General features: G+C 63.4%; 233 protein-coding genes, 4 tRNA genes and 2 pseudogenes (1 of these 239 running past the window's edge). 118 read left to right on the top strand and 121 right to left on the bottom strand.

Going from position 1 to position 219,506, the window contains the following annotated elements; translation table 11 throughout:
* The first annotated feature begins 389 nt into the window (after window positions 1-389).
* The 4 genes from ACR65N_RS17675 (at window position 390) to ACR65N_RS17660 (ending at window position 3,419) form a co-directional block, all read left to right on the top strand.
* Window positions 390-794, top strand: coding sequence for a hypothetical protein (locus ACR65N_RS17675; RefSeq protein WP_440458064.1), 405 nt, complete (start codon window positions 390-392; stop codon window positions 792-794).
* 3 nt (window positions 795-797) lie between these two features.
* On the top strand, window positions 798-1,067 hold the full coding sequence (locus ACR65N_RS17670) for a hypothetical protein (RefSeq protein ID WP_440458063.1): 270 nt from the start codon (window positions 798-800) through the stop codon (window positions 1,065-1,067).
* Entirely contained in the window at window positions 1,042-2,916 is a 1,875-nt protein-coding gene (locus tag ACR65N_RS17665; RefSeq protein WP_440458062.1) for an AAA family ATPase, read from the top strand. The genes ACR65N_RS17670 and ACR65N_RS17665 overlap by 26 nt, the downstream gene beginning before the upstream one ends.
* Before the next feature lie 131 nt (window positions 2,917-3,047).
* Entirely contained in the window at window positions 3,048-3,419 is a 372-nt protein-coding gene (locus ACR65N_RS17660) for a hypothetical protein (protein ID WP_440458061.1), read from the top strand.
* Here ACR65N_RS17660 and ACR65N_RS17655 read toward each other — a convergent pair.
* Window positions 3,400-3,597 carry a hypothetical protein gene (locus ACR65N_RS17655; protein ID WP_440458060.1) on the bottom strand — a complete coding sequence of 66 codons (198 nt, stop codon included), beginning with the start codon at window positions 3,595-3,597 and terminating at the stop codon, window positions 3,400-3,402. The two genes, ACR65N_RS17660 and ACR65N_RS17655, sit on opposite strands and share 20 nt — an antisense overlap.
* Window positions 3,598-3,827: 230 nt before the next feature.
* On the opposite strand from ACR65N_RS17655, the gene ACR65N_RS17650 reads away from it, so the two are divergent.
* From ACR65N_RS17650 to ACR65N_RS17600, 11 genes are all read left to right on the top strand, one after another.
* A complete protein-coding gene (locus ACR65N_RS17650; protein ID WP_440458059.1) occupies window positions 3,828-5,192 on the top strand; it encodes a hypothetical protein in 1,365 nt (454 codons plus the stop codon).
* A gap of 291 nt (window positions 5,193-5,483) precedes the next feature.
* The gene (locus ACR65N_RS17645) at window positions 5,484-5,888 is read left to right on the top strand and encodes a hypothetical protein (RefSeq protein ID WP_440458058.1); all 405 of its coding nucleotides are present in this window, start codon (window positions 5,484-5,486) and stop codon (window positions 5,886-5,888) included.
* A complete protein-coding gene (locus ACR65N_RS17640) occupies window positions 5,885-7,261 on the top strand; it encodes a phage portal protein (RefSeq protein ID WP_440458057.1) in 1,377 nt (458 codons plus the stop codon). The genes ACR65N_RS17645 and ACR65N_RS17640 overlap by 4 nt, the downstream gene beginning before the upstream one ends.
* A gap of 16 nt (window positions 7,262-7,277) precedes the next feature.
* A complete protein-coding gene (locus ACR65N_RS17635; RefSeq protein WP_440458056.1) occupies window positions 7,278-9,113 on the top strand; it encodes a prohead protease/major capsid protein fusion protein in 1,836 nt (611 codons plus the stop codon).
* On the top strand, window positions 9,113-9,334 hold the full coding sequence (locus tag ACR65N_RS17630; RefSeq protein WP_440458055.1) for a phage head-tail joining protein: 222 nt from the start codon (window positions 9,113-9,115) through the stop codon (window positions 9,332-9,334). The genes ACR65N_RS17635 and ACR65N_RS17630 overlap by 1 nt, the downstream gene beginning before the upstream one ends.
* A 3-nt stretch (window positions 9,335-9,337) precedes the next feature.
* Window positions 9,338-9,664, top strand: coding sequence for a DUF2190 family protein (locus ACR65N_RS17625; RefSeq protein ID WP_440458054.1), 327 nt, complete (start codon window positions 9,338-9,340; stop codon window positions 9,662-9,664).
* Complete coding sequence (locus ACR65N_RS17620; RefSeq protein ID WP_440458053.1) at window positions 9,657-10,025, top strand: hypothetical protein; 369 nt, start codon at window positions 9,657-9,659, stop codon at window positions 10,023-10,025. The genes ACR65N_RS17625 and ACR65N_RS17620 overlap by 8 nt, the downstream gene beginning before the upstream one ends.
* A gap of 159 nt (window positions 10,026-10,184) precedes the next feature.
* Window positions 10,185-10,676, top strand: a complete 492-nt coding sequence (locus tag ACR65N_RS17615) for a hypothetical protein (protein WP_440458052.1) — start codon at window positions 10,185-10,187, stop codon at window positions 10,674-10,676.
* The gene (locus tag ACR65N_RS17610) at window positions 10,618-12,405 is read left to right on the top strand and encodes a phage terminase large subunit family protein (RefSeq protein ID WP_440458051.1); all 1,788 of its coding nucleotides are present in this window, start codon (window positions 10,618-10,620) and stop codon (window positions 12,403-12,405) included. Before ACR65N_RS17615 ends, ACR65N_RS17610 begins: the two co-directional genes overlap by 59 nt.
* Window positions 12,402-12,695 carry a hypothetical protein gene (locus ACR65N_RS17605; RefSeq protein WP_440458050.1) on the top strand — a complete coding sequence of 98 codons (294 nt, stop codon included), beginning with the start codon at window positions 12,402-12,404 and terminating at the stop codon, window positions 12,693-12,695. The genes ACR65N_RS17610 and ACR65N_RS17605 overlap by 4 nt, the downstream gene beginning before the upstream one ends.
* A 2-nt stretch (window positions 12,696-12,697) precedes the next feature.
* Complete coding sequence (locus tag ACR65N_RS17600; RefSeq protein WP_440458049.1) at window positions 12,698-13,027, top strand: hypothetical protein; 330 nt, start codon at window positions 12,698-12,700, stop codon at window positions 13,025-13,027.
* A 28-nt stretch (window positions 13,028-13,055) separates the two neighbouring features.
* On the opposite strand, the gene ACR65N_RS17595 is transcribed toward ACR65N_RS17600, so the two are convergent.
* On the bottom strand, window positions 13,056-13,292 hold the full coding sequence (locus tag ACR65N_RS17595; RefSeq protein ID WP_440458048.1) for a helix-turn-helix domain-containing protein: 237 nt from the start codon (window positions 13,290-13,292) through the stop codon (window positions 13,056-13,058).
* Between the two features lie 123 nt (window positions 13,293-13,415).
* Between ACR65N_RS17595 and ACR65N_RS17590 the strand changes: the two genes are divergently transcribed.
* The 7 genes from ACR65N_RS17590 (at window position 13,416) to ACR65N_RS17560 (ending at window position 17,317) form a co-directional block, all read left to right on the top strand.
* A complete protein-coding gene (locus ACR65N_RS17590; protein ID WP_440458047.1) occupies window positions 13,416-13,817 on the top strand; it encodes a hypothetical protein in 402 nt (133 codons plus the stop codon).
* Window positions 13,814-14,062, top strand: coding sequence for a hypothetical protein (locus ACR65N_RS17585; RefSeq protein WP_440458046.1), 249 nt, complete (start codon window positions 13,814-13,816; stop codon window positions 14,060-14,062). Before ACR65N_RS17590 ends, ACR65N_RS17585 begins: the two co-directional genes overlap by 4 nt.
* On the top strand, window positions 14,059-14,292 hold the full coding sequence (locus ACR65N_RS17580) for a hypothetical protein (RefSeq protein WP_440458045.1): 234 nt from the start codon (window positions 14,059-14,061) through the stop codon (window positions 14,290-14,292). Before ACR65N_RS17585 ends, ACR65N_RS17580 begins: the two co-directional genes overlap by 4 nt.
* Before the next feature lie 8 nt (window positions 14,293-14,300).
* A tRNA-OTHER gene (locus ACR65N_RS17575) sits at window positions 14,301-14,378 on the top strand.
* Between the two features lie 114 nt (window positions 14,379-14,492).
* Window positions 14,493-15,713 (top strand): hypothetical protein, encoded by a 1,221-nt coding sequence (locus ACR65N_RS17570; protein ID WP_440458044.1) that lies wholly within the window; start codon window positions 14,493-14,495, stop codon window positions 15,711-15,713.
* 11 nt (window positions 15,714-15,724) lie between these two features.
* Window positions 15,725-16,009 carry a hypothetical protein gene (locus ACR65N_RS17565; RefSeq protein WP_440458043.1) on the top strand — a complete coding sequence of 95 codons (285 nt, stop codon included), beginning with the start codon at window positions 15,725-15,727 and terminating at the stop codon, window positions 16,007-16,009.
* Between the two features lie 237 nt (window positions 16,010-16,246).
* Window positions 16,247-17,317 (top strand): tyrosine-type recombinase/integrase, encoded by a 1,071-nt coding sequence (locus ACR65N_RS17560; protein WP_440458042.1) that lies wholly within the window; start codon window positions 16,247-16,249, stop codon window positions 17,315-17,317.
* On the opposite strand, the gene ACR65N_RS17555 is transcribed toward ACR65N_RS17560, so the two are convergent.
* A tRNA-Arg gene (locus ACR65N_RS17555) sits at window positions 17,318-17,394 on the bottom strand.
* Window positions 17,395-17,526: 132 nt separating this feature from the next.
* A complete protein-coding gene (locus tag ACR65N_RS17550; protein WP_430306554.1) occupies window positions 17,527-18,954 on the bottom strand; it encodes an ATP-binding protein in 1,428 nt (475 codons plus the stop codon).
* A gap of 494 nt (window positions 18,955-19,448) precedes the next feature.
* Here ACR65N_RS17550 and rpmH point away from each other — a divergent pair, with 494 nt between their 5' ends.
* The 4 genes from rpmH to yihA all read left to right on the top strand — a co-directional run bounded on the left by rpmH (window position 19,449) and on the right by yihA (window position 22,615).
* A complete protein-coding gene (gene rpmH / locus ACR65N_RS17545; RefSeq protein ID WP_109458303.1) occupies window positions 19,449-19,583 on the top strand; it encodes a 50S ribosomal protein L34 in 135 nt (44 codons plus the stop codon).
* Window positions 19,584-19,613: 30 nt separating this feature from the next.
* The gene (rnpA, locus tag ACR65N_RS17540; protein WP_430306078.1) at window positions 19,614-20,006 is read left to right on the top strand and encodes a ribonuclease P protein component; all 393 of its coding nucleotides are present in this window, start codon (window positions 19,614-19,616) and stop codon (window positions 20,004-20,006) included.
* Window positions 20,006-21,802, top strand: a complete 1,797-nt coding sequence (gene yidC, locus ACR65N_RS17535) for a membrane protein insertase YidC (RefSeq protein WP_430306079.1) — start codon at window positions 20,006-20,008, stop codon at window positions 21,800-21,802. The genes rnpA and yidC overlap by 1 nt, the downstream gene beginning before the upstream one ends.
* A 153-nt stretch (window positions 21,803-21,955) precedes the next feature.
* Window positions 21,956-22,615: a ribosome biogenesis GTP-binding protein YihA/YsxC gene (yihA, locus tag ACR65N_RS17530; protein WP_440458041.1), complete on the top strand. Its 660-nt coding sequence runs from the start codon at window positions 21,956-21,958 to the stop codon at window positions 22,613-22,615.
* 106 nt (window positions 22,616-22,721) lie between these two features.
* Here yihA and ACR65N_RS17525 read toward each other — a convergent pair whose 3' ends face one another.
* From ACR65N_RS17525 to ACR65N_RS17515, 3 genes are all read right to left on the bottom strand, one after another.
* On the bottom strand, window positions 22,722-23,279 hold the full coding sequence (locus ACR65N_RS17525; RefSeq protein WP_440458040.1) for a fasciclin domain-containing protein: 558 nt from the start codon (window positions 23,277-23,279) through the stop codon (window positions 22,722-22,724).
* Between the two features lie 148 nt (window positions 23,280-23,427).
* Window positions 23,428-24,168: an anti-sigma factor gene (locus ACR65N_RS17520; RefSeq protein ID WP_440458039.1), complete on the bottom strand. Its 741-nt coding sequence runs from the start codon at window positions 24,166-24,168 to the stop codon at window positions 23,428-23,430.
* On the bottom strand, window positions 24,165-24,713 hold the full coding sequence (locus ACR65N_RS17515; protein ID WP_430306083.1) for a sigma-70 family RNA polymerase sigma factor: 549 nt from the start codon (window positions 24,711-24,713) through the stop codon (window positions 24,165-24,167). Before ACR65N_RS17515 ends, ACR65N_RS17520 begins: the two co-directional genes overlap by 4 nt.
* Before the next feature lie 128 nt (window positions 24,714-24,841).
* Between ACR65N_RS17515 and argB the strand changes: the two genes are divergently transcribed.
* Window positions 24,842-25,729, top strand: coding sequence for an acetylglutamate kinase (gene argB, locus ACR65N_RS17510; protein ID WP_430306084.1), 888 nt, complete (start codon window positions 24,842-24,844; stop codon window positions 25,727-25,729).
* Here the strand turns inward: argB and ACR65N_RS17505 are convergent, their stop codons facing one another.
* Window positions 25,730-26,635, bottom strand: coding sequence for an EamA family transporter (locus tag ACR65N_RS17505; RefSeq protein WP_440458038.1), 906 nt, complete (start codon window positions 26,633-26,635; stop codon window positions 25,730-25,732).
* Window positions 26,636-26,750: 115 nt separating this feature from the next.
* On the opposite strand from ACR65N_RS17505, the gene ACR65N_RS17500 reads away from it, so the two are divergent.
* Together ACR65N_RS17500 and ACR65N_RS17495 are read left to right on the top strand one after the other, a co-directional pair.
* Window positions 26,751-27,461, top strand: coding sequence for a pyrimidine 5'-nucleotidase (locus ACR65N_RS17500; RefSeq protein ID WP_440458037.1), 711 nt, complete (start codon window positions 26,751-26,753; stop codon window positions 27,459-27,461).
* Between the two features lie 103 nt (window positions 27,462-27,564).
* Window positions 27,565-28,245: a hypothetical protein gene (locus ACR65N_RS17495; protein ID WP_440458036.1), complete on the top strand. Its 681-nt coding sequence runs from the start codon at window positions 27,565-27,567 to the stop codon at window positions 28,243-28,245.
* Window positions 28,246-28,284: 39 nt separating this feature from the next.
* Here the strand turns inward: ACR65N_RS17495 and ACR65N_RS17490 are convergent, their stop codons facing one another.
* Window positions 28,285-29,160: an LOG family protein gene (locus tag ACR65N_RS17490; protein ID WP_430306088.1), complete on the bottom strand. Its 876-nt coding sequence runs from the start codon at window positions 29,158-29,160 to the stop codon at window positions 28,285-28,287.
* Between the two features lie 144 nt (window positions 29,161-29,304).
* Here ACR65N_RS17490 and dapD point away from each other — a divergent pair, with 144 nt between their 5' ends.
* The 4 genes from dapD to ACR65N_RS17470 are packed head-to-tail and all read left to right on the top strand — an operon-like array spanning window position 29,305 to window position 32,624.
* On the top strand, window positions 29,305-30,174 hold the full coding sequence (gene dapD, locus ACR65N_RS17485) for a 2,3,4,5-tetrahydropyridine-2,6-dicarboxylate N-succinyltransferase (RefSeq protein ID WP_440458035.1): 870 nt from the start codon (window positions 29,305-29,307) through the stop codon (window positions 30,172-30,174).
* Window positions 30,175-30,200: 26 nt separating this feature from the next.
* On the top strand, window positions 30,201-31,394 hold the full coding sequence (dapE, locus tag ACR65N_RS17480; protein WP_440458034.1) for a succinyl-diaminopimelate desuccinylase: 1,194 nt from the start codon (window positions 30,201-30,203) through the stop codon (window positions 31,392-31,394).
* Window positions 31,381-31,998: a hypothetical protein gene (locus ACR65N_RS17475; RefSeq protein WP_440458033.1), complete on the top strand. Its 618-nt coding sequence runs from the start codon at window positions 31,381-31,383 to the stop codon at window positions 31,996-31,998. The genes dapE and ACR65N_RS17475 overlap by 14 nt, the downstream gene beginning before the upstream one ends.
* A 29-nt stretch (window positions 31,999-32,027) precedes the next feature.
* On the top strand, window positions 32,028-32,624 hold the full coding sequence (locus ACR65N_RS17470) for a hypothetical protein (protein ID WP_440458032.1): 597 nt from the start codon (window positions 32,028-32,030) through the stop codon (window positions 32,622-32,624).
* On the opposite strand, the gene truA is transcribed toward ACR65N_RS17470, so the two are convergent.
* The 5 genes from truA to def form a co-directional block, all read right to left on the bottom strand.
* The gene (truA, locus tag ACR65N_RS17465; RefSeq protein ID WP_440458031.1) at window positions 32,571-33,380 is read right to left on the bottom strand and encodes a tRNA pseudouridine(38-40) synthase TruA; all 810 of its coding nucleotides are present in this window, start codon (window positions 33,378-33,380) and stop codon (window positions 32,571-32,573) included. The two genes, ACR65N_RS17470 and truA, sit on opposite strands and share 54 nt — an antisense overlap.
* Window positions 33,380-34,315: a methionyl-tRNA formyltransferase gene (fmt, locus tag ACR65N_RS17460; RefSeq protein ID WP_440458030.1), complete on the bottom strand. Its 936-nt coding sequence runs from the start codon at window positions 34,313-34,315 to the stop codon at window positions 33,380-33,382. The genes truA and fmt overlap by 1 nt, the downstream gene beginning before the upstream one ends.
* A gap of 19 nt (window positions 34,316-34,334) precedes the next feature.
* The gene (locus tag ACR65N_RS17455) at window positions 34,335-34,754 is read right to left on the bottom strand and encodes a type II toxin-antitoxin system VapC family toxin (RefSeq protein WP_440458029.1); all 420 of its coding nucleotides are present in this window, start codon (window positions 34,752-34,754) and stop codon (window positions 34,335-34,337) included.
* Window positions 34,751-35,020: a FitA-like ribbon-helix-helix domain-containing protein gene (locus tag ACR65N_RS17450; protein ID WP_440458028.1), complete on the bottom strand. Its 270-nt coding sequence runs from the start codon at window positions 35,018-35,020 to the stop codon at window positions 34,751-34,753. The genes ACR65N_RS17455 and ACR65N_RS17450 overlap by 4 nt, the downstream gene beginning before the upstream one ends.
* A gap of 66 nt (window positions 35,021-35,086) precedes the next feature.
* Window positions 35,087-35,602: a peptide deformylase gene (def, locus tag ACR65N_RS17445; RefSeq protein WP_430306098.1), complete on the bottom strand. Its 516-nt coding sequence runs from the start codon at window positions 35,600-35,602 to the stop codon at window positions 35,087-35,089.
* Between the two features lie 124 nt (window positions 35,603-35,726).
* Here def and ACR65N_RS17440 point away from each other — a divergent pair, with 124 nt between their 5' ends.
* The 4 genes from ACR65N_RS17440 (at window position 35,727) to ACR65N_RS17425 (ending at window position 38,711) form a co-directional block, all read left to right on the top strand.
* Window positions 35,727-36,917, top strand: coding sequence for a DNA recombination protein RmuC (locus ACR65N_RS17440; protein WP_440458027.1), 1,191 nt, complete (start codon window positions 35,727-35,729; stop codon window positions 36,915-36,917).
* 47 nt (window positions 36,918-36,964) lie between these two features.
* Window positions 36,965-37,864, top strand: a complete 900-nt coding sequence (locus ACR65N_RS17435; protein WP_440458026.1) for a ribokinase — start codon at window positions 36,965-36,967, stop codon at window positions 37,862-37,864.
* Window positions 37,865-37,981: 117 nt separating this feature from the next.
* Complete coding sequence (locus tag ACR65N_RS17430) at window positions 37,982-38,410, top strand: Hsp20 family protein (RefSeq protein WP_430306101.1); 429 nt, start codon at window positions 37,982-37,984, stop codon at window positions 38,408-38,410.
* Window positions 38,411-38,453: 43 nt separating this feature from the next.
* Window positions 38,454-38,711, top strand: coding sequence for a BQ00720 family protein (locus ACR65N_RS17425; protein WP_430306102.1), 258 nt, complete (start codon window positions 38,454-38,456; stop codon window positions 38,709-38,711).
* A 27-nt stretch (window positions 38,712-38,738) separates the two neighbouring features.
* Here ACR65N_RS17425 and trmB read toward each other — a convergent pair whose 3' ends face one another.
* The 20 genes from trmB to ACR65N_RS17325 all read right to left on the bottom strand — a co-directional run bounded on the left by trmB (window position 38,739) and on the right by ACR65N_RS17325 (window position 58,142).
* Window positions 38,739-39,443, bottom strand: a complete 705-nt coding sequence (gene trmB, locus ACR65N_RS17420; protein WP_440458025.1) for a tRNA (guanosine(46)-N7)-methyltransferase TrmB — start codon at window positions 39,441-39,443, stop codon at window positions 38,739-38,741.
* A gap of 2 nt (window positions 39,444-39,445) precedes the next feature.
* Window positions 39,446-40,687, bottom strand: coding sequence for a methionine adenosyltransferase (gene metK / locus ACR65N_RS17415; protein WP_440458024.1), 1,242 nt, complete (start codon window positions 40,685-40,687; stop codon window positions 39,446-39,448).
* Window positions 40,688-40,885: 198 nt separating this feature from the next.
* The gene (locus tag ACR65N_RS17410) at window positions 40,886-41,305 is read right to left on the bottom strand and encodes a helix-turn-helix domain-containing protein (RefSeq protein ID WP_430306105.1); all 420 of its coding nucleotides are present in this window, start codon (window positions 41,303-41,305) and stop codon (window positions 40,886-40,888) included.
* A gap of 145 nt (window positions 41,306-41,450) precedes the next feature.
* A complete protein-coding gene (lnt, locus tag ACR65N_RS17405) occupies window positions 41,451-43,055 on the bottom strand; it encodes an apolipoprotein N-acyltransferase (protein WP_440458023.1) in 1,605 nt (534 codons plus the stop codon).
* An 85-nt stretch (window positions 43,056-43,140) separates the two neighbouring features.
* Window positions 43,141-44,316, bottom strand: a complete 1,176-nt coding sequence (locus ACR65N_RS17400; protein WP_440458022.1) for a hemolysin family protein — start codon at window positions 44,314-44,316, stop codon at window positions 43,141-43,143.
* 9 nt (window positions 44,317-44,325) lie between these two features.
* Window positions 44,326-44,835: an rRNA maturation RNase YbeY gene (gene ybeY, locus ACR65N_RS17395; RefSeq protein ID WP_440458021.1), complete on the bottom strand. Its 510-nt coding sequence runs from the start codon at window positions 44,833-44,835 to the stop codon at window positions 44,326-44,328.
* A 15-nt stretch (window positions 44,836-44,850) separates the two neighbouring features.
* Complete coding sequence (locus ACR65N_RS17390) at window positions 44,851-45,906, bottom strand: PhoH family protein (RefSeq protein ID WP_430306109.1); 1,056 nt, start codon at window positions 45,904-45,906, stop codon at window positions 44,851-44,853.
* A gap of 37 nt (window positions 45,907-45,943) precedes the next feature.
* Window positions 45,944-47,347 (bottom strand): tRNA (N6-isopentenyl adenosine(37)-C2)-methylthiotransferase MiaB, encoded by a 1,404-nt coding sequence (gene miaB / locus ACR65N_RS17385; RefSeq protein WP_440458020.1) that lies wholly within the window; start codon window positions 47,345-47,347, stop codon window positions 45,944-45,946.
* A gap of 43 nt (window positions 47,348-47,390) precedes the next feature.
* Entirely contained in the window at window positions 47,391-48,185 is a 795-nt protein-coding gene (gene olsA / locus ACR65N_RS17380; protein WP_440458019.1) for a lyso-ornithine lipid O-acyltransferase, read from the bottom strand.
* The gene (locus ACR65N_RS17375) at window positions 48,182-48,610 is read right to left on the bottom strand and encodes a Fur family transcriptional regulator (protein ID WP_430306112.1); all 429 of its coding nucleotides are present in this window, start codon (window positions 48,608-48,610) and stop codon (window positions 48,182-48,184) included. The genes olsA and ACR65N_RS17375 overlap by 4 nt, the downstream gene beginning before the upstream one ends.
* Before the next feature lie 41 nt (window positions 48,611-48,651).
* On the bottom strand, window positions 48,652-49,146 hold the full coding sequence (locus ACR65N_RS17370) for a GNAT family N-acetyltransferase (protein ID WP_440458018.1): 495 nt from the start codon (window positions 49,144-49,146) through the stop codon (window positions 48,652-48,654).
* Between the two features lie 9 nt (window positions 49,147-49,155).
* Window positions 49,156-49,821 (bottom strand): tRNA (adenosine(37)-N6)-threonylcarbamoyltransferase complex dimerization subunit type 1 TsaB, encoded by a 666-nt coding sequence (gene tsaB / locus ACR65N_RS17365; protein ID WP_440458017.1) that lies wholly within the window; start codon window positions 49,819-49,821, stop codon window positions 49,156-49,158.
* A gap of 6 nt (window positions 49,822-49,827) precedes the next feature.
* The gene (locus tag ACR65N_RS17360) at window positions 49,828-50,394 is read right to left on the bottom strand and encodes a NifU family protein (protein WP_430306115.1); all 567 of its coding nucleotides are present in this window, start codon (window positions 50,392-50,394) and stop codon (window positions 49,828-49,830) included.
* Window positions 50,395-50,507: 113 nt separating this feature from the next.
* A complete protein-coding gene (locus tag ACR65N_RS17355) occupies window positions 50,508-51,002 on the bottom strand; it encodes a universal stress protein (protein ID WP_430306116.1) in 495 nt (164 codons plus the stop codon).
* Between the two features lie 155 nt (window positions 51,003-51,157).
* Window positions 51,158-52,222 carry a tryptophan--tRNA ligase gene (trpS, locus tag ACR65N_RS17350; RefSeq protein WP_440458016.1) on the bottom strand — a complete coding sequence of 355 codons (1,065 nt, stop codon included), beginning with the start codon at window positions 52,220-52,222 and terminating at the stop codon, window positions 51,158-51,160.
* Between the two features lie 136 nt (window positions 52,223-52,358).
* The gene (locus ACR65N_RS17345) at window positions 52,359-52,763 is read right to left on the bottom strand and encodes a VOC family protein (protein ID WP_440458015.1); all 405 of its coding nucleotides are present in this window, start codon (window positions 52,761-52,763) and stop codon (window positions 52,359-52,361) included.
* A gap of 57 nt (window positions 52,764-52,820) precedes the next feature.
* The gene (locus ACR65N_RS17340) at window positions 52,821-54,428 is read right to left on the bottom strand and encodes an ABC transporter ATP-binding protein (protein WP_440458014.1); all 1,608 of its coding nucleotides are present in this window, start codon (window positions 54,426-54,428) and stop codon (window positions 52,821-52,823) included.
* 2 nt (window positions 54,429-54,430) lie between these two features.
* Entirely contained in the window at window positions 54,431-55,564 is a 1,134-nt protein-coding gene (locus tag ACR65N_RS17335) for an ABC transporter permease (protein ID WP_440458013.1), read from the bottom strand.
* Complete coding sequence (locus ACR65N_RS17330; RefSeq protein WP_440458012.1) at window positions 55,557-56,480, bottom strand: ABC transporter permease subunit; 924 nt, start codon at window positions 56,478-56,480, stop codon at window positions 55,557-55,559. Before ACR65N_RS17330 ends, ACR65N_RS17335 begins: the two co-directional genes overlap by 8 nt.
* Window positions 56,481-56,543: 63 nt before the next feature.
* Window positions 56,544-58,142 (bottom strand): peptide ABC transporter substrate-binding protein, encoded by a 1,599-nt coding sequence (locus ACR65N_RS17325; protein ID WP_430306122.1) that lies wholly within the window; start codon window positions 58,140-58,142, stop codon window positions 56,544-56,546.
* A 357-nt stretch (window positions 58,143-58,499) separates the two neighbouring features.
* Between ACR65N_RS17325 and ACR65N_RS17320 the strand changes: the two genes are divergently transcribed.
* On the top strand, window positions 58,500-58,922 hold the full coding sequence (locus ACR65N_RS17320) for a YcbK family protein (protein WP_430306123.1): 423 nt from the start codon (window positions 58,500-58,502) through the stop codon (window positions 58,920-58,922).
* Between the two features lie 22 nt (window positions 58,923-58,944).
* Here the strand turns inward: ACR65N_RS17320 and murJ are convergent, their stop codons facing one another.
* The 3 genes from murJ to ACR65N_RS17305 all read right to left on the bottom strand — a co-directional run bounded on the left by murJ (window position 58,945) and on the right by ACR65N_RS17305 (window position 64,540).
* Window positions 58,945-60,519 (bottom strand): murein biosynthesis integral membrane protein MurJ, encoded by a 1,575-nt coding sequence (gene murJ / locus ACR65N_RS17315; protein WP_440458011.1) that lies wholly within the window; start codon window positions 60,517-60,519, stop codon window positions 58,945-58,947.
* Window positions 60,516-63,356 carry a [protein-PII] uridylyltransferase gene (locus ACR65N_RS17310; RefSeq protein WP_440458010.1) on the bottom strand — a complete coding sequence of 947 codons (2,841 nt, stop codon included), beginning with the start codon at window positions 63,354-63,356 and terminating at the stop codon, window positions 60,516-60,518. Before ACR65N_RS17310 ends, murJ begins: the two co-directional genes overlap by 4 nt.
* A gap of 182 nt (window positions 63,357-63,538) precedes the next feature.
* Entirely contained in the window at window positions 63,539-64,540 is a 1,002-nt protein-coding gene (locus ACR65N_RS17305; RefSeq protein ID WP_440458009.1) for a helix-turn-helix domain-containing protein, read from the bottom strand.
* Window positions 64,541-64,804: 264 nt separating this feature from the next.
* Between ACR65N_RS17305 and ACR65N_RS17300 the strand changes: the two genes are divergently transcribed.
* Window positions 64,805-65,713, top strand: coding sequence for an alpha/beta hydrolase family protein (locus tag ACR65N_RS17300; protein ID WP_440458008.1), 909 nt, complete (start codon window positions 64,805-64,807; stop codon window positions 65,711-65,713).
* Window positions 65,714-65,755: 42 nt separating this feature from the next.
* Here ACR65N_RS17300 and mutS read toward each other — a convergent pair whose 3' ends face one another.
* The 6 genes from mutS to ACR65N_RS17270 form a co-directional block, all read right to left on the bottom strand.
* Window positions 65,756-68,398: a DNA mismatch repair protein MutS gene (gene mutS, locus ACR65N_RS17295; protein WP_440458131.1), complete on the bottom strand. Its 2,643-nt coding sequence runs from the start codon at window positions 68,396-68,398 to the stop codon at window positions 65,756-65,758.
* A 343-nt stretch (window positions 68,399-68,741) separates the two neighbouring features.
* On the bottom strand, window positions 68,742-69,614 hold the full coding sequence (gene olsB / locus ACR65N_RS17290) for a l-ornithine N(alpha)-acyltransferase (RefSeq protein WP_440458007.1): 873 nt from the start codon (window positions 69,612-69,614) through the stop codon (window positions 68,742-68,744).
* 107 nt (window positions 69,615-69,721) lie between these two features.
* Complete coding sequence (locus tag ACR65N_RS17285; RefSeq protein ID WP_440458006.1) at window positions 69,722-71,728, bottom strand: ATP-binding response regulator; 2,007 nt, start codon at window positions 71,726-71,728, stop codon at window positions 69,722-69,724.
* A gap of 56 nt (window positions 71,729-71,784) precedes the next feature.
* Window positions 71,785-72,303, bottom strand: a complete 519-nt coding sequence (lspA, locus tag ACR65N_RS17280; RefSeq protein WP_440458005.1) for a signal peptidase II — start codon at window positions 72,301-72,303, stop codon at window positions 71,785-71,787.
* Window positions 72,300-73,157, bottom strand: a complete 858-nt coding sequence (locus ACR65N_RS17275) for a TrmH family RNA methyltransferase (protein WP_440458004.1) — start codon at window positions 73,155-73,157, stop codon at window positions 72,300-72,302. The genes lspA and ACR65N_RS17275 overlap by 4 nt, the downstream gene beginning before the upstream one ends.
* A complete protein-coding gene (locus tag ACR65N_RS17270; RefSeq protein WP_440458003.1) occupies window positions 73,154-74,254 on the bottom strand; it encodes a class I SAM-dependent methyltransferase in 1,101 nt (366 codons plus the stop codon). The genes ACR65N_RS17275 and ACR65N_RS17270 overlap by 4 nt, the downstream gene beginning before the upstream one ends.
* A gap of 129 nt (window positions 74,255-74,383) precedes the next feature.
* Here ACR65N_RS17270 and ACR65N_RS17265 point away from each other — a divergent pair, with 129 nt between their 5' ends.
* Complete coding sequence (locus ACR65N_RS17265) at window positions 74,384-74,845, top strand: SRPBCC family protein (protein ID WP_440458002.1); 462 nt, start codon at window positions 74,384-74,386, stop codon at window positions 74,843-74,845.
* A gap of 13 nt (window positions 74,846-74,858) precedes the next feature.
* Here the strand turns inward: ACR65N_RS17265 and ACR65N_RS17260 are convergent, their stop codons facing one another.
* From ACR65N_RS17260 to sppA, 3 genes are all read right to left on the bottom strand, one after another.
* Window positions 74,859-75,206, bottom strand: coding sequence for a LapA family protein (locus tag ACR65N_RS17260; protein ID WP_430306134.1), 348 nt, complete (start codon window positions 75,204-75,206; stop codon window positions 74,859-74,861).
* A 134-nt stretch (window positions 75,207-75,340) separates the two neighbouring features.
* Window positions 75,341-75,646 (bottom strand): integration host factor subunit beta, encoded by a 306-nt coding sequence (locus tag ACR65N_RS17255; protein WP_430306135.1) that lies wholly within the window; start codon window positions 75,644-75,646, stop codon window positions 75,341-75,343.
* Window positions 75,647-75,673: 27 nt separating this feature from the next.
* Entirely contained in the window at window positions 75,674-76,627 is a 954-nt protein-coding gene (gene sppA / locus ACR65N_RS17250) for a signal peptide peptidase SppA (protein ID WP_430306136.1), read from the bottom strand.
* A gap of 177 nt (window positions 76,628-76,804) precedes the next feature.
* Between sppA and lptC the strand changes: the two genes are divergently transcribed.
* The 6 genes from lptC to ptsN all read left to right on the top strand — a co-directional run bounded on the left by lptC (window position 76,805) and on the right by ptsN (window position 81,978).
* On the top strand, window positions 76,805-77,488 hold the full coding sequence (lptC, locus tag ACR65N_RS17245; RefSeq protein WP_430306556.1) for an LPS export ABC transporter periplasmic protein LptC: 684 nt from the start codon (window positions 76,805-76,807) through the stop codon (window positions 77,486-77,488).
* On the top strand, window positions 77,485-78,042 hold the full coding sequence (locus ACR65N_RS17240) for an LptA/OstA family protein (protein ID WP_430306137.1): 558 nt from the start codon (window positions 77,485-77,487) through the stop codon (window positions 78,040-78,042). The genes lptC and ACR65N_RS17240 overlap by 4 nt, the downstream gene beginning before the upstream one ends.
* Before the next feature lie 30 nt (window positions 78,043-78,072).
* A complete protein-coding gene (gene lptB / locus ACR65N_RS17235) occupies window positions 78,073-78,867 on the top strand; it encodes an LPS export ABC transporter ATP-binding protein (RefSeq protein ID WP_430306138.1) in 795 nt (264 codons plus the stop codon).
* Window positions 78,868-79,017: 150 nt separating this feature from the next.
* On the top strand, window positions 79,018-80,574 hold the full coding sequence (gene rpoN, locus ACR65N_RS17230; RefSeq protein ID WP_440458001.1) for an RNA polymerase factor sigma-54: 1,557 nt from the start codon (window positions 79,018-79,020) through the stop codon (window positions 80,572-80,574).
* 299 nt (window positions 80,575-80,873) lie between these two features.
* A complete protein-coding gene (hpf, locus tag ACR65N_RS17225) occupies window positions 80,874-81,446 on the top strand; it encodes a ribosome hibernation-promoting factor, HPF/YfiA family (protein WP_430306557.1) in 573 nt (190 codons plus the stop codon).
* Window positions 81,447-81,513: 67 nt separating this feature from the next.
* The gene (gene ptsN / locus ACR65N_RS17220; protein WP_430306140.1) at window positions 81,514-81,978 is read left to right on the top strand and encodes a PTS IIA-like nitrogen regulatory protein PtsN; all 465 of its coding nucleotides are present in this window, start codon (window positions 81,514-81,516) and stop codon (window positions 81,976-81,978) included.
* Window positions 81,979-82,063: 85 nt separating this feature from the next.
* Here the strand turns inward: ptsN and grpE are convergent, their stop codons facing one another.
* Window positions 82,064-82,702, bottom strand: coding sequence for a nucleotide exchange factor GrpE (gene grpE / locus ACR65N_RS17215; RefSeq protein ID WP_430306141.1), 639 nt, complete (start codon window positions 82,700-82,702; stop codon window positions 82,064-82,066).
* A 92-nt stretch (window positions 82,703-82,794) separates the two neighbouring features.
* On the bottom strand, window positions 82,795-83,880 hold the full coding sequence (gene hrcA, locus ACR65N_RS17210; protein WP_430306558.1) for a heat-inducible transcriptional repressor HrcA: 1,086 nt from the start codon (window positions 83,878-83,880) through the stop codon (window positions 82,795-82,797).
* Between the two features lie 172 nt (window positions 83,881-84,052).
* Here hrcA and rph point away from each other — a divergent pair, with 172 nt between their 5' ends.
* From rph to ACR65N_RS17185, 5 genes are all read left to right on the top strand, one after another.
* Complete coding sequence (rph, locus tag ACR65N_RS17205) at window positions 84,053-84,772, top strand: ribonuclease PH (RefSeq protein WP_440457999.1); 720 nt, start codon at window positions 84,053-84,055, stop codon at window positions 84,770-84,772.
* Between the two features lie 78 nt (window positions 84,773-84,850).
* Window positions 84,851-85,258 (top strand): VOC family protein, encoded by a 408-nt coding sequence (locus tag ACR65N_RS17200; RefSeq protein WP_430306143.1) that lies wholly within the window; start codon window positions 84,851-84,853, stop codon window positions 85,256-85,258.
* Window positions 85,259-85,265: 7 nt separating this feature from the next.
* A complete protein-coding gene (rdgB, locus tag ACR65N_RS17195; RefSeq protein ID WP_440457998.1) occupies window positions 85,266-85,910 on the top strand; it encodes an RdgB/HAM1 family non-canonical purine NTP pyrophosphatase in 645 nt (214 codons plus the stop codon).
* Window positions 85,911-85,916: 6 nt separating this feature from the next.
* Window positions 85,917-87,092 (top strand): radical SAM family heme chaperone HemW, encoded by a 1,176-nt coding sequence (hemW, locus tag ACR65N_RS17190; protein WP_440458130.1) that lies wholly within the window; start codon window positions 85,917-85,919, stop codon window positions 87,090-87,092.
* A gap of 15 nt (window positions 87,093-87,107) precedes the next feature.
* The gene (locus ACR65N_RS17185; RefSeq protein WP_440457997.1) at window positions 87,108-87,845 is read left to right on the top strand and encodes a class I SAM-dependent methyltransferase; all 738 of its coding nucleotides are present in this window, start codon (window positions 87,108-87,110) and stop codon (window positions 87,843-87,845) included.
* 8 nt (window positions 87,846-87,853) lie between these two features.
* On the opposite strand, the pseudogene ACR65N_RS17180 reads toward ACR65N_RS17185, so the two are convergent.
* From ACR65N_RS17180 to mutM, 6 genes and pseudogenes are all read right to left on the bottom strand, one after another.
* A pseudogene (locus ACR65N_RS17180) lies at window positions 87,854-88,756 on the bottom strand (DMT family transporter).
* A gap of 107 nt (window positions 88,757-88,863) precedes the next feature.
* A complete protein-coding gene (locus tag ACR65N_RS17175) occupies window positions 88,864-89,460 on the bottom strand; it encodes a class I SAM-dependent methyltransferase (RefSeq protein ID WP_440457996.1) in 597 nt (198 codons plus the stop codon).
* 17 nt (window positions 89,461-89,477) lie between these two features.
* Window positions 89,478-90,176 carry a LysE family translocator gene (locus ACR65N_RS17170; protein ID WP_440457995.1) on the bottom strand — a complete coding sequence of 233 codons (699 nt, stop codon included), beginning with the start codon at window positions 90,174-90,176 and terminating at the stop codon, window positions 89,478-89,480.
* 46 nt (window positions 90,177-90,222) lie between these two features.
* On the bottom strand, window positions 90,223-91,788 hold the full coding sequence (dnaA, locus tag ACR65N_RS17165; RefSeq protein ID WP_440457994.1) for a chromosomal replication initiator protein DnaA: 1,566 nt from the start codon (window positions 91,786-91,788) through the stop codon (window positions 90,223-90,225).
* 857 nt (window positions 91,789-92,645) lie between these two features.
* The gene (rpsT, locus tag ACR65N_RS17160; protein ID WP_430306150.1) at window positions 92,646-92,912 is read right to left on the bottom strand and encodes a 30S ribosomal protein S20; all 267 of its coding nucleotides are present in this window, start codon (window positions 92,910-92,912) and stop codon (window positions 92,646-92,648) included.
* Window positions 92,913-93,121: 209 nt separating this feature from the next.
* Window positions 93,122-94,012: a bifunctional DNA-formamidopyrimidine glycosylase/DNA-(apurinic or apyrimidinic site) lyase gene (gene mutM / locus ACR65N_RS17155; protein WP_440457993.1), complete on the bottom strand. Its 891-nt coding sequence runs from the start codon at window positions 94,010-94,012 to the stop codon at window positions 93,122-93,124.
* A 142-nt stretch (window positions 94,013-94,154) separates the two neighbouring features.
* Here mutM and ubiE point away from each other — a divergent pair, with 142 nt between their 5' ends.
* The 5 genes from ubiE (at window position 94,155) to coaBC (ending at window position 100,148) form a co-directional block, all read left to right on the top strand.
* Window positions 94,155-94,931: a bifunctional demethylmenaquinone methyltransferase/2-methoxy-6-polyprenyl-1,4-benzoquinol methylase UbiE gene (gene ubiE / locus ACR65N_RS17150; protein ID WP_440457992.1), complete on the top strand. Its 777-nt coding sequence runs from the start codon at window positions 94,155-94,157 to the stop codon at window positions 94,929-94,931.
* Window positions 94,932-94,968: 37 nt separating this feature from the next.
* Window positions 94,969-96,543, top strand: a complete 1,575-nt coding sequence (ubiB, locus tag ACR65N_RS17145) for a 2-polyprenylphenol 6-hydroxylase (RefSeq protein ID WP_440457991.1) — start codon at window positions 94,969-94,971, stop codon at window positions 96,541-96,543.
* A gap of 116 nt (window positions 96,544-96,659) precedes the next feature.
* Window positions 96,660-98,048, top strand: a complete 1,389-nt coding sequence (locus ACR65N_RS17140; protein ID WP_440457990.1) for a hypothetical protein — start codon at window positions 96,660-96,662, stop codon at window positions 98,046-98,048.
* Window positions 98,049-98,058: 10 nt separating this feature from the next.
* Window positions 98,059-98,859, top strand: coding sequence for a COG3904 family protein (locus ACR65N_RS17135; RefSeq protein ID WP_440457989.1), 801 nt, complete (start codon window positions 98,059-98,061; stop codon window positions 98,857-98,859).
* A 77-nt stretch (window positions 98,860-98,936) separates the two neighbouring features.
* Entirely contained in the window at window positions 98,937-100,148 is a 1,212-nt protein-coding gene (gene coaBC, locus ACR65N_RS17130; protein WP_440457988.1) for a bifunctional phosphopantothenoylcysteine decarboxylase/phosphopantothenate--cysteine ligase CoaBC, read from the top strand.
* Between the two features lie 6 nt (window positions 100,149-100,154).
* Here coaBC and ACR65N_RS17125 read toward each other — a convergent pair whose 3' ends face one another.
* The gene (locus tag ACR65N_RS17125) at window positions 100,155-100,682 is read right to left on the bottom strand and encodes a chromate transporter (protein WP_430306156.1); all 528 of its coding nucleotides are present in this window, start codon (window positions 100,680-100,682) and stop codon (window positions 100,155-100,157) included.
* Window positions 100,679-101,302 (bottom strand): chromate transporter, encoded by a 624-nt coding sequence (locus ACR65N_RS17120; protein WP_440457987.1) that lies wholly within the window; start codon window positions 101,300-101,302, stop codon window positions 100,679-100,681. Before ACR65N_RS17120 ends, ACR65N_RS17125 begins: the two co-directional genes overlap by 4 nt.
* A gap of 99 nt (window positions 101,303-101,401) precedes the next feature.
* On the opposite strand from ACR65N_RS17120, the gene ACR65N_RS17115 reads away from it, so the two are divergent.
* Complete coding sequence (locus tag ACR65N_RS17115; RefSeq protein WP_440458129.1) at window positions 101,402-102,361, top strand: LysR family transcriptional regulator; 960 nt, start codon at window positions 101,402-101,404, stop codon at window positions 102,359-102,361.
* On the opposite strand, the gene ACR65N_RS17110 is transcribed toward ACR65N_RS17115, so the two are convergent.
* Entirely contained in the window at window positions 102,337-103,131 is a 795-nt protein-coding gene (locus ACR65N_RS17110; protein ID WP_440457986.1) for a class II glutamine amidotransferase, read from the bottom strand. The genes ACR65N_RS17115 and ACR65N_RS17110 overlap by 25 nt on opposite strands.
* Window positions 103,132-103,402: 271 nt before the next feature.
* Here ACR65N_RS17110 and otsB point away from each other — a divergent pair, with 271 nt between their 5' ends.
* Complete coding sequence (gene otsB / locus ACR65N_RS17105) at window positions 103,403-104,176, top strand: trehalose-phosphatase (protein WP_440457985.1); 774 nt, start codon at window positions 103,403-103,405, stop codon at window positions 104,174-104,176.
* Window positions 104,173-105,597 carry an alpha,alpha-trehalose-phosphate synthase (UDP-forming) gene (gene otsA / locus ACR65N_RS17100; protein ID WP_430306161.1) on the top strand — a complete coding sequence of 475 codons (1,425 nt, stop codon included), beginning with the start codon at window positions 104,173-104,175 and terminating at the stop codon, window positions 105,595-105,597. Before otsB ends, otsA begins: the two co-directional genes overlap by 4 nt.
* Here the strand turns inward: otsA and ACR65N_RS17095 are convergent.
* Window positions 105,546-106,457: a choline sulfate utilization transcriptional regulator gene (locus ACR65N_RS17095; protein WP_440457984.1), complete on the bottom strand. Its 912-nt coding sequence runs from the start codon at window positions 106,455-106,457 to the stop codon at window positions 105,546-105,548. The genes otsA and ACR65N_RS17095 overlap by 52 nt on opposite strands.
* A 95-nt stretch (window positions 106,458-106,552) precedes the next feature.
* On the opposite strand from ACR65N_RS17095, the gene ACR65N_RS17090 reads away from it, so the two are divergent.
* Window positions 106,553-107,503, top strand: coding sequence for a choline ABC transporter substrate-binding protein (locus ACR65N_RS17090; protein ID WP_440457983.1), 951 nt, complete (start codon window positions 106,553-106,555; stop codon window positions 107,501-107,503).
* Between the two features lie 29 nt (window positions 107,504-107,532).
* Window positions 107,533-109,047 carry a choline-sulfatase gene (gene betC, locus ACR65N_RS17085; RefSeq protein ID WP_440457982.1) on the top strand — a complete coding sequence of 505 codons (1,515 nt, stop codon included), beginning with the start codon at window positions 107,533-107,535 and terminating at the stop codon, window positions 109,045-109,047.
* A 246-nt stretch (window positions 109,048-109,293) separates the two neighbouring features.
* Here the strand turns inward: betC and ACR65N_RS17080 are convergent, their stop codons facing one another.
* Window positions 109,294-110,877, bottom strand: coding sequence for a peptide chain release factor 3 (locus ACR65N_RS17080; protein ID WP_430306166.1), 1,584 nt, complete (start codon window positions 110,875-110,877; stop codon window positions 109,294-109,296).
* A 99-nt stretch (window positions 110,878-110,976) separates the two neighbouring features.
* Here ACR65N_RS17080 and dut point away from each other — a divergent pair, with 99 nt between their 5' ends.
* From dut to ACR65N_RS17065, 3 genes are all read left to right on the top strand, one after another.
* Window positions 110,977-111,447: a dUTP diphosphatase gene (dut, locus tag ACR65N_RS17075; RefSeq protein WP_440457981.1), complete on the top strand. Its 471-nt coding sequence runs from the start codon at window positions 110,977-110,979 to the stop codon at window positions 111,445-111,447.
* Between the two features lies 1 nt (window position 111,448).
* Window positions 111,449-112,366 carry a GNAT family N-acetyltransferase gene (locus ACR65N_RS17070; RefSeq protein WP_440457980.1) on the top strand — a complete coding sequence of 306 codons (918 nt, stop codon included), beginning with the start codon at window positions 111,449-111,451 and terminating at the stop codon, window positions 112,364-112,366.
* Between the two features lie 264 nt (window positions 112,367-112,630).
* Entirely contained in the window at window positions 112,631-113,242 is a 612-nt protein-coding gene (locus ACR65N_RS17065) for a LysE family translocator (RefSeq protein WP_440457979.1), read from the top strand.
* A 25-nt stretch (window positions 113,243-113,267) separates the two neighbouring features.
* Here the strand turns inward: ACR65N_RS17065 and ACR65N_RS17060 are convergent, their stop codons facing one another.
* The 9 genes from ACR65N_RS17060 to rsmI form a co-directional block, all read right to left on the bottom strand.
* Window positions 113,268-114,800 carry a YifB family Mg chelatase-like AAA ATPase gene (locus tag ACR65N_RS17060; protein WP_440457978.1) on the bottom strand — a complete coding sequence of 511 codons (1,533 nt, stop codon included), beginning with the start codon at window positions 114,798-114,800 and terminating at the stop codon, window positions 113,268-113,270.
* A 158-nt stretch (window positions 114,801-114,958) separates the two neighbouring features.
* Complete coding sequence (gene gshB / locus ACR65N_RS17055; RefSeq protein WP_440457977.1) at window positions 114,959-115,909, bottom strand: glutathione synthase; 951 nt, start codon at window positions 115,907-115,909, stop codon at window positions 114,959-114,961.
* 76 nt (window positions 115,910-115,985) lie between these two features.
* Window positions 115,986-116,495 (bottom strand): cupin domain-containing protein, encoded by a 510-nt coding sequence (locus ACR65N_RS17050; protein ID WP_440457976.1) that lies wholly within the window; start codon window positions 116,493-116,495, stop codon window positions 115,986-115,988.
* 115 nt (window positions 116,496-116,610) lie between these two features.
* On the bottom strand, window positions 116,611-117,738 hold the full coding sequence (ugpC, locus tag ACR65N_RS17045; RefSeq protein ID WP_440457975.1) for a sn-glycerol-3-phosphate ABC transporter ATP-binding protein UgpC: 1,128 nt from the start codon (window positions 117,736-117,738) through the stop codon (window positions 116,611-116,613).
* Window position 117,739: 1 nt separating this feature from the next.
* Window positions 117,740-118,588, bottom strand: a complete 849-nt coding sequence (gene ugpE, locus ACR65N_RS17040) for a sn-glycerol-3-phosphate ABC transporter permease UgpE (RefSeq protein ID WP_430306174.1) — start codon at window positions 118,586-118,588, stop codon at window positions 117,740-117,742.
* A gap of 9 nt (window positions 118,589-118,597) precedes the next feature.
* Window positions 118,598-119,482, bottom strand: coding sequence for a sn-glycerol-3-phosphate ABC transporter permease UgpA (ugpA, locus tag ACR65N_RS17035; RefSeq protein WP_430306175.1), 885 nt, complete (start codon window positions 119,480-119,482; stop codon window positions 118,598-118,600).
* Between the two features lie 75 nt (window positions 119,483-119,557).
* Window positions 119,558-120,874, bottom strand: a complete 1,317-nt coding sequence (gene ugpB / locus ACR65N_RS17030) for a sn-glycerol-3-phosphate ABC transporter substrate-binding protein UgpB (RefSeq protein ID WP_440457974.1) — start codon at window positions 120,872-120,874, stop codon at window positions 119,558-119,560.
* A gap of 150 nt (window positions 120,875-121,024) precedes the next feature.
* A complete protein-coding gene (locus ACR65N_RS17025) occupies window positions 121,025-121,393 on the bottom strand; it encodes a YraN family protein (RefSeq protein WP_440457973.1) in 369 nt (122 codons plus the stop codon).
* A complete protein-coding gene (rsmI, locus tag ACR65N_RS17020; RefSeq protein ID WP_440457972.1) occupies window positions 121,383-122,294 on the bottom strand; it encodes a 16S rRNA (cytidine(1402)-2'-O)-methyltransferase in 912 nt (303 codons plus the stop codon). The genes ACR65N_RS17025 and rsmI overlap by 11 nt, the downstream gene beginning before the upstream one ends.
* 264 nt (window positions 122,295-122,558) lie before the next feature.
* Here rsmI and dnaN point away from each other — a divergent pair, with 264 nt between their 5' ends.
* The 6 genes from dnaN (at window position 122,559) to ACR65N_RS16990 (ending at window position 127,093) form a co-directional block, all read left to right on the top strand.
* On the top strand, window positions 122,559-123,677 hold the full coding sequence (dnaN, locus tag ACR65N_RS17015) for a DNA polymerase III subunit beta (RefSeq protein WP_440457971.1): 1,119 nt from the start codon (window positions 122,559-122,561) through the stop codon (window positions 123,675-123,677).
* Window positions 123,678-123,805: 128 nt separating this feature from the next.
* A complete protein-coding gene (gene pmtA, locus ACR65N_RS17010) occupies window positions 123,806-124,399 on the top strand; it encodes a phospholipid N-methyltransferase PmtA (protein ID WP_440458128.1) in 594 nt (197 codons plus the stop codon).
* Window positions 124,400-124,571: 172 nt separating this feature from the next.
* A complete protein-coding gene (pyrF, locus tag ACR65N_RS17005; RefSeq protein ID WP_440457970.1) occupies window positions 124,572-125,282 on the top strand; it encodes an orotidine-5'-phosphate decarboxylase in 711 nt (236 codons plus the stop codon).
* 20 nt (window positions 125,283-125,302) lie between these two features.
* Window positions 125,303-125,590 carry a DUF1330 domain-containing protein gene (locus ACR65N_RS17000; RefSeq protein ID WP_440457969.1) on the top strand — a complete coding sequence of 96 codons (288 nt, stop codon included), beginning with the start codon at window positions 125,303-125,305 and terminating at the stop codon, window positions 125,588-125,590.
* A 139-nt stretch (window positions 125,591-125,729) separates the two neighbouring features.
* Window positions 125,730-126,710: a complex I NDUFA9 subunit family protein gene (locus ACR65N_RS16995; protein ID WP_440457968.1), complete on the top strand. Its 981-nt coding sequence runs from the start codon at window positions 125,730-125,732 to the stop codon at window positions 126,708-126,710.
* 227 nt (window positions 126,711-126,937) lie between these two features.
* Entirely contained in the window at window positions 126,938-127,093 is a 156-nt protein-coding gene (locus tag ACR65N_RS16990) for a hypothetical protein (protein WP_430306185.1), read from the top strand.
* An 84-nt stretch (window positions 127,094-127,177) separates the two neighbouring features.
* Here the strand turns inward: ACR65N_RS16990 and ACR65N_RS16985 are convergent, their stop codons facing one another.
* Window positions 127,178-127,984, bottom strand: coding sequence for an undecaprenyl-diphosphate phosphatase (locus tag ACR65N_RS16985; RefSeq protein ID WP_440457967.1), 807 nt, complete (start codon window positions 127,982-127,984; stop codon window positions 127,178-127,180).
* A 155-nt stretch (window positions 127,985-128,139) separates the two neighbouring features.
* Here ACR65N_RS16985 and ACR65N_RS16980 point away from each other — a divergent pair, with 155 nt between their 5' ends.
* From ACR65N_RS16980 to guaA, 13 genes are all read left to right on the top strand, one after another.
* Window positions 128,140-128,832 carry a glutathione S-transferase family protein gene (locus ACR65N_RS16980; protein WP_430306187.1) on the top strand — a complete coding sequence of 231 codons (693 nt, stop codon included), beginning with the start codon at window positions 128,140-128,142 and terminating at the stop codon, window positions 128,830-128,832.
* A gap of 13 nt (window positions 128,833-128,845) precedes the next feature.
* The gene (queG, locus tag ACR65N_RS16975; RefSeq protein WP_440457966.1) at window positions 128,846-129,997 is read left to right on the top strand and encodes a tRNA epoxyqueuosine(34) reductase QueG; all 1,152 of its coding nucleotides are present in this window, start codon (window positions 128,846-128,848) and stop codon (window positions 129,995-129,997) included.
* Window positions 129,994-130,863 carry a Rossmann-fold NAD(P)-binding domain-containing protein gene (locus tag ACR65N_RS16970; RefSeq protein WP_440458127.1) on the top strand — a complete coding sequence of 290 codons (870 nt, stop codon included), beginning with the start codon at window positions 129,994-129,996 and terminating at the stop codon, window positions 130,861-130,863. Before queG ends, ACR65N_RS16970 begins: the two co-directional genes overlap by 4 nt.
* Before the next feature lie 394 nt (window positions 130,864-131,257).
* The gene (locus tag ACR65N_RS16965; RefSeq protein WP_430306560.1) at window positions 131,258-131,620 is read left to right on the top strand and encodes a septal ring lytic transglycosylase RlpA family protein; all 363 of its coding nucleotides are present in this window, start codon (window positions 131,258-131,260) and stop codon (window positions 131,618-131,620) included.
* Window positions 131,621-131,689: 69 nt separating this feature from the next.
* Window positions 131,690-132,970 (top strand): RsmB/NOP family class I SAM-dependent RNA methyltransferase, encoded by a 1,281-nt coding sequence (locus tag ACR65N_RS16960; RefSeq protein WP_440457965.1) that lies wholly within the window; start codon window positions 131,690-131,692, stop codon window positions 132,968-132,970.
* Between the two features lie 146 nt (window positions 132,971-133,116).
* Window positions 133,117-134,391: an imelysin family protein gene (locus ACR65N_RS16955; protein ID WP_440457964.1), complete on the top strand. Its 1,275-nt coding sequence runs from the start codon at window positions 133,117-133,119 to the stop codon at window positions 134,389-134,391.
* Between the two features lie 102 nt (window positions 134,392-134,493).
* On the top strand, window positions 134,494-136,026 hold the full coding sequence (locus ACR65N_RS16950) for a di-heme oxidoreductase family protein (protein ID WP_440458126.1): 1,533 nt from the start codon (window positions 134,494-134,496) through the stop codon (window positions 136,024-136,026).
* A complete protein-coding gene (locus ACR65N_RS16945) occupies window positions 136,026-137,135 on the top strand; it encodes an imelysin family protein (protein ID WP_440457963.1) in 1,110 nt (369 codons plus the stop codon). Before ACR65N_RS16950 ends, ACR65N_RS16945 begins: the two co-directional genes overlap by 1 nt.
* A 1-nt stretch (window position 137,136) precedes the next feature.
* Window positions 137,137-138,219: a DUF1513 domain-containing protein gene (locus ACR65N_RS16940; RefSeq protein WP_440457962.1), complete on the top strand. Its 1,083-nt coding sequence runs from the start codon at window positions 137,137-137,139 to the stop codon at window positions 138,217-138,219.
* A 37-nt stretch (window positions 138,220-138,256) separates the two neighbouring features.
* Window positions 138,257-138,709 carry a TspO/MBR family protein gene (locus tag ACR65N_RS16935; RefSeq protein WP_440457961.1) on the top strand — a complete coding sequence of 151 codons (453 nt, stop codon included), beginning with the start codon at window positions 138,257-138,259 and terminating at the stop codon, window positions 138,707-138,709.
* Window positions 138,710-138,773: 64 nt separating this feature from the next.
* The gene (locus ACR65N_RS16930) at window positions 138,774-139,223 is read left to right on the top strand and encodes a PaaI family thioesterase (RefSeq protein WP_430306196.1); all 450 of its coding nucleotides are present in this window, start codon (window positions 138,774-138,776) and stop codon (window positions 139,221-139,223) included.
* The gene (locus ACR65N_RS16925) at window positions 139,220-139,858 is read left to right on the top strand and encodes a 5'-methylthioadenosine/S-adenosylhomocysteine nucleosidase (protein ID WP_440457960.1); all 639 of its coding nucleotides are present in this window, start codon (window positions 139,220-139,222) and stop codon (window positions 139,856-139,858) included. Before ACR65N_RS16930 ends, ACR65N_RS16925 begins: the two co-directional genes overlap by 4 nt.
* 40 nt (window positions 139,859-139,898) lie before the next feature.
* Window positions 139,899-141,476, top strand: a complete 1,578-nt coding sequence (gene guaA / locus ACR65N_RS16920) for a glutamine-hydrolyzing GMP synthase (RefSeq protein WP_440457959.1) — start codon at window positions 139,899-139,901, stop codon at window positions 141,474-141,476.
* A gap of 164 nt (window positions 141,477-141,640) precedes the next feature.
* Here the strand turns inward: guaA and ACR65N_RS16915 are convergent, their stop codons facing one another.
* Complete coding sequence (locus ACR65N_RS16915) at window positions 141,641-142,213, bottom strand: TetR/AcrR family transcriptional regulator (protein ID WP_440457958.1); 573 nt, start codon at window positions 142,211-142,213, stop codon at window positions 141,641-141,643.
* An 82-nt stretch (window positions 142,214-142,295) separates the two neighbouring features.
* On the opposite strand from ACR65N_RS16915, the gene ACR65N_RS16910 reads away from it, so the two are divergent.
* Window positions 142,296-143,039 (top strand): SDR family NAD(P)-dependent oxidoreductase, encoded by a 744-nt coding sequence (locus ACR65N_RS16910; protein WP_440457957.1) that lies wholly within the window; start codon window positions 142,296-142,298, stop codon window positions 143,037-143,039.
* 48 nt (window positions 143,040-143,087) lie between these two features.
* On the opposite strand, the gene ACR65N_RS16905 is transcribed toward ACR65N_RS16910, so the two are convergent.
* The 8 genes from ACR65N_RS16905 to ACR65N_RS16870 form a co-directional block, all read right to left on the bottom strand.
* On the bottom strand, window positions 143,088-144,698 hold the full coding sequence (locus ACR65N_RS16905; protein ID WP_440457956.1) for a glycoside hydrolase family 43 protein: 1,611 nt from the start codon (window positions 144,696-144,698) through the stop codon (window positions 143,088-143,090).
* 69 nt (window positions 144,699-144,767) lie between these two features.
* Window positions 144,768-145,901, bottom strand: a complete 1,134-nt coding sequence (locus tag ACR65N_RS16900) for a Gfo/Idh/MocA family protein (RefSeq protein ID WP_440457955.1) — start codon at window positions 145,899-145,901, stop codon at window positions 144,768-144,770.
* Between the two features lie 23 nt (window positions 145,902-145,924).
* The gene (locus ACR65N_RS16895; protein WP_440457954.1) at window positions 145,925-146,686 is read right to left on the bottom strand and encodes a sugar phosphate isomerase/epimerase family protein; all 762 of its coding nucleotides are present in this window, start codon (window positions 146,684-146,686) and stop codon (window positions 145,925-145,927) included.
* A 43-nt stretch (window positions 146,687-146,729) separates the two neighbouring features.
* Window positions 146,730-149,162, bottom strand: a complete 2,433-nt coding sequence (locus tag ACR65N_RS16890) for a beta-mannosidase (protein ID WP_440457953.1) — start codon at window positions 149,160-149,162, stop codon at window positions 146,730-146,732.
* Window positions 149,162-150,250, bottom strand: coding sequence for an ABC transporter ATP-binding protein (locus tag ACR65N_RS16885; RefSeq protein WP_430306207.1), 1,089 nt, complete (start codon window positions 150,248-150,250; stop codon window positions 149,162-149,164). The genes ACR65N_RS16890 and ACR65N_RS16885 overlap by 1 nt, the downstream gene beginning before the upstream one ends.
* Before the next feature lie 4 nt (window positions 150,251-150,254).
* Window positions 150,255-151,208 carry a carbohydrate ABC transporter permease gene (locus ACR65N_RS16880; protein ID WP_440457952.1) on the bottom strand — a complete coding sequence of 318 codons (954 nt, stop codon included), beginning with the start codon at window positions 151,206-151,208 and terminating at the stop codon, window positions 150,255-150,257.
* Window positions 151,201-152,103, bottom strand: a complete 903-nt coding sequence (locus tag ACR65N_RS16875) for a carbohydrate ABC transporter permease (protein ID WP_430306209.1) — start codon at window positions 152,101-152,103, stop codon at window positions 151,201-151,203. Before ACR65N_RS16875 ends, ACR65N_RS16880 begins: the two co-directional genes overlap by 8 nt.
* Before the next feature lie 158 nt (window positions 152,104-152,261).
* A complete protein-coding gene (locus ACR65N_RS16870) occupies window positions 152,262-153,497 on the bottom strand; it encodes an ABC transporter substrate-binding protein (protein ID WP_440457951.1) in 1,236 nt (411 codons plus the stop codon).
* Between the two features lie 414 nt (window positions 153,498-153,911).
* On the opposite strand from ACR65N_RS16870, the gene ACR65N_RS16865 reads away from it, so the two are divergent.
* Window positions 153,912-154,964, top strand: a complete 1,053-nt coding sequence (locus tag ACR65N_RS16865; protein WP_430306211.1) for a LacI family transcriptional regulator — start codon at window positions 153,912-153,914, stop codon at window positions 154,962-154,964.
* 7 nt (window positions 154,965-154,971) lie between these two features.
* Here ACR65N_RS16865 and ACR65N_RS16860 read toward each other — a convergent pair whose 3' ends face one another.
* Both ACR65N_RS16860 and ACR65N_RS16855 read right to left on the bottom strand, forming a co-directional pair.
* Complete coding sequence (locus ACR65N_RS16860; protein WP_440457950.1) at window positions 154,972-156,402, bottom strand: methyl-accepting chemotaxis protein; 1,431 nt, start codon at window positions 156,400-156,402, stop codon at window positions 154,972-154,974.
* A 156-nt stretch (window positions 156,403-156,558) separates the two neighbouring features.
* On the bottom strand, window positions 156,559-156,723 hold the full coding sequence (locus tag ACR65N_RS16855) for a hypothetical protein (protein ID WP_430306213.1): 165 nt from the start codon (window positions 156,721-156,723) through the stop codon (window positions 156,559-156,561).
* A 168-nt stretch (window positions 156,724-156,891) separates the two neighbouring features.
* Between ACR65N_RS16855 and ACR65N_RS16850 the strand changes: the two genes are divergently transcribed.
* From ACR65N_RS16850 to ACR65N_RS16840, 3 genes are read left to right on the top strand one after another with little or no spacing between them, the layout of a single operon-like run.
* Complete coding sequence (locus ACR65N_RS16850) at window positions 156,892-157,245, top strand: ArsC family reductase (protein WP_440457949.1); 354 nt, start codon at window positions 156,892-156,894, stop codon at window positions 157,243-157,245.
* A gap of 51 nt (window positions 157,246-157,296) precedes the next feature.
* Window positions 157,297-157,776: a Cys-tRNA(Pro) deacylase gene (gene ybaK / locus ACR65N_RS16845; RefSeq protein WP_440457948.1), complete on the top strand. Its 480-nt coding sequence runs from the start codon at window positions 157,297-157,299 to the stop codon at window positions 157,774-157,776.
* 47 nt (window positions 157,777-157,823) lie between these two features.
* Entirely contained in the window at window positions 157,824-159,077 is a 1,254-nt protein-coding gene (locus ACR65N_RS16840) for an aminopeptidase (protein WP_440457947.1), read from the top strand.
* Window positions 159,078-159,397: 320 nt separating this feature from the next.
* Here ACR65N_RS16840 and ACR65N_RS16835 read toward each other — a convergent pair whose 3' ends face one another.
* From ACR65N_RS16835 to ACR65N_RS16825, 3 genes are read right to left on the bottom strand one after another with little or no spacing between them, the layout of a single operon-like run.
* On the bottom strand, window positions 159,398-159,622 hold the full coding sequence (locus tag ACR65N_RS16835; RefSeq protein ID WP_430306218.1) for a DUF3072 domain-containing protein: 225 nt from the start codon (window positions 159,620-159,622) through the stop codon (window positions 159,398-159,400).
* A 56-nt stretch (window positions 159,623-159,678) separates the two neighbouring features.
* Window positions 159,679-160,128 (bottom strand): GNAT family N-acetyltransferase, encoded by a 450-nt coding sequence (locus tag ACR65N_RS16830; protein WP_440457946.1) that lies wholly within the window; start codon window positions 160,126-160,128, stop codon window positions 159,679-159,681.
* Complete coding sequence (locus ACR65N_RS16825) at window positions 160,128-161,078, bottom strand: aldo/keto reductase (protein WP_440457945.1); 951 nt, start codon at window positions 161,076-161,078, stop codon at window positions 160,128-160,130. Before ACR65N_RS16825 ends, ACR65N_RS16830 begins: the two co-directional genes overlap by 1 nt.
* A 236-nt stretch (window positions 161,079-161,314) precedes the next feature.
* Between ACR65N_RS16825 and ACR65N_RS16820 the strand changes: the two genes are divergently transcribed.
* Entirely contained in the window at window positions 161,315-162,301 is a 987-nt protein-coding gene (locus ACR65N_RS16820; RefSeq protein ID WP_440457944.1) for a Gfo/Idh/MocA family protein, read from the top strand.
* Window positions 162,302-162,319: 18 nt separating this feature from the next.
* Here ACR65N_RS16820 and ACR65N_RS16815 read toward each other — a convergent pair whose 3' ends face one another.
* A complete protein-coding gene (locus ACR65N_RS16815; protein ID WP_440457943.1) occupies window positions 162,320-162,724 on the bottom strand; it encodes a GtrA family protein in 405 nt (134 codons plus the stop codon).
* The gene (locus ACR65N_RS16810; protein WP_440457942.1) at window positions 162,721-163,737 is read right to left on the bottom strand and encodes a glycosyltransferase; all 1,017 of its coding nucleotides are present in this window, start codon (window positions 163,735-163,737) and stop codon (window positions 162,721-162,723) included. Before ACR65N_RS16810 ends, ACR65N_RS16815 begins: the two co-directional genes overlap by 4 nt.
* 130 nt (window positions 163,738-163,867) lie before the next feature.
* On the opposite strand from ACR65N_RS16810, the pseudogene ACR65N_RS16805 reads away from it, so the two are divergent.
* Window positions 163,868-165,729: pseudogene (locus tag ACR65N_RS16805) on the top strand (hypothetical protein).
* 9 nt (window positions 165,730-165,738) lie between these two features.
* On the opposite strand, the gene ACR65N_RS16800 reads toward ACR65N_RS16805, so the two are convergent.
* On the bottom strand, window positions 165,739-165,984 hold the full coding sequence (locus ACR65N_RS16800; RefSeq protein ID WP_440457941.1) for a hypothetical protein: 246 nt from the start codon (window positions 165,982-165,984) through the stop codon (window positions 165,739-165,741).
* A 199-nt stretch (window positions 165,985-166,183) separates the two neighbouring features.
* Here ACR65N_RS16800 and xseA point away from each other — a divergent pair, with 199 nt between their 5' ends.
* The 4 genes from xseA to ACR65N_RS16780 all read left to right on the top strand — a co-directional run bounded on the left by xseA (window position 166,184) and on the right by ACR65N_RS16780 (window position 169,069).
* A complete protein-coding gene (xseA, locus tag ACR65N_RS16795; protein ID WP_440457940.1) occupies window positions 166,184-167,803 on the top strand; it encodes an exodeoxyribonuclease VII large subunit in 1,620 nt (539 codons plus the stop codon).
* A gap of 278 nt (window positions 167,804-168,081) precedes the next feature.
* Complete coding sequence (locus ACR65N_RS16790) at window positions 168,082-168,291, top strand: cold-shock protein (protein WP_430306229.1); 210 nt, start codon at window positions 168,082-168,084, stop codon at window positions 168,289-168,291.
* A 136-nt stretch (window positions 168,292-168,427) separates the two neighbouring features.
* On the top strand, window positions 168,428-168,652 hold the full coding sequence (locus ACR65N_RS16785; protein ID WP_440457939.1) for a hypothetical protein: 225 nt from the start codon (window positions 168,428-168,430) through the stop codon (window positions 168,650-168,652).
* Window positions 168,653-168,688: 36 nt separating this feature from the next.
* Entirely contained in the window at window positions 168,689-169,069 is a 381-nt protein-coding gene (locus tag ACR65N_RS16780) for a DUF6481 family protein (RefSeq protein WP_430306231.1), read from the top strand.
* A gap of 93 nt (window positions 169,070-169,162) precedes the next feature.
* Here the strand turns inward: ACR65N_RS16780 and ACR65N_RS16775 are convergent, their stop codons facing one another.
* Window positions 169,163-170,053: a LysR family transcriptional regulator gene (locus ACR65N_RS16775; RefSeq protein ID WP_440457938.1), complete on the bottom strand. Its 891-nt coding sequence runs from the start codon at window positions 170,051-170,053 to the stop codon at window positions 169,163-169,165.
* 118 nt (window positions 170,054-170,171) lie between these two features.
* Here ACR65N_RS16775 and ACR65N_RS16770 point away from each other — a divergent pair, with 118 nt between their 5' ends.
* The 3 genes from ACR65N_RS16770 to ACR65N_RS16760 all read left to right on the top strand — a co-directional run bounded on the left by ACR65N_RS16770 (window position 170,172) and on the right by ACR65N_RS16760 (window position 172,252).
* Window positions 170,172-171,167 carry an aldo/keto reductase gene (locus tag ACR65N_RS16770; RefSeq protein WP_440457937.1) on the top strand — a complete coding sequence of 332 codons (996 nt, stop codon included), beginning with the start codon at window positions 170,172-170,174 and terminating at the stop codon, window positions 171,165-171,167.
* A 230-nt stretch (window positions 171,168-171,397) separates the two neighbouring features.
* Window positions 171,398-171,814, top strand: coding sequence for a MarR family winged helix-turn-helix transcriptional regulator (locus ACR65N_RS16765; RefSeq protein ID WP_440457936.1), 417 nt, complete (start codon window positions 171,398-171,400; stop codon window positions 171,812-171,814).
* Between the two features lie 42 nt (window positions 171,815-171,856).
* Window positions 171,857-172,252 (top strand): tautomerase family protein, encoded by a 396-nt coding sequence (locus ACR65N_RS16760; protein ID WP_440457935.1) that lies wholly within the window; start codon window positions 171,857-171,859, stop codon window positions 172,250-172,252.
* Here the strand turns inward: ACR65N_RS16760 and pheT are convergent.
* The 5 genes from pheT to infC form a co-directional block, all read right to left on the bottom strand.
* Entirely contained in the window at window positions 172,249-174,678 is a 2,430-nt protein-coding gene (gene pheT, locus ACR65N_RS16755) for a phenylalanine--tRNA ligase subunit beta (RefSeq protein ID WP_440457934.1), read from the bottom strand. The genes ACR65N_RS16760 and pheT overlap by 4 nt on opposite strands.
* Before the next feature lie 16 nt (window positions 174,679-174,694).
* Window positions 174,695-175,780 (bottom strand): phenylalanine--tRNA ligase subunit alpha, encoded by a 1,086-nt coding sequence (gene pheS, locus ACR65N_RS16750; RefSeq protein WP_440457933.1) that lies wholly within the window; start codon window positions 175,778-175,780, stop codon window positions 174,695-174,697.
* A 135-nt stretch (window positions 175,781-175,915) separates the two neighbouring features.
* A complete protein-coding gene (rplT, locus tag ACR65N_RS16745; protein ID WP_430306239.1) occupies window positions 175,916-176,320 on the bottom strand; it encodes a 50S ribosomal protein L20 in 405 nt (134 codons plus the stop codon).
* A 39-nt stretch (window positions 176,321-176,359) separates the two neighbouring features.
* Window positions 176,360-176,563, bottom strand: a complete 204-nt coding sequence (gene rpmI, locus ACR65N_RS16740) for a 50S ribosomal protein L35 (protein ID WP_430306240.1) — start codon at window positions 176,561-176,563, stop codon at window positions 176,360-176,362.
* A gap of 201 nt (window positions 176,564-176,764) precedes the next feature.
* Entirely contained in the window at window positions 176,765-177,301 is a 537-nt protein-coding gene (infC, locus tag ACR65N_RS16735) for a translation initiation factor IF-3 (RefSeq protein WP_430306561.1), read from the bottom strand.
* A gap of 180 nt (window positions 177,302-177,481) precedes the next feature.
* Between infC and ACR65N_RS16730 the strand changes: the two genes are divergently transcribed.
* Both ACR65N_RS16730 and ACR65N_RS16725 read left to right on the top strand, forming a co-directional pair.
* Window positions 177,482-178,294, top strand: a complete 813-nt coding sequence (locus ACR65N_RS16730) for an alpha/beta hydrolase (RefSeq protein WP_440458125.1) — start codon at window positions 177,482-177,484, stop codon at window positions 178,292-178,294.
* A gap of 127 nt (window positions 178,295-178,421) precedes the next feature.
* The gene (locus ACR65N_RS16725) at window positions 178,422-179,036 is read left to right on the top strand and encodes a transglutaminase-like cysteine peptidase (protein WP_440457932.1); all 615 of its coding nucleotides are present in this window, start codon (window positions 178,422-178,424) and stop codon (window positions 179,034-179,036) included.
* 79 nt (window positions 179,037-179,115) lie between these two features.
* Here the strand turns inward: ACR65N_RS16725 and mbfA are convergent, their stop codons facing one another.
* Window positions 179,116-180,099, bottom strand: a complete 984-nt coding sequence (gene mbfA / locus ACR65N_RS16720) for an iron exporter MbfA (protein WP_440457931.1) — start codon at window positions 180,097-180,099, stop codon at window positions 179,116-179,118.
* Window positions 180,100-180,334: 235 nt separating this feature from the next.
* On the opposite strand from mbfA, the gene ACR65N_RS16715 reads away from it, so the two are divergent.
* The 3 genes from ACR65N_RS16715 to ACR65N_RS16705 all read left to right on the top strand — a co-directional run bounded on the left by ACR65N_RS16715 (window position 180,335) and on the right by ACR65N_RS16705 (window position 182,289).
* Entirely contained in the window at window positions 180,335-181,441 is a 1,107-nt protein-coding gene (locus tag ACR65N_RS16715; RefSeq protein WP_430306243.1) for a TRAP transporter substrate-binding protein, read from the top strand.
* Window positions 181,442-181,623: 182 nt separating this feature from the next.
* Window positions 181,624-181,992 carry a hypothetical protein gene (locus ACR65N_RS16710; protein ID WP_440457930.1) on the top strand — a complete coding sequence of 123 codons (369 nt, stop codon included), beginning with the start codon at window positions 181,624-181,626 and terminating at the stop codon, window positions 181,990-181,992.
* Window positions 181,993-182,049: 57 nt separating this feature from the next.
* Window positions 182,050-182,289, top strand: a complete 240-nt coding sequence (locus tag ACR65N_RS16705) for a hypothetical protein (RefSeq protein WP_440457929.1) — start codon at window positions 182,050-182,052, stop codon at window positions 182,287-182,289.
* A gap of 88 nt (window positions 182,290-182,377) precedes the next feature.
* Here ACR65N_RS16705 and ACR65N_RS16700 read toward each other — a convergent pair whose 3' ends face one another.
* The 3 genes from ACR65N_RS16700 to ACR65N_RS16690 all read right to left on the bottom strand — a co-directional run bounded on the left by ACR65N_RS16700 (window position 182,378) and on the right by ACR65N_RS16690 (window position 183,763).
* Window positions 182,378-182,551: a hypothetical protein gene (locus ACR65N_RS16700; protein WP_440457928.1), complete on the bottom strand. Its 174-nt coding sequence runs from the start codon at window positions 182,549-182,551 to the stop codon at window positions 182,378-182,380.
* 82 nt (window positions 182,552-182,633) lie between these two features.
* Window positions 182,634-183,167: a GNAT family N-acetyltransferase gene (locus ACR65N_RS16695; protein ID WP_440457927.1), complete on the bottom strand. Its 534-nt coding sequence runs from the start codon at window positions 183,165-183,167 to the stop codon at window positions 182,634-182,636.
* Window positions 183,168-183,187: 20 nt separating this feature from the next.
* On the bottom strand, window positions 183,188-183,763 hold the full coding sequence (locus ACR65N_RS16690) for a helix-turn-helix domain-containing protein (protein ID WP_440457926.1): 576 nt from the start codon (window positions 183,761-183,763) through the stop codon (window positions 183,188-183,190).
* A 204-nt stretch (window positions 183,764-183,967) separates the two neighbouring features.
* On the opposite strand from ACR65N_RS16690, the gene lepA reads away from it, so the two are divergent.
* From lepA to ACR65N_RS16675, 3 genes are all read left to right on the top strand, one after another.
* Window positions 183,968-185,788, top strand: a complete 1,821-nt coding sequence (gene lepA / locus ACR65N_RS16685; RefSeq protein WP_430306251.1) for a translation elongation factor 4 — start codon at window positions 183,968-183,970, stop codon at window positions 185,786-185,788.
* 199 nt (window positions 185,789-185,987) lie between these two features.
* Window positions 185,988-186,218, top strand: a complete 231-nt coding sequence (locus ACR65N_RS16680; protein WP_440457925.1) for a type II toxin-antitoxin system CcdA family antitoxin — start codon at window positions 185,988-185,990, stop codon at window positions 186,216-186,218.
* Complete coding sequence (locus ACR65N_RS16675; RefSeq protein WP_440457924.1) at window positions 186,218-186,517, top strand: CcdB family protein; 300 nt, start codon at window positions 186,218-186,220, stop codon at window positions 186,515-186,517. The genes ACR65N_RS16680 and ACR65N_RS16675 overlap by 1 nt, the downstream gene beginning before the upstream one ends.
* A 60-nt stretch (window positions 186,518-186,577) precedes the next feature.
* On the opposite strand, the gene ACR65N_RS16670 is transcribed toward ACR65N_RS16675, so the two are convergent.
* Window positions 186,578-187,297 (bottom strand): PRC-barrel domain-containing protein, encoded by a 720-nt coding sequence (locus tag ACR65N_RS16670; protein ID WP_440457923.1) that lies wholly within the window; start codon window positions 187,295-187,297, stop codon window positions 186,578-186,580.
* Window positions 187,298-187,599: 302 nt separating this feature from the next.
* Between ACR65N_RS16670 and ACR65N_RS16665 the strand changes: the two genes are divergently transcribed.
* The 3 genes from ACR65N_RS16665 (at window position 187,600) to ACR65N_RS16655 (ending at window position 188,996) form a co-directional block, all read left to right on the top strand.
* Complete coding sequence (locus tag ACR65N_RS16665; RefSeq protein ID WP_440457922.1) at window positions 187,600-188,475, top strand: NAD(P)-dependent oxidoreductase; 876 nt, start codon at window positions 187,600-187,602, stop codon at window positions 188,473-188,475.
* The gene (locus tag ACR65N_RS16660) at window positions 188,472-188,792 is read left to right on the top strand and encodes an Rdx family protein (protein ID WP_440457921.1); all 321 of its coding nucleotides are present in this window, start codon (window positions 188,472-188,474) and stop codon (window positions 188,790-188,792) included. The genes ACR65N_RS16665 and ACR65N_RS16660 overlap by 4 nt, the downstream gene beginning before the upstream one ends.
* A gap of 117 nt (window positions 188,793-188,909) precedes the next feature.
* A tRNA-Leu gene (locus tag ACR65N_RS16655) sits at window positions 188,910-188,996 on the top strand.
* A gap of 86 nt (window positions 188,997-189,082) precedes the next feature.
* Here ACR65N_RS16655 and ACR65N_RS16650 read toward each other — a convergent pair.
* The 4 genes from ACR65N_RS16650 to ACR65N_RS16635 form a co-directional block, all read right to left on the bottom strand.
* A complete protein-coding gene (locus tag ACR65N_RS16650) occupies window positions 189,083-189,433 on the bottom strand; it encodes a hypothetical protein (RefSeq protein ID WP_440457920.1) in 351 nt (116 codons plus the stop codon).
* Between the two features lie 147 nt (window positions 189,434-189,580).
* Entirely contained in the window at window positions 189,581-190,432 is an 852-nt protein-coding gene (locus tag ACR65N_RS16645) for a C40 family peptidase (RefSeq protein ID WP_440457919.1), read from the bottom strand.
* Window positions 190,429-190,794 carry a MarR family winged helix-turn-helix transcriptional regulator gene (locus ACR65N_RS16640; protein WP_440457918.1) on the bottom strand — a complete coding sequence of 122 codons (366 nt, stop codon included), beginning with the start codon at window positions 190,792-190,794 and terminating at the stop codon, window positions 190,429-190,431. The genes ACR65N_RS16645 and ACR65N_RS16640 overlap by 4 nt, the downstream gene beginning before the upstream one ends.
* Window positions 190,795-190,856: 62 nt before the next feature.
* Window positions 190,857-192,245 (bottom strand): leucyl aminopeptidase family protein, encoded by a 1,389-nt coding sequence (locus ACR65N_RS16635; protein ID WP_440457917.1) that lies wholly within the window; start codon window positions 192,243-192,245, stop codon window positions 190,857-190,859.
* 124 nt (window positions 192,246-192,369) lie between these two features.
* Here ACR65N_RS16635 and ACR65N_RS16630 point away from each other — a divergent pair, with 124 nt between their 5' ends.
* On the top strand, window positions 192,370-193,206 hold the full coding sequence (locus tag ACR65N_RS16630) for a tetratricopeptide repeat protein (RefSeq protein WP_440457916.1): 837 nt from the start codon (window positions 192,370-192,372) through the stop codon (window positions 193,204-193,206).
* Between the two features lie 37 nt (window positions 193,207-193,243).
* Here ACR65N_RS16630 and ACR65N_RS16625 read toward each other — a convergent pair whose 3' ends face one another.
* From ACR65N_RS16625 to ACR65N_RS16585, 9 genes are all read right to left on the bottom strand, one after another.
* Window positions 193,244-194,224, bottom strand: a complete 981-nt coding sequence (locus ACR65N_RS16625) for a type II secretion system F family protein (protein WP_440457915.1) — start codon at window positions 194,222-194,224, stop codon at window positions 193,244-193,246.
* A gap of 10 nt (window positions 194,225-194,234) precedes the next feature.
* Window positions 194,235-195,239 carry a type II secretion system F family protein gene (locus ACR65N_RS16620; protein WP_440457914.1) on the bottom strand — a complete coding sequence of 335 codons (1,005 nt, stop codon included), beginning with the start codon at window positions 195,237-195,239 and terminating at the stop codon, window positions 194,235-194,237.
* An 18-nt stretch (window positions 195,240-195,257) separates the two neighbouring features.
* Complete coding sequence (locus tag ACR65N_RS16615) at window positions 195,258-196,742, bottom strand: TadA family conjugal transfer-associated ATPase (RefSeq protein WP_430306267.1); 1,485 nt, start codon at window positions 196,740-196,742, stop codon at window positions 195,258-195,260.
* Between the two features lie 30 nt (window positions 196,743-196,772).
* On the bottom strand, window positions 196,773-198,056 hold the full coding sequence (locus ACR65N_RS16610) for a CpaE/TadZ family protein (protein ID WP_430306268.1): 1,284 nt from the start codon (window positions 198,054-198,056) through the stop codon (window positions 196,773-196,775).
* A gap of 16 nt (window positions 198,057-198,072) precedes the next feature.
* Window positions 198,073-198,723 carry a CpaD family pilus assembly protein gene (locus ACR65N_RS16605; protein WP_430306269.1) on the bottom strand — a complete coding sequence of 217 codons (651 nt, stop codon included), beginning with the start codon at window positions 198,721-198,723 and terminating at the stop codon, window positions 198,073-198,075.
* Between the two features lie 14 nt (window positions 198,724-198,737).
* Window positions 198,738-200,303: a type II and III secretion system protein family protein gene (locus ACR65N_RS16600; RefSeq protein ID WP_440457913.1), complete on the bottom strand. Its 1,566-nt coding sequence runs from the start codon at window positions 200,301-200,303 to the stop codon at window positions 198,738-198,740.
* Window positions 200,304-200,318: 15 nt separating this feature from the next.
* Window positions 200,319-201,131: a Flp pilus assembly protein CpaB gene (gene cpaB / locus ACR65N_RS16595; protein ID WP_440457912.1), complete on the bottom strand. Its 813-nt coding sequence runs from the start codon at window positions 201,129-201,131 to the stop codon at window positions 200,319-200,321.
* Between the two features lie 129 nt (window positions 201,132-201,260).
* The gene (locus ACR65N_RS16590) at window positions 201,261-201,746 is read right to left on the bottom strand and encodes an A24 family peptidase (RefSeq protein ID WP_440458124.1); all 486 of its coding nucleotides are present in this window, start codon (window positions 201,744-201,746) and stop codon (window positions 201,261-201,263) included.
* 81 nt (window positions 201,747-201,827) lie between these two features.
* A complete protein-coding gene (locus ACR65N_RS16585) occupies window positions 201,828-202,010 on the bottom strand; it encodes a Flp family type IVb pilin (protein ID WP_430306274.1) in 183 nt (60 codons plus the stop codon).
* Between the two features lie 424 nt (window positions 202,011-202,434).
* Between ACR65N_RS16585 and ACR65N_RS16580 the strand changes: the two genes are divergently transcribed.
* From ACR65N_RS16580 to ACR65N_RS16550, 7 genes are all read left to right on the top strand, one after another.
* A complete protein-coding gene (locus ACR65N_RS16580) occupies window positions 202,435-202,815 on the top strand; it encodes a pilus assembly protein N-terminal domain-containing protein (protein ID WP_430306563.1) in 381 nt (126 codons plus the stop codon).
* 116 nt (window positions 202,816-202,931) lie between these two features.
* Window positions 202,932-203,564 carry a TadE/TadG family type IV pilus assembly protein gene (locus ACR65N_RS16575; protein WP_440457911.1) on the top strand — a complete coding sequence of 211 codons (633 nt, stop codon included), beginning with the start codon at window positions 202,932-202,934 and terminating at the stop codon, window positions 203,562-203,564.
* Window positions 203,564-204,172, top strand: a complete 609-nt coding sequence (locus ACR65N_RS16570) for a TadE/TadG family type IV pilus assembly protein (RefSeq protein ID WP_440457910.1) — start codon at window positions 203,564-203,566, stop codon at window positions 204,170-204,172. Before ACR65N_RS16575 ends, ACR65N_RS16570 begins: the two co-directional genes overlap by 1 nt.
* Before the next feature lie 100 nt (window positions 204,173-204,272).
* Entirely contained in the window at window positions 204,273-205,493 is a 1,221-nt protein-coding gene (locus ACR65N_RS16565; protein WP_440457909.1) for a phosphopentomutase, read from the top strand.
* Complete coding sequence (locus ACR65N_RS16560) at window positions 205,490-206,488, top strand: adenosine deaminase (RefSeq protein ID WP_440457908.1); 999 nt, start codon at window positions 205,490-205,492, stop codon at window positions 206,486-206,488. Before ACR65N_RS16565 ends, ACR65N_RS16560 begins: the two co-directional genes overlap by 4 nt.
* Window positions 206,489-206,565: 77 nt before the next feature.
* On the top strand, window positions 206,566-207,195 hold the full coding sequence (gene upp, locus ACR65N_RS16555; protein ID WP_430306280.1) for a uracil phosphoribosyltransferase: 630 nt from the start codon (window positions 206,566-206,568) through the stop codon (window positions 207,193-207,195).
* 126 nt (window positions 207,196-207,321) lie between these two features.
* On the top strand, window positions 207,322-207,861 hold the full coding sequence (locus ACR65N_RS16550; RefSeq protein WP_440457907.1) for a TIGR02281 family clan AA aspartic protease: 540 nt from the start codon (window positions 207,322-207,324) through the stop codon (window positions 207,859-207,861).
* A gap of 3 nt (window positions 207,862-207,864) precedes the next feature.
* On the opposite strand, the gene deoA is transcribed toward ACR65N_RS16550, so the two are convergent.
* The 10 genes from deoA to ACR65N_RS16500 form a co-directional block, all read right to left on the bottom strand.
* The gene (gene deoA, locus ACR65N_RS16545; RefSeq protein ID WP_440457906.1) at window positions 207,865-209,175 is read right to left on the bottom strand and encodes a thymidine phosphorylase; all 1,311 of its coding nucleotides are present in this window, start codon (window positions 209,173-209,175) and stop codon (window positions 207,865-207,867) included.
* Between the two features lie 4 nt (window positions 209,176-209,179).
* Window positions 209,180-209,950, bottom strand: coding sequence for a deoxyribose-phosphate aldolase (deoC, locus tag ACR65N_RS16540; protein ID WP_440458123.1), 771 nt, complete (start codon window positions 209,948-209,950; stop codon window positions 209,180-209,182).
* Between the two features lie 116 nt (window positions 209,951-210,066).
* The gene (locus ACR65N_RS16535) at window positions 210,067-210,870 is read right to left on the bottom strand and encodes a purine-nucleoside phosphorylase (RefSeq protein WP_440457905.1); all 804 of its coding nucleotides are present in this window, start codon (window positions 210,868-210,870) and stop codon (window positions 210,067-210,069) included.
* Window positions 210,867-211,259: a cytidine deaminase gene (locus tag ACR65N_RS16530; RefSeq protein WP_440457904.1), complete on the bottom strand. Its 393-nt coding sequence runs from the start codon at window positions 211,257-211,259 to the stop codon at window positions 210,867-210,869. Before ACR65N_RS16530 ends, ACR65N_RS16535 begins: the two co-directional genes overlap by 4 nt.
* A gap of 4 nt (window positions 211,260-211,263) precedes the next feature.
* Window positions 211,264-212,235: an ABC transporter permease gene (locus tag ACR65N_RS16525; RefSeq protein WP_440457903.1), complete on the bottom strand. Its 972-nt coding sequence runs from the start codon at window positions 212,233-212,235 to the stop codon at window positions 211,264-211,266.
* An 11-nt stretch (window positions 212,236-212,246) separates the two neighbouring features.
* Window positions 212,247-213,350, bottom strand: coding sequence for an ABC transporter permease (locus ACR65N_RS16520; protein WP_440457902.1), 1,104 nt, complete (start codon window positions 213,348-213,350; stop codon window positions 212,247-212,249).
* Between the two features lie 13 nt (window positions 213,351-213,363).
* Window positions 213,364-214,872 carry an ABC transporter ATP-binding protein gene (locus ACR65N_RS16515; RefSeq protein ID WP_440457901.1) on the bottom strand — a complete coding sequence of 503 codons (1,509 nt, stop codon included), beginning with the start codon at window positions 214,870-214,872 and terminating at the stop codon, window positions 213,364-213,366.
* 75 nt (window positions 214,873-214,947) lie between these two features.
* Entirely contained in the window at window positions 214,948-215,940 is a 993-nt protein-coding gene (locus tag ACR65N_RS16510; RefSeq protein ID WP_430306289.1) for a BMP family lipoprotein, read from the bottom strand.
* A gap of 234 nt (window positions 215,941-216,174) precedes the next feature.
* Entirely contained in the window at window positions 216,175-216,828 is a 654-nt protein-coding gene (gene msrA, locus ACR65N_RS16505) for a peptide-methionine (S)-S-oxide reductase MsrA (protein ID WP_440457900.1), read from the bottom strand.
* Window positions 216,829-216,870: 42 nt separating this feature from the next.
* Complete coding sequence (locus ACR65N_RS16500; RefSeq protein WP_430306291.1) at window positions 216,871-217,185, bottom strand: hypothetical protein; 315 nt, start codon at window positions 217,183-217,185, stop codon at window positions 216,871-216,873.
* A gap of 205 nt (window positions 217,186-217,390) precedes the next feature.
* Here ACR65N_RS16500 and ACR65N_RS16495 point away from each other — a divergent pair.
* A tRNA-Ser gene (locus ACR65N_RS16495) sits at window positions 217,391-217,480 on the top strand.
* A 102-nt stretch (window positions 217,481-217,582) separates the two neighbouring features.
* Here ACR65N_RS16495 and ACR65N_RS16490 read toward each other — a convergent pair.
* Window positions 217,583-218,485, bottom strand: coding sequence for a LysR substrate-binding domain-containing protein (locus tag ACR65N_RS16490; RefSeq protein WP_440457899.1), 903 nt, complete (start codon window positions 218,483-218,485; stop codon window positions 217,583-217,585).
* A gap of 280 nt (window positions 218,486-218,765) precedes the next feature.
* Here ACR65N_RS16490 and ACR65N_RS16485 point away from each other — a divergent pair, with 280 nt between their 5' ends.
* A protein-coding gene (locus ACR65N_RS16485; protein WP_430306354.1) for an ABC transporter substrate-binding protein crosses the window boundary here: on the top strand, window positions 218,766-219,506 show its 5' portion. 867 nt of this gene lie beyond the right edge of the window; only the first 741 of its 1,608 coding nucleotides appear in the window; it begins with the start codon at window positions 218,766-218,768; its stop codon lies beyond the right edge, outside the window.

Below are 219,506 nucleotides of genomic sequence, written 5' to 3'. Positions count from 1 at the left end.
GGGAAAAGCTTCCCGTCGGATCAGACGCATCGTCGCGGCCGCGCTCCGGCGCAGGCCTGCCATCCGCCGTGACAACGGCATCAGATCGTCTGAGATGAAGAAGAAGAAGAAGAGAGTGGCGCACCCGAAGAGATTCGAACTCCTGACCCCCAGATTCGTAGTCTGTACGGTTTCGGCACTCTAAAACAGCTTTTCTGCAAAACAGTCTATTCTGTCGATACCAGAAAACAAGAGGTTAGCACCCCATCCGCAAAACGGTTTTTGGGGACTGGTCCACCCCCTGCATATCGAACCTTCGACCCCGTTGCAGGTCGGAAATGTAACCAGCTGCATCAAAATCTTAGTACGCCTGCCGGCATCGTCGGCGGGCTTTTAGCTATGGAGGATTCATGTCGCAGTGGATCGTGGACGAAACCGGGCTGACCGGAAACGACTATTACTGGATCGAGAAAAGCCGGCTGCTTGATCAGCGGGGCGACCTATACGAGTGGCCGATGCAGGTCTGCACTAAGACTTGGGTCGACTTCCGTGCCTTTTGTGTCGCGTTCGAAGACGCGCTCAAAGCCCACGGGAAGCGCTACAGCAAGAAGCGCCTTGCCGCCACACTGGAAGCTGCCCAGAGCCGGATCGACGAATGTGCCGAGTATGATGCCGTCGCAGTTGAGATGTTTCCCGAGAAAGCGGCTGCCGCACTACCGTGGTGGACAGCCACGGAGATGTTGCAGGTCGGAGACGAATGCAATCGTCGCAGAGCATTGCGCCATGCCGACTTTCCCATCTCGAAAGCAGCCTAAGTCATGAACGTCAAGAATATCAAAAGGACGAGACACGAGGTCTCGCCGAGCGGTTTCCGCACGCTTCTCCGGTTCGCATTCGAGCCCGTGGCCGGCGTGCTGATCTACGATTGCTCGCTCGTGCGTGCGCCGGATGGACGGCTTCTGGTCTACGGGCCGAAATCGCAGGCTGGTGCGCAGATGATTAGCCTGGCGCCTGACGTGCGCCGTGAACTTCTCGATATGATGGCCCATGAGGTAGGATTTGATGACGACGCATACCGCGCAGCTTAACCCGCAATCGATCGCCGCTGCCCTGGGCGGCAAAGCCACAGGGAACAGGATTTCAGCGCCGGCCCCGGGCCACAGCAAACGAGATAGGTCTCTTAGCGTCCTGATCGATCCGTCTGCGCCGGAGGGCTTTGTGGTCTACCCATGGGCCGGTGAGGAAGTGAACGTCGCACGAGACTATGTGCGCCGAACCGCGGGACTTCCTGAATGGACCCCAGATCGAAAAGAGCAAGCTGCCCCCACTGCGCATCTGAAGCTCGTCAAGACGGACGATGCGCCTAAGAAGTTCCATGACCGCCACATGATCCGCGATGGCTTCAAGCTGGTCGCGACCTATGACTACGCCTCTGCCGATGGCGAGTTGCTGTTTCAGGTCTTGCGGTACGAGCACGCGACAGAGCCGAAACAGTTCCTTCAGCGCCGACCAGATGGGAATTCCGGTTGGTTCTTCGGAAGGCTGGACCCGATTATTTACCGCTGGCCAGATATCGCTGCGCGCTCGTCGGACCCGATCTATATCGTCGAGGGCGAGAAGGATTGCGACCGCCTGGCCGATCTCGGCTTGCTCGCCACCACCGCCCCGAATGGCAGTTGGCCTGAAGACCTGTCGCCGCTCAAAGGACGAACCCTCTACGTCATTCCCGACAATGACGCGGCCGGCAACAGCAAGGCCGAGAAGATCATCGGATTGATGCAGGGCTTCGCAACGGTGCGCCGCGTTGAACTGCCGGACTTGCCCGACAAGGGCGATGTGAGCGACTGGCTGGACGCCGGCAACACCGTGGAGCAGTTGCAAGCCGTAGCGCGTGCGGCAAAACCGATTGCTGCGAACCAGAACCAGCGATTCACCATCGACTGGTTTGGCGACATCGAGGACTCACTTCCGAAGGAAACCTTCATCAAAGGCGTTCTCGGCGTCAACGAGTTCACGATGCTTTCGGGCAAGCCGGGGACAGGCAAGAGCGTTATCGTAACGGACATGGCCTGCCATGTTGCGGCCGGCATGGAATGGCACGGTCGGCGAGTTAAACAGGGCCTTGTCGTCTATATCGCTGCCGAGCGCAAAGACCTGACGAAACGTCGAATGCTTGCTTTCAGAAAGCGACACGGTGTCGGGCGCATTCCGCTTGTTGTTCTCGGCGGGCGGATCGATCTGACCAGCAGCGTGAAGGACGCCGAGGAACTTGCGGCGATCATAAAGCAGGCTGAGCTCGATTGCGGCCAGCCGTGCGTGTGGATCATCATCGATACGCTCACACGCGCTTTCGGTCCTGGAGACCAGAATGCCAGCAAGGATATGACCAAATTCATTCAGGCGTGCGACACACTGCGTGAGGCTGTCACCGGCTCCCATCTCAAGGTGATCCATCACACTGGATGGGCAGGCGACCGAGGCAAGGGTGCTATCGATCTGGACGGCGCTGTTGATGCCTCTTTCATGGTCAAGAAAGAAGCCGGCGCTTACGTGCTCGAATGCGATGGCACCAATGACGGCGACGAGGGCGTGATCACGCATTTCCGTATGGAGGGCGTGCAAGTCGGTGTTGACGAAGACGGCGAGCCAACAATGGCACCTGTCGTTATACCAGCCGATGGAAAGACCGCAGGCGAGCATCTCGTTGCGAGTATGTCGAAGCACAACACAAAGGCCTTTGACGTGCTCGCGGACCTATGTGGCGACACTGGCGAGCACGTTGCTGAAGATAGCTGGCGAGCCAGCTTCTATGCAGCCTATCCCGGCGATAAGACAAGCGCGTTGAAGGTCCGCTTCCAGCGTGTTCGCAAGCATCTTATCGAAGCCGGAACCGTGTTTCACAATGACGGGATGTACTGGGTTTCAAGCGGAACATAGGGGAACATGTTCCGCCTTGTTCCGCTGTTCCGTTTTAGCATGAGCACCAACATTTGGCGGAACAGACGGAACACACCCTTTAGGGTGTTCCGCTTGTTCCGTCTGATGTGCTTGAAAAAGAGAATTGAGACGTGAAAAAGAAAACCCCTGAGAAGCGCGGCCGCAATGAGCTGGTCTGCATCGCAATCGGCAAATACTATGACGCCCTCGACCATTACAAATACGCCGGGACAGATGCTGATCCGCCTAGCGTCTGGCATCGAGAGCGGGCAGTGAAATATGAGGCAACCATGCGCGCGGCGGTGCAAGAGTTTGAGCGCACATATGGCAAGCCAAAGCGGAGCGACGAACTCCCGATCTATATATGGGAGTGCTGCCGCCAGCAGAAGAACGTCAGAGAATTCGATGGAGCCTGGACCGCTGCCCAACTTGCCGGCAGTCAGCTAAAGCCGCATGAAGCGCAACCATTACAGGTCCAGAACTTCACTCCTTCAGTTCGTTGATCTTTTTGCTTAAGGCGCGCTCGATGCCTTTCCGCACTCCCATCAAGAAAGGCGTGCTATTTCCGAGAGTGCCAGGTTGGCCGGGGATGCCAGGCAGTCCGACAGATGTGCCTTTTATTGATCGATAGCCCACCTCAAAGCCCTCAGCGAACGAAGCTTCACGAATGATATCTGACATTGAGTTCCTCCGATTCAAAATTCTTGCACGTCAGCATGTCGAGCGCAACGCGACCGCATATCAATCGCACATGCACACTTTCATCTTCGTGTCAACAGATTTTTCTTGACATTCGATGTAAAATCATATACAGGTGCGCGTTCGCATTCGTGCGCCTTAAGCCTGCCGATTCGGCACCAGCGGGAAGACCGGGAAACGGCACCGCATCATCTGACTGGGGATATCTTTATATGACCTTTGACCGGAAAGCGGCGCTGCCGCTTGGCCATCGTTTCTACACGTCTGCCGCAACCCTCGCTGCCTGGGGCTCAGGTGGTGAACGTGGACCTTCCTTCGAAGCCTATTCATCTCGTGGACGCAAAGTCACCTGGCCAGACGTGCCGGGCGACTGGTCGACATGCCGCCTTATCAATCCGTCGGTCGCATCCCATTGGGAAAAACCCGAACTTCCCGAATTCTGGATTGATGGTCGGGAATGCCTGTTTCCAGAATCCATCGTGACATCGCGCCGGTGGAGTTGGCTTTCGGCATTGGGCGCGGACGTATCGGAGAACGCCCGCAGGCGCGCGCCGCTATATGTTAAACCGACGCGGACAATCTTCGCGGCCAATGACGGACCGTCGCCAGAATGGCTTGCGGAGCGCGATGCGGCCGGAGATGAAATCGACTACGGCACGGAAGGCAACCGCATCGAGCGCGCGCTCGTGAAAGACAAGTCGCCACTGGTCGTCACCCTGCGGCAGGTGGCTGAACTGATGCGCACGCCGGTCATCGCGGCGAATGATAATACCCCCTCGCCGGAAGATGATGAAGGAAATCCCGGCACAGGACTCGAGCGGGTTCACAATCAAAGCAGCATCCTTCCTTCTGTGCCCATGCTGCTGCGGGCTTATCAGGCAGGGGTTGATACCGGGGACCGCAATGTAAAGGAAAGCTGGCATCGCATCGGGAAGGCCGTCGGGAAGCGGAAGCTCACGGGCCTGACCTTCATGAAGGGCGAGTTGATTGAATACGGCGACGACAAGGGCCGGAAGCGCCGGCCCTCATACAACCCGAAGGTCGCGGACGCCGAGGTCGATGAAAAATCCGAGACTGCTAAGCACGTCGCAGCGCAGCCGGCACAGAACGCCGCCTATACGAAGCTGAATGCCGCCGGTGTCTATCTATCGTCCCAGTCGTCGGACGCGCCACGCTCGCTTGCTCCACCGCCACGGACGGCCCGTGCTGTGGCCAATGATAACATTCTTGCAGAGGCCAGGGCCAATACCAAGACGATGCCCGCCGTGACGGTGCTGCCCGATGGCGTTGCTCACGAATACGGACGACTGGCTGGCATCGCTGACCTGACAGGCGTTGGCGACGGAAAGACCAGTGCGCCTATGCCGGATGAGCTGGCGGAAATGGACAGAGCCGCGAAACTCGAAGCGGCTGGCCTGTTCCGCGAAGACCTGGACGTAATCGAAGACATCCTGTCCGACGCATCATTTCGGACGATTGGAGTGCGACGGGGATATGCGGAATCGGCGGCGCACCGGATGGGGCGCAAGGTCGTGGAAGGCGCGCTCAAAAGAATTTCGGAAAAAATCGCTGCATGAGTACCACTTCGATGCGTTTTCGAACCCCTTATATATAGAGCTTCCCCAGCTCCACCTTCGGCCCGCTTCGGTGGGCCTTTTCCTTTTTCTTTTATGCATCGGCGGGCCCTCCTTCCCGCTGGTCTCCCGGCTGGCGCGCTTCGGCTGCGACGCCGGGCCAGATTGCTTGTCGCCGACATTGATCTGCGCAAGCCCATATCGGGAACGATCCCGATCCACCGACCGCTCATCCGAGCGGTTTTTTTGTGCCCTTCCTCAATTCCGAATTCGGCAAGAAGAAAGGAAAGAGACATGTCGCGAGACCGGCCGCTGCTTGCGGCATTTCCACCTTGGTACGACGATCCGACATTCACCATCATAGAGCTAGCAGCGTTCGCGGCGGCTCCGGAAGACACGATTTATGCTTGGCATCGCCTCGCGAAAGCGATGGATATCCCATGCGGCCAGAAGCGAGCCAGGTGGCTGTTCTCTCCCCGCGAGATGTTCGGCTTTGCCATCCTCGCCGCGATGTACCGGCTCGGCATGCCGATCAGCGCGCCGCAGATCAGGGCAGCATTCGATTTCGCTCGCCGTGGCACGGCCGGCAATTTCTACCAGCTATCGGGAGATCGCATCGCGCATGTCTGTGTCCAAGCGCCCGAGCTCTATCAGCAAGTCTTGGAGCGGTGCGCCGCTGATCATCTGGAGGCGGCATGAACATTCTGAAAAGGGCTAAAGCCTGGCTGTCCGGATCGTCTCGTTCATTTGACGGTGCATCGGCTGGTCGGCGCGGACGGTCTTTCGGCCGGATGCCTTCCCAGCCAAAGGCGCAGCTTGCCAGCCGCTTCGAACTTGCGGCGCGTGCCCGATACATCGCCAGCAATAATGCTGTTGCGGCCGCTGCTGTTGACGCATGGGTGAGCGCGCTCGTGGGGACCGGCATCAAGCCGCAGTCGTCTCATCGCTCCATCCGTATTCGCGGCAGGCTTAACCTGGCCTGGGAAGCATGGACGGACCGGGCAGATGCCGACGGCCTGGGCGACCTGTATGCCCTGACCGCGCTCATGGCAAAGCGTACCGTCATCGACGGCGAATGCTTCGCCATGCTGATCAACGAAGGGAAGGAGCTGAAGGTCCGCCTTCTGGATCCGGAACAGGTTGACAGCGCATTGACGCGCGAGCTTTCCGATGGCGGCCGCATCGTGTCGGGCATCGAATTCAATAGGAGCGGCGTTCGCGTTGCCTATCACGTTCGGAAGGAGATTGCCGGCACTGCCCTGCAATACACGACCGATCGCGTCATCGCTGCCGACATGCTCCACATGTTCCGGGTCGACACCCCCGGCCAGGTGCGCGGTATTACGTGGTTCGCGCCAATCCTCTCCCGCATCGCTCATCTGGATGCTTGGATCGATGCGCAGCTGACGAAGCAGGCGGCTGCCGCGATGCTCGTGGGCATCGTGACACCCGGCGACAACGCCGACGGATGGGAAGGCGAGGCGCTTGGCGATGCGCTCGAACCCGGCACGATCAAGGTCGCGCCTCTCGGTTCGGACGGCATAACCTTCTCCGATCCGCCGACTGTCGGCATGGATGCAATCGAGTTCGCGAAGATCATTGAGCGCGAGATCGCCGCGGGCATCGGACTGCCCGCATGGCAAGTCAGCCAGGACTTGAGCCAGGCGAACTATGGATCGCAGCGAGGCGGCCTCATCGAATTCCGCCGGCGTGTCGAGCAGCTGCAGTACGGCATGATCGTGTTTCAGTTCCTTCGCCCGCTATGGGTCAGATGGTCCGCAACAGAAGTCCTTTCAGGCCGGCTCACTGCCAATGAGCAGGAAGCCGCAGCCGCGAAATGGATCGCACCGAAAACTGCCTGGATTGATCCTCTCAAGGACAGCCAAGCCGAGCTTGCCGCGATCAGCGGCGGCATCATGAGCCGTCGAGAGGCTGTAACTTCTCGCGGTATCGACATCGAGGCGCTGGACGCCGAGATCGCGGCCGACAACGAACGGGCCTCCCGACTGGGGCTCAAGTTCAATGTTCCCGCGAACAGCAACACCCCTCCCGAGGTCGTGGAAGCGGCCTAAATTTCAGGAGACATACATGCCGAAATTGAACGCCGAGCCCTTGGCCGGTGAACAATCCCGTGCGCGCGACGACACCCGTAATCGCGCTGCGGGAAGCCTGACCAGCTTCAATGCGGAAGCAAGAACGGTCGACGTGGTGCTCGCCACCGATACGCCTGTTCGGGTCCGCACCTGGGAAGGCACCTACGACGAGATTCTGACAATCTCGCCGGCCGCCATCGACACTGCCCGACTGGACAGCCTCGCCCTCTTGGACAGCCACGACCGATATAGCGGTCTTGCATCCCGACTTGGCGGCATCGTTCCCGGCTCTCTCCGCTTCGAAGGCGGCAAGGCTATCGTGACGGCCAAGATCAGCCGAAACGAAGGCGGTCAGGCGCTCTTCGATGACCTGGAGGACGGTCACGTTCTCCCGGCGTCCGTGAGCTTCCGGCCAATCGAGCAAACCCGCACCGAACCGTCACCTGGCGGCGTTGCGACAGTCAACGTCATCCGATGGATGCCCCTCGAACTCTCAATTGTCAGTGTCCCGGCCGATCCTGCCGCCACTACCCGCTCTGAACAAGAGCACAATCCTACCGAAGGAAATCCCATGCCCGTTGCAGAACGTAATACCCAGATCCGCGCCATCGCCGACACCGCTGGCCTTGACCGTGCTTGGGCTGACGAGCAGATCGATGCCGAAGTGACTGTCGATCAGGCCCGCGCTGCCGCTTTCGAAGCGATGCGTGCTCGCGGTGCTGCTGCCGCCACCATCCGCGCCCCGCACAACGACACGACCATGGACAACCCGGAAGCCCGTGTCCGCGCCATGGGCGAGGCTCTTTATGCTCGCGCTACCCCCGGCCATCAGGTGAGCGATCCCGCCCGCCAGTTCGTCGGCCTTGGCACGGTAGATCACGCACGCGCTGCGCTGACCCGTGCAGGCGTTTCGCTTGCTGGTCTTTCCCCGGCGCAGATCGTAGACCGTGCGCTGCATACCACTTCCGACTTCCCCCTGCTACTCGGCGATAGTGTCGGCCGTTCTCTCCGACAGGCATACACGGCCGCCCCTTCCGGCCTGAAGCGCGTCGGCCGCCAGACGACCGCCACCGACTTCAAGGAAAAGCACAAGCTCCAGCTTTCGGAAGCGCCTCGCCTGGAGAAGGTGAACGAATCCGGCGAGTTCAAGAGCGGCACGTTCAAGGAAGAGAAGCAGTCTTATCGCCTCGCAACCTACGGCAAGATTTTCAACATCTCCCGTCAGGCGCTGGTGAATGACGATCTCAATGCCTTCATGGACCTGTCTCGCCGCATGGGCCAGGCGGCAGCCGCGACGGAAGCGCAGCTTCTCGTTGACCTGTTCCTGTCGAACGCCGGCGGCGGTCCGAAGATGGGCGACGGCAAGAACATGTTCCACGCCGATCACAACAACCTGCTCACGGCCGCAGCTTTTGCAGTGAGCGCGCTTGGTGTTGCTCGCGCGAAGATGCGTCAGCAGGTGGGCATCTCCGGTGAACTGATCGCGGTTGAGCCGAAGTTCCTCATCGTTCCGGCCACGCTGGAAACGACCGCCGAGCAGGAGCTGCGCACTACCTTCTACCCGGACAGCTCCAACAAGGCCGCGACAGACTCGATGCGCCAGCTGGATATCGTTGTGGAACCGCGCTTCACCGATGCGACCGCCTGGTATCTGGCTGCCGATCCGGCATCGTGCGATGGCCTGGAATATGCGTATCTTCAGGGCGAGGAAGGTGTGCAGGTCGAGACGAAATCCGGATGGGAAGTTGACGGCGTTTCCGTCAAGGCCCGCCTGGACTTCGGCGCCAGCTTCGTGGACTTCCGGTCCTTCATGAAGAACCCCGGCGCATAATGACGGTCGCGGAACTTCAGGAACAGAGGGCAGCGCTGGTCGCTGCCCGTAACACCGGCGCGCTACGGACGACGTTCCGCAGCGGCGGCACGGAAAGAACAACCGAATACAAATCCGACGCGGAAATGGCATCGGCCCTTGCGGCGATCGATGCGGAGATCGCGCGCCTCTCCGGGACGCGCACTTCCTCCATCCGCCTCACCCTATCGAAAGGCTACTGACCTATGGCTAAGAACTTCATCCAGACTGGCGAAACCCTCACCGTCATCGCCCCTTACGACGTGCTTTCCGGAGCCGGCGTCTTGGTCGGCAAGCTCTTCGGCATTGCGCAGATTGATGCGAAGTCCGGCGAGGAAGTCGAGATCACGCGCCGAGGCGTCTTCGAACACGCCAAGACATCCGGGCAGGCGTGGACGCAGGGTGCGGACATCTATTGGGACGACGCCGGCAAGGTCTTCACGACCGCATCGTCCAGCAACACGCTCGTGGCCAAGGCTGCCCTTGCTGCCGCCAACCCTTCGGCGATTGGTCGCGTCGTGCTGAATGGCTAACAACTGGAAAGCTCTTGAAGCGATCAACGACCGGATGGTCTTGGGCGCTTACGACGAGCTGGTCAGGCACAGTCCGATGAAGAGCGGGGTTGCTGACCCCGCTCGTCCGGCTGCCGAGATCAGAGGCGTACTGCACACGCCCGCTGCTGCCGGCACCATCAGTCTCGGCAACGGCATGATGACGACGCTGTCCGCTTCGGAAGGCGCCCTTGTCATCGAGCGTGCGGCGTACCCGGATCGAGTCTTTCGCGGCGGCGACCGGATCCGCGGTCTCGACCTTCCCGGCCAGCCCTGGTGGGAGGTGAAAACCGTAAACGACCGCTTCAGCGGCATCCTCGTGCTCGTCCTCAACCAGGCGTGACCATCGGTAAGGGTCGGTCGAGGGGCCGGCCCTGACCCTGCCAAGGTACTCCGCCACTCCGGCCGCCTGCGGGGACGCGGCATCCCGGAATACCAGCCCCTGCAATTTTGCATAAGGGGGTTCTACCCTATTCGGAGAGCGCATAGCATGGAAAATATCGTGACCGCCAAGGTGGTCGGCGACTGGCTCGGCGTGTCTGATCGGACGATTTCCGATCTCGCCATCAGAGGCCAGGCCAAGAAAATCGGGCGCGGCCAATACGCCCTGCGCGAGACCGTCCAGCTGTACACGGCTCATCTGCGCGAAGTTGCTGCCGGTCGTGGCGGCGAGAAGCAGATCCTAGACCTCAATCAGGAACGCGCCCGACTTGCGCGGGAGCAGGCTGACGGCCAGGAACTGAAGAACGCGCAAACCCGTGGCGACCTTGTTGCACGCGAGGATGTCCTGCGCGGCTGGCAAGACATTCTGCGCAAGGTCCGTTCCGGCATGCTCGCAGTGACGAGCCGGGTTCGCCAGCGCATCGGCACGATCGATGCCGCACAAGCAGCAATCATAGACCGCGAAATTCGCGATGCCCTGGAGGCACTGGCCGATGGTTCAGACCATGATGGCGAAGGCGCTGTCGAGTCTAAGACCGCCGCCAAGACTTAAACTTTCCGACTTTATCGAGCAGGAGATGGAGTTGCCCGACGACGTGGCGGCTCTCCCCGGCAAGATACGACTTTATCCATTCCAGCGCGGTATTGCCGACGCGATCAGCGATCCGCTTCTGACCCGTGTCACGGTCCTGAAATCTGCGCGTATTGGCTACACGACCCTGCTCACGGCAGCCGTTGCGAACCACGTCGTCAACGACCCGGCTCCTATTCTCGCGGTCCTGCCGACCGAAGATGATGCCAAGCGTTTTGTCGTGTCGGACCTTGAGCCGATCTTCGCTGCATCCCCCGCCCTGGCCGGTTCGATCTCTGCTGATCAGAAAGAGGGCAAGCGGAGCACGATGCTTTCACGCCGGTTCGCCGGCGGCAGCCTGAAGGTCGTCGCTTCGAAGGCACCTCGCAATCTTCGCGCCCATAACACCCGCATCCTGATTCTCGATGAAGTCGACGAGATGACGAACGGTGCGCAGGGCAGCCCTATCGTCCTCGCCGAGAAGCGCACGACATCGTTCCCGGACCGCAAAATCATCATGGGTTCGACGCCGGTTTATGAAGAGACCAGCAACGTCATCAAGTCCTATGCGAAGTCCGACAAGCGCATTTTTGAAGTGTGTTGCCCCGAGTGTGAAGAGTTCCGCGAGATCGTCTGGAAGGATATCCAGTGGCCGCCTGGCGAACCCTTGAAGGCATATTGGTGCGCGCCCTGCTGCGGATCGGTCGTCGAAGAATCCAAGAAAACGGCGATGGTCGAGAACGGCCGCTGGCGCGCGACGGCACCTGAAGTCGAAGGACATGCCGGCTTCAAGGTGAATGCGCTCGTGTCGCCGCTTACGAATGCGTCATGGGGCCAACTGGCGACCGAGTTCGTCGCGGCCAAAGACATCGCCGAGGATCTTCAGGTTTTCGTCAATACCGTGCTCGGCGAAGGCTGGCGCGGAACCGGCGAAGAGATCGACGACGAGGAACTGGCGAAGCGCTCCGAGCGGTTCGGCATGGACCTGCTTCCGGCCGATGTCCTGGCAATCACAGCCGGCGTCGACGTACAGCGGAAGGACCGACTCGAGGTGACATTCATCGGATGGGACCGAGCGGGCAATGCTTATGTGCTTGGCCATCGCGTGATCTGGGGCCAGCCGTCCGACGAACAGACCTGGCGGGAGCTCGACGAGATGCTGAAGCTTCGGTTCCCGCATCCGTTCGGCGGCTCACTCGGAATTGACGGCACGGCCATCGATTCCGGCGACGGCGAGACCATGGAGTTCGTCTACAAGTTCGCCTTTCCTCGCTTCAATCGGAAGGTTGTGGCGATCAAGGGCGTCGGCGGGAAGCGTCCACCGATCGAGCGGAGCAGTCAGAAGATCAAGGGCGGCACGCTCTGGATTGTTGGTATCGACGGCATCAAGAGCCATCTCGCCGGCAGGCTGACGCGCGGCAATTCGATCCGCTTTTCCGATGAACTGCCTGCCGTCTGGTATGAGCAGCTGACAGCAGAACGCGCCATCGTCCGCTATTCTCGTGGCCAGCCGCAAAGGCGCTTCGAGCGCATCCCCGGCCGCGATGCGGAAGGTCTCGACTGTACGGTTTACGCTTTCGCAGTTCGGAATATCATCAACATCAATTGGGACTCGCGCGAGGAACAGCTTCGCAACCCCGAACTGGCAAACCCCGCTCCCGCGAAGAAACAGCGAAGCGGACCTTCATTCATGGAAAGGATTGCAGGATGAACAAGCAACAGGAATTTCTCTACATCGTCCAGACGGTCATTCTGGCGAACGGCATCAACCTGGCGACCGATCCGGAGACGAACGTGAAATACCGGCACGTCTTCTCCGCCACCGGCGTCTCTGGGCTGATGCTCGATGCCATGTGGGCGAAGGATCGCATCCCGAAGGATATGACCGCCCATGATGCCGCAATGGACTTCACCGGCTTCATGCTATCGAACCTGCGGGACATGGAGGAGGAAGCTTCCGGCGAAAAGATGGTCGTGCCTTATTGGTTCGCGAGGCACTGAGCATGGACATCGAAATCAAGAGCATGGCTCTGACAGGCAGACCTGATGACGAAGAGCGGACCGTGACGAAGGCGATTTTCACTGCCCGCGTCGGACCGGTCCAGCTTTCCAGCTGCGCAATCGTCCGCCAGGGCGATGGTCACGTTATGGCCATGCCACCGCTCGGCAAGTTCGATAAAGCCGCTGTGCGCATTCGTGATGACGAGATGTATATGGAGTTCCGGCGACTCGCCTTTGAAGCGTATGACGCCCTGGTAGACGAAGAACCAGATGCCGGCTTGCTCCGCGTGCTCGGCGCGGAAAATGAATCGCTTCGGATGGCGGGGATCTAGGGCGGCGCGTTGCTACAACAACACAGGCTCACTCCTGCCGATCCCGGAACCGCACGCCATGCCCGTTGCCGTTCTGATCGATGAAGATGATACCAGCGGACTCAAAGCATCTTCGCAGAACATCTAGCGTAGCGTGCTGCGGCGCTGATTTCCCACTTTCGAAGTTCCGAATTGTTGCGTTGCCGATTTTTGAATGATCGGCAAGCTGCTGTTGTGACCAGTCTAATAGCGCTCTGGCCGCGCGGCACTGTGAGGGTGTCAACATATCAATGAAATACCACGTTGCACAAAAATAGATAGGGCTAGCGATTTTCGCTTGCTTTGGCGAAAAACATCGTTTATCGCTAAGTATATCGAAAATCGCTAGCCTGCAACGAGGTGACCGGAAATGATGCAGCACAAGGTTAATGAGTTACGAATGAAGGCGGCAGCAAGCCTGGACCTTTATCCGCTCTTCAAGGTGAATGCAGCGGGCGCCCGTGAGACTGACCGCCAGTTTCGCGAAGTGGAACGGGATATCCACTACGCCACACTCGACGCGATCGGCGAGGCCGCTAGCAGAGTTGAGCCTCGCGACATTGAGAATGTGCTCATGCGGATGGGATATGCCACATACCTGTTGGACCGGGTATACGATTATGCTCACCGCGGAATCGAGATCGACGGAGTAATCGGCGAAATCGACAAGTTGATTTCCGGTTCGGCTCGCGCCCTCGTTCACATTCATGGCGTCGACGTGGGAGAGACCGTGCTTGACTTCCATCTCCCTAAGTTGAGGGCGAGGTCATGAAGCCGGTGTTTCATGATGGGTTCTTAGGTCTCGAGTGTGTCGGCATGGAAGTGCGCGAAGTAATGAAGGTCGCGAACCTCATGGCCATCGCAGCACAATCTGTTGATCAGATGGATAACAGGGCACTGCCGGGGATTCAGTCTGCCGCAGAAATGATTGCCGAACGGCTAGACGGACTTCATGAGCGAATCGACGTCCTCGTTAATGAATGGCAACTCGAGCGCCGGCCGGGAGGAAAGCAATGATCACCGAAGAACTTCTCGGCCAGATCGTCCATGACCTCAAGATGCGCAGCGAAGTCTGCTGCACGCTTTCCAGCATGGTCGGTCGCAACCTCGATGCCATGAAGAAGCGGGAAGCGCTCTCGCATCCGACTGTCGTGGAAGAACTCAATTTCGATCAGCTTCATCATCAGGTCTATCAAATCATGGTGACGATCCGCGAGCTTGAAGGCGAAATCGAAGACGCCTCCTAAACTCTTTCGCCCATGTACCGGCGCGGGTCTTCTACCCCGTGAGCCGTAACTGGATCATGCACGTTCGAATCGTGTCATGGGCGCCACCTACACCGGAGGGCGGCCACCACCACCTGCGCTAACACAAGCAGGGCCGCCCTCGCACGGTATTCCGGCGAGAGCGCATCCGTAAAACACTATTCTGAAAGCAAATCGCCGACATGTCCGATTGTGACTTGGCTGAACTTCGATACGAACTGCAGATCGGCGAACGTACGTTTGCTTTTGGATCGGTAGTCGACCCTACCCTGGCTGTTCGGAAGCTGCCACTCGATCCTGGCGGCCGGGTTCGGTCCGAAAATCGAAACCTCAATCGTTCCACCTTCGGAACCGGCGAACAGGTCTCGTTCTTTCGGAGCCGCTTCCATGAGGGCGGCAAGGGCATCGCCGAAGGTATGGCCTCGCTTTACGTCGCCGAAGTCGAGCGCGTGGGAGGAACCCAGCTCTCGATACTCGCGAACGGTCTTTGCGCTGTCCTTGACGTTCCGGCTACCGGCGACGGCAATCAGAAGGTTGGCGGCGTCATCGAACGTGACCTTGGCAACGGCCAGCCCTCGCCCGCCTGTCGTGCGCAGTTCGGCAACAGACAGGTTGCGGTCATGCTGGATAACGGTCCCTTCCGGAACTCCGGTGATTTCCGCGACTTTCGCGACAAGCTGTTTCGGCGTGGCCATGTGGTCCTCGATGCTGATGCTGATGCTGATGCTGATCAGCCACTACCACAAATCTCAAATGCGCAAAATGTAAAAGAGATTGACAGACGATCTCTTTTGTCTATTGTGCAAAACGCAAATGATTCTGAAGAAGGAGAAAACATGACTGAATTATCGAAGACTGAAATCGCTACCGCTCTCGTCCTGGGCCTCACAGCCATGGACAATCCTCCGAACCGGAAATGGGATGAACAGCGATCGGAAGAGGATCGCGATGCTGCTCGCCGGCTGTCAGCCCATATCCTGACGATGGTCCCGGACATGGCCGAACTGGCTACGATCTGCGTCGGCATCTGGATCCAGCAGACGCCGCAGGTGATGAAGGAAAACCGCGACTTCTACCATGGGCCGGACATCTTCCGCGAGAACGAGCATTACCAGTATCCAGACGACAGCGGCTGGACCGAAGAGAACGACGTGGACACACCGACATGGGCGGAACGGGCCGGCCAGAAAGAGCTTCAGGACGTCTTCAACGATAAGGCCGTGCTCGAACTGCACCGACTCCACGAGCGCTACAAGCGCCAGAAGGCTGAAGCTGCGCAAGAAAAGCGGCGGGCCAAGGCAGCGGAGAAGCGTGCGGCCGAGCAGCGAGATATCCGCCAGCGGCAGGTTGTTGCACAGATGATGCGTTCGGCCACCGCGCCGTCGTCTGGCTTGATGCATTGAGAGGAGAAGGCATGACCGAGATCAAAACGCCGCTCTTGCCGCCAGAAGCGGCCAAGCCCAACGGCGACGAGGCATCTGTCGCGGCGATCCTCCGCGAGCAGTACAACACGTTGCTGCCCCTGGTTACGGACATTTGCAATCAGAAGCGCAACCTCTGGAACTGGGACGATGAGGAGTATTCCTTCAAGTTCAATCGAGCCGATGCGCATGCGTTCGTTCATGGACTTGCTCGTGCTCTCGATGCTCTCGACACCATGAGCATGCGAGAGGGCAGCCGAGCCGCCGTTCCAGCCTGATGCCGGATCAAGACCTTGCAGGCCTGCTTGCGCTCACGCGCAGGCAGGCCGCCGCCTTGTGCGGAATAAGCGTCACCGGCTTCGATTCATGGGTGCGGAAGGGGATTGTCCCATCCGCCATTCCCGGAACGCGCCGGTGGAGCCGTGTAAGCCTGGAGCGGCGACTTGCTGACGGTCCTGCCGGGCCGGTCGCGGTCAACGATAACCTCTCGCCCTTCGAGATATGGAAACGCCAGAATGCGAACACGGCTTAAAGGGATCAACACGGTCAAGCGGACACTCGCCGACGGGACCGTGGCGACCTACTACTATCACCGCGCAACCGGGTCTCGCCTAACTGGCGAACCCGGTTCGAGCGCGTTCATAGCCTCTATCGCAGCGGCGGAATCAAAATCAAAGAACCGACTCGCCGGAACCCTTGCTGGACTGATCAAGGAATTCGATGGGACCAAGCAGTGGCGACGGCTGGCAGAAAGCACAAAGAAGGAATACCGGCGCGTCCTGACCTTCTGGGATGGGAAATACGGGAGCGTTCCCTATGTCGCTCTCGAAGACAAGGAATTCCGTCGCGACGTTCTGAAATGGCATGACGAGTTTTCGGAAGAAAAGCCGCGCGAAGCCGACAACCGCGTGACGATCCTCGCCCGCATCCTCTCATGGGCGGAGAAGGACGGGCCTCTGAAGAAGAATGTTCTGGACGGATTCGAGCGCGCCTATGCCGGCGACCGTTCCGACCTGATCTGGCTGCCCGAACACGTCGACGCATTCATGGAGAAGGCGAACGAGGAAATGAAGTTGGCCATCGTGCTAGCCCTTCACACTGGGCAGCGGCAAGCCGATCTCCTGAAGCTGGCATGGTCCAACTATGATGGCACTCATATCAAGCTCCGCCAGGGCAAGACGAAGCGATACGTTGCAGTCAAATGCACGAAGGCCCTCAAAGAGACCCTGGACAGCCTTCCCCGCACGTCGGCGCTGATCATGACCACGAAGACCGGGAAGGCGTTCCAGAAGCGGTATTTCTATGAGCAGTGGGACAAGACGGCCGGTGAGGCAGGAATCGCCGATCTGCACTTCCACGACATTCGCGGCACGACCGTGACCATGCTGTTTCAGGCGGGCTGCAATCTCGGCGAGATCGTATCCGTCACCGGACATTCCCTGCGCCGCGCGCAAGAGATTCTCGACAAGTATCTCGCCCGCACAAGCACGATGGCGGACAATGCAATTGCCAAGTTGGAGAACGTGTTGGAAACGGATTTTGCAAAACGCCCTGCAAAACGCGAGGGCTCAAATGCAGGTAAGTGATGGCGCACCCGAAGAGATTCGAACTCCTGACCCCCAGATTCGTAGTCTGGTGCTCTATCCAGCTGAGCTACGGGTGCTTGCCTCACCGACTGTCCGTCGGCGTGTGGCGATCCTCTAAAGCCTTGTGCCGATGATTGCAAGCGGTTTTGGCCAAGGCATTGTCATTTTGCTGAAAAATGCGCCCAACGCTTTGACGTGAAACGATATTTTCAGGCGCGGGCGCGATAGTCCTCCAACGATACCGGCCGATCGGGGATCTCAACCCGGAACTGCGTGCCCGGCCCGGGCTTCTCCACGAGGGCGATGGTACCGCCGTGGGCAAGCACCAATTCACGGGCAATCGCCAGGCCAAGGCCGGTGCCGCCGGAACGCGCCGCACCACGAAACGCGGTGAACAGGTTCTCACGCGCCTTGCGCGGCATGCCGGGACCGTTGTCGTCTATGGTGATCGCAACGACGCTGCCGACGCGCTGCGCGGCGATCGTCAGCCGCCGCGGCAGGTCGTCCTGCGGATCGGCATTGACGAGCGCCTGCACCGCATTGCGGCAGAGATTGTGGATGACCCGGAACAGCTGCTCGGGATCGGCATCGACCTCGAGCTCCACCGCGATCTGGTCGACGAACTCGATGCCCGTATCCGGATCGAGCGCCAGGATCTCGCGCACGTCCTGGCAGAGCTCGGCAAGCGGCAGCCGGCGCCGGCGTGGCGCAGCCTCCGAGGCCTGGCCGTAGGCGAGGACCTCGTTGGTATAGCCAACCGCCCGGTCTATCGTCCGCAGAAGCTTTGGTGCGAAACTGCGCACCATCGGATCCTCGACATCGACAAGCCGGTCCGACATCAGCTGCGCCGACGCCAGGATGTTGCGCATGTCGTGGTTGATCTTGGAAACCGCCAGGCCGAGATCGGCAAGGTTCTTCTGCTGCTTCAGCGTCCGCTGCAGTTCAGTCTGCATGGCTGCCAGGTGGCGGCCGGCAACTTCCAGCTCGCCCTTCGCCCGCCCCGGCGTGAACACCCGCTCCGGATCCTCGGGCCGCTCGGAAAACGCCTGCATGCCGTGCGCCAACCGGCGGATCGGGCCGATCATCATGCGGTTGATTGAAAAGTAGATGAGCACGGCGGTGACAAGCGAGATCAGCAACGAGATGCCGAACATCAGCTTGGAAAAGCCGATCATCGCCTTGCGCAGCGCGTCGTCGGTCATCACCAGCTCGATGATCATGTCCGTCTCGCCGATCGGGCCAAAAACGCGCATCATCCGCCCGCCGCCGAACACCAGCGTGTCCAGCGCGTGGCCCATCGAACCGATGAAGGTCTCGTTGGCGAGATCGTACTGCTCGTCCACCTGTGGCGGAACGTCGATCGCCGCCAGCAGGCGCGAGGTTCCCTCCTTGCGCAGGGCCAGCACCTTGGTGCCGGTCGCCAGCAGCGTATCGTCCTGCACCGCCCGCGGCAGTTCGGCCGGCTGCAACCCGTCGATCACGACGCCGGCCGCGGCCGCGGTATCCAGCCTGTCGCGCAGCCATGTCATCCGCATCACCGAGATCGACGGCACGAAGATCAAAACTTCGGCAAACATGACGAAGATCACCGTCAGCCACAGGAGACGGCCCGACAGCCCGTGAAAGCGCCGCGGCATCCGGTGGCCGGTCCGCTCGGCGCCCGCCGTTGCTGCGGCCCCTCCTCCGTTTGCCAGAGGGGCGGATGTCGCCGCCTCGTTGCTCATGCGGGTCTCCGTTCGCGTTCGGTGCAAATGTCGGCTATGCAGACGGGCCGACGTGATCGTGCGTTACATGATAACGACCCGGCCCGGCATTTTCCAGTCCCTCGCCGGACGGCCATGCCGCCTCGATACCGGATCGGCCGGCTCTGCTCATGCCCTCTCCTACGCAGCGGTGCTCGCCGCGGATCTGTGCAGCGGCGGAAGCGGCACGAAACCGGCCGCTTGACGGGGCAAACGGGCGTTGACGAATTGACTTTTACGGCGGGTTGCTCTTATAAGCCGCCCACGTCCGGCTTTCCGAAGGCGCGCGAGCGCGTTCCCACGCCGTCACGTTTCCAGCAACGCTCTTGCCATGATCGGTCTATCGATCGGGCAAATCCAAGAAGGGCCGCACACCGCGGTATTAAAAAATGAAGCGTACCTATCAACCGTCCAAGCTTGTCCGCAAGCGTCGTCACGGTTTCCGCGCCCGCATGGCAACCAATGGCGGCCAGAAGGTTCTGGCTGCTCGCCGCGCACGCGGCCGCAAGCGTCTGTCGGCGTAAGGCCGGCGTGCCCCGAGGATATCGCGGGCGATGACGTCTGAAGACGAACACGACAAGACTGTCGGGCGGCTGAAAAGCCGGCCGCAGTTTCTTGCAGTCCGGGAAGGCGAAAAACGCCGCGGCCCCTACTTCCTCGTGGAAGTGCTCGACCGCAAACAACCCGGCACCGAACCGCGCGTCGGTTTCACCGTGACCAAAAAGCAGGGAAATGCCGTCGAACGGAACCGGATGAAGCGGCGCCTGCGCGAAGCGGTGAGGCAATACGCCCGGTTTGCAATGAAAGATGGTCATGACTATGTCATTGTCGCCCGGCGCGAGATGCTGAACGCACAGTTTGCCGAACTCACGGCGGCGCTTTCCGAACGGCTGGGAAGCAGACCGAAACACAAGCGGTCCGAGGAGACCCGTTCCAGGAAAGCATGATGGAAAAGAACCGCAATTACTTCATCGCGATCGCGCTGTCGGTGCTGATCGTCCTGGCCTGGCAATTCCTCTACATGAATCCGCGGCTGGAGGCGCAGCGCAGCCTTGAAGAGGCACAGCGCGCCCAGGCGGAGCAGGCATTGCAGACGACACCTGCCCCGGCAACGCCCGGCGCACAGCCGTCCGGCACGTTGCCCGGCCTCACTCAGCCGCAGGCGGCAGAGACCCGCGACCAAGCGCTCGCCAAGTCGCAGCGCGTCGCCATCGACACGCCGGCCCTCAGTGGCTCCATCAACCTCACAGGCGCCCGTTTTGACGACCTGCACCTGCGCGGCTACCACGAGACGGTGGACGACAGCAGCCCGACCATCACGCTGCTTTCGCCGGCCGATACCCCGGACGGCTACTTCACCGAGATCGGCTATATCGGCAGCCCTGAATCCGGCGCCGTTCCCGGCCCCGGCACGGTCTGGACGCTGGCTGGTGGCGACCGTCTGACACAGCAGACGCCCGTCACGCTGAGCTACACCAACGACAAGGGCATCGTCTTCAACCGCACGATCGCCGTCGACGAACACTACATGCTGACGGTCACCGACAAGATCGACAATCCGGGCACCGCTCCGGTGAGCGTATCGAGCTACGGCCGCGTGACCCGCTACAACAAGCCGGCGCATGCGTCCGTCTACGTCATTCACGAAGGCTTCATCGGCGTCCTCGGCTCGGAAGCCGGCGTCAGCGAGCACAGCTACAGCAGCATCGAGAAGGAAGCCGTCACCAGCCCGAAGGCGACCGGCGGCTGGCTCGGCATCACCGACAAGTACTGGGCAACGACGCTGGTGCCGCCGCAGTCGCTCGGCTACGAGGCGCGCTTCACGCACTTCACCGACGGTCAGCCCCGCTATCAGGCCGACTACAAGAGCGACGCGATCACCATCGCGCCCGGCCAGTCGACCGAGACCAAGAACCTGATCTTCGCCGGCGCCAAGGAAGTTCCGCTCGTCGACAGCTACGAGCAGAGCTACTCGATCCCGCGCTTCGACCTGCTGATCGACTGGGGATGGTTCTATTTCATCACCAAGCCGATGTTCAAACTGATGGACTTCTTCTTCCGCTACTTCGGCAATTTCGGCGTCGCCATCCTTTGCACGACGATTGTCGTGAAGGCGCTGTTCTTCCCGCTGGCCAGCAAGCAGTACGCTTCGATGGCGGCGATGAAGCGCGTGCAGCCGAAGATGGAAGAGCTGAAGGCCAAGCACGGCGACGACCGCATGGCCCTGCAGCAGTCGATGATGCAGCTCTACAAGGAAGAGAAGATCAACCCGATCGCCGGCTGCTGGCCGGTTCTCCTGCAGATCCCGATCTTCTTCTCGCTCTACAAGGTCATCTACGTCACCATCGAAATGCGCCACGCGCCGTTCTTCGGCTGGATCCAGGACCTTTCGGCTCCCGACCCGACGTCGCTGTTCAACCTGTTCGGCCTTTTGCCCTACGACGTGCCGCATGCGCTGATGATCGGCATCTGGCCGATTATCATGGGCATCACGATGTTCCTGCAGATGCGCATGAACCCGACGCCGCCGGATCCGACCCAGGCGATGATCTTCACCTGGATGCCGCTGGTGTTCACCTTCATGCTGGCCTCGTTCCCGGCCGGTCTGGTGATCTACTGGGCGTGGAACAACACGTTGTCGATCACCCAGCAGGCGCTGATCATGAAGCGCCACGGGGCCAAGATCGAGCTGTTCGGGAACCTCAAGAACCTGTTCAAGCGAAAACCGGCAGCCAGCAAATAGCCACCGCAAGAACACCGGCTTCGGCCGGGGTTTTTCGTTGCGGGCATGGATGATCACGCTTCTCCGCCCTCCAACGCCCTCCGGCTACGCTTGACATCGACCGTCAAAACCCGGAAGCCGTTTCCGACTGGTTCAAATTTGCGACAAGGCATCATGGCAGCAGAACAGACAAACGAGGAAAGGCCACTCTTTGGTCGTCCCTGGATCTTCATCCGCGGCGTTCCGTCAATGGAGTTCCTGCCGCCGGAAGGCCCGCTGGAAGTGGCTTTCGCCGGCCGCTCGAATGTCGGCAAGTCGTCGCTGATCAATGCGCTCGTTGGCCACAAGGGGCTTGCCCGGACGTCCAATACACCCGGCCGCACCCAGGAGCTCAACTACTTCGTGCCCGAGGGTTATTCCGGACAGGTTGACGACCTGCCGCCGATGGCACTCGTCGACATGCCGGGCTACGGCTATGCGCAGGCGCCAAAGGAGAACGTCGATGCGTGGACGCGACTGGTGTTCGACTATCTGCGCGGTCGCTCGACCCTGAAGCGCGTCTATGTGCTGATCGACAGCCGCCATGGCCTGAAGAAGAACGACGACGAGGTGCTGAACCTTCTCGACAAGGCCGCCGTCTCCTACCAGGTCGTGCTGACCAAGACGGACAAGATCAAGCCGCCGGCTGTGACGCGGCTGACCGCGGAGACGCTCGAAAAGATCCGCAAGCGTCCGGCTGCCTATCCGTTCGTCATCGCCACCTCCTCTGAGAAGGGCGAGGGCCTCGATGAATTGCGCCAGGCGATCGGCGAAACGATCGGAAGGCCGGTCTGACGGCGTAGCCGACCGTAAGAGGAACGGTTGGCAACAGCGGGACAGCATTCGCCGCCAGACCGGTGGAGCATGGCCGCTGCGTCGAGCGCGGCGGCCTTCTTCCGAACTACATCTTCGGCAGCATCACCGCATCGATGACGTGGATCACGCCGTTGGACTGCTTGACGTCGGCGATGGTCACCGACGCGACGTCGCCCATCTCGTCGGTCAGGGTGATGGTGCCGCCGGCTTCCTTGGCCTTGAGGACGCAACCGCCGACGGTCGTCACATCATGCTCGCCGCCGTCATCCTTGATCATCTTGGCGATCATCGTCGACATGGCATCCGCCGCGACCACGTGGCAGGTAAGCACCTTGGTGAGCTGCGCCTTGTTTTCCGGCTTCAGCAGCGTGTCGACAGTGCCCTGAGGCAGCTTGGCGAAGGCAGCATTGGTCGGTGCGAAGACGGTAAACGGCCCTTTGCCGCTCAGCGTCTCGACAAGCCCCGCAGCCTTGACGGCGGCGACAAGCGTCGTGTGATCCTTCGAGTTGACGGCGTTCTCGACGATGTTCTTGTCGGCATACATCGCGGCGCCGCCGACCTGCGGATTGGCGGCCTGCGTGGCAAGCGCGCTGGCAGACAGGATGGCGATGAGGGCCGTGGTGCGGAGAGTGGTTTTGAACATGGACATATCCTCTTCCTCTTCTCGATGAACGGCCGGGCGAGGCCCGGTCCCGTCGTTCCTGATGATCGGGAACAGGAGAGGAGACGGAAGGCCGATGACGAGAGTTTCAGCGGGGCGAAATTTTATTCGGCCTCGTTCTCGCGTCGGATCACGGCCTGCGGAGCGGGCCGGCGGCCAGCACCGGACCGGTGGCGACGCCCGTCGGCGACCCGCCCAATGGTTCGAGGCTGACGGCAAGCGTCACGCCGTCGCCGAGGACCGGGCGAAGGCGGTCGGGTACGATCACTTCGCCGTCGCCGGTTTGCGGCAGGACACCGAGAGAGACAGCCGGATCGCTGCCGCGGATCATCCAAAGCTCCAGCGAGTGCGGGTCTGCCGCGGCATTGGCGACCGGGGTCAGCTTCAGTCGCCCGTCACCGGCGGTATAGTGTGCAACAAGACTGAGAGCCGCATCGGTCTCAGCCTGCATCTGCGCCAGCAGTGGCGCACGCCCGCTTCGTGACGTCTCTGGCCGCTCGGCAAACAGCACCGTACCGACGAGCAGGAAGATCGACATCAGCGCAAGGCCGCGCCAAAGCGCGACGGAACCCCAGAGGCCTGCCAGAAGCCCACCGCCGCTCATGGCGCGAGACCTGCCGCCCGGAACGCCGAACAGCCGCTTCTCGATCGAAGGCAGGATGTAGTTCGGCGGCGCTACGGTTTCATATTCCTCGTCGAGTTCCGCAAGGTTCTGCTCCCAACGGGCGACGATGGCGGCGAACGGACGGTCGCTGCGAATACGCGCCTCGACCTTCGCCCGTGCCTCGTTGGACAGAACGCCAAGAACGTATTCGCCGGCGAGGACTTCGTCCCGGGCACGGTCACCTTCGCTCTGGTCGGGTCTCGTCATCGATCCATGCACTCTCTCAGCTTGAGCAGGCTCCGGCGCAGCCAGGTCCGCATCGTGTTCAGCGGCACTTGATGGCGTTCCGCCAGTTCCTGATAGCTTAGACCTTCGACATAGGCGCTTCGAACAGCGCCTGCCCGATCAGAATCCAACTCTTGCATGCACCTGTCAATGCGTCTTCCCTCGCCGCGCAACAGGCAGGCCTCTTCCGGATCCGGCGCCAGATCCACCACGTCCAGCCCGTCGTCGCCGATCGGATCGGCTGGCGGGCGACGGGCACGCAGGACGTCGATGGCATGGTTGCGGGCAATCGCGCAAAGCCACGCCATGCCCGTGCCCTGCGACCCGGCGAAGCGCTCGGCCTTGGCCCAAATCTTCACGTAGATTTCCTGCAATGCCTCTTCGGCCTCGCCACGATCCTTGAGGATACGCAGGGCGACGCCGAAAAGTTTCGGCGAACTGCGGGCATAGAGCGCGGCAAAGGCGGCGCGGTCCCTGAGGGCGATGCGCGCAACGAGTTCTGAAAGCTCATCCTGATGCGTCACCATGTCATCCTCCGCCCGTCGATGCCCAGGGGCAGACGTGACTGTGTTACGGGCAATTGTTGCCGGCGGATTGTTTCCTCATTGAAAAACATGGGGTACAAGTCCGCACCGCAGGTTCCAGAGGTGTATCCATGTCCCTTTCCGAGAGCGAAATGCAGGCGCAATTGCTGACGCAGGCCCTGCCCTTCATGCAGCGTTACGAGAACAAGACGATCGTGGTGAAGTATGGCGGGCATGCCATGGGCGATTCGACACTGGGCAAGGCTTTTGCCGCCGACATCGCGCTTCTGAAACAGTCGGGGGTCAATCCGATCGTCGTGCACGGCGGCGGGCCGCAGATCGGCGCGATGCTCACCAAGATGGGGATCGAATCGAAGTTCGAGGGCGGCCTGCGCGTCACCGACGCCAAGACTGTCGAAATCGTCGAGATGGTGCTTGCGGGATCGATCAACAAGGAAATCGTCGCGCTCATCAACCAGACGGGAGAATGGGCGATCGGGCTCTGCGGCAAGGACGGCAACATGGTGTTTGCCGAAAAGGCCAAGAAGACCGTCATCGACCCCGACAGCAACATCGAACGCGTGCTCGATCTCGGCTTCGTCGGCGAGGTGGTGGAAGTCGACCGGACGCTGCTCGACCTCTTGGCCAAGTCCGAAATGATCCCGGTCATCGCCCCGGTGGCGCCTGGCCGCGACGGCGCGACCTACAACATCAACGCCGACACCTTTGCCGGTGCGATCGCCGGCGCGCTGCGCGCCGACCGCCTGCTGTTTCTCACCGACGTGCCGGGCGTGCTGGACAAGGACAAGAACCTCATCAAGGAACTGTCGGTCGCGCAGGCGCAGGCGCTGATCAAGGACGGCACGATTTCGGGCGGGATGATCCCCAAGGTCGAGACCTGCATCGAGGCCATCCGCGCCGGCGTCCAGGGCGTCGTGATCCTGAACGGCAAGACCTCGCATGCCGTGCTGCTCGAAATCTTCACCGAAGGCGGTGCGGGAACCCTGCTGGTTCCCTGATCAGGACCAGAACAGCAATGCCAGGATGCCTGTGACGATCAGCAGGCATCCGAGCAGTTCCAGCCGGTTGATCTTCTCCTTGAACAGGAACACCGACGAGATGAAGGTGAACACCAGCTCTATCTGGCCGAGCGCGCGGACATAGGCGACCTGCTGCAGCGTCATCGCGGTAAACCAGCCAGCCGACCCGATGACGCCTGCCAGCCCGACCAGCGCCGAGGACCGCCAGGCCCGTGCGACGCGACCGATCTCCGAGGCGTCGGAGATCAGCATCCACACCAGCATGAACACCGTCTGGAAGGCTGTGACGCAGGCAAGCGTGAAGCCGGCCTGCATGACGACGTTCGGTCCGTCGAGCGAGAGTGACGCCGTGCGATAGGCAACTGCGGAAATGCCGAAAACGGCGCCCGACGCGATGCCGATCAGCGCCGTTCGGCTGACCAGCGCGCGGAACAGGCCGGCAAATGTCAGCGGCGAACGGGCAACCGAAATCACCATCACGCCGAGCACGCCGACGATGATCGCCGCGACAGCGCCGGCGGTGAGCGTTTCGCCGAGAATGATCAGCCCGAACAGCGCCGCCTGCACCGGCTCGGTCTTCGAATAGGCGGTGCCGACGGTGAAATTGCGCAGCGAGAACAGGTAGACCAGCATGATCGTCGCATAGATCTGTGCCAGTCCGCCGACGACCGCCCAGACTGCAAAGGTGAGGCCCGGCACCGGCAGCCGATATCCGCCGATCAGGTGAAGGGCGATGACGTAGCAGACCGCCACCGGAAACCCAAAGCCGAAGCGGACGAAGCTGGCCCCGCGCGTGCCGAGACGACCCTGCAGATGCTTCTGCAGCGCCGACCGCAGGTTCTGCAGAAAGGCGGCAGCAATGGTGATCGGGATCCACAGTTCCATCCTGCCGCGCTAGCATGCCGGTTGACCGCCGCCAAGCCGCCGCCCGCCTCCTGCGGTTCCGATCGACACGAAGCGGGCGCTTTCCTTCCGTGCCGACACAGGGCATAAAACGCGGATGCCACAGCTGAACAACATGCCCGACGCCAAAGATTTCGCCGATATTCGTGACTGGGTCTTCGATCTAGACAACACGCTCTATCCGCATCACATCAACCTGTTCTCGCAGATCGACCGCAACATGACCGCCTTCGTGGCCGAGTTGCTGCAGATGGAGCCGGCGGAAGCGCGCCTGCTGCAGAAGCGCTACTACCATGAACACGGCACCACGCTGCGCGGGCTGATGGTTCACCACGAGGTGGATCCAAACGCCTTCCTCGAACAGGCACATGCGATCGATTACTCGACGCTCCTGCCGCATCCGGAACTGGGCGATGCGATCAAGGCCCTGCCTGGCCGCAAGTTCATCTTCACCAACGGCACCGTGGCGCATGCACAGGCCGCCGCCCGGGCGCTCGGCATCCTCGACCACTTCGACGACATCTTCGACATCGTGGCTGCGGAATATGTGCCCAAGCCTGCCGGTGCGACCTACGACAAGTTTGCCAGCCTCAACCGCGTCGATACCCGCAATGCCGTGATGTTCGAGGACCTGCCCCGCAATCTGGAGGTGCCGCGGGCGCTCGGCATGAAGACGGTGCTGCTGGTGCCGCGCAATCTCGGCGATTTCGTCATCGAGCGCTGGGAACAGGCGGAAGACGCCGATCCCAACGTCGATTACATGACCGACGATTTGACGTCGTTTCTGCGATCCGCCCTCGGCAGCTGAGGCAACCTTACCAACATTTCATCGAGATTACCGATGTTTAAGTGGTGAAGGCGGCCGTGCATCCCTACCTTTTGTGGAGAACAACAGGAAAAGGAAGCACCCCATGACAATCAAGAAATTCGCTCTGGCAGCCCTCGGCGCGACATTCCTCGTCGGTGCCGCCGCACCCGCCAGTTTTGCCGCTCCAGGTGGACGTCCCGATCATGGCCCAGGCCGTGGCCCGGAGCGCGCCATGATGCAGGACATGATGTTCATCCGGCTTCTGAAGAATGCCGACACGAATAAGGATGCCAAGATTTCCAAGGATGAAGTCACGGCGTGGTCCGACCAGATGTTCCTGGCCGCCGACTCAGACAAGGACGGATCGCTGACCCCCGGCGAACTGCGCAAGTACCGCGAGGCGCGCATGGAAGAGTGGCGCGAAAAGCGTCGTGCCGACCGCGCTGACGCTGCCGACAATGACGACGAGCCGGAAATGGCCGAAGGTGACGCTCCGCCGGCACCTGCGGGTGACGATGGTCCCGACGCCAAGCCCGGCCGCCACGCGGCCGATGGCGAACGCGGCCATGGTCGCCACCACAGTCCCGGCCACGGGATGCGCGAAGGCATGGGGCCGCGCGGCATGATGGGTGGCTATGCGATGATGCGGATGGTCGATACCGACGAAAACGGCCAGATCAGCAAGGCTGAAGCCACCGCAGCGGTCGACAAGCTGTTTGTTCGCATGGACCGCGACAAGGATGGCTCCATCACCGTCGACGACCTGCCGAACCGCCCGATCTAATCGGCAGATCAGACTTGACGGAAGCCCGCTCCTGACGCCTCAGGGGCGGGCTTTTTCAATCTCATAGAAGTCGGCGACGACCTGCCATGCCTCTTCCGCCGTCTCGACGAAGCTGATCAGCTCCATGTCTTCGGGGGCGATCGTGCCGAAATCCGCCAGGGCTTCGAAATTGACGATGCTGCGCCAGAATTTTTCGGCAAACAGGATCAGCGGGATCCGCTCCATGCGCCGTGTCTGGATGAGGGTCAGCGCCTCGAACAGTTCGTCGAGCGTGCCGAAGCCGCCGGGGAAGACCGCGATCGCCCGTGCGCGCATCAGGAAATGCATCTTGCGGATGGCGAAATAGTGGAAGTTGAAGCTCAGTTCCGGCGTAACATACGGGTTCGGCGCCTGCTCGTGCGGCAGCAGGATGTTGAGACCGATGGTCGGCGCACCGGCTTCCGCCGCGCCGCGATTGCCCGCTTCCATGACGCCCGGTCCGCCGCCGGTGACCACAACGAAATCATGGTGATCGAGCGTTGCGGAATGCTTGGCGCAGAGACCTGCAAACTTGCGCGCCTCCTCGTAGTAGACGGATGCCTCCTGCAGGTTCTTGCGCTGCACATCGTTGCGTGCCGCCCAGGGCTCCGTGCCGGGTTCCGGAATGCGGGCGCCGCCGAACAGCACCACGGTGGACTTGATGCCCATCTCGGCGAGGATCATCTCCGTCTTCAAGAGCTCCAGCTGCAGCCGGACCGGACGCAACTCGTCACGGCAGAGAAAATCTTCGTCGGTATAGGCCAGCCGGTAGGAGGGCGAGACCGACTGCGGCGTCTTCGGAATGGCGCGGGCCCGCAGCTTGTCAACGGAGCTATCCTTCAGCGGGTCGAAGACCCCGTCCTTGCGTCTCAGCTTGTCGTTGTGGGCTGACGCCATGATCGTTTCCTTCAGGGCTCGAATCACTTGCGCGCCAAACCGCATTGACGCTTGAGTGGCGGTCGCTTAGAGCAAAAGACACCATTTTGCCAGCCGGCAGAGGGCTTCCCCTCATCACGATCCCACGACCTCCAAGGAATTCCCATGACCAGCCCCGAAGCCAAGGATTTCTCCGCCCTCGAAGCAACAATCGAAAAGGCCTTCGACGAGCGTGACAGCGTCAGCACGGCGACCAGGGGCGAGGTTCGCGACGGCGTGGAAGAGGCACTGAACCTGCTCGACAGCGGCACGCTGCGGGTTGCCTCGCGCGGCGCGGACGGCAACTGGACGGTTCATCAGTGGCTGAAGAAGGCGGTGCTCCTGTCGTTCCGGCTGAACGACATGGAGGTCGTCAAGGGCGGTCCCGGCGCCTCCACGTGGTGGGACAAGGTGCCCTCGAAGTTCGAAGGCTGGGGAGAGACGGAATTCCGCTCCGCCGGCTTCCGCGCCGTTCCGAACGCCGTCGTGCGCCGCTCGGCCTACGTCGCCAAGAACGTCGTGCTGATGCCGTCGTTCGTCAACCTCGGCGCCTATGTCGACGAGGGAACGATGGTCGATACCTGGGCGACCGTCGGCTCGTGCGCGCAGATCGGCAAGCATGTGCACCTGTCCGGCGGCGTCGGCATCGGCGGCGTTCTCGAGCCGATGCAGGCGGGCCCGACGATCATCGAGGACAACTGCTTTATCGGCGCCCGCTCGGAAGTCGTCGAAGGCTGCATCATCCGCGAAGGCTCGGTGCTCGGCATGGGCGTGTACATCGGCAAGTCGACGAAGATCGTCGATCGCGCCACCGGCGAAGTGACCTATGGCGAAGTCCCGCCCTATTCCGTCGTGGTTGCCGGCTCCATGCCGTCGGCCAATGCCGTGATGGGCAACGGCCAGCCGGCGCCGCATCTCTACTGCGCCGTCATCGTCAAGCGGGTCGACGAAAAAACCCGTTCGAAGACCGGCATCAACGAACTGCTGCGCGACTGACCCTTTCCTGACCCCTCGAGGCTTCGATGTCTGCCACCGATCCCGTCGTCAATCTGCAGACGCTCATCCGCTGCCCCTCGGTCACCCCGGCCGAAGGCGGGGCGCTGTCGGCTCTTGAGACCATGCTGTCGCCGCTCGGCTTCTCGGTCGACCGCGTCGTCGCGACGGAGGCCGGCACGCCCGATGTCGAAAACCTTTATGCCCGGCTCGGGAGCACCGGTCCGCACCTGATGTTCGCCGGCCACACGGACGTGGTGCCGGTGGGCGACGAAGCCAGCTGGTCGCATCCGCCGTTCGCCGCGGAGATCGCCGGCGGAATGCTTTTCGGCCGCGGCGCCGTCGACATGAAGGGCGGCATTGCCTGCTTCGTCGCAGCCGTCGCCCGCCACGTCGAAAAGCATGGCCCGCCTGCCGGATCCGTATCGCTGCTGATCACCGGTGACGAGGAAGGCCCGGCGATCAACGGCACCGTGAAGCTCCTGGAGTGGGCAAAAGACAAGGGCGAACGCTGGGATGCCGCGGTCGTCGGCGAGCCGACCAATCCGCAGACGCTCGGCGACATGATCAAGATCGGCCGTCGCGGGTCGATCTCCGGCTTCGTCACGGTGCGCGGCATTCAGGGCCATGCAGCCTATCCGCACCTCGCCGACAACCCGTTGCGCGTCGCTTCGATGATGGCACTGGCGCTGATGGACCCGCCGCTCGATGCGGGCACCGAGAATTTCCAGCCGACCAATCTGGAAGTCACCACGATCGACACCGGCAATACAGCGACGAATGTCATCCCAGCCAAGGCGAGCTTCGCCTTCAATGTCCGCTTCAACGATAGCTGGACGGCGGAAAGCCTGCAGGCCGAGCTGATCCGCCGGCTGGACACGGCTGCCGCCGATCAGCGACTGCGGCCCGGCCGCGAGGCGATCGGCTACGAGATCACCTGGTCGGAACGCCCGAGCCACGTGTTCCTGACGCGCGACGATGCGCTCGTGTCTTCGCTGTCGGCGGCTGTCGAAACGGTGACCGGTCGGCAGCCGGCGCTTTCGACCACCGGCGGCACCTCCGACGCGCGGTTCATCAAGGACTACTGCCCGGTCGTCGAGTTCGGCCTGGTGGGGCAGACGATGCACATGGTGGACGAACGCGTCTCCGTCGCGGATCTCGAGACGCTCACCCGGATCTACGCTCTGTTCCTCGAGCGATGGTTTGCGAATGCCGTCGCTTAGCGATCTGGTGCAGCACCAGCTTGCCGGTCTCTGGCTGCTGGTGAGAGGCGACGCACGCGGGCTTTCCCACTTCGACATATCCGACGAGGGCGTGGTGCGGTCCTTCCTCGCCTTCGTGATTTGCCTGCCGGCGATCATCGTCCATGTGGTCCTGCGCCGCATCGAATTCCTGCAGGTGTCGCCAGACCTTGGCCGCTCGACGATCACCTTCCTGTTCCAGGCGATGGCGTTGCAGACGGCGGGCTGGGTGTTGTCGCTCGGCTGCCTGATGATGTTCGGCCTGCTGCTCGGCCTGCGGCCGCTGCTGAGGCCGCTGGTGGTGTTGATGAACTGGGCGGCGGTGCCGGCACTCTATCTTGCCTATGGTATCGTCTATCCGATCGCGATGTTGCCGGACGATTCGATCGTCTTCAGCCTGCTCAAAGCGGCTCTGCTGGTGGGCGCATCCGTCGGCGCGATCGTCATCGCCTGGCTCGCCCTGCGGACGGTGGTCGGCGGGTCTCTCGTGCGACGCAGCGCTCTGATGGTTCTCGTGGCGCTGCCGGCGACCTACATTGTGTCGATGCTTGAAACGTCGATGGGACTGCGCCTGCCCCATGGTTGAACCTGACATCCTGCTCCGAGGTCGCTGCCTTGCCCCCAATTTCTGAAGTCAGACTGTACATCTCCGGCCTGTGGCTGCTGGTGAAGGGCAATCCCGCAGGCTTCCGCTGCCTCGACATCAGCGATCGCGGCATGATGCGCTCCTTTTGGGCGATCGTCTGGTCGCTGCCGGCGATTGCTTCCTCGTGGATCTGGTGGCGGCTTGCCTACCTTCAGGGGCTGCCGGAGGGGCAATCGCTCGGCGGTGTCTTTTTCCTGCGCATGGGCATGCTGGAGGCTGCCAACTGGCTGCTGCCGCTGGTGTTGGCCGGCGTGCTGGCGCTGCTGATGGGGTTCGGCAGACATTTCCCGGCCATCGTCCTCATCACCAACTGGCTGTCGGTACCTTTCGCCTACATTTACGGCGTGCTGAGCCTGATGCTGATCGCCCTGCCGGGACTGACGGCGATTATCGCGTTGTTGTGGCTGGCAGCGATCCTGTCGCTGATCATCGCCCTGACGCGGATCTTCAAGATGCTGCTCGGCGACCAGACATTGATGGTGGCGACGCTGACGATGGTGCTGATCGTGCCGTCACTCCTGGTGTCCGACGTCCTCGAGAAGTTCCTCGGCGTCTACCCCAACTGAGGCGTCGTCGGCGGGATAGTCCACCTGCATGAAGTAGAGGCCGTCCGGCGGCGCCACCGGACCGCAGGCGGCACGGTCCCTCGCCTCGAGCGCAAGGCGAACGTCCAGCGGTGTCATCTTCCCCTCGCCGGCCATTTTCAGGGTGCCCGCGAACGAGCGGATCTGGTTGTGCAGGAAACTCTGCGCCGATGCGCGGATCTCGATCAGTTCGCCACTGCGCGTCACATCCAGCCGATCAAGCGTCCGCATTGGGCTTTTCGCCTGGCAGTGCGTGGAGCGGAACGTCGTGAAATCATGGTGGCCGACGAGCATCTGGGCGGCGGCATGCATGGCCTCGTGGTCGAGGTCCTTCGAAACCCACCATGCCCGCTTCGCTTCGATGGCAAGCGGCGCAGGGCGCGAAATGATGCGGTAGAGGTAATGCCGACGAAGAGCGGAGAAGCGAGCGTCGAAGCTGTCCGGTGCGGATTCCGCCTGGACGATCGAGACCTTTTCGCCGGCCATCCTCAGGTGGGCATTCAGCGCGTTGCGCAGCTTATAGGGCACCCAGGACCGGGACAGGTCGGAATGTACCACCTGGCCTAGTGCGTGGACGCCGGAATCGGTACGCCCGGCGCCGCGAACGACGACGGCTTCCTGCGTCAGCTTCAGGATCGCCTCTTCGATCGCCGCCTGTACCGAGTGGCCGTTGTCCTGGCGCTGCCAGCCGACATAGGGGGTGCCGTCATATTCGACGGTCAGCTTGAAGCGCGGCATCAGCCGATCCTCGTTCCACGGGCAAGCGGCGTGCCGCGCAGGAACTCGGTGGCCTCGAGCGGCTTCCCGCCGGCCTTCTGCAGGCGCGTTAGGCGAACCGCCCCATTGGCGCAGGCGACCGTCAGATGGTCATCGAGTACCGTGCCCGGCTCGCCGTTGCCGTCGGCCAGCCCACTGCGCAGCACCTTGATGCGCTCCGGCCGGCCATTGATCTCCGCTTCGAACCATGCACCCGGGAAAGGCGACAGGCCGCGGATGTGGTTGTGGACCTCGGCAGCGGGCCGGGAGAAATCGATGCGCGTCTCGCTTTTGTCGATCTTGGCAGCATAGAGCACGCCCTCCTCCGGCTGCGGTGTGAGCGGCAGGTCACCCGCCTCCAGCCGGTGCATGGCGTCGGCCATCGTCCGCGCGCCCACCAGCATCAGCCGGTCGTGCAGCTCGCCTGCCGTCATTTCCGGCTCTATCGCGACTTCGCTCGTCAGGGCGATGGGGCCAGTATCGAGGCCTTTTTCCATCCGCATCACCATCATGCCGGTCTTTTCATCGCCGGCCATGATGGCGCGCTGGATGGGTGCTGCGCCCCGCCAGCGCGGCAGCAGAGAAGCGTGACCGTTGTAGCAGCCCAGACGTGTCGCCTGCAGCACCTCGACCGGCAGCAGCAGACCATAGGCGACGACCACCGCCACATCGGCGTTGATTGCCTTGAAGAGGGTGCGCTCCTCCGGATCCTTGAAATTGACCGGCGTGTGCACCGTAAGCCCGAGCAGTTCCGCCGCCTGATGAACGGGGGATTTCTGCAGGTCGAGCCCGCGCCGGCCACCCGGGCGCGGCGGCTGGGTGTAGACCGCGGCTATCTCGTGGCCGGCGTCGACCAGCGACCGCAGGGTCGGCACGGAAAAATCCGGCGTGCCCATGAAGATGATGCGTAGAGCCATTGGATCCGGGTCCTGTTCGTCAGGCGCCTTCAAACGGGTTCACGAGCCGAAGATCAAGCCCCCAGAAGTCTTTTGTGTTGCGCGTGGCAAGTGTCGCGCCATGGGTGAGGCAGATCGCTGCGATCATGGCGTCTTTTGGTTCGATCTGGCGATCTGCAAGATGACGGCGGGCTGCAATGATTCCGTAAAGGTGAGCAGCACCTGTTGAGAATGGCAGGATACGCTCGCTGAATTCCTCCTCTAAAGCGGCGTATGTCTCTATCAACTTAGCCTTACGGACTCCCTCAGGCAAAAGGGCAAACCCGAAGTGCGTCTCCGCAACGGTGATGATCGTTAAATAGACAGTCGATACGGGCAAGCCATCGAGCCATCGCAGCAAGTAATCGCTGTAGGTGCGGCCCTTCAATTCCGAATAAACGTTGGTATCGAGAACGATCATTCATCGAAACGCGGGGGCTTGCGGTCGCTGGAGTGGCGCAGAGCCTCGATTGCCGCAAGTTCTTCGTCCGTCCAGCTCGCATCGCCTGCGACGAGCGGCCGCAGACGCTGCCCGGCGGAGTCCAGTCTTCTATAAGCGATCCCCTGCAGCTCGCGATGAAGAATCTCCGTCACCTCGTCCGAGACGCTGCGGCCCGACCGCTCGGCACGTTCGGCAAGGCTTTGACGGATGGCATCGGGGATGTTGCGGATCAGCAGGTCACCCATCGGCAGTCCTCCTTGATATCGGCAGATATCATAGGCGGCGATGGGGATGGCTTCAAGCCGCGCTGATCAGACGGCCTTCGCCTTGGCCGCCTTGGTGAAGCGCTTGATCACCATGTCGCGCTTCAGGCGCGAGATGTGGTCGATGAACAGCACGCCGTTCAGGTGGTCGATCTCGTGCTGCAGGCAGGTTGCCAGCAGGCCGTCGGCCTCCAGCACATGGTCCTTGCCGTCGCGGCCGACATGCTTGACGGTGACGGCCGCCGGTCGCTCAACCTCCGCGTAATACTCGGGAATCGAGAGACAGCCTTCATCGTAGACCGAACCCTCGTCCGACACCTTGAGGATCTCCGGATTAATGATCACCAGCGGCGTCTTCTCCTCGCCCTCGCGCGAGATATCAATGACCAGCATCCGGCGTGGCACGCCGATCTGGATGGCAGCGAGACCAATTCCCGGCGCCTCGTACATGGTTTCGAGCATGTCGTCGGCGAGCTTCAGCGTGTCTGCGTCGACGCGCTCGATGGGCTGCGAAACCTGGCGCAGAACGGGATCGGGAAGGATGATGAGAGGCTTGATGGTCATGGATTTTCCCATAACCCATCTTCGTCAGAAATGAAAAGGTCGTCGCTCACAGAATCGACCGACTATTGGGATTTGTTCCTGTTTTGATCTTTCCCCGACGCCCGGACTCGGCTAGCGTTCGCGGATGCAGAACCCGTCACTCGCACTTTTCGACCGAATTGCTTATGCCCTGCAAGGTACGGGCGGCCTGATCCTGCTTGCCGGCCTTGCCATCGGCCTCATCATTGCCTTCGCCGCCAGACGGTCTTCGAGGCGCGAGCGGGCGGAAGCGGATGCGCGGTTGGCGGAGCTGCTCAGGGCGCAGATCGAGATGCAGGGCCGTGTCTCGGCCATGGCGGATGCCATGAGTTCGCGCCAGGCGGAGCTCAACCGATCCGTCAACCAGCGATTGGACGGCATGACCCACCGGCTCGGTTCGACGATCACCGAGCAGACCAAGTCCACCCACGACAACCTGCGCAAGTTGCAGGAGCGGCTGGCGGTGATCGATGCGGCGCAGAGCAACATCCAGACGCTGGCAAAGGATGTCGTCGGTCTGCAGGCGATCCTCTCCAACAAGCAGACCCGCGGCGCGTTCGGCCAGGGGCGGATGGAGACGATCGTCGCCGACGGCCTGCCGATGGGCGCCTACACGTTCCAGGCGACGCTGTCGAACGGATTGCGGCCCGATTGCACGATCACCATGCCGAACGGCGCGCCGCCGCTCGTCATTGATGCGAAATTTCCCCTGGAAGCCTGGCACGCCTTCCGCGACGCGACGCAGCCGGATGTCCGAAAGGCCGCCGGCCAGCAGTTTCGCCGCGATCTGGAGACCCATATCAAGGACATTTCCGAAAAATACCTGATCGTCGGCGAGACGCAGGACACCGCCTTCCTGTTCGTACCGTCGGAATCGATCTTTGCCGAGATCCATGAGCACTTCGAGGGCGTGGTGCAGAAGGCGCAGCGATCGCGCATCGTCATCGTCTCACCGTCGCTTCTGATGCTGTCGATCCAGGTGCTGCAGGCGCTGCTGAAGGACCAGCGGATGCGCGAACAGGCGCACCGGATCCAGGGCGAAGTGGCGCTGCTGATGGACGATCTCGTGCGGCTGGACGAACGAACCCGAAAGCTGCAGGCGCACTTCCAGTCCGCACAGCGCGATGTCGAGCAGATCGTCACCTCCGCCGACAAGCTGACGCGGCGCGGCGCACGCATCGGGGCGCTGGATCTCGAACCGCCGCCACTCCCGTCCGCGGCTCAGGAGCCGGAACCGGAGCGCAGCGTCGAGAGCCGGACGGGAATGCTGAAGCTGCGGGTGGTTGACGAGGATTGACCGCCTCGGGCAGTGTCCCGGCAAACCGACACGCCAGGAACAGACCCATGATCACCGTCTTCGGCTCCATCAACATGGACCTCATCGCCACCACGGCACGCCTTCCGCAGCCGGGGGAAACCGTCGCCGGTAGCGCGTTCTCCACTGCGGCCGGCGGCAAGGGCGCCAATCAGGCGCTGGCCGCAGCACGGGCCGGTGCCACGGTTTCCATGATCGGCGCCGTCGGGAGTGACGCCTTCGCAGAACCGGCGCTTGCGCTTCTCGGCCAGGCCGGCGCCGATCTCTCCGCAGTCAGGCGGACGGACGAGCCGACCGGCACGGCGCTGATCCTGGTCGGCGGCGATGGCGAGAACATGATTGTTGTCGTCCCTGGTGCCAATGGCACCGTCACGACGGCGGATGCCGAAGCGACTGTCGCGGCGATGAAGGCCGACGATATCCTGATGCTGCAGATGGAGGTGCCTGCCCCGGCGGTGCGCGCCGCCATGACCGCAGCCCGGGCGAAGGGCGTTCGGACGATGTTCAACACCGCGCCGCTTACGGAGGATGCGGTTGCTCTGAGCGAGCTGGCATCGATCGTCGTTGCCAACGAAACGGAGTTCGACCTGCTGATCGGCCGCCAGTCTCTCGATGCCGATCAACGGCTGGCGGCGATGCACGACCTGCATGGGCGCACTGGCCAGACGTTGGTGGTGACGCTCGGCGCGGATGGCGTGGTGGCACTTCGCGACGGCGCGGTGCTGACGACCAAAGGCCTGGAGATCGAGCCGGTCGATACGGTGGGTGCGGGAGACACGTTCTGCGGCTACCTGGCGGCCGGCCTCGACCAGGGCCTGGACTTTGCCGCAGCGCTCAGACGTGCGGCAGTCGCCGGTTCGCTCGCCTGCCTGAAGAAGGGCGCGCAGCCTGCCATTCCGCTCTCGGCGGAGGTCGCGGAGCGGATCTAAGGCCGAGCACGATAACCAGTCCCGCTTGCGTGGCAGCGCGGCGCCTCCCATATATCGTGGACGCCGCGCATGCCTTCGGGGTGCGCTCCGAAGTCGCTTGACATCAAGGACTGCACGATGAGCAGAATGACACAGTTCGCGAGCCCGCTTCTCCTCGGCTTTGATACCATGGAGGTCGCCCTTCAGCGGCTGGCCAAGGCGAATGACGGCTACCCGCCCTACAATATCGAGCGGCTGCGCCCGACCAGTGCCGGCGAACCGGATCGTCTGCGGGTGACGCTGGCGGTGGCCGGCTTTTCGGAAGAGGATCTCGACGTCAGCGTCGAGGAGAACCAGTTGACGATCCGCGGCCGGCAGAGCGAGACGGGCGAGCGCGACTACCTGTACCGGGGCATCGCGGCGCGCCAGTTCCAGCGCGTCTTCGTGCTTGCGGACGGCATGCAGGTGGGCGGCGCGAGCCTTCGCAACGGGCTTCTTGCCATCGATCTTATCCGGCCGGAACCGGCACGCATGGTGCGAAAAATTAACATTTCCGTCTCAGATTAACTGTCTTGGCAGCAGTGCCAGACATGAATGGACGGAGGCTTCCATGCTCCTCAAAAATGCGACCTCGCAGCTGACGCAATCAGAGTTGGCTCACCTCGGCTCCGGCGAGATCGGTTATATCCGCCGGATGCGTTCCGAAGAGGTTTCCCGCTGTTTTCCCGAGGCTCCTGATATCGATCCCGCTCTTGACCTATGGGCGCTGTTCGGTGCCGACGGCACGCCGATCCTGCTGACCGACAACCGTTCCAGCACCTTCTTCAAGGCAGCCGAAGACGACCTGAAGACCGTTAGCCTGCACTAGCGGTCAAGGCCCGAACGGCACGTCGGGTCAGACCCGGCGAAATGTCAGATAGGCGGAAGAGCGGCCCTCGCGCCGGGCTTTCGCCTCATAGCGGGTTCCCGGCCAGGTGGCGAAGGGTTCGAGCCAGTCGGACGGCTGCTCGGCAGTCCATTGAAAGCCGCCATGGGTGCGGCAATGCTGCAGCGTCCAGTTGACATAGGTGTCGATGTCGGAGGCAAAGCAGAGCAGGCCGCCCGGCTTCAGCACCCGATGAAATCGTTCAAGATTGACCTGCGATACGAAGCGCCGCTTCCAGTGCTTCTTCTTCGGCCAGGGATCCGGGTAGAGAAGGTCGATGCGGTCGATCGATGCCTCCGGCATCCAGTCGAGCAGCTGCGTCGCATCGTCGTCATGGACGCGGATATTGTCCAGTTGCCGTTCGCTCACCTGCGCCAGCAGCTTCGCCATGGAATTGACGAAGGGCTCGACGCCGATGAAACCCGTTGCAGGGTTCTCACCGGCGCGATGCACAAGGTGTTCGCCGCCACCGAAGCCGATTTCCAGGCGCAGGTTCTCGACCGGTCGCGCAAACAGCGTCTTGAGGTCGTCCGGCGCAGGCTGCGCCAGATCCACCTTCAAGGACGGCAGGAGCGTCGTCATCAGGTCGACCTGACGCTCTCTCAGTTGCTTGCCCTTGCGCCGACCGTAGAACGCCTCTGTGGCGCGCGATCGGCGCTCGGTTTCCTCAGCCATTCTCAGCCCTTCATTGCTTCCTTCAGCGGCTTGACGAGGTCGAGCTTCTCCCAGGAGAAGGAACCGTCGCGGCCAGCCTTGCGGCCGAAATGGCCGTAGGAAGCAGTCTTTGCATAGATTGGCTTGTTAAGGTCAAGATGTCGACGAATTCCGGTTGGGGAAAGATCCATCACCTGGCGGATCGCCGCCTCCACCTGGTCCTCGGTCGCACCTTTGCCGGTGCCGTGCAGATCGACATAGATCGACAGCGGCTGGGCGATCCCGATCGCGTAGGAGATCTGGATGGTGCAGTTGTCGGCGAGGCCGGCAGCAACGACATTCTTCGCCAGGTAACGTGCGGCGTAAGCAGCCGAACGGTCGACCTTGGTGGTGTCCTTGCCGGAGAAAGCGCCACCGCCATGCGGTGCGGCACCGCCGTAGGTGTCGACGATGATCTTGCGGCCGGTCAGGCCGGCGTCGCCGTCGGGACCGCCGATGACGAACTTGCCGGTGGGGTTGATGTACCACTTGCAGTCGTCGGCGATCTTCAGGTCGCCCAGCGCTTCATTGATGTAGGGTTCCACGACTTCGCGGACCTTGGCGCTGTCCCAGCTGTCGTCGAGATGCTGGGTGGACAGCACGATCGAGACGGCTTCCGAAGGCTTGCCGTCGACGTAGCGGACGGTCACCTGGCTCTTGGCATCGGGACCGAGCTTGGCGACGTCGCCTTCACCCTTCTTGCGGGCGGTGGCCAGCAGCTGCAGGATGCGGTGCGAGTAGTAGATCGGCGCCGGCATCAGGTCGGGGGTCTCGTTGCAGGCGTAACCGAACATAATGCCCTGGTCGCCGGCACCTTCGTCACCCTGCTGGTCGGCAGCGTTGTCGACGCCCTGCGCGATGTCGGCCGACTGCGAGTGGAGCAGCACGTCGATGCGGGCGGTCTTCCAGTGGAAACCGTCCTGCTCGTAGCCGATATCCTTGATCGCACGGCGGGCAGCCGCCTTGAATTTGGAGGGGTTGATGACCTCGTTGCCGTCCTTGTCCTGCTTCATCAGGCTCGGCGGCAGGCGAACTTCGCCGGCGATCACCACGCGATTGGTGGTGGCGAGCGTTTCGCAGGCGATGCGCACCTTCCACGGGTCGACGCCCGTCTTGGTCGCTTCACGGTAAACGAGATCGACGATTTCGTCCGAGATCCGGTCACAGACCTTGTCGGGATGGCCTTCAGCGACGGACTCGCTGGTAAACAGATAATTGGCGCGCATGCTGGGATTCCCCTCAAGAACAAACCGCTGATTGTCGTAGTGAGTTCAGCTCGAAATGACAAGGACACAACGACATAAATATATCTTTATACGGCCATAGCAGCTGGCGATCCGGAAGAAACACGGATCTCTGGTGATCAGACATGAAAAAAGCGGCCTGGTGGCCGCTCTCAACTTCCGGATCCGGGAGGATGGGATCTATTCGAGTTCAGCCTCGGCGGCGAGCGCCTTGACGAGATCGACCAGTTTGCGGCGGACCTTCGGATCGCTGATCTTGACGAAGGCGCGGTTCAACTGCAGTCCCTCGGAGGACGAGAGGAAGTCGACCACATAATTCGAGCTGGTCGCTTCGGCCATGCCGGCTGCATTGGGAGCCTGATCGCCAGGGGCATCTTCAAAGAAGAACGATACGGGCACATTGAGGATGCTGGAGATGTTCTGCAGACGGCTTGCACCGACGCGATTCGTCCCCTTTTCGTATTTCTGGATCTGCTGAAAAGTAATGCCGAGGCTCTCGCCAAGCTTTTCCTGGCTCATGCCCAGCATGGTGCGCCGAAGGCGAATTCGACTTCCCACATGGATGTCGATCGGGTTCGGCTTCTTCTTATTCTCAATCATTGCAAAAGTCCTAGGTTAATCTCAGGCCCCCACCGCCCTCATGACGTGCTTCTCGACATGACTGACCTTACCGGTGCCCGGGCGATCAAGAGCAGCATACGTCGACACGGAGAGCGGCACACTATGCGTTCTTAGGGGTTTGCGGTCAATTGAGCCTGAATTTGAAACCAAAACGAGAAATTCCTGCAATCAGGAACAGGGCGACAACTATCAACCAGAAGTGCGTTTGCCGGCCGTAGCTGTCCCAAACCGGGACAGGAGAACCACCCAGAGTGGCATCAATGACGCCTTTCTGATTAAGCGCCAGCCCCTGTTCAACCCGGCCAAATGCATCGACGACACCGGAAATCCCGTTATTTGCGCTGCGAATCAGTGGGATGCCGTTTTCCACAGCCCGCAGCCTCGCCTGCTGGAAGTGCTGGTAGGGGCCGGGTGTGTCGCCAAACCATCCGTCGTTGGTGACGTTGAGCAGTGCCGCCGCGCCTGCCACCAGCGGTTCGATCTCATCGGGGAAGATCGCTTCGTAGCAAATCAGCGGATAGAAGGACCGGCCGCTCGGAAGCGTCATCAGTGCATGTCGCGTGCCGGCCGTGAAGCCGCCCGGCATCTCGACGACATTGCCGATGCCCCAGCTGTTGAGGAGATCCTCAAAGGGCAGGTACTCGCCGAACGGCGTCAAGTGGACCTTGTCTACAGCGCCGATGATCTGGCCCTGGCTGTCGATCGCATAGATAGAGTTATAGTAGCGCGGCGGCTGGCCCGGAACCGCGTCCTCGGCACGCACCACGCCGGCGATGAGGATCTGGCCGTCGGACAGCATGTCTCCGATGCGGGTCAGGCCGTCACGATTCTGGGTGAGGATGAACGGGACCGAGGTTTCCGGCCAAATGATAACGTCTGGTCGGCGCGCGCCGTCTTTTGGCGGGAGCGCGCTGAGCGCCAGATGCTCCTCGAACACCGAAACCCGGTCGGAATTGTCCATCTTGCGGGCCTGGTCGATGACCGGCTGGACGATGCGCACGGTGAGCGACTGCTCGCCCCGGGCGTCCGCTGCCGGTGCCGGTGCCGCCGACAGTCGATAGGCGCCGTAGCCGAGATGTACTGCCGCCAGCACTGCGGCGAGCGTCAGGCCGCCCGCCAGTCCGCGACGGGTCCCGAGCAGGGCTGGTGCCGACAGCACGAACACTGCAAGCGTCGAGACGCCGAAGATGCCGATGGGCCCGGCCGACTGCATCATCAGCGGGATCGGCATCACGCCGTAGCCGATAGTGTTCCAGGGGAAGCCGGTGAACAGGAAGCCGCGCAACCATTCCGCCAGGCCAAAGCCGACGGCAAGTGCCGCGAGCCGGCCGAAGCCGTCGGACCACAGGCACCCGGCAAGCCAGGTGGCAAGCCCCCAGAAGATGGCAAGACAGGCAGGAAGCCCGAAGATGGCGAGCGGCAGGGCCCAGGCGAAACCTTCCGCATCGACGAGCAGCGCATTACCCAGCCACCAGAGGCCGGCGACGAAATAGCCGAAGCCGAAAAGCCATCCCAGCCAGAAGTTCGATCGCCAGCGGGCAAAGAAACCGGTTCCCGGTGCCGAGGCGGCCCCGTCCATCAGCCAGACGAGGAGGGTGAAGGAGACGAAGAGTGCGCCGATGAAGGAGAAAGGCGGCAGCGCAAGCGCACCGAGGGCACCGGCAAGGATCGCCAGGATCGCCCGACGCACACCCCACAGAAGGATGACCTTGCTGGCAATCCGCTCCATTGCTTACCGTTCCCCGCTCATCGCCCGCAACGGCCAGCGCCGCAGCACGTCACCCTCGCCCCGTCGTGTTTACGCAGGAACAGGTTCAGGGTCCACGCTGTTCGGCACCGCTGTCGGCGGTGTTCGGGTGGTGAGGCGGCGGTGGGCTCTCTGGACCGCCATGATCGGCCTCACCCTTGGCGAGCCGGCGACGTGCCACGAGCTGCCGCTTGCGGACGATACGGACCCGCTTGATGCGGCGGGGATCGGCGTCGAGGATCTGGAATTCGAACCCGGGAACCGCTTGCACCAGTTCGCCACGCACCGGAATGCGGCCGAGCGACGAGAAGATCAGGCCGCCCAGCGTATCGACGTCTTCCAGCTGATCGCGGACATCGAAGTCCGAGCCGATCGCTGCGGCGATTTCCTCAAGCTCGACCCGCGCATCGGCGATGAAGACATCATCGCTGGTGCGGGAGACCATGACCTCCTCATTGTCGTGCTCGTCCTCGACGTCGCCGATCACCATCTCGACAATGTCCTCGTGGCTGACAAGCCCGTCGGTGCCGCCGTATTCGTCAATCACCAGCGCCAGCTGCGTGCGTGCCGCCTGCATGCTCTGCAACAGGTCGGAAGCCTGCATCGACGGCGGGACGAAGAGGATCTTGCGCACCAGGCCGGCATCGGCAACGGTCGTGCTCAGGTCGACGCGACCGAGGTCGAAGGCCGGCCGCGGCGTGCGCACGGTCTTTTCCTTCAGCACCGCATCCGGGGCGGCATCGACATGGACAGCCTTCGCCGCTGCGCCCCGGCGACGGTTGCGCGCCTGCTTGGCGAGATAGGACAGGAGATCGCGGATATGGACGAAGCCGCGCGGATCATCCAGCGTGTCGGCATAGACCGGCATCCGCGAGCGGCCGTTTTCCTCGAACTGAATGGGAAGATCGCCGAGCGTCATCGTCATGTCGACGGCTTCGATATCGGCGCGCGGCACCATGATGTCTTCGACGCGGACTTCGCGGAAACGCAGGATGTTGTGCAGCATGGCCCGTTCTTCGGGCGAAAACGCGTTGCTGACATTGGTATCGGTCAGCAGCGCATCGGCAAGATCTTCGCGCAGTCGCTCGCCCTGCGATGGCCTCAGCAGCCGTACCACACGTGCCCAGAAGGAGCTGTGCGATCGGTGCGGAGCGTCACGTTTCGCCGGACTGCCGCCCTCTTCGGAAGACGACTGCTCGGAGTCGTTGCCGTCGCGGACGGCGCTTGTCGGATTATCGTTCATCGTTCCAATTTACACTATGGGATCTTGTCCCGCATAGGGATCAGATAGGCCAAGCGTGGCCAAAATGCGAGTCTCGAGGGATTCCATTGTCTCTGCTTCGTCAGTCTCGATGTGATCGTAGCCGAAAAGATGCAGGAAACCGTGCACCAGAAGGTGCGTCAGGTGCTCGTCGAAAGGCTTGTCGAGATCGATCGCTTCCCGTTCGACGGTCTCCCGGGCAATGACGATATCTCCCAGCATCGGGCCCGGCATCTTGCCCGGCATCACGGGGAAGGCCGGGAACGACAGGACGTTGGTCGGCTTGTCCTGACCACGCCACTCGGCATTGATCTCGCGAATTGCCGCGTCCCCGGTGAAAACAAGGGAAAGCTCGGAAGGTTGCGCCGGAAACGGCTGCTTCTCCTGCGCCTGCAGATAGGCTGCTGCAGCCGAGATCACCTTGTCCGTCAAGGTGAAGAGGCTGTCCTCGCTCGGCCAGCCTTCGTCTTCGACGCTGATCTGTATGTCTATGTCGGGCATCGCATCCGGTCCGCCTCAGCGGTCCTGCTCCTCGCTTTCCTCGTGAACAGCGTACTGCGCGTCGTAGGCCTGGACGATGCGGCCGACCAGCGGGTGGCGCACGATGTCTGTGTCCTTGAACCGGACGACGGAGATCCCCTCGATCTCCTTGAGGATCTGCAACGCCTCGACCAGACCGGACTTGACGCCGCGCGGCAGGTCGACCTGGCTCGGGTCGCCGGTGATGATCATCCGGGCGTTTTCGCCAAGGCGCGTCAGGAACATCTTCATCTGCATCGATGTGGTGTTCTGCGCCTCGTCGAGGATAACGGCGGCATTCGCCAGCGTGCGTCCGCGCATGAAGGCGAGCGGGGCGATTTCGATGACGCCTGCCGTGATCGCCCGCTCGACCTTGTCGCCGGGGATCATGTCGTAGAGCGCATCATATAGAGGCCGGAGATAGGGATCGACCTTGTCCTTCATGTCGCCGGGCAGGAAGCCCAGGCGTTCGCCGGCTTCGACGGCCGGGCGCGACAGGATGATCTTGTCGACGGCGCCCCGCTCGAGCAACTGTGCGGCGTGGGCGACCGCGAGATAGGTCTTGCCGGTGCCGGCGGGACCGACACCAAAGACCAGCTCGGAGCGCTCCAGCGCCCGCATGTAGGTGTCCTGCGTCGGCGTTCGCGCCTGGACGGTCTTCTTGCGGGTCGAGATCTGCGCCATGGAAAGCTTGGCCTTCCGCTCCAGGGTCGGGAGGGTCAGCTGATCATCTGCCGCAACGGCCATGCGTATTGCACCTTCCACGTCGGAGGTTTCCACCGAGCCGCCCTTCTGCAAGCGCTCGTAGAGAAAATCGAGAGCGCGGCGCGCCTGGTTGGTGGCAACGACCTCGCCGGAAATGCTGACGGAATTGCCGCGGGCGCGCGCATCGATCTGCAGGCGCTCTTCCAGAAGCTTGAGGTTCTGGTCGAATTGTCCGAACAACTCGCTGGCAAGGCGATTGTTCTCGAACGTCAAGACGAAGTGGTTGGCGTCGACCGCTGAGGTTCGGCTGTGGCGCGAGGGTGAGGTTACCAGTTCACGTCCGTTCAAGCAGTCAGGCTCCTCAAGAGATCCACCAAGACCTAAGTTAACGCTCAATTCTCTCGGCAAACAAGCTGTTTGGTCCCGTGCCGACGATTCGTACAGAAATAATGTCACCGATTTGCGATGACGCCGCATCGACATTGACGGACTGCAGCCAGGGAGACCGGCCGATCAACTGCCCCGGCATCCGGCCGGGCTTCTCCAGCAGGATGTCGAGGGTCCGGCCGACGCAGGCCTCGGCAAACTCGTGCTGCTGCCTCAGCAACAACGCCTGCAACCGCTCCAGCCGCTCTGCCTTGACCGCGTCCGCGACCTGCGAACCGAGGTCGGCGCCGGGAGTTCCGGGGCGCGTCGAATATTTGAACGAGAAGGCCTGGGCGTAGCGGACCGTCTCCACCAGCCGCAGCGTGTCCTCGAAATCGGCATCCGTCTCGCCGGGAAAACCGACGATGAAATCGCCCGAGAGTGCGATGTCGGGACGGGCGGAGCGGATCCGCTCGATCAGCCGCAGATATTCCTCGCCGGTATGCCGCCGGTTCATCGCCTTCAGAATGCGGTCGGAGCCCGCCTGGACCGGCAGGTGCAGGTACGGCATCAGGGCACGCAGGTCGCGGTGCGCCTCGATCAGCCGGTCGTCCATGTCGCGCGGGTGGCTGGTGGTGTAGCGCAGCCGCGCGAGGCCTTGGATTTCCGCCAGCCGGTAAAGAAGGTCGCCGAGCCCCCAGCTTTCGCCGTTCGGCCCCGCGCCGTGCCAGGCATTGACGTTCTGCCCGAGCAGGGTGATCTCGCGCACTCCGGCATCAACCAGCCGCTGCGCTTCGTCGACGATCTGCGACAGCGGCCGCGAGACTTCCGAACCGCGCGTATAGGGGACGACGCAGAAGGTGCAGAACTTGTCGCAGCCTTCCTGGACGGTGAGGAATGCCGTCACGCCACGCGCCCGGATCTGCGCCTTGTCGGTCTTCGGCAGGTGCTCGAACTTGTCTTCGACCGCATAATCGGTCTCGATCACCCGCTCGCCGGAGCGCGCCCGCCGGAGTGCCTGCGGCAGGCGATGATAGGTCTGCGGCCCGATGACCACGTCGACCGCAGGCGCACGCCGCAGGATCTCCTCGCCTTCCGCCTGCGCGACACAGCCGGCAACACCGATCATCAGTTCGCCGCCGTTCGCCCGGCGCTCCTTCTTCATCTCGCGCAGGCGCCCGAGAGCCGAATAGACTTTCTCGGCCGCCTTCTCGCGGATGTGGCAGGTGTTGAGGAGAACGAGGTCCGCCTCTTCCATGGCGTCGGTGGTCACATAGCCTTCGCTCGCCAGCGCATCGCCCATGCGCACCGAGTCGTAAACGTTCATCTGGCACCCGTAGGTCTTGATGAACACCTTGCGCGTGTTGGCGATGTCACCGCCGGTTTGGGCAGCGGCAGGAAGCGTGGCGGTCTGTTCGGTCATGGTGGCTTCTTTACTGCAAGATCGCCCAGATTAGAAGGATGTTTCAGCCGGCTCGCCGGTAAAGCCGGCGCTGCAATTGCGCCCGCAGGCGGCTAACCACGGTTGCTCCGGCAACCTTGCGATTGGTCTCGGCGCGAAACTCGACCACCTCGCCGAAATCGACGTCGACATCGATCGCCTGCGCCTTCAGGACGCCGAGAAGATGCGGCACCAGTTCGACATCGCCCGGCCAGGCGGCGATCGGTCGATGGTAGCGACCCATCGGCATGCCGTAGATGCCGGTATAGGCGATCGACACCGGCTGGACGTAGACGACGCCGTCCGGCGCCGAGGCGACAGCTGCGGCGGCAGCGCCGAACAGCGACGACTTGACGTCGAGAAGACGGTTGCCGTCGGAGGTGGTGCCTTCCGGAAACAGGACGATGATCTCGCCGCCGGCAAGCCGGTCGGCGATCTCGTTGACCTGATCGCCGGTGCGGCGCTTCTGCTCACGAACGACGAACACCGACTTCTGCCATTTTGCGAGCAGCCCAAAGACCGGCCAGCCGGCCACTTCCGCCTTGGCGATGAAGGCGACGTCGGCGACTGCGCCGAGCACGAGGATATCCTTCCAGGAGGCGTGGTTCGCCGCCAGCATCAGCGGCCTGCGGGCCTCGATCCGTCCGTGTGTGCGGATCCGGATGCCGAGCATGTAGCAGGCGATGCGGTGCCACCAGCGCGGCAGACGACGGCGCAGCCGCCAGTCGAAGCGCAGGGCCAGCAGCTGGAACGGCAGAAGGACAAGCGTCACCACCGAGAGGATGATGACGATGAGGCCGATCCGCAGCCAGTTGATCACGTGTCGTCCTTGTCCAGCGGAATACCGTAAAGCTCCAGGCGGTGACCGACGAGACGAAAGCCATGCTCGCGGGCGATGCGCTCCTGCAGCGCCTCGATTTCAGCCGATCGGAATTCCACCACCGCGCCGGTCTTCACATCGATCATGTGGTCGTGATGCTCTTCCGGCACGGTCTCGTAGCGGGAACGGCCGTCGCGAAAATCGTGCTTCTCGATGATGCCGGCATCCTCGAACAGTTTTACCGTCCGGTAGACAGTGGAAATCGAGATGCGCGAATCGATCCGGGTGGAGCGGCGGTACAGCTCTTCGACGTCCGGATGATCGTCGCTGTCCTGCAGGATGCGGGCGATGACCCGGCGCTGCTCGGTCATCCGCATGCCGCGTTCCGCACACAGCTCCTCAAGGGATTTTGAAAGGTCCGTCATATCGTACCGGCCTTGCATTCTCGGTCGCTCATCCGAACGGACTAACGAAGATCGCGCCGCATGACAAGCGCCGCGGACCGCGTGCCATCGGCCGCCGCATAGTAGGCCGGTCGACGGGCAACCTGCTCGAAGCCCAGCCGCCGGTAAAGCCCGACGGCAGCAACATTGTTCTCCTCGACCTCGAGGAACATCGTCTCGACGCCGCGCACCGTGGCCTCGCGCAGGGCGGCCTGCATCAGGCGCCAGCCGAGGCCGCTGCGGCCGACCTTTTCGGCCACACCTATCGTCAGTATTTCTGCCTCACCGGCCGCTTCACGGGAGAGAGCGAAGCCGCCCAGCGGCCGACTGAAGAAGGCATTGGTCTGGAAGGCGCAGAAGCCGAAGACGCCCGGCTGCATCAAGAGACTGGCTATCTCGCCGTCGCCCCACTGCCGGGCGAAGCGCTGGCCGTGCAGATCCGAGACCGCGCGGCAATCGTCGAGCAGCATGGGAGCGATATCGAAGAAGGGTTTCCAGGTCAGATAGTCGTCGAACATTGCGAATCGTCAGGCACGGGCAAGAGCAAATCCGTCCTGGGGTTTAGCATCCGGACCGCGCAGGTAAAGCGGTTTCGGACGCGCCGCGCCGGCACCCGCCGCGGCTCCGATGCGGGCAACCATCGCGATGTCGAAGCGGTCCGGCTCCGTAGATCCCGGCTCGCCTTCCAGCAGTGCCGCAGCGCTGCCGACGACCCTCGCGCCAAGACGGTCCGCCGTGGATTTAAGGCTGTCGAGCGAGACGATCGCCGGATCTCCAAGCGGCCGCCCGTCGGCCGAGAAGGCCTGAACATAGATCTCGTCGCGCTTGGCATCCATGGCGGCGATGACGGGTGTCGATCCAGTCCGCACTTCGGCAAGAAATGTCCTCGCCATCGCCTCCAGCGTCGTCACGCCGACGGCCTCGACCCCGAGCGCCAGCGCAAGCCCGCGGGCGGCGGCAACGCCGACCCGGATGCCGGTGAAGGATCCAGGTCCGATGGTCACGGCGATCCGATTGATATCCTGCATGTCGAGGCGGGCCTGTGCCAGCACCTCGTCGATCATCGCCATCAACCGTTCGGCGTGACTCTTGCCGATCCGCTCCGTTGCCTGCGACAGGACTTCCGATCGGTCGGCGTCATAGACCGCGGCGGAACAATCCACCCCGGCCGTATCGATGGCGAGAAGCTTCATCGGCGATCAGAGAGCTTCGACGGCCTGGACTTCCGGAACGAAGTGCTTGAGCAGGTTCTGCACGCCGTGCTTCAGTGTCGCGGTCGAGGACGGGCAGCCGGAGCAGGCGCCCTTCATGTTGAGATAGACGGTGCCGTCGCGAAAACCCTTGAAGGTGATATCGCCGCCGTCCTGGGCAACCGCCGGGCGAACGCGCGTCTCCAGGAGCTCCTTGATGGTCGCGACGATGGTCTCGTCGCCGGTGGCGAAGAACTCGCCTTCCTCATCCGTGGCTTCCGCCATGCTGGCAGAACCGCCCATGACCGGCTGGCCGGACATGAAGTGCTCCATGATCGAGCCGAGGATGGCCGGCTTCAGGTGCTGCCATTCCTGGGCTTCCTTGGTCACCGTGACGAAATCGTAGCCGAAATAGACGGCCGTCACGCCGGGGATATCGAACAGGCGGGCGGCAAGCGGCGAAGCTTCCGCGTCGTCGGCATTGCGGAAATCCGCCGTTCCCTTTTCCATCACGACCTTGCCGGGCAGGAACTTCAGCGTTGCCGGATTGGGGGTGGATTCGGTCTGGATGAACATCACGGTGCTCCTCGGCAGCCAAGACGGCGCCAGTTTAGAATTCTTCCAAAGAAGATAGTCCGTATCAGGTTTTCTTTCAAGTGCGCCTTTGACACAGGAGGGTCAAGACCCTGTCAGCAGAGCGCATCGATTTCATCGTCGCTCAGCGTGTCGGGCAGGACGGTCACCGGGATCGGGAACGCGGTGCTGCGCGCGGCAAGCGAGGCGACCAAAGGTCCGGGGCCTTCCTTGGCCGAGGATCCGGCGGCAAGCACGAGGATTGCGATATCGCGGTCCTCCTCGATTGCGGCGTTGATCTGCTCGGAGGGGACGCCTTCGCGGATCACCACTTCCGGATCGATGCCGATCGTCTCGCGAACCTTCTGCGCCGCCTTGGCCATCACCGCCTCGGCTTCCTCGCGGGCTTCGGCGCGCATGATCTGCTCGACGCCCAGCCACTGCTGAAAATCGCCTTCCGGGATGACGAACAGCAGGACCAGGCCGCCATTGGTGTTCTGTGCCCGGCGGCCGGCATAATGAATGGCCTTTTCGCACTCCGGCGTGCCGTCGATGACGGCCATGAACTTGCGCCGGTGTCCTTCGAGCCTGGAAAGTCTTGTCGAAACCATGCTCGCCTCTCATTCCCGTCCACGTTCACGACCGAAGCAGTCGTGATGGCGAAATTATACGAACCGGCGAAAATGAAAACCCGCCGCAGAGACTGCGACGGGCATAGAATTTTACGGCAGTCACCGATCATCGACTTCCGGCTGGTGGTCAGCGACTAGCGCAGGAAGCCGATGATGTCGAAAACGTCGTCCATCACCGCCTGCGCCCGCGCGCCTGCCCGCTCCCCGCCGTCGCGCAGGATGGCGTCGATGTGGCTGGTATCGTCCATCAGCCGGCGCATTTCGGTGGTGATCGGTGCCAGCACGTGGACGGCGAGATCGGCAAGCGCCGGCTTGAACACCGAGAACTGCTGGCCGCCGAACTCCTTCAGAACGTCTTCCTTGGTGCGATCCGAGAGCGCTGCATAGATGCCGATCAGGTTGTCGGCTTCCGGCCGGCCCTTCAGGCCCTCCAGTTCCGACGGCAAGCCTTCCGGATCGGTCTTCGCCTTGCGGATCTTCTTCAGGATCTCGTCGGCATCGTCCATCAGGTTGATACGCGACAGGTCCGACGGATCGGACTTCGACATCTTCTTGGTGCCGTCGCGCAAGGACATGACGCGCGGCGCCGGACCATCGATCAGCGGCTCGACCAGCGGGAAGAAGCCGTGGATCGGCTCTTCGCCGACGACCATGTCGACACCCTTGCCGTTGGCGCGGATCTTCTCCTGGAAGTCGATGTTGAACTTCTGGGCAATGTCGCGGGCAAGCTCCAGATGCTGCTTCTGGTCATCGCCAACCGGCACATGGGTGGCACGGTAGACGAGGATGTCGGCGGCCATCAGGCTTGGATAGGCGAGCAGGCCGAGCGAGGCGTTCTCGCGGTCCTTGCCGGCCTTGTCCTTGAACTGCGTCATGCGGTTCATCCAGCCGATGCGGGCGACGCAGTTGAACACCCAGGCCAGTTCCGCATGCTGCGGAACGGCCGACTGGTTGAAGACGATATGCTTCACGGGGTCGATACCCGACGCGATGAAGGCGGCAGCGATTGAGCGGATCTGGCCGCGCAGGTCCTGATGCACGAGCTGGGCGGTGATGGCATGCAGGTCGACGACGCAGTAGATGCAGTCGTTGTTCTCCTGCAGCGCCACGAACTTGCGGATGGCGCCGAGATAATTGCCGAGATGCAGGTTGCCGGTTGGCTGAACGCCGGAGAAAACAAGCGGCTTGAAGCTGTTCATATCGTCCTCGATAGGCTGGTGGAGGGCCACAGGCTTTCGGAAACGGATCATCGGAAAGGGTGAAGGTCTTTCCGCGTTCCGCCCCTGAGGGCCATGGTACTAACGGCGCGCTTGAAGCACAGCGGATGGCCTGCGATCAAGAGGCAGTTTCGCCACGATGCTCGATCAGGTCCCAAAGGTTGCCATAGAGGTCGGAAAAGACCGCGACTGTGCCGTAGGGCTCGTGGCGAGGCTCCTCGATGAACGTGACGCCATTTGCCGTGAAGGCGGCATGGTCACGGGCAAAGTTGTCGGTGCTGAGGAAGAAACCGACGCGGCCTGCGGTCTGGTTGCCGATGGCGACATCCTCGACCGCGCCATCGGCACGCGCGAGCAGAAGGCCGGCGCCCTCTCCTCCCCGGGGCTTCACCACCAGCCAGCGTTTGCCCGCATCGTCGAGCCGCTGGTCGACAACACAGTCGAAGCCCAGGACGTCGCAATAGAACGCCTTGGCGCGGTCGTAGTCGTCGACGACAAGCGTGACGAGGAACAGGCTCGGCATGCGGCGGTTCTCCGAAAACAGTCACGCCCGGTGGAACCGGGCGTAACATGAAGGCGATCAATGGGTGAAGGCGGCAGCAATCAGGGCCTTCGTGTAATCCTGGGCAGGATCCTCGAAGATCTCTTCCGTCGGACCTTCCTCGACGATGCGACCGTTCTTCATCACCACGACATGATCGGAAATCGCCCGGATGACGGACAGATCGTGGCTGATGAAGACGTAGGACAGGCCGTGCTTCAGCTGCAAATCACGCAGCAGCTCGATCACCTGGCGCTGGACGGAGCGATCGAGCGCCGAGGTCGGTTCATCGAGAATGACGACCTTCGGCTTCAGGATCATCGACCGGGCAATGGCGATTCGCTGGCGCTGGCCGCCGGAGAACTCGTGCGGATAGCGGTTGCGTGCCTGAGGGTCTAGTCCGACCTCTTCGAGGGCCGCGATCGCCCGGCGATCGCGCTCTGCCTTCGACAATTCCGGCTCGTGGACGAAAAGGCCCTCGGTGATGATCTCGCCGACCGTCTGGCGTGGCGACAGCGAACCGTATGGGTCCTGGAAGACGAGCTGCATCTGCTTGCGGTACGGGCGCATCGCCCGGCGGTCGAGAAGCGAGATGTCGCTGGTGTCGAACCGGTAGCGACCGTCCGATTCGAGGAGCCGGAGCAGCGCCCGCCCGAGGGTGGACTTGCCCGAACCGGACTCGCCGACAATGCCGATGGTCTGGCCGCGCCGCAGCGTGACGTTGACGCTATCGACGGCGCGGAAGGTCTTCTTGCTCTTGAACAGGATCCCAGAGCCGATGTCGAAGTCGACGACCACGTTGCGGCCCTCAAGGATCACCGGCGCATCGGCCGCCGGCGGCGCCTTGGTGCCGCTCGGTTCGGCGGCCAGCAGCATCTTCGTGTAGTCTGCCTGCGGGCGCTCGAAGATGTCGTCGCGGCTTCCCTGCTCGACGATCTCGCCGCGGCGCATGACGGCGACCCGGTCGGCGACGTGCTTCACGACGCCGAGATCGTGGGTGATCAGGATGATCGCCATGCCGAACCGCTTCTGCAGGTCGGCGAGCAGGTCGAGGATCTGCGCCTGGATCGTCACGTCGAGCGCCGTCGTCGGCTCGTCGGCGATCAGCAGATCCGGCTCGTTGGCAAGCGCCATGGCGATCATCACGCGCTGGCGCTGGCCGCCCGACATCTCGTGCGGATAGCTGTCGATGCGCCGTTCCGGCTCGGGAATGCCGACGAGCTTCAACAGCTCGAGGACCCGGGCGCGAGCGGCCGACTTGCCCAGGCCCCGATGGTAGATCAGCGGTTCGGCGATCTGCTTGCCGATCGTGTAGAGCGGATCGAGCGAGGTCATCGGCTCCTGGAAGATCATGGTGATCTTCGAGCCGCGCACCGTGTTCAGCTTGCCGATGCTGGCGCCGACCAGTTCCGTCTCGCCGTAGCGGGCCGAACCCGAAACACGGCCGTTGGAGGCGAGCAGGCCCATGATCGCCATCATCGTCTGGCTCTTGCCGGACCCGCTTTCGCCGACGATGGCAAGTGTTTCACCCTTCCTCACGGAAAAGCTGGTGCCCTTCACCGCATTCACCTCGCCGTCGGGCGTGGTGAAGTCGACCTTCAGGTTGCTGACCGAAAGAACGGTCGGGTTGGTGTCAATGGTATCCATGCTCAGCGATCCTTGGGATCAAGCGCGTCGCGCAGGCCGTCGCCGACAAAGTTCAGCGAGAACAGCGTGGCGACGAAGAAGATGGCCGGGAAGATCAGCAGCCAGGGCGCGTTCTGCATGTTGGCGGCACCTTCGGAAATCAGCGATCCCCAGCTGGCAAGCGGCGCCTGGACGCCGAGGCCGAGGAAGGAGAGGAAGCTTTCCGTCAGGATGACATGCGGGACGACGACCGTGACGAAGACGATGACCGGGCCGATGGTGTTGGGGATGATGTGGCGGCGGATGATCTGCCAGTCGCTCATGCCGAGCGCCTGGGCGGCACCGACGAATTCCCGCCGCTTGAGCGAAAGCGTCTGACCGCGCACGATACGGGCCATTTCCAGCCATTGCACCGCCCCGATGACGACGAAGATCAGCACGATGGAGCGGCCGAAGAACACCACCATGACGACGACGAGGAAGACGAAGGGAAGCGAATAGAGGATCTCGACGATGCGCATCATGACGTTGTCGACACGCCCGCCGAGATAGCCGGAGGTGGCGCCGTAGATGACGCCGATGCCGAGCGAGACGAGCGATGCAGCGATGCCCACCGCTATCGAGATCTGGCCGCCGAGCATCACCCGCACCAGCAGGTCGCGACCGTTGCTGTCGGTGCCGAAGGGGAAATATTCCTGCGCGACATTACCGGTCAGCACCATCGAAAGCTGGTCGGGCGCGGTCTCCTTGACCGCCGTGTTGCGGAACTCGTTGACGCGGTCGAAATAGCGCACCGTGCGCTCGTCGATCGGCCGGGGGGAACTGATCCGGGCTGTGAACGTGCCGTCTTCGACAACGAAGCTGTCGAGGGTGAGCCGCGCACGCTTGGCGGCGGCTCCAGCCACGTCTTCCAGCGTTTCCGGATCGGGCCGCGGCGTCAGGCTTGGCGGCACGGAGACGTAGGAGGAGAAGACCTGGTCGTAGGCATGCGGCGAAAAGAACGGCCCGGCAAACGAGAACAGGGCGATCAGGATCAGCATCAGACAGCCGCCCATGGCGGCCCTGTTGCGGCGGAAGCGCCGCCAGGCGAGCTGGCCAAGGCTGCGTCCGACGACGGCCTTCGGCACGTCGACGGCTTCGGTGGTGGTCTCAGTCATGGCGGACCCTCGGGTCGAGCAGGCCATAGGCGATGTCGACGAGCAGGTTGAAAACGATGACGAACACGGCGACCAGCACGACCGTCGCCATGACGAGCGGGTAGTCGCGGTTGAGCGCGCCGAGGACGAAGAAACGTCCAACGCCGGGAATGGTGAAGATGCTTTCGACGACGGCCGAACCTGTCAGCAGCGCGGCGGCAGCCGGCGCCAGGTAGGAGACGACAGGCAGCATGGCGCCACGCAGTGCATGGGTGAACACCACGACGCGCGACGGCAAGCCATAGGCGCGAACGGTGCGGATATGGTCGGTGTGCAGCGCCTCGATCATCGAGCCGCGCGTCAGGCGGGCGAAGACGGCCAGCTGCGGCAGTGCCAGGACGGTGATCGGCAGCACGAGATAATAGGGTGAACCGTTGCCCCAGCCGCCGGCCGGCAGCCAGGCGAGGATGAGCGCGAAGATCAGCGTCAGCACCGGTCCCATGACGAAATTGGGGATCGTCATGCCGATGGTGGCGAAGGTCATCAACGCGAAATCGATCGCGCCATTCTGACGCAGGGCCGCGATGGTGCCGAGAATGACACCACCGACCAGAGCCAGCCCGAGGGCTATCGACCCTACCTGGATCGAATAGGGCAGCGCCTGGGCGATCAGCTCGGCAACCGTGTTGTCCTTGTAGATGAAGCTCGGTCCGAAATCGCCGCGAAGGGCGTTGCCGATATAGGTGATGTACTGCTTCCAAAGCGGCTGATCGAACTGGTAGGTCTTGGCCAGCAGCTCCATCGTCTGCGGCGGCAACGGTCTTTCAAGATCGAAAGGACCGCCCGGTGCGACGCGCATCAGGAAGAAAGAAATGGTGATGACGACGAACAACGTCGGAATGGCGCTCATCAGCCGCCGGAAGATGAAGTTCAACATGCCCTGATAACGAACGCGCGACGGAATACCTTCTCCCGCCGCGCGTCCGTCTCCTGTTCTCGGTTATTCGGAAACGCTGAGGAACTTCGAAAGGTGCTCGTTGACGGCGTTATCCTGCCAGCCCTTGACCTTCTTCGACACCAGCCACAGGTCGGCCGACACCATCAGCGGCGCCACCGGCTGTTCCTTCATCAGGATTTCCTCGGCCTGGTGCATGATCTCCATGCGCTTGGCCACGTCCATCTCTTCGTACGAAGCCTTCACCAGCTTGTCGTAATCCGGGTTGTTGTAGTGGCTGTAGTTGAACGCCTTGTTGTCGCTCAGCGCCAGAGCCAGGAAGTTCTCCGGGTCGGCATAGTCGGCAGACCAGCCGGCGCGGGCGACGTTGAACTTGCCGCCTTCCTTCAGGTACGAGTAGTGCGAAGCAACATCGAGGTTGACCAGCGAGACGTTGGCACCCAGTGCCGTCTTCCACATGTCGGCGATCGCGGTTGCGACGCGTTCGTGGTTGGTGTTGGTGTTGTAGCGGATCTCGATGTTGAGCGGCTTGCCGCCCTCGCCGTAGCCGGCTTCCTTGATCAGCTTGACGGCTTCGTCTTCGCGATCGATCTGCGACATGTCGGCGAATGTGGTCATTGCCGGCTTCTCATAGCCTTCCATGCCCGGCGGCACGAAAGCATAGGCCGGCAGCTGGGCGCCGGAGTAGATTTCCTGCGAGAGGAAGTCGCGGTCGACGGCCATCGACAGGGCCTGGCGGACGCGCACGTCGTCATACGGCGGCTGCCGCATGTCGAAGGCGTAGTAGTAGGTGGCAAGCGCCGGGCTGACACGCACCTGCTCGGCGTATTTTTCCTTGAGGCGCTTCAGCTGGTCGGCTGAAAAGTTGTAGGTGACATCCAATTCGCCGGCCTCGAAGCGACGGACAGCCGCTGCGTCGTCCTCGATCGGGTAGAAGACGACCTTGTCGATCTTGACGTTCTGGGCGTCCCAGTAGTTCTCGTTCTTGACGGCGGTCAGGCTGTCGTTCGGCACATGCGCCTGCAGCTTGAAGGCACCGTTCGACACCATGTTGCCAGGCTTGACGAACTGCTCGCCGAACTTCTCGTAGTTGGCCTGGCTGATCGGCAGCGCGGTGTAGTGCGCCAGCAGCTGCAGGAAGTACGGGGTCGGGCGCTCCAGGGTGATCTCGAGCGTCTTGTCGCCGGTTGCCTTGACGCCCAACTGGTCGAGCGGCAGTTCGCCCTTGTTGACCTTCTCGGCATTCTTGATCGGGTAGAGGAGATTGGCGTATTCGCCGGCCGTCTTCGGATCTTCGATGCGGCGCATGGCGAACTGGAAGTCGCTGGCCTTGACCGGCGAACCGTCGGACCACTTGGCGTCGTCGCGGATCTTGAACGAGTAGACGGTGCCGTCATCGGAAACCGTCCAGCTTTCCGCGGCGCCGGGCAGGATCTTGCCGTCGGGACCGTGGATGGTCAGGCCTTCGAACAGGTCGTAGATGACGAAGCCTTCGATGTTGATCGAGATGTGCGCGTAGTCGAGCGACTTCGGCTCGCCGCTGTTGCCGCGATGCAGGACGACTTCGGCAAATGCGTTGCCGGCGCCGAACAACAGCGAACCGACCAGCACCGTGGTCGCCAGTTTGTGTTTGATGAAGGCCATTGGGTTCTCCTTTTCCCCGGATTGTTATGGGTATGCGCAAAGTAGAAATGCGAATCCTGATCGGAAAACAATAGGACCGCCGCCAATTTCGCTAGGCCTCGCCGGTTTTCAACCGGCCATTGCGCCCGAACCTCCCGTCCCGCGCCGCCGAGGCCTTGCCTGCCGCAGGCTCTCGTGCCCTGGCCCCCGCCGTAATATCCACGATCATGGCAAAAGTTAATGCTAATTAACGATAAAGGCCGCATTTATCGCTAGTTTGAGCAATTTCGTCCTTATTGGCGTCACTTTCTGGAACGAAATGCTCCGTCAGTTCCATTCGGGCTTACCCGACGGATTTTCACAATTGACGGAGATCTAATGCGCACCCTGTTTTGCGTCGCATTGGCCACCCTGATGGCCTGCTCGTCGGCCCTGGCGGACGACACCAACACAACGAAAAAACGGCGCGGCAACCTGTTCAAGCACGACTACAGTGCCGCCTATACCGTCCAGCGCGTCAGCGTCCGCACGGGCTGCTTCCCCGAAAAGCTGGAAGCGATCCTGGCGCATATCGCCGGCAAGACCGGCCGCAAGCCGATCGTCACCTCCGGCCATCGGCCGCGCTCCGGAACCTCGCAGCACAGCAACTGCCTGGCGGCAGACATCCGCGTGCCCGGCGTTTCCGACCGCACCGTCGTCGCGGCGGCCAGCACCGCGCCCGGGATCGGCGGCATCGGCCGCTACTGCAACGGCATCATCCATGTGGATGTCGGGCCGAAGCGCCGCTGGGTCTACTGCTAGAACAGAGACCGGCGCGGACGCCTCAGGCGCCAGGCTTGCGCCTGCGCTTCAGGTTGCGGCGGATCATCCCGAGATCGGCACCACCGATCAGGAAGGCGCAGCCGAAATAGACGATCATGGCGATCCCGATCAGGACGAGCAGCGCCGCCACCTGCTCCAGCAGCCCTGTTCCGGGCGACAGATACGGACTGGCGTGACCGAGCGCATAGGTCAGAGCGGCACACATGATCGCCGTCGATACGAGCAGCATCAGCGTGCGACGCGCCAGCGCCCACTCCCATTCGAGATGGCCGCGCCGCACCAGCGTCGCAAACAGCAGCACGGTGTTGATCCAGCCGGCCGTTGCCTCCGCCGTGGCAATGCCGCGCTCGGCGATCAGTGGGAAGAGGCTGATGGCCAGCGCCGAATTGACGATCACAGAGACTATGGTGAACCGCATCGGCGTGCGGGTATCCTCGCGGGCGTAGAAGCCCGGCTGCAGCGCCTTGATCATCACGAAGCCCGGCAGTCCGAGCCCGTAGATGGCAAGGATCGAGGCAACGACCGCCGTATTCTCCGCCGAAAAGGCGCCGCGCTCGTAAAGCACGCGAATGATGGCGTCCGAAAGCACCCAGAGCCCGCCGGCGGCCGGCAGCGTCAGGAACAGCACGAATTCCAGCGACCGGTTCTGGATGCCCGCCGCTTCCTTCATGTGGCCGGATTTGAGCGCTCGCGCCAGTTCCGGCAGCAGCACCACGCTGACGGCCACACCGACCACGCCAAGCGGCAGCTGGTAGATACGGTCGGCATATTGCAGCGCGGCAATTGCGCCTTCCTTGCCCGATGCGATGGCCTGGCCGATGATCTGATTGATCTGGGTGATGCCGCCGGTCACCGCCGCCGGCACTGCCAGGATCAGCAGGCGTTTGACGTTGGGCGTCATGCGCGGCATGCGAAAACCGATGCTGATGCCGGCGTGGCGCACGCCGATATAGACCACGGCCAGCTGCAGGACGCCCGCCACCAGCACGCCCCAGGACAGGTACCAGGCGGTGGTGAGCGGATCGGCTCCGTTCCAGAGGGCGTAGAACAGCACGCCGATCATCACCAGGTTGAGGAAGATCGGTGCCACCGCCGCCGCGAAGAAATGATGCAGCGAGTTCAGCATACCGCTCATCATGGCCGTCAGCGACATGCACATGAGATACGGGAACATGATCGCAGCCAGGCGGATGGTGAGCGCGGTCTTTTCCGGATCGTCGGCGAAGCCCGGCGCGATGATGAAGCGCACCAGGAGCGGCATCGCCAGCTCCATCGCGATGGTAATCACCAGCAGCGCCGAAAACAGGACGCCGAACACTTCCTCCGAAAAGCGCTTGGCGCCGTCGACCCCGTTCGCCTCGATCTCCTTGGAAAACAGCGGCACGAAGGCGGCGTTGAAGGCACCCTCGGCAAATAGCCGACGGAAGAGATTGGGGAAGCGGAAGGCGGCATAGAAGACGTCGGCCATCGGGCCGGTGCCGAGGGCGGCGGCCATCAGCGTCTCGCGGGCAAAGCCGAACAGCCGGCTGCCGAGCGTCGCGCCGCCAACGGTTGCGAATTTCTTGACGAGGCTCATGCGTCTGCCCTGGATTTGCGCGGCCCGTTGTCACGGGCGACGGCTGCCGGATCGGGCGCGATGATGCCGGACGGCATGCCGCGGCGCAGCTCATCCTCCTGCTCCGACAACACCTGCCGCAGGCGCTGGACGATCGTGCCCTGGCGGTTCTCGTTGGTCACCTTCTGACCGACAAGATCGGTGACGTAGAAGGTATCAATGACCTTTTCGCCGAAGGTGGTGATGCGCGCCGAGTGGATGTCGAGCGACAGGTCAGCCAGAACTACGGTCATATCGGCGAGCAGGCCGGTGCGATCCAGCCCCTCGACCTCGATCACCGTGAACTTGTTGGAGAGCGTGTTGGAGATCGTCACCGACGGGTGGACGGTAAAGGTCTTGTTGCGCTTCTTTGACTTGGCGCGTGTGGCAATGACTTCCGGCAGCCGCTTCTTGCCCGACAGCACGTCCTCGATCATCCGACCAACGTTCGCTGCCCGCCGCAGCTCGTCCTCGTCGTCCTGGAACTCGCGGTTGATCAGGATCGTGTCCAGCGCCCGGCCGTCGGAGGTGGTGTAGATCTGCGCGTCGGCGATGTTGGCACCGGCAGCAGCACATGCGCCGGCGATGATCGACAGCAGCCGCGGATGGTCGGGTGCGAGAACGGTGATCTCGGTGATGGCGCGGAAACTGTCGGTCCGCACCATTGTCGACAGAGGATGGCCGGCACTGTCCGACTGACGGATGAACTGCGCATGCCGGACCTGGTCGTCAAGCGCCACGGCCAGCAGGTAGGGCTGATAGTGCAGCTGGGAATAGGTTTTGGCATCCTCCGCGCTCCAGCCGGACAACGCATGGGCAAGCGCTTCCTCGGCGTCCCGGGCGCGCTCCTTGCGCGACACTTCGGAAAAACCACCCGACAGCAGCAGTTCCGTCTCGTAGTAGAGCGTCCGCAGCAGCTGTCCCTTCCAGCCGTTCCAGACCCCAGGGCCGACGGCCCGGATGTCGCAGATCGTCAGGATCAGCAGCATCTTCAGCCGGTCGAGCGACTGGACGATCTCGGCGAAGTCGGTGATCGTCTTGCGGTCGTGCAGGTCGCGTGTCTGGGCAACCATCGACATGGCCAGATGCTGCTCGATCAGCCAGGCGACGAGTTCCGTCTGCTTCGGCTTCAGGCCAAACCGCGGGCAGAGCTTGCGTGCGACGCGGGCACCGGCAACGGAGTGGTCTTCCTGCCGACCCTTTGCGACATCGTGCAGCAGCACGGCGACATACAGCGCCTCGCGCTCCTCGATATGCGGCATCAGCTTGTTGGCGAGCGGATGCTCATCGGCGAACAGGCCCTTGTCGATATGCGACAGCCCTTCGATGGCGCGGATCAGGTGCTCGTCGACGGTGTAGTGGTGATACATGCTGAACTGCATCATCGCGACGATCTTGCCGAATTCCGGAATGAACCGGCCGAGCACGCCCGCCTCGTTCATGCGCCGCAGCGTCAGCGCCGGCTCAAGCCGCGAGGTGAGGATGGAGAGGAACACCCGGTTGGCCTCGGCATCCTCCCGCAACGCATCGTTGATCAGGTGCAGGCTGCGGGCGATCGCCTTCAGCGCATCGGGATGGTATTCGAGGCCGTGCAGATCGGCGACGTGGAAGAGCCGGATGATGCCCGCTGGATCGCGCTTGAAGACCTCGGGATCGGCCAGCGCAATGCGCCCCTGGTCCTCGACGAAATCCGCACTGCCGGGAATTTTGCGGACCCTGCGGCGGAAGCGGGTGATGACGCCGGTGATGCCGGGCGCCGGCTTTGCCTGCTCTTCTTCCAGAGCGGCGCAGAGGATGCGGGTGAGGTCGCCGACATCCTTGGTCACCAGGAAATAATGCTTCATGAAGCGCTCGACCGCCGACAAGGTCTGCCGGTTGCGATAGCCGAGGCTTTCGGCGATCTCGCGCTGGATGTCGAAGGACAGGCGCTCCTCGGCCTTGCCGGTAAGGAAGTGCATCTGGCAGCGCACCGCCCAGAGAAAGTCCTCGGCCTTCTGGAACAGCCGCCACTCCTGGCGCGACAGCACGCCGAGCTTGACCAGTTCGGCCGGCTCGCGCACCCGGTAGTGATACTTGGTGATCCAGAACAGCGTCTGGATGTCACGCAGGCCGCCCTTGCCTTCCTTGACGTTCGGCTCGACCAGATAGCGGGTATCGCCGGCCTTCTGGTGGCGCTGGTCACGTTCGGCAAGCTTCGCGGCAATGAAGTCCGGGCCGCTGCTGCTGACGATCTCCTGGTCAAAGCGCTTCTGCAACTCGTCTGCCAGACCCTGCTCGCCGCACAGGTAGCGGGTTTCGAGGATCGCGGTGCGGATCGTCATGTCCTGTTTCGACAGGGCAATGCATTCTTCGACGGTGCGCGTCGCGTGGCCGACCTTGAAGCCGAGGTCCCACAGCACGTAGAGCAGAAACTCGACGGCCCGGCGCATTTCCTCGGTGTTCTTCGACGGCAGCAGGAAGAGCAGGTCGATGTCGGAACCCGGTGCAAGCGTGCCGCGGCCGTAGCCGCCGACGGCCGTCACGGTGACGAAGGGTGCGGCGCTTCGGTAGAGGTGCTTCGCTACGGTCTCGTAGATGACGCAGATCAGCAGGTCCTGCACCCAGGAAATCCGCTCGGCGCAATTGAGGCCGCTGCCGTCCCTGTCGAGCAGCAGCCGGGCCTTCTCGCGGCCTTCGTTGCTGGCCCGGCGCAGAACCGGAAGCAACGCTGCCCGTATCTCGAGGATCTTGCCGGAGCCGTTGCCGACGATGGCCTCGCATTCCTCGCGCAATTGCGCCGCATCCAGAAGTTCGGAGAAGTCGATTTCTTGTCTTGCCATGTCATCCTGCCGGTGCCATCCGGCGCTATACCCTGTTCCCAGCACTTTTGCATGAGGGAATTCGCCGAAGACGGCCCGAATCCGAACATTGCCGCCATCGGATTTCCATCCGGTTTCCGGATCGGCCCGGCTCCCTATCAGAGATCAGGTTTTGCGAGCCTTGGTTTCTCATGCGTTATCGATCATGCCGACCGATGGCTCTGGCGCCACTGCGAGGGACTGGTGCCGGCGACGCGGCGAAACTCGCGGTTGAAGTTGGATTTCGTGGCGAAGCCTACGGAAAACATGATGTCCGTCACGCCACGGTCGGTCTCCGCCAGCAGCCGGCATGCCTCGCGGATCCGCCGGGCGTTGACGAATTGCGAGACGTTGAGGCCCGTCACCCGGTTGATCACCGCCGATACGTCGCGTGCCGGCAGGCCTGCCTTGCGCGCCAGCCGGGCGAGGCTGAGGTTCTCGTCGCAGAAGAGTTCACCGGCATCCAACGCTGCTTCGATCTTCACGAGCAGCGCTCGATCGGCGGCATTCGGCAGAGCGGCGGCACGCGTCGCGGCGGGTGCCGGCGCGGCGCTCGGCTCAGGCAGGAAATAATAGATCAGCACCGCGGCGATGGCTGCGATGTTCATCAGGCTGACGGCAAGCGGAACCGTCTGGCGCCCATATGTAGTTGCCATCAGCGCGACGATGGTATCGGTCGCGGCAAAAAAGAACATCAGCCCCGCCGTCAGTCGCGCGGCGCGTAAGGCGGGCACCGCCCGGTGGAGAGACGCTTCGGCCACCGCTTCCGGATCCCTGACCGTCAGGCGGTAGAGGAGCACCCCGTAGACGGCAAACATCAGCACCAGCAGCGGATCGACAAGCGGCGGAAAGACGATGACGGCCGCCACCACCATGATTGGCCCGATGAGATGCCGCCCGGGTATGGCGACCGGCGCTGCGGCAAGGGAGCGAAAGGCAAGGTAGGCGAGCGGCGGCATCAGCGAGGCTGTCGCCGGCTGGACGGTCGCCAGTGTCTCGATTCCGTAGCCGAAGCGCAGGCCGACCAGCATGCCTTGCAGCGCGTAGGCGGCCAGGAAAACCAGGAAGTACCGGCGCGGACCGGGCGTCTCGACACCCCGCAGGGTGCGGTAGAGCGTCAGCGCAAAGACCAGACCGGAAATGAATGGCAGGGGAACGGACAGCAAGACGGCGCCTCGTTTGGCCTTAGACGTGATCAAGGAGGCCTTTAACATGTTCAAGGTCGATCCGCAGCGCGGGACGTGAACTTTGTCGGGTGCCACCAACCGACAGGAGCTCCCGTCATGCCTTCCTTCTGCTTGCCTCTCATGCCCTTGCTACTGCCCTTTTGCATCGCCTCGGCCACCGTCGCGCCCCTCCCCGCATCCGCATTCGAAGCCGGTACGCGGTGGCTGTCGCTCCAGCCACCCCATCGCGCGGAGCGCGAAACCGTGCTCCTGACCTATCCCGCCAAGTCCGACGGCGATGCCTACACGCTGGGAGCCGACGCGCTTTGGCAGGGCGTGCCGGCACGCCGCAACGCGACGCCGGTTGCCGAGAAATTCCCGCTGGTGATCCTCAGCCACGGATCCGGCGGCAATGCTTCAGCGCTCGGCTGGTTGTCGACCGAACTTGCCCGCCACGGCTTCATTGTCGCGGCGCCGAACCACCTGCATTCGACATCCGGCGATTCCATCCCCGTCGAGAGCTTCAAGCTCTGGGAACGCCCGCAGGACATTTCGTCTCTCATCGACCGGCTGACGAGCGACCCGCAGTGGTCGGGTCTCGTCGATCAGGATCGCATCGGCGCCATCGGCTTTTCGCTTGGCGGCACCAGCGTCATGCTGTCGGCCGGAGCCCGGGCCTCGCTCGACGCATTCGATGAGTACTGCGCCGGATCCGACGGCAAGGATGCCGGCTGCAACTGGTTTCAGCACGGAGGTGTCGACTTCTCGAAGGTCGACCGCGAGGCCTTTGAAGGGTCCTACGCCGACCCCCGCCTCAAGGCGGTCGTCGCGGTTGATCCCGGCCTCGCCATGGCCTACCAGCCGGAGAGCCTGAAGACGATGGCGATACCGGTCAAGCTGATCAACCTCGGTGACGGCGACGCGATCATGCCGGGCGTGCGCGCGCAGACGCTGGCAAAGGCCATTGCGGCTGCCCAGTACGCCGCTGTGCCGGGTGCCGTGCATTTTACCTTCCTCGGCGTCTGCAACCCGGATGGCGCAGCGGTCCTGAAGCGCTACGGCGAGGAGGACCCGATCTGCACGGACGGCGGCGATATCCCGCGCGAAGAGCTGCACAAGCAGATCTTCTTCCAGATCGCGGCGTTCCTGAGGAAGGCGCTTGCGGAGCGGTAGGGGCTCCGCCTTCTCCCGGACGTGGAGAAGGGTCGCTCGGCGTCACCCCAGCTGCCTTTTCAACGCGTAGAGCGCGTCCATTGCCTCGCGCGGGGTCATGTCGTCCGGGTTGATCGCCTTCAGCGCCTCTTCGACCTTCGATGGGCCACGCCGCTCCTGTTCGCGGCGCACGGCCACCTGGAAGAGTGGAAGGTCGTCGATCAACTGGCTGGCCGGGTTCTTGCGGTCGGCGTCCTCCAGCTTGTTCAGGACGTCGCGGGCGCGTGCCACCACCGCCTCCGGCAAGCCGGCCAGTTTCGCCACCTGGATGCCGTAGGACCGATCGGCGGCACCTGGCCCCACTTCATGCAGGAAGATCACGTCGCCATCCCACTCCTTGACCCGCATCGTCGCATTCGACAGCCGGCCGAGCTTTTCCGACAGCGCCGTCAGTTCGTGGAAGTGGGTGGCAAACAGGCCCCGGCAGCGGTTTGCCTCGTGCAGGTGCTCGACGGCAGCCCAGGCGATCGACAGTCCGTCGAAGGTGGCCGTGCCGCGGCCAATCTCGTCGAGGATGACCAGCGACCGGTCCGTCGCCTGGTTGAGGATGGCCGCCGTCTCGACCATTTCGACCATGAAGGTGGAGCGGCCGCGGGCCAGATCGTCCGAGGCGCCGACGCGCGAGAACAGCCGGTCGACGATCCCGATCTGCGCCAGTTCGGCGGGCACGAAGGAGCCCATCTGCGCCAGGATGGCAATCAGCGCGTTCTGGCGCAGGAAGGTCGACTTGCCGCCCATGTTGGGGCCGGTCAGCAGCCACAGCGCGCCGAACCCGCCGTCGCTCTTCGGCGACAGGTCGCAGTCGTTGGCGATGAACGAGGTTGCCGACTGCCGCCGGAGTGCCTGTTCGACGACCGGATGGCGGCCGCCCTCTATGCGGAACTGGCGGGACGCGTCAACCTGGGGACGGCAGTAGTTCCACTCTTCCGCCAGGAGCCCCAGTCCGGCGGCCACGTCGATGACCGAAAGCGCCTGTGCACCGGCCTTTATCGCCTCAGCCTTCTGCAGAACGGCACTGGTCATCGTATCGAAGGCGGCAAGTTCGATCGTCAGCGCCTGATTGGCGGCGTTGGCGATGCGAGTTTCAAGATCGGCAAGCTCCGTCGTCGTGAAGCGCATGGCGTTGGCCATGGTCTGCCGGTGGATGAAGCGGGACTTGGCCTCCGGCGTGTCGATCATCGGCCCGGCATTGCCGGCGGTCACCTCGATGAAGTAGCCGAGCACGTTGTTGTGCTTGATCTTCAGCGACTTGATGCCGGTCTCCTCGGCATATTGCAGCTGCAGGCCGGCGATCACCCGCCGCGACTGGTCGCGCAGCGCCCGCACCTCGTCGAGTTCACCATCCGCACCAACGCGAACGAAACCGCCGTCGCGCTTCATGAGCGGCATTTCGTCGGCCAGCGTATCGGCCAGTTGCTGCTCCAGTGCGGCGGGCAGCGCGGCAAGGTCGCCAAGTGCAGCCGAAAGCTCTTCCGGCAGCAATGCGGAACCCAGAAGTTCGGCGATCCGCCGTGCGGCTGACAGGCCCTGACGGATGGCGTCGAGGTCCCGCGGCCCGCCGCGATCGAGCGCCAGCCGAGACAGGGCGCGCGGCATGTCCGGCACGTGCTTCAACGCACCGCGCAGATCGCCGCACAGGGACGGCTCGTCGATCAGGAAGGCGACGCTGTCGAGCCGCCGATTGATCGGGGCTGGATCTGTGAGCGGCGACATCAGCCGCTCGGCCAGCAGGCGGGCGCCGCTGCCGGTGACGGTTCTGTCGATGGCCTTCAGCAGTGACCCGTCCCGATCACCCGACAGCGTACGCGTCAGCTCAAGGTTTGCCCGCGTTGCCGGATCGATGAACAGCGTCGAGGCGCCGCTCTCGCGTTCCGGTGCGCTGAGCGGCGGGCGCTCGGCGATCTGGGTCTTCTCGACATAGGCGACGGCGGCCGCCGCCGCGGCAAGCTCTGCGCGCGAAAACGTGCCGAAACCGTCGAGAGTCGAGACGCCGAAATAGCGGGTGATCCGGGTTTCGGCAGTGGCGCTGTCGAACAGCACGCCTGGCTGCGGCACGGCCACCCGGCCAAGGATGTCGAAGGTCGACTTGAGGTCCGGGTCGTGGAAGACCGTGTCGGGCACGATCAGTTCGCTGGGCTCGATGCGCATGATGTCGGCGAGCAGCCGCAGCGGCGTCGTCTCGGCAAGCCTGAAGACGCCGGTCGAGATGTCGATCCAGGCGAGCGCCATCTGCACGTCGGCCGTGCCCCTGATCCGCGCCAGCGCCATCAGGTAGTTGGCTTGCGACGGCGACAGGAGCTTGTCTTCGGTGAGGGTGCCAGGCGTCACCAGCCGCACGACGTCGCGCCTGACGACGGATTTCGAGCCGCGCTTGCGTGCCTCGGCCGGATCCTCGACCTGCTCGCAGACGGCGACGCGGAAGCCGAGCGAGATCAGCTTCTGCAGATAGTCGTCCGCCGCATGGATCGGCACGCCGCACATCTGGATGTCCTGCCCCATGTGCTGGCCGCGCCGGGTGAGCGTGATGCCGAGCGCCCGCGCCGCTTCCACGGCGTCCTCGAAAAACAGCTCGTAGAAATCGCCCATCCGGTAGAACAGCAGGCTGTCCGGATTGTTGGCCTTGATCTCGATATACTGCTCCATCATCGGCGTCGCCGAGGCGCGGCTTTCCGGCGAGATCAGTTCGGCTGTATTCAAGACTTCTGAGGTGAGGCGTTCCAAGAGGGTCCGGGCCGTTGTCTGTTGCGCAGGATGACCCGCGACACTACCGAGTGTGCGCCCGACAAGACAATATCGGCGCCTCTAAACTTCTCGGATGCCCACAACATGCTGGAGCCGGCATGTCCGGCATGCGCTGACGACAATCGTGAGCGTCGAAGGGCGGAGGCGCCCGGTGCTCCAGGGGGAACAGCCGTCGAGACGGGCCAACCGAGGCTGCTGACCTCGGACGGGACCATCGGCGGATGCGGCGGGCGTTTTCTGTGGTCGGCTAGCTCGGGAAGCGGCCGGCGGCAGTGCCGAAGTGGTTGATGTATCTGCCGGAAATGACCGAGGTCGGCAGCACGATCAGCACGTCGGTGGTGTTGAAGGCCTGGTCGACAACCGCCCCTTCGCCGATCATAGCGCCGAGACGCAGATAACCCTTGATCAGCGGCGGCATGGCGGAAAGCGCCCGCTTCGGACTGACCGCCTCGTCCGGCATCAGGTCCATCTGGCGAAACAGGTCGGGCTTGGCGGAGACGGCCCATTCGCCCTTCGCCCGCACCGAGTGATGAAGGAACGACATTGCCAGCGCATGTTCTTCAGGGCGGACGCCCGGGAAGGAGGCACAGCCGAACATGGCGTGCATGTTGTGCTTCTGAGCATAGGCCCAGTTGCCCTGCCACAGCAGCTCGACGGTCCGCTTGGTGCGATATTCGGGCAGCACGCAGGAGCGGCCAAGCTCCATGAAGCGCTTGTCCGGATGACGGGCCAGCAGCGGCTCGATGTCGAATTCGCAAGCGGAATAGAAGCCGCCATGCGCCATCGCCACTTCCTGGCGCAGAAGCCGGTAGGTGCCGACGATCTGGTCTTCCGGATCGCCGTCCAGCGCCGTATCGACTACCAGCAGGTGATCGCAGATCTCGTCGAAGCTATCGATGTCGCGCTTGCGGCGCATGGCATCGGCCGGCAGTTGCGCGTGCATTTCCTCGACGAAGACACGGAAGCGGAGCGCCTGCGCCGCATCCACTTCACGGGAATTGCGGGCCAGCCGCGTTTCGAGACTGCCGATCCGGCCAAAGACGCCCTCGGCAGGACGCGCCATCGACGGGCCCTGGTCGACGTCGATCTTGGTTTCGCGATCTAACAAATCCATGGTCATGGCGTGTCGCCCGTCCTTAGTACCCGGCCCCATAGAACACCAATCTGCGACAGGAAAGTGACAATGACTGAAGGAGTATACAGCCGGCTGGAGATTTATGACAGTGGTTATGAAACGCGGCGATGCTGTGGCGAGACGGGAACAACGGCGCCGATTTCCTCCAGCAAACGCTGGGGGTCGAGCGGCTTCTGGAGCACGCATCGGGCACCGCCCTCAAGCATCGTTGCGACAAGAGCGGGGTTGGTTTCGCCGCTCAGCACCAGCAACGGCACCCTCTCCAGCAGCTCTCCGGAGACACTCTGCAACGGCAGAAGCTCGGCAAGATCGCCATCTGGCATGTGGATGTCCGAGATGACGAGGGCTGGCGGGCTGTCATGCGCCAGCGCCTGCCGAAGCCCGGCAAGATCCGCCACGTGATGGACGAGGAAACCCGCCTTGCGCAGCATGGCGCCGACCATCAGGGCGCTCACCGGATCATCCTCGGCCAGCAGCACCGACAGGCCGGCCTCCCATCGCTGCGGCTGGGCCGGCATGGAAACCGCAACCGTCTGCCGGCGAACCTCGCTTGAGCGCTGGCTGCCGAACCCGCCGAGCCGTCCGCGCAACACATCGACCAGCGACTGCTCGCGCAGCGGCCTGATCAGCCAGGCGTCATAGGCGTCCCAGGACTGAGTGCCGCGTTCTTCCGGGCTGACCAGCAAGATGCGGCGCAAGCCATCGTTGGCGATATGGTCGGCGTCGGCAATCCGGTGATCGACGACCATGTCGGTGAAGGAAAGGCCCTGGCGTGCGAGCGTATCGATCGCGCGGACTGCCTCTTCGGCCGTTCTGACATGCCGACAGCGTCCGCCGAGTGTCTCGATCGTGGCAATCGTCGCTTCTGCCGCGCTGCCGACGGGCGCCAGCAGGAGGACGCGCGAGGAGCGCAGGAGGAGCATTCGGTCCCTGCCCTCCTTCGGTCCGTCTGCCGAGAGTGCGGGGAAGCGGATGGCAAAGGTCGTGCCCCTGCCCTTGCGGCTGTTGACTGACAGCGACCCGCCGAATTCCTTCAGGATGCGTGCCGAGATCGACAGGCCGAGGCCGGCGCCGCCGCTGCGCTGTGTCGCGGAACCCGCCTGCTCGAATTCGCCGAAGATGCGCTGCTGTTCATCGGCGGTCATGCCCGGCCCGGTATCGGCGACGGTGATGACGATGTCGGATGCGTCGAGCCCGACGCGGATCAGCACGCCGCCCGCCTGGGTGAACTTGACGGCGTTACCGATGACGTTGAACAGCACCTGGCGCAAGCGTGCCGGATCGAAATCCATCAGGTTGGGTACGGCGAAGGAAACGGTGGCGCCAATCTCGATGCTCTTTTCGTGGGCGCGCGGCGCCAGCATCTCGACGACGCTTTCGAGCAGCTGGCGAAGGTTTTCGGCTCGGCTGTTGAGGCGGAAGCGGCCAGCCTCAATGGTCGAATAGTCGAGAAGGTCGTCGACCAGTTGCGCAAGCGCCGACCCCGCCTGCCGGATGCCACCGACATAGTTCGTCTGCTCCGGTGTCAGGCCCGACTGCTGCAACAACTGGCTCATGCCGAGAATACCGTTGAGCGGCGTGCGCAACTCGTGAACGACGGTGGCGAGCTGGCGAGACTTGAGGCTGCTCGCCTCCTCCGCCTGCATCCTCGCATCCTCTCGCTCATGGGCCAGACGACGCTCCGCCGTCACGTCACGCGCGGCACTCAGAACCAGAAGATCGGCGGGATCGGCGCCGCGGACGACGACGTCCTGCCAGGCATAGATGCGGATGCCGTCCCGCAACGCGAATTCGACGTCGCGCGGCAGGCCTGGCTCGGCCGATACCGGCAGCCCAAGCTCCTCCAGCGTGCAGCCTTCGGGTGCCGAACAACCGGTCATCGTCTGGAAGGTCCGGTTGGCGCCACAGATCGTACCGTCGGCAAGACGGATGACCGCTGCGACCTGCAGCAGCTCGTTAGCCTGCAAGAACGCCAGGGATGCGGGAGGCAGATCTTCGGCCAGCGATGCAACAGCCTGCCGATCGTTCGGAACGGATGATCCGAAAGCCTTGCGGAGACGGTCGTGAAGGTCGGCAAGATCACGCATGGAAACATGCATTAGCACATGTTTCCTTCCGATTGATTACGATGCCGGACGACCGACCGCGGCAGTTCTCAGGCGGCGGGCGAGCGCCGGCGCGCGTGCAGGATCTCGTCGAGAACGACGCAAGCCGCGCCGATGGTGATGAAGCTGTCGGCCAGATTGAACACCGCGAAGGACCAGCTCTGCATATAGAACAGGATGTAATCCACCACGTGCCCGTAGAACAACCGGTCCAGCAGGTTGCCGATGGCACCGGCGATGATCAGCGCGAAGCCCGTATGCGCGAGCGGCCGGTCCTTCGGCGTGCGCCGCCACATCCAGATGACGAAGGCGACGATCAGCAGCCGCATGCCGACGATGAACCAGCCCTCCATATCCGACAGCATCGAGAAGGCGACGCCGAGATTGTAGGTCCGGTAGAGGGCGAGGAACGGCACGACGTGCACCGGCTCCTGCAGCGGCAGATAGGCCTCGACCGCCACCTTGATCAGCTGGTCGGCAAGCACCGCGAGAATGACGAAGACCAGGATCGGCATCGGCCGGGAGAACAGCGTGGGCTTCGAGGGTGTCAGTTCTACGTCCGTCGTCATTTGGTCTCCAGGGTCAGCAGATGGCGGCGAGCTTCGAAGAGCATGACGGCAGTGGCGACCGCAAGGTTGAGCGAATCCGCCCTGCCCTGCTGCGGGATGCGCGCCAGCCTGTCGGCCGCCCTGGCAAGCGTTTCCGGCAGCCCGGACTGCTCGTTGCCCATCAGCAGCACCGTCGGCTTGGGGCGGTAGTCGATGGTCCGATAGTCGACGGCGCCGGCAAGATGCGTGGCGACGACCTGGGCGCCGGATCCCTTGCTCCAGCGCAGGAACTCTTCGGCCGTTGCCCGATAGATCGGCAGCGCGAAGACCGAGCCCATGGTGGCGCGCACGGTTTCCAGGGAGAACGGATCGGTGCATTCGCCGACCAGGATGACGCCGGAAGCGCCGGCGGCATCGGCGGTGCGGATGATCGTGCCGAGGTTGCCGGGATCGCGGACGCGGTCGAGCGCGACGAACGTCTCGCCGGATGCCGGCTTGAGGTCTGAGAGACGTTTCCACTGATGCTCGAATATGCCGACCACCATCTGCGGATTGTCGCGCCGGGTCACCGACGACAGCACCTTTTCACTGACCTCCAGCACCAGGCCGCCGCGCGCGATGGTCTTTGCCGCCACCTGCTCCACCAGCGGCTTGCCCTTGGCGGCCTTGGCGTAGACGAGCGTGCGGATCGCCCAGCCGAGCTCGACCGCATCGATCACCAGCTTCAAGCCCTCGGCAAGGAACGTACCGGTTTCCTCGCGGTCCTTCTTGTTGGTGAGCGCCTTGATGTCCTTGATGATCGGGTTCGAGAGGCTGGTAACCTCCTTGACCTGCCCGACCCGGCCCGTGAAGTTTCTGCGATCCTGATCCGTCATTCGTTTACCCAGCGGCTGAACAGGGAGGTAGAGAGGGCGCGTGCGGGCGTCTGTCCGTCGGTACCGGCTTCGCGGATGACGAGTTCGCCGGATTCGACGATACCCCCCGCGCCGCGCATGGTCTCGCGCATCAGTTCGTGGATCGAGTAGAAGCTGGCGCGGATCGAGTAGGCTGTCAGCACCATGCCGACCGCCTTCGGCGACAGGATCTCGCGGCAGATGTCGAGCATCGACGGAAGCTGTTCGAAGAGGTGGAACACTTCGCCGTTCGGTCCGCGCCCGAACTTCGGCGGATCGGCGAGAATGATGTCGTAGCGGCTGCCGCGACGCTCTTCGCGCTGGATGAACTTCATCGCATCCTCGCAGATCCAGCGGATCGGTGCCCGCTCGAGGCGCGACAGCGCCTGGTTCTCGCGCGCCCAGCCGATCGCCTTCTTCGAGGCGTCGACGTGCGTGACCTCGGCCCCGGCAGCGGCTGCAACCAGTGAGGCGACCCCCGTGTAGCCGAACAGGTTGAGCACCTTCAGCGGTCGCCCGGCGCGCTCCACCTGGGTCTTCATCCAGTCCCAGTGAACGATCTGCTCGGGAAAAACGCCGACATGGCGGAAGGCGGTGAACCGGCCGAGGAGATCGACGCCGAGCAGCGAGACCGGCCAGGTTTCGCCGAGCGCCACCTTCGGAAAGCGCCAGCGGCCCATTCCGTCCTCATCTGTGTCGCCGGTGAAGACGGCATCGACCTTCTCCCAGACATGCGCCGGAAGTGACGGCTGCCACAGGGCCTGAGCCTCGGGCCTGACGATCCGGTAGGGGCCGTATTGCTCGAGCTTCAGGCCCGCGCCGCTGTCGATCAGGTGAAAATCACCAGCGCCGGACGATTCCAGGATGACCGGCACCCGCTCGCGCGGCAGATCGCCAGTGCGGGCGATCAGCGGGCGGGCTTCGGCAGCCTCTGCGCGAGGGGCAGGCTGCTCGGATTTATGACGGGCGGCAGGTGGCGCGGACCGCTGTTCGGGCACGCGCTGCGGCTTGTCGCGGCGTGGTGCGGCCGGCGCTTTCTTCGATGATCGCGACTCCTGCCGCTCGGGTCTCTTCTTCAACGCGTGTGCTCGCTGTTTTGCGGAATTCGTGGAGCAGATAGCATCGGCAAAGCCCTTGGCAAAGCGCTTTCCCTTCTGCGATACAGGAGAGGAGGAGCGCTGGCGGAAGGAGCCGCCGGGAGGAGAACCATGGAAATCACTGGTGAAGAGCGAATCCTCGCACCGCGATCGGTCGTGTGGCAGGCGCTGAACGACCCTGATACCCTGCGCCGATGCATCCCGGGCTGTCAGGAGATCGAGCAGCGATCGCCGACCGAACTGTCGGCCACCGTCAAGCTGAAGATCGGGCCGGTCTCGGCAAGCTTCAAGGGCGACGTGACGCTGTCGAACATCCAGGCGCCGGAGAGCTATCGAATCTCAGGCGAAGGCAAAGGCGGCATCGCCGGCTTCGCCAAGGGTTATGCGGATGTGGTGCTGGTCGAGGATGGCGAGGAGACGATCCTGCGCTACCAGGCGGATGCGCAGGTTGGCGGCAAGCTGGCCCAGCTCGGCTCCCGGCTGATCGGCTCCACCTCGCAGAAGCTGGCGCATCAGTTCTTCGCCGACCTGAATGCCGCGATTACCGAGCGGACGCCGGTGGACGAGACCTGATCGTTCAGGTCATTCAGGCCTTGTGGGCGGCAACGAGGCTTGATCCGTTTGCCGGACGCCGGGTCTCCGGCAGGCCGATCTCCTTCTCACGGCGGATCGCCGCGCGCGCTTCGATGCGAGCCTGCTTGCGGTACTTGCCCTGCGCCACCCAGGTGGCTGCCGAACCGATCACCATGCCGAGGATGATTGCCAGGAACAGGTAGACGAAGAACGGGCCGTCGACCGACAGCACCGGATCCTGCGGCTGGAAGGGATTGAGCGCCAACGTCACCGTCTGCCGATTGGCGACGCACAGCACGATCAGGATGATTGCCACCGGCACGAAGACGACAAGGCTGGCGATTTTCTTGATCCGGCTCATTGCGGTCTCCCGACAGAGGTTTGCAGGCCGCGCATCGGCGCGGCCATCATCATGGGTAGGATAGGAGGCAGACGCCGGCTTTCAAGGCGACTGGGTCCAGGGGACGGCGGAAAGCCGGTTTCAGGACGGACCTTTCAGTCCTCGTCTTCCTCGTCGGCAAGATCGGGGTTCAGCCGCTCGCGCAGTTCCTTGCCGGTCTTGAAGAACGGCACCCACTTCTCCTCGACGAACACTGTTTCGCCGGTGCGCGGATTGCGGCCGGAGCGCGCCGGCCGATTCTTGACCGAGAAGGCGCCGAAGCCGCGCAACTCGACGCGGTTTCCGCCGGCCAGGGCATCGGTGATCTCATCCAGAACCGCATTGACGATATTTTCGACGTCACGGTGGTAGAGGTGCGGGTTTCGCGCCGCAACGATCTGCACCAGCTCCGATTTGATCACGGCTACCCCCTGAAAGAATTGGTCTTTTCAATCGCCAACCTGCCAAACCGAGACCAGACCGTCAAGGAACAACTTCCGGCCCATGAGGTCCTGGACGGCACCCGGTACGCCGGCCGGATCGAAGCCGGCAAGCCGAGCGATCTGCGACACGGCGGAGGAGAGCGAAAACAGTCCGCCTTCAGACTGCTTTTCCCACTCGACGATCGGCAGCTGGTCGGACACGCCGCGCGTCGACAGGTAGCTGCGGATCTCCGGAACGCCGCCGAGCGTATCGATCAGCTTGACCTTCAGCGCTTGCCGGCCGGTGAAGATGGTGCCGTCGGCCAGCCTCAGAACCTCCTCGCGCGGCATCTTGCGGCGGTCGGCGACGAGATCGACGAACCAGTCGTAGCTGTCCATCACCATGCTGCGGATCATCGCCTGGGCTTCCGGGCTCGGCGCGTGGAACGGCGACGGCTCGGCCTTCAGCGGCGCCGACTTAATCTCCTGCAGCGACACGCCGATCTTGTCGAGCATGTCCTTGACCTGCGGGTACTGGAAGATGACGCCGATTGAGCCGGTGATCGAGCTTTCCCCGGCAATGATGGTATCGCCGGCCGTGGCGATCATGTAGCCGGCAGACGCGGCCAGCGTCCGGACGTCGGATACGACAGGCTTTTCGGCAGCCACCGCACGCAGCGCCTTGAAGATGCGCTCGCCGCCGTAGGTCGTGCCGCCAGGCGAGGAGATCGAGACGATCAGCGCCTTTGCCTGGCTGTTCTTGCGGATGCTTTCGAGACGCTCCAGCAGTTCGTCGTCATCGGTGATCATGCCGGAGATGTCGATGCGCGCCACATGCGGGCGCACGGAGGTTTCGGCGCCGCCCATGGTGACGCTGTAGACGGAGAAGCCGATGGCGACCAGCAGCACGGCTGCGGCAACGCGCCAGAAGGTGAGCTTGCGGCGTAGCTGCCGGCGATCCGCGATTGCAGACTGGTCCATTATGCTTCCTCGTCTCTATTGCATGCGACCCGCCCCTCTGGGATGAGCCTCGGTCGGAGTACACGATTTTGTGTCATCCGTTATTGTTTCTTGATGAATAAAAGCCATATTGGGTTCCGATGGAAGAGGCACGTCCTCATTGTCCCGCCTGACACGCCGAAACGACACGACAGGTTTATGCTGCAGAAAATGATTGGCACATTGCAGGCCGGCCCGGCCGCAGGAGAGCGCGTCGATGCCTACAAGGCAGCGCTGGCGCATTCCCGCCGCGTGCGACGGCTGAGGTTCATGCTGCCGGTCGCGGCGCTGGTGATTTCCGCCGCCTTCATCGTCGTCTCCTTCGTGCGCACCTACCTTCCTGAAAATCTGACGGTCCAGAGTGCGCGGATCGAAAACGGCAAGATCGTCATGGAAAGCCCGGCGATCGCTGGCCGTAACGAGAAAGGCATCAGCTACTCGCTGAATGCGACGCGGGCGCTGCAGGATATTGCCGATCCCAACATGATCACGCTCGAGAACGTCAAGGCGGCGATGCCGCTGAATGCCGACGTTATGGCGCGGGTGACGGCCGAAGGCGGTATCTTTGACCGCTCGGCCGACAAGCTGAACATGACGGCGCCGTTCCAGGTCAACCTCAGCAACGGCATCACCGCGAATTTCAAGTCGGCGCATCTCGACGTGCCGAAAAGCATCATGGAAAGCTCCGATCCGGTCGAGATCAAAACAACCGACGCGTCTATTGTTGCGCAGTCGATGAAGATATCGGATAACGGTCAAACCATTACCTTTGTCGGGCAGGTCCAAGTCAACGTGGCCGGCTCAGCTATTCACCAAGAAGGCAACCAGAGCCCGTCCCGATGACCCTTCGCCGCACCCTCGCCACACACAGTGTTTCATGTCTCGTCGCGGCCCTGGCCATCGCCGGGACCATCTCCTCAGCCGGAGCCCAAACCACCAGCAAGACGATGGGAGGGATGAAGCTGTCGAACGACAAGCCCATCCAGATCCAGAGCGACCAGCTGGAGATCAAGGACGAGGAAAAGAAGGCCTTCTTCACCGGCAATGTCGAGGTTGTGCAGGGCACGACGACGATGAAGTCGCTGAAGATGACCGTCCTCTACAAGGGCGAAGGCGCCACGGTTTCCGCTGGGCAGACCGATATCGACAAGATCTTCATCGACGGCAAGGTGCTGCTCACATCCGGCACCCAGCAGGCGACCGCCGACAACGGTGTCTTCGACATGGCGTCGCAGACCTTTGTGCTGACCGGCAAGCAGGTCGTGCTGTCGGATGGTCCGAACGTCTTCAAGGGCTGTAAGCTGACCGTGCTGATGACCACCGGCGAGGCAAAGCTCGACAGTTGCGGCGGTCGCGTCGAGATCATGCTCGATCCCAAATCGCGTCCACAGCAGTAAGCCCAGCACTCAACAAAGTCACAAAACTTGATGTCCCTGTTCTCCCGGCGCACTAAGACGGACGCACCAGAAGGCTTCGACCCGCGCGACAAGGCGCGGTACGAAGGCACGCTGATCGCGCACAGCCTCTCGAAGACCTATGACACGCGCCGCGTCGTCAACGGGGTGTCGCTGATCGTGCGCCGGGGCGAAGCCGTCGGCCTGCTCGGTCCCAACGGCGCCGGCAAGACCACCTGCTTCTACATGATCACCGGCCTTGTCGGTGTCGACGAAGGCATGATCGCCATCAACGGCAACGACGTGACGCGCATGCCGATGTATCGGCGCGCCCGCATCGGTGTCGGCTACCTGCCGCAGGAAGCCTCGATCTTCCGCGGCCTGACGGTCGAAGACAACATCCGTGCCGTCCTTGAAGTGCACGAGCGCAGCCGCGACAAGCGCGAGCGCAAGCTCGACGAACTGCTCGAGGAATTCAACATCAGCCGGCTACGCAAGGCACCGGCTGTGGCCTTGTCGGGCGGCGAACGTCGCCGCCTCGAAATCGCCCGCGCCCTGGCGACGGATCCGGCCTTCATGCTGCTCGACGAACCGTTTGCCGGTGTCGACCCGATTTCGGTCTCGGACATCCAGAATCTCGTGCGTCACCTGACGGCCCGCGGAATCGGCGTGCTGATAACCGACCACAACGTGCGCGAGACGCTTGGCCTGATCGACCGCGCCTACATTATCCATGCCGGCGAAGTCCTGACGCACGGCCGAGCCGACGACATCGTCAACAATGCGGACGTTCGTCGCCTCTATCTGGGCGACAAGTTCCATCTGTAACGCCCCGGCCGGCAAGAAAACGCCGGCTGCCGCTCTGCAGAGCTTGACCAAACCTCCTAAACACGCAATTTTTGGGCCAAGTGCTCTTCGTAACCCATTTCCTGCGCGGAACCGGGTGCAATTGGAGGTTTAGGGAGTTTAGCGTCAGCCATGGCATTGTCCGCCAGCCTTTTCCTGCGCCAGACCCAATCACTTGTGATGACGCCGCAGCTGATGCAGTCGATTCAACTGCTTCAGATGACGCATTTCGAACTCAACCAGTTCATCGCTCAGGAAGTCGAGAAGAATCCGCTGCTGGATTTTGCGCCAGCTGATGGCGAAACGGGCAGCGACGTGCCCGATCCTGCGGAGATCCATGCGCACCAGCACCGCGATGACGGCCCGGGCAGCGGCGAGACGCAGGCTGACTGGTTCGACAGCCCGTCCGGCGCGCCGGAGCCTTTGGGCGAAAGCCTCGACGCCGATTTCGAGAACGTTTTCCCCGACGATGCACCGCAACGCCGGCCCGACGCACCCGAGCTGATCAGCCAGTGGAAGTCGATGCCCGGCGGCGACGGCGGCGAAAGCTTCGATCTCGACGACTTTGTCGCCGGCGACGTGACGCTGTTCGATCATCTCGCGCAGCAGATCCCGTTTCTCCTTCCGACCGCGAGGGAGCGGTTGATCGCCCGGCACCTGACGGACCAGCTCGACGACAACGGCTACCTGCACGGCGAGATCGCCGAGGTGGCCGAACAGCTCGGTGCTGCGGAAGCGGAGGTCGAGGATGCGCTCGCCGCCCTGCAGACGCTTGATCCGCCGGGCGTCTTTGCAAGGACGCTCCGTGAATGCCTGGCCATCCAGCTGCGCCAGAAGGACCGCTTCGATCCGGCCATGCAGGCACTCGTCGCCCATCTGGAGCTACTGGCCAAGCGTGATTTCGCCGCCCTGCGCAAAATCTGCGGCGTCGACGACGAGGACCTGGTCGACATGCTGGCCGAGATCCGGGCGCTCAACCCGCGCCCCGGCAGTGGCTTCCAGTCCGGCGTCTCGGAATCGATCCTGCCGGATATCGTCGTGCGCGCCGCCAATGACGGCGGCTGGGCGATCGAACTCAATCCGGACACGCTGCCGAAAGTGCTGGTCAACCAGACCTATTTCCAGACGGTGTCGAAGCGCTCGGTGAAGCCTGCCCGTCCGGACGAGGACCAGAACTTCTTGTCCGAATGCCTGCAGAACGCAAACTGGCTGACCCGCAGCCTGGACCAGCGGGCGAAGACGATCATGAAGGTGGCAACCGAGATCGTCCGCCAGCAGGACGCGTTCCTGGTGAATGGTGTCGATCATCTGCGGCCGCTGAACCTGAAGACGGTCGCCGATGCGATCAAGATGCACGAATCGACCGTCAGCCGCGTCACATCCAACAAATACATGCTGACGCCGCGCGGCCTTTTCGAGCTCAAGTATTTCTTCACCGTCTCGATCAACTCGGCGGAGGGTGGCGACGGACATTCTGCGGAGGCGGTGCGTCACCGGATCCGCGCGCTGATCGAGAAAGAGACGCCGGAGGCCGTGCTGTCGGACGACGATATCGTCGTCAGCCTGAAGACCGGCGGCGTCGAACTTGCCCGCCGCACGGTCGCCAAGTATCGGGAAGCGATGAACATTCCGTCCTCCGTGCAGCGGCGGCGGGAAAAGCGGGCAAGGGCCGGCATCGCCGCCTGCTGAGCTTGCGGATTGCCGTCGCGGGGGACTGCCGTGTCTTCATTTTCCCCACGTTCCTCTAGCCTTGTGCCAGGCGCTCCGGTGCACCTCTCGGGCCCGCCCCGAGCGCTGCCGTTGACTTTCCCCTCGCCCCCCGCTAGAAGCGCGCCGCACCGGCACAATGGTAGGAACGCGCACGCAACAACGTCCGATAATTGGGCAATCGGCATACATTTAAGCTTTGCCTCACGAGGAACGCTTGGATGAGTGGACGGCTTGACGTAGACTGCACTTGCAAGTCACGACAAGAAGGAAGGAATTCCATGAGTGTGCGCGTATCCGGAAAGCATATGGAAATCGGCGAGACGTTCAGGCAACGGATCGAGACCCATATTGGGGAGGCGGTTACGAAATACTTCGACGGGGGCTATGCCGGGCAGGTTATCGTCCACAAGTCCGGCTCCCGTTTCGCAACGGACTGTAACCTGCATCTCGACACCGGCGTTGTTCTGCATGCTGCAGGCGAGGCCAACGATCCGCAGGTGAGCTTCGATGCCGCCGCCGAACGCATAGAGAAGCGATTGCGGCGCTACAAGCGCAAGCTTCGCGACCACCATGCGGGCACAACCCCGAACGGCTTTGCCGAGATCGCCTATACGGTGATGGACAGCGTGCCGGAAGGACCGGATGAGGTGCCGGAGGATTTCGCGCCGACGATCGTGGCGGAAAGTTCGCGGCCGTTGAAAACTATGACTGTCGCAAGTGCCGTCATGGCGCTCGACATGACCGACGAGCCGGTCCTGTTCTTCAGGAACCCGGCGAAGCAGTTGAACATCGTGTACCGCCGCAACGACGGCAATATTGGCTGGATCGACGCCGCCAGTATCAAAGGCTAAAAGTCTGACGGGAGTGCGGCTGCGCACTCCCATACTCCCGACCCCGGGGGTAGAAGGGATGATAAGAATGGCGTTGGCAGATCTCCTGCAACAGGATGCAATTATTCCCGCCCTCAAGGTGAATTCAAAGAAGCAGTTATTGCAGGAACTCGCAGCCAAAGCCGCCAAGCTGACTGGCGTGCCGGAGCGGGAAATCTTCGACGTTATTTTGCAGCGCGAGCGATTGGGCTCGACCGGCGTCGGACACGGCATCGCCATTCCGCACGGCAAGCTCGGCAGCATCGACTCGATCAAGGGCCTGTTCGCCCGGCTGGAAACGCCGGTCGATTTCGAAGCACTGGACGACGAACCCGTCGATCTGGTCTTCCTGCTGCTGGCTCCGGAAGGGGCTGGCGCCGACCATCTGAAGGCATTGTCGCGGATCGCCCGCGTGCTGCGCGACCAGGACCTGGTGGCAAAGCTCAGGGCAACCGATTCCGCATCCGCAATCTACGCCTTCCTGAACGAGGAGCAGGCGTCGAACGCCGCCTGATCCGACGTATCCGCATAAGAGAAAGGCCCGCCATCCTTGCCGGATTGGCGGGCCTTCCTGTTTCCGGTGTCGGTTCGTCCGCGACTCAGGCCTTGTCGGCCGTATCGCCGGCGTTGTCAGATGCAGCCGCATCCGCCTTGGGGCCACCCTTCGCCACACCGACCATTGCCGGGCGCAGAACACGCTCGCCGATGACGTAACCGGCCTGGACGACCTGCACGACGGTGTTGTTCGGCACAGCCGGGTTGGGGATCTCGAACATCGCCTGATGGAAGTTCGGATCGAATTTCTGACCTTCCGGATCCATCTTCTTGACGCCGTGGCGCTCTAGCGCCGACAGCATGGCGCGCTCGGTCATGTCGACGCCTTCGATCAGCGCCTTGAGGCCGGCGTCTTCGCTGGCCTTGGCTTCGGCTGGAATGGCATCCAGTGCACGGCGCAGGTTGTCGGAGACGGCCAGCATGTCGCGGGCGAATGCGGTCACCGCATAGGACTTGGCATCCTTGACGTCGCGGTCCGTGCGGCGGCGAAGGTTGTCCATTTCTGCGGCCAGGCGCAGGAAGCGATCGCGCAGCTGCTCGTTTTCAGCCCGAACCGCTTCAAGCGGATCGGGTGCCGGTGCCTCTGCCTGCGCGGCGTTCTCTTCCAGGGCGGAAGCGACGGCCTCTGCGATGTTCTCGTTCTCAGACGCGTCAGGTCCGTTTCTCTTCGACTCGTCGGTCATGACGTACTCCGGTCAGTGTTGTCGGATTTTGTGCCCGATATCGAGGTTCGGCGCTGAAAAATCAAGGCTTGTCGAGCGATCTCGGGACATGGCTAGAGAGGATTGCGCGTCATCCGGCTGAGAAGCTGGGCCGTGTAATCGACCATCGGAACGATGCGCGAGTAATTGAGACGGGTCGGACCGATGACGCCGACCGCACCGATAATGCGTTCTTCCTCGTCACGATAGGGTGCGACGATGAGCGACGAGCCGGACAGTGAGAACAGCTTGTTCTCCGAGCCGATGAAGATCCGCACGCCCGGCCCGGTTTCGGCGAGATCGAGGATCTCGATCAGGCTGTCCTTCTTCTCCAGGTCGTCGAAAAGCAGCCGCAGCCGGTCGATGTCCTCCGTGCCGGCGAGCCCTTCCAGCAGATTGGCGCGGCCGCGAACGATCAGCCTCGCCGGCTTGCCTTCGTCGCTGTCTCCCGCCCAGACGGCAAGTCCGCGCTGCACCAGATCCTGCGACAGCGCGTCGAGTTCCGTCTGCACCTGCTCCTTGAGGCTGGTCAGCTGGGTTCTGAGCTCCGGCAGGGTCTGGCCGGCAAGATGCGCGTTGAGGAAGTTCGCCGCCTCGACGAGCTGCGACGAGGTGACGCCTGCGGGCAGGTCGATGATGCGGTTCTCGACCTGATTGTGTTCGCCAACGAGAATTGCGAGTGCCTTGGTCGGCTCCAGCCGGATGAACTCCACATGCTTGAGGATGGGATCGTTCTTGGTGGTGATGACGATGCCTGCCCCGCGGGAGACCCCCGACAGCATCCGCGTCGCTTCCAGCATCAGGCTTTCCATCGGCCGGTCCCGATCGACGGAACGGATCTGCCGCTCGATGCTGGCGCGCTCGTCCGCCGACAGATCGCCGACCTGCATGAAGGCATCGACGAAGAAGCGCAGGCCCGTCTGGGTCGGCATGCGGCCGGCGCTGACATGCGGTGCATAGATGAGACCGAGCTCTTCCAGATCGCTCATGACATTGCGGACGGACGCCGGCGACAGCGACATCGGCAGGAGACGCGACAGATTGCGCGAGCCTAGCGGCTCGCCGGTATCCAGATAGCTCTCGACGATGCGCCTGAAGATCTCGCGCGAGCGATCGTCGAGCACGGACGCGGCTTGGCTTCCCGATGACTGCAGATCCATTCGACGCATGTTACCCGATCATTCCTGTTCTGCCTGAATATAATGACGCAGACCCCGATGGCAAAACGGATTCGCCGCCCGACCGGCTGCGGCACGCCATTCCGCCGGGTTTTCCTTTGCAAAAGCGCCGCCCGCGCCTTAAGACGCCCTCACGTAACGTCAGGAGATGAGCATGCGACCGTCAGGCAGAAAAACCGATCAGATGCGCAAGGTGAGTTTCGAGCGCAATGTGTCGAAGCATGCGGAAGGCTCCTGCCTCGTCAAGTTCGGCGATACGCACGTGCTGTGCACGGCGAGCCTTGAAGAAAAGACGCCGCCGTGGCTGCGCAATTCCGGCAAGGGTTGGGTGACGGCCGAATACGGCATGCTGCCGCGCGCCACGGGCGACCGGATGAAGCGCGAGGCAGCTGCCGGCAAGCAGGGCGGCCGCACCCAGGAGATCCAGCGTCTCATCGGCCGCTCGCTGCGCGCCGTCGTCGACCTGGAAGCGCTCGGCGAAAAGCAGATCACCATCGACTGCGACGTCATCCAGGCGGATGGCGGAACCCGCACGGCCGCCATCACCGGCGGCTGGATCGCACTGCACGACTGCCTGAAGTGGATGGAAGCGCGCAGCATGATCAAGCTCGATCGCGTGCTGAAGGATCACGTCGCGGCAATCTCCTGCGGCATCTTCGCCAGCCAGCCGGTGATCGACCTCGACTACCTTGAGGACTCTGCTGCCGAGACGGACGCCAACTTCGTCATCACCGGAAGCGGTGGCATCGTCGAAGTGCAGGGTACGGCCGAAGGCAAGCCGTTCAGCCGCGAAGAACTCTCGCACCTGCTGGATCTGGCGACCGCCGGCACCGCGCAGCTGGTCGAGATGCAGAAGCAGGCGATCGGCGGCTGAGGTCGGGAGGCAGCGGTTCGCCGCTGCCATCGCCCCCCCGGATGCGGGTGATGCAGCGCCATGGCAGGAGCAGGCAGCATGACCATCGACGGCATTCTCGAGACAGCCCTGTACGCCGAGGATCTCGATGCAGCGGAACACTTCTACGGCGGCATCCTTGGCCTTCAGAAGCTGATGCGTGCCGGCGACCGCCACGTCTTCTACCGGTGCGGGCCGGGCATCCTGCTGATCTTCAATCCGCACGAGACGGTGAAGCCCCCGCCCGACGATGCGCTGCCGGTGCCGCCGCATGGCGCGATCGGCCCGGGGCATGCCTGCTTCCGGATGGACGGCAAGGCGATTGACTTGACCGTCGAAAAGCTGAACAAGGCCGGCATCCCCATCGAAAGCGATTTCCGCTGGCCGAATGGCGCCCGGTCGATCTATTTCCGCGATCCGGCCGGCAACAGCCTGGAATGCGCGGAACCGAAACTCTGGAACCTGTAGGTCCGACATGCGCAAGCTCGAAACCCGCACCATCGTCGTTGCCAGCCACAATGCCGGCAAGATCCGCGAGATTGCCGACCTCATCGGCCCCTTCGGCTTTTCCGCCAAGTCTGCAGCTGAACTAAGCTTCGCCGAGCCGGACGAGACAGGGACGACCTTCGAGGAAAACGCGGCGATCAAGGCGCTGGCTTCGGCCAAGGCATCGGGCCTGCCGGCGCTGTCTGACGACAGTGGCATCGTCATCGACGCGCTGGATGGCGCGCCCGGCGTCTACACGGCCAACTGGGCCGAGCGCGAGGATGGCACCCGCGACTTTCCCTGGGCAATGCAGAAGGTCGAGACGGCGCTGCAGGACAAGGGCGCGACGACGCCGGAGGCTCGCACAGCGCGTTTCGTCAGTGTTCTCTGCCTTGCCTGGCCAGACGGCCATACGGAAATGTTCCGCGGCGAAGTGGAAGGCGTCATTGCGCCGGAACCGCGTGGCACCCAGGGCTTTGGTTACGACCCGATCTTTCAACCGGACGGTTTCGACACCACATTCGGCGAGATGAGCGCCGAACAGAAGCACGGCTGGAAGCCCGGCGACGCGCAGGCGCTTTCTCACCGGGCGCGCGCTTTCAAGATCTTTGTCGAAACCTGCCTGGAAGGCTGATCCTTGCTGACCGATGCCCCTCTCCTGCCCGATACCGGCGAACCGGGCTTCGGTCTCTACGTGCACTGGCCGTTCTGCGCGGCGAAGTGCCCGTATTGCGACTTCAATAGCCATGTGCGCCACCAGCCGGTCGACCAGCAGCGCTTCGCCGCTGCATTCCTGCGCGAAATGGACGCGATGCGGCTGCTCAGCGGCCCGAAGACCGTCACCAGCATTTTCATGGGCGGCGGCACGCCGTCGCTGATGCATCCGGCGACCGTTGAGGCCATCCTCGACGGCATCGCCAGCCGCTGGCACGTGCCTCAAGGCATCGAAGTGACGATGGAGGCCAATCCGTCGAGCGTCGAGGCCGATCGCTTCCGCGGCTACCGGGCCGCCGGCGTCAACCGCGTGTCGCTCGGCGTTCAGGCGCTGAATGACCGGGACCTGAAATTCCTCGGCCGCCTCCACAATGTCGAGGATGCGCTGAAGGCCATCCGCCTGGCGCGCGAGATTTTTCCGCGGATGAGCTTCGACCTCATCTATGCCCGCCCCGACCAGACGGTCGAGGCGTGGGAACGCGAACTCAACGAAGCCGTCACCTACGCGGTCGATCACCTGTCGCTCTACCAGCTGACCATCGAGGAGGGCACGCCCTTCTACGGCCTGCACAAAGCCGGCAAGCTGATCGTGCCGGACGAGGACCGGGCAGCGGATCTCTACGAGGCGACGCAGCAGATCACCGCAGGCTTCGGCATGCCGGCCTACGAGGTATCGAATCACGCCAAGCCTGGCGCCGAGAGCCGCCACAACCTCACCTACTGGCGCTACGGCGACTATGCCGGCATCGGCCCCGGTGCCCACGGGCGGCTCACGCGCGGTGGCTCGAAGATCGCAACCGCCACGGAGCGTCGTCCCGAAGGCTGGCTGGAACTGGTGGAGCGCGAAGGCCACGGTATGGTGGACCAGGAGATCCTCGGTGGTGACGAACAGGCCGACGAACTGCTGCTGATGGGGCTTCGCCTGCGCGAAGGTGTTGATCTTGCCCGCTGGCAGCAGTTGTCGGGCCGAGATCCGGACCCGCAGCGCGAGCAGACTTTACTGGAACACGGCTTCATCGAGCGGCTGGGAAATTCACGCCTGCGCTGCACACCGAAGGGCATGCTGATCCTCGATGCCGTGGTCGCCGACCTCGCCTTCTAGAGGAGACCTGACGTCATGCCTGTCGACGATGCCTTCTCCCGCCGCGGCATGGCGATCCTCTACGACAGCTTCAACGCGCACGGCGCCGACCGCGATTTCTACCTCGATTTGGCCGTAGATCCTTCGCGGATTCTCGATATCGGCTGCGGCACCGGACTGCTGACGCTGGCCCTTGCCGCGCGAGGCCATGACGTCACCGGCGTCGATCCAGCAGCCGGAATGCTGTCTGTTGCCCGCGACAAGGACGAGGCAGGTCTGGTTCGCTGGATCAAGGCCGGAGCCGATCAGCTTGAGCTTCCGGAGCGTTTCGATCTGGCGATCATGACGGCGCACGTCTTCCAGGTGTTTCTCGACGACCGGGAGACTTCGGCGGCGCTGACCAACATCCATCGACACCTGGGCCCGGGGGGACGGCTCGTTTTCGAGAGCCGCAATCCCGATGCCGGCGCCTATAACGGCTGGACGCAGGAGCGGACCCGCCAGACTGAAGAGGTGCCGGGCATTGGTCCGGTCGAGGTGTTCTACCAGGTCCGCGAGCGCGACGGCGAGCACATCACTTTCGATGCTGTGTTCACGCTCCTCGAGACCGGAGAGCGGCGGATCAGCGAAAGCACGCTGCGCTTCGCGCCGAAGGACAAGATCGTCGCGCTCGTCGAGGAGGCGGGCTTCCGGATCGAGTCGGTCTTCGGCGACTGGGACCGCTCCTCCTTCGGCCCGGCGAGTCCCGAGATCATCGTCATCAGTGCCGCCTGAGGCTTTGCTCAGGGACGAGCAGGCCGCAGACGGCGCCAGAGACGCCCGTCGATGGCTGCCAGCCCCGCTGCCACCAGCAGCAGACCGAAGAGATGGCGTAGTTCCAGCTCTTCGCCGAGAACAAGCGCTGCAAGCAAGATGGCGCTAGGCGGGATGAGGATGGTCACCAGCATGAGATTGGTGGCGCCGGCCGTCGCGAGAATGCGGAAGAACAGCAGGTAGGCGAGCGCCGTCGACAAGATCGCCAGGCCGAGCAATGCCGCGACCGTCTGCCACTCCGGAACCGGCATCGTCCAAGGCTGGTCGTGGAGAAGGGCTACCGGCACGAGCAGGACCGACGATGCCGTCACCTGCCCCGCCGCCGGCATGATCGGCGCCAGTCCCATGCGCTTGAAGCGCCGCCCGAAGATGCCGGCAAAGGCATAGCTCAAGGCCGCCGCCAGAACCGCAAGCTCGCCCCAGATCGCTCCAGTTTCGCCTGCGAAAGCAGAGGGGCCGATCATCCAGGCCACACCAAGGATGCCGATCAGCACGCCGGCCAGCCGGTTGGCGGTCAGCTTTTCGTCGGTCGTCAGCCAATGGGCGACGATCACGCCGAACAGAGGCGTCGTGGCATTGAGGATCGCAGCGAGACCGCTGGCGATCTGCGTCTGGCCCCAGACGATGAGCGTGAAGGGAATGATGTTGTTGAGAAACCCCATGCCGAGGAAGGCGAGCCAGACCTAACGCCCTTTCGGGACCGGCTGTCCGGACAGAAAAACGACGCCCCACAGGACGAGCGCCGCCAGCAGCACGCGTGCGGCCACGATGGTGAGCGGCGGCCATGCCTGCACCAGAATGCCGTTGAACAGAAACGAGCCACCCCAGAGGATGGACAGGGCTGCCAGCATCAGCCATTCGAGCGCGTTCATCTGTCGTTGCATCGGCCTCTCCGTCGGTCTCTGCTGCTATTCGATCGGCAGCGCGACCGCCACCCGAAACAAGACTGTCCCGGTGTTGCCTTCCACCCGCACCGGCGTCACTTAGCCTTTGCCCAGACATGCAGCCATTCTGTCGCCAGGCGATCGTAGCCGCTGCCGGTCTCACCGATGATCTCCAGCGAAGCCCACGGCAGCGTTGCATAGGTGGCCTCAAGCTCTTCCGCCGACGGATAGTTGTAATAGCGGCCGAGGCCGTCGCGCCCGTCGATGTCGCCTGCCTTGTAGCTCGCATAGAAGATCCCGCCCGGTCGCAGCGCCCGATGGATGCGGGCGAGAATGCCGGCAAGCTCTGGCCGTGGTACATGCAGGAGACAGGCGTTCGCCCAGATGCCGCCGAACGTGCCGACCGCTTCGATATCGGCAAAGCGCAGTACCGGAACGTCGACGCCAAGGCGCCGTGCCGCCTCCTCGGCCATCTCCTGGGTGCCGTCGGTCGGAACGACATCCAGGCCGCGTCCGATCATCCAGGCGCTGTCGCGGCCGTTGCCGCAGCCTAACTCCAGGACGCGCGCATTCTCTCGAAGCTGAGCCACGAACCGCTCGAGCCGGGTATGGTTCGGCTCTCGGCTGTGCGCCGCATAGGCGGCGCTGTTGCTGGCGTAGAAGAGGTCGGTTGGATCATCGTCGACTGCCATCCGGGGCCCCACCCCGCCTACCGTTGTGACAGGAGAAGCTTGGTGCCGAAGCCGACGAAGACGGTCGCGACGCCGAGATCGATCTTGCTCTTCGCCTTCAGGTAAGCGGCAGCCACGCGCGGATGGGTGATCAGGCCGATGAGGCATGTGTAGTAGCAGGCAGACACCGTGACCATGACGGCGATCGCTGCAAGTCCATACAGGAACGGCGTGCCGGCCGGCATGGTGACGGCAAACAGGCTGGCGACGAAAAGCGCCGACTTCGGATTGGCGAGATTGGTGGCAAGCCCCATGCGATAGGCCGTCTTCAAAGGCACGGCGATCCTGGCCGTCGCCAGTTCCGGCGCCTGGCGTGCCTTGCGGACATCGAGGAAGACGCGCAGGCCGAGCCACACCAGATACAGGCCACCGACGATCTTCAGCGCCAGGTAGGCGAAGGGTGCCGCCTGGAACAGGGCATTGATACCGAGCCAGCCGGCGAGCCCCCAGAGGAAGGTACCGGTGATGGTGCCCATGGCCGCGACGATCGCCACCTTGCGCGGCGCCGTCAGGCAATAGCGGATGACCAGCAGCGTGTTCGGACCGGGCGTGATGCAGGCAACCGCCCAGATCGTCGCCACCGACAGAAGAAACATCAGACGCCCCCGCTCATCAACCTTGCCGTTGATGAGCCATCGCCAGGCAAACGTCAACGGCTGGAACAGCAGAGCCGGCATGCCTTCTCGGGCGCGCCGGCTCGATCTCATCTGCAGGCCTGATAGATCAGGCGTTGTTCTCGTTGATCAGGCGCTTCAGAAGCTCGATCTCGTGGCTGAGCTTGGTGTCGCCGGAGATCAGGTCCTCGATCTTGCGCACCGCATGCAGGACGGTCGTGTGGTCGCGGCCGCCGAAACGCCGGCCGATTTCCGGAAACGACCGCGGCGTCAGCGTCTTCGCCAGATACATGGCGATCTGCCGCGGCTTGACGATGACACGCGTGCGGCGGTTGGAGACCAGCTCCTGGCGCGACACGTTGTAGTGCCGGGCGACGATCCGCTGGATGTCCTCGATGCGAACGCGCTTGGCTTCGCCGGCACCGACCAGGTGGGCGAGAAGTTCGTCGACGCGTTCGATCGACAGTTCCGGCTCGAACGAACGGCGGAAGACCAGCTGGTTGAAGGCGCCTTCCAGTTCGCGACCGGAATTGGCGACATTGCGGGCCACGTGGCTGAGGATCTCGTCCGGAATGTCGAGCGCGGCATCATCCTGGCGGGCGATTTCGAGGCGACGCTTCAGCATCTCGAAACGCATCTCGTAGTCCGGCGTCTCCATCTCGATGGCAACGCCGCCCTGGAGGCGCGACCGAACGCGCGGGTCGAGCGATTCCAGCTCCCACGGCGCGCGGTCGGCGGCCACCACGACCTGCTTGGCACTGTCGAGCAGCATGTTCAGCAGATGGCAGAACTCGTTCTGGATCATCTTGCCCTGCAGGAACTGCATGTCGTCGATGATCAGCAGATCGATGTTGCGCAGCGACTCCTTGAGGGTCAGGGCATCATTGTCGCGGATGGCGGTGGCGAACCGCCACATGAAGTATTCGGCGGTCAGGTAGACGACGCGCGGATTGCGGCTGCTGCCGACGGCAGCGTTGGCGACCGCCTGGAGGAGGTGCGTCTTTCCGAGGCCGACGCCCGAATGGATGAACAGCGGGTTGAAGCGGACAGCACTCGCGCCGGCTTCGGCGATGGTCTTGGCGGCTGCCATCGCGACGCGGTTAGACGGACCTTCGACGAAGGTGTCGAAGGTGTAGCGGAAGTCGAGCGGCGAACCGAACAGCGGGGTGCCGTGGCTTTGACGGGCGGCAGGCAGCGGCTGTGCAGCGACGGGAAAGCTGGCGATCTGGCCGAGTGCCTGCGGGCCCGTGCGGCGCTGCGGCTGCGGTGCTGCCAGTTCGCCGGCGACCGCCGGGCGGTCCTCGCTGGCCGGGCGGATCGCACGGCTTGCGGTGCGCACCAGGATCTCCACCTTGAGGATCTCCGGGTCTTCCGCCTGCAGGATGGCGGTGATCTGGTCGAGATAGCGGTTGTTGATCCAGGACTTCAGAAAGGTGGTCGGCACGCTGAGGCGCACGACGCTCTTGGACGATGAATGCAGTTTCAGACGACCGAACCAACTGGCGTAGACTTCCGGTCCTACCTGAGCCTTCAAGCGCGCGCTGAAACGCTCAAATAGTGCATCATGCTTCATGTCCGATTTTTTCCCTTCCGCCTGGGAGCAAATTGAAACGCCAGACTCCGAGGCCTGGTTCCCACTCTCCAGCGCCCGGGTCGATACCGTATTCATCTGCATTCTGTGCCGCCTTTTCAATCGTTGCCCGCCGGCCGGATTGCCCGACCGTCAAGATATCTGTTCTTTCGTGCGAGGGTCGGTTTCTCGTCAAACCGCCCATGCCCCATCTCGTTCGGCTGCGCCGCGTCGGCACTGCCCGGCAAGGTCAGAAAGCCGACCAGCCGCGGACGCTCCCCAAGCGCCCCTTCGAGATCCCCACCTCGTGACAGGGGGTCTCAAAACATATCCTTTCACTGCCAGCAGATGCGACGCCCCGCACCCGACACACTGAGCATTCCAGGTTTTTCATCGACACACAGAGACTGGCCCGGTTACCGCATGATACCCGGTGCACAACTCTGAGTTACGTGAAAAGAACGGGAAGTTACCTGAACCCGTTGCAAGCGCCAAAGGGCCAATACGCCGGTAAAACCGGTGTGCATCAGGACCTTCCCGGGAAGTTCTCCCCGCTCTTGCTGGGCTTATTAAGGCAGGATCGAGAGGCGAGATCAACGATGAATTTTACGCAAAATCTAGAGCCGAGCGTTGACTCTCAGGCGCCAATTTGACTCGGCAGACCCCCACCGGAGGAGAATCTCAGTCGAATCAAAGGGATTCAATTTTGGCCGTCTGCGGGAGGATGTGTGACGGCGTCAAAATAAAAATTCGCTTGACCGCATGCCGGACCCGAGGCGTCCCCAACAAATTGGCCCGACAATGGGCCTCCTCCATCATCTGTTTGAAAAAACTGAGCTTTTTCTGTCATGCCGGCGTCACAGGCGCGGCTAAATCAGCCAGTTCTAATTTCCAAACGTCAGGAAACACGAAAAGCCCGGTCAATGACCGGGCCAATTTCGTGACAGATGTTTATGACGGAATTAGGCCGAGAGGGCCTTCACGCGCTGTGCCAGACGCGACACCTTTCGCGATGCCGTGTTGCCATGCATGACGCCCTTCTGGGCGGCGCGCTGCAGTTCCGGCTGAGCCGCCCGCAGGGCTTCGGCTGCGATTGCCACATCACCCGTTGCGATCGCTTCTTCGACCTTGCGGATGAAGCCACGAACGCGCGAGCGACGAGCCTTGTTGATTGCGGTGCGGCGTGCGATCTTGCGGGTCGCCTTTTTCGCCGAAGTTGTATTGGCCATCTCTGCCTCTCTTCGAATTCGAACAAAAACTCCCCCGCCGCCGCGCCTGGTCCTTGCGACCTGTCATCCAGCAATTTGGGAGCAATGGAGGAAGCCGTCAAAGGCTTTCCCAACTGTGGGCGGCGATATAACCGGAATGCGGGTTTCAGTCAACGCGCATTTTTCACCGCAGCTGCCTTCCTCTTCCCGGAATGCCGCCAATCATGGATTCAATCCTGGCAGACTGGGCAGAAGAAAGTCGAGCGGCCGGACTGGACGATGCGGCTTACCGTGCCGCCGCAGCCGTCCCGCCGGCAGGGCTCGCCCTCCCGATCATAGACCGAAAAGCTGTGCTGGAAATAGCCGAGCGAGCCATCGGTCTGGATATGATCGCGCAACGAGGATCCGCCTGCGGCGATCGCATCGGCGATTACCTCGCGGATCGCCGTCGCCAGCACCGGCAGCGCCGCCTTCGCCCGGCCGGTCGGCGTCACCAGGCTTCCGGCCTTGCGTTTCGGCGAAAGCCTCGATCGCCATAGCGCCTCGCAGACGTAGATATTGCCAAGCCCGGCGATCACCGTCTGGTCGAGCAGGATGCCCTTCAGCGGCTGCGCGCGGCCCCTGAACCGCTCCGCCAGATAGGCGGCGTCGAGGAGGTTGCCGGTCGGCTCCGGACCGAGCCCCGAAAAGGCCGGATAGAGATCGAGATCGGCCCGCGGCCACAGATGCATGAAACCGAAGCGCCGGGGATCGTTGTAGACGACCCGCACCGGCCGGCCCTCGTGCTCCAGGTGAAAGATCACGTGGTCGTGCTTCTCGTCCTTGAAGCGCGGGTGGTGGAAGGTGCCCGGAACCTCGGCCGCATCGTCCTCCTCGATGCGGAAGGAGCCGGACATGCCGAGATGGGCGATCAGCGTCGTGCCGTCATCGAGGTCGATCAGCAGGTATTTCGCCCGCCGACCAAGACCGATGATGCGCCGTCCCGAGACGCGCTCGGCAAATGCTTGCGGGAAGGGAAATCGCAGATCGCCGCGGCGTGTCTCCAGGCGCCGGATCGTCGCCTTTTCCATTGTCGGCGCAAGGCCGCGCCGCACGGTCTCCACCTCTGGCAATTCGGGCATCGGTTTCCTAAGTTCCTGTTTCCAACGGCGTGTCCGGTGCTTTATAGACCAGCGCAAAGTGCCGCACCTGCGGCGAAAGATAGTATCGCGGCCGCGACTTCGCTATGGTCGCTTGGCGAGCATCGAGAGGATAGTGAAGCCCATGGCCGATAGCCGAACCTCAGCCGAAGGCGGCATGGAAACCTCCTATGGCTTCCGCGACGTGGCGGAAGGCGAAAAGCAGGGCCTCGTCAACGACGTCTTCCACAAGGTGGCCAAGCGCTACGACATCATGAACGACGTGATGTCGGCCGGCATGCACCGGGTGTGGAAAGACAGCATGGTCGCAGCGCTCAATCCGCGACGGGATCCGTCCTACAAGGTTCTCGACGTTGCTGGCGGCACCGGAGACATCGCATTCCGGATCGTCGAGGCATCGAACCGGCTGGCGCACGCCACCGTGCTCGACATCAACGGCTCGATGCTCGGCGTCGGTGCGGAACGGGCGGCCAAGCGCAAGCTTTCCGACAATCTGACTTTCGTCGAGGCGAACGCCGAGGAACTGCCGTTTCCGGCCAACAGCTTCGATGCCTATACGATCGCCTTCGGCATCCGCAACGTGCCGCGCATCGATGTGGCGCTGTCGGAAGCCTACCGGGTGCTGAAGCGCGGCGGTCGCCTGCTGGTGCTCGAATTCTCGGAAGTCGAGATGCCGTTGCTCGACCGTTTCTACGACCAGTGGTCGTTCAAGGCGATCCCGCAGTTCGGCAAGATGATCACCGGCGAAGCCGAGCCTTACCAGTATCTGGTGGAATCGATCCGCAAGTTCCCCAACCAGGAAAATTTCGCCGCGATGATCCGCACCGCCGGTTTCTCGCGCGTCACACATACCAACTATACCGGCGGCATTGCCGCCCTGCACTCCGGCTGGAAGCTGTAGGTATGACGACAGGCTGCAAACGAGCCGGAGCGGGCCGATGAGCACGATCGGCGCCTATTTCCGCCTTGCCCGCGTCGGCTGGGTTCTGGTGCGCGAGGGCGTGGTTGCGGCTTTGCCGAGCCAGGGCCTTCCACCGATCGTCGTGCTTGCCAAGTCCGTCGCCCAGATTTTCACTCGGCCGGCCTCGATCCAGGAAAGCCGCAGCGTTCGCCTGACGCGGGCGGTCGACCGGCTCGGACCATCCTACGTCAAGATCGGCCAGTTCCTCGCAACGCGCCCGGACGTCGTCGGTGTCGACTGGGCACTGGACCTGTCGATGCTGCAGGACCGCATGGCCTTCTTCCCGACCGACATCGCCAAGAGCAGCATCGAGATGTCGCTCGGCCGGCCGATCAGCGACCTCTATACCCGCTTCGACGAGCCGCTGGCGGCGGCCTCGATCGCTCAGGTTCACCAGGCCAGCGTACGGTATCCCGACGGCGACCGGACGGTGGCGGTGAAAGTGGTGCGGCCCGGTGTGCGCCAGCGCTTCGCCCACGACATCGAGAGCATGTATCTGATCGCCCGCATGCAGGAACGGCTGATGTCGTCGGCCAAGCGCCTGCGGCCGATCGAGGTGACACGGACGCTTGAGCAGACCACCAAGCTGGAGATGGACCTTCGGCTCGAGGCCGCAGCACTGTCGGAAATCGGCGAGAACACCAAGGACGATCCGGGCTTCCGGGTGCCGAAGGTGGACTGGGAGCGTACCGGCCGCGACGTCATCACCATGGAGTGGATCGACGGCATCAAGATGTCGGACGTCGATGGCTTGAGGGCTGCGGGCTACGACCTGGAGAAGCTCGCCGAGACGCTGATCCAGTCATTCCTGCGCCATACGCTGCGCGACGGCTTCTTCCATGCCGACATGCATCCCGGCAACCTGTTCGTCGATCCGAACGGGTTGATCGTCGCGGTCGACATGGGCATCGTCGGGCGGCTGGGCCGCAAGGAACGCCGGTTCCTCGCCGAAATCCTCTACGGCTTCATCACCCGCGATTACCTGCGCGTCGCGGAAGTGCATTTCGAGGCCGGCTACGTTCCGCCGCACCACGATGTGGCAAGCTTCGCCCAGGCGATCCGCGCCATCGGCGAACCGATCCACGGTCAGCCGGCCGAGACGATCTCCATGGCCCGTCTGCTGGCCTTGCTGTTCGAGGTGACCGACCTCTTCGAGATGCAGACACGACCCGAGCTGATCATGCTGCAGAAGACCATGGTCGTCGTCGAGGGCGTGGCGCGCATGCTCGACCCGCGCTTCAACATGTGGCGGGCGGCAGAGCCCGTGGTCGGCAGCTGGATCCGCGACAACTTGGGACCCAAGCGGATCGTCGCCGACATGCGCGACGGGCTGAAGGCGGCGATGAAGCTTGCCGAGGCGGCACCGGATATCGCCGCAAAGACGGAGCGCTTCCACCAGCAGCTGCTGCACATGACGGAGCACGGCGTGCGTTTCGACCCAGCTACGGCGGAAGCGATCGGTAAATCGGAAGCCAGACACAGCCGATTCGGCCGTGCGGCGCTCTGGGTAATCGCCGCGGCGATGGTCTACATCGCCATACAGATCAGTTGACCGCAGGGCGGCTGGCGTACGGAGCGCAGTGACAGGCGGATGCGCGGCGACCAAGGCCTTCATTTCGCCCGTTTCTTCATGGTTTGTTAAGAAAACATTCCTTGGAGATGGACTAGATGGCGCTTGGCGCTTCGCACCGGCTGCATGACGGGGTCGCCGCCGTCGAAACCATGACCCGCTTTGCGCTGGCCGTACTGGCGCTGGCCTCCGGCGTCTACACCTATCTCGGCGTCCGCAGCATCCTCGACGGCTCGCCGACGGCTGTCTTCTTCGCCGCCATCATCTATTCCGGCTCGGTGTCCGTCGCCATCTACGCCTTCTGGTCCTACATGGCGCGGTTCTTCCCGCATGTGACGGGACCGGCGGCACGCGGCGCGATGCTGGGCGTCATGGCGCTCGGCTGCGCGATGATCATCGCCATGTCGAGCTGGCTGAACGCGGCAGCACTTGCCGGATCCGCCGCTCTCGAGCAGCATCTGGCGGAGACGGTCGAAGGCTATACCGGCGATCTCGATCGGGCGCACCAGAACGCGCTGGCAGCCCAGAGCCTGCTGCCGGACATCCAGCGGGCCTCCGAGCGCTTTGCGCAGCTTGCCGATGCCGAGCGCCAGTCCGGCGCGCTCACGGGCACCACGGGCGCCGGCAGTGTCGTCGCCCTGCTGTCGCAGATGTCGGCCCAGCTGAAGGAGCTGGAGAACGGCATCAATGCCTCGCGCGAGCAGGTGGCAAACCTGTTCGGCGAAGGCCAGAAGCGGCTTGAGACCATGCGTACGCTGGTTTCGGCGCCGGGTGCCATCGCTCCGCGCGCCGACCAGTTCTCGTCGGAGGTCGTGGCGCTGACGGGCGTCGTCACCTCGCTCAACCAGACCTCCATCGCGCCCTCCATCCGCCGCGCCGCCGATGATCTTTCACTGGGCTTCATCGCGCCGGTGGCGGATGGCCAGGCAGCTGATCTCGCCAACCGGCAGGACCAGGTGATGGAGACGATCCGCACATCGGTCGCTGCCCAGTCCAAGGTGCTGAGCCAGGCCGCCGACGAGATCCTGTCGCGCCCGCCGGTCGCGGAGCGTCGCTTCGTGCCGCTGTCTTCTGCCGAGGCCGTGCTGCGCTATGCCTCGGACTTCATTCCGGCCTGGGCCGGCGCCATCTCCATCGACCTTCTGCCGGCCGTGCTGGTGTTCATTCTTGCCACGGTCCACGGCGCCATCCGTCGCCAGGAGGAAGGCCTGCCGTTTGCGCAGCGCATCACCGCGGCCGAACTGCTGGAGGCGATCGAGGTGCAGCGGGCGCTGGCCGATCGCGGCATCGACATCCGCGAGGCCGTGGCAAGGGCCGACGAGCGCGACCGTGCGGACGCGCTGCGGCAGGAGCCGGACACGGATCCTCGGTCGCGGGAGGATTTCAGCGAGCCGGCAGGCCATGAACCGGCGACCACCGATGCGGATGATCACAAGGTCACCAGCCTTGAACTCGGCAAGCTGCCGCGCAAGGGTCCGACCTCATGAGGTGTGGCGCATGAGGCCCAACCAGGCGCTTGGCCGCTTCCGGCACGCGGTTGCCACCGCCGACGACGGCGTGCTGATGCGCGGCGCCTTCTTCGGCCTGCTGGCGACGGCGGCGGTGTTTCTGGTCATCGACGTCCGCGAGATCTACCAGACAGCCAGCCAGGAACTGCCGGGATTCGATCCGCAGCGAACCGGCCAGCCGGTGCTGCCGCCGGCACTCACCGACGGAAAGCCGCACGAGGCCCCGGTGCAGCCGGAGACCGATGCCGAGGTGCTGCGCCAGCCGATCCGCTTCGAGTTGAAGACCGGCGGGATCCTCAGTGCCGAGGGCGCCATCGATCCCGGTGCCGCGGCACGGTTCCAGCAGGAGATCGAGACGCGCGGCGAGTATGTGAAGGTCGTCTCGCTCAATTCTCCCGGCGGGGCGGTGGAGGATGCGCTCGCCATGTCGACGCTGATCCGCGAGAAGAAGCTGACGACGCGCGTTGCCAAGGGTGCGCTCTGCGCCTCCTCCTGCCCGATCGTGATGGCTGGCGGCATGGTGCGCGAGGCGGAGAAGGATGCGGTCATCGGCGTCCACCAGGTGTTCAACGGCGGCACGGATCGTCCCTCTCCCGAACAGGCGATGTCCAGCGCCCAGACGACGACCGCACGCGTGGCGCGCCATCTGGACGAGATGGGCATCGGTTCGGGCCTTTGGTTCCATGCGCTGGAGACGCCGCCGGACAGGCTTTACTATCTGACTGAGGCGGAGCTGAAGCAGTTCAAGCTGGTGACCGAGCCGCCGGCCACGGCCAGGAAGAAGTCCTGAACTCAGCCGTTGACGGAACCGTTTCCATTTCCGTGAAAAGGCTTTAGGTTCCGGCCGAACCCCGACGGGAGAGGTCCATGGAGCTTGCCGGCAAGCGCGTCCTTCTGATCATTTCCGGCGGCATTGCCGCCTACAAGAGCCTCGACCTCATTCGCCGCCTGCGCGAACGGGGCGCAAGTGTGCGTCCGGTGATGAGCCGCGCGGCGCAGGAGTTCATCACTCCGCTTGCGGTGGGGGCACTGGCTGCCAGCCATGTCTACACCGATCTGTTTTCCCGCGAGGACGAGCAGGATGTCGGCCACATCCGGCTGGCGCGCGAGTGCGACCTGGTGGTGGTGGCACCGGCAAGCGCCGACCTGATGGCGAAGATGGCGCATGGGCTTGCCGACGACCTGCCGAGTGCCGTGCTGCTGGCGACCGATCGTCCGGTGCTGCTGGCACCAGCGATGAACCCTGTCATGTGGAACGCCGCGCCCACGCGCCGCAATATCGAGACCCTGAAGGCCGACGGCCGCCACATGATCGGTCCCATGAGAGGCGAGATGGCCGAGAGTGGCGAGGCCGGCACCGGCCGCATGGCCGAGCCGCTGGAGATCGTCGCGGCTGCCGTTTCCCTCTTGGCGCCGGGCGAGAGGCCGCTTGCCGGACGCCGCGCCATCGTCACCTCCGGCCCGACGCATGAGCCCATCGATCCGGTGCGCTACATCGCCAACCGCTCGTCGGGCAAGCAGGGCCATGCGATCGCCGCAGCCCTTGCAAGGCTCGGCGCAGACGTGACGCTGGTGTCCGGCCCGGTGACGATCGCCGATCCTGCTGGCCTGCGCACCATCCATGTGGAGACGGCCGAGCAGATGCTGGAGGCGGTTCTCGGTGCCTTGCCTGCCGATATTGCCGTCATGGTGGCGGCTGTCGCCGACTGGCGGGTGGTCGGGGCGGCAGGCCAGAAGATCAAGAAGCTGCCCGGTTCAGCGCCGGCACCGCTTGCGCTTGCGGAAAACCCCGACATCCTGAAGACCATCGGCCACCATGCTGAGCGGCCGACCTACGTGGTGGGCTTTGCCGCCGAGACGCAGGATGTCGAAGACAACGGGCGACGCAAGCTGCAGGCCAAGGGCGCCGACATCATCGTTGCCAACGATGTCTCGCCCGACACAGGCATCATGGGTGGCGATCGCAATCGGGTGAAGCTGATTTCGAAGGCCGGCGTCGAAGAGTGGCCGGATCTTGGCAAGGACGAGGTCGCCGCGCGGCTGGCGTCACGCATCGCCGCAGAACTTTCGGGCGGCTAGGCGCGATCAGACGAAACCGCTGGCGAGGCCTGCGGCAGCACCGAGCCCCAGCACCGCCACCGGATGCGCGCGGGTGAAGATCGTCAGGGCGGCGGCACCTGCCGTGATGACGGCAAGCGGCAGCGAGTGAACGCTGGCGACCGTGATGACCGAGGCACTGGCGGCCACCAGGCCGGCGGTGACCGGCACCAGTCCGCCCTGCACCACCGCCCGCCACGGCCGGTCGCGAAACCGTTCCCAAAGCGTCACCGCAAAACAGGTGATCAGCGACGAGGGCAGGAATTTTGCGAGCGAACTGACCGCCAGGCCCGGAAGCCCCGCGACATGCCAGCCGATCAGCGGCACGATCATCATGTTCGGGCCGGGTGCCGCCTGCGCCAGAGCAAACAGGGCGCTGAACTCCTGCGGCGTCACCCAGTGCTGCACCTCGACCACGCGCCGCTGCATTTCCGGCAAGATGGAATTGCCGCCACCAAAGGCGATCAGCGACAATTCGGTGAAGATGACGGCAAGCGCCACAAGCGTCGGGATCATCGGCGCATCCTCCAGCTGATCAGAATGGAAAGCGGCGCGAGGCAAAGCATCGTCGCCAGCAGCGGCATGCGCAGCAGCGCAATGGCGACGAACATCGCCGCCACCACCGCCAGCGCCCAGGGTTGCCCGAGAAGCGGCCGCATCACCTTCCAGGCAAGCGAGATAAGCAGGCCGGCAGCGGCAGCCGCGAGGCCGGCAAACAGCGCCTGTACCTGCGGCTCGTCGCGGTAGCGATCGTAGACGACGCCGAGACAGATGACGATCACGGTGGGTGCCGCGATGATGCCGAAGATCGATGCCAGCGCACCGCGCCAGCCGCGGAACCGCATGCCGACGGCCACCGACATGTTGATGATGTTGCCGCCCGGCAAGAACTGGCAGAGCCCCAGCAGATCGGTAAACTCGTCCGGTGTCAGCCAGCGGCGATCCTCCACCAGCATGCGACGCGCCAGAGGCAGAACACCGCCAAAGCCGATCAGCCCAAGGCCGAGAAAGCCGGTGAAAAGTTGCGCGCAGGTCGGCGCGGGTGCGACTGGCTCAAGCGTGATCGGCTCCGGTGTGAGCGGCAGCGGCAGATCGGCTGCTGGATTGAACGGGGGCTCGCTCCGCGGATCGGACATAGCTGTCTTCCTTCGTTTGTCCGCTTTCGCCTAGACCTTCGCTGTACCGCTGTCCAATATATGGTTTCTGCCCATTCCATATATCAGAGGTATCGCATGCTGGAGCTGCGCCATTTCCGTTATGCCGTCGCGGTCGCCGAGGAAGGACACGTCACGCGGGCTGCCGCCAGGCTGGGTATCCAGCAGCCGCCCCTCAGCCAGCAGATCAAGGCACTGGAGGAGATGATCGGCGCGCCGCTGTTCCGCCGCCTGCCACGCGGCGTCGAATTGACCGATGCGGGCCGCGCTTTCATCGACCGGGCGCGACAGGTGCTGGCCGACGCGGACGGCGCGATGGAGGCGGCGCGACGGGCTGCACGCGGGGAAACCGGGGCGCTGGCGATTGGTTTCACCAGTTCTGCCGCGTTTCACCCACTGGTGACCAGCGTCATGCGCGGATTTCGCCTGTCGGCGCCCGACCTCTCGCTGCGTCTGGAGGAGGGATCGACCACGGAGCTGACAGCCGAACTCGCGGCCGGACGGCTGGACGCCGCCTTCATCCGTGCAGGAAGCGAACGGGCGGCGATCGATCGGATGGACGAACTGGTCATCGAGCAGGTGGACGAGGAAGAGATGCTGCTCGCGGTTCCCGACCACCATCCGCTGAGCGCCTCGCTTGCCGCCGAACGGATCGATCTGGCAGACCTCGCCAACGAGACCTTCATTCTCTATCGCCGGCCGAGCAGCCAGTTTCTCTACGACCAGATCATTGCCGCATGTCGCGCTGCCGGCTTCAGTCCGCGGATTGCCCAGGAGGCCCCGAAAATGGTGTCGACGCTGAGTTTCGTGGCTGCGGGCCTGGGCATGTCGGTGGTGCCGGAATCGATGGCGCGGCTGGAAACGTCCGGCGTGACCTATCGCCGTTTCACGCAGAGCGGCAGGCTCGTCGCACCGCTCTACCTCGCTTTCCGCAAGGATAGCGGCGGCGCGCTGCAGCGCTTCATCGAGGCGGTACGGCAATCGGCCCGATCAGCAACGAATATCCACTCGCCGCCTCAGGCAGCTTCCGCCAGACCGTGAGGCGCAAATCCTACAGTCGACATGCCGGCCTCGGAGACGGTGACGGCGCTGCCGTCGGGGATTTCCATCCACGCGTCGACATCATCGTTCAGCGGCTCGGACACCAGGCAGTGGCCGGTCCTGCCGCCCATCGGCGCCGCATAGAGGGTCGGCGGACGATGATCCGTCGCGTAGCGGACGGCATAGAGCGTATCGCCATCGGAGAACGCCGCCGTAAACCGCACCAGCGGATCGAACTGCTGGTCGAGAGACAGCTGCTCGACGACGGCGATCGTCCGGGCCATTGCGCCAAGTGGATCCTCGGCCAGCCCCATCTCCAGGGCCATCAGGAAGAGCAGTTCGGAATCCGTCGTGCCGGTGCGCGTGTTGAACAACGCGTCACTGAGCGATGCTTCCATCCGCCGACGGATGCGGTCGAAGCCGGCGATCTGGCCATTGTGCATGAACGACCAGCGGCCATGAACGAACGGGTGGCAATTGTCGCGCCGCGTGCCGCCATTGGTGGCCGCCCGGACATGGGCGAGGAACAGCGGCGACTTGATCTGCCGGGCAAGGCTGCGCAGATTGCAGTCCGACCAGGCCGGGAGAATGTCGCGGTAGCGCCCCGGCTCCGGATGGTCGCCGTACCAGGCAATGCCGAAACCGTCGCCGTTGGTCGCGGTCTTGGCACGGCTGGCACAATGGCTCTGCTCGATGAGCGAATGGGCGGGGGAGGAGACGAGCTCCTCGAGATACAGCGGATTGCCGCGATAGGCAGCCCAACGACACATGATCCAGTCCTGCTCCGATCACCGCCCAACGCGGCCAGAAACGAGTCGAAAGGATCGAACGAAAGGGTTAATCATTGGTTACCGCGCCGCCTGCTCAGCTCACTCTCAGCCGGCGCGCACTGCGGGTCTGATTACCTGGCAGCATCGGAGCGTGACTGGTCTGCCTCGGCTGAGGGTTGCCTTCTCGCCGGCCTCTCCTACATTCGTCCGCATGTTACCGACCGATACATCACGTGAAGACGGCGCCTCTGCGCCGCAACCGGATGGGCAGGTGCTGAGCGTTCTGCGCAGCCAACCGCAGGCCTACGCTCTCTTCCTCGACATCGATGGAACGCTGGTCGATCTTGCCGAGACGCCGGATGCCATTGTCGTACCGCCGGATCTGCCCTCCCATCTCCAAGCGCTTTCGACGCATCTCGACGGAGCGATGGCGCTGGTGACCGGCCGCGCCCTTCCCTATGCCGACCGGCTGTTTGCACCGCTTGTCCTGCCGATCGCCGGCCTGCACGGGGCAGAGCGGCGACGGGCGGACGGCAGCATCGATGCCGCCGACGCCGATCCCGCCTTCAACACGCTGAAGCGCTCGCTGGAGCGGGTGACCGCGGACTGGAAGGGCGTTCTGATCGAGGACAAGGGGGGCGCCGTTGCCGCGCACTTCCGCCAGGCGCCGGAATGGCAGCGGTCGCTGGAGGCCGTCATGAATTCGGCGCTTGAGGAAGCCGGTCCTGACTATGCCCTTCAGAAGGGCAAGATGGTCATCGAGATCCGTCCGGCGCGCGCCAGCAAGGGCGCCGCCGTGCGTGCCTTTCTGTCCGAACCGCCATTTGCAGGCCGCAAGCCGATCACCATCGGCGACGACCTGACGGACGAAGCCATGTTCAAGGCTGCCAACGAGCTTGGCGGCCTGTCTATTCGCATCGGGGAGCCCGGCCATACTGCCGCGCAAGCCACGATCCCGTCCACCGATGCCCTTCGGGCGATCCTGCGCGATCTGGCCGCCGGGATGAGCGGCGGGACGGGACATTCCGGGGAGAGTTTTGCGTGAGCCGACTTGTCGTCATTTCCAACCGAGTTCCGATGCCGGAAAAGAACGGCAACGCGCCGGCCGGCGGTCTTGCCGTGGCGCTTCAGGCCGCTCTCGAAGAGCGCGGCGGGGTGTGGATGGGATGGTCCGGAAAATCCAGCGGTGCCCGTGAGCCGGCGCCCCTGGAACTGACCGAGCGCGGCAACATCACCTATGCGCTGACCGACCTGACCAAGACCGACGTCGAGGAATATTACCACGGTTTCGCCAACCGGGTGCTCTGGCCGATCTGCCACTACAGGCTCGATCTTGCCGAATATGCGCGCAAGGAAATGGCCGGCTACTTCCGGGTCAATCGTTTCTTCGCCCATCGCGTTGCGCCGCTGATCAAGGAAGACGACGTTCTCTGGGTGCATGACTACCACCTGATCCCGCTGGCCGCCGAACTGCGGCAGATGGGCTTCAAGAACAAGATCGGCTTCTTCCTGCACATCCCATGGCCGCCGGCTGACGTGCTGTTTGCCATGCCGGTGCATGAGGAGATCATGCGCGGCCTGTCGCATTACGATCTCGTCGGCTTCCAGACCGACCACGACCTCGAGAATTTTCGCGGCTGCCTGGTGCGCGAAGGGTTCGGCAACGCCATCGGCGACGGGCTGTTCACCTCGAACGGCCGCACCTTCAAGGGCGACTTCTATTCGATCGGCATCGAGACGGCCGCGTTCGCCGAATATGCGCGCAAGGCCGCCAACAGTGTGATGGTGCGCAAGGCGCGCCAGAGCATGGAAGATCGCGACCTGATCATCGGCGTCGACCGGCTGGATTATTCGAAGGGCATCACCCAGCGGATCGATGCCTACGAATCCTTCGTCAACCGCAACCCTGCCGCCCAGGGCAAGGTGACCTATCTGCAGATCACCCCGAAATCGCGCTCCGAAGTGCCGGAATACGAACAGATGCAGCGCACGGTCGCCGAACAGGCCGGCCGCGTCAACGGCGCGCTCGGTGCAGTCGACTGGGTGCCCATCCGCTACATCAACCGGTCGATCGGGCGTCCGGTTCTGGCCGGCCTCTACCGGCTGGCGAAGGTCGGCCTGGTTACGCCGCTGCGCGACGGGATGAACCTGGTTGCCAAGGAGTTCGTCGCGGCACAGGATCCGGAAGATCCGGGCGTTCTGGTCCTCTCGCGGTTTGCCGGTGCAGCGCGCGAATTGAAGGGCGCACTGCTGGTCAACCCTTACGACATCGAGGGCACCGCCAATGCTATCGCCCGGGGGCTGACCATGAGCCTTGAGGAGCGCATCCAGCGCTGGCGGGGCATGATGGACCACCTCCTGGAAAACGACGTGAAGCGGTGGTGCGATGACTTCCTAGAGGACCTGGTGAGCGATCAGCCGGTCTCCGCGCCGCCGAGTTCGGACATCAGCCAGGCGCAGAGCTGATCGGTTTCCGGCTTGCGCTCCGCCGGCGGCAGGATCCAGTAGCCGCGCTCCAGGGATGTGAGGACCGGACCTGCCTGGACAAGCAGGCCTGTCGTGAGAAGCTGATCGAGCAGGCCCAGCCAGCCGATCGCCATGCCCTGCTCGGCGATGGCCGCCTGGACCACAAGCGAATAGGTGTTGAAGCGCAGCTCACCCTGACCAGCCGCCTGCGCGTTGCGAACGCCGAGATCCTTCAGGTAGCTCGCCCAGTCGTACCAGGGCGAGGGCCCCTGGGCGTCGAGGTGCAGAAGCGTCGCACCGGCGATCTGCGAGGCATCATCGAGCGGACCGTTGGCTGCGAGGAAACCGGGTGCGCAGACCGGTGCCACCCGCTCCGGCATCAGCAGCGTGCCGATGCGGCCGAACTCGCTCAGCGTGCCGAACACCACCGCCACCTCACCTTCCTCCGACCGGTCGTGATCAGTCCGGTGGGTAGCGACGATCTGGATGTCCATGTCCGGATGACTTTTGCGGAAGGCGTGCATGCGCGGCATCAGCCACAACGACGACAGGGCGTAATCCGTCTTCAGACGGATCGCCGGGCGCTGCGGACGGTGACGGAAGCTCTTGGCCAGCGCATCGAGATCGGCCACGGTGCGCGACACGGTTTCCATCAGTCGCCGGCCTTCCGCAGTCAGCGCCACGCCGCGATGCTGGCGCTGCAGCAGGCTCACCTGCAACTGCTCCTCGATACGGCGGATCTGGTAGCTGACGGCCGGCTGGCTCAGTCCCAGACGGCCCGCCGCCAGAGTGAGGCTGCCAGTCCGCCCGACTTCCTGAAAGATCCGCATCCACCCCAAATCGAATTTCGGCTCTGCCATAGAAATTCCTTGTGGCTTCCATCAAAACAAGCCTACTTCACAGCCCTGTTGAAGCCAAGGTTCAATAAACCGTTCGAATAGAAGGGGACATCGCCATGAAAACCTCAGCCCGAATCCGCCGCATTGTCGCCGGCATCACGCTTTCCGCATTCGCCGCTTCCGGCGCCATGGCCGCCGACGATGCCTCCTGCAAAACCATCCGGCTCTCGGATCCGGGCTGGACCGACATTACCGCCACCAATGGCGTCGCCTCGGTGGTCCTGGAAGCCCTCGGCTACCAGCCGGATGTCAGGACGCTGTCGGTGCCGATTGGCTACCAGTCGATGAAGAATGGCGAAATCGACGTCTTCCTCGGCAACTGGATGCCGGCGCAGAAGGCCTTCATCGACGACCTGACGAACGCCAAGGCGATCGAGGTGATGACGAAGAACCTGGAAGGCGCCAAGTTCACGCTCGCTGTCCCGTCCTATGTGGCAGACAAGGGCGTCAAGGATTTTGCCGACCTGCAGAAACAGGCGGACGGTTTCGGCAAGAAGATCTATGGCATCGAGCCGGGCGCGCCGGCCAACTCCAACATCCAGAAGATGATCGACGCCAATGATTTCGGGTTGAAGGATTGGCAACTGGTGGAATCGGGCGAGCAGGCGATGCTGGCGCAGGTCGACCGCGCAAGCCGCGACAAGTCGGACATCGTCTTCCTCGCCTGGGCGCCGCATCCGATGAACACCCAGTTCGAGATCACCTACCTTTCGGGTGGCGACGCCTATTTCGGCGCGAACTACGGCGGCGCCGAGGTCCATACGCTGGCGCGGAGCGGCTGGCCGGCCAAGTGCCCGAATGCTGCAGCGCTGTTCAAGAACATGCGCTTCGAGATCGGCATGGAAAACGAGCTGATGGGTGCCATCCTTGGCGGCGAGGAACCGAAGGCAGCGGCCAAGGCCTGGCTGAGCGCCAATCCGGCGGTCGTCGAACCCTGGCTTTCCGGCGTCACGACACTGGACGGCAAGCCGGCCGACGCCGCGGTCAAGTCCGCGCTCGGCCTCTGATATTCCCACCAAAGGCAGCAGGAAATCCCATGAGCCGGCCAAACGTTCTGATACTGATGGTGGACCAGTTGAATGGTACGCTGTTTCCCGATGGACCTGCGGATTTCCTGCATGCGCCGCACATCAAAGCGTTGGCGCAGCGGTCCGTCCGCTTCGCCAACACCTATACCGCAAGCCCGCTGTGCGCCCCCGCCCGCGCCTCGTTCATGTCGGGCCAGCTGCCGAGCCGCACACGCGTTTACGATAACGCGGCGGAATTCGCATCGGATATCCCGACCTATGCGCACCATCTGCGGGCCGCCGGCTACCACACGGCACTGTCGGGCAAGATGCACTTTGTCGGCCCGGACCAGTTGCACGGGTTCGAGGAACGACTGACCACCGACATCTATCCGGCCGATTTCGGCTGGACGCCGGACTATACCAAGCCCGGCGAACGCATCGACTGGTGGTATCACAATCTCGGCTCGGTGACCGGCGCCGGGGTCGCGGAAATCACCAACCAGATGGAGTATGACGACGAGGTGGCCTACCACGCCTGCCGCAAGCTCTACGATCTTTCGCGCCGACAGGACGACCGCCCCTGGTGCCTGACGGTCAGCTTCACGCATCCGCACGACCCCTACGTGGCGCGCCGCAAATACTGGGACCTCTACGAGGACTGCGCCGAGCTCGACCCGAAGGACGGCGACCTGTCGTTCGACGAGCTGGACCCGCATTCCCAACGTCTGCTGGAGGCCTGCGACTTCCGCGCCTTCGACATCAGCCGCGAGCAGGTCCGCCGCGCCCGCCAGGGCTATTTCGCCAACATCTCCTATGTCGACGACAAGATCGGCGAGCTTCTGGACGTGCTGGAGCGGACGAGAATGACCGAGGACACCATCGTCCTCTTCGTTTCGGACCATGGCGACATGCTGGGCGAGAAGGGTCTGTGGTTCAAGATGTGCTTCTTCGACGGCTCGGCGCGCGTGCCGCTGATGATCGCGGCGCCCGATTGGCAGCCGGCGCTCGTCGAACAGCCGGTCTCGACGCTCGACGTGACGCCGACCCTCGCGGCACTTGCCGGCATCGACATCGCCTCGCTCGCCCGCTGGACGGATGGCGAGGATCTCGCGCCGCTTGCGACCGGCAGCGGTTCGCGGACCGCCGTGCCGATGGAGTATGCCGCCGAAGGCTCCATAGCGCCGCTCGTCGCGCTGCGCGACGGACGGTTCAAGCTGACGCTTTGCGAGGCGGATCCGCCGCTGCTGTTCGACCTCGAAAGCGATCCGCACGAGCGCCGAAACCTGGCCGAAAGCCCCGACCATTACGAGACGCTGGCACGCATGACCGCGACCATGCTCGAACGGTGGAATTTGCAGCGCTTCGACGAAGCGGTCCGCGAGAGCCAGGCGCGCCGCTGGGTGGTCTATCCGGCACTGCGCAACGGCGCCTATTTCCCCTGGGATTATCAGCCGCTGCAAAAAGCGTCCGAGCGCTACATGCGCAACCACATGGATCTCAACGTGCTGGAGGAGAACCAACGGTTTCCGCGGGGAGAGTGAGCCTCGAACGCGAGGAGGCTGTGCGGACGCTGACGCGTGCAGCGGCTGCATGGAGCGCGCCCCTCGCCTACTCCTCGGGCTTGACCCCGGGATCTGTGCGGCCAGCTCGGTTCGCCAACAGTTGAGGATGCAAAAGCTTGCGTTGTGGATCCTCGGGTCAAGCCCGAGGATGACGGCGCGGTTGCCGGCTAATCCCTACTAGTCCTCCACTTCCGAGGAGGTTGCGCGGCAAGCCTCGCAGGCCTGTCACGCCGCGCTGGCGACCTGATACTCCTTGATCGCCACCATCCTGATCGCCGGATAGCGCTCCGACTCGTAGCGCAGCGAGAACGCATCCTGCGCCAGGAACACCGGATCGCCATCGAGGTCGCGGGCGATATCGCCGCGCTTGACGGTCAGGAACTTGTCGAGCTCCGCCGGCTGATCGGACGAAATCCAGCGGCAGACGGAAAAACGCGACATCTCGAACGAGACGGGCAGCGTGTATTCGCCCTGCAGCCGTTCCTTCAGCACGTCGAGCTGCAGCGCGCCGACCACCCCGACGATCGCCGGCGAGCCATCCTCCGGCGAGAACAGCTGCACGACGCCCTCTTCGGCCATCTGCTGCAGTGCTTCCTTCAGCTTCTTTGCCTTCATCGCATCCTCCAGCCGCACGCGGCGCAGGATTTCCGGCGAAAAGTTCGGCACACCCTGGAAGACAAGCGCTTCGCCCTCGGTCAGCGTGTCTCCAATGCGCAGCGTCCCGTGGTTTGGGATGCCGACGACATCGCCGGCATAGGCGGTATCCGCCAGCTGGCGCTGGGAGGCGAAGAAGAACTGCGGAGCCGTCAGCCCCATCAGCTTGCCGGTGCGGGCAAGCTTTGCCTTCATGCCGCGCTCCAGCTTGCCGGAGCAGATACGGGCAAAGGCGATACGGTCGCGGTGGTTGGGATCCATGTTCGCCTGGATCTTGAAGACGAAGGCGGTCATCTTGTCTTCCGCCGCATGCACCTTGCGCACGTCGGCCACCTGGTCGCGCGGCGGCGGCGCGAAATCGCCAAGCGCATTGATCAGATCGCGGACGCCGAAATTGCGCAGCGCCGAGCCGAAGAAGACCGGCGTCATGTGACCTTCGAGGAAGGCCTGACGATCGAAGCGGCGGCAGGCTTCGCGAGCCAGTTCCAGCTCGTCGATGAAGGCCGCACGCTCGTTTTCCGGCAGATGCTCGGCAACGGTCTGCGGACCATTGACCGGCTGGCCCTCGACCTGCGTGTCGCTGCCGCGGAACGTGTTGTCGGCGAGATTGTAGGAGCCGCAGAAGTTCTTCGAGCGGCCGACCGGCCAGGTGACCGGCGCCGTATCCAGCGCCAGCTTCTCTTCCACCTCGTCGAGGATTTCGAACGTATCGCGCGCCTCGCGGTCCATCTTGTTGACGAAGGTGATGATCGGGATGTCGCGCATGCGGCACACCTCGAACAGCTTCAGCGTCCGCGGCTCGATGCCCTTGGCACCGTCGATAACCATGACCGCGGCATCCACCGCCGTCAGCGTGCGGTAGGTGTCGTCGGCAAAATCCTCGTGGCCGGGCGTATCGAGAATGTTGAAGACATTGCCGTCGAACTCGAAGGTCATCACCGAGGTTACAACCGAGATGCCGCGTTCGCGCTCGATCTTCATCCAGTCGGAGCGCGTCTGGATGCGGTCCTTCTTGGCCTTAACCTCGCCGGCAAGCTGGATGGCACCACCGAACAGCAGCAGCTTTTCGGTCAGCGTTGTCTTGCCCGCGTCTGGGTGGGCGATGATCGCGAAGGTGCGGCGGCGGGAAACCGCCTCTGCAATGCTTTCGGCCATGGGTCAGAAAATCCTTTGAGTTGCCGCGTATCTAGCGACTCCGTGGATAACTTTCAATTCGTGTTTGACCCCGCGAGCCCCGGGTCCGCAAATGGGATCATGAATATGCACGCTTCCTCCACGCCCCGGCTCTCCGTCATCCGCCTGCCGCATGCCGACGGGCTCGATCTGCCGTCCTACGAGACGGCGGGTGCCGCCGGCATGGACCTTAAGGCCGCGCTCGGCGATGGCGAGGCGATGACGCTTGAACCGGGGAAGCGCGCCCTGGTGCCGACGGGCTTCATCTTCGAGATCCCTCACGGCTTCGAGGCGCAGATCAGGCCGCGCTCCGGCCTTGCCTTCAAGCACGGCATCACCTGCCTCAACACGCCGGGCACCATCGACAGCGACTATCGCGGCGAGGTGAAGGTGCTGCTTGTCAACCTCGGGGACGAGGATTTCGAAATCAGCCGCGGCATGCGCATCGCCCAGATGGTGGTGGCGCCGGTCACGCAGGTGCAGGTGATCGAGACGAGGCAGGTAAGCGACACCGAGCGCGGCGCCGGTGGCTTCGGCTCCACCGGCGTTTGAGATGCGTGGGCGGTCCTGCGACAGCAACGGCCTCGTGCTGCGTTCTGACTACTTCGGCGATCCGCTCGCCTGGCGCGCCTTCTGCGACCTGCTGTTCGACATATTCCGCTTCGATGTCTCGCCCCTGACCGTGCTTGGCGGCCCCGATCCGACAAGCATGCCGACTGGTTACTTCGATGCAGACGGACGATGCATCGCCAATCTCAGCGCCTTTTCAATGCCTGTGATGATCGACGGGAAGCATATCAAAGCCGCCGGTTGGCAATCCGGCGCGGTGCGGCCGGAATGGCGCGGCCGCGGCCTGTTCCGCGACCTGATGCAGATCACCTTCGGCCGCTGTCGTGCGGCGGGCTTCGAGGCAATCCTCCTCACCACACGGCATCCGGCACTGTACCAGCCTCTCGGCTTCCGGACCGTGCCGCAGTGGCGCTTCTCAGGCCCGGTTCCGGCTCTGCCGGGCGGGATCCCGCCCGCCCGTCGCCTGGACATACGTCAGCCGGACGATCTCGCGCTGATCCGCGAGGCGCTCCGTTGCCGCCAGCCAGTGTCGGACCGGTTCGCAGTCCTCGACCAGTCTCACATGTTCCTGCTCAACGCCTGGCTCTCCCCGTCCATCTCGCTGCACTGGATGGAGCAGGAGCACTGTGTCGTCGCCAGCGAGCTGACGAATGACGAACGGCTTTCGCTTCTCGATGTGGTGGGCGCCGCCATCCCCTCGCTCGGCACCCTGATCGGGGCAACTGCTGCCATGGCAACGCATGTCGATGTCCAGTTCCCGACCGACAGGATCTGTGCTGACGGACAGCCATGGGACGCGCGCGCCGACCCCGACGAAGGCGCAACCGTGCTGATGATGTGGAGCCGCCACATGGCACTGCCGCACGGCCCCGTGAAGCTCTCACCAATGGCCGATTTCTGACCACGTGCTCAGCGTGATGGATCTGCTGCGGGACCGCCTCCTGTCCACTTCACCATGCGCAGGCGCGGCCGAAATGATCGCCGCTCGAGGCCGGTCTGACATGTTCACCGTTGAGCCTCCTCTTCCGACGTCGTCAGCACCGGAACGGCAACCGCTGGGGTCCGGCATATGACCTCCTACGTGCGTCCATCGATCCGCCAGCGGCAGCATATTGCGCGGCGCCCGTTTGCCTGCCATGGAGGATCCGACGGCGAGGGCCCCTTCATGACGATCACCACACTCATTGCTTATGCCGGCGCGCTCTTCATCGCAGCCGCCATTCCAGGGCCCGGCATGACTGCCATCGTGGCGCGCGCGCTCGGGTCCGGCTTCCGCCCCACCCTCTTCATGGGACTTGGCCTCATCCTCGGCGACCTGATCTATCTGACCGCCGTCATTCTGGGCCTCGCCATCGTGGCGCAGAATTTCACCACGCCTTTCCTGATCATCAAGTATGCCGGTGCGGCCTACCTCATCTACATCGCGTGGAAGCTCTGGACGGCCGGTCTCCTGCCGCAGGAGATCGAGGCGCAGAGCACGCCAAGCATTGGCCTTTCCTTTCTCTCCGGCCTGCTGGTGACGCTCGGCAATCCGAAGACCATGCTGTTCTACGTGGCGCTGGTGCCCACCCTCATCCCTCTACAGTCCATCGGACCGCGCGACTACGCAGCCCTGGTGGCGCTGACCTTCGTCGTCTTGATGGCAGTCCTGCTGCCCTATATCCTGCTGGCCTCCAAGGCACGCATCCTCCTCAAGAAACCGAGCGCATTGAAACTTCTCAATCGGTCTGCAGCCAGCATTCTCGCCGGCACGGCCGCCTATATCGCTGCCCGCTGAGCGGCACCTGCAGCGCCTCGCCGCGTCAAGCCGCCGCCGTCATCCTTTCGCCCGCCATCCGGTAGGAAATCGCCTCGGCCAGGTGAATGCGCCCGACACGCTGCATGTCGTCGAGATCGGCAAGCGTCCGAGCCACCTTCAGCACCCGGTGATAGCCGCGGGCGGTGAACTTCAGTTTTTCCGCCGCGTCACGCAGCAATTGCAGCCCTGCTGCATCGGGTTCGGCAAACCCCTCGATCAGCGAGGTCGAGCAACGGGCATTGGTGCCGATGCCCGGCAGGCCGGCCTCGATGAACCGCTGGCGCTGCCGTTCGCGGGCCCGCGCAACACGGGCTGCCACCTCGGCACTGGCTTCGGCCGGCCGCGGGCGGATGAGATCGGAAGCCGAGACCGCCGGCACCTCGATGCGGATGTCGATCCGGTCCATCAGCGGCCCGGAGATACGCCCCTGATATTCGGTGAGGCAACGGTCGCCCCGGGCGCAGACATGCCCCGGCTGGCCGGCCATGCCGCACCGGCACGGGTTCATCGCCGCCACCAGCTGGATGCTGGCCGGGTAGGTGACGCGGTAATTGGCTCTCGCTACGACGCACTGCGCCGTCTCCAGCGGCTGGCGCAGCGCATCCAGCACCTGCGGCGAGAACTCCGGAAACTCGTCAAGGAAGAGCACTCCGTGATGGGCAAGCGAGGCCTCGCCCGGCTTTGCCCGCAGTCCGCCGCCGACCAGTGCCGCCATGGTGGCCGAGTGGTGCGGTGTTCGGAACGGTCGACGGTCGGACAGCTTGCCGCCCGAGAGCTGGCCGGCAATCGAGTGGATCATCGACACCTCCAGCAGTTCGGCGGCCTCCAGCGGCGGCAGGATGGACGGCAGGCGGGCGGCAAGCATCGACTTGCCGGAACCGGGTGGCCCGATCATCAGCAGGTTATGCCCGCCGGCCGCCGCCACCTCCAGCGCCCGCTTGGCACTCTCCTGACCCTTGATGTCTGCAAGATCCGGCAGATTGGTTGCCGGCATGCGGATCGCCGGCTGCGGCCGCGTCAGGACCTGGGTGCCGCGAAAATGATTGGCGAGCGCGATCAGGCTGCGCGGCGCAAGGATATCCATGTCCGGACCCGCCCAGGCGGCCTCCGCACCGCTGTCTGCCGGGCAGATCAGCCCCTTGCCGAGACCATTGGCCCCGATCGCCGCCGGCAGCGCACCGGCCACCGGCGCCAGCGTTCCATCGAGGTTGAGTTCGCCCAGCACCACATAGCCAGCCAGCGCATCGGCCGGTATCGCGCCGAGCACCGCCATCAGCCCCAGCGCAATCGGCAGGTCGTAATGGGAGCCTTCCTTCGGCAGATCCGCCGGCGCAAGGTTCACGGTGATCTTTTTCGGCGGCAGTGCCAGACCCGAGGCATGCAGCGCCGCCTGCACACGTTCGCGGCTTTCGGCGACCGCCTTATCCGGCAAGCCGACGATGTGCATGTTGAGCTTGCCCGGCCCGATCATGACCTGAACATCGACGGGCACGCCTTCGATGCCCTGGAATGCAACCGTACTGACCCGCGCCACCATGTGCCACCTGCCCCGCGTTCCAGCGCCTGGTCAGAGCCCGCACTGGCTTCCAAGACGCGCAAGTACAATCCAACCACAGTTTATGGTTGAGCACAAGAACATTTGCGGAACAATTCGTGGCGCGCAGCACGCCGACGATCTGTTGCAGGTAATCGCGGTCAGCCGCGCTTGGCTTCGATCGCATCCCACAGCAGCGACGCGACGTCGGCGCCGCCGAACTTCTTGACCTCGCGGATGCCGGTCGGCGAGGTGACGTTGATCTCGGTCATCACGTCGCCGATCACGTCGATGCCGACGAACAGGAAGCCGCGTTCACGCAACGCCGGGCCGATGCGGGCACAGATTTCCTTCTCGCGCGCCGTCAGTTCGGTGGGCTCGGCGCGACCGCCAACATGCATGTTGGAGCGGCTGTCGGTCACTGCCGGCACGCGGTTGATCGCACCGACCGGCTCGCCGTCGACCAGCAGAATGCGCTTGTCGCCCTTGCGGACCGCCGGCAGGTAAGCCTGGGCGATGTAGGGCTCGCCGCGATACATCTGGCCGAACATCTCGAGCAGCGAGGTAAAATTGCGGTCGTCGCGGGCCGAATGGAAAACGCCGGCGCCGCCATTGCCGTAGAGCGGCTTCAGGATGATGTCGCCGATCTCATCGCGGAAGCTGGCGATCTCGGCCGGGTCGCGCGAGATCAGCGTCGCGGGCATCAGGTCGGCGAACTCGGTGACGAAGATCTTTTCCGGCGAATTGCGCACCCAGGCCGGGTCGTTGACCACCAGCGTCTTCGGGTGCAGCCGTTCGAGAAGATGCGTGGAGGTGATGTAGCCCATGTCGAAGGGCGGATCCTGGCGCAGCATGATCACGTCGATGGTCGACAGATCGACCCGCTGTCGCTCGCCGAGGGTGAAGTGGCTGCCCTTCTCGTCGCGCAGCTGCATCGGTTCGATGGAGGCGAAGATCCGGCCGTCGCGCATGGTCAGCCGGTCGGGCGTGTAGTGGAACAGCTCGTAGCCGCGGGCCTGCGCTTCCAGCGCCATGGCGAAGGTCGAATCGCCGGCAATGTTGATGCTGGACACGTGGTCCATCTGGAATGCGATTGTGCGGATCTTGGCCATACCCTGTCCCTTGTCAGATTGCCCGCCAGATGTAGGACGACGGGCAAGCGAAGGCAACGGTAGAGATCGGCAGGCTTTAGAGGCCGAGCCCGCCGCCCTTCAGGGCACGACGAACACGGTTGCGGACCCGGTAAACGAGGGCGAGCGGCATCCAGATAGGCTGGCGCATGAAGGCGATCTTGCGAACGTAGCGGTCGATGCGCCAGGTCGCCCAGGTGCCGGCCTTGAAGTAGCCGATGTCTCCCGCGCGCAGCAGTCGCTGGGTGCCGTCCTCGGCGGTGATCGACACCTCGCCGTCGAGGATAACCACCGTCTCGTCGTCGCCGAAGAACCAGCGGAAGGTGCCCGCCGTGCAGTCCCAGATAGCCGTAGTCGAACATTTGTCGGCGGTCGTCGAGTGCGAGACGACACGGGCCTGCGGTGTGCCGTCGAGGATCCAGGCGGGTTCGATCGGCGCCGGCTTCAGCTCCCGCGCCAGGGCTTCCGCCGAGGCGCCGATGAAGGGCGGGACGCCGCCACCTGGCGCGCTGGTGCGGCTGCGATAGGCAAGAGCGATCGCCCCCGCGAGTGCCAGTTTCAAAACCATGTGACCCCCTTATCCCGGACCGGCAGAGGGTAACACCTGAGTTTCAGCGCAAGGTTGTCAGGATCGCTTGCATTTTATCAATCGCGCGGATCGTGACGGTAGCCCTGGTTCGCCTTCAGGTCACCGGATCTAACTCTGATGACAGCACCGGGGAAGGCACCATCTCCGGAACCGGCGTTGCACGGATGACGGCCGGGCCGTTGCGTCGGCCATCGGTCGCACCGAAGAAATGCAGGCGCTGCGTATCGTAGGCGAGCCGCATGTCCTCCGCCACCGGCGTTTCCGGCGACAGCGCCGCCGTCAGCTTCTGGTCGCCCACCTGTCCGTGAACCAGCCGCTGCGAGCCGAGCTCTTCGACATAATCGAGACGGAACGGCAGGAAATCCTCGCCGTCTCTGGCGACCCGCAGATCCTCCGCCCTGACGCCCACCATCACCGCGCCGGAGGTCGGCGCTTGGTCCAGCTCGATCGTTGCCGGGCCGATCGCCAGCCGGTTGCCGTGAAGCTCGCCGGAGATCAGGTTCATGGCCGGGGCGCCGATGAAGCTTGCAACGAAGGTCGATGCCGGGGCGTGATAGACCTCAAGCGGCGAACCGATCTGCTCGATGCGGCCACCGTTCAGCACCACCAGCCGGTCGGCCAGCGTCATGGCTTCGAGCTGATCATGGGTGACATAGATGGAGGTGGTGCCAAGCCGCCTCTGCAGGCGCTTGATCTCACCGCGCATCGACACGCGCAGCTTGGCGTCAAGATTGGAGAGCGGTTCGTCGAACAGGAAGGCGGCGGGCTTGCGGACGATGGCGCGACCCATTGCAACGCGCTGCCGCTGGCCACCCGACAGCGCCCTCGGCTTGCGCTCCAGATACGGCGTGATCTCCAGCATGCGGGCGGCTTCTGCAACCCGGGCTTCGATTTCCGTCTTGGGCGTACCGCGGTTCTTCAGCCCGTATTCGAGGTTCTGGCGAACCGTCATGTGCGGATAGAGCGCGTAGTTCTGGAACACCATGGCGATATCGCGTTCGGCGGGCTCCATGCGATTGACGATGCGTCCGCCGATCGACACCTCGCCGGACGATATCGCTTCCAGCCCGGCGACCATGCGCAGCAGGGTCGACTTGCCGCAGCCTGAGGGACCGACGAGCACGATGAACTCACCATCGGCAATGTCGATCGAGACCGTGTCGACCGCCTTCACGCCGCCCGTATAGACCTTGGAGACATCGGCTATGTTGATGGTCGCCATGTCACTTCTCCGTTTCTGTGAGGCCGCGGATGAACAGCCGCTGCATGAGGATGACGATGAGGATGGGAGGCAGCATGGCCAGCACGGCCCCGGCCATCACCAGGTTCCACTCGATGACGCCGTCCTGAACGGTCACCATGCGCTTCATGCCCATCATCAGTGTGTAGTAGCCTGGATCGGTGGTCACCAGCATGGGCCAGAGATACTGCACCCAGCCATAGATGAAGAGGATGACGCAGAGCGCGCCGATATTGGTGCGCGACAGGGGCAAGAGGATATCGCGGAAGAACTTCATCGGGCCGGCGCCGTCGACGCGGGCGGCCTCCATGATCTCGTCCGGCACGGTCATGAAGAACTGCCGGAACAGGAAGGTCGCCGTGGCCGAGGCGATCAGCGGGATGGTGAGCCCGGCCCACGAGTTCAGCATGCCGAGGTCGGCGACGATCTTGTAGGTCGGCATGATGCGCACTTCCACCGGCAGCATCAGCGTCACGAAGATGATCCAGAAGGCCAGCTGGCGGAAGGGGAAGCGGAAGTAGACGATGGCAAAGGCCGACAGGATCGAGATGGCGATCTTGCCCACCGTAATGACCACCGCCATGATCAGCGAGTTCAGCGCCATATGCGCATAGTTCGGCAGCCCGTTGGCCGCCGAGGCGCCGGTCAGGATCTCCCGGTAATTGTCGATGAAATGCGATCCCGGCAGAAGCGGCAGCGAGGTGCTGACCAGCGTCGTGGTGTCGTGCGTCGAGGCAATGATCGCCACATAGACCGGAAACGCCACCACCAGAAAGCCGCAGATCAGGAAGGCGTGGGTGAGAAAGGTGAGGAAGGGACGATTTTCAACCATGGTCGTTCCTCAATACTGCACGCGGCGTTCGACATAGCGGAACTGCACGAATGTCAGCAGCATCACGATCAGCATCAGCAGCACCGATTGCGCCGAGGACGAGCCGATGTTGAGCCCCACATAGCCGTCCTGGAACACCTTGTAGACGAGTGTCGTGGTGGATTGCGCCGGGCCGCCGCCGGTCGTGGCGTCGATGATGGGGAAGGTGTCGAACATCGTGTAGTTCACGTTGATGATGAACAGGAAGAAGGTGGTCGGCGAGATCAGCGGCAGAGAGATGTTGAAGAACCGCTTGACCGGACCGGATCCATCGATGGCGGCCGCCTCCATCAGCGACTGCGGCACCGATTGCAGGCCCGCCAGAAAGAACAGGAAATTGTAGGAGATCTGCTTCCAGGCGGCAGCGATGATAATCAGGATCATCGCATGGGTGCCGTTCAGATCATGATCCCAGCGGATGCCGATGATCTGCAGATAGTAGGGCAGGATGCCGGTGGACGTGTTGAACATGAACCACCAGAGCACGCCGGCGATGACCGGTGCCACCGCGTAAGGCCAGACCAGCAGCGTCGTATACACACGGCCCGTGCGCACCAGCCGGTCGACAGCTGCGGCAAAGGCAAGCCCCAGCACCATCGACAGCACCGTCACCGAGATCGCAAAGACTGCCGTGCGCCCAAGCGCATCGAGGTAGTTCGGATCCGCCAGCAGATTGCGGTAGTGCGTGAGCCCGACGAAGACGGTCGAGAAGCCGAACGGATCCTCGCGCTCGAAGGAGGATTTGACGGCCTGTGCCGCCGGCCAGATGAAGAAGACGATGGTGATCAGCAGCTGCGGCGCCAGCAGGAGATAGGGCAGCAGTCGTGCGTCGAAGGTGGTGCGTTTGGTTTCCATGGTGCCCTGCGCAGGAGAGCCTAAAGGAGAGAGGGCCGGCATGGTGGCCGGCCCTCTCCCGCGGATCAGAGGCTGTCAGTTCGCGGCTTCGAATTCGCGCAGCAGCTGGTTGCCGCGCGTCACGGCGCTGTCGAGCGCCTGCTTGGCGTCCTTCTTGCCGGCCAGGAGCGCCTGGAATTCTTCGTCGACGACCGAGCGAACCTGGGTGAAGTTGCCGAAGCGGACACCCTTGGAGTTTTCAGACGGCGTGCCGCGGGTGATCTGCTTGATCGCGATGTCGGAGCCCGGGTTCTTGGCGTAGTAGCCCTGGCTCTCGCCCAGCTCGTAGGCGGCATTGGTGATCGGCAGATAGCCCGTGTACTGGTGCCATTCGGCCTGAACTTCCGGCTTCGACAGGTAGGTGAAGAACTTGGCGACGCCCTTGTAGGTGGCCTCGTCCTTGCCGTTCAGCACCCAGAGCGTGGCGCCGCCGATGATCGAGTTCTTCGGCTCCTTGGTGACGTCGTCATAGTAGGGAAGCGGCGCGAAGCCTGGCGTGAAGGTCTTGGCGTTGTTGATGACGCCGGCGCGGCCGGCCGACGAGTTCATCGTCATGGCGCATTCCTGGGCATAGAACATGGTCGCCGCCTGGTCGCCGCCGACCGGGCCGCCATACTTGAAGAGGCCCTCGTCCTGCCACTTCTTCAGGTTCGCCCAGTGCTTGATCTGGACGTCGCCGTTGAAGGTGAACTCAGTGCCGAGACCGCCGAAGCCGTTCTGCATCGTGCCGAAGGGCTTGTCGTGCAGGGCCGAAAGATTTTCCGTCTGAACCCAGGTGATCCAGGCCGAGGTAAAGCCGCACTTTGCAGCGCCCGACGAGACGATCTTCTTGGAGAAATCCTCGACTTCCTTCCAGGTCTTCGGAGCGACCTCAGGATCCAGGCCGGCCTTCTTGAAGACGTCCTTGTTGTAATACATGATCGGCGTCGAAGAATTGAACGGCAGGGACAGGATGTTGCCGCTGGTATCGGAGTAGTAGCCGACGACCGGCGCCAGGAACGACTTCGTGTCGAACGGCTCGCCTGCGTCCTTCATCAGCTTGTAGACCGGGTAGACGGCGCCCTTGGCGGCCATCATCGTGCCGGTGCCGACTTCGAATACCTGGACGATTGCCGGCTGCTGCTTGGCGCGGAAGGCGGCGATCGCAGCGGTCAGGGTTTCCGGGTAGGAACCCTTGTAGATCGGCACGACCTTGTAGTCGGCCTGGCTGTCGTTGAACTTCTGGGCGATTTCCTCAAGCTTCTTTCCCAGCTCGCCACCCATGGCATGCCACCAGGTAACTTCAGTCGCGGCAAGCGACGTCGATGCGGAAAGTGCGAGCGCGGCTACGGCAAGGCCAAGCTTCTTGAACATGGATTATCCCTCTTCTCCACTGGTTGGATGAGGGTGGCTTAGCCTCCTTGCGTGACACGTCCTTAACAGTTCCATGACGGCATTGTTACAGTCCCGGGCCGGACCTCAGCGGGCTGCTGCTAGGCTTTCAATCTTCGACGGACAGCCGCGTCAGAACGCGTCCGGGAAGTGCCGTGGAAGACGCCAGGGGCGGATCACGAGGATGTCGTAACGCTGCGACAGACGGTGTCCGTCACGCCGCCGACCGAGCCAGAGATCGCTCGCCGCGCGGATCCGCCGCTGCGACATAGCGCTCACGGCATCGATCGCCTGCATCTCCTGTCGGCGTGCCTTGACCTCGACGAAGGCGACCAGATCCCGTTTGCGGGCGATGATGTCGATCTCGCCCACCGGCGTCCGATAGCGCATGGCAAGGATGCGGTAGCCTCTGGCGATCAGATACAGCGCGGCGACATATTCGGAGAACCGCCCATGGCGCTCCGCCTTGCGACGCCGGCCGATCGGATCGTCAGCCGCCATCGGCACCTTTCAGCTCGATCAGCCGCTGGTAGAGGTCCTTGCGCGACAGGCCGGTCAGCCGCGCTGCCTCGGCGGCCGCCTTGGTGGCCGGCATCGATTGCGCCAGCTCACGCAGCATGATGTCCACGTCGATGGCCGCCGGAATGTCGTCATAGGCCGGCGGGCCGACGACGAGGACGATCTCGCCCTTCACGGTCGCGTCGGCATACTGCCCGGCGAGTTCGCCGAGAGAGCCGCGGCGGAACTCTTCAAAAGTCTTCGTCAGTTCGCGGCAGACGCAGGCGGCGCGGTCTGGCCCCAGCACGTCGGCGGCGATCCTCAGCGTGTCGGAGATTCGATGCGGCGATTCAAAGAAAATCAATGTCGAGGGGATCTTCGACAGCTCGGCTAGCCGATCCCGCCTGCCCTTTTCCTTGACCGGCAGGAAGCCGGCAAACAGGAAGGCATCCGAGGGGAGCCCCGAGCCCACCAGGGCGGCAAGCGGCGCCGAGGGGCCGGGAATGGGGACGACGCGATGGCCGGCCTCCAGCGCCAGCTGCCCCAGCCGATAACCCGGATCGGAGACCAGCGGCGTGCCGGCATCCGACACCAGCGCCACGGACTTCCCCTCGTCGAGCGCCTTGATCAGCCGCGGACCGACTTCGTTGGCGTTATGCTCGTGATAGGCATAGGGGCGGCCGGTGATGCCGAAGCGATCGAGCAGGACGCGGGTGACGCGGGTATCCTCGCAGGCCAGCACGTCGGAACCGGCAAGTGTTTCCAAAGCGCGCAGCGTAATGTCGCCGAGATTGCCGATCGGCGTTGCGACCAGGTAGAGCGCGGGCTCGATCGGACGGGCGGGTACCGCCACGTTTGCAACCCGATAGGTGCGGCTCGCCGTCTTGTCCTCGTCTTGCGTCACGTCTGTCCTCGATCACTTGGCCGGCGTTGGCGGCCTCGACGCTGTTATGCGGGAGCCGGCTCCGGACCGCAAGCACGGGCGCCGGATGTGGAAAGCTGTGCGCTATGCCGCGCCGCAACGTGAAATTCGGGAACACCAGACCGGCGCCTCTTGCGTTCCGGCGGGAAACTCTGCCATTTTGCCCGTCCACATCGTCCGGGCAGACTGACGGACAAGCATAATCTTCGGTCCCTTGGACCGGCACGGTCGAAAGCGGTAGCGTCCATGCGTATTACTCTTGAGCGGTCCAACCTCCTGAAGTCGCTGAACCACGTCCATCGCGTGGTGGAGCGCCGCAACACGATCCCGATCCTGTCGAACGTCCTGCTGAAGGCCGCGGGCAACGACCTGGCCTTGAAGGCGACTGACCTGGATCTCGAAATCACCGAGGAGCTGCCGGCGATGGTCGAGCAGGCCGGGGCGACGACCGTTCCGGCGCACCTCCTCTACGAAATCGTCCGCAAGCTGCCGGATGGCGCCGAAGTGCGGCTCGCCACCAATCCGGACGGCGGCAGCATGACGGTACAGTCCGGGCGCTCCAAGTTTTCGCTGCAGTGCCTGCCGGAAACCGATTTCCCGGATCTGACCGCCGGCAGCTTCACGCATACCTTCAAGATCAAGGCGACCGATCTGAAGATGCTGATCGACCGCACCCAGTTCGCCATCTCCACCGAAGAGACCCGCTATTACCTGAACGGCATCTTCTTCCACACGATTGAAGCCGACGGAAAGCTGAAGCTGCGCGCGGTGGCAACCGACGGTCACCGGCTCGCCCGCGCCGACATCGAGGCGCCGTCCGGTTCGGAAGGCATGCCCGGCATCATCATTCCCCGCAAGACGGTCGGCGAGTTGCAGAAGCTTGTCGACAACCCCGAAGCGATGGTCACGGTCGAAGTGTCGGACGCCAAGATCCGTCTGACGATCGGCGGCATTGTGATGACCTCGAAGCTGATCGACGGCACCTTCCCTGACTACCAGCGCGTCATCCCGACCAGCAACGACAAGGAAATGCGCGTCGATTGCCAGAGCTTCACCAAGGCTGTCGATCGTGTCTCGACCATCTCGTCGGAGCGCGGGCGGGCCGTGAAGCTGGCGCTCAGCGAGGGCCAGCTGCTACTCACCGTCAACAATCCGGATTCGGGAAGTGCGACCGAGGAAGTGGCGGTCGGCTATGACAGCGATGCCATGGAAATCGGCTTCAACGCCAAATACCTGCTCGACATCACCGCCCAATTGTCGGGCGAGGACGCGATCTTCATGCTGGCGGACGCCGGCTCGCCGACCCTGGTGCGGGATACCGCGGGCGACGATGCACTTTATGTTCTGATGCCCATGCGGGTTTGAAGAAAAGAGGACCGGTTCGCCGGTCCTTTTTTTGTCGCCTCTTTTGAATGCGACATTTTTCCTTGATTTTGCGTCATCGGGGCGCACTTATCCTTAATCAGCCATGAGCAGGTTGCGTGGAGATCATGATGGAATTGCGTTTGAAAGAGCGGCTTGGCCGGAAATTCGACGAGGAAATCCGCTTCTTCAAGGGATGGATCGACGGCCCGAAACGCGTCGGTGCCATTCTGCCGACCTCCGGTGTCACGGCACGGCGCATGGCAAGCGTCATCACGCCGCAGTCGGGGCTGCCGGTCCTCGAACTCGGGCCCGGCACCGGCATCATCACCAAGGCGATCCTGGAGCGCGGCATCGCTCCTGAGAAACTGGTCTCCATCGAGTTTTCGACGGATTTCTACCAGCATCTGACGCGCAGCTTTCCGCGGGTGCAGTTCATCAACGGCGACGCTTTCGACCTTCAGAATACTCTCGGCAGTCTGCGCGACCAGCAGTTCGACTCGGTGATCTCGGCGATCCCGATGCTGAGCTTTCCCATGGAGAGGCGCATTGCCTTGCTCGAGGACCTGCTGGACCGCATGCCAGCCGGCCGGCCGGTGATACAGATCACCTACGGCCCGGTGTCGCCGATCGTCGCCAGACCCGACCGCTACCAGATCAAGCATTACGACTTCGTCGTGCGCAACATTCCGCCGGCTCAGCTCTGGACCTACACACGTCCCTAACCGGACCGTTTCGATGCCTCCGGTTCGCGAAAGCCCTCACGAGCCGGTCGGACCGGCTTGAGAATTGCGGACGGCCGCGCAATCTTTTCGGCGTCGTCCGCTGTGCCTGCCTTGCCGATTTGCAGTTCGCATGCGACTGGACGGCGGTGAAATCAGCGCAGGGAGAGACGACATGAACGCACGCGACCGCTTGATCGTAGGCCTCGACATTCCGACCATCGCGGAAGCCGAGGATATGGTCGCCACGCTTGGCGACAGCGTCTCCTTCTACAAGATCGGCCACCAGCTGGCCTTCATCGGCGGCCTAGAGCTGGCGCGCGATCTCGCCCGCGACGGCAAGAAGATCTTCCTCGACATGAAGCTGCTCGACATCGACAATACGGTGGCGAAGGGCGTCGAGGCGATCGCCGGCATGGGCATGACGATGCTGACGCTGCACGCCTATCCGAAGGCCATGCGCGCGGCCGTGGAAGCGGCGAAGGGATCCGACCTCTGCCTGCTCGGCGTCACCGTTCTGACCTCGATGGACGCGGCTGACCTTGCCGAGGCCGGCTATGCACAGACGCCAGAGGAACTGGTCCGCCGCCGCGCCGCGCAGGCCCGCGAGGCCGGCATGGGCGGCATCGTCTGCTCGGCGGAGGAGTCGGCCGCAGTGCGCGAGATCGTCGGCACCGATATGGCGGTCGTCACCCCCGGCATTCGTCCCAAGGGCGCTGATGCCGGCGACCAGAAGCGCGTCGTGACACCATTCGATGCCCTGAAGGCAGGATCGAGCCATCTCGTTGTCGCCCGTCCCATCGTCAAGGCCACTGATCCGCGTCAGGCGGCGGAAGCCATCCTCGATGAGATGCGCCAGGCCCTGTGGCCGGCCAACGACGCTTGAAAACCGAAGGAGAGACAACAATGCCCAAGGGATACTGGATCGCCCGCGTCGACGTGCATAATGCCGAGCGCTACAAGGACTACGTGGCCGCCGCCAAGCCGGCCTTCGAGAAGTACGGCGCCAATTTCCTCGCTCGTGGCGGCGCGATCACCGAACTTGAAGGTCCTTCACGGGCCCGCAACGTCGTGATCGAGTTCCCGTCGATGCAGGCGGCCGTCGACTGCTACAATTCCCCGGAATACCAGGTCGCCGCGAAGATCCGCCAGGAGGTCGGCGACGCGGAGATGGTGGTGGTCGAGGGCGTTTGAGGATCTCGCGTCCCGCAATCCAGCAGTGCGGCCCAAAATCTTGGCCCGGCGTGACGCCAGGCCACGCCGAGGCTTCACCTCGACGACCGATTAGGCTAGAGACTGATCACCCTATTCTACCTGCTTTCGGAGCATCCCCATGACCATGTCCAATCTTCCGCCGCTCGTCACTGTGTTCGGGGGCTCGGGCTTCGTCGGCCGGCATGTGGTTCGGGCACTTGCCAAGCGCGGCTACCGCATCCGGGTCGCGGTGCGCCGTCCCGATCTCGCCGGCTTCCTGCGGCCGCTCGGCTATGTCGGGCAGATCCAGCTGGTCCAGGCGAACCTGCGCTACCGCGCGTCCATCGACCAGGCCGTCTCCGGTTCCGCGCATGTCGTCAACTGCGTCGGCATCCTGTTTGAAAGCGGCAAGAACTCGTTCGATTCCGTGCAGGAGTTCGGCGCCAAGGCCGTGGCCGAAGCCGCCCGGGCCGCTGGTGCAGGCCTCACCCACGTCTCGGCCATCGGCGCCGATGCCAAGTCCGCCTCCTCCTACGGCCGCAGCAAGGGCCGTGCCGAGGACGCCATCCTGTCGATCCTGCCCGAGGCCGTCATCCTGCGGCCGTCGATCGTGTTCGGCAAGGAAGACAGCTTCTTCAACAAGTTTGCCGACATGGCGCGGATGATGCCCTTCCTGCCGCTGATCGGCGGCGGCAAGACGAAGTTCCAGCCGGTCTTCGTCGGCGATGTCGCCGAGGTCATCGGCAACTCCGTCGACGGCAAAATTCCCGGCGGCAAGATCTATGAGCTCGGCGGACCGGAAGTCCTGACCTTCAAGCAATGTCTGGAACTGGTACTGAAGGTCACCTGTCGCAAGCGCCGCTTTATCTCGCTGCCCTTCGGCGTCGCATCCTTGATGGGCAGCGTCGCCTCGATGGTGCCGCTCATCGCGCCGCCGCTGACGAGCGACCAGGTGACGCTTCTCAAGAAGGACAATATCGTGTCGGATGCCGCCAAGGCGGACGGCCGCACGATCGAGAGCCTCGGCATCCGCCCGACGCTGATCGAGACCGTGCTGCCTAGCTATCTCGTGCAGTTTCGTCCGCAGGGCCAGTTCACCAATTCCGGCAAGGCCGTCTGAGCCACCCGGTTTCGGAGCGGAGCATGTGAGGCAGGCGCTGCGCTTCGCCTCACATGCCAACATCCTGATGTGACACAAATGACGCATCCGCCAACAGGCTTGCGTTAACCGCGGCTTCAGCAAGTTGCTCTATTGAATTCCTGGGCGACGGCTCGTAAACCCCGGAAGCCGAGCGAGACCTCGTCAGCGCCGCGACACTCACATCATTCTCCGAAAGGCATTCCTCCATGGGCAAGTCCATCGCACTGTTTTTTGCGTGTGCGGCACTGGTTATTCTTGCAGGCTCCTTCCTGGCGCCTGGCACGGTTGCGGCCAACAAGACCGCCTGCGCACCCGCCTATGGCGTCGATCCGTGCAGCACGGGTTCGATCACGGCTCGCTGAGCCGTCACCTTTGGCCCTCGGGCCTTCGAGGCGGACCGGCCGGTCCGCCTGAGCTTTAGAAGTTCCCACTCAAGACGATTGTCTTCAGTTGAAGACCAGCAGGGCGATCAGCCCGACGGTGCCGACGGCAATACGCCAGTAGGCAAAAGGCGCAAAGCCGCGGCTGGCAACGAAATCCAGAAGAAAACGCACAACGAAGAGCGCCGTCACGAAGGCGGCGACGAAGCCCACGGCGATGATGCCGAGATCGTCGAAGCTCAGGATGTCGCGGTTCTTGTAGAGATCGAGCGCGAAGGCGCCGACCATCGTCGGCATGGCGAGGAAGAAAGAGAATTCCGCCGCCGAGCGCTTGTCCGTGCCGAGCAGCAGCGAGCCGACGATGGTGGCGCCCGAGCGCGAGGTGCCGGGGATCATCGCCAGGCACTGGAAGAAGCCGATCTTCAGGGCGAGTGACGGCGGATAATCCATCACGTCCGTGTAGCGCGGCTCGAGCTTCATCCGGTCGACGGCCAGGAGGATGAAACCACCGACGATCAGCATGACGCAGATCAACAGCGGCGTCTCGAACAGGACGGTCTTGATGAAGTCGTGCGCAAATGCACCGATGACGGCAGCCGGCAGGAAGCCGACAAGCACCGTCAGCACGAAGCGGCGCGACTGGACGCTGCTCGGCAGGCTGAGGGCTATCTGGGTGAGCTTGCGGGCATAGACGAGCAGGATCGCCAGGATGGCGCCGAGCTGGATGAGAACGGCGAAGGTATTGCCGGGCGACTGAAAGCCGAGAAACTGGCCGGCCAGAAGCACGTGGGCGGTCGACGAGACGGGGATGAATTCAGTCAGGCCTTCGATGAGTCCGAGGACGAGGGCGCTGACGATGGACTGGTCCGCCATTCTTGATCCTTTGTTAACAGGGATGATTACTATAGTGGGTAAAGCGCGACATTGGCCTACCAAACCCACCGCTCCGCCTTATGTCAGCCACATTCCGGCTTTGGTGATCGCGTGCGATTCAAGCTTATAGCAACAATTTTCCACTCCGAGTACCGATGCCCACTCTCTATCATCATCCCATGTCGTCTGCGTCGCGCTTCGTCCGGCTGATACTGGCGGAATACGGCTTTCAGACGGATCTGGTCGAAGAGCAGACCTGGGAAAAGCGCAGGGAGTTCCTGGCTCTCAATCCGTCCGGTTCGCTGCCCGTCTATGTGGACGACAGCATGCGCGTGCTGTGTGGTCCCTCTGTGCTTCTCGAATTCCTCGACGAGACGCACGGCGTGCTGAAACGCGACAGGCGTCTTCTGGCGGAAGATCCATTCCAGCGTGCCGAGATCCGCCGGCTGACGGAGTGGTTCCTGCAGAAGATGGAACAGGACGTGACCCGGCCGCTGACACGCGAGCGCGTCTACAAGCTGCAGATGAGCAATGCCCAGGGTGGCGGCGCGCCGGATTCCAAGGTGCTGCGCACGTCGCGCGCCAATATCCGCCAGCACATGAAATATCTCTCCTGGCTTGCCGCATCGCGCACCTGGCTTGCCGGCGAACGGCTGAGCTACGCGGATCTCGCTGCCGCGGCCTCCATCTCGGTACTCGACTATCTGGGCGAGATCGATTGGCAGGAGACACCGGTCGCCAAGGAGTGGTATCAGAGGCTGAAATCGCGGCCGTCCTTCCGACCGCTGCTCGCGGAGCGCATCCGCGGTATCACGCCGGTATCTCACTATGCGGATCTCGACTTCTGACACACAGCCCGCGATGCCCGCACCGTCCGACAAGCAGGCGGAGCGGAAACGCAAGCTGACGGCATTCCTGCGCGCGGAAGCCCTGGTGCAGGGGTTCGATCTCTGTCGGGTGACGCTGCCGGACGCGATCCCCAGGGCACCCGAGCGGCTGGCCGAGTTCATCGCCGCCGGCCGCCACGGCAGCATGGCGTGGATGGAAGAAACGCAGGCCCGCCGCGGCGATCCCCGGGTCCTTTGGAGCGACGTGCGCTCGATTGTCATGTTCGGCCTCAACTACGGACCGGACGAAGATCCGCGCGGCATCCTGACGAAGACCGATCGGGCGGCGATTTCCGTCTATGCGCGCAATCGTGACTACCACGACGTCATCAAGGGACGGCTAAAGGAAGTCGCGACGCGGTTTGCCGCGCGGGCCGGCGAGGACGTCAAGGTGTTCGTCGACACGGCGCCAGTGATGGAGAAGCCGCTGGCGGAGGCGGCCGGCCTTGGCTGGCAGGGCAAGCACACCAACCTCGTCAGCCGCAGCCACGGCTCCTGGCTCTTCCTCGGCAGCCTGTTCACGACGGCGGATCTCGAGATCGACGCCGCCGAGCGCGATCATTGCGGCTCCTGCCGCGCCTGCCTGGACGCCTGCCCGACAAACGCCTTTCCGGCGCCATACAAGATCGACGCGCGGCGCTGCATCTCCTACCTGACGATCGAGCACAAGGGGCCGATCGATCCTGCCCTGCGGCCGCTGATCGGCAACCGCATCTACGGCTGCGACGACTGTCTGGCAGCCTGCCCCTGGAACAAGTTTGCCGCCAGCGCCGCGGAGATGAAGCTGCGGGCGCGCGAGGATCTGAAGGAGCCGTCGATCGCCTTTCTCCTGACGCTCAACGACGCAGCCTTCCGGAGTTTCTTCAGCGGTTCGCCGGTCAAGCGCATCGGCCGCGACCGTTTCGTCCGCAACGTGCTGATCGCCGCCGGCAATTCAGGCAGGGAAGATCTGATCGACCCCTGCCTGCGCCTCATGGAGGACGGCTCGCCGGTCGTGCGCGGCATGGCGGTCTGGGCGCTCGGGAGGCTGATGCGGCCGGAACAGTTCCGCCAGCTTGCCGTTTCACGGAACCAGGACGAGCCGGAGGTGGAGGCCGAGTGGCAGAGAGCGGAATGCAGCGCATGATGATGATCTTCGGCGCCGGTTACTCCGGCCAGGCGATCGCCGCGCACGCCCGGGCAGCCGGCTTTGCGGTCGCCGGCACGAGCCGAAGCGCAGACAGGCTGGAGAGCCTGCAGCAGCAGCACATCATACCTTTGCTGTTTGACGGCATGCGCCTGTCTGCCGAGCTGGAAGCGGCGATGGCGCAGGCGACGCATCTGGTCCAGTCGATCGCGCCGGGATCGGCCGGCGATCCGCTGCTGATGCTGACCGGAGGCGACCTGCGTCGCTATTTCCCCAAGCTTTGCTGGGCCGCCTACCTGTCCACCGTCGGCGTCTATGGCGATCACGGCGGCGCCTGGGTGGATGAAGAGACGCCATGCCGGCCTGTCTCAAGACGCTCCGTCGAGCGCGTGGCGGCCGAAACCGGCTGGTGCGACGCCGGCAAGCGCGCCGATGTTCCGGTCGCGGTGCTCCGCCTGTCTGGCATCTACGGCCCAGGCCGCAACGGGTTCGTCAATCTTTCGCAGGGCACCGCCCGGCGTCTCGTCAAGCCCGGCCAGGTGTTCAACCGCATCCGGGTCGAAGACATCGGAGCGGCAAGCCTTTTTCTCAGCGCGCGGCAGGTATCCGGCATCTTCAACATCACCGACGACGAGCCGGCCCCACCGCAGGATGTGGTGAGCGAAGCGGCACGGCTGATGGGCATCGACGCGCCCGCCGAACAGGCGTTCGAGACGGCTGAACTGACGCCCATGGCGCGCTCCTTTTACGGCGAGAACAAGCGTGTCTCGAACCGGAAGATCCGCAACCTGGGATTTCAGTTCCGTTATCCCGAATATCGCGCATCGCTTGGCGATCTCTGGACGAGCGGCCGCTGGAGCGGCTGAAACCCACCATCTCCGGGCGAGACATCGGCGCTCTTCAAAAGATGAAAATTCCTACTTGGCGGCTCTATCCGGTCATCCATTCTTAAGATCTGCGGCAACGTGCCCAGAAATTTGCTGAATTTAGGCAGTTCTCGCACCCGCCGAACAAATTTTTTTCGCGTTCTTTCGTGATCCAGAGACAGACCCGATTCATGCCGGAATGCCATTCCAGTTCATGACTGATTCCGTTGAACTTTTTCCGTCCGAACACGTAGTATTACTTAGCCGGCTTCCTATCACGAATGTTACATCCATTAATATTGCGTGATCGCGACGCCCACGTTTCTGCCTTTTTTGACCCTGCTTAAGCCCGCCGCACACGAAATTGCAGTTGCTTGACAGGGGACACCTCGATTTGAAGCTCATCAAAAGTTCAATTTTTGCCGCGGCAGCCATCGCATGCACTTCGCTCATCGGCACCGCATCCGCCAACGCTGCGCCAGGTTGTGGTCACGCCTCCTGGTATGCCCTGACGTCCAAGACCGCGTCGGGCGAACGGATGAACCCGTCCAAGCTCACAGCGGCGCACAAGTCGCTCGGCTTCGGCACCAAGCTGCGGGTCACCAACAAGCGGAACGGCAAGACGGTCGTCGTCCGCGTCAACGATCGGGGCCCGTTCATCCGCGGCCGCGTGCTCGACCTTTCGAAGGCCGCCGCGCAGAACATCGGCATGGTCTCGTCCGGAACCGCGCAGGTTTGCTACGAGGTCATGAGCTGATCAGGCCTCGGCCTTGCTCTGGCCAAGGATCGCGTTTACACGCCGCATGAGCAATCAGGGGAGCGCAGCATGCGGTTGGGCGGACGGATGGCAGCAGCCATCGAAGTGTTGACGGATGTCGAGAACAGACGACGTCCGGTGGCAGACGCCCTCAAGGACTGGGGGCTGTCGCATCGTTTTGCCGGCTCGGGCGACCGCGCGGCAATCGGCAACCTCGTCTATGACGCGTTGCGCATGCGGCTTTCCCACGCCTGGCTGATGCAGGACGACAGCGAAACGGCACTGGTCCATGCTGTCCTGCTTCGCCAGTGGGGCTATACGCCGGAGACGCTTTCCGCAGAACTCCAGGACGACAAGTTCGCGCCGGCCCTGCCTGACTTCTCGGGCCTTGCGACGCGATCGCTTGAAGATGCACCGCCGAACGTCCAGGCCGACATCCCGGATTGGCTCGTCGCCTCCTTCGAACGGTGCTTCGGCGACCGCTGGCTCATCGAAGCCCAGGCCATGGCTGGCCGGCCGACCCTCGACCTGCGCGCCAACACGCTCAAGGCGTCGCGCGACAAGGTCGTCAAGGCGCTCGACAGATCCGGCGCTCGACCCACGACAATCGCCCGGCATGGGGTGCGCATCCCCGCAGGCGAAGGTGCCTCGCGTCTTCCCAACGTCACCGCCGAGCTTTCGTTCCAGAAGGGCTGGTTTGAAGTTCAGGACGAAGGATCGCAGATCGTCGCCGATCTGGTACAGCCGGCCGAGGGCCAGCAGGTTCTTGACTATTGCGCCGGTGGGGGCGGCAAGACGCTGGCTCTGTCGGCAGCCATGAACAACAAGGGCCAGGTGCACGCCTACGATGCGGACCGCAAGCGTCTGGCGCCGATCATCGAGCGCCTGCGCCGGGCCGGCACCCGAAACGTGCAGGTTCACGATGATGCCCGCGACCTCACTACATTCGAGAACCGCCTCGATGCGGTCCTGGTCGACGCACCCTGCACCGGCACCGGCACATGGCGGCGCCGGCCGGATACGAAATGGCGACTGACGCCGAAGAACATCGAGGAACGCCAGGAGCAGCAGCTCGACGCACTGACCTCCGCGGCCCGCTATGTCCGCCCCGGCGGCGCGCTGATCTATGTCACCTGCTCCGTGCTGCCGGAAGAGAACGACCAGCAGATCGCCCGCTTCTGTTCGGACAATCCGTCCTTCAGCCCCGTGCCCGTGATGCCCGTCTGGAAGACGCTGTTCGGTGCCGACGCACCGAAGCCGCATGCACCGGATGGCCGCAGCCTGACGCTCAGCCCGGCACTGACCGGAACCGACGGTTTCTTCTTCTGCCGCATGCAGAAATCCGCCTGACAGAAGCCTTTGCTCGTGGCCGGCGCGGCAGCTCCGCGCATGGCATCCCGGTAGGCTGAAAGCGTTCTAAACTAGATTGTTTGACACCAGTATCATCATCGGTCATGACAACGACTGACGGCCAAGAGACTGCCGCAGGAGGGATTATGATCCGCACGATGATCTTGAAAGCGAGCGTGGCTGCGCTGGTGGCTTCGGCTTCCGCGATTGCCACGCCATCGGCGGCTGCCGAGCCGGCCGCGGTTCTCACTCATTACGCCGACCTGGCGCATGCGAAATTTCAGGATGCGCTGACGACCGCGCAGACGCTCGACAAGGCGGTCGATGCGCTGATCGCCAAGCCCTCGGCGGAGACCATGGCTGCGGCCCGCAAGGCGTGGATCGCCGCACGCGTCCCCTATCAGCAGACGGAAGTCTACCGCTTCGGCAATCCGCTGGTCGACGACTGGGAAGGCCGGGTCAACGCCTGGCCGCTCGACGAAGGGCTCATCGACTACGTCGATCCGGCCTATGGCACGGAAAGCGACGCCAACGCCTACTTCACTGCCAATGTCATCGCCAACCCGAAGATCTCGGTGAACGGCGAGACGATCGACGCCTCAAAGATCACGCCGGACTTCATCCGCAGCCTGCACGAAGCCGGCGAAGTGGAGGCGAACGTCGCGACCGGCTACCACGCCATCGAATTCCTGCTCTGGGGCCAGGATCTGCACGGCACCGGCCCAGGGGCCGGTGAACGGCCATTCACCGATTACGACAAGGCACAGTGCACGCACGGCAATTGCGACCGGCGCGCCGACTACCTGAAGTCCGCCTCGACGCTCCTGGTGCAGGATCTGCAGGAAATGGTCGCCGCCTGGGCGCCGGCCGGCGAAGCGACGAAGGCGGTAACCGCTGATCCCAAGCAGGGCCTCACGGCCATCCTCACCGGCATGGGCTCCCTCTCCTACGGCGAACTGGCCGGCGAGCGGATGAAGCTCGGCCTGCTGCTGCATGATCCGGAAGAGGAGCACGACTGCTTTTCCGACAATACCCATGCCTCGCACCTCAACGATGCGATCGGCATCGCTTCGGCCTACAACGGCACCTACACGCGCCTCGACGGTCAGAAGCTGACCGGCGCGTCGCTGTCCGATCTCGTGAAGGCCAAGGATCCGGCACTCGACAAGGAGATGACGGCCAAGCTCGACAAGACGCTATCGGCGATGCAGGCGATGGCCGATCGTGCGGCGAAGGGCGAAGCCTACGACCAGATGATCGGCGAGGGCAATGCGGAGGGCAACGCCACCGTTCAGGCGGCCATTGACGGATTGATCGACCAGACGAAGACGGTCGAGCGGATCGTCACGGCGCTTGATCTCGGCACGGTGAAGCTCGAGGGATCGGACAGCCTCGACAACCCGAACGCGGTCTTCCAGTAAGCCACCGGAGCCGGCCGTCGGGAGATCGCTCCCGCCGGCCCCAGAGACGAGATGCTCAAGCGTCGGGTTGACAGCGCCCTCTCCAGAACCGGCCTCAGAGCCATGTTGCTGAGCCTGTCGCTCGCCGGTGGCGGGCTTTCCGGCGCAGGGTTAGGCTTTGCGTTTGCCACTGATGCCGACTTCTCGGGGCTATTTGGCCCGCGCGCCGATCTCTCCTCGGCGGACGCCGCGCGGGTGACGTCGGTGGTACTCCCGACCGCTGATTTTTCCAGACCGGAGCCTTTCGAAACGATGGCCGGTGGCGCCGGATCTTCCAATGCCCGGATCAATGCAGCGGCGTTCTCGCATCCGTCGTCGACCATACCCTTCCCCGAGCGGCAGGACTTTGCGCTCGGCAGCGCGCTGTTTTCAAAACTCTGGGTGGCCGCCCCCTCCTCGACGCAGGCGTCGGACGGGCTCGGGCCCCTCTACAATGCCCGCGCCTGCCAGAGCTGCCACATCCGCAACGGCCGCGGGCATCCGCCCGAAGGGGCTGCGGACCATACCTCGATGCTGCTGCGGCTAGCCCGGCCGGCGCGGACGGCGGAGGAGCGGGCAGCGTTCGAGCGGCACGCCGCGCCGAACTTCGGCGACCCGATCTACGGCGAGCAGTTGCAGGATCTTGCCGCTCCGGGGCTCAGCGCCGAGGGCGAGATGCAGATCGGATACGTGGAACAGCCGGTGACGCTCGGCGACGGCACTGTGGTGTCGCTGCGCCGGCCTTCCTACTCGCTCGGCAAGCTGGCTTACGGGCCACTCGATGCCGAAACCACTCTGTCGCCGCGGGTTGCTCCACCGATGCTTGGCATGGGGCTCATCGAGGCGATCCCGGAGGCGGACATCGTCGCCCATGCGGATCCAGATGATGACGACGGCGATGGTATCTCCGGTCGGCCGGCAATCGTGCGCGACCACCGCACGGACCGGCTTGCGCTCGGCCGCTTCGGCGCAAAAGCGCAGAGCGCCACGGTGCGCGACCAGGTCGCCCTGGCGTTTTCGGCGGATCTCGGCCTGTCGACACCCGATCGGCCGGACCCGTTCGGCGACTGCACCCTTGCCGAAGTCGACTGCAGGGCGCTGCCGACCGGCGTCCAACCCCGTCTCGGCAGCAGCGAGGCGCCGGATCCGGTCATGGAGCTTGTGACCTTCTACTCGCAAAATCTTGCGGTGCCGGTGCGCCGCGATGTTGGCGATCCGACCGTCCTTAGCGGCAAGGCGCAGTTCTATGCGGCTGGGTGCCCTGCGTGCCATATACCGAAATACGTCACCCGCCGTGATGCCGCGGACAAGGCGCAGGCCTTCCAGCTGATCTGGCCGTATTCGGACTTCCTCCTGCACGACATGGGCGAAGGTCTGGCGGATGGCCAGGTGGTCGGTGCTGCCGGCGGTCGTGAGTGGCGCACGCAGCCGCTCTGGGGTATAGGGCTCACGGAGGCCGTCAGCGGCCATACCTTCTTCCTGCACGACGGGCGAGCCCGCAGCCTCACGGAAGCCATCCTGTGGCACGGCGGGGAGGCAGGCGCCGCCCGGGATGCCTTCGCTGCACTGACACGCAAGGACCGCGAGGCCCTTCTCGCATTTCTGGAGTCGCTCTGATGCGCAGACTGATTGCCGCATTCCTCATGGCCGCGCTGGTCTCGACCTCCTCCACCCTGGCGCAGGATGCCCCGCCCGCCGCGGCGCCGCAGTTGACGATGGACCAGGCGAAGACGGTGATGGCCAAGGTGGTCGACGGCTTCATTCGGCCGGGCTATCGGCGATTTGCCGCTTCGAGCGCCACGCTTACCGACAGCATGCTGCACCTCTGCTCATCGCCCTCGGAGGACGAACTGAATGCTGCGCGCCACGCGTTCGAGACGGCCGCCCTCGACTGGGGGCAGATCGAGATCGTTCGGGTCGGGCCGGTGATCGACGAGGCGCGCTTCGAACGCATCCTCTTCTATCCCGACCGCAAGGGAACCGGCCTGCGCCAGGTGCAGGCGCTGCTTGCCAAGCCGGACGACATCGTCACGACGCCCGACGGATTATCGACCAAGAGCGTTGCCATGCAGGGACTGGGAGCATTGGAATTCCTGCTCTACGGCACAGACGCCGAAACCCTGTCGACGCAGCCCAACGGTTTCCGCTGCCGCTACGCTCTGGCGGTTGCCGGCAACATGCAACGGGTGGCGACCGAACTGGCGCGGCTGTGGGACGAGCCGGACGGCGTGCAGAACGACTGGAAGAACCCCGGCCGCGAAAGCGCCAGCTTCTACGATGCCGGCGAGGCGATCACCGAATTGCTGGGGATACTGGTCCATGCCGCCGAGACCGTGCGCGATCAGCGGATCGAGACCTTCTACAAGGGCGAAAACGGCAAGACCTTTCCGCGTCAGGCGCTGTTCTGGCGCTCCGATCTCACCTTCCCGATGCTTGCCGCGAACCTCAAGGGTATCCGGATGCTGCTCGACACCTCCGATATCGAGGAACTGCTGAAGCCCGACCAGCAACCCATCGTCGCCTCGATCGATGCGGATCTGGACGCGCTGCTGCATGTGGTCTCGACGGTCAATCCGGAGGTAGAGATTGCGGTCGCCCAGCCGGAGCAGCGACAGAAGCTGGATGCCCTGCTGCAGACGTCCCGGGACCTGATCCTGCGGCTCAACGACAAGCTCGGCGGCGGTCTCGGGCTCGGGGCCGGTTTCTCGTTTTCCGACGGAGACTGAGATGATCCGCAGCGGCGCCATCGACCGTCGCAGTTTCGTTCGGGCCGCCGGTATCGGCTTCCTGTCGGCGCTCGCACCGCGCCAGTTGCTGGCGCTCGAGCGGGCCGACAGCGTCTATGCCGCGGGCTTCCGCTCACCCAATGGCAGTTTCGGCATTGCCACGATCAGCGAACGCGGCGAGGTGATCGACCGCATCGACCTGCCGTCACGGGCACATGGCCTGGCATTCTGCCGGGCGAGTGGCAGAGCTGTCGCCTTTGCCCGGCGACCCGGCACCTTCGCGATGATTTTCGACCCGGCGAACCGCACAAGGCCGGTCGTCATCCATGCCCCGGAGGGCCGGCACTTTTACGGGCACGGCCATTTTTCGCCGGACGGCCGCATCCTCTATGCGAGCGAGAACGATTTCGACGGCAATCGCGGCGTCATCGGGCTCTATGATGCAGACGGCGATTTCACCCGGGTCGGGGAGTTCGAGGCCGGCGGCATCGGCACGCACGACATGACGGTGTCCGACGATGGCCGGCTGCTGATCGTCGCCAATGGCGGTATCGAGACGCATCCGGATTTCGGCCGCACCAAGCTCAACCTCGACAGCATGGTGCCATCGCTGGCGATCATCGATGCCCGCACAGGCGAAACGATGCAGCGGCACACCCTGCCCGATGCGCTGCGGCAGCTGTCGACACGCCACCTGGATCTGGACGAAGCTGGCCGGATCTGGTTCGCCTGCCAGTACGAGGGACCGCGCAGCGACCTGCCGCCGCTTGCCGGCCATTTCTCGCCAGGCGAAGACCTGCGCTTCGTCGACCTGCCGGAGAGAACGACGCGGCTGCTTGCGAACTATGTCGGGGCGATTGCCGTCAATCGGAAGGCCGGGCTCGTCGGGCTGACCTCGCCGAAGGGCAATGCGGCGGTCATTCTCGATGCTCGGTCGGGGACCGTCGTCTCGGAGCAGAGGGTTGCGGATGCGGCGGGCGTGGCGCCGTCACCCGATGGCATCGCCGTCTCATCCTACACCGGAAGGCTTGCCGAGACACGTTCCGAGCTTGCCTGGGATCAGCACCTGGTACGCCTCGGTTAACGCTGGCGAAGCTTGGCCAACGCCCTAGATGACGGCCATGAAGAAAATCCTCATCCACGTGCTGTTCATCGCCGTCGTCGTCGGGCTCGGGGCGCTGATCGGCGTCGCCAATATTCCCGGTGCCTGGTACCAGTCTCTCGCCAAGCCTCCATTCAACCCGCCCAACTGGATCTTCGGCCCGGTGTGGAGCGCGCTCTACGTGCTGATCGGCATTGCCGGTGCCCGCACCTGGCTCGCCCACCCCGCATCTAGCCGCATGCAGCTGTGGTTCGGCCAGATGGCCCTGAACTTCCTCTGGACGCCCGCCTTCTTCGGCGCCGAAAGCACGATCCTCGGGCTCATCGTCATCGTTCCGCTGCTCGCCGCCATCCTCGTCTTCATCCGCGCGAGCTGGCACCGGGACCGTATCAGCGCGCTGCTGTTTGTCCCCTATGCAGTCTGGGTGGGGTTCGCGACGCTTCTCAATCTGTCGCTGTTCGTCCTCAACTGAGGCGTCGCTTGCAGCAAGACGGCGGGCGTGCGAGTTTCGCGGTTGCGAACAGGATGGGCAGGGCATGGACGGCATAGATCCGGGAGATTTCCGCGCGCGGGTGAAGCGAAGCTTCGAGCGGCAGGAGGCGATGCGCACGATCGGCGCCGAACTAACGCGCATCGAACAGGCGACGGTCGAGATCGAGATGCCATTCGACGTCAAGCTGACCCAGCAGCACGGCTTCCTGCACGCGGGCGTGATCGCCGCCGGTCTCGACGCCGCCTGCGGCTACGCGGCCTATACGGTCATCGAGCCGGAAGCCTCCATCCTCACCATCGAGTTCAAGGTCAACCTGATGTCGCCCGGTCGTGGGGAGCGTTTTCTGTTTCGCGGCGAGATTACCAAGCCGGGTTCCACCATCATCGTCGCCGACGGCCGAGCCTATGCGATCGGCGACGGGCCGGCAAAGCTGATCGCCTCGATGAGCGGCAGCATGATGGTGATCCGCGGACGCCAGGACATCAGCGGATGACGATCGAGCCAAGCCGCATCGGCGGCAGATCCGTGCTGTTCGTCATGGCAGCGCAGGCGGAGTATGGACCGCATCTGCAGGCGCGTTTCCAACCGCTGATCACAGGCGTCGGACCGGTGGAAGCCGCCGTCTCGGTGTCGGCCTGCCTCTCGGCGCTGGCGGTCGGCGATCTTCTGCCAGATCTTGTTGTCTCGCTCGGCTCGGCCGGCTCGCGGGTCCTGGAGCAGACGGAGATCTACCAGGCCTCCTCGGTCGCCTATCGCGACATGGATGCCTCGCCGCTCGGTTTCGAGAAGGGCCGCACACCGTTCCTCGACCTGCCGGCAGCAGTCCCGCTGCCCCATGTGATCCCCGGCCTCGGCCGCGCCACACTGTCGACCGGCGCCAACATCGTCTCCGGCGCCGCCTATGATGCAATCGAGGCGGAGATGGTCGACATGGAGAGCTTTGCCGTTCTGCGCAGCTGCCAGATGTTCAACATCCCGCTCGTCGCACTGCGGGGAATTTCCGATGGAAAGGCGGAGCTGCGCCATGTCGGCGACTGGACCGAATACCTGCACGTGATCGACGAGAAGCTGGCGACCGCCGTTGATCGGCTGGTCGCGGCCCTGCAAACGGGCGAATTGCGGCCCTGACGGAGTTGCAAAAAATGCAAACCTTCATTAAAGGCTCGCCATGACCCAGATAGCGCACCCCGACAGCATCCTCATCATCGATTTCGGCAGCCAGGTGACGCAGCTGATTGCGCGCCGCATTCGTGAAGCCGGGGTCTATTGCGAGATCCATCCGTTCCAGAACGCCCGCGAAGCCTTCCTGAAGATGCAGCCGAAGGGCGTCATCTTCTCCGGCGGCCCGGCTTCGGTAACGGCTGAAGGTTCGCCGCGCGCGCCGCAGGAAGTCTTCGAGACGGGTGTGCCGATCCTCGGCATCTGCTATGGCCAGCAGACGCTCTGCACCCAGCTCGGCGGTGTTGTCGAAGGCGGCCATGCTGCCGAATTCGGCCGCGCCGACGTGGAGATCAAGAAGGAAAGCCCGCTGTTCGACGGGATCTGGGAGGCCGGTGGCCGCTACCCGGTCTGGATGAGCCACGGCGACCGGGTGACCGAGCTGCCGGACGGCTTCGAGGTCATCGCAACGTCGGAAAACGCACCCTTCGCCATCGCCGCCGACGAGAGCCGCCGCTATTACACGACGATGTTCCACCCGGAAGTGGTGCACACGCCGGACGGTGCCAAGCTGCTGTCGAACTTCGTGCACAAGATCGTCGGCCTCAAATCAGACTGGACGATGGCTGCCTACCGCGCCGAAATGATCCGCAAGATCAAGGATCAGGTCGGTTCCGAGCGGGTCATCTGCGGCCTGTCGGGCGGCGTCGATTCCTCCGTCGCGGCCGTTCTGATCCACGAGGCGATCGGCGACCAGCTGACCTGCATCTATGTCGACCATGGCCTGATGCGCCAGGGCGAGACCGAGCAGGTCGTCGGCATGTTCCGCGACGCCTACAATATCCCGCTCGTCCACGTGGACGCCTCCGATCTTTTCCTCACCGAGCTTGCCGGCGTCTCCGACCCGGAAGTGAAGCGCAAGACGATCGGCCGCCTGTTCATCGAGGTGTTCGAGGCGGAAGCCGCCAAGATCGCCACAGACGGCAAGGGCTCGCCTGCCTTCCTGGCGCAGGGCACGCTCTATCCCGACGTCATCGAGAGCGTCTCGTTCTCCGGAGGTCCTTCCGTCACCATCAAGAGCCACCACAATGTCGGCGGCCTGCCCGAGCGGATGAACATGAAGCTCGTCGAACCGCTGCGCGAGCTGTTCAAGGATGAAGTGCGCGCGCTTGGCCGAGAGCTTGGCCTGCCGGAAAGCTTCATTGGCCGCCACCCGTTCCCGGGTCCGGGCCTTGCCATTCGCTGCCCGGGTGCCGTGACCCGCGAAAAGCTCGACATCCTGCGCAAGGCGGACGCGATCTACCTCGACGAGATCCGCAGGGCCGGTCTCTACGACACGATCTGGCAGGCGTTTGCCGTGCTGCTTCCCGTCCAGACCGTCGGCGTGATGGGCGACTACCGCACCTACGACTTCGTCTGCGCCCTGCGCGCGGTGACCTCGGTCGACGGCATGACGGCGGATTTCTACCCCTACGACATGAACTTCCTCGGCCGCGCGGCAACCCGCATCATCAACGAAGTGCGCGGCATCAACCGCGTCGTCTACGACGTGACGAGCAAACCGCCCGGCACGATCGAGTGGGAGTGATTTTTCTGCCAGCCGCGGGTTTCCGAAACTACGCTGTTACGACGTAGTGACGGACTCGAATTGTAATTTCGCCGCCTAAGACATCATAGGTGGGCGTAGGTTACGTCCGGCGGCCTCGCTGCCGGACCTCTCCCCAGTTGATCAACCGCGAAACGAAAGTTCCGTCAGGGCAAATGAGGCCCATGTCGCACGACAATGCCGTGCAGGAACAGATCAACCAGATGAGCAACCCGCGATTTGGGGGAGCTCTCTTTTTCGAGCGCGATCGAAATCGCAATAACGACAGTGATGAAGTCGTCGAAAGTGACTTCCGGCCGGATCATGCCAGTTTCTTGCGCGCGCCGAAGCAGGCGATTGCCTTCGGCGGTAATCGCATTGCAACCGGGCGTGCCGCACTGAATGACCGTCCCGAGAGATGCGGCAAAGCTCCGGTAGATGCTCGTGTTGATCGCTAGATCTTCAAGATAGGCCCGTATGGCGGTGTTCGGATCGTGTTCCGGATCTCGCAGACGGCTTGTTGCCGCAACCGACAGGAACCGCTCGTTGCTGGTGGCTGCCAAGAGTTCCTCGCGTGTCGGGAACCTGCGATACAATGTGCCGATCCCAACGTTTGCGCGCTTTGCGACCTCCTCCAGCGCAACGCCTACTCCCCGCTCGAGAAACAGTTCTTCCGCCGCAATGAGAATGCGTTCGCGGTTGCGTCGCGCATCGGCCCGCAGATCAAGGTCGTCGCTCATTTTTACCTTCTCGGTCTTGTCAAATGGAGGATACCTCCATATTACAAGTGGAGCAATCCTCCACTTCAGCAAGGATACTCAGATGGTGAAGCGCTTTCAAGACAAGGTCGTGGTCATTACCGGCGGAAGCGACGGCATAGGCCTGGCAACGGCAAAAATGTTCGCTGAGGAAGGCGGCAGAGTTTATATCACCGGCCGCCGACAGGAACTGCTCGATGAGGCTGTAAAACAAATCGGCCACGGTTCTGTCGGCGTACAAGGCGATGTCACCAAAAATGCCGACCTGACGAGGCTCTACGAACGTATCGAGCGTGACCACAACAAGGTCGATGTCGTTTTTGCCAATGCCGGAATTCACGAGGTCGTTTCGCTTGAGGCAATCGACGAAGCGCACTTCGATACCGTGTTCGGCCTCAACGTTAAGGGGATGGTCTTTACCGTGCAGAAGGCACTGCCGCTGATGAGCAACGGAAGTACGATCGTCCTCAATGGCTCGATCGCCGGCTCGAAAGGACTACCGGGCCAGTCGCTTTACAACGCCAGCAAGGCAGCCGTTCGCTCTTTTGCGCGGAGCTGGACGACCGACCTCAAGGAGCGGGGCATTCGCGTCAACGTCGTGGCGCCGGGTGGCACAGAGACGCGCCTTATCCGTAGCTATCTCGATACGCGACCGGGTGCGGAAGACGCCCTTAACCAGGGGGTGCCGCTTGGGCGGTTGGGGCAGCCGGACGAGGTGGCGCGCGCGGTGCTCTTCCTGGCCTCCGCGGAGAGCAGCTTCGTCGCTGGCCACGAACTGTTCGTGGATGGCGGCGTCGCAGCCGTCTAAGGACAGACAGACGGAGCGATCCCTTCAAGGTCGGCGGCAACGGACGGCTTAGGCCAGCGCCTCGTAGACGAAGCCGTGGAAATCTGCCGGCTTGGCTCGTCCCGTAATGTCGAAGGCGAACATGCCGGCAAAGGCGCCGGTGAACGAACCGTGTTCGCCGCGACCGCCTTCGTCCGAGACGACGCCAGCGTCGAGCAGCGGGCCGAGCGGCTGCCAGTTGCCGCCCTCGCCGCTGCGGAAGAAGAACTGCAGGTCGTTGTCGCGGATATCCATGGCCAGATGCACCGGCCCGTCGGGTACGGGTTCGCCGCTCTCGACGGGGAAGACCATCCGCGCATGCGGAAAGTCGCCGGGGCACGAGAAGATCGTCACCACCCGGCCGAGCTTCTCATGCCAGGTAATCACCACCGCATGGAACTTGTGGCGGTTGTAGTAGTGCGTCAGCCCGGCAGCCTGCTGATAGGTTTCCGGCGCAAAGTCCACCACCGTCTCGGCGCGAAAGCTGTGGTGCTCCTGGCGCCGGGCGACCAGCGCCTGCTCGAACCACGAGCCGATGCTTTCACGGCCATGGAGCCTCAAGCTTCCTGGATTGTCGGTCAGCGAAAAGATCCTCTCCGGCTCCGGCGTGCGCAGCCACTGGAAATCGTCCGGCAGCTGCGGGCCGTCGAAACGATAGTCGATCCGCTTCGGCTTGGCGTGAGGCTCGGCATTGCCCGGCGACGGGACATCGACCGCCGGCACCACGCCACCATGCTCCAGATAGAGCCAGTCGTCGCGCCAGACGCATTTCTGCAACGCAGTTTCCCGTCCGAGCGTGCAGCGGCGCTGCGGCGGCATCGGTCGCCCACAGAGATGGGTGTGGTAAGCCTCGCCCGCTGGCGTCTCGACATATTGCCCGTGGCCGGCCCGCTGCAGCACCGCATCGGGTGCATCCTTCGCTGTGATGAGATGGGTGTCCGGGTGCATCTCGTAGGGACCGTCGATCGACTTCGACCGCGCCATGGTCACCGCGTGATTGTAGCCCGTTCCGCCCTCGGCGGTCGTCAGGTAGTACCAGCCGTTGCGCTTGAAGAGATGCGGGCCCTCCACCAGGCCAAGCGGGCTGCCGGCGAAGATGTTCTTGATCGGCCCCTTGAGGCTCTTTGTCCCAGCATCCCATTCCTGCATCAGGATGCCGTCGAAGGCCGGGTGCTTCGGTGCGCCGCCATAGCTCTCCGTGCGGTGGTTCCACTGCATGTTGAGGAACCACTTTCGCCCGTCATCGTCGTGGAACAGCGTCGGATCGAATCCGGACGAGTTGACGTAGATCGGGTCAGACCACTCGCCGTCGATCGTCGGCGCGGTGACGATGTAGTTGTGGGCGTCCTTGAAGTTGCCATCCAGCCGCTTGACGTCGGTGTAGACCAGCCAGAACAGACCATCCGCATAGGAGAGGCAGGGCGCCCAGACGCCGCAGCTGTCCGGGTTGCCGCGCATGTCGAGCTGGCTCTTGCGCTCCAGCGGACGGCGCACCAGCGTCCAGTTTGCCAGGTCGCGGGAATGGTGGATCTGCACGCCGGGAAACCACTCGAAGGTGGAGGTGGCGATATAATAGTCCTCGCCGACACGGCAGATCGACGGGTCCGGATTGAACCCGGGCAGGATGGGGTTGCGGATCATTGGGTCAGTCTCCTCACGGTCTTCGACCTGCAGCGCCGGCCACGGCAGATGCGCGGCCGGCGGACGGTCTCAGCGCAGCAGCGCCAGCGCCTCATCGATACCGAGTGCCGCCGGCTGTGTGCAGGTGGTCGTCATGTCGACGAACCGCCCTTCCTCGCCGGATTTCAGTATCCCCGTCATCACGTCGATACCGTGCAGCGAGCGCTCCAGCGAGCAGCGTGGATCACGCCCCTCGATCAATGCGATCGCCATGTCGGCAAGGCCGGCCGTGCGGTAATTGGCGCGCGGGCCGCGCGGGCTTTCCTGGTTTTCCTTGCCGAACGGATGATCCCAAGGCGCCAGCGGCTCGATGTCCATGCTGCGCCCGGATGCCTCTACCTTGCCGCCGAAGAAGTTCGGGTCCGGCACGTAGATTGATCCTTCGGTACCGTAAAGCTCCATGTTGGCATGCCGGTGCGACCAGACATCCCAGCTTGCCGACAAGGTGATCGTCGCTCCGCTGACGAATTCCAGCAGCGCATGGATGTTCGTGGGCGTCTCGACCGGTATCGACTGGCCGGCCAGCGGCTGGCTGGTCACGGTGCGGGTCGGGTTGGCCATCGAGGTCAGAGCCCCGACGCGCCTCACCGGACCGATGAGGTTGATGAGGTTGGCGATGTAATAGGGGCCGAGATCGAGGATCGGGCCGCCGCCGGCCAGGAAGAAGAAGCCGGGGTTCGGGTGCCACATCTCCATGCCGGGGCTCATGACATGGCAGGTGCCGGAGGTGATGCGGCCGATGCCGCCCTCATCGATATACTTGCGGGCCAACTGGTGCGAGCCGCCGAGGAATGTGTCCGGCGCGCAGCCGACCGCCAGCCCCTTGGCCTTGGCGAGCGCCCGCAGTTCCTCGCCCTCTTCCAGCGAAAGAACCAGCGGCTTTTCCGAATAGACATGCTTGCCGGCCTCGAGGATCGCCTTGGAGACGGAGAAATGCGATGCCGGAATGGTCAGATTGACGATCACGTCGAGTTCGTCGTTTGCCAGAAGTTCGTCGATCGACTGCGCCTTGACGCCATATTCCTCGGCGCGCAGTTCGGCGGCGTTGCGATTGAGATCGGCGCAAGCGAGCATCTTCAAGCCGTTGAAGAGCGGTGCCAGCGACAGGTAGGTGGTGGAGATATTGCCGCATCCGATGATGCCGACGCCCAGTTCCTTGGCCATTTGGGGCTCCGGATGTTCGAGGTTCAATAGGTATCGAAGGCTGCGGCCGACCGTGCGATCAGCCGGTCGATGTCCTTCGGATTGTCGTGTTCGAGAACGAAGTGCTTGGCCGGCGTCTGCCGGAGGGCTGCCATCAGAGCCTTCCAGTCGACCGTTCCATGACCGACATCCGCCCAGCCATCCTCATCGACATTCTCGCCCGCCGGAGCGATGTCCTTGACGTGCACGGCCTTGATGCGCTTGCCGTAGCTCTCGATCCAGGCCATCGGATCGGCGCCGCCGCGAATGACCCAGGCAATATCGGCCTCCCAGGCAAGATCGGGTCCGCCGGCAAAGATCTGCTCCTGCGGCGTCGAGCCGTCGGCAAGCGTCTTGAACTCGAAATCATGGTTGTGCCAGCCGAACACGTAGCCGGCATCCTGATAGCGCTTGCCGACCTCGCCTAGCCGCTGGCCGAAGGCGCACCAGCCGCTCGCGTCCGTGGGACGCTGGTCGGGCGCCAGATGCGGGCAGTAGATCGCTTCGATGCCGAGCGTCCTGGCGATCGTCATCGCCTGCGCCGGCTGGTTTTCCAGGAGATCGAGGCCGAAGTGACCGGTCGGCATGGTCAGGCCGTTGGCATCGAGGTCGCTGCGCAGCGCCTGCAGCGCCGGCTCGTCCAGGCTGCCGTAGATGCCGCCATAGCCCTCGACTTCCGTGTAGCCGGCTTGCGAAAGCTTCTTCAGCGTATCGGACAGCGGCGGAAAATTGCGGGCGCTGTAGAGCTGGAAACCGAGTGTCGTCATGTCTTCCTCCCGGGCCGCGAGGCCCACTCGTCTTTGATTGAAATCACCCTGCGGCAGAACAGGACTGCAGGTCGTAGATGCGGAACGATGGGTCGCCATCAATGGGCGATGAGGGGGTGAAGGTGATGCGGCGGCTTTCGCCGGCGGCCAGATCGAAGGCGTTGTCGGAATAGCGGCCGGGCGTATCGCTCTCGATCATCACGAACAGCGCCAGGCCATCGGCCTGAACGAGGATATCGAAGCCGCCGGTCGGTGCCGGCGTGACGTTGGCGGCCAGGCCCGCCGGCAGCAGGTCGAGTGCCTTGTAGGTGCCGGCCACATGATGCCCCTCGCCGCCCATGCCGTTGTTTGCGGTAAAGCTCCAGGCGAGCAGGCAATCCGCCGGGATCTCGTTGGCCTCTACGGTGGTCACCGTCACTGCGGCGTCGGGCGAAATGACCGCATCGAGAGATCGGAGGTTTCGTCGCTCACCGGCAAGCGTCAGCAGCGACAGGGTGAGCGTCACTGTCACGTCGTCCAGCGTATCGTTCACCAGAGATAAGCGGATCTCTGTACCGTCCGCGGAGGGGATGGCCGCGACCGCCACCGGCTGGAAGAATCGGCGGACGACGTAGTGCAGCACTTTCCAGCTGCCGCCGTAATCGAGGCTGGACCAGGAGGCGACCGGCCAGGTGTCGTTGAGCTGCCAGTACAGCGTGCCCATGCAGTGCGGCTTCAGCGAGCGCCAATAGTCGACAGCGGTACGGATGGCGATCGCCTGCTGCACCTGGCTGAGGTAGACGAAATTGGCAAAGCCTTCCGGGAAGCGGAAGTAGCGGAACATGGTGGCGGCGATGCGCTCGTTGCCGCCGACGTTCTTCTGGTGCAGCTCCATCACCGGCGAGGCGATGTTCATGTCGCTCTCGGCAGCATAGCTGCGGATCACCGGCAGCGAGGTGTAGGACTGGAAGCCGAACTCCGAGCAGAAGCGCGGGCGGACATTGCGGTAGTCCTCGAACGGCTTGTTCTCGTGCCAGACCGACCAGTAATGCATGTCGCCGGAGCCGTCGGCGTGCCAGGCGTCACCGTAGTCGAGGTAGCCGGACGCAGGGCTCGAAGGCCACCAGATGGCGTCAGGCGCTGCCTTCAGCAGAGCCTGCTCGATGGCCCGGTTCAGCCGGTCGTAGGAGACCAGGTATCGGTCGCGGTTTTCCAGCGACTCCTTGAACCAGTTGAGGGCGCCGACCAGTTCGTTGTCGCCGCACCACAGCACGATCGACGGGTGCGAGATCAGCCGCTGCACCTGGTAGCCGACTTCCGCCACAACATTCTCGAGGAAGTCCGGCGTCGACGGGTAGAGGTTGCAGGCGAACTGGAAATCCTGCCAGACCATCAGGCCCAGCCGGTCGCACAGGTCATAGAACCAGTCCGCCTCGTAGAAGCCGCCGCCCCAGACACGGATCATGTTCATGTTGGCGTCGGCCGCCGATTGCAGGAGGTTGCGGGTCTTCTCCTCGCTGGTCAGCGAGAACAGCGCATCGGCGGGGATCCAGTTGGCGCCGCGGCAGAAGATCTCGCGGCCGTTGATGCGCAGCGCAAAGCGGCTGCCGGCCTCGTCGTCATCGGTCAGCAGCTCCACCGTCCTAAGGCCGATCTGCCGTGTCACGATCTCAGACGGGGTCTCGACGCGCAGTTCGTAAAGTGCCTGCTCGCCGCATCCCGCCGGCCACCAAAGGCGCGGGGCCTCGATGTGGAAGACGTGGCTGACGATCGTCTCGCCGGCCTTGACGCCGATGTCGAGGCGCACCCGCTCCTCGCCAAGCGCCAGCACCAGCGGCAGGATGCCTTGCGCCTGCGCCTGCAGCGCCACCGTCACCGTCACGTCCGCGGCACCGTCCTGGTGCTGCTGGCGGGTCGTGACATGCTCGATGCGGCCGATCTCCTGCTTCTTCAGCGCGATCGCGCCGTAGAGACCAAGCGGTGCGAGCGCGATATTCCAGTCCCAGCCGAAATGCGACTGCGGCTTGCGCAGCATGTTGCCGTTGGGGATCGGGCAGTTGGCGATCGAATAGGGAATGTAGAAGGGCTGCCGCAGCTGACGCTCGGCGCTTTCCCGGACGCTCGAGCGGAACAGGATGCGGATGCGGTTGTCACCGGCTGTGAGCGCCTCCGTCACATCCGGCCGGTAACGGCGAAAGCAGTTATCAGCTTCGAGAACCGTAACTCTATTGATCTCGATGCTCGCCACCGTGTCGAGCCCGTCGACATCCAGGTACCAGTCGCCATCGATCTCGGGAAGCTGGAAGTCCTGTTCGATCTGCCAGTCCTGCTCCGCCACCCAGCGCAGGTCCAGCTCGTTGCGGCCGACATACGGATCAGGGATCACCCCGGCGTTCTTCAGGGCCGTGTGCACGTCGCCCGGGATGGGCATCAGTGCCGTGGTTTCCTCGTCCAGCGAGGACAGGCGCCACGTGCCGGCAAGATCGACGGTGGTCATCAGATACGCTCTTCCGTCTCGGCGTCGAACAGCGATGCCATGCTCATGTCGAAGGCCATGCGCACCTGGCTGCCGGGCGCATAGCGGCGCGCGCCGCCGATCCGGACCGACATCAGGTGGCCGGCATGCTTCAGCCAGAGCAGGTTGTCGGCGCCCATCGGTTCCTCGATATCGACGACGGCGTGATGGACCTCGCCCCCGGCCACGTCGCCATCAATGGCGATATGCTCGGGACGCGCGCCGAGCACCACCCGGCGGCCCGGCGTCAACGCTTCGGAGGCCTCGTAACCGGCAAGCGAGAAGCTGACGCCATGGGTGAGGAAGACCGGCCGGCCGTTCTCCTCGCCGATCTCGCCATGCAGGAAGTTCATCGACGGCGAGCCGATGAAACCGGCGACGAACAGGTTGCGCGGCTTGTTGTAGATGACGATCGGATCGTCGAGCTGCTGGATGACGCCGCTCTTCATGATGGCGATGCGGTCGGCCAGTGTCAGCGCCTCGATCTGATCGTGGGTAACGTAGACCATCGTATTCTTCAGCGACTGGTGCAGCCGCTTGATCTCGACGCGCAGTTCGGAGCGCAGCTTGGCGTCGAGGTTGGACAGCGGTTCATCGAACAGGAACACGTCGACGTCGCGCACCAGGGCCCGACCGATCGCCACGCGTTGCCGTTGACCGCCCGAAAGCTCCGCCGGCTTGCGCTTCAGGAGCGGGCCGATCTGCAGGATCTCGGCGGCGCGGGCAACCCGCTTGTCGATCTCCGGCTTCGGCATCTTGGCGACCCGCAGACCGAAGGAGAGGTTCTTCTCCACCGTCATCTGCGGATAGAGCGCATAGGACTGGAACACCATGCCGATGCCGCGGTCCTTCGGTTCCTCCCAGGTGACGTTGCGGTCCTTGATGAAGATCTGCCCCTCAGTCGGCTCCAGCAGGCCGGCGATGCAGTTGAGGAGAGTGGATTTTCCGCATCCGGAGGATCCGAGGAGAACGATGAACTCGCCATCCCGGATGTCGAGGTTTAGGTCACTCAGAACCTTCACCGCGCCGAAGGACAGGGAAAGATCACGGATGGAAACGCTATTGGCCATGGGCTCAACCCTTCACTGCGCCGGCGGCAATGCCGCGGACGAATAGTCTGCCGGAGATGAAGTAGACGATCAGCGGCACGGCCCCGGTCAGAAGCGTGGCGGCCATGTTGACGTTGTATTCCTTCACACCCTGGACGGAATTGACGATGTTGTTGAGCTGCACGGTCATCGGATAGGTGTCGGGCCGCGTGAACACGACGCCGAACAGAAAGTCGTTCCAGATGCCCGTCACCTGCAGGATCATCGCGACGACGAAGATCGGCAGCGCCATCGGCAGCATGATGCGGAAGTAGATCTGCCAGAAGCCAGCACCATCGATGCGAGCCGCCTTGAACAGTTCTTCCGGCAGCGAGGTGAAATAGTTGCGGAACAGCAGCGTCAGGATCGGCATGCCGAAGATGGTGTGGACGATCACCAGCCCCGTCAGCGTGCCGTAGATGCCGAGTTCGCGCAGCAGGATGACGATCGGGTAGATCATCACCTGATAGGGAATGAAGGCGCCGACGATGAGGATCGAGAAGAACACATCCGATCCGCGGAAGCGCCAGTTGGCCAGCGCATAGCCGCTGACCGAAGCGACGGCGATGGAGACGACCACCGACGGCAGCAGGATGCGCACCGAGTTCCAGAAGCCGCGCGACAGGCCGTCGCAGTTGAGGCCGGTGCAGGCGCTGGCCCAGGCCTTGGCCCAGGGTTCGAAGGTGATTTCCACCGGCGGCGAGAAGATGTTGCCGAGCCGGATTTCCGGCATGCCCTTCATAGAGGTGATGACCATCACGTAGAGCGGCAGCAGGTAGTAGAGGGCGGCGACGGTCAGCAGCCCGTAGAGAACGATATTGCGCCTCGACAACATCTTGCGCGGCCGGCGGCCGTAGGGGCCGTTTGGCCCGGAGCCGACCTTGTCTGACACGGCATCGAAGCCGGCGGCGGTGGAATTGAGGGCGCTGATGTTAGCCACGCTTCTTTCCTCCGAATTCGAGATAGGCCCAGGGGACGACGATGATGGCGACGGTGATCAGCATCATGGTCGAGGCGGCAAAGCCCTGCCCGAGGTTCTGCGCCTGGAACATGTAGTCGTAGACGTATTTTGCCGGCACTTCCGAAGCGATGCCGGGGCCGCCGCTGGTCTGCGCCACCACCAGGTCGTAGACCTTGACGATGCCGCTGGCGATCAGCACCAGCGTGGTGATGAACACAGGCCGCATCATCGGAATGACGATGAAGATGTAGGTCCGCCACATGGGAATGCCGTCGACGCGGGCCGCCTTCCAGATATCCTCGTCGATGCCGCGCAAACCGGCCAGCATCAGGCACATGACGAGCCCCGTGCCCTGCCACAGGCCGGCGATCAGGATGCCGTAGATGACGATGTCGGCGTCGTAGAGCGGATCGAACTGGAACGACGTCCAGCCGAGGCTGCGGACAATCGACTGGATGCCGAATTCCGGATTGAGGATCCACTGCCAGACAAGTCCGGTGACGATGAACGACAGGGCGAAGGGATAGAGAAAGATCGTCCGGAAGGTGTTTTCGAAGCGGATTTTCTGGTCCATCAGCGCGGCGAGCAGAAAGCCGATCAGCAGGCTGAAGATCAGCGACAGGATGCCGTAGATCGCCAGGTTCTGGATCGAGATGATCCAGCGGGGCGCTGCCCACAGCCGCTCGTACTGGTCTAGACCGACGAACGACAGCCGCGGCAGCAGACCCGATCGGGTGAAGGAATAGACGATCGTCCAGACCGTGCCGCCGAGGAACACCACCAGGGCGACGAGGATCATCGGCAGGCAGGCGATTTTCGAATTCAGGTTGCGAAAGAGCTGGTTCGGGCGGCCGGCGGCGGCTTGAGGCGCCATGGGACAGATCCTCCTCGGTTATGCCAGGGTTTTTCGACTTGGCGCTCGGCGAGGCGAGGCTGGTCGTCATCGCGGCCGGGGCCGGCCGCTCAGTCGTCGATTGGCCGCGTCAGGGCGGCAAGGCTGCCGGCTGCATCCGGGATGCAGCCGGCGACCGATCAGTTGGCGCTGCCGATGATGTCGGCAAACCGCTTCTGCGCCGCTTCCGGTGTCGTCGAAGCATTGGCGAAGAATTCCGTCATCAGGTCCTCCTTCTGCTTCTGGGTATCGGCGGAAAGCAGCTGGTCGGTGCTCGTCAGGGCATTGCCCTTGGCGACGATATCAAGCCCCTTCTTCATGCATTCGTTGGCGGATGCCAGATCGACGTCGCCGCGCACCGGCAGCGACCCCTTTTTCAGATTGAAGGCGACCTGCGTCTTCGGATCGAGGATCGTCTGGGCCAGGACTTCCTGGGCCTTGGACTTCTCCTCATCCTCAAGCAGCGGGAAGTAGAAGGCATCACCGCCCGTGGTGATGTACTGGCTGAGACCGAGACCCGGCAGGCAGCTGTAATCGGTGCCGGCCACCTGGCCCGCCATCTGGAACTCGCCCTGCGCCCAGTCGCCCATGACCTGGCCGCCGGCCTTGCCGGTCAGCACCAGGTTGGTCGCCTGGTTCCAGTCCTGAACATTGCTGCCGGCCGCCATCTGCCGCGCCTGGGCGGCAGCGGCGAAGATCTTCGCCATGTCCGGACCGGCCGCAGCTTCGGCGTCCTTCTCCTGGTAGATCTTTTCGTAGAGATCCTTGCCGCCGATCGACAGAAGAAGCGTGTCGAACAGGCCGTTCGCCTGCCAGGACTGACCGCCAAGCGCCAGCGGCTGGATACCGGCCTCCTTCAGCTTCGGCGCCGCAGCGACGAATTCGTTCCAGTTCTTCGGCACCTCGACGCCGGCCTTCTTGAAAGCGGCGTTCGACAGCCACAGCCACTGCCAGGAATGGATGTTCACCGGCACGCAGTAGATCTTGCCGTCGAGCGTGCAGCTCTTCAGCAGGCTGGCGGGCTTGATGACGTCCAGCCATTTGCCGGCCTCGGCGACATCGGAAAGGTCTCGCATCAGCCCGGACTCAACGAGTTCCTGAGCCTGGCGGCCGTGGTTGAACTGGGTGGCACCCATCGGGTCGCCGCCGGTGATGCGGCTGATCATGATCGGTCGGGCCGTGCTGCCGGAACCGGCGATCGCACCATCCACCCACTTGTTGCCGGTCGCGTCGAACGCCGTTGCCAGCTCCTTCACCGCTGCCGCCTCTCCGCCCGAGGTCCACCAGTGGGTGACCTCGAGATCCGTCGCACCCGCATGAGCTGCCGGCAGCATGACGCCGGCCACGAGCATGGCTTTCAAAGAACGCATATTCATGAGTCTCCTCCCTCACTGAAACGTTTCCGTAAAAAAGCTATGCCAAGACATCCGCCATGGCAACAGGTTGTGGACGATTTTTAGTTTCTGAGCTTATTTTCTCTTCCTGGTTGTCTCGGACAGTTCGGCAAGAGAGATGATGCCTGACGGCGAAAATCCTAGAAAACCGGGTTATCTTCTGTTTTCCCGGCACCTTCCGGCAGACGGTGGGTTCGCATCTGCAAAATGATTTGTGCGTCTGCGTTGTACAACCTGCGGCGGAATCTTACTCAGTTTGACTGCAAAAACCTCTCGACAATTCTACTGCAACGTTACAGTTTCAGCAACGGGAAGAGATGCAACGTGGGAGGAGCATCCGTATCCAGGGGCCTTGAAGACGATTATAGTCCGATGCCTCGAGTCGGATGGGAAAGCATGGACGACAGCAATATCTCCAAGCCGCTGCGGCCTCAGGGCAGCAGCGCACGCCCGACCCTGAAGACGATCGCCTACATGACCGGGCTTGGCATCACCACCGTTTCGCGGGCGCTGAAGGATGCGCCCGATATCGGCTCCGACACCAAGGAGCGGGTCCGCCTGGTCGCGGCGCAGCTCGGCTACCAGCCCAACCGGGCGGGTGTTCGCCTGCGCACCGGCAAGACCAATGTCATCGCCCTGGTGCTGAGCATCGAGGAAGAGCTGATGGGATTCACCAGCCAGATGATGTTCGGCATTTCCGAAGTGCTGGCCGGCACACAGTATCACCTGGTGCTCACTCCGCATGCGCATCAGAAGGATCCGATGGTGCCGATCCGCTACATCCTCGACACCGGATCGGCCGACGGCATGATCATTTCGCGCACCTCGCCGGACGATGCGCGCGTGGCGCTGATGACGGAGCGCAATTTTCCCTTTGCCACCCATGGCCGGACCGACATGGGCATTGGCCATCCGTTTCATGATTTCGACAACGAGACCTACGCTTATCAGGCGGTCGAGCAGCTGGCTGCCAAGGGCCGGCGCCGGATTGCGCTGCTCGCTCCGCCGGCGCGGCTGTCCTACTATCTGCACACGCGCATCGGTTTCGAGCGCGGGCTGGCGGCGTTCGGCGCGACGGAAGTCGCCATGGGACGGCTTACCAGCGAGGCGCCGCTCGATACCATCCGCAGCCATACGGAGGCGCTGATGCGCTCGGCAGATCCGCCGGACGGCATCATCTCGATCAGCGGCAGTTCGACGATTGCGCTGGTGGCCGGGCTCGAGGCCGCCGGCAAGCGGCTCGGCAACGAACTCGATCTTGTGTCGAAGCAGTCGGCGGAATTCCTCAACTGGATCCGCCCGGAAATCCACACGGCCAACGAGGATGTCAGGCAGGCTGGACGAGAGCTCGCCAAGGCGGTCATCGCGCGCATCGACGGAGTGGCACCCGAATTGCTGCAAAGCGTCAGCCTGCCGGTCTGGTCCAAGATGCCGCGCGACCGCAGCTGATCCTTAATCAGGCACGGATCGCCAGCCTCAGCCCACCCCAGTGGCGGCCGTTGACGGCGATCGGCGCCGAAATATCCTTCATCAGCACGAACTGTCCGCCGCCCATGTCGCGACGGTAGGTCTGCAGCAGGAAAGGTGCGACGCTGCGACCGGCCGCCAGCCCGACGCGATCGTTGAAGATCCGGCGGTTGCGGCAGTTGGCGGTATTCCAGGTGGGATCATCGCGCCGCTGCGGCTGCGCGAACTTCCTGTTGTGCGTGGGAAGATAGCCGTTGTCATCAACCGCTGCGCAGAAGGCGATCCGCTCGTCGCTCTCCGCCAGTTGCTGCTGGAGGTCGAACAGGACCGCGTCGGTGAATTCGGTGAAACGCGTGAGATACTGGACAGGGTCGGTCCCGGCGATCAGCCTATACTGGCGGTCGAACAGGCCACCGAGGTCGATGCGGCCGGTCTCTACCGCCCGCTCGAAGAGCCGGGACACGGTGGACGCGGCACCCTGCACCTGGTGGATGTAAGGTGTATCCGGCGTTTCCACCCCAGCGCTTGCCGTGGCCTGGATCATCCGCTCGGAAATCGTCACCACCTCGGCGACCCGTTTCGACGTTTCCTGCAGCTTCTCGTTAGACCCCAGAATGCCGCTGGCAGTGACGGCGATGCTGGCGGCGAATTCGCTGCAAGTCCGCTCGACGCTGTCGGTGGTGCTGGCCAGAGCCGAGGCGCCGTCAAGAATGCGCGACATGACCGTCTCGACCTCGCGAAACGAGCCCTGGACCTGCATCGCCGTCTGCTTCACGCCTTCTGCCGATGTTCGCGAGCCTTCGCCGGCGGAGATCAGTCGTTCGATCCGTTGGCCAAGCTGAACCAGTGTCTGCTGGATTGAGGAGGTGGTCTGCGAGGTCTGCAGCGACAGGCCACGGACTTCGGCCGCTACGACCGCAAACCCCTTGCCCGCCTCGCCGGCCCGCGCCGCCTCGATAGCGGCGTTCAGCGCCAGCAGGTTGGTCTGCCGGGCGATGGTTCCGATATCGTCGGCAAGCTGACCGACTGCCGCAAGCGCAGTCGAGAAGGAACGGATTTCGGCGCCGATCTCGTGCGAGGCGGTGACCATATGATCGATCGCAGTAATGGAGCCGTGCATCTGCTGCGCCTGCTCGCCGAGCACGCGGCGGGCGGATGTCGCAAGTTTGTCGGTCTCGCCAAGCGCCGCGGCGATCCGGGCATTGCCGTCAGCGATCGTCTGAGCGGAAACGGTGATGCGGGTGAGCAAGGCCGCCTGCTCCGACGACTGCGCCGCAGTGTCCTGAATGGCGCCGGCGATATCGACGAGGTGAAGCCCGAGTGCCGAGGCTTCCTCGGCAAGGCGACCAACGGCCTGGTGCAGCGCTGAACCGCCAAGCTCGCCGTCGATGCCATGCGCAGTCGTCGCCAATGCGTTCACGATCGTGTCTCCCACCTTGGAGGATCGTGCACGGACATGGTTAATTTTTGATTTAGGGATGCATGTGCGGTTCTATGCAACCGCCACGTCCGGACCTTATGTCCGGCAACCGACCCGCAAGATGGCGGGTCGGGGATCGGGAGCCAGAGGCTCCAATCAGATGGTGTCGAAAGCCTTCGGATCGATGCCCAGCGTCACGAGATCACGCGCCATGGGCTTACGGCCACCTTCTACGGCTGCGGAAGCAGCGGCGGCAGCACCGAAAACAGCGATGGCACGACCCAGAAAGCCACCGCGCACCCTGTTGTTATTCGTCGACATGTTCATCTCCTTTTTGATGTCCCGAATATGGACGCGTGCAGCCCTCTCGACAACGGACAAGCTTGGATGGGAGCCATGCGGCACCCGCATGCCGCGTGTCCAGACTTTCGCCAGTCGCCATTTTCCGGCAAGCTGGCCGGCGATTCTTGCAGCGGCCAGGAGAGGCACGTGGTTACGATCTACGGAATAAAGAACTGCGACACGATGAAGAAGGCGCGCACGTGGCTCGACGACAACGGCATCGCCTACCGCTTCCACGACTACAAGTCGGACGGGATCGACCGTCCGCATCTGGAGGCCTGGACCGATGCAAAGGGGTGGGAGACCATCCTTAACCGCGCCGGCACGACATTCCGCAAACTCGACGAGGCGGAGCGTGCCGACCTCGACCGCGGCAAGGCGATCCGCCTGATGCAGGCGCAGCCGTCGCTGATCAAGCGCCCGGTGCTGGAGACGGAGGACGGCGTCACGGTCGTCGGCTTCAAGCCGGAGGTCTACGCAGATCTGTTCTCCAGCCGCTGAACCCGCATTTTTCGGCAGCCTTCAGAACCACCGAGCCAGCAGGCGGCATCCATGTCCCGAACGACGCGCGCCACCCAGGCGCTAAGCAAAGCCGGCATCCCGTTCACCGTGCTTGTCTACGATTACGATCCGAATGCCGAGCGCATCGGGCTTCAGGCAGCCGAGGCGATCGGCGCCCATCCGTCACTGGTGTTGAAGACGCTGATGGCGGAGGTCGACGGCAAGCCGGTCTGCGTCGTCGTTCCCTCCGATCGCGAAGTATCGATGAAGAAACTGGCCGCGGCCTTCGGCGGCAAGGCGGCGGTGATGATGAAGCCGGCAACGGCGGAGAAGATGACCGGCTACGTGGTCGGCGGCATCAGCCCCTTCGGCCAAAAGAAGGCCGTGCCGACGGTGTTCGAACAGACGGCGATGACGGAGCCGCTGGTCTACATCAACGGCGGCCAGCGCGGCCTTCAGGTACAGGTCTCGCCCAGGGACGCGTCCAGGCTGACGTCGGCGATTGTCGCTGCGGTCGTTGCCGACCGCTGATCGAGGGACTATGTCTCTGCCATACTCTTCAACAGGCAGGCATAGCGATGAGCATCCATTCCCAGATCAAGACATCCGTCGACCCGGTGAAACTCGACAAGCTTGGGGAAGTGGCCGTCAAGGTTGGCCTGCGATTGCAGAAGGATCAGGATCTGGTGATCACGGCGCCCATCGCCGCGCTGCCGCTCGTCCGGTCGATCACCCGACACGCCTATCTGGCAGGGGCCGGGATCGTCACGACCTTCTACTCGGACGAAGAGACCACCCTTGCCCGCTATGCCCATGCGCCTGATGCAAGCTTCGACAAGGCGTCCGGCTGGCTGTACGAGGGAATGGCCAAGGCGTTCGAGCAGGGGGCTGCACGGCTGGCGATCGCCGGCGATAACCCGATGATGCTGGCCAATCAGGACCCTCAGAAAGTCTCGCGCGCCAACAAGGCCAATTCGATGGCCTACAAGCCGGCGCTCGACAAGATCGCCAACTTCGACATCAACTGGAACATCTGCTCCTATCCGCACCCGGCCTGGGCGCGGCAGGTGTTTCCCGATCTGCCGGAGGACGAGGCCGTTGAAAAGCTTGCCGAGGCCATCTTCGCCGCCTCGCGTATCAACACGCCGGACCCGATCGTCGCCTGGGCGGAGCACAACGCCAACCTCAAGACGCGCTCCAGCTGGCTGAACTCGGAACGCTTCGACGCCCTGCGCTTCACCGGCCCCGGCACCGACCTCACGGTCGGAATGGCCGACGGCCACGAATGGCACGGTGGCGCCTCGATGGCGAAGAACGGCGTGATCTGCAATCCCAACATTCCGACCGAGGAAGTGTTCACCACGCCGCACGCGCTGAAGGTGGAAGGAACGGTCTCCTCCACCAAGCCGCTTTCCCACCAGGGCACGCTGATTGACGACATCCAGGTGCGCTTCGAGGCGGGCCGGATCGTCGAGGCGAAGGCTGCGCGGGGCGAGGAGGTGCTGAACAAGGTGCTCGAAACCGACGAGGGCGCACGACGGCTCGGCGAAGTGGCGCTGGTGCCGCATTCCTCGCCGATCTCGGCGTCGGGCGTGCTGTTCTACAACACGCTGTTCGACGAGAATGCCTCCTGCCATATCGCGCTCGGCCAGTGCTATTCGAAGTGCTTCCTCGACGGCGCGTCGCTGACGCCGGAGCAGATCAAGGCGCAGGGCGGCAATGCCTCGCTCGTCCACATCGACTGGATGATCGGCTCCGACAAGATCGACGTCGACGGAGTGCGTGCCGACGGCTCGACCGTGCCGGTGATGCGCAAGGGTGAGTGGGCCTGAGGCTCGGCTCACCAAACAGCCATTCAACGACGTAACGCAGAGGCCGTGGCAGGCGATCGCCACGACCTCCTCGCAAGCATGCAGAAAAGGATGACCCACGGCCAACCGCAAGCGCAGCCTCTTCGACTTTATCTACGAGGCGAACATGATCAGCGGCACCCTGCGCGCGGTCCTCTTCGTCGCGGCATTCTCCGTCGTCGGCGGCACCGCCGCTTACCTCCTCAAGTCGATGTAGACGGGCGGGGCGCCCGGTTGCGAGGCGCTAGCGGCGCACCGCCCCTGCCTTGTCCGGCAGGCGCGAAACGCCGTCAGATCCGGCGTCAGAGCTTGAGCTTGGTCTTCAGCGCATCGATCCGCTTGGACGCTTCGGCCTTGCTGAGATCGTCGGCGAACGCCTCAGGCTCGTGCGCCTGTTCGGACAGCGTCTTGAGATAGGAGCCCTGGGCGCCGGTCATTGGCTCGTCGCCTGTGACCCAGTCCTCGGGATCCTTTTCCGTGTTGGAATTCGGCTCCGGATTGGTCTTCGGGTTGTGCATGTCGGCCATCGTTGCTTCCTCTGTTTCGACAGGACAACCCGCTTCACCGGCCTGTCGTTCCGTCTTCAGAAGTTGATCCTGTAGCGAAGATGGCCGTCAGAGGGGACGTAGCGATCATAGAGCCGGCGCGCGGTCGCGTTGCCTTCCGCCGTATGCCAGTAGAGGCGCGACCAGCCATTGCGTTTCGACAGCGCCACGAGATCGTCGATCAGAGCCCTGCCCGCGCCCCTGCCCCTCGCCGCGGCCTCGACGAACAGGTCTTCGAGGTAGCAGTCCCTGCCGAGGATCCAGGTGCCTTCATGGGTCAGGCAGAGCGCAAAGCCGATCAGCCGGCCGTCCGCCTCCGCTACCCGCATGAAGATCGCCGAATCCGGGTCGAGCACTTTGCTCCAGGTGGATGCGGTGATCTCGTCAGAAACCTCGACCTGGTAGAAGGCCAGATAGTCCGCCCAGAGTTTCCTCCAGGCGGCTTCATCACGCGGTTCGGCATCGCGGACCAGGATGTCCGCCGCCATCAGGCGCCGGCCTCGTTCAGCCGCTGCATCTGGTCGTCGGACAGTTCCAGCGAGCCGGCAGCGATCATCGCATCCAGCTGGCGCAGGCTGGTGGCAGAGGCGATGGGCGCGGTGATGCCTGGGCGGGCGGCAACCCAGGCGATGGCAATCGTTGCCGGCGAGGCGTTGGTCTCGACGGCAATCTCATCGAGCGCTGCGAGGATCCGATAGCCCTTTTCGTTCAGGTAATCTCCGACCCGGTAGGCGCGTGCAGAGCCCTCGGTATCCTCCTTGCGGCGGTACTTGCCGGTGAGAAAGCCGGCGGCCAGCGCGTAGTAGCTGATGACGCCGATGTCTTCGGCGGCGCAGAGTTCGGCCAGCGGCCCCTCGAACCTTTCGCGGGTGTAGAGATTGTATTCCGGCTGCAGCACGTCAAAGCGCGGCAGGCCGTTCTTCGCCGATGCGTCGAGCGCTTCGCGCAACTGATCGGCCTCGTAGTTGGAGCAGCCGATGGCGCGCACCTTGCCCTGATCCTTCAGCCGGCCGAAGGCTTCAAGGGTTTCCTCGATCGGCGTATCGGCGTCGGGCTTATGCGCCAGATAGAGGTCGATGTAGTCGGTGCCGAGACGCTTCAGCGACGCCTCGACGGCTTCCGCGATCCAGCGACCGGACAGGCCTGTCTTGTTGCCGCGGTTGTCGAAGCCGACCTTGGTGACGATGACCGCCTTGTCGCGCGCCACCGTGCCGCGCTTCAGCCATTTGCCGATGACCAATTCGCTCTCGCCGCCCTGGTGGCCGTCGACCCAGGCGGAATAGACGTCGGCCGTGTCGATCGTGTTGAAGCCGGCTTCGAAGAACCGGTCGAGCAGGTCGAAGGAGGTGTTTTCGTCGGCGGTCCAGCCGAAGACGTTGCCGCCGAAAACGACGGGCGCGGTGGTGAGGCCGGAGCGGCCGAGCGGACGCGATTGCATCTCAAATTCCTCCTGGATGGCGCGTGGATGTTCGTCCCTCGGGGACAGTCATTGGCATATGGGCCAAGCCTAGCCATCCGGAAACCCACGCACCGTTCAATTGCGTTGATGCATCGATCAGGTCCTTGCGCGGAGAGGCATGACCATCCCTTGCCTTCACAGCCAAGCCAACTCGGCGATTGAAACCGCCGGACCTCCTGCCTAAGGTGCAGCCGCAATCACTCTGGGAGGACTTCATGTTGCGTTTCGGCATTCTCTCCACCGCCAAGATTGGCGGCCAGGCCGTGGTTCCCGCCATCCAGGACGCAGAAAATTGCGTCGTGACGGCGGTGGCCAGCCGCGACCTGTCGCGTGCCCGCGAGATGGCGGACCGGTTCTCGGTGCCGCATGCCTTCGGCTCCTACGAGGAGATGCTGGCCTCCGACGTGATCGATGCCGTATACATTCCCCTGCCGACCAGCCAGCACGTCGAATGGACGATCAAGGCGGCGGCCGCCGGCAAGCACGTGCTTTGCGAAAAGCCGATCTCGCTGAAGGCCGAAGAGGTCGAGCAGTTGATCGAGGCGCGCGACCGGCATGGCGTGCTGATCTGCGAAGCCTTCATGATCACCTACGCCCCGGTGTGGCTGAAGGTGCGCGAACTGCTGGCCGCAGGCGCCATCGGCCCGCTTCGCCACGTGCAGGGATCGTTCACCTACTTCAACCGCGACCCGGACAACATGCGCAACATTCCGGAGCTTGGCGGCGGCGGACTGCCGGACATCGGCGTCTATCCGACGATGGCGACGCGCTTCACCACGGGCCGGGAGCCGCTGAGGGTGCAGGCTACCACGACGCGCGATCCGCAGTTCGGCACGGACATCTATTCGAGCGTCAAGGCCGATTTCGGCGACTTCGAGATGACCTTCTACATAGCAACCCAGCTGGCGGCTCGCCAATTGATGACCTTCCACGGACCGGACGGCTTCATCGAGGTGAAGTCGCCGTTCAACGCCGATCGCTACGGTGCCGAAGAGGTGGAACTGACGGACCAGAAGCACGGACGCTCGGAGATCTTCCGGTTCCCGGACAGCCGCCAGTACAAGCGCCAGGCGGAAGCCTTCGCCCGCGCTGCCAAAGGCGATGAGGCGGAAGTGGTGACGCTCGAAAGCTCGCTCGCCAACCAGCGCTTCATCGATGCCATCTACCGCGCCAGCGACAAGGACGGCTGGGAGACCGTCTGAGCCTGCCGCCGGCCTGCGTCAGCTCTTCTCCTCCGCCGGCTCCAGCCGGCGGTGGCGGAAGACGAAGCGGGAATAGCCGAAGAACGAATAGACGGTGGCGGCGAGCGACGACAGGATGACCGCCGCCAGCGGCTGCAGCAGCGGAAACCGGTGGATCAGCAGCGAATAGATCCCGTAGTTGAGAAGCGCCGAGGTGACGCCCACCGTCCAGTAACGCAGGCCCTCCTTGGCCAGCGAATGCGGTGAGCGGCCGAAGGTGAAGGTGCGGTTGTAGATCCAGGTGAAGCTCATCGCCGCCAGGATCGCCGGTATGCGGGCGGCGAACGGACTGGCGCCCGCATCGACGATCAGCAGGTGCGTGAGGCCCGCATCGATGATGAAGCCGAAGCCGCCTGCGACGAGAAAGGAGATGATCCGTCTCACGCGGCGCGGTGCTCCTGCTCATCGCCCGATGGTGCGGTCTTCAAGCGCTCCGGGATCCGCTCCAGCCGGTGCGGCTGGTTGAGATAGTTCAGCCGCAGCATCTCGTTCCGGCCGCGCGCGACGGAATCGAGAACGATGCCGGCTGTCAGCGCCACGAAGGACAGGCAGGTGAGCGCCAGCGCCAGCATCCAGGTCGGCATGCGCGGCACGAGGCCGGTCTCGAAATACTCGATCAGCACCGGCACCGACAGCAGGCCGGCAGCGGCAAACAGCAGGCCGGCGACGATGCCGAAGAAGGCGAAGGGACGGGTTTCCTTCATCAGCATGGCGAACATCGACAGGATCCGCCCGCCGTCGCGGAGGGTCGAGAGCTTGGAGAACGAGCCCTCCGGACGACGGCCGTAATCGAGCTCCAGTTCGGCGACAGGCAGTTTCAGCCGCGACGCATGCACGGACATCTCGGTCTCGATCTCGAAGCCGCCGGAAACCGCCGGAAAACTCTTAACATAGCGACGGGTGAAGGCCCGATAGCCGGAGAAGATGTCGGTGAAGTCCGTACCGAACATCTGCCGGTAGAGAAGGTTGAACAGCCGGTTGCCGGCGGCGTGGCCCTGCCGTCCGGCATCGGCCTGAACGCCGCGGCGGGTACCGACGACCATGTCGACCCGCTCGCTCATCAGGATGCGGATCAACTCCTCGCCGTCAGCCGGCGCATAGGTGCCGTCGCCATCGGCCATCAGGTAGATGTCGGCGTCGATGTCGGCGAACATCCGGCGCACTACATGGCCCTTGCCCTGGCGCCGCTCGCGCCGAACCTGTGCACCTGCCAGCATCGCGGCAAGCGCCGTACCGTCGGTGGAATTGTTGTCGTAGACGTAGATTGCCGCGTCCGGCAGCAGCTTTCTGTACCCGCGCACGACGGAGGTGATCGTCGCCGCCTCGTTGTAACAGGGCAGAAGGACGGCGATCGAAGGTCTGGGCGCCGAAAGCTCGGCCTGTGCGGCGCTGTCCATGATTTCCACTCGGTACACGGGAACGCGAGCCGCTATCCTCGCCCGCCGCTTTACTATTTCTTGAGAAGGTTAAAGCTAGGTTTCCGCGTCACGGGCATGGCTGCCGCGCCCGGCCACGAGGACACCGCCCATGACCAAAGCCTTGACGACATTGATGACCGCGCGTGGGTCCGTCGGCGACGGGCGCCGGCATTCGAAGACCGTCTGGGCACGCTTCCTGCCGTCGCTGTTCGCCTACGCAGCCGTCGTGCTGGCAACGCTTCTGGCGCTGCATCTGCCGAACGCCCCCGACTATGTCGGGCCGGACAATGACGACGTGACGCGTCTCGTGGAAATCCGCGACTGGCTTTCCGGCCAGGGCTGGTTCGACACGATGCAATATCGGCTCGGGCTCGAGGGGGGCACGCTGATGCACTGGTCGCGGCTCGTTGATCTGCCGATAGGCCTGCTGATCCGCCTGTTTTCGCTCTTTGCGGCCTCGCCTGAACAGGCCGAGGCGCTGGCGCTGACTGTGTGGCCGCTGTTTCTCGGCGTGCTGTTCATCGCCGCGGCAGGACTTGGCGGGCGTCGCCTCGGCGGCGTCTCGACCATGCATATCGCCTTCGGCCTTGCCTCGCTGTTCGTCTTCACATCGATCCGCTTCTATCCCGGTGCGATCGACCACCACAATGTCCAGCAGGTGGTGATGATGTTCATCGCCGCCATGCTGATCGATCGTCGGCGCGGCCAGCAAAGCCACGCCCTGGCCGGCATCGCTGCCGCCCTGGCGATTGCCATCGGTGCCGAGACCGTACCGCTGGTGGCGGTCGTCTGCGCCTGCGTTGCCGTGCAGTGGGCCTGGCATGGCGAGGCCTTCGGCAGCGCGGCGCGGGCGTTCGGCCTGTCGCTGTCGGTGGCCGTTTCGGTCTTCTTCCTCGCGACGGTTCCGCCGGCACACTATGCCCTGGTCACCTGCGACAACCTTTCGCTCGGCTTTTACGCACCGACGGCGATCGGCGGCGCGGGCCTGTTCCTCGCCGCCCGGCTTGTCGCACCGGCAACCGCACAATCCGCTGGCTGGCGCTTGCCGCACTCGGCATCACCGTACTCTCCTCAGCCGCCCTCATCGCGCCCGCCTGTCTGGGAAGTCCGCTCGGCAATCTCGATCCTATGCTTGCCGATCTATGGCTGTCCCGCGTGACCGAAGCCCAGTCTGTGTTGTCTCAGATCCGCCACATGCCCGATACCGTTGGCGGCTTTTATGCAGTCGGCCTGTTCGCCATCGCCATCTGCATCTTCCGCATTCTGGACGGCAACCGCGCCGAGATCCACCTGGTTCTCCTGTCGTTGATCACTGTCGCCTGGGCGATCTCGCTGGTGCAGGTGCGCGGCGCCTATCTCGCCAACGCGCTGTCTATCCTGCCGCTGGCTCTCGTCATCGACGACCTGCGCCGCCAGTCACATGCGGAGCCTGAGAACATGAATGCCGGGCTTGCCTATATCGTGACGGTGCTGTGCGCCGTGCCGGTGGTCTGGGTGTTTGCCGGCGCCGTCGCCACCAAGGGGCTGAGCGACGCGCTGACGATCCCGGCATTGACGCGGGCGGGATCGCCACTGACACAGGCGCAAGCCTGCACCAGTCTCGCCGACATGCGGGCACTCGCCGCCCTGCCGGCCGGCGTCGTCGCTGCACCCTCGGAAAGCGGCGCGTCCATCCTGCGCTACACGCCGCATCGGGTGCTGAGCGCGCCCTACCACCGTAACCAGGCGGGGATGCTGACCGAACTGCATATCGGGCTTGCACAACCGGGTGAGGCGGAAGCGTTCCTCAAGGGCGCCGGCGTCACGGTTCTCGCCTTCTGCGCCGGCGATCCGCAGACACGCGAGCTCATCCGGATGAAGCCGGACGGGCATTATGCGCAGCTGTCGCGCGGCATGATCCCACCCTACCTGCAGCCGCTGCCGGTTACCGATCCGGATGGGTTTAGACTGTTTGCGGTGCGAGGCGGCTGAGGATAACGATCAGCGCGGCAAGGGGCGGGGCTGCTGGATCGCGGCGACCGCGAAGGCTGCTAGTACCGCCGTCATCGCGCCAGCATTGACGCCGAGAAGGGCAAGTCCGAGATCGGCGAACGAGACGTTGCCGGCCGTGACGACCGCGGCAGCCGCGAAGCTTGCCGGAATGAGGAACGCGACGGCGACGAAGGCGCCTACGGAGCGAAGCGAGGCTGCGGCGAGCCCAAGCGTGACGGCGGTCAGAAACAGCATGGCTGCATCCCTGGAGGTGAGCGGTGCTTCCTCCTTAGCCCTCTCCTCCTAACAGACCACGTGTACGCCGATGCCGACGCTGAAAAGATGACCGACAGGTTTAAGGCTTGGTAAATGCCCGACCATTTTCGCCGGTTGCGCACCATTTTGTCGTCGGGCGAGGGTGAAAGCTGCGCCGTAATCGGCTAGAACGGGAGGCATGAACAGGCCGCTCTTCACCCAGTCCCCTACCAATCTCGCCGAACTTTCCGTGTCGGAACTGTCGGGGTCGATCAAGCGGACCGTCGAGACCGCGTTCGACCATGTCCGGGTGCGTGGCGAGATCTCCGGCTATCGCGGACCGCATTCTTCCGGCCATGCCTATTTCTCGCTGAAGGACGACCGGGCGCGCATCGACGCGGTGATCTGGAAGGGCTCGTTCTCGAAGCTGCGCTTCCGCCCCGAGGAGGGAATGGAGGTGATCGCCACCGGCAAAGTCACGACCTTCCCCGGCTCGTCGAAATACCAGATCGTCATCGAAACGCTGGAGCCGGCGGGCGCCGGGGCGCTGATGGCGCTGATCGAGGAACGCAAGCGCAAGCTTGGCGCCGAGGGACTGTTCGATCCCGCAGCCAAGCAGCTTCTACCCTTCATGCCGAAGGTGATCGGCGTCGTTACCTCGCCGACTGGCGCGGTCATCCGCGACATCCTGCACCGCATTACCGATCGCTTCCCCGTGCACGTCATCGTCTGGCCGGTGAAGGTGCAGGGCGAAGGCTCGGGCGACGAGGTGGCGAACGCCATCCGCGGCTTCAATGCGCTCGGCCCGGCCGGCCCGGTGCAGCGGCCGGACGTGCTGATCGTCGCCCGCGGCGGCGGCTCGCTCGAAGATCTGTGGAGCTTCAACGACGAGGCGGTGGTGCGAGCCGCGGCCGGAAGCGACATCCCGCTGATATCGGCCGTCGGTCACGAGACGGACTGGACGCTGATCGACTACGCGGCCGACGTGCGCGCACCGACGCCGACCGGTGCGGCCGAGATGGCGGTACCGGTGAAGGCCGAGCTGGAGGCGCAGCTGGCCGGTCTCGGCGCCCGTCTCAGCGACTGCGCCTCACGGCAGATGGACAATCGCCGCCAGGGCCTGCGGGCGCTGATGCGGGCTCTGCCATCGCTCGACCAGTTGCTGGCGCTGCCGCGGCGCCGCTTCGACGAAGCATCGACCGGCCTCGGGCGTGGCCTCGAGCGCACGGCCATAGTCAAGCGTCGCAGCCTGGAGCGGGCAACCGCCGGACTGCGGCTCGATCTCCTGACCGCACGGCTGGCCGAAAGACGACGCCATATCGGCGAGCAGCTGTTGCGCAAGGACCGCTGCCTGGAGCGCCACATGCTGCGCGAACGCGGCCGTATCGCCAAGGCCGAGGCCTCGCTGGCGACGCTTCCCTCGCGCCTCGCCAACCAGATCCGCCAGGAGCGGATGCATCTGACATCGCTGATGCGGCATGCCGACAGTTCCGTCGGCAACGCCATGGGCCGCCGGCTGGCGGCCGTCGCGGCGCAGGATCGGGTTCTGCAGTCGCTCTCCTACAAGAACGTCCTCAAGCGAGGCTATGCGGTTATTCGAGACGACGGCGACCAGCCTCTGACCCGCGCGGAGGCGGTGGCACAGGGAAGCGCCATCTCGATCGAGTTTGCCGACGGCCGGGTGGCGGCAGTCGCCGGAGAGACGAGCGACGCGCCGGTTGCGCCAGGTTCCGCACCGCAGTCTTCCGTCGTGCCGAAGAAGCGGCAAGCCAAGCCACAGGAAGGGCTGGCAGCGCCGAAGCAGGGCACGCTGTTCTGAGCAACGAGCCCAAGACGTTCATCCTCCTTCCGGCGGATCGCGGCATTTTCACGAAGCAAAGATCTGCAGCCGGACGTTGCGGTCTCTCGGCTGAGAAAACTAAAACTTGACAATTCCTGCCGGCGACCCTAAGTTTGGCTCATCGATATTTGCTTGTTTAGCTTTGGTTGTCGCGCATCGACTTTATGCGCCCTGAACGAACCTTCCTTTCAAAAATCGCTTCCTCATCCGCAGCACGCATGTGCTTCGGTCGCTCAATTGCTATGAAAGGGTTCATCATGACCACTGGCACCGTAAAATGGTTCAACGCCACCAAGGGCTTCGGCTTCATTCAGCCGGATAACGGCGGCCCGGACGCCTTCGTTCACATCTCCGCCGTCGAACGTGCTGGCATGCGCGAAATCGTTGAAGGCCAGAAGCTTGGCTACGATCTCGAGCGCGACAACAAGTCCGGCAAGATGTCCGCCTGCAACCTGCAGGCCGCATAAGTCGAACGGGGTCTGTTTTCCTTTGACCACGGATGTACTGGCACTGTTGAGAACATGATCCCACCCAAGGTCAGGCAGATTGCCTGGCCTTTTTTTTGCCGCTCGCGGCAGATAGCCGCAACGATGGAGGACCCGCATGACCGAGAGCTACAGCAAATCTCGCCAACAGGCGGAGATCGCATTCGGCAAGACCCAGTCGCAGCATCTGGCGCGCGCCCGCGTGGTGGATGAGGTGGATGCGATTGCCGCCGCCCGCGATGAAAAGACCACGCGGCTGAGAGAGGCGCGTCTGGCCAAGGAACAACAGGACGTACCGGCGCCGACAACGGCCCCCGGAACGAAGCGGACCAAAAAGTCCTGACGCCCTGGAACGAACACACTCAACTGGACTAGAAACTTGAAAAATACACGACAGACTGATCTGAAAGACCGCCGCAGCACTGCACAGGAAGCAAAGGCAGCGCTTCTCGAAGCCTACAAGGCAGCCAAGCAGGCAGCCAAGCCGAATGAAGAGGCCCGCCAGGCCGAACTCGTGGCGGTTGCCGCAGCTCGCGAGGAACGCCGCGCCGAGCGCGAGCGCCTGAAGAACGAGGAACGCGAACGTCTGGCGGCTGAACAGGCCGCACGCGACGCGGAAATCGAAAAGGCCGCACGCGCTGATGCGGATGCTCGCGAAGAAGCCGAGCGTAGCCGTGTTTCGCGCGTGGTGAACGACGAGGCAGCCCGCAAGGCCGAGCGCGATCGCCGCTACGCCAATCGCAAGGCGCGTCAGCGCTGATCTGACTCTACCCGGATCACGTTGCCGAATGGATCAGGCCATCCGCGCGCTCGCAGGAGCGTCCGGCTGGCGGGTCCGTCGGCACTTGCCGGCTCAGCTGCGCCAGCGGAAGAAGTCGACGAAGGCGCGCAACGACGGACGCATCTGTCGTCGCGACGGATAGTAGATGTAGAAGCCGTCGAATGGAGGGCACCAGTCTTCCAGCACCCGCACCAGCCGTCCCTCCCGAATATCCTCCTCCACCCGTCGATCGATGACGAAGGCCAGTCCCAACCCGTCAAGGGCTGCCTGGCGCATCAGCTGCTGGCTGGACAGGATCAGCGGCCCGCCGACATCGACGATGATCGATTTTCCGTCCTTCTCCAGCTCCCAGCGGTAGACTGCCCCGCTTGAAAAGCGACGGCGGATGCAGGAATGACCAATCAGCTCGCGTGGATGCTGCGGCGCCGGCCTCTCCGCCAGATAGGCGGGCGACCCGACGATCGCCCCCTGCCACGGGCCGCTCGCCCGCACCGCCACCATGTCCGCCTCCAGGTGTTCACCGAGCCTCAATCCGGCATCGAAGCCCTTCTCGACAATGTCCTCAAACCGGTCGTCGGTGCGCAGGTCGAGCTCGATCTGCGGAAAGAGCCTGAGGAACTCGGCAAGCCGCGGCATGATGACCTGCTCGGCGGCCAGCATCGGCATGGTCAGCCGCAGCGGTCCCGCCGGCCGATCGCTGTGTTCGGCAAGCGCCTCCAGCGTCGCGGCGATCTCCGCGAGCGCCGGCGATAGGCGTTCGATCAGCATCCGCCCCTCTTCGGTGGGCGATACGCTGCGGGTCGTCCTCTGCAGCAGCCGCAGGCCGAGACTTTCCTCCAGAGCCGCCACCGCGTGACTGACGGCCGAAGGCGCGATCTTGAGTTCAGCTGCCGCCTTGCGGAAGCTCCGATGCTCGGCGACGGCGGCAAGCACCGCGAGTTGGGAAAGCTGCGTCCGGTTCATTGTTCGAACAGATAGAACAGCCCGATGCTGAATGCACCCGTTTTCCTCTCCGGGGTTCGGCTCTAGATTACCGGGATCGGCACAAATTTCCGTCTGTCGGCGGAGCAAGGAGAGCAGCATGCAACATCGCAAACTCGGAAGCCTCGACGTCTCGGCACTCGGTCTCGGCTGCATGGGCATGACCCATGCCTACAGTCCCGCCGCAGATGAAAGCGGGTCGCTGGGGACACTGGCGCGCGCCGTCGAGCTTGGCGTGACATTGTTCGATACAGCGGAGGTTTATGGACCCCACACCAACGAGGTGCTGGTCGGCAAGGGGCTGAAGCCCTGGCGGGACCAGATCCTGATTGCTACCAAGTTCGGCTTCACCATCGGCGACGCGGCAAAGGCCGCCCGCCCCTCCGGCACCGACAGCCGCCCGGAAAATGTCCGCGCCGCAGCCGAGGCCTCGCTGAAGCGTCTCGGCGTCGAGGTCATCGACCTCTTCTACCAGCACCGCGTCGATCCCGACGTGCCGATCGAGGACACTGTCGGGGCCATGGCCGATCTGGTCAGGCAGGGCAAGGTTCGGGCGCTTGGCCTTTCGGAGGCGAGCGCTGCAACGCTGCGGCGCGCCCATGCCGTCCACCCGATCGCCGCCATCCAGAGCGAATATTCGCTGTGGACACGGGATCCGGAGACCAATGGCGTCCTCGATACCTGCCGCGAACTGGGCATTGGCTTCGTGCCGTTCTCGCCGCTCGGGCGCGGTGCGCTGACGGGTGCGTTGAAGAACCTCGACGGGCTGGCAGACAACGATTTCCGCCGCGGCCTTCCGCGCTTCCAGGCGGAAAACTTCGATGCCAACCTGGCGCTCGTGTCTGCACTCGAACGGATGGCGGCCGAGAAGGGTGTGACCGCCGGCCAACTGGCGCTGGCCTGGGTGCTGGCGCAGGGGGATTTCATCGTGCCCATCCCCGGCACGACAAAGATCACCAACCTGGAGAAGAATGTCGCCGCGGCCGACATCGTCTTGTCCGCCGGCGAGGTCAAGGAACTCGGCGACCTGCTGTCACCCGACAAGGTGAAGGGCGAGCGTTATCCGGAATCGATGGCGAAGATGGCCAACAAGTAAGGGCGGCGGCAGGGGCATCGTCTTGCGACGCCCCTGCCCTGACCGCAGTCCTGGCCCTCCAGACGTGGTGGGAGCATGAGTATTGAAATCTGGCGTCCTCAAAGATCCAGTGCGCGCCACCTTGCGAGATGCTCCGTCGCCTGGTTGGGTCGGCCAGAAGCTTTGCACGATGTGAATATTCTGCCACCGATCTAGTTGCATATGCAATTACCTGCTGCTAAGGTCATGTCATGTTCGATCACTGTCTCTACTTCAACACGACGGCGCTGGCCCGCCAGCTGGAACGGATCTGGACCGAGGCCTTCAAGCCGTTCGGACTGACGCCGCCGCAGGCCTTTACGCTGCGCGCCGTCCTGGCGAAGCCCGGCATGCTTCACAGCGAACTGGCAGACACCCTGAAGATCGCCCGCGCCACCGCAACCCGGTCGGTGGACGGTCTGGTGGCACGTGGGCTTCTGGAACGGCGCGCGACGGAACAGGACGGGCGGGAATCGGAATTGCACCCGACGCTTTCGGCGGTCGAGATCGGGGATGGACTTAACGCGGCGAGCGGCGAGGTGACACAAAGATTGCAGGCAGAACTCAGCGCCAGTGTCTTTTCAGGCTTCGTCCAGCAGGCGCGCTCCATCAGCAGCCACCTGACCTGACGCATTCCTACATAGTTGCATGGCTAACCAATGGAGAGAAGCATGCCCATCCTCAATGTGAAAGTCAGCGGCACGCGGTCGAACGCAACGACCAATGCGATATCCGACATGCTGATCGACCTGACGCACCGCATCCTCGGCAAGGATCCCGCGGTCACGGCCATTGCCATCGACTATGTCGATCCGCGTGACTGGACTGCCGGCGGCAAGACGCTGGCTGAGCAGGGCAAATCGAGCATCTACCTCGACATCAAGATCACCGACGAGACCAACACCAAAAGCGAAAAGGCCGCCTTCATCGAGGCGACCTTCCAGGGATTCGCAGCCCTTCTCGGCAATCTGCACGAGGAGAGCTACATCTATGTCCAGGATGTCCGTGCCGCGGCCTATGGCTACGGAGGGAAAACCCAGGAGTGGCGCTACCAGCGAGCCGGCTAGGCCCGCAGCACGCCACCGGTGGCCTTTTCGACATTGCCGACGATCTTCTTGGTCAGCGCCTCGAAATCCTCGTCGGTCAGCGTCTTGTCGGTCGGCTGGATCAGCACCTCGATGGCGACCGACTTTCTGCCTTCGCCAACCGATGCGCCCTCGAACACATCGAACACGTTGACGCCGGTGATCAGCTTACGGTCGGCGCTGGTGGCCGCCTTGATCAACGCGCCTGCCTCTACCGTCTTGTCGACGACGAAGGCAAAATCGCGCTTCACCATCTGGAAGGGTGACAGGTCCAGCGCCGGCTTGGTGCGCGTCGCCTTCTTCTTCGGCTCGGGCATGGCATCGAGATAAACCTCGAAGCCAGCCAGTGCGCCGGAGACATCAAGCGACGCCAAAGTGTTCGGATGGAATTCGCCGAAATGACCGAGAACGACCTTCGGACCCATCTTGATGGTGCCCGACCGGCCCGGATGGTACCAGGACGGACCGCCCTGCTCCACCTGGACGTTGCCCATCGGCAGGCCGCAGGCCTCGATCACCGCCAGCGCATCGGCCTTTGCGTCATAGACGTCGACCGGCTTTCCACCACCCTTCTGGGCATTAGACCAGAGGCGACCGGCGCCTGCCAGCGAGGCCGCGCCGCGACGAACGCCACCGGCGACGCGCCGCTGCTCGGCAGGCGTATCGCCTTCATAAGTGCCGGAGACCTCGAAGATCGCCACGTCGGCAAGCCCCTTGTCGGCATTGCGCTGCGCGGCCGTCAGCAGGCCGGGCAGCAGCGACGGACGCATGTCGGACATGTCGGCGGCAATCGGATTGGCGAGCTTCAGCTGCGGCTTGCCGCCGCCGAACAGCTTTGCCTGGTCTTCCGGAATGAACGACCAGGTGACGGCCTCGAGCATGCCGCGGGACGCAAGCGCACGCTTGGCGGTGCGGGTACGCACCTGCAGCACCGTCAGAATACGGCCGTTGACGGTGCCAAGGTTTTCGATCGGTTCGGGACGGATCTGGTCGACCCCGTGGATGCGCATCACCTCTTCGACCAGATCGGCCTTGCCGTCGACGTCCGGACGCCAGGACGGCACGGCAACCGTGGCGCGCGCGTCGTCGCCGGAGACGATCTCGAAGCCGAGGCTGGTCAGGATCCTGCGGCTTTCCTCGATCGAGACATTGAGCCCGGTGAGGCGCTTAACCTCGGAGAACGGAAAATCCACATGCTTCTTCGTGTGCCCGGAAAAGCCTTCGACCTTCGCCTCTGCAGCGGTGCCGCCGCAGAGATCGAGCACCAGCTGGGTGGTGCGATCGAGACCGGGCATCATGTAATCCGGGTCGACGCCGCGCTCGAAGCGATAGCGCGCATCGGTGATGATGCCGAGCGCGCGGCCGGACTTGGCGATATTGATCGGATCCCAGAGTGCCGACTCGATGAGCACGTCGGTGGTGTTCTCGTCGCAGCCGGAGTGCTCGCCGCCCATGATGCCGCCGATCGACTCGACGCCGTTGTCGTCGGCGATGACCACGGTATTCGGCGTCAGCCTGTAGGTCCGCGCGTCGAGCGCCAGGATTTCCTCACCCTCGACCGCACGGCGCACTGTAAGATTGCCGGCAACTTTGGCCGCGTCGAAGACGTGCATCGGCCGACCCTGGTCGAAGGTCATGTAGTTGGTGATATCGACGAGCGCGTTGATCGGCCGCAGGCCGATCGCCTTCAGCCGCGTCTGCATCCAGACGGGGCTCGGACCGTTCCTGACGCCGCGCACGAGGCGCAGCGCAAAGCCAGGGCAGAGCCTCTGGTCATCAAGGTCGATCGTCACCGAAACCGGCGTATCGCCCTCGATCTCGAAGTCGGCCGGCTGCGGCTGCTTCAACGTGCCGAGGCCTGAGGCGGCGAGATCACGGGCGATGCCGAAGACGCTCGTGCAGTCGGGGCGGTTCGGCGTCAGGTTGATCTCGATCATCGGATCGTCGAGGCCGGCATAGGTGGCGAACGGCGTGCCGACAGGTGCATCTTCGGGCAGATCGATGATGCCGTCATGGCTGTCGGAAATGTTGAGCTCCTTTTCCGAGCACATCATCCCGTGGCTTTCGACGCCGCGAATATTGCCGACCGCCAGCGTCACGTCGAGACCGGGCACGTAGGTGCCGGGGCGAGCCAGGGCACCGATCAGACCGGCCCGGGCGTTCGGCGCACCGCAGACGACCTGCACCGGCGGAGAACCATTGCCGGTATCGACCATCAGCACCTTCAGCCGGTCGGCGGAAGGATGCTTTTCGGCCGACAGGACCTTGGCGATGACGAACGGCTTGTAGGCCGCCTTGTCGTCGACATCCTCGACCTCAAGGCCGATCGCCGTCAGCCGCTCGCAGATCTGGTCCAGAGTGGCGTCGGTATCCAGATGATCCTTCAGCCAGGAGAGCGTGAATTTCATGGTGTCTGTTCTCCTATCAGCTGCTCAAGCCGCCAAACAGCGTCGGCATGTCGAGCGGCCGGAACCCGTAATGGCTCATCCAGCGGACATCGGCGTTGAAGAAGTCGCGCAGGTCGGGCATCCCGTATTTCAGCATGGCGATGCGATCGAGGCCCATGCCCCAGGCAAACCCCTGGTACTCGTCGGGATCGAGGCCGCCGGCACGCAGGACGTTCGGATGCACCATGCCGCAGCCGAGAATTTCCATCCAGTCGGTGCCTTCGCCGAACTTGACGATCGGCCCGGACGAGCGGTCGCACTGGATGTCGACCTCGAAGCTCGGCTCGGTGAACGGGAAGAACGACGGACGGAAGCGCATCACGACATTGTCGACTTCGAAGAAGCTCTTGCAGAACTCTTCGAGGATCCAGCGCATGTTGCCGACATGGCTTTTCCTGTCGACCACCAGGCCTTCGACCTGGTGGAACATCGGCGAATGGGTTGCGTCGGAATCCTGCCGATAGGTCTTGCCGGGAATGACGATGCGGATCGGCGGCTTCTGCGCTTCCATGGTGCGCACCTGCACCGGCGACGTGTGGGTGCGCAGAACCTTGCGCTCGCCGTTCTCGTCGGGCTGGAAGAAGAAGGTGTCGTGCATTTCGCGGGCCGGATGACCTTCCGGGAAATTCAGCGCGGTGAAATTATAGTAGTCTGTCTCGATATCCGGCCCCTCGGCGATCGAGAACCCCATGTCGGCGAAGATCGCGGTGATCTCGTCGGTGATCTGGCTGATCGGGTGGATGCGACCCCGCTCGGCCGGCGAAGAGCGGACCGGCAGCGAGACGTCGACCGTCTCGGCCTTCAGGCGCGCCTCGATCGCCGCATCACGCAGCACCGTCTTGCGGGCAGCGAGCGCGTCGCTCACCTCGGTCTTCAGGGCATTGATCGCCGCGCCGCGGCTCTGGCGCTCCTCCGGGCTCATGCCGCCGAGCGTCTTAAGGAGCTCGGAGACCGAACCCTTCTTGCCGAGCGCCGACAGGCGGACCGCTTCCAGCCCCGCCTCGTCGCCGGCCTCGGCGATTTCCGCCAGGAGCGAGATCTTCAGATTTTCCAGATCGGACATGATGTCTTCCGTGTGATGGACGGCAAAATCAGAAGCCGGCCCGGCACTCTCCGAGACGGCCAAAGAAAAACCCGCGCCAGCCGAGACCAGCGCGGGTTTCCCAATTCAACAAAGCACGAAGCCGGGAAGCGCTGGTTAGCGAACCGCGCTTTCAAACTCGTTCGTCGTGCCGGCGTCCTTGAGGTACTCAAGCGCCTTCTTGGCAGCCGATACCAGTGCGCCGAATGCTTCCGGCTCATGGATCGCCATGTCGGAGAGAACCTTGCGGTCGACTTCGATGCCAGCCTTGTTCAGGCCATCGATGAAGCGGCCGTAGGTCAGGCCGGATTCGCGGACGGCAGCATTGATGCGCTGGATCCACAGAGCGCGGAAGTTGCGCTTCTTGACGCGACGGTCGCGCGTGGCGAACTGACGCGAACGGTCCACAGCGGCCTTAGCGGCGCGGATGGTGTTCTTGCGGCGGCCGTAGAAGCCCTTGGCTGCCTTGAGGGTCTTGGTGTGCTTGGCGCGGGAAGTTACGCCACGTTTTACGCGTGCCATGTCATGATCTCCTTATCTGATCCAAAAGTGACGAGGGTCTCAGAGACCGTTCGGCAGGTAGTTCTTGATAACCTTCTTGCCATCGGGTTCGGCAAGGACCATCGTTCCGCGTGCATCGCGGATGAACTTGTTGGACCGCTTGATCATGCCGTGGCGCTTGCCGGCGGCAGCTGCAACGACCTTGCCGGAGGCAGTGATCTTGAAGCGCTTCTTGGCGGACGATTTCGTCTTCATCTTGGGCATTTTGCTACTCCGTAGTCTTGTATCGAAGCCTGCAGACGATGCAGACTTCAAGCATTAAGAACGGCCACGGCATGCCCTGCCGGACCGTTCGGACGGGCGCTTATACCGACCAGGCGGTAAAAGCGCAATGGGGAAAGCGCAGGCTCTGCGCCGCCCGTCGCAATTAGCGGGGCGTCGCACCGGGCCTTCGAAGTGCCGGCCTTATCTCGGGGCCAGCACCATCATCATCTGGCGGCCTTCGAGCTTCGGCTCGGCTTCCACCTTGGCGATCGTCGCGGTGTCGTCCTTCACCTGAAGCAGGAGCTTCATGCCAAGTTCCTGGTGCGCCATTTCACGACCGCGGAAGCGGAGCGTCACGCGAACCTTGTCGCCATCTTCGAAGAACCTGATGATCGACTTCATCTTCACCTCATAGTCATGGGTGTCGATGTTCGGACGCATCTTGATTTCTTTGATTTCGACGATCTTCTGCTTCTTGCGCGCCTCGGCCGCCTTCTTCTGGTTGGCGTATTTCAGCTTGCCGAGATCGAGGATCTTGCACACCGGCGGATCGTTGTTCGGCGAAATCTCGACGAGATCGAGACCCGCCTCCTCCGCCATCTTGAGCGCCTGGTCCGTCGGCACGGGGCCGAGGTTTTCGCCCTCTGCGTTGATCAGCTGAACGCGAGGGACGCGGATTTCGCGGTTGGAGCGCGGCCCGTCCTTGACAGGAGCGTCGGCTTTGAAGGGTCTGCGAATGGTCGTATTCTCCTTGAATTATTCCGGATCGCAACGGCAATCATCTGCGCACGGCGCAATAGCCGGGCAATGTCGTCAACGCTGCGGCGAAGTCAATAGCATATCCCGGCAGAGAAATCACCTGCTGCCGGCAATACGCGAATCTGTTTTATAGAGCCCCGATCAAGAAGGATGCAGATGATGACAACTTCGGCCAGCGGATCCGGGCTTACCACGATATCGGTAGGAGAAGGCGGTGAAACAAGGGAGATCGCCGTCCTTCATCGTCCAGCCACCGGAACCAGGGCGCCGCAGCTCGTCTGGCTCGGCGGTTATCGCTCGGACATGGCCGGCACCAAGGCGATCGAGATGGATCGTCTTGCCGAGGAGCTGGGTTGCGCAGCACTGCGCTTCGATTACTCCGGCCACGGACAGTCCGGCGGCGAATTTCGCCTCGGCACCATCTCGCGCTGGCTGGAAGAGACGCTGGCGGTGATCGACGCCTATGCCGCCGAGGAGGTGGTGCTTGTCGGGTCGTCCATGGGAGGCTGGATCGCCCTGCGCCTCGTTCAGGAACTTCGCCGCCGGGCGGCCGGCCCCCGCGTTCATGGCATGCTGCTGATCGCACCGGCGCCGGACTTCACCAGCGACCTCATCGAGCCTGCCCTGACGGAGGCGGAACATCGGTCGCTGGAAGAGCGCGGCTATTTCGAGGAAGCATCGGAGTACAGCCCGGAGCCTAACATCTTCACCCGCGCGCTGATTGAAGACGGCCGGAACAACCGCGTCCTGCAGGGCGTGATCGATACCGGCTGCCCGGTGCACATCCTGCAGGGCATGCGCGACGAGGATGTTCCCTATCGCCATGCGCTCAAGCTGGTCGAATTCCTTCCGGCGGACGATGTGGTGCTCACCCTGGTGCGGGACGGGGATCACAGGCTGTCTCGGCCGCAGGATATCGAGCGGATGCGAAACGCCATGCTGGCCCTCACCGGGATGGAACTGCCTCATTAATGGGCTGCGACCAAAAAGCCGCACTATTAACCATAAGACTCGACGGAAGCTGTTAATGCTTTGTTCATAATTGACACCCCGGCCCTTCGCCTCTTAACCTTTCGTTAGGATTTCAAGGGACGGGTCCATGATGAATGCCTCCAAGACACGGTCTGTTGCCGTGAGCTTCTTTGCCTTGTTCGCCACCGCTGCTGCGGCACTTCCGGCGTCTCAGGCAAACGTACACATGGTCACCGGCAACGTGACCTCGCAGCCCATCGGTCACTACGAATTCTGCCAGCGCTATGCGGACGAGTGCAACATTCGCCTCCCGTCGTCGCTGCCGGCCAAGGTCACCGAGTTCGGCTGGGACATGATCCATCAGGTGAACGCCTCGGTAAACGGCCGCATCAAGGCAAAGACCGACGCGGAACTCTATGGCCGCGAAGAGTTCTGGGCCTACCCGGTCGATGCCGGCGACTGCGAGGATTATGCGCTGGAGAAGCGCAAGGAGCTCTCGGACAAGGGCTTCTCGCTTGCCGACCTGCTGATCACCGTGGTCCGCAAGCCGGACGGCGAGGGTCACGCCGTTCTGACAGTGCGCACGTCCGACGGTGACTTCGTCCTCGACAACCTCAACAACGACGTCAAGCTTTGGACGGACACGTCCTACACCTTCCTCAAGCGCCAGGCTTCGTTCAGCACCGGGCGCTGGGTCACCATCGAGGATGGCCGCGAAGTGGTGGTCGGCGCACTGCGCTGATCCGGCACGCATCTCCCTGCTTTGAAATGGCCGGCTCATTGCCGGCCATTTTCGTTCGCGCGCCTGACGCGGGCCGCGCTTATCCGTGACCGATGAGGATCCCGGCGGCCAGCACCAGTGAGCCGCCGAAGACAACCTGGAAGACGGCCCGGAGGAAAGGCGTCTCCATGTACTTGTTCTGGATGAAGGCAATCGCCCACAACTCGAAGAACACGACCACGGCGGCAACGCCGGTCGCCGTCCAGAAATGCGGGATGAGATAGGGAAGCGCGTGTCCCAGGCCACCGACGGCCGTCATGATGCCTGAAGCGAGCCCGCGCTTCAGCGGCGATCCGCGGCCGGAAAGCTTGCCGTCATCGTGCGCCGCCTCGGTGAAGCCCATCGAGATGCCGGCGCCGACGGAGGCGGACAGGCCGATCAGGAAGGTCTGCCAGGTGTCTTGCGTGGCGAAGGCGGCGGCAAAGATCGGTGCCAGTGTGGAAACGGAGCCATCCATCAACCCGGCAAGGCCCGGCTGGACATAGGTGAGGATGAACTGCCGCCGCTCGCTGCGACCTTCTTCTTCGATCACGTCCTCTGGCGTATGCTTTTCGCCGAGCATGCTGGCAATCTCGCCGTGTCCCTGCTCCGCCAGTGCCAGATCGCCCAGCAGTTGCCGGGTAGAGGCGTCCGTCACGCGCCCTGCCGCCTGCGTATAGAAGCGGAAGGCTTGCGCTTCCATCTGCTCCGCCTGGGCGCGAATGGTATCCAGCGACAGGTTCTTCACCAGCCAGTCCGGACGCCGCTGGTAGAAGCCGCGCACATGCTCACGGCGGATCAGCGGGATGGTTTCGCCGAAGCGCTGCCGGAACTGGCCGATCAGCATGTTGCGGTGGGATTGCTCGACCTCCGCCATGTCCCGAAAGACCTTGGCGCTATCCGGCGCCCGCTCGGCCAAGGAAGCGGCGTAGGCCTGGTAGACGCGGGCATCTTCCTCCTCTGAAGAGATTGCCAGGGCGAGTATTTCATCTTCGGCCAGCGTATCGAAGGAACGACGGCCGGATCCACGGAGCATTGATAACATCACGACACCTTTTAGAATTATTCTAATTCTAATGTGGTGAGGCGGATTTGCAAGAGGCAGACAAGCGGAGCGAGCGGCAATGCGCACTGAGGCCAACCCGCAATGTTCATGCAGTTTCAGCATGTTGCGGCGCAATAATTGATCTTTCCGACTTGCAGCGCTCGCAACAAAATGCTTTTACGCCTCGGTTGTGGGCGCGTGCCCACCGTCAGGCATCATCCAGAGGCATCAGTTCATGAACCGCAGATCCTTCTTCCGCCAGGCGGGTACCGCCGGCATTGGCGCAGCCGCCGCCACGGCACTTGCTTCTCCCGCCCTCGCTCAGGAAAATCCGCAGATCACCTGGCGGATGACCTCGTCGTTCCCGAAGAGCCTCGACGTGCTCTTCAACAGCGCAGTCGAGATCGCCAAGAGCGTCAGCGAAGCGACGGACGGCAAGTTCCAGATCCAGACCTATGCTGCGGGCGAGATCGTTCCGCCGCTGCAGGCAGCCGATGCGGTCGCTGCCGGTACGGTCGAGATGGCACACACCTGCGCCTACTATTATGTCGGCAAGGACCCGACCTTCGCGCTCGGCACGGCGGTTCCCTTCGGCCTCAACGCGCGGCTGACGAACTCATGGTTCTCGGTTGGCGGCGGTAATGAGCTGATCAACGAGTTCCTGGCCGGCCACAACCTCTATGCCATGCCGGCCGGCAATACCGGTGCGCAGATGGGCGGCTGGTTCCGCAAGGAGATCAAGACTGTCGAGGACCTCAAGGGTCTGAAGATGCGCATCGCCGGCCTTGCCGGACAGGTGATGAGCAAGGTGGGCGTTACCCCGCAGCAGATCGCCGGCGGCGACGTCTATGCGGCCCTAGAAAAGGGCACGATTGATGCAACCGAGTTCGTCGGCCCATACGATGACCACAAGCTCGGCTTCTACAAGGTCGCCAAGTACTACTACTACCCCGCCTGGTGGGAAGGCGGCCCGACGGTCCACGCCTTCTTCAATCTCGACAAGTTCAACAGCCTGCCAAAGGCCTATCAGCGCGTGCTGACCGATGCCTGTGCCCGCGTCAACGCACTGATGCTGGAGAAGTACGACGCGCTGAACGCCAAGGCACTGCGCGAACTCGTGGCCCAGGGCGCTGTGCTGCGGCCATTCAGCCAGGACATCCTCGAGGTCTGCTATAAGGCAGCCCAGGAGACCTACAGCGAGATCTCGGCGCAGAACGCCAACTTCAAGAAGATCTACGAAAGCCAGCAAGCCTTCAAGAAGGACGGCTATCTGTGGCTGCAGATCGCCGACTACAGCTTCGACACCTTCATGATGATCCAGCAGCGCAACGGCAATCTCTGACATCCGACTTCGGGCGAGCCATCCTGTGGACTGGCTCGTCCGGCACAACGCGGTATCAGTCTTCACAAGGGCACCAGCATCCGGCGCCCTTTCCTCAAATCCCTGGTATTTCCGTCAGTTGCCGCTACTGTATGGCAAACGCGTTCCTCGCCGAGAGCAGGAGACGGCAGACGGCGAAGGCAATGACGATAGCGATTGCAAGCAGACTGAGGTTGCTGGTCATCGGACCCCCATCGTTTGTCGACGAGGTGACACGGACATTCTGGGATCATTCAGGCGTCGATTTCATAGGTCCACATCCGGCTGACGTCATCGAGGAACTGGATCTCGACTGTACGATAGACGGTGCAGTGATCGACGTCGGATACGACGCAGATACGCTGCTGCGATGCATTGAATTCCTGGACGAGCAGCTTATTCCGGCGGTGTTCGCGACCCCGGCGTCCCGCAGCATCCATCTGCGTGGCGGCTTCGTGCTGTCAGGCAACCACGAAGACCGGGATGCAATCCTTGGTCAGTTGATGGGGCAGAAAAATACAACTCTGCACTGAGGCGGGCTTGCGCCTCGATCCGGCGTGCCTATGCTGGAGATGGGGAGGACGTCGGCCATGCATCATGTCGATACACATTTTTATCCCAGCATTCTCGCACCCGGCGATCTGTCGGCAATGGAAACTGCCATCCGTACGGTTATCTCGTCGTGCAACTCAGAAGGGTGCAGCCCGGATGCCCATCAGGTGGCGCGCTTCGTCCTGCGACTCTACCGGATGGGGTTGACCGACGTGGAGAAGCTGTCGACGCTCGGTGCCCAGATGATGCGCAAGCCAGGCAGTATCGGCCAGTCGTGAGACGATTGCCGGTCCTTCGCTTGCCGAAGACGTCAACGAAAAGGGGCCGCGACGCCGACCCCTTTTTCCATAGGCGAGACTATCGCCCTCAGTTGCTGCTGTCGTTCGGGCGAGACTTTGAGCCAACGCGCTCGACATTATCGACCGTCTTGGCGTCGGCAGCCTGACCGAATTTGGTGCCACCAAGGTGACCACCTGCATTGGTCTGGGCAACCTGCGCCTCGGCGCGCTGCTGCTGTTCTTTGACATCCGTCTTGGACATGTATGCCTCCTTCGTCTGCTGGTGTCGTGACCGAACCAACGGGTGGCGACGGATGTTCCCTGCCCGTTACAGAACCGGCTCTTCAGGCGATGCGCTTGTAGAACAGGGTTGTGCCGCAGAGGCCGCCCTGCGGCCAGAGAGCATAGTCCGGAATGACGCCGACCCGCTGCCAGCCGAACCGCGGATAGATCGCCTCAGCCTCGCTGCCGGTTGCCGTATCGAGAACGAGGAGGCTACGACCGCGACGGGCGCTCTCCGCCTCCACCGCTTGCAGCAACAATCGGGAAACACCTCGCCCGCGCACCGAACGGTGGACGATCAGCTTCATGAGGTCGCCGCGATGCGGCTGATTGGGGCGGGAGGCAAAGCCGACCTGTACGGTTCCGACCACTCTGCCGTCGATCTCGCTCACCACCAGCACAGTCTGGCCGGCAGCGACGCTATCGACGACGCCTTGCCAGTAGTTCCGGGCATCCGCAGGCAAGAACGGCAGCATGAAGCCGAGCGACGCGCCGCCGTTGACGCCGTCCGACAGCACCTCGCAGAGATCGTCGATGACACGGGCTGCCTCATCGGCAGTGAGAATGCGGATGACGGGGGAAGCGGTCGCGCTCATGGTTCCAGCTTTCTCTCGGTTCAGCGGCCGCGGTCGAGGATAACCGCATAGCGGGCGGGTTGGTCTGTCGGGTTGTGAAATTCGAAGGCGTCGCCGATATCCATGAACAGGCAGTCCCCCGGCTGCAGCCGGTATGTCTGCGCGGGCATGACCATCTCCAGGGCACCTTCGAACAACCAGATATGCTGCGTCATCGAGCGGCTGCCCTCTCGGGGCGGGAAGGCCACGCGGGCGCCTGCCGGAAACGCGACCTCGACGATGTCCACCCGCGACGGCACCCCCGGGGGCGATACCGAGCGGCGCAGGTATCCTGTGATCGGATCGCGCCACAGATGCTGGGCGGAGCGACGGACCAGTGGCGAGCGGTCCGGTTCATCGGGCGCGAAAAAGGCGGAGAGCGACAGGCCCAGCGCCTCGCAGAGCCTCGCCAGCAGCGCTGCAGTCGGACTAGCCTCACCGCGCTCGATCCGTGAAATCATGGCGCGGCTGACAGCGGACGCCATCGCAAGCTGGTCGAGCGTGTAGTTCTGCCGGATCCGCAGAGACTTCAGCCGTTCGCCCAACCTGCCTTCAAAAGCCTGACCGGTATCGTCCATAGCCGGATCATGGCTTTCTCTTATAGTAGAGTCAATGGACCATATGCTGGAAATCTCAGTATAGCGCCGGTGAGAATGCGCTATCGATCGGTGCGATTTCCGCCTCTGCCACTCCCGAAATTCAACGCCCTGCCCCGGAATTCTGGCATTTGAATCGAATTTACGGCTAGGCGGGAAATCGGCTCGCTGCTATACGCGCAAGCCATGAGCACCGATCGCACGCCCCTCGACCACATCCGCAATTTCTCCATCGTCGCGCATATCGACCACGGCAAGTCGACGCTGGCCGACCGTCTGATCCAGACGACCGGAGGGCTGGCCGAGCGCGACATGTCCGAGCAGGTGCTGGATTCGATGGATATCGAGCGCGAGCGCGGCATCACCATCAAGGCCCAGACAGTGCGCCTGCACTACAAGGCCAACAATGGCGAAACCTATATCCTCAACCTGATCGACACGCCCGGCCACGTCGACTTCGCCTATGAGGTGTCGCGTTCGCTGTCGGCCTGCGAGGGTTCGCTGCTGGTCGTCGACGCCTCGCAAGGGGTCGAGGCGCAGACACTCGCCAACGTCTATCAGGCGATCGACAACAACCACGAGATCGTCACGGTTCTCAACAAGGTCGACCTTCCGGCCGCCGAGCCGGAGCGGATCAAGGAACAGATCGAAGAGGTCATCGGCATCGATGCCTCCGAGGCCGTCCTGATTTCGGCCAAGACCGGTCTCGGCATCCCCGACGTGCTGGAAGCCATCGTCCACAAGCTGCCGCCGCCGAAGAGCGAGGCCGGCGAGAAAGGTCCGCTGAAAGCGCTGCTAGTCGACAGCTGGTACGACACCTATCTCGGCGTCATGGTTCTGGTGCGTGTGCTCGACGGCGTGCTGACGAAGGGCCAGGTCATACGCATGATGGGCACCGACGCTAAATACAACGTCGAGCGCGTCGGCGTTCTGACGCCGAAAATGCTCGCCGTCGACAGCCTCGGCCCGGGCGAAATCGGCTTCTTCACCGGTTCGATCAAGGAAGTTGCCGATACCCGCGTCGGTGACACCATCACCGAGGACAAGCGCCCGACCGCCAACATGCTGCCGGGCTTCAAGCCGGCGCAGCCGGTGGTGTTCTGTGGCCTTTTCCCGGTCGACGCTGCGGATTTCGAAGATCTGCGCTCGGCGATGGGCAAGCTGCGCCTCAACGACGCGTCCTTCTCGTTCGAAATGGAAAGCTCCGCGGCACTCGGCTTCGGCTTCCGCTGCGGCTTCCTCGGCCTGCTGCATCTCGAAATCATCCAGGAGCGCCTGGAACGCGAGTTCGATCTCGACCTCATCGCGACTGCACCATCCGTGGTCTACAAGCTGTCGATGACCGACGGCACCGAGCGCGAGCTGCACAACCCGGCCGACATGCCCGACGTGGTACGCATTTCGGCAATCCAGGAGCCGTGGATCAAGGCGACGATCCTGACGCCGGACGACTATCTCGGCGGCATCCTCAAGCTTTGCCAGGACCGCCGCGGCGTGCAGACGGAGCTCACTTACGTGGGCAAGCGCGCCATGCTGACCTACGAACTGCCGCTCAACGAAGTGGTGTTCGATTTCTACGATCGGCTGAAGTCGATCTCCAAGGGTTACGCTTCGTTCGACTATCACCTCGACGCCTATCGCGAAGGAAATCTCGTGAAGATGTCGATCATGGTGAACGGCGAGCCCGTCGACGCGCTGTCGATGCTAGTGCACCGGTCAGCCGCCGAAAAGCGTGGCCGCGACATGTGCGAAAAGCTTAAAGATCTCATTCCGCGGCACATGTTCAAGATCCCGATCCAGGCGGCGATCGGCGGCAATGTGATCGCCCGCGAAACGATCTCCGCGATGCGCAAGGACGTGACCGCAAAGTGCTACGGCGGCGACGCCAGCCGCAAGCGCAAGCTGCTCGACAAGCAGAAGGCCGGCAAGAAGCGCATGCGCCAGTTCGGCAAGGTGGAAATTCCGCAGGAAGCCTTCATCGCCGCGCTGAAGATGAGCGACGAGTAAGGGGCTGGGCTAGCGCATGCCGCTCGCCCTTAGGTATCGGCTAGCGGCTCGGCAGCCGCTGCTGTTGGCTGACGGACACCCGAAGGCGTCGGCAACCCTCACCTCCGGCTGAAGTGCAGGCTGCGGAGGCGCTTGGCGATACGCCGGCTGGCATCCACCTGCGGCTGTGCTATCATCCTGCTCCAGCCGGAGTTCATCGATGTCGGTCAATGCCATCAAATCAGTCGAGCTTCCACTCAGCGAGGCGCTTCTGGCGGAAGCCCGCGACCTGAAGCTCGATGTCGCAGGGGCCGCCGAGGACGGCATCATGCGAGCGGTCAAAGCAGAGAAGGAACGGCTCTGGCGGCTCGAAAATGCCGAGGCCATTCAGGCGGAAAATGACTATGTTGAGAAGCATGGGCTACCGCTTGCCAAATATAGGCTCTGGTAGTGCCGCGATTCGCTGTCTACCGTTCCTCGGAAGAGGGCATCCTGCTTCTGGACCTGCAGGCAGACGTCCTTGATGGATTGCGCACGCGGGTTGTTGTTCCGCTCTACTCTCTGGAAACAATGCCGTGGTCGATCGGCCGCATGAACCCGCGCTTCAAGATCGGCGAGGTGGTCTACACGATGGCGACCCAGCGGATGGCGGCCATCAGCCATGTTCATCTCGGCCCCGTCATTGCCGACCTGTCCGCCCGCGCCGACGACATCACCGCCGCCACCGATTTCCTCTTCCAGGACTTCTGACGCAAACGCCCCGCAGGTCAGCCTGCGGGGCGTTGCGGATCGGACTTGTGGAACGAGCGATCAGCGCGCCGGCGTCATGCCTCCGAAGGCCGGCGCCTGCTGCAACTGCTCGCGCGTCACGTTGAGGACGATCTGGCCAGGCAGGCCGTCGTCGCCGATGCGGGTCGCACTGTTGGCATCGCGGTTTGCCGCAGTCTCGGTGCCGGCTGCACCCGTCGTGCCGGTAGCGTTCGGCGTTGCCGTGCCCATGCCGGTCGCGGCCGTGGTGTCGCCTGCGGTGCCGCCGGCCGGTGGCGTGGTTGCCGTGTTGCCGCTGGTGGAAGCCGTGGTTTCGCCCGAAACGGCTGGCGACGAGGCTACTGCCTGGTCGGACTCCTGCTGCGTCATGCCCGGGCCGAGCTGCAGCGCGCTCATGTCGACGGCCACATCCTTCTGGCCGATGCCAAGAAAGCCGCCGACACCAATGATCACGGCGTTGACGCTGCCATCCTGGCTGATCAGCACGTCGCTGATGTCACCGATGCTTTCACCGTCGGTTCCGTAGACGGCCTTGCCCTGCAGGTCGCTGACACGCCAGGCGCCCTGGCCTGGCACGGTGACGAACGGGCCGGCGGTCGTGCTTTCGGCGGTTCTCGGGCTGTCGGCCATGCCGCCCTGGGCATTGTTCTGGTTGGTCATCTGGCCGGTCTCCGGCGAGACCGGAGCGGTCGTGGTCTGCGCTGCGGCGGCGAGAGGCAGTGCGGTGGAAAGCGCCAGTACGGCGATCAGCTTGCGGATCATGGATGGTCCTCCTGTTCGATTGGAACTGGATCTAGAACACATGCCCCGGAGCCTTGTTCCGGACGGCCATCCAACGTTCCCGTGAGTCACGGGCCACAAACACACACAAAATTGTCAGGCGGCAAGGCGAACCTGAGCCGGAAGGTGGATGCCGCCAGGGATCCTTTCGGTACCATATCACGCGCCACCGGTCGGAGATCCGCACCTTGATCGCCGCAGCCCGCGCATGTAGCCTCCCGACCGAACCGCCGCATGGAGAGTTGCGGCGCAGAATCCCCATGATAGCAGGAGTGCCTAAGGCGATGCACAGGGAGCGGATCGGCGTCGTTGGCCTCGGCCGGATGGGAAGCGCTATCGCCGAACGGCTGGCATCCCAAGGACATCAGGTGACCGGCTGGAGCAGGCGCGGTCTCACGGCCCCCGAAGGAACGGCACTCGGCATCGCCGTGGCGACCGAGCTCGGCGAACTGGTTGCGGAAGCCGACATCCTCATCCTGTCGCTGATGGACGAAGAGGCGGTCGCTGCCGTTCTGACGGCGCTCGCCGGCCACGACCTTGCCAACCGTCTGATCGTCGAGACCAGCACGGTCGGCCCGGACATCATCCGACACCATGCGCCGAGCCTTGCCGCGGCAGGTGGCAGCGTCATGGACGCACCCATCTCCGGCGGTCCCGATCTGCTGCGCATTGGCCGTGCCGGCTTCTATATCGGTGGCAGCGAGACCGACGTGGCGCGGTTCCGACCGGTGGCGGAGGCCCTTTCCGACCGCATCCATCACGTCGGTGCGCTCGGCGACGGCGCAACGGCAAAGCTCGTCAACAACATGATGCTGCTCGGCATCTGGCAGACGCTGAAGGAAGCCCTGCAGCTGGGCCAGGCAGCCGGCCTGACGCGCGAGACCATGCTCGCCTTCCTCGAGGGAAGCCCAGCCGCCAGCCCGGCGATGAGGTCGCGCCTGCCGGTCATTCTCGGGCAAAGCGACACGGTCGGCTTTTCACTGTCCGGCGTCGTCAAGGACGCGCGTGTGGTCGCTGCCCTTGCAGAAGCTCTGCAGCTTGACCTTCCCGCGACGCAGGCCGCTCGGCAGAGCTTCGAGGCGGTCGAGGCGAAAGGTTACGGAGAGGCGGACCTCGCCATGATGGTGCGGATCGCGACGCAAGGAAAGGACAACGCATGACCGACAGCAAGCCCCGCATCACCATCGAGTACTGCACCCAGTGCAACTGGCTGCTGCGCTCCGCCTGGATGGCGCAGGAGCTCCTGCAGACCTTTTCCGACAGCCTCGGAGAGGTGTCGCTCATCCCCGGGACGGGCGGGATCTTCGAAATCCGCGCCGATGGGGAGCTTGTCTGGGAACGGGTTCGGGATGCAGGGTTTCCGGGGCCGAAGGAGCTGAAGCAGCGGATCCGCGATCGAATCGATCCGCAGCGGGACCTCGGCCACCTCGACCGATCTTCAAACGAAATCAAAGACAAATCTGAAAGCGCCGGTTGAGGGACGGCCGCCTTGCGAGCAATCGGCCCACTCTTGCGGGCATAATTCGATAGTGACACAGAAACTTCAAAAACTCCGTTGACAGGCGAAGCGGGGACCAGTACATGGCTCCTCGTCGCCCAGATGGCGGAATTGGTAGACGCGCCAGCTTCAGGTGCTGGTACTCGAAAGGGTGTGGAGGTTCGAGTCCTCTTCTGGGCACCATTTCCATCGTACTAAAACAAAAAAAGACCGGCTCTGCCGGTCTTTTTTTGTTTGGCGCAGGTCTCTCTCTCCCGGTAGGCCGATACTCAGTCCCGCGGCAGAGAATGCGGGTTGAGGCCTGGGACCCACGGACGGTCCGGCAGCTGCGTGCCGGTATAGACGGCTCCGTTCTGCTCGCACCGATACACCTGCACCGGAAAGTCTGGGAACGCCGATCCGCGGCGCCAGCGGCGATACTCGACCTCTGTCGTGCAGTCTGGCTCGGCGGCCTGCGCCTGCCTCAGCCGTTGCTGTTCCGACTGGACGCCCGGGAGATCCTTGAAGGCCGGCGCGGGGTCGCTCCAGCCGGTCTGGCGAGGACGATCAGAAGCAAGGCCGGGCGCGTTCACGGCAAGGGCCAGAAGCATGGCGCCAATGATCGTCGTCCCTGTCTTCATCCCTTGCCTCATCTCGCTTGCTCCTGTGGCGGCCGATGCCTTCCCTGTCTTCAGATGTGGGTACGGCGGAGGCCACGATCCACGCCGCGGCCAAACATTTGCGTGATCCAGCACGATGCAACGTTCGACATCCCAGTCGAAGAACCGTCAGAAGGGTCTGCGGAAGCCGGTCGGCTGGTCGTAGAGCCAACCGATGCGGGTGATCGCTGCCTCGAGATCCTCGCGTGCCACTGTCATCGTATGGCCGTTGGCGTGCAGCATCGTCTTCTCGTCCTGCATGATGCCGACATGGCCCTTCCAGAAAACCAGGTCGCCGCGCCGAAGGTCCTGTCGCCCGATCTCGGATCCGAACCTCGCCTGCATGTCGGAATCGCGAGGCGCCTTGTGGGCGGCCATCATCATCGCCAGCTGCGTCAGGCCGGAGCAGTCGATGCCGAAGCCGGAGCGACCTCCCCAGAGATAGGGTGTCTCGATGAAGCGTTCGGCGATCGACACGTAATCCTCGTCAGGCTTCTCGCCGAGCGCCAGGCAATGGCCGGCGATCACAGCACCGCCATCCTCAAGCAGCAAATAGCGGGTGCCGCGGGTTTCCGCCTCACCGATCACGACGATCCGGCTTCCCATCGAAAGGGCCCGCAAGGGGACGGAGCGCAGTTCGGCCTGCGGATAAACGAAAGTGCGCGGCACGACGACCCAGTGTGTCACTTCGACGGGAGGCGAAAGATCCGTCTCCGGCAGATAACCGACATAGCCATCCTCATCGGCCTGTACCCAGGCCCAGCCATCGCGGCGATCGAAGACGCGGACGCGCTCGCCGAACAGAAGCTGGGTATCGATCCCACGCTTCAGATCCGGGTGAGGCCGCAGCTGCGCGACGGCGACCGAAATTGCCGCCGGTGCGCCGGGTGCGAAGCGATCGGCGGAAACCTTGCCCGACAGTCTCTCGTCGGCGAGGTCCGCGCGGAAAGCGTTGAGGCGGCGGTCGAGATGTTCGGTCATGGAAGCCCTCCCTGTGGGGCAGATCGGCGAGCCTCCGAACGGATGAGGTCTCCGAGGTTTTCAAGATAAAGGGCACCGGCGACGGTCCGCTTGATGACGACGTTGCGGCGGTCCTTCTCGTCCCGCACGCGGTCGACCAGCTGCAGGGCGCCCATGCTGTCCAGCGCCCGGGTGATCACCGGCTTCGTCACCCCCAGTGTCGCCGCCAGGCCGCGCACCGTGTGCGGCGGCGGCACGAGATAGATCTCCAGCAGGATCGCCAGCTGCCGCAGGCTGAGATCCGGTCTGTCCTGACGCACCTGCCCCACCGAGACACGGTGCCAGAGGCCGAGCGCCTCGGTAGCCGTCAAATCAGCAGGCATGAGAACTCCAGAAACTTCCGCCGGACCATTGTCCGACGGATCTCGACGGTAGGCAAGCCTCGTCAGGCAAGCGAGGCGATATGATGGAAGAGCGCGCGGATTGCCTGCGCCTCACCACCGATCGGGGTCTGCGGCTTGTCGGTGGCCGACCAGGCGAAGATGTCGAAATGCACCCAGCTCCTGGCGCCGCCGGCAAAACGCTTGAGGAACAGCGCGGCGGTGATCGACCCGGCCATGCCGCCGCCCGGGGCATTGGTGATGTCGGCTGCCCGCGACCGGATATCCTTCTCGTAGCCCTTGAACAGCGGCAGGCGCCAGATCGGATCGTCTTCGGCCTGGCTCGCCTTCGACAGGGCCAGCGCCAGATCCTCGTCATCGGTAAAGAAGGGCGGCACCTCCGGCCCCAGCGCGACGCGCGCCGCACCGGTCAGTGTCGCCATGTCGATCATCAGGTCGGGCGTCTCTTCCGCGGCATAGGCCAGCGCATCGGCGAGCACCAGGCGGCCTTCGGCATCGGTGTTGTCGATCTGCACGCTGATGCCCTTGCGGCTCCGATAGATATCGCCCGGGCGGAAGGCATCGGCGGAAATCGAATTCTCGACCGCCGGCACCAGCACCCGCAACTCCACATCGAGGCCGGCATCCATGATCATCAGCGCCAGGCCCAGGACATTGGCGGCACCGCCCATGTCCTTCTTCATCAGCAGCATCGAGGACGCCGGCTTGATGTCGAGCCCGCCGGTGTCGAAGCAGACTCCCTTGCCGACCAGCGTCACCTTGCGGGCGCCCTTGCGCCCCCAGCGCATGTCGAGAAGACGCGGCGCCTGGGCGCTGGCGCGACCGACCGTGTGGATCAGCGGAAAGTTCTGCGCCAGCAGATCCTCGCCGACGATCGACGTTGCTTCGGCACCGTAATGGGCGGCAAGCGCCCGGAAGACTTCTTCAAGCCGCTGCGGCCCCATGTCATTGGTCGGCGTATTGATGAGGTCCCTGGCGAGGAAGACGGCCGCCAGCCCACGCTCGAAGGCAGCGGCGTCGGCTCCGTCCAGCACCGCCAGAGAGGCCTCCAGCGGCTTCGCCGTCTTATAGGTGTCGAAGCTGTAGCCTCCGAGGCCAAAGCCGAGCACCAGGCGCTCCGGCGGCAACGCATCGCCCGACAGCATCCAGGTTCCGGCGGGCAGAGACCGGGCGAGCTTGCCGGCGATGAACGGCTGGTCCTGCGGCTCCGCACCAAGACCGAACAGCGCGCCCGCAAGCTGGCCATCCGGTCCCTGCAGAAGCAGAAGCGATCCGGTGTCGGCCTTGAAGCCGGCCGACCTTGCCCACTCACACACCTCCGGTGAAGGTTTCTGCGCCTCGAGATCCGCTGGTGTCAGGCAGTGAACGAGGAGCTTTCCATCGGCGGATGGATGGAAGGGGGACGGTCTTTCGATGAACTGGTAGGGGGTCATGGATCAGCTTTCAAAGGGCATGCTTAACGAACTGTTAGGGTTAACAGATTATTGCTTGGACCTGGATAGCGCCACCCCCAGGATCGACCGGCGGACAGCGCGCGAAGCACCGCGAGTAGCCACGATGACTGCATTACAATCCACATCCGCGAAGCGTCGGCAATGGCAAATCGCCGCCTGCATCGCGCTTGCCTGCGCAACGCTTCCCTCCTGCGCCACCCAGAAGGCCGACAGGCTGACCACCGGCTCCATTCCGAGCGCCTCGCTGTCGAAGCCCGTCGATTCGATGACGGCAGTCGAGCTCGCCGGTGCCGAGAAGTCCATGGGCCTCGCCTACGACCGCAATCCGAAGGACAGGACGGCCGGGCTGAACTACGCCAACATTCTGCGGATGAACGGCAAGAACACGCAAGCGCTGGCGGTCATGCAGCAGGTGGCGATCGCCAACCCGACCGACCGCGACGTGCTGGCAGCCTACGGCAAGGCACAGGCCGCGGCCGGACAGCTGGAGCAGGCGCTGGCGACGATTGGCCGGGCGCAGACACCGGATCGCCCCGACTGGCGGCTCTATTCCGCGGAAGGCGCCGTGCTCGACCAGTTGGGCCGCTCCGACGAGGCACGTCAGAAATACCGGCTGGCACTCGACACCCAGCCGAAGGAGCCGAGCGTCATGTCCAATTTCGGCATGTCCTACGTGCTGTCGGGAGACCTGAAGACCGCCGAAACCTACCTGCGCTCGGCATCGGAGCAATCAACTGCCGACAGTCGCGTGCGCCAGAACCTGGCACTGGTCGTCGGCCTGCAGGGCCGGTTTGCCGAGGCCGAGCAGATCGCCCGGCGCGAACTGACGGAAAGCCAGTCGGAAGCCAACGTCACCTACCTGCGCTCCATGCTGTCGCAACAGAATGCCTGGGCGAAGCTGTCCGACAAGGACCGCAAGCCGAGCCAGGCTACCAACTGATCCGGACGGGCGGCACTGTCCGCCAGTTGATCCGCTTTCAGAAGCGATCGGCAACCTGAATGCCGGCCGGGCCGAGGATCACCGCGATCAGCACCGGCAGGAAAAACAGGATCATCGGCACCGTGAGCTTCGGCGGCAGCGCCGAAGCCTTCTTCTCCGCTTCATTCATCCGTTCGTCGCGCCCTTCCTGGGCGAGCACGCGCAGTGCCTGGGACACCGGCGTACCATAGCGCTCCGCCTGGATGAGCGCCGTCGTCACCGCCTTGACGATGTCGAGCTGGGTGCGGATCGCAAGGTTTTCGAGCGCCACGCGACGATCCGGCAGGAAGGAAAGCTCGGCCGTGGTCAGCACCATCTCTTCTGCCAGCGCCGGCGACTGCGGCGCCATCTCTTCTGCCACCCGCCGCATCGCGGCCTCCAGCGAAACGCCCGATTCGACACAGATGAGCATCAGGTCGAGTGCGTCGGGCCAGTTGCGCTTGATCGATGCCTGACGCTTGCCGACACGGTTGCTGATGTAGATGTTCGGCGCATAGAAGCCGATATAGGCGGCAACGATCGTCGCCAGCAGCCGGATCGACATCGGCCGCGACGCCAGGTTTCCGAGCCCGAAGATCCAGATGGCGGCAGCCGCCAGAAACAGGAATGGCAGCAGGAAGCGGCAGACGAGGAAGACGTTGAGGGCGTTCTGGGTGCGCAGGCCGGCCGCCTTCAAGCGGTTGACGGTATTGTCGTCGACAAGTGCCTTGCGCAGGTTGAAGCGCTCGACGATCTGGCGAACCGGCTGGTTGTTCTGCGACCGGAGAGAGCCGCGGCTGGCCTCCGCGTTCATCCGGGCCCGCTCGCGGTTGCGCATCTGCTCGCGCTCAGTCGATACGGCGCGCATGCGCTTGTCGAGGTCCCTCCCCTCGAACATCGGCACGACAAGCGAATACAAGGTGGCGAACACCGCCACCGCCACCAGAAGCGCGAGCAGTGTTGCCGGGTCGGTCAGGCGCGAGGCGAGTTCCGATGACATCGATTGATCCTCAGACGTCGAAGTTGATCATGTTGCGCATGACGAAGATGCCGATCGACATCCAGACGCCGGAGAACAGCAGGATGATGTGGCCGCGCGGATCGGAGAACAGCACTCCGATGTACTGCGGAGAGGTGAGGTAGACGAGCAGCGAGACAACGAACGGCAGAGACCCGATGATCGCCGCCGACGCCTTGGCTTCCATCGACAGGGCACTGACCTTGGCCTTCATCTTGCGCCTTTCGCGCAGCACCTTCGACAGGTTGCTGAGCGCCTCGGAGAGGTTGCCGCCCGCCTGGCTCTGGACGGCGATGACGATGGCGAAAAAGTTCACCTCCGGCAGCGGCATGGTCATCATCATACGGGCGCAGGCATCCGGGATGCTGATGCCGACCTGCTGCGAATCCACGACCCGCCGGAACTCGCTTTTCACCGGCTCCTGTCCGTCGCTGGCGATCAGCCGCATCGCGTCGCTGAGCGGAAGGCCGGAGCGGATCGAGCGGACCATGACGTCGAGAGCATTCGGCATTTCTTCGAGAAACTTGTTCTGCCGGCGCTTGATGAGGAAGCCGAGGAACCAGCGCGGCAGGCCGATCGCGCCAACGAAGGCGACGCCGACTGCGCCCAGCAACGGCAGCCCAGCCATCAGACAGAAGAGAAAGGCGAAGATGCCGAAGACGACGCTGAACACGTGGAAGCGTGCAGGCGTCAGCGGCAGTCCGGATCGGACAAGCTTCGCCTTGATGCTCCGGTCACCGAGCTTCTTGTTGTTCTCCTGCTGCTTGCGCTCCAGGTCCTTCAGCGAGTCCTGCACGGACTTGCGGCGCTTGGACATTTCCTGAACCCGATCGCGGGCTGCCTTGACCTTGACGCGGTCGGTCTCGGCTGAGCTGACGCGGTTCATGCGGCTGGCGGTCTTCTTTTCCACCTCGATCCGCGAGAACAGCAGACCGTAGGCCAGCGACGCCGCGGCGATCGCGACGAGGACGGCAAGCGCCACGACGGTCATGTCCATTCCCTGATCCTCCGACGGCTAGTTGGTCTTGACTTCCATCTGATCGAAAGCGGCGGCGAGCCGTCGTTCCTCGTTATAGTAACGTGCGCGATCCCAGAAATGCGGCTTGACGATGCCGGTCGAGACATGGCGGCCGACCAGCCTACCGGCTGCGTCTTCGCCTTCGATCTCATAGCGCAGCAGGTCCTGGGTGATGATCACGTCACCCTCCATGCCGATGACTTCCGTCACATGGGTGATCCGGCGCGTCCCGTCGCGAAGGCGGGCGGCCTGGACGATGACGTCGACCGAACCCGAAATGATCTCCCGCACGGTCTTCGCCGGGAGCGTGAAGCCGCCCATGGCGATCATCGATTCCATGCGGCTCAGGCATTCGCGCGGCGTGTTGGCGTGGATGGTGCCCATCGAGCCGTCGTGGCCGGTGTTCATCGCCTGCAACAGGTCGAAGACCTCCGGTCCGCGCACTTCGCCGACGATGATCCGCTCCGGACGCATGCGCAGGCAGTTCTTGACGAGGTCGCGCATGGTGATCTCGCCCTCGCCCTCGATGTTCGGCGGGCGGGTTTCCAGGCGCACCACATGTGGCTGCTGCAGCTGCAGTTCGGCCGTGTCCTCGCAGGTGATGATGCGTTCGTTCGCGTCGATGTAGCGGGTCAGGCAGTTGAGAAGCGTGGTCTTGCCCGAGCCGGTGCCGCCGGAGATGACGACATTGCAACGGACGCGGCCGATGATCTGCAGCAGGACCGCGCCTTCCGGCGTGATCGAGCCGAACCTGACCAGCTGGTCGAGGGTCAGCTTGTCCTTCTTGAACTTGCGGATCGTCAAGGCCGGGCCATCGAGCGACAGCGGCGGCGCGATGACGTTGACGCGCGACCCGTCCGGCAGGCGGGCGTCGCAGATCGGGCTCGACTCGTCGACGCGGCGGCCGACCTGGCTGACGATGCGCTGGCAGATCGACAGGAGCTGCTGGTTGTCGCGGAAGCGGATCTCCGACTCGATCGTCTTGCCGCCGACTTCGATGAAGGTCTGTCCCGCACCGTTGACCATGATGTCGGCGATGTCGTCGCGCGCCAGCAACGGCTCGAGCGGGCCGTAACCCAGGACGTCGTTGCAGATGTCCTCGAGCAGTTCCTCCTGCTCGGCGATCGACATCGCGAAATTCTTGATGGTGATGATATCGTTGACGATGTCGCGGATTTCTTCACGCGCGCTGTCGGTATCGAGCTTGGAGAGCTGCGACAGGTCGATCGTGTCGATCAGTGCCGCGAAGACCTGGCTCTTGGTATCGTAGTACCCCTCGTTGCGGGGCGAGCGGCGACGTGCCGGAGCCGGCTGAGGGGCCAGTGGCGGCGCCGGGACAGCCTGGCGGGGCGCGGTCGCATTCGGCTCCTGGAGGATCTCGGGACCTGTCGATGCGGCAACGGCGGCCACCGCTGCGGCCGGCGGAGGCGCGATGCCTGCGCCTGCCTTCCCAAACCCCTCGTTACCCCTTTTTCCGAACATCTCTGCGATCCAGTTCCTGCGAAACAGCGATTACTTGCGTGACAGGAGGCCGAGCACCTTGCCGAGGCCGCCCTTCCTGTTTTTCTTGATGGACGTGCGTCCAGTGACGATGTGGGCGATCTGCGAGAAGGTCTCGGCCGTCGGCGACTTGGCGTCCATCTCGGTAATCATCCGCCCGCTGTTTGCAGCACTGCCGAACAGCGGCGCATCGAAGGGAATGATGGCGATCGGCTCGATCTCCAGCGGCTCGACGAAGTCAGAAACGGCGATCTCGGGTCGCTTCGGCAGTCCGACCTGGTTGAGGATCAGGTGCGGAGAGCGGTCGTTGGGGCGCAGTTTGCGCAGCGCATCGAGCATGTTCTTGGCATTGCGCAGGTTGGCGAGGTCGGGAACCGCGGTGATCACCACTTCGTCGACTTCGGAAAGCACGCTGCGGGTCCATTCCGACCAGGCATGCGGCACGTCCAGAACGGCAATCGGTGCGCTGCGCTGCAGGACGTCGATGACCGGCTGGAAAGCGCCCTTCTCGAAATCATAGGCGCGATCAAGCAGCGAAGGCGCGGCCAGCAGCGACAGGTGTTCCGAGCATTTGGTGAGCAGGCGGTCGAGGAACACCTCGTCCAGCCGGTCGGGCGCATAGACGGCTTCCGCCATGCCCTGCGCCGGATCCTGGTCGAAATCGATGTTGGCGGTGCCGTAGGCAAGATCGAGATCGGCCAGGATGGTCTCGGTCGAGAACAGCGAGGAAATGCCGAACGCGCAGTTGTGGGCGATCGTCGAGGACCCGACGCCGCCCTTGGCGCCGATGAAGGCGATGGAGCGACCGAGCGGCTCGGCTTCCGGATCGACGAAAATCGTCGCGATGGCGCCGAGCAGGTCCGGCATCTTCACCGGGGCGACAAGATATTCGGAAATGCCGTTGCGGATCAGTTCGCGGTAGAGCGTGATGTCGTTGTGCCGGCCGATCAGGATAACCCGCGTCGAGGCATCGCAGACGGCGGCCAGGGGTGCCAGATCCTGCAGAAGATCGCCGGGAGCCGCATCCGTCTCGAGGATGATGAGGTTGGGGGTGGGGGCCGTTGCGAACATGTTGGCGGCCGCAGCACTGCCGCCGCTCGTCACGCGCAGGTTCACCTTAGACATGCGGCGATCCTGGCCAAGCCGCTCCATCACCCGGTGCAGCGCATCGCTTTCGCAAAACGCGTGCACGGAAATGCGCGGCAGCGGCCGCAGGCTCTCCATGTCGCTCGGCCGTGACGGCTCGGGCGGAGCAAGGTCGTCCTGCATGCGGATTTCGTATTCGACAGCACTCATGGTGTCTGCGCCTCCGCTAGTTGTCGCTGTTGTTGGCTGCGCGATAGTCGCTGATGACGTTGGAGCGCTGCGCTGCATCGATCGGAGTCATGCCCCGCGGTGCGACGAGGTCGGTCGGATTGGCCACCTGTGCTGCAAGGTTGTTCTGCGAGGCGCAGCCGAAATTGTACCAGTTGCGGTTGGCGATGGTGTCGTCGGTCAGATCCTCCGGCCACTCTCCGCAGGCGGAGGTAACAGCCTTGGTTGCCACATAGGACAGGCGAATGGGCGCCGCATCGCCGCTCGCATCGGCGGCATAGCTGGTCATCACGATCCGCTGCGCACGAATGCCGGCCGTCACCAGCGTGGCGCGGATGTCGCGCGACAGGTGCTGTGCTGCCGGACCGTTGGGCGAACCGTTCGGCACCTGGATCTGCACATGGCCGGCCGAGGAGGATGCAAACTTCTGCGCGAACCCCTTGATCGTGTCCCGCATGCCGATGGTGAGGCGAGAATCGTTGGGGCTGACCGGGAGGTCGAGATTGCTCTGCGCTTCCGTCAGCACGATCGGGTGACGCTCGCGGTAATCGAGCGGGATGGATCCGGTGGTCAGGTCACGATTGGCGCAACTCGCCAGCAGAGCCGTGGAGAGCACCAGAAGGGCCGCCTGCAGCGGTTTCGTCGTCATTGTCCTTGTGCCTCTCACTTGTAGATGAAGCCGACCGCGCCGTGATATGGACCGGCAGTGGCCTGTTCCTTGCGCCCGTACAGCTTGTTGACCCGGTTGAGGAAATACATCGCGCCGTCGTTCTCCGGATTGAAGTTGTCGTCCGGACGCGCGATCTCGCTGCGCGCCACCGGGCGCACCAGATACGGTGTTGCGATGATGACCATCTCGGTCTCGTTGCGGATGAAGTCCTTGCTGCGGAACAGCGTACCGAGGATCGGCACCTTGGAGATGCCCGGAAGGCCCGACATCGCCTGGCGGACATTGTCCTGCACCAGACCGGCGATGACGATCGAACCGCCGGAGGGCAGTTCAACGGTGGTCGATGCCTCGCGCTTGCGGATCGAGAGGTAGGTCGAGCCGGGAATGGACGGCGAGGTGCCGTTACCGGTGGCAACCGAGCCCTCATAGGTTGGCTCGGAGACATTCGTCTCGATGTTGAGGCTGATGCGGCCGGCCGATAGGACCACCGGCTTGAAGTTCAGCTCGACGCCGTAATCGACAGTGTCCACGGTGCGGGAGACGGTCGTCTTGTTCGCATCGTCGACCGCAACCTCCTGCTGGCCGGCCAGCCGGTACTGGCCGCCGACGTAGAACTTTGCCTGCTGGCCGGAAATGGCCGTCAGGCTGGGCTCGGCAAGCGTGCGCATGACGCCGGCCTGTTCCATGGCGTTGACATAGGTGGCAAGGCTGGTGGTGCCGATCGTTCCGCCGGCCCGACCGAGACCGCCGACGGCGATCGCGTTGCCGAGATTGGCAGGATTGGCAAACGAGATGCCGCCGCTGGCAGCGCTGCCGATCGTCGAGATCGTGCCGTTGAAGCCAAGCTGCTTCAGGACCTGCCGGCTGACTTCCGCGACGGTGACCTTGAGCGTCACCTGATCCTCGCCTTCGATCGTCAGGAGGTTGACGATCTGCGACTGCTGCCGGTCTTCCGCATAGATGGCGACGGCGCCGTCACCGCTGCTGTTGCTGGTGGCGGTCTGGTTACGGGTCGTCGCCTCGCCGCCCTTCAGGAAGGCGCGTGCCAGCTTCTCGGCCTGCGCAGCATCCTGCGGCGTGCGCACCGAGCCGGTCAGCACGATGTTGTCGGAAATGATCTCAACCTTGATGTCGGATTCCGGCAGGAACCGGCGCAGGTTGCTCTGCAGGCCGACGATGTCGCGCTCGACTTCGAGATCGAGGCTGACGATTTCCTCGCCGCCCGGGCCGAAGATGAAGATGTTCGTCTGGCCGACCGACTTGCCGAACAGGTAGATGCGCCGCGATGTACGGGTAATCGCGTCGGCAACGCTCGGATCGGCGACCAGGATGTCGTGGGCGTCGGCAGGAAGATCCACGACCAGAGCCTTGTTCAGGCCAAGCTGCAGGCGCTTGCGCACGCCGCGGCCGGCGTCGGCGATGCGGATCAGGCTCGGCTGCTCGGCATGGGCCGCGGACGTCCAGAGACCGCCGGTGGCAAGCGGCATGCCGGTAAAGGCGACGCAGAAGCAGAGGCTGGCCGTTGCCGAGGCGCGAAGTTTGTCGATCCAGTGGGTCACGTTGCCTGTCCGTCCTTAATTCTGCGCCGGCTTGGCACTGTTGCCGGTGACGATCGCGCCGGATTTGATCACCTGCACCTCCGCCTTGCCGTCGCCGCCTGCAAGCAGATAGTCGGCCGCCTTGTTGTCCGGCTCCTGGGCATCGGAGATCGACCGGAGCGACAGCGTCAGCCTGTCGGCCATCTGTTGCGCCACGGCCATCACCTTGGCCTGGTCGGGCGTCAGCTCCAGCGTTGCCGTCGTTCCGACGACGGCCTTGGAGCCATCGTCCTTCTCTTCGATATGCTGGTCGATCGCCAGGACGCGGATGTTGTTGAGGACGTTCTCGGTGAGGTAGCGACCTTCAGCTTCCTTGCGCACCATGATCACGTCGACCCGATCGTTGGGCAGGACAAAGCCGCCGGCGCCGGTGGCAACCGAGATCTCGGTGGCAACGGCCCGTTTGCCGGACGGCAGCAGCGACGACATGATACGATTGGAAGAGTCCGCTACCTTCTCCGCCCTCACCGGCTCGCCGGCGAACATCGGCAGACGGACGACCGCGCCCGTCAGTTCGGCAATCGCCGCGGGTCGCGCCTTTTCGGTAATGAAGCCTTCCGTCACGCCGCCTTCCGGCCACGCGCTCCAGCGGATGGAACTGTCCGTGAGACGACTTCCGACGGGAAGGCTTTCCGCCGAGACGAGGACGTTGACGGTCGGTTCGGGGCGGATGATTTCCTTGGCCTGCTGCACCACCGTCTGCCCGCCGCTGAGGCGCATGGCCAGCACGCCGGCAAGCCCCGCCGCGACGACGGCGACAGCAAGTATGATAACGCGAGCGGGTTTCATGACCATTCCTCGGGGGAGTCTCAATTCCCGCGCAGAATGGTCCGCAAATGGTGTAGTTATGGTTAATGCAAAGCTTAGCCGTATGGTTAATCGCCCGGTAAGCCTTCGTCTTGGCGGCTGCCTGCCGCGTCAGTGGGCGAGCGACGCCAGTCGAAGCAGCGGCGCCTCTGGCCAGCTGAGGATGCCGCCGGCGGCAATGGCGATGGCATAGGGGATCTTCTTGGCCGACACCAGAGAGTGCGGGAGGCGCAGGCCGATGGCCATCACCGTCGTGGCGTTGGCGCGCAGCACCAGGATGGCCAGCGTCAGGATCCCGCCGGCGAAGGCGACGGTGACCATGAACGAGATGAGCGAGATGTTGTAGCCGAACCAGAGCGCCGCAGCACTCAGCAGCTTGGCATCGCCGCCACCCATGACGTTGGCGGCAAACAGGCCGAAGCAGAGGGCAAAGACGGCTAGCCCTGCCATGATCGAAAGACCGACCTCGGGCAGGCTCATGCCGACGATCCAGCAGGCCGGGAAAAACAGCAGCACCAGCAGGACGGAGATCCAGTTGGGGATCTTCATCGTCATGAGATCGCTGACTGCGGCTGCGCAGAGAGCTGCCTGAAACATGAGAGGCAAGAAATATGCGATCATGCTCGTCCCTCAGGCGCCTAAAGCCGCCAGATCGGCGGCTTTAGCGATGGGCTGACATTAGTACTTGGTAGATGCCGTCGTCATCTTGCCAGAGATATTGTTGAATGTGCTGCTCAGGCTGTTGCCGAGCGTGGTGGCGCCAGCGATCAGGGCAACGGAAATCAGGGCAGCGATCAGACCGTATTCGATGGCCGTTGCACCCGATTCATCTTTCATAAAACGTGCGAAAATCTTGGACATTCTACTCTCCTACTCCGGGTTCTACTTCAGCAAGGCCGACAACTGTTGTCCGCTGTTCGGTGGTCCCAAGGTACGGCGAGGCGATTTCCATCCACTTAATAAAGCCGGTTACGAAAGTGTTAATCCCGGACAACGAACTGCAAGGTAAATGAGAAGTCTCACCGACCATTCAAATGCAAGATATGCGTCGCGCTTTCTGAGGAAATCTGAATGTAGCCCGGTTCGCAGTGGTTTCGCGATGACCAGCGGCTGCCGGAGACGCTCAGGATGGAACAGTTTTCAACCGTGAAGCCTGTGCCAAAATGGAAACATGAATAGTTTCAGGACGGTAAGGCTTCATTCACCATTCCGCTTCATGCTCTGTTTCAGAACACCCCTGCTGGAAGGTTGATCACCCATGCCCTGGACCTTGCTTGCGCGCCTGATGGCGGTCGCGACCTTGCTCCTTTCCGGCATCGCTCACGCGAACGAGGCCGGCGGTGATCTGCTGCGCGTCTACATGAACCAGGCCCGCGTGCTGCGCCTGGACCGTCCCGTCAGCAAGGTAATCGTCGGAAATTCTGAAGTTGCCGACGCGACGGTCGCCGACCCGATGACCATCGTGCTGACCGGCCGCAGTTTCGGGACGACCAATCTCGTGCTTCTGGACGCGGACGGAAACGCGATCGCCGACGAGCGCATCGTCGTCTCCATCGACGAAGGAAATACCGTTCGCGTGTTCCGCCAGACGGACAGGACGGTGCTGTCGTGCACGCCGAATTGCGAGCAGCACGCTCAAACCCGTGGCGCTCCGGCCGGCAACTGACAAGTCCTGTTCACATGCCAAACTGTGCCATACAGGTGCGAATGTAACGACCCCGGAAACGGATTCTCAATACAATCGGCCTAGCGTCCGGAGCTTCAAGGAGAACCGGCCGAACGATGCGCGTGGATGAGCACCATCTTGCCCCGAAGCCCGACGGCGTTGCCAGGCACGCAGCGTGGCGACGGATCTGGCGTTCGCCGGACGGCGCAGCGGCGATCGAGTTCGCCATCCTGGCGATCCCCTATTTCATGATCATCTTCGCGATCATCGAGACCTTCGTCGCGTTCACCGCAGAACAGCTTGTCTCGAACGCGGTCGAGACGCTGTCCCGCCAGCTGCGAACCGGTCAGATCACCTACGCGCTGGGACGGACGACCGACAAGACCGAGCCGCAGTTCCGCAAGATCTTCTGCGACGAGGTATCTATCCTCATTCGCTGCTCCGAGCAGGAACTGACGACCCCGAAACTGCTCTACCTGGACGTCCGTTCCTTCGCTACCTTCGCGCAGATCCCGACGACCATACCGCGTATGTCGACCGACACATACGCCGATCTCAACCCGGCCTCGTTCAAATACGCACCGGGCGGCCCGAAGACGATTAACATGGTGCGCGCCTACTACCGCTGGCAGATCATCACCGATCTCGTTCGGCCGTACATCACCAACATCCGCCCGAACAACGGATCGCTGCCGAGCGACTTCCTGATTGTGGGCACCGCCGCCTTCCAGAACGAGGATTATCCGTGATGGCGAAGGCTCCGCTCTCCCCGCCGCCCAAGCCTGCGCATCGCGGGACAATGCTGGCCTTTCGTCGGATGCTCGACGACCGCCGCGGCATGGGCGGTGTCGAGTTTGCCATCCTGGCGCCGATCCTGATCTCGCTCTACATCACCTGCTTCGAGCTGACCATCGGCCTCAGCGTCTCCAAGCGCGTGACGCGCGCCTCCGCCACTATCGCCGATCTGGTGACCCAGCAGGGCAGCGTGACGAAGGCGAGCCTGGCGACGATGGTGGATGTGGCGAAGGCGATCTTCGTCCCCTACAACAGCAGCGCCGACAAGATCTCCCTGAAGATCACCGGCATCCAGGTGGATGCCAACGGCATACCGCGGGTCGCATGGTCCTGGGACCAGGGGAATGCCCGCCCCTACCCTGCAGGCACCGTAGTCAGCGATGTGCCGGCAGAGCTGAAGGCAAACGATTCCTTCCTCGTCCGCTCGGAACTTGCCGTACCGCATGAACTGCTGATGTTCCTTCCTGGCATCGTATCGGCGGAAACGCGCTCGATCACCATCAGCCGCAACTATTTCTATCGCCAGCGGGGCGGATCCTCCGTCGCCTGCAACGACTGTTGAGGCGAAGCCTTTGCCAACAAGGCAAGTGGCCTATATGAGAAGCGGCTCAGCGTTCGGCTTCTCATGCTGCGCATGGCAGCTTTCTCACTCTGGGTGATCGATGGCACGCGCCTTTCTCTTCGTACTCGATTCCTTCGGCATCGGCGGTGCCCGCGATGCGGCGCGCTATGACGACCTCGGCTCCAACACGCTCGGCCATATCGCGCAGTTTTGTGCGGCGGGAGCGGCCGACCGGGCCGGCCTCAGAAGCGGCCCGTTAAAGCTGCCCAACATGTCGGCGCTCGGCCTTGTGCATGCGGCACAGATGGCCTGCGGCGAATATCCCGCCGGAATGCCCGTACCCGAACGCGTGTTCGGCCTCCACGGTGCGGCAAGCGAAGTCTCGAAAGGCAAGGACACACCGTCCGGCCATTGGGAAATTGCCGGCACGCCTGTGATGTTCGACTGGGGCTACTTTCCGAGCGAGGGGGATGCGTTTCCGCCGGACCTGATCGAGGCGATCTGTCGGGAGGCGGATTTGCCCGGCATCCTCGGCAACTGCCACGCATCCGGCACCGACATCATCGCCAGCCTCGGCGAGGAACACATCCGGAGCGGCAGGCCGATCTGCTACACCTCGACCGATTCCGTCTTTCAGATCGCCGCCCACGAGCAGCACTTCGGCCTCGACCGGCTGATTGCGCTCTGCCAGACCGTCCGCCAACTGATCGACCCGCTGAACATCGGCAGGGTGATCGCCCGGCCGTTCGTCGGCGAAACCCCGGCAACCTTCCAGCGCACCGGAAACCGTCGCGATTTTTCGGTCCTGCCGCCCGAAGCCACGCTTCTCGACCGCCTGGTCGAGGCTGGGCGCACCGTTCACGCGGTTGGCAAGATCGGCGATATCTTCGCGCACCAGGGCATCTCGCGGGTGATCAAGGCGAATGGTAACGATGCCCTGATGGATGCAACGCTGTCAGTGCTGGACGACGCCGGCGACGGCGACCTGGTGTTCACCAACTTCGTCGATTTCGACATGCTCTATGGCCACCGGCGCGACGTGCCGGGCTATGCGGCGGCGCTCGAGGCGTTCGACCGACGGCTTGCCGAGGTGCATCGCAAGATGCAGCCCGGCGACCTGATGCTGCTCACCGCCGACCATGGCTGCGATCCGACCTGGCGCGGCACGGACCACACGCGCGAGCGCGTACCGATCATGGGGTACGGGCCGGGCATTGCGCCGCGCAGCATCGGCGTCCGCGACAGCTATGCCGACATCGGCGAAACAGTCGCCGCGCATCTCGGCATTGCTCGCGGCAAGCATGGACGGAGCTTCCTGTGACACATCGTTTCCTCAAGGCGGAAATCCACTGCCATATCGAAGGGGCCGCTCCACCGGCCCTCAGCCATCGGCAGGCCCTCAAGTACGGCGTGGACACCTCGTCCTTCATCGCCGACGGCGGCTATGTCTGGCGCGACTTCGCCGAATTCATCGCCTGCTACGACAAGGTCGCTTCACTCTTCCGGACGCCGGACGACTACGCACTGCTGACGGAAAGCTACCTGAGCGAACTTGCGGGGATCGGCACGATCTACAGCGAGATCATCGTCTCCCCCGATCACGGCGACCGCATCGGCGTCGGTGCCGACCGCTACCTTGCCGGCATCACCGACGGCATCCACGCCGCGCGCGAGAAGACCGGCATCGAGACGCGCATCATCGTCACCGGGGAGCGGCACTTTGGACCCGAGAGCGTCATCAGCGCGGCGCGCTACGCCGCACGCTGCGGCAATCCGCTGGTCACTGGCTTCAACCTGGCCGGCGAGGAGCGGATGGGGCGAGTTGCCGATTATGCGCCGGCCTTCAATATCGCCCGCGATGCCGGGCTCGGCCTGACAATCCATGCGGGCGAGGTGTGCGGCGCCTTCAGCGTTGCCGACGCGCTCGACCTGGTGCGCCCGTCGCGCATCGGCCACGGGGTGCGGGCAATCGAGGATCCGGCTCTCGTCCAGCGGCTGGTGGAGACCGGTGTCGTGCTGGAGGTCTGTCCCGGCTCCAACATCGCCCTCGACGTCTTTCCCGACTTCGAGAGCCACCCCTTGCGCCAGTTGATCGAGGCCGGCGTGCGCGTCTGCATCAACTCGGACGATCCGCCTTTCTTCAGCACCTCGCTGGCGCGCGAGTACGAGATCGCCTCAGAGATCATCGGTCTTTCCGATGCGCAGATCAACGCAATGACGCGCACGGCCCTCGAGGCCGCCTTCGTCGACGAGACCACCCGCTCGGCACTGCTGTCTCGGCTGGATCGGCGCCAGGCGGCTGGGGATGATGCGTGAAAGCACCGGTTGCGGGTTGCGATGAGGCGAATTTTCCCTGAAGAAGGTAGGGAAGGCAAAGAAGAAGGCAGTTTCCCATGGACGGCGTCACAGTCATCGATCATCCGCTGGTGCAGCACAAACTCACCATCATGCGTCGCAAGGAGACCTCGACCTCGAGCTTCCGCCGGCTGCTGCGGGAAATCTCCACCCTTCTCTGCTATGAGGTGACACGCGACCTCGAGCTGACCATGGAGACGATCGAGACGCCGCTCACCGAGATGCAGTCGCCGATCCTCGAAGGCAAGAAGCTCGTCTTCGCCTCCATTTTGCGCGCCGGCAACGGCCTCCTGGAAGGCATGCTGGAGCTGGTTCCGGCGGCCCGCGTCGCGCATGTCGGCGTCTACCGGGATCACGAAACGCTGCAGGCGGTCGAATACTATTTCAAGGCGCCTGACGCACTGTCCGAGCGGCTCATCATTGTCGTCGATCCGATGCTGGCCACCGGCAATTCCTCGATCGCGGCGATCGACAAGCTGAAGGAGCGCGGCGCAAAGAACATCCGCTTCGTCTGCCTTCTCGCCGCACCGGAAGGCATCAAGAACTTCTGCGAGGCGCACCCGGACGTGCCCGTCTTCACCGCAGCGATCGACAGCCACCTCAACGAGAAGGGCTACATCATGCCCGGCCTCGGCGACGCCGGCGACCGGATGTACGGTACCAAGTAAGGCGTCGGCCGCCGACTAAGCGGCCGTTAACGACGTTTAACGGAAGCGCCTGCGCAAGGCCCACGCGGGCGTTTTTCGTTCAGGGTCCGGGCGCTATGGTGGGCTCAGACCCGCCGGAGCGCCCTCATGCTGCGAACCTTCCTGATGTTCCTCGTTGCTGCGGCAGTTGCTTCGCAGATCCCGCACCTGTTCGGCCTGACGGAGATCGCCGCGGAAAGCCGGTCGTCGGGCGACCAGGCGGTGCAGGAGACGTCAATTTCCTCCGACCCCGGTCCGACCGCGAAAACCTCCGCACCCGGAAGCGTCGTTCTCGCTTCAGACGGCCGCGGCCACTTCCTCGCCAACTTCCGCCTTAACGGCAAATCCGTGGAAGGCCTCGTCGACACCGGCGCGACGTCCGTGGCGATCAACGAGAGCACAGCGCGGCGGCTAGGCTTCAGCGCTGGCACACTCGACTTCCGCTACCGCGTCAACACGGCGAACGGCGTCGCAAGGGCAGCCTCCGTGCGGCTGGAACGGGTCGAGATCGCCGGCATCCGCATTCGCGACGTAGACGCCGTTGTGCTGGAGGACAAGGCGCTTTCGGGCACCCTGATCGGCATGAGCTTCCTGAAGCGCCTATCGTCTTTCCAGGTGCAGAACGGTTCGCTGCGGCTGGTGCAATAGCTTTCAGCCGATCCGCTTCAGCACGACGGGCCGCGTTTCCGGCGGCACGTCGCTGATCGTGTAGAGCCCGGCGACGTGACCAGCGATATGTTCCGCCAGCGCCTGGTCGGCACCGTGCACAAAAGCGATCGGCTCACCCTTCTGCACATAGGTGCCGAGCGGCAGCATGCGATCCAGCCCGACGCGCGGATCGATCTCGTCGCTGACCTGGCGGCGACCGCCGCCGAGTTCGACGACAGCCAGTCCCAGGAGCCGCGTGTCGCAGCCGGCGAGGTGTCCCGTCGCAGGTGCCGCGACGGCGACCGTGACCGGCGCAGCCGCCAGATGATGACCCGGGCGCTCGACGAAATCGGCGGGGCCGCCCAGCACATGCACCATGCGCCCGAAGGTTTCGAGCGCCCGCCCGGATGCGATGGCACCTCGCGCCATCGACGCCCCCTCCTCCAGGGACGGTACGATCCCGGCCTGGAGCAACATATCTGCGGCGAAGGCAAGCGTTGCGGTCTCGCTGCGAGTGCCGGCCTTGTTGCCCGACAGCACGTCGAGGCAGTGCAGCACTTCCAGAGCGTTGCCCGCTGCATCCGCCAACGGTTCGTTCATATCGGTAAGCAGGGCCGTGGTACCGAGGCCAGCGCCATTTGCCACCTCGACCAGCGATTTTGCCAATGCTTCGGCATCCTCGACACCCTCCATGAAGGCGCCGTTGCCGAACTTGACGTCGAGAACAAGGTGTTGAAGCCCCGCCGCCAGCTTCTTCGACAGGATCGAGGCGGTGATCAGCGCGATGGATTCGACCGTCGCGGTGACGTCACGCACGGCATAGAGCCGCTTGTCGGCCGGCGCCAGGTCGCCCGTCTGGCCGATGATTGCACATCCGACTTCGTTGACGGCGCGCCGGAACAGAGCTTCGCTCGGCATCACGTCGTAGCCTGGAATGGCGCCGAGCTTGTCGAGCGTGCCGCCGGTGTGGCCAAGACCGCGGCCGGAGATCATGGGGACGGCCAGACCGCAGGAGGCGACGATCGGCGCCAGCATCAGCGAGACGTTGTCACCGACACCGCCGGTCGAATGCTTGTCGGAGATCGGCTTTCCGACATCCGCCCAGGACAGGACATCGCCTGAATCGCGCATGGCGAGGGTCAGCGCGATCACTTCGTCGCGCGTCATGCCACGAAAGAAGGTGGCCATGGCGAAGGCCGCGATCTGCCCCTCGGAGACGCTTCCCGCGGTCATCGCCTCGATGAAGGCGCCGATCTCGGCGGCAGGCAAATCCTCCCCGTCACGTTTGCGGCGGATGGTTTCCTGCGGGATCACGATCTCAGTATCCGGTCGATACGCGGGCCGACGCGCTGCCGCTGATCACCGCAAGGATGTCGTCCAGGAGGCTCGATGCGCCGAAGCGGAAGGTCGACGGCATCAACCAGTCCCGTCCCATGATCGTTTCGGCAAGCCGCAGGTAGAGATCGGCATCCGCTACCGTCGAGATACCGCCCGCCGGCTTGAAACCCACCTTCTTGCGGCTGTCACGGATTGCCTGCAGCATGATATCGGCTGCTTCCAGCGTTGCATTGACCTGCACCTTGCCGGTGGAGGTTTTTATGAAGTCCGCACCAGCGGCGATGGCAAGGCCCGAAGCGTGGCGGATCCTGCCGCTGTCCTTCAGCTCACCCGTCTCCAGGATCACCTTCAGGCACGCGTGCGGGCAGGCCGCGCGAACCGCCTCGACCATGGTCGTCACCGCGGCATCATCGCCAGCCAGGAAGGCGCGGTAGGGGATGACCAGATCGATCTCGTCGGCACCATCGGCGATAGCCGCGGTGGTTTCCACAACGACCTGTTCCACCGGCAGATCGCCGGACGGGAAGTTGACGACCGTGGCGATGCGCACCGGATTGCCCGGACCAAGCAGGCCGCGCGCCTGCGCGACGAAACGCGGCCAGATGCAGATCGCAGCGGTTGCACCCGACGGCGTCTGGGCCTTGCGGCACAGCTGCTCGATCGCCGTTGCATCGCAGTCATCGCGAAGATTGGTCAGGTCCAGCAGCGACAGCGCGAACGTCGCCACTTCTCGCGGGCTCAGCAGTTCCATGGCCTTCACTCCCGGCTTGCTCGAAGTCATCATATGTAGCTCTCGATGGATAAGGCGCAACCCGCATGGCCAGACGGCTACCGGCAGACGCCGAGGGTCTCGCGTCGTCGGGCCGCTCAGGCCAGTCCGGACTGGCTGAAAAGGTCGCTGAGGATGGCCGCAAGACGTGCACCACCCTTCGGTGCCATCTCCTTGGTCTCCTCGTGGCTCAATTCGGCACCGGTCATGCCGGCACCGTAGTTGGTGATGACCGAACAGGCGGCGACCTTCAGCCCGACATACCGCGCCAGGATGACCTCCGGCACCGTCGACATGCCGACGGCATCGGCGCCGAGTGTGCGGGCCATGCGGATCTCCGCCGGCGTTTCGAAGCTCGGGCCGGAGAACCACATGTAGGTGCCGGTAAACAGCGGCGTGCCGGTGCGGATCGCCGCATTGCGGACGGCGACCGCCAGTTCGGCGTCATAGGCATTCGTCATGCCGACAAAGCGCCGGTCGCCGCTTTCGCCGATCAGCGGGTTCATGCCGGAATAGTTGATGTGATCGGTGATCTGCATCACCGAACCCGGCGGCATGTCCTGGCGCACCGAGCCTGCCGAATTGGTAAGGATCAGCGCCTGCACGCCGATGCCCTGCAGCACCTCGAGGGGAAACCGCATCGCCGAGGCGTCGCCGTGCTCATAGTAATGGGCGCGGCCGGAGAGCATGATGACCGGATGTTGGCCGAGCCGCCCCGCCACCAGTTCGCCTGCATGGCCGGTCACGCCGCTTACCGGAAAGCCCGGGAGGTCGCCGTAGGAGATGCGAACGGGATCCTGCACCTGTTCGACCAGCGAGCCGAGACCGGATCCGAGCACGATTGCATGCCGCGGCATCAGTCCGTCCAGCCGGTCCACCAGAAGATCGATGACGGTCCTCATCCGAGGATCTCGGTCTTGAACGAGAACGGCAGAAGTTCCTCCATCGTCATGGTCTTCTGGACGCCCTGGTCATCGCAGAGGAAGACCCGCGTCTGCGCATCTGCGAACTCGGCGATCTTCTGGCGGCAACCGCCGCAGGGCGGGCACAGCGCCAGCTTCTCGGCAATGACCGCCATCTCGACGATCTTCCGGCCGCCGCCCATGATCATGGCGCCGATCGCCGTCGGCTCGGCGCACCATCCTTGCGGAAACGAGAGGTTCTCGATGTTGGCGCCGGCATAGATCTTGCCGTCATCGGCGAGAATAGCCGCCCCGACCGGGAACTTGGAGTAAGGCGCGTAGGCCTTCGACATCGCAGCACGGGCTGCTTCGAACAGAGTTTGCGACATCGGGTCAACGCTCCTTCGTATAGGGCACGCCGCCGGCCTTCGGCGGATGGGCAATGCCGATGAAGCCGGCAAGCAGGACGCAGGTAAGAATGTAGGGCAGCGCCTGGAAGATCTGCACGGGAACCTCGCCAATGCCGGGTACCGGCCGCCCCTGCATGAAGTTGGCGAACGCATCGAGGAAGCCGAACAGCAGGCAGGCGAACATTACCGGCACCGGCTTCCACTTGGCGAAGATCAGGGCTGCCAGCGCGATGTAGCCCTTGCCCGCCGACATATCCTTGATGAAGGCCGCCGACTGGGCAATCGACAGATAGGCGCCGGCAAAGCCGCAGAGGAAGCCGGCTACAATGACGGCGCGATACCGCAGCCATGCGACCGAGATGCCGGCCGTATCGACGGCGCCCGGATTCTCACCGACAGCGCGCAGGCGCAGACCAAAGCGGGTGCGAAACAGCACCCACCAGGAGAGAGGCACGGCGGCGAAAGCCAGGTAGGTCAGGATATTGTTGCCGGAGATGACGTTGGCATAGAGCGGGCCGATGAACGGCACCTCGCGCATCTGATCGGCAAACGGCAGGATGATCGGCTGGAAACGTGCCTCGCCGCCAAGCTGCGGCGTACGGCCTCCCTGGCCGAACCACGCCTGGCCAAGCACGATCGTCAGGCCGGCGGCGATGAAGTTGAGGGCGACGCCGGAGACGATCTGGTTGCCGCGATTGGTGATCGAGGCAAAGCCGTGGATGAGCGAGAAGATGATCGATACGGCAATGCCGCCGAGCAGGCCGAGCCACGGATTTCCGGTGATGTAGGAAAGGCAGGCGGAGGCGAAGGCGGCAGCCAGCATCTTGCCTTCCAGGCCGATGTCGAAGATGCCGGCGCGTTCGGAGAACAGGCCGGCGAGCGCCGTGAACAGAAGCGGGATCGACAGGCGGATGGTCGATCCCAGAATGCTGACGAGGATGTCGAAGAAATCCATGCCGTCCTCCCTTATGCCCGCTTCAAGCGCTGGTAGAGCTGAACCATGGCCGGCCGGAACATGTATTCCAGCGCACCGGCGAACAGGATCACCAGACCCTGGATGACGACGATCATTTCACGGGTGATGTTGGGCATCTCGAAGGAGAGGTCGGCGCCGCCCTGGTAGAGGATGCCGAACAGCAGCGCCGAAAAGATGATGCCGAGCGGGTGGCTGCGACCCATGAGCGAGACGGCGATACCGACGAAGCCGGCGCCGCCGACGAATTCCACCTGCAGGCGCGCCGAGGCGCCCATCACCGGGTTGAGCGCCATCATGCCCGCCAGACCGCCGGAGATCAGCATGGCGATGATGACCGTGCGGGCATAGGGAATGCCGGCATAGACGGCCGCGGGCGGGCTGATGCCGAGCGTGCGCATCTCGTAGCCGAACTTGGTGCGCCAGATGAGCAGCCAGACGAGGAAGCACATCACCAGCGCGATCAGAAAGGAGACGTTGAACGGCGCCGGGCCGAGCCTCAAGCCGAACAGCGCCATCAGCCAGTCCAGCTTCGGCAATTGCCCGCCGGGCAGGAATGTCCGGGTCTCCGGCGCCATCTTGCCGGGCACGATGAAGACGTTCACCAGAAGGTAGACCATCAGCGCCGCGCCGATAAAGTTGAACATGATGGTGGTGATGACGATGTGGCTGCCGCGCTTTGCCTGCAGCCAGGCCGGGATCAGCGCCCAGCCGGCCCCGAAGACGGCCGCGCCGATCACCGCGAACGGCATCGTCACGTACCACGGCACGTAGCGATCGAGGGACAGCGCCACCAGCGCCGCGCCAAGCCCGCCGACATAGGCCTGGCCTTCGGAGCCGATGTTGAACAGGCCGGCATGAAAGGCGACAGCGACCGACAGGCCGGTGAAGATGAAGCTTGTCGTGTAGAACAGCGTGAAGCCGATCGCATCGCCGCGGCCGAGCGCGCCCTCGATCAGCAGCCGCAGTGCCGCCAGCGGATCCTCGCCGATCCACCAGACCACCAGGCCCGAGATCAGGAATGCCATGACCAGGTTCAGCAACGGCAGCAGCCCGTAGCTGATCCAGTTGGGCAAGGGTACGGAAGCGGTACTCATGAACGGTGGGTCCTCATGCGGCGATCCCCGCCATCATCAATCCGAGCGTCTGCTCGCCGGCATCGGGTGTCTTTTCGCCGACGATCTTGCCGGCGAACATCACCAGGATGCGGTCGGACAGCGAGCGGATCTCGTCAAGTTCGACGGAGACCACCAGGATCGCCTTGCCGGCATCGCGCATTTCGACGATCCGGCGGTGGATGAACTCAATGGCGCCGATATCGACACCGCGGGTGGGCTGGCCGATGATCAGCGCTTTGGGATCGCGCTCGATCTCGCGGGCGACGACGATCTTCTGCTGGTTGCCGCCGGAAAAGTTGGCCGTCTTCAACCGCGGGTTCGGCGGCCGGATGTCATACTTGCGGATCTTCTCCTCGGCGTCCGCCCTGATTGCCTTCAAATCAAGGAAGGTGCGGCCGTAGCGGGCATTGCGGTGATAGCCAAGAACGGAATTCTCGTATTCCTCGAACTTCAGCACCAGTCCCATGTGGTGGCGGTCTTCGGGAATATGCGCAAGGCCTAGCTCGCGCAACCGGGCTGGATCGGCGCTGCCGATCGGCTGGCCGTCGAGCAGGATCTCGCCGGATGTCGGCTTGCGGATGCCGGCAATCGCTTCCAGCAGTTCCGACTGGCCGTTGCCGGCAACGCCTGCGATGCCGACGATCTCGCCCTCGCGCACGTCGAACGAGACGTTGTCGACCATGGTCACGCCGCGGCTGTCGCGAACCGTGAGGTTCTTGACCGAGAGCAGCACCTTGCCGGGCTTCGGCTCGCCCTTTTCGACCCGCAGCAGCACCCGCCGGCCGACCATCAGTTCGGCGAGTTCCTCGACCGTCGTTTCAGCCGTCTTGCGGGTGGCGACCATCTCACCGCGGCGCATGACCGACACCTCGTCGGTGATGGCCATGATCTCGCGCAGCTTGTGGGTGATGAGGATGACGGTCTTGCCCTGGTCTCGCAGAACCCGCAGCACCTTGAACAGGTGATCCGCTTCGGCCGGTGTCAGGACGCCGGTCGGTTCGTCGAGGATCAGAATGTCGGCATTGCGGTACAGTGCCTTGAGGATCTCGACGCGCTGCTGGCGGCCGACCGGCAGTTCCTCGACCACCGCGTCGGGATCGACGTCGAGGCCATATTCGGATTCGAGCCGCTTCAGCTCGATGCGTGCACCGGCGACGCCCTTGGCGAGCAACTGTCCGCCCTCGGCGCCGAGCATGATGTTTTCAAGCACGGTGAAGTTCTCAACCAGCATGAAGTGCTGGTGCACCATGCCGATGCCGGCAGCGATCGCCGCCTGGCTGTCGCGGATGGCGATCTGCCTGCCGTCGACGCGGATCTCGCCGCGGTCGGCCTGATAGAAGCCGTAGAGAATGGACATCAGGGTCGACTTGCCGGCACCGTTCTCGCCGATGATGCCGTGGATCGTCCCCTTCTCAACCTTGAGATTGATGTTCCTGTTGGCGTGGACCGTACCGAAGCTCTTGTCGATACCCACCAGTTCAATCGCGGGATGCTGGCTCACACGCTGGCCTTTCGTTTCCGGAAGCCGGACATGGAAAGGGCGTATGGCGAACCCGCCATACGCCCTCCATCGGTCTTACATCGGGCAGCTGTTGTCCGACATGTAGTCGTGGACCTTGACGGTGCCGGCAATGATGTCGGCCTTGGCCTTCTCGACGGCCGCCTTCATCTCCGGGGTGATCAGCTTGGCGTTGTTGTCGTCGAGCGCGTAGCTGACGCCATCCTGCGCCACGCCGTTGGCCTGCACGCCAGCCGTGAACTTGTCGGCGGCAGTATCCTTGTAGGCGTTGTAGACGGCGAGATCGACGCGCTTGACCATCGAGGTCAGCACCGAGCCCGGGTGCAGGTGGTTCTGATTGGAATCGACGCCGATCGACATCTTCTTGTTGTCGGCTGCCGTCTGGAGCACGCCGAGGCCGGTAGCGCCGGCTGCTGCGTAAACGACGTCGGCACCCTGGTCGATCTGGTTCTTGGTCAGCTCACCGCCGCGCACCGGATCATTCCAAGCAGCACCGGTGGTGCCGGTCATGTTCTGCAGAACCTGGATCTTGCCGTTGGCGGCCTTGGCGCCCTGGGCATAGCCGCAGGCGAACTTGCGGATGAGCGGGATGTCCATGCCGCCGATGAAGCCGACCTTTGCGGACTTGGAGGCCATGCCGGCGAGAACGCCGACGAGGTAGGAGCCTTCCTCTTCCTTGTAGACGACCGAACGGACATTCGGCAGATCGACGACGGAATCAACGATGACGAACTTGGTGTCGGGGAATTCGCCGGCGACCTTTTCCATGGCCGACGTCCAGGCGAAAGAGACGGCGACGACGGGGTTGAAACCCTTGGAGGCGAAGTTGCGGATCGCCTGCTCGCCCTGGGTATCGCTGGTCGGCTCGAAATCGCGGTACTCAGTACCGGTTTCCTTCTTGAACTGCTCGGCGCCCTGATAGGCGGCCTCATTGAAGGATTTGTCGAACTTGCCACCGGTGCCATAGACCAGCGCCGGCTTGATATCAGCCGCCAGCGCCGTGGTCGAAAGCGCCGCCATGGCAATGAGAGTCAAAACGGATTTCTTCATCGTGCAGCCCTGTTCTTGCTATTCATCGTGGGTCCCCCCGCACGCCCGCTGGGCATGTCTGCGGTTGCCAGTATCCTATCTTTATGCCTGGCTGGAGCCCATCCTTGCATGGCTTGGCCGGAAATTCACCAGAAATTTTTCGGCCGGTGCGAAAGCGGACGGTCGCTCGGAAACCTGCACAAAAGAGCCGCAGATCTGCACAAATCCGCGGCTCTTCGCCTTGCCTTTGAACGGTCAGCCGCCGATCGGGCAGCTGACGCCGGTTCCCCGCAGCCCGCAATAGCCGCCGGGGTTCTTGGCCAGATACTGCTGATGGTAATCCTCGGCGTAGAAGAACTCTTCCGCCGGGGCGATTTCGGTGGTGATCTCGGTCTTCCGGCCGGCGCCGCTAAGCGCCTGCTGGAAAGCATCACGCGCCGCCTGCGCCGCCTTCAACTGTTCCGGCGTCGTCGTGTAGATGGCCGAGCGATAGGTGGTGCCGACATCGTTGCCCTGGCGCATTCCCTGCGTCGGATCGTGCTCCTCGAAGAACACCTTCAGCAGCGTTTCATAGCTGACGATGGCGGGATCGAAGACCACCTTGACGATCTCGGCATGGCCGGTCATGCCGGTGGTCGTCTCGTGATAGGTCGGGTTCGGCGTCAGGCCCCCCTGGTAACCGACGGCCGTCACCCAGACGCCGGGAATGGTCCAGAACAGCCGCTCGGCGCCCCAGAAGCACCCCATGCCGAGATAGGCGACATGCATGTTGTCGGGATAGGGTCCCTTCAGCGGGTTGCCGTTGACAAAGTGCAGTTCGGAAGTCGGCAGCGGCTCGGCGCGCCCTGGAAGCGCCGTATCCGGCTTCGGCATCACGGTCTTCTTGTTGAACATGTCGATCAGGAACATCTGCGTCTCCTCGGTTGGGCCGGCGACGATCGGTATGGTCGATCAGGCGAGCACGCCGTACGGCCTTGGACGCCGATATCCCATCATCCAGAACAGCAGGGAAAATCCCAGCAGAACGGCGAAGGCAGGCTGTGCAAGGATGACGGCAGCGCCGCTGCGCCAGGCTTCCGGGTGAATATAGTGTTCGACCCAGGCTTTCACCAGATCCAGGCTGGCGGGACTGATCGCCGCCCAGTCGTCGCCGAAGCTGGTAAAGGCCACCGAGGAGGAGGAGACCGAGACGATCGAATCGACCGTGCCCGCGGCAATCGCGGACATCAGGGACAGGAGACTGAGGAACCGCAACAAGAATGCCATGGACGCCGCCCTATCTCCACGCGGATTAACAAAGTCTGAACCAGCTGTGCCGATCCGGCAATCTTGATCGGCGGCGCAGCCTGCGCAAGGGGGTCTTCGACCGCCGGCCAGGAATCTTTCAGATTCCGGTTGATCCGTTCAAGTTCATCGGTATATACCCGCCCCGATCCCTGCTTCGCAGCAATCAGCGGCGCGGTGGTTTCAAGGACAGGTGGCCGAGTGGTTGAAGGCGCACGCCTGGAAAGTGTGTATACGTGAGAGCGTATCGCGGGTTCGAATCCCGCTCTGTCCGCCATCCACTGTGATCAGCCCCGATTTATATCGCAGCCGTTCTGATTTCTCTCCGAGCTCACCCTGCAGCCATGCCCTGCACAGATCCCGCTCCGGGAGCTGCGCGTTACCGTATGGTGCGCTGGTCGAAGGGCGATACCGCGATGCGAATGAACTCGACGAGCTTTTCCGAGGCGAGGGATGGCGGGCGACTGCCAGGCGTCAGCAGCCAGACATCCATGAAGGTTTCCGGCAACAATGGCCGGCGGATCAGACGGCTATCGGGATAGTCGAGGCCGACGAAGGGCGGGACGATCGAGATCCCCACACCATTGGCAACGAGGCTGCACGCCGTCTCCGACAGCGGCACCTCGATACGATTCCGCTTCTGGACGCCGCGCATCTGAAATGCCCGGTCGACCGTCATCAGCGAGCAGTCGTCTCGCGGCAATGAGACGAAGGACTCGTTTCGAAGGTCATCGATCTCGATCACCTGCTTTTCGGCCAGTCGATGAGCGGCGGGAAGAACGCAGATCATCGCGAACCGCATGATGATCTCGGAGCGGACGTTCGACTGTTCGAACGGCAAGACGCTCAGGCCGATATCCACCTGGCCGGCCGCCACCAGTTCTCCTATGCGCGGCGAGTTGCGGCTTTGCAGTGTCAGGTGAATGTCCGGCTGTTCAGCGAGAAACGGTGAAAGTGCCTGCGTCAGGTAGCGCGTCGCCAGCGCCGCAGGTGCCGCCATCGTCACCTCACCCCATTCGCGGTTGCGGACGGCTTCCGCCAGCCTGGCGATGCGCTTGGTACCGGCAAACATCCGATCGACCTCGACAGCCAGCATCCGCGCTTCCAGGGTAGGCACCAGTCTGCCGCCGGCGCGGGTAAACAGCTGGAACCCGCACGTCTCCGAAAAGCTCCGCAGCAGCTTGCTGACCGCCGGCTGCGATATACCCAGACGTTCACCGGCAAGCGTCACCGATCCCGTTTCGATCGTCGTGTGGAAGGCTTCGAGCTGCCGAATGTTCATCGTGCATCCCCCGTTCGAAGAGGCAGGGTCATGAGTTTTGGTTATAATGATCGGACAAGAAGCAATTTGACAATCATGTTGTCAAGACGCTCTATTCGTCGGGCAGCGCTCCCCGGCGCCCGCGCGGAAGATGCTAATCCGCCGACGGAACTGGGTGGGCGCCCCGAAATCAAAACGTATCTCGCTGGGCAAACGCCCTGCGGACGGTCTCGTCGAGGCCGGCTGGAGAGTATCCGCGCCAAGGCTGCAAAAAGCAGCCAGCAAAAAAGGGAACGACGACATGAACAAGACATTCGCCCTCTGCCTCCTTGCGTTAGCGGCGGCGTCAGCGCCCGCCAAGGCATCGATGCTGTCCGTCTGCATCGAGGGCTCCCCGGAAGTCTTCAATCCGCAGCTGACCAGCAATGGCACCACATCCTATGTGCTTGGGCAGATCTACGATGGCCTGGTGTCGGTCAAAGCAGGTTCTTCCGACATCGAGCCGGCGCTTGCCGAGAGCTGGACCATCTCCGAGGACGCCAGGACCTACACGTTCAAGCTGCGTCGCGGCGTCAAGTGGCAAGCAAATGACCTGTTCACGCCGAGCCGGGATTTCAATGCCGACGACGTGATGTTCACGTTCGAGCGGATGATGAAGAAGGATCACCCCTTCGCCAAGATCAACGGCGGCACCTTCATCACCTTCAACACCAAGCTTGCCGATGCCCTGGAGGGGCTGAAGAAGGTGGACGACTATACAGTCGCCTTCACCCTCAAGCAGCCGCTTGCTCCCTTCATCGGCATCATGGCGCACCAGTCCCTGGCGATCACCTCTAGCGAATACGCCGATACCCTGATGAAGGCCGGAACCGCGGAACTCATCGATCGCCAGCCGATCGGGACCGGGCCGTTTCAGCTGCAGGCCTATCAACAGGACGCGGTGGTCCGGCTGGTCCCGTTTGCCGAAACCTGGGGTGCTGCTGCTGGCCAACCGGCTCGCACTCCAATGGTTGACAGCATCGCGATGGCGATCAGCGCCGAC

Source organism: Rhizobium sp. SAFR-030 (assembly GCF_059415005.1).
The sequence above is the reverse complement of the archived record's forward strand: the minus strand, read 5'-3'. Positions and strand labels throughout refer to the sequence as shown.

What these genes read in the sequence shown, in the direction of transcription:
- ACR65N_RS17675 (WP_440458064.1), top strand. Translation starts at nt 390, where the DNA reads ATGTCGCAGTGGATCGTGGACGAAACCGGGCTGACCGGAAACGACTAT.
- ACR65N_RS17670 (WP_440458063.1), top strand. Translation starts at nt 798, where the DNA reads ATGAACGTCAAGAATATCAAAAGGACGAGACACGAGGTCTCGCCGAGC.
- ACR65N_RS17665 (WP_440458062.1), top strand. Translation starts at nt 1,042, where the DNA reads ATGACGACGCATACCGCGCAGCTTAACCCGCAATCGATCGCCGCTGCC.
- ACR65N_RS17655 (WP_440458060.1), bottom strand. Translation starts at nt 3,597, where the DNA reads ATGTCAGATATCATTCGTGAAGCTTCGTTCGCTGAGGGCTTTGAGGTG.
- ACR65N_RS17650 (WP_440458059.1), top strand. Translation starts at nt 3,828, where the DNA reads ATGACCTTTGACCGGAAAGCGGCGCTGCCGCTTGGCCATCGTTTCTAC.
- ACR65N_RS17645 (WP_440458058.1), top strand. Translation starts at nt 5,484, where the DNA reads ATGTCGCGAGACCGGCCGCTGCTTGCGGCATTTCCACCTTGGTACGAC.
- ACR65N_RS17640 (WP_440458057.1), top strand. Translation starts at nt 5,885, where the DNA reads ATGAACATTCTGAAAAGGGCTAAAGCCTGGCTGTCCGGATCGTCTCGT.
- ACR65N_RS17635 (WP_440458056.1), top strand. Translation starts at nt 7,278, where the DNA reads ATGCCGAAATTGAACGCCGAGCCCTTGGCCGGTGAACAATCCCGTGCG.
- ACR65N_RS17630 (WP_440458055.1), top strand. Translation starts at nt 9,113, where the DNA reads ATGACGGTCGCGGAACTTCAGGAACAGAGGGCAGCGCTGGTCGCTGCC.
- ACR65N_RS17625 (WP_440458054.1), top strand. Translation starts at nt 9,338, where the DNA reads ATGGCTAAGAACTTCATCCAGACTGGCGAAACCCTCACCGTCATCGCC.
- ACR65N_RS17620 (WP_440458053.1), top strand. Translation starts at nt 9,657, where the DNA reads ATGGCTAACAACTGGAAAGCTCTTGAAGCGATCAACGACCGGATGGTC.
- ACR65N_RS17610 (WP_440458051.1), top strand. Translation starts at nt 10,618, where the DNA reads ATGGTTCAGACCATGATGGCGAAGGCGCTGTCGAGTCTAAGACCGCCG.
- ACR65N_RS17605 (WP_440458050.1), top strand. Translation starts at nt 12,402, where the DNA reads ATGAACAAGCAACAGGAATTTCTCTACATCGTCCAGACGGTCATTCTG.
- ACR65N_RS17600 (WP_440458049.1), top strand. Translation starts at nt 12,698, where the DNA reads ATGGACATCGAAATCAAGAGCATGGCTCTGACAGGCAGACCTGATGAC.
- ACR65N_RS17595 (WP_440458048.1), bottom strand. Translation starts at nt 13,292, where the DNA reads ATGTTGACACCCTCACAGTGCCGCGCGGCCAGAGCGCTATTAGACTGG.
- ACR65N_RS17590 (WP_440458047.1), top strand. Translation starts at nt 13,416, where the DNA reads ATGATGCAGCACAAGGTTAATGAGTTACGAATGAAGGCGGCAGCAAGC.
- ACR65N_RS17585 (WP_440458046.1), top strand. Translation starts at nt 13,814, where the DNA reads ATGAAGCCGGTGTTTCATGATGGGTTCTTAGGTCTCGAGTGTGTCGGC.
- ACR65N_RS17580 (WP_440458045.1), top strand. Translation starts at nt 14,059, where the DNA reads ATGATCACCGAAGAACTTCTCGGCCAGATCGTCCATGACCTCAAGATG.
- ACR65N_RS17570 (WP_440458044.1), top strand. Translation starts at nt 14,493, where the DNA reads ATGTCCGATTGTGACTTGGCTGAACTTCGATACGAACTGCAGATCGGC.
- ACR65N_RS17565 (WP_440458043.1), top strand. Translation starts at nt 15,725, where the DNA reads ATGACCGAGATCAAAACGCCGCTCTTGCCGCCAGAAGCGGCCAAGCCC.
- ACR65N_RS17560 (WP_440458042.1), top strand. Translation starts at nt 16,247, where the DNA reads ATGCGAACACGGCTTAAAGGGATCAACACGGTCAAGCGGACACTCGCC.
- ACR65N_RS17550 (WP_430306554.1), bottom strand. Translation starts at nt 18,954, where the DNA reads ATGCCGCGGCGCTTTCACGGGCTGTCGGGCCGTCTCCTGTGGCTGACG.
- rpmH (WP_109458303.1), top strand. Translation starts at nt 19,449, where the DNA reads ATGAAGCGTACCTATCAACCGTCCAAGCTTGTCCGCAAGCGTCGTCAC.
- rnpA (WP_430306078.1), top strand. Translation starts at nt 19,614, where the DNA reads ATGACGTCTGAAGACGAACACGACAAGACTGTCGGGCGGCTGAAAAGC.
- yidC (WP_430306079.1), top strand. Translation starts at nt 20,006, where the DNA reads ATGGAAAAGAACCGCAATTACTTCATCGCGATCGCGCTGTCGGTGCTG.
- yihA (WP_440458041.1), top strand. Translation starts at nt 21,956, where the DNA reads ATGGCAGCAGAACAGACAAACGAGGAAAGGCCACTCTTTGGTCGTCCC.
- ACR65N_RS17525 (WP_440458040.1), bottom strand. Translation starts at nt 23,279, where the DNA reads ATGTTCAAAACCACTCTCCGCACCACGGCCCTCATCGCCATCCTGTCT.
- ACR65N_RS17520 (WP_440458039.1), bottom strand. Translation starts at nt 24,168, where the DNA reads ATGACGAGACCCGACCAGAGCGAAGGTGACCGTGCCCGGGACGAAGTC.
- ACR65N_RS17515 (WP_430306083.1), bottom strand. Translation starts at nt 24,713, where the DNA reads ATGGTGACGCATCAGGATGAGCTTTCAGAACTCGTTGCGCGCATCGCC.
- argB (WP_430306084.1), top strand. Translation starts at nt 24,842, where the DNA reads ATGTCCCTTTCCGAGAGCGAAATGCAGGCGCAATTGCTGACGCAGGCC.
- ACR65N_RS17505 (WP_440458038.1), bottom strand. Translation starts at nt 26,635, where the DNA reads ATGGAACTGTGGATCCCGATCACCATTGCTGCCGCCTTTCTGCAGAAC.
- ACR65N_RS17500 (WP_440458037.1), top strand. Translation starts at nt 26,751, where the DNA reads ATGCCACAGCTGAACAACATGCCCGACGCCAAAGATTTCGCCGATATT.
- ACR65N_RS17495 (WP_440458036.1), top strand. Translation starts at nt 27,565, where the DNA reads ATGACAATCAAGAAATTCGCTCTGGCAGCCCTCGGCGCGACATTCCTC.
- ACR65N_RS17490 (WP_430306088.1), bottom strand. Translation starts at nt 29,160, where the DNA reads ATGGCGTCAGCCCACAACGACAAGCTGAGACGCAAGGACGGGGTCTTC.
- dapD (WP_440458035.1), top strand. Translation starts at nt 29,305, where the DNA reads ATGACCAGCCCCGAAGCCAAGGATTTCTCCGCCCTCGAAGCAACAATC.
- dapE (WP_440458034.1), top strand. Translation starts at nt 30,201, where the DNA reads ATGTCTGCCACCGATCCCGTCGTCAATCTGCAGACGCTCATCCGCTGC.
- ACR65N_RS17475 (WP_440458033.1), top strand. Translation starts at nt 31,381, where the DNA reads ATGCCGTCGCTTAGCGATCTGGTGCAGCACCAGCTTGCCGGTCTCTGG.
- truA (WP_440458031.1), bottom strand. Translation starts at nt 33,380, where the DNA reads ATGCCGCGCTTCAAGCTGACCGTCGAATATGACGGCACCCCCTATGTC.
- fmt (WP_440458030.1), bottom strand. Translation starts at nt 34,315, where the DNA reads ATGGCTCTACGCATCATCTTCATGGGCACGCCGGATTTTTCCGTGCCG.
- ACR65N_RS17455 (WP_440458029.1), bottom strand. Translation starts at nt 34,754, where the DNA reads ATGATCGTTCTCGATACCAACGTTTATTCGGAATTGAAGGGCCGCACC.
- ACR65N_RS17450 (WP_440458028.1), bottom strand. Translation starts at nt 35,020, where the DNA reads ATGGGTGACCTGCTGATCCGCAACATCCCCGATGCCATCCGTCAAAGC.
- def (WP_430306098.1), bottom strand. Translation starts at nt 35,602, where the DNA reads ATGACCATCAAGCCTCTCATCATCCTTCCCGATCCCGTTCTGCGCCAG.
- ACR65N_RS17440 (WP_440458027.1), top strand. Translation starts at nt 35,727, where the DNA reads ATGCAGAACCCGTCACTCGCACTTTTCGACCGAATTGCTTATGCCCTG.
- ACR65N_RS17435 (WP_440458026.1), top strand. Translation starts at nt 36,965, where the DNA reads ATGATCACCGTCTTCGGCTCCATCAACATGGACCTCATCGCCACCACG.
- ACR65N_RS17430 (WP_430306101.1), top strand. Translation starts at nt 37,982, where the DNA reads ATGAGCAGAATGACACAGTTCGCGAGCCCGCTTCTCCTCGGCTTTGAT.
- ACR65N_RS17425 (WP_430306102.1), top strand. Translation starts at nt 38,454, where the DNA reads ATGCTCCTCAAAAATGCGACCTCGCAGCTGACGCAATCAGAGTTGGCT.
- trmB (WP_440458025.1), bottom strand. Translation starts at nt 39,443, where the DNA reads ATGGCTGAGGAAACCGAGCGCCGATCGCGCGCCACAGAGGCGTTCTAC.
- metK (WP_440458024.1), bottom strand. Translation starts at nt 40,687, where the DNA reads ATGCGCGCCAATTATCTGTTTACCAGCGAGTCCGTCGCTGAAGGCCAT.
- ACR65N_RS17410 (WP_430306105.1), bottom strand. Translation starts at nt 41,305, where the DNA reads ATGATTGAGAATAAGAAGAAGCCGAACCCGATCGACATCCATGTGGGA.
- lnt (WP_440458023.1), bottom strand. Translation starts at nt 43,055, where the DNA reads ATGGAGCGGATTGCCAGCAAGGTCATCCTTCTGTGGGGTGTGCGTCGG.
- ACR65N_RS17400 (WP_440458022.1), bottom strand. Translation starts at nt 44,316, where the DNA reads ATGAACGATAATCCGACAAGCGCCGTCCGCGACGGCAACGACTCCGAG.
- ybeY (WP_440458021.1), bottom strand. Translation starts at nt 44,835, where the DNA reads ATGCCCGACATAGACATACAGATCAGCGTCGAAGACGAAGGCTGGCCG.
- miaB (WP_440458020.1), bottom strand. Translation starts at nt 47,347, where the DNA reads ATGACCGAACAGACCGCCACGCTTCCTGCCGCTGCCCAAACCGGCGGT.
- ACR65N_RS17375 (WP_430306112.1), bottom strand. Translation starts at nt 48,610, where the DNA reads ATGACGGACCTTTCAAAATCCCTTGAGGAGCTGTGTGCGGAACGCGGC.
- ACR65N_RS17370 (WP_440458018.1), bottom strand. Translation starts at nt 49,146, where the DNA reads ATGTTCGACGACTATCTGACCTGGAAACCCTTCTTCGATATCGCTCCC.
- tsaB (WP_440458017.1), bottom strand. Translation starts at nt 49,821, where the DNA reads ATGAAGCTTCTCGCCATCGATACGGCCGGGGTGGATTGTTCCGCCGCG.
- ACR65N_RS17360 (WP_430306115.1), bottom strand. Translation starts at nt 50,394, where the DNA reads ATGTTCATCCAGACCGAATCCACCCCCAATCCGGCAACGCTGAAGTTC.
- ACR65N_RS17355 (WP_430306116.1), bottom strand. Translation starts at nt 51,002, where the DNA reads ATGGTTTCGACAAGACTTTCCAGGCTCGAAGGACACCGGCGCAAGTTC.
- trpS (WP_440458016.1), bottom strand. Translation starts at nt 52,222, where the DNA reads ATGAACAGCTTCAAGCCGCTTGTTTTCTCCGGCGTTCAGCCAACCGGC.
- ACR65N_RS17345 (WP_440458015.1), bottom strand. Translation starts at nt 52,763, where the DNA reads ATGCCGAGCCTGTTCCTCGTCACGCTTGTCGTCGACGACTACGACCGC.
- ACR65N_RS17340 (WP_440458014.1), bottom strand. Translation starts at nt 54,428, where the DNA reads ATGGATACCATTGACACCAACCCGACCGTTCTTTCGGTCAGCAACCTG.
- ACR65N_RS17335 (WP_440458013.1), bottom strand. Translation starts at nt 55,564, where the DNA reads ATGACTGAGACCACCACCGAAGCCGTCGACGTGCCGAAGGCCGTCGTC.
- ACR65N_RS17330 (WP_440458012.1), bottom strand. Translation starts at nt 56,480, where the DNA reads ATGTTGAACTTCATCTTCCGGCGGCTGATGAGCGCCATTCCGACGTTG.
- ACR65N_RS17325 (WP_430306122.1), bottom strand. Translation starts at nt 58,142, where the DNA reads ATGGCCTTCATCAAACACAAACTGGCGACCACGGTGCTGGTCGGTTCG.
- ACR65N_RS17320 (WP_430306123.1), top strand. Translation starts at nt 58,500, where the DNA reads ATGCGCACCCTGTTTTGCGTCGCATTGGCCACCCTGATGGCCTGCTCG.
- murJ (WP_440458011.1), bottom strand. Translation starts at nt 60,519, where the DNA reads ATGAGCCTCGTCAAGAAATTCGCAACCGTTGGCGGCGCGACGCTCGGC.
- ACR65N_RS17310 (WP_440458010.1), bottom strand. Translation starts at nt 63,356, where the DNA reads ATGGCAAGACAAGAAATCGACTTCTCCGAACTTCTGGATGCGGCGCAA.
- mutS (WP_440458131.1), bottom strand. Translation starts at nt 68,398, where the DNA reads ATGATGGAGCAGTATATCGAGATCAAGGCCAACAATCCGGACAGCCTG.
- olsB (WP_440458007.1), bottom strand. Translation starts at nt 69,614, where the DNA reads ATGACCATGGATTTGTTAGATCGCGAAACCAAGATCGACGTCGACCAG.
- ACR65N_RS17285 (WP_440458006.1), bottom strand. Translation starts at nt 71,728, where the DNA reads ATGCATGTTTCCATGCGTGATCTTGCCGACCTTCACGACCGTCTCCGC.
- lspA (WP_440458005.1), bottom strand. Translation starts at nt 72,303, where the DNA reads ATGACGACGGACGTAGAACTGACACCCTCGAAGCCCACGCTGTTCTCC.
- ACR65N_RS17275 (WP_440458004.1), bottom strand. Translation starts at nt 73,157, where the DNA reads ATGACGGATCAGGATCGCAGAAACTTCACGGGCCGGGTCGGGCAGGTC.
- ACR65N_RS17265 (WP_440458002.1), top strand. Translation starts at nt 74,384, where the DNA reads ATGGAAATCACTGGTGAAGAGCGAATCCTCGCACCGCGATCGGTCGTG.
- ACR65N_RS17260 (WP_430306134.1), bottom strand. Translation starts at nt 75,206, where the DNA reads ATGAGCCGGATCAAGAAAATCGCCAGCCTTGTCGTCTTCGTGCCGGTG.
- sppA (WP_430306136.1), bottom strand. Translation starts at nt 76,627, where the DNA reads ATGGACCAGTCTGCAATCGCGGATCGCCGGCAGCTACGCCGCAAGCTC.
- lptC (WP_430306556.1), top strand. Translation starts at nt 76,805, where the DNA reads ATGCTGCAGAAAATGATTGGCACATTGCAGGCCGGCCCGGCCGCAGGA.
- ACR65N_RS17240 (WP_430306137.1), top strand. Translation starts at nt 77,485, where the DNA reads ATGACCCTTCGCCGCACCCTCGCCACACACAGTGTTTCATGTCTCGTC.
- lptB (WP_430306138.1), top strand. Translation starts at nt 78,073, where the DNA reads ATGTCCCTGTTCTCCCGGCGCACTAAGACGGACGCACCAGAAGGCTTC.
- rpoN (WP_440458001.1), top strand. Translation starts at nt 79,018, where the DNA reads ATGGCATTGTCCGCCAGCCTTTTCCTGCGCCAGACCCAATCACTTGTG.
- hpf (WP_430306557.1), top strand. Translation starts at nt 80,874, where the DNA reads ATGAGTGTGCGCGTATCCGGAAAGCATATGGAAATCGGCGAGACGTTC.
- ptsN (WP_430306140.1), top strand. Translation starts at nt 81,514, where the DNA reads ATGGCGTTGGCAGATCTCCTGCAACAGGATGCAATTATTCCCGCCCTC.
- grpE (WP_430306141.1), bottom strand. Translation starts at nt 82,702, where the DNA reads ATGACCGACGAGTCGAAGAGAAACGGACCTGACGCGTCTGAGAACGAG.
- hrcA (WP_430306558.1), bottom strand. Translation starts at nt 83,880, where the DNA reads ATGGATCTGCAGTCATCGGGAAGCCAAGCCGCGTCCGTGCTCGACGAT.
- rph (WP_440457999.1), top strand. Translation starts at nt 84,053, where the DNA reads ATGCGACCGTCAGGCAGAAAAACCGATCAGATGCGCAAGGTGAGTTTC.
- ACR65N_RS17200 (WP_430306143.1), top strand. Translation starts at nt 84,851, where the DNA reads ATGACCATCGACGGCATTCTCGAGACAGCCCTGTACGCCGAGGATCTC.
- rdgB (WP_440457998.1), top strand. Translation starts at nt 85,266, where the DNA reads ATGCGCAAGCTCGAAACCCGCACCATCGTCGTTGCCAGCCACAATGCC.
- ACR65N_RS17185 (WP_440457997.1), top strand. Translation starts at nt 87,108, where the DNA reads ATGCCTGTCGACGATGCCTTCTCCCGCCGCGGCATGGCGATCCTCTAC.
- ACR65N_RS17175 (WP_440457996.1), bottom strand. Translation starts at nt 89,460, where the DNA reads ATGGCAGTCGACGATGATCCAACCGACCTCTTCTACGCCAGCAACAGC.
- ACR65N_RS17170 (WP_440457995.1), bottom strand. Translation starts at nt 90,176, where the DNA reads ATGCCGGCTCTGCTGTTCCAGCCGTTGACGTTTGCCTGGCGATGGCTC.
- dnaA (WP_440457994.1), bottom strand. Translation starts at nt 91,788, where the DNA reads ATGCAGATGAATACGGTATCGACCCGGGCGCTGGAGAGTGGGAACCAG.
- rpsT (WP_430306150.1), bottom strand. Translation starts at nt 92,912, where the DNA reads ATGGCCAATACAACTTCGGCGAAAAAGGCGACCCGCAAGATCGCACGC.
- mutM (WP_440457993.1), bottom strand. Translation starts at nt 94,012, where the DNA reads ATGCCCGAATTGCCAGAGGTGGAGACCGTGCGGCGCGGCCTTGCGCCG.
- ubiE (WP_440457992.1), top strand. Translation starts at nt 94,155, where the DNA reads ATGGCCGATAGCCGAACCTCAGCCGAAGGCGGCATGGAAACCTCCTAT.
- ubiB (WP_440457991.1), top strand. Translation starts at nt 94,969, where the DNA reads ATGAGCACGATCGGCGCCTATTTCCGCCTTGCCCGCGTCGGCTGGGTT.
- ACR65N_RS17140 (WP_440457990.1), top strand. Translation starts at nt 96,660, where the DNA reads ATGGCGCTTGGCGCTTCGCACCGGCTGCATGACGGGGTCGCCGCCGTC.
- ACR65N_RS17135 (WP_440457989.1), top strand. Translation starts at nt 98,059, where the DNA reads ATGAGGCCCAACCAGGCGCTTGGCCGCTTCCGGCACGCGGTTGCCACC.
- coaBC (WP_440457988.1), top strand. Translation starts at nt 98,937, where the DNA reads ATGGAGCTTGCCGGCAAGCGCGTCCTTCTGATCATTTCCGGCGGCATT.
- ACR65N_RS17125 (WP_430306156.1), bottom strand. Translation starts at nt 100,682, where the DNA reads ATGATCCCGACGCTTGTGGCGCTTGCCGTCATCTTCACCGAATTGTCG.
- ACR65N_RS17120 (WP_440457987.1), bottom strand. Translation starts at nt 101,302, where the DNA reads ATGTCCGATCCGCGGAGCGAGCCCCCGTTCAATCCAGCAGCCGATCTG.
- ACR65N_RS17110 (WP_440457986.1), bottom strand. Translation starts at nt 103,131, where the DNA reads ATGTGTCGTTGGGCTGCCTATCGCGGCAATCCGCTGTATCTCGAGGAG.
- ACR65N_RS17095 (WP_440457984.1), bottom strand. Translation starts at nt 106,457, where the DNA reads ATGGCAGAGCCGAAATTCGATTTGGGGTGGATGCGGATCTTTCAGGAA.
- ACR65N_RS17090 (WP_440457983.1), top strand. Translation starts at nt 106,553, where the DNA reads ATGAAAACCTCAGCCCGAATCCGCCGCATTGTCGCCGGCATCACGCTT.
- betC (WP_440457982.1), top strand. Translation starts at nt 107,533, where the DNA reads ATGAGCCGGCCAAACGTTCTGATACTGATGGTGGACCAGTTGAATGGT.
- ACR65N_RS17080 (WP_430306166.1), bottom strand. Translation starts at nt 110,877, where the DNA reads ATGGCCGAAAGCATTGCAGAGGCGGTTTCCCGCCGCCGCACCTTCGCG.
- dut (WP_440457981.1), top strand. Translation starts at nt 110,977, where the DNA reads ATGAATATGCACGCTTCCTCCACGCCCCGGCTCTCCGTCATCCGCCTG.
- ACR65N_RS17070 (WP_440457980.1), top strand. Translation starts at nt 111,449, where the DNA reads ATGCGTGGGCGGTCCTGCGACAGCAACGGCCTCGTGCTGCGTTCTGAC.
- ACR65N_RS17065 (WP_440457979.1), top strand. Translation starts at nt 112,631, where the DNA reads ATGACGATCACCACACTCATTGCTTATGCCGGCGCGCTCTTCATCGCA.
- ACR65N_RS17060 (WP_440457978.1), bottom strand. Translation starts at nt 114,800, where the DNA reads ATGGTGGCGCGGGTCAGTACGGTTGCATTCCAGGGCATCGAAGGCGTG.
- gshB (WP_440457977.1), bottom strand. Translation starts at nt 115,909, where the DNA reads ATGGCCAAGATCCGCACAATCGCATTCCAGATGGACCACGTGTCCAGC.
- ACR65N_RS17050 (WP_440457976.1), bottom strand. Translation starts at nt 116,495, where the DNA reads ATGGTTTTGAAACTGGCACTCGCGGGGGCGATCGCTCTTGCCTATCGC.
- ugpC (WP_440457975.1), bottom strand. Translation starts at nt 117,738, where the DNA reads ATGGCGACCATCAACATAGCCGATGTCTCCAAGGTCTATACGGGCGGC.
- ugpE (WP_430306174.1), bottom strand. Translation starts at nt 118,588, where the DNA reads ATGGTTGAAAATCGTCCCTTCCTCACCTTTCTCACCCACGCCTTCCTG.
- ugpA (WP_430306175.1), bottom strand. Translation starts at nt 119,482, where the DNA reads ATGGAAACCAAACGCACCACCTTCGACGCACGACTGCTGCCCTATCTC.
- ugpB (WP_440457974.1), bottom strand. Translation starts at nt 120,874, where the DNA reads ATGTTCAAGAAGCTTGGCCTTGCCGTAGCCGCGCTCGCACTTTCCGCA.
- ACR65N_RS17025 (WP_440457973.1), bottom strand. Translation starts at nt 121,393, where the DNA reads ATGGCGGCTGACGATCCGATCGGCCGGCGTCGCAAGGCGGAGCGCCAT.
- dnaN (WP_440457971.1), top strand. Translation starts at nt 122,559, where the DNA reads ATGCGTATTACTCTTGAGCGGTCCAACCTCCTGAAGTCGCTGAACCAC.
- pmtA (WP_440458128.1), top strand. Translation starts at nt 123,806, where the DNA reads ATGGAATTGCGTTTGAAAGAGCGGCTTGGCCGGAAATTCGACGAGGAA.
- pyrF (WP_440457970.1), top strand. Translation starts at nt 124,572, where the DNA reads ATGAACGCACGCGACCGCTTGATCGTAGGCCTCGACATTCCGACCATC.
- ACR65N_RS17000 (WP_440457969.1), top strand. Translation starts at nt 125,303, where the DNA reads ATGCCCAAGGGATACTGGATCGCCCGCGTCGACGTGCATAATGCCGAG.
- ACR65N_RS16995 (WP_440457968.1), top strand. Translation starts at nt 125,730, where the DNA reads ATGACCATGTCCAATCTTCCGCCGCTCGTCACTGTGTTCGGGGGCTCG.
- ACR65N_RS16990 (WP_430306185.1), top strand. Translation starts at nt 126,938, where the DNA reads ATGGGCAAGTCCATCGCACTGTTTTTTGCGTGTGCGGCACTGGTTATT.
- ACR65N_RS16985 (WP_440457967.1), bottom strand. Translation starts at nt 127,984, where the DNA reads ATGGCGGACCAGTCCATCGTCAGCGCCCTCGTCCTCGGACTCATCGAA.
- ACR65N_RS16980 (WP_430306187.1), top strand. Translation starts at nt 128,140, where the DNA reads ATGCCCACTCTCTATCATCATCCCATGTCGTCTGCGTCGCGCTTCGTC.
- queG (WP_440457966.1), top strand. Translation starts at nt 128,846, where the DNA reads ATGCCCGCACCGTCCGACAAGCAGGCGGAGCGGAAACGCAAGCTGACG.
- ACR65N_RS16970 (WP_440458127.1), top strand. Translation starts at nt 129,994, where the DNA reads ATGATGATGATCTTCGGCGCCGGTTACTCCGGCCAGGCGATCGCCGCG.
- ACR65N_RS16960 (WP_440457965.1), top strand. Translation starts at nt 131,690, where the DNA reads ATGCGGTTGGGCGGACGGATGGCAGCAGCCATCGAAGTGTTGACGGAT.
- ACR65N_RS16955 (WP_440457964.1), top strand. Translation starts at nt 133,117, where the DNA reads ATGATCCGCACGATGATCTTGAAAGCGAGCGTGGCTGCGCTGGTGGCT.
- ACR65N_RS16950 (WP_440458126.1), top strand. Translation starts at nt 134,494, where the DNA reads ATGTTGCTGAGCCTGTCGCTCGCCGGTGGCGGGCTTTCCGGCGCAGGG.
- ACR65N_RS16945 (WP_440457963.1), top strand. Translation starts at nt 136,026, where the DNA reads ATGCGCAGACTGATTGCCGCATTCCTCATGGCCGCGCTGGTCTCGACC.
- ACR65N_RS16940 (WP_440457962.1), top strand. Translation starts at nt 137,137, where the DNA reads ATGATCCGCAGCGGCGCCATCGACCGTCGCAGTTTCGTTCGGGCCGCC.
- ACR65N_RS16935 (WP_440457961.1), top strand. Translation starts at nt 138,257, where the DNA reads ATGAAGAAAATCCTCATCCACGTGCTGTTCATCGCCGTCGTCGTCGGG.
- ACR65N_RS16930 (WP_430306196.1), top strand. Translation starts at nt 138,774, where the DNA reads ATGGACGGCATAGATCCGGGAGATTTCCGCGCGCGGGTGAAGCGAAGC.
- ACR65N_RS16925 (WP_440457960.1), top strand. Translation starts at nt 139,220, where the DNA reads ATGACGATCGAGCCAAGCCGCATCGGCGGCAGATCCGTGCTGTTCGTC.
- guaA (WP_440457959.1), top strand. Translation starts at nt 139,899, where the DNA reads ATGACCCAGATAGCGCACCCCGACAGCATCCTCATCATCGATTTCGGC.
- ACR65N_RS16915 (WP_440457958.1), bottom strand. Translation starts at nt 142,213, where the DNA reads ATGAGCGACGACCTTGATCTGCGGGCCGATGCGCGACGCAACCGCGAA.
- ACR65N_RS16910 (WP_440457957.1), top strand. Translation starts at nt 142,296, where the DNA reads ATGGTGAAGCGCTTTCAAGACAAGGTCGTGGTCATTACCGGCGGAAGC.
- ACR65N_RS16905 (WP_440457956.1), bottom strand. Translation starts at nt 144,698, where the DNA reads ATGATCCGCAACCCCATCCTGCCCGGGTTCAATCCGGACCCGTCGATC.
- ACR65N_RS16900 (WP_440457955.1), bottom strand. Translation starts at nt 145,901, where the DNA reads ATGGCCAAGGAACTGGGCGTCGGCATCATCGGATGCGGCAATATCTCC.
- ACR65N_RS16895 (WP_440457954.1), bottom strand. Translation starts at nt 146,686, where the DNA reads ATGACGACACTCGGTTTCCAGCTCTACAGCGCCCGCAATTTTCCGCCG.
- ACR65N_RS16890 (WP_440457953.1), bottom strand. Translation starts at nt 149,162, where the DNA reads ATGACCACCGTCGATCTTGCCGGCACGTGGCGCCTGTCCTCGCTGGAC.
- ACR65N_RS16885 (WP_430306207.1), bottom strand. Translation starts at nt 150,250, where the DNA reads ATGGCCAATAGCGTTTCCATCCGTGATCTTTCCCTGTCCTTCGGCGCG.
- ACR65N_RS16875 (WP_430306209.1), bottom strand. Translation starts at nt 152,103, where the DNA reads ATGGCGCCTCAAGCCGCCGCCGGCCGCCCGAACCAGCTCTTTCGCAAC.
- ACR65N_RS16870 (WP_440457951.1), bottom strand. Translation starts at nt 153,497, where the DNA reads ATGAATATGCGTTCTTTGAAAGCCATGCTCGTGGCCGGCGTCATGCTG.
- ACR65N_RS16865 (WP_430306211.1), top strand. Translation starts at nt 153,912, where the DNA reads ATGGACGACAGCAATATCTCCAAGCCGCTGCGGCCTCAGGGCAGCAGC.
- ACR65N_RS16855 (WP_430306213.1), bottom strand. Translation starts at nt 156,723, where the DNA reads ATGTCGACGAATAACAACAGGGTGCGCGGTGGCTTTCTGGGTCGTGCC.
- ybaK (WP_440457948.1), top strand. Translation starts at nt 157,297, where the DNA reads ATGTCCCGAACGACGCGCGCCACCCAGGCGCTAAGCAAAGCCGGCATC.
- ACR65N_RS16840 (WP_440457947.1), top strand. Translation starts at nt 157,824, where the DNA reads ATGAGCATCCATTCCCAGATCAAGACATCCGTCGACCCGGTGAAACTC.
- ACR65N_RS16835 (WP_430306218.1), bottom strand. Translation starts at nt 159,622, where the DNA reads ATGGCCGACATGCACAACCCGAAGACCAATCCGGAGCCGAATTCCAAC.
- ACR65N_RS16830 (WP_440457946.1), bottom strand. Translation starts at nt 160,128, where the DNA reads ATGGCGGCGGACATCCTGGTCCGCGATGCCGAACCGCGTGATGAAGCC.
- ACR65N_RS16825 (WP_440457945.1), bottom strand. Translation starts at nt 161,078, where the DNA reads ATGCAATCGCGTCCGCTCGGCCGCTCCGGCCTCACCACCGCGCCCGTC.
- ACR65N_RS16820 (WP_440457944.1), top strand. Translation starts at nt 161,315, where the DNA reads ATGTTGCGTTTCGGCATTCTCTCCACCGCCAAGATTGGCGGCCAGGCC.
- ACR65N_RS16810 (WP_440457942.1), bottom strand. Translation starts at nt 163,737, where the DNA reads ATGGACAGCGCCGCACAGGCCGAGCTTTCGGCGCCCAGACCTTCGATC.
- ACR65N_RS16800 (WP_440457941.1), bottom strand. Translation starts at nt 165,984, where the DNA reads ATGCTGTTTCTGACCGCCGTCACGCTTGGGCTCGCCGCAGCCTCGCTT.
- xseA (WP_440457940.1), top strand. Translation starts at nt 166,184, where the DNA reads ATGAACAGGCCGCTCTTCACCCAGTCCCCTACCAATCTCGCCGAACTT.
- ACR65N_RS16790 (WP_430306229.1), top strand. Translation starts at nt 168,082, where the DNA reads ATGACCACTGGCACCGTAAAATGGTTCAACGCCACCAAGGGCTTCGGC.
- ACR65N_RS16785 (WP_440457939.1), top strand. Translation starts at nt 168,428, where the DNA reads ATGACCGAGAGCTACAGCAAATCTCGCCAACAGGCGGAGATCGCATTC.
- ACR65N_RS16775 (WP_440457938.1), bottom strand. Translation starts at nt 170,053, where the DNA reads ATGAACCGGACGCAGCTTTCCCAACTCGCGGTGCTTGCCGCCGTCGCC.
- ACR65N_RS16770 (WP_440457937.1), top strand. Translation starts at nt 170,172, where the DNA reads ATGCAACATCGCAAACTCGGAAGCCTCGACGTCTCGGCACTCGGTCTC.
- ACR65N_RS16765 (WP_440457936.1), top strand. Translation starts at nt 171,398, where the DNA reads ATGTTCGATCACTGTCTCTACTTCAACACGACGGCGCTGGCCCGCCAG.
- ACR65N_RS16760 (WP_440457935.1), top strand. Translation starts at nt 171,857, where the DNA reads ATGCCCATCCTCAATGTGAAAGTCAGCGGCACGCGGTCGAACGCAACG.
- pheT (WP_440457934.1), bottom strand. Translation starts at nt 174,678, where the DNA reads ATGAAATTCACGCTCTCCTGGCTGAAGGATCATCTGGATACCGACGCC.
- pheS (WP_440457933.1), bottom strand. Translation starts at nt 175,780, where the DNA reads ATGTCCGATCTGGAAAATCTGAAGATCTCGCTCCTGGCGGAAATCGCC.
- rplT (WP_430306239.1), bottom strand. Translation starts at nt 176,320, where the DNA reads ATGGCACGCGTAAAACGTGGCGTAACTTCCCGCGCCAAGCACACCAAG.
- rpmI (WP_430306240.1), bottom strand. Translation starts at nt 176,563, where the DNA reads ATGCCCAAGATGAAGACGAAATCGTCCGCCAAGAAGCGCTTCAAGATC.
- ACR65N_RS16730 (WP_440458125.1), top strand. Translation starts at nt 177,482, where the DNA reads ATGACAACTTCGGCCAGCGGATCCGGGCTTACCACGATATCGGTAGGA.
- ACR65N_RS16725 (WP_440457932.1), top strand. Translation starts at nt 178,422, where the DNA reads ATGATGAATGCCTCCAAGACACGGTCTGTTGCCGTGAGCTTCTTTGCC.
- mbfA (WP_440457931.1), bottom strand. Translation starts at nt 180,099, where the DNA reads ATGTTATCAATGCTCCGTGGATCCGGCCGTCGTTCCTTCGATACGCTG.
- ACR65N_RS16715 (WP_430306243.1), top strand. Translation starts at nt 180,335, where the DNA reads ATGAACCGCAGATCCTTCTTCCGCCAGGCGGGTACCGCCGGCATTGGC.
- ACR65N_RS16710 (WP_440457930.1), top strand. Translation starts at nt 181,624, where the DNA reads ATGACGATAGCGATTGCAAGCAGACTGAGGTTGCTGGTCATCGGACCC.
- ACR65N_RS16705 (WP_440457929.1), top strand. Translation starts at nt 182,050, where the DNA reads ATGCATCATGTCGATACACATTTTTATCCCAGCATTCTCGCACCCGGC.
- ACR65N_RS16700 (WP_440457928.1), bottom strand. Translation starts at nt 182,551, where the DNA reads ATGTCCAAGACGGATGTCAAAGAACAGCAGCAGCGCGCCGAGGCGCAG.
- ACR65N_RS16695 (WP_440457927.1), bottom strand. Translation starts at nt 183,167, where the DNA reads ATGAGCGCGACCGCTTCCCCCGTCATCCGCATTCTCACTGCCGATGAG.
- ACR65N_RS16690 (WP_440457926.1), bottom strand. Translation starts at nt 183,763, where the DNA reads ATGGACGATACCGGTCAGGCTTTTGAAGGCAGGTTGGGCGAACGGCTG.
- lepA (WP_430306251.1), top strand. Translation starts at nt 183,968, where the DNA reads ATGAGCACCGATCGCACGCCCCTCGACCACATCCGCAATTTCTCCATC.
- ACR65N_RS16680 (WP_440457925.1), top strand. Translation starts at nt 185,988, where the DNA reads ATGTCGGTCAATGCCATCAAATCAGTCGAGCTTCCACTCAGCGAGGCG.
- ACR65N_RS16670 (WP_440457923.1), bottom strand. Translation starts at nt 187,297, where the DNA reads ATGATCCGCAAGCTGATCGCCGTACTGGCGCTTTCCACCGCACTGCCT.
- ACR65N_RS16665 (WP_440457922.1), top strand. Translation starts at nt 187,600, where the DNA reads ATGCACAGGGAGCGGATCGGCGTCGTTGGCCTCGGCCGGATGGGAAGC.
- ACR65N_RS16660 (WP_440457921.1), top strand. Translation starts at nt 188,472, where the DNA reads ATGACCGACAGCAAGCCCCGCATCACCATCGAGTACTGCACCCAGTGC.
- ACR65N_RS16650 (WP_440457920.1), bottom strand. Translation starts at nt 189,433, where the DNA reads ATGAAGACAGGGACGACGATCATTGGCGCCATGCTTCTGGCCCTTGCC.
- ACR65N_RS16645 (WP_440457919.1), bottom strand. Translation starts at nt 190,432, where the DNA reads ATGACCGAACATCTCGACCGCCGCCTCAACGCTTTCCGCGCGGACCTC.
- ACR65N_RS16640 (WP_440457918.1), bottom strand. Translation starts at nt 190,794, where the DNA reads ATGCCTGCTGATTTGACGGCTACCGAGGCGCTCGGCCTCTGGCACCGT.
- ACR65N_RS16635 (WP_440457917.1), bottom strand. Translation starts at nt 192,245, where the DNA reads ATGACCCCCTACCAGTTCATCGAAAGACCGTCCCCCTTCCATCCATCC.
- ACR65N_RS16630 (WP_440457916.1), top strand. Translation starts at nt 192,370, where the DNA reads ATGACTGCATTACAATCCACATCCGCGAAGCGTCGGCAATGGCAAATC.
- ACR65N_RS16625 (WP_440457915.1), bottom strand. Translation starts at nt 194,224, where the DNA reads ATGTCATCGGAACTCGCCTCGCGCCTGACCGACCCGGCAACACTGCTC.
- ACR65N_RS16620 (WP_440457914.1), bottom strand. Translation starts at nt 195,239, where the DNA reads ATGGACATGACCGTCGTGGCGCTTGCCGTCCTCGTCGCGATCGCCGCG.
- ACR65N_RS16615 (WP_430306267.1), bottom strand. Translation starts at nt 196,742, where the DNA reads ATGTTCGGAAAAAGGGGTAACGAGGGGTTTGGGAAGGCAGGCGCAGGC.
- ACR65N_RS16610 (WP_430306268.1), bottom strand. Translation starts at nt 198,056, where the DNA reads ATGAGTGCTGTCGAATACGAAATCCGCATGCAGGACGACCTTGCTCCG.
- ACR65N_RS16605 (WP_430306269.1), bottom strand. Translation starts at nt 198,723, where the DNA reads ATGACGACGAAACCGCTGCAGGCGGCCCTTCTGGTGCTCTCCACGGCT.
- cpaB (WP_440457912.1), bottom strand. Translation starts at nt 201,131, where the DNA reads ATGAAACCCGCTCGCGTTATCATACTTGCTGTCGCCGTCGTCGCGGCG.
- ACR65N_RS16590 (WP_440458124.1), bottom strand. Translation starts at nt 201,746, where the DNA reads ATGTTTCAGGCAGCTCTCTGCGCAGCCGCAGTCAGCGATCTCATGACG.
- ACR65N_RS16585 (WP_430306274.1), bottom strand. Translation starts at nt 202,010, where the DNA reads ATGTCCAAGATTTTCGCACGTTTTATGAAAGATGAATCGGGTGCAACG.
- ACR65N_RS16580 (WP_430306563.1), top strand. Translation starts at nt 202,435, where the DNA reads ATGGCGGTCGCGACCTTGCTCCTTTCCGGCATCGCTCACGCGAACGAG.
- ACR65N_RS16575 (WP_440457911.1), top strand. Translation starts at nt 202,932, where the DNA reads ATGCGCGTGGATGAGCACCATCTTGCCCCGAAGCCCGACGGCGTTGCC.
- ACR65N_RS16570 (WP_440457910.1), top strand. Translation starts at nt 203,564, where the DNA reads ATGGCGAAGGCTCCGCTCTCCCCGCCGCCCAAGCCTGCGCATCGCGGG.
- ACR65N_RS16565 (WP_440457909.1), top strand. Translation starts at nt 204,273, where the DNA reads ATGGCACGCGCCTTTCTCTTCGTACTCGATTCCTTCGGCATCGGCGGT.
- upp (WP_430306280.1), top strand. Translation starts at nt 206,566, where the DNA reads ATGGACGGCGTCACAGTCATCGATCATCCGCTGGTGCAGCACAAACTC.
- ACR65N_RS16550 (WP_440457907.1), top strand. Translation starts at nt 207,322, where the DNA reads ATGCTGCGAACCTTCCTGATGTTCCTCGTTGCTGCGGCAGTTGCTTCG.
- deoC (WP_440458123.1), bottom strand. Translation starts at nt 209,950, where the DNA reads ATGGAACTGCTGAGCCCGCGAGAAGTGGCGACGTTCGCGCTGTCGCTG.
- ACR65N_RS16535 (WP_440457905.1), bottom strand. Translation starts at nt 210,870, where the DNA reads ATGAGGACCGTCATCGATCTTCTGGTGGACCGGCTGGACGGACTGATG.
- ACR65N_RS16530 (WP_440457904.1), bottom strand. Translation starts at nt 211,259, where the DNA reads ATGTCGCAAACTCTGTTCGAAGCAGCCCGTGCTGCGATGTCGAAGGCC.
- ACR65N_RS16525 (WP_440457903.1), bottom strand. Translation starts at nt 212,235, where the DNA reads ATGGATTTCTTCGACATCCTCGTCAGCATTCTGGGATCGACCATCCGC.
- ACR65N_RS16520 (WP_440457902.1), bottom strand. Translation starts at nt 213,350, where the DNA reads ATGAGTACCGCTTCCGTACCCTTGCCCAACTGGATCAGCTACGGGCTG.
- ACR65N_RS16510 (WP_430306289.1), bottom strand. Translation starts at nt 215,940, where the DNA reads ATGAAGAAATCCGTTTTGACTCTCATTGCCATGGCGGCGCTTTCGACC.
- msrA (WP_440457900.1), bottom strand. Translation starts at nt 216,828, where the DNA reads ATGTTCCTGATCGACATGTTCAACAAGAAGACCGTGATGCCGAAGCCG.
- ACR65N_RS16500 (WP_430306291.1), bottom strand. Translation starts at nt 217,185, where the DNA reads ATGGCATTCTTGTTGCGGTTCCTCAGTCTCCTGTCCCTGATGTCCGCG.
- ACR65N_RS16490 (WP_440457899.1), bottom strand. Translation starts at nt 218,485, where the DNA reads ATGAACATTCGGCAGCTCGAAGCCTTCCACACGACGATCGAAACGGGA.